At 60.4% G+C, this 180,066-nt stretch carries 159 protein-coding genes, 1 tRNA gene and 5 pseudogenes (1 of these 165 only partly in view); 85 read left to right on the top strand and 80 right to left on the bottom strand.

Going from position 1 to position 180,066, the window contains the following annotated elements; genetic code table 11:
- The first annotated feature begins 21 nt into the window (after window positions 1-21).
- A tRNA-Met gene (locus G6K99_RS21840) sits at window positions 22-98 on the top strand.
- A 363-nt stretch (window positions 99-461) separates the two neighbouring features.
- Here the strand turns inward: G6K99_RS21840 and G6K99_RS21835 are convergent.
- The 4 genes and pseudogenes from G6K99_RS21835 to G6K99_RS21820 form a co-directional block, all read right to left on the bottom strand.
- Window positions 462-575, bottom strand: a pseudogene (locus tag G6K99_RS21835) (transposase); the annotation flags it as partial.
- Between the two features lie 209 nt (window positions 576-784).
- Entirely contained in the window at window positions 785-1,324 is a 540-nt protein-coding gene (locus G6K99_RS21830; RefSeq protein WP_156466544.1) for a hypothetical protein, read from the bottom strand.
- Between the two features lie 76 nt (window positions 1,325-1,400).
- On the bottom strand, window positions 1,401-2,138 hold the full coding sequence (locus tag G6K99_RS23590) for a CPBP family intramembrane glutamic endopeptidase (RefSeq protein ID WP_200933918.1): 738 nt from the start codon (window positions 2,136-2,138) through the stop codon (window positions 1,401-1,403).
- Window positions 2,139-2,189: 51 nt separating this feature from the next.
- Window positions 2,190-2,588, bottom strand: a complete 399-nt coding sequence (locus tag G6K99_RS21820) for a DNA breaking-rejoining protein (RefSeq protein ID WP_174197869.1) — start codon at window positions 2,586-2,588, stop codon at window positions 2,190-2,192.
- A 269-nt stretch (window positions 2,589-2,857) separates the two neighbouring features.
- Between G6K99_RS21820 and G6K99_RS21815 the strand changes: the two genes are divergently transcribed.
- Both G6K99_RS21815 and G6K99_RS21810 read left to right on the top strand, forming a co-directional pair.
- Complete coding sequence (locus G6K99_RS21815; protein ID WP_174197868.1) at window positions 2,858-3,547, top strand: permease; 690 nt, start codon at window positions 2,858-2,860, stop codon at window positions 3,545-3,547.
- 400 nt (window positions 3,548-3,947) lie between these two features.
- Window positions 3,948-4,397: a phage regulatory CII family protein gene (locus tag G6K99_RS21810; protein WP_174197867.1), complete on the top strand. Its 450-nt coding sequence runs from the start codon at window positions 3,948-3,950 to the stop codon at window positions 4,395-4,397.
- 77 nt (window positions 4,398-4,474) lie between these two features.
- Here G6K99_RS21810 and G6K99_RS21805 read toward each other — a convergent pair.
- Window positions 4,475-4,773, bottom strand: a pseudogene (locus G6K99_RS21805) (IS3 family transposase); the annotation flags it as partial.
- A gap of 425 nt (window positions 4,774-5,198) precedes the next feature.
- On the opposite strand from G6K99_RS21805, the gene G6K99_RS21800 reads away from it, so the two are divergent.
- Window positions 5,199-5,360 carry a hypothetical protein gene (locus tag G6K99_RS21800; RefSeq protein ID WP_174197866.1) on the top strand — a complete coding sequence of 54 codons (162 nt, stop codon included), beginning with the start codon at window positions 5,199-5,201 and terminating at the stop codon, window positions 5,358-5,360.
- Window positions 5,361-5,417: 57 nt separating this feature from the next.
- On the opposite strand, the gene G6K99_RS21795 is transcribed toward G6K99_RS21800, so the two are convergent.
- A complete protein-coding gene (locus tag G6K99_RS21795; protein WP_113111297.1) occupies window positions 5,418-6,149 on the bottom strand; it encodes an SDR family NAD(P)-dependent oxidoreductase in 732 nt (243 codons plus the stop codon).
- 82 nt (window positions 6,150-6,231) lie between these two features.
- Between G6K99_RS21795 and G6K99_RS21790 the strand changes: the two genes are divergently transcribed.
- Complete coding sequence (locus tag G6K99_RS21790) at window positions 6,232-6,624, top strand: helix-turn-helix domain-containing protein (RefSeq protein WP_113111298.1); 393 nt, start codon at window positions 6,232-6,234, stop codon at window positions 6,622-6,624.
- 1,174 nt (window positions 6,625-7,798) lie between these two features.
- On the opposite strand, the gene G6K99_RS21785 is transcribed toward G6K99_RS21790, so the two are convergent.
- Complete coding sequence (locus G6K99_RS21785) at window positions 7,799-8,164, bottom strand: helix-turn-helix domain-containing protein (protein ID WP_062460141.1); 366 nt, start codon at window positions 8,162-8,164, stop codon at window positions 7,799-7,801.
- Between the two features lie 301 nt (window positions 8,165-8,465).
- On the opposite strand from G6K99_RS21785, the gene G6K99_RS21780 reads away from it, so the two are divergent.
- Both G6K99_RS21780 and G6K99_RS23585 read left to right on the top strand, forming a co-directional pair.
- Window positions 8,466-9,149, top strand: coding sequence for an EthD family reductase (locus G6K99_RS21780; protein ID WP_174197865.1), 684 nt, complete (start codon window positions 8,466-8,468; stop codon window positions 9,147-9,149).
- A 329-nt stretch (window positions 9,150-9,478) separates the two neighbouring features.
- Window positions 9,479-9,736: a DUF3253 domain-containing protein gene (locus tag G6K99_RS23585; protein ID WP_174197864.1), complete on the top strand. Its 258-nt coding sequence runs from the start codon at window positions 9,479-9,481 to the stop codon at window positions 9,734-9,736.
- A 154-nt stretch (window positions 9,737-9,890) separates the two neighbouring features.
- Here the strand turns inward: G6K99_RS23585 and G6K99_RS21770 are convergent, their stop codons facing one another.
- Window positions 9,891-10,541, bottom strand: coding sequence for a DUF2461 family protein (locus tag G6K99_RS21770; protein ID WP_174197863.1), 651 nt, complete (start codon window positions 10,539-10,541; stop codon window positions 9,891-9,893).
- A gap of 223 nt (window positions 10,542-10,764) precedes the next feature.
- Here G6K99_RS21770 and G6K99_RS21765 point away from each other — a divergent pair, with 223 nt between their 5' ends.
- The 10 genes from G6K99_RS21765 to G6K99_RS21720 all read left to right on the top strand — a co-directional run bounded on the left by G6K99_RS21765 (window position 10,765) and on the right by G6K99_RS21720 (window position 21,158).
- Window positions 10,765-10,929, top strand: coding sequence for a DUF2256 domain-containing protein (locus tag G6K99_RS21765; RefSeq protein WP_113111302.1), 165 nt, complete (start codon window positions 10,765-10,767; stop codon window positions 10,927-10,929).
- A 408-nt stretch (window positions 10,930-11,337) separates the two neighbouring features.
- Window positions 11,338-11,529 carry a hypothetical protein gene (locus tag G6K99_RS21760; protein ID WP_113111303.1) on the top strand — a complete coding sequence of 64 codons (192 nt, stop codon included), beginning with the start codon at window positions 11,338-11,340 and terminating at the stop codon, window positions 11,527-11,529.
- Window positions 11,530-11,924: 395 nt separating this feature from the next.
- Window positions 11,925-13,025, top strand: a complete 1,101-nt coding sequence (locus tag G6K99_RS21755) for a LacI family DNA-binding transcriptional regulator (protein WP_174197862.1) — start codon at window positions 11,925-11,927, stop codon at window positions 13,023-13,025.
- Window positions 13,026-13,060: 35 nt separating this feature from the next.
- Window positions 13,061-13,936, top strand: a complete 876-nt coding sequence (locus tag G6K99_RS21750) for a carbohydrate ABC transporter permease (protein WP_174197861.1) — start codon at window positions 13,061-13,063, stop codon at window positions 13,934-13,936.
- A complete protein-coding gene (locus G6K99_RS21745; protein WP_174197860.1) occupies window positions 13,926-14,759 on the top strand; it encodes a carbohydrate ABC transporter permease in 834 nt (277 codons plus the stop codon). The genes G6K99_RS21750 and G6K99_RS21745 overlap by 11 nt, the downstream gene beginning before the upstream one ends.
- A gap of 26 nt (window positions 14,760-14,785) precedes the next feature.
- Window positions 14,786-16,081: an ABC transporter substrate-binding protein gene (locus tag G6K99_RS21740; protein WP_174197859.1), complete on the top strand. Its 1,296-nt coding sequence runs from the start codon at window positions 14,786-14,788 to the stop codon at window positions 16,079-16,081.
- Between the two features lie 103 nt (window positions 16,082-16,184).
- The gene (locus G6K99_RS21735; protein ID WP_174197858.1) at window positions 16,185-17,621 is read left to right on the top strand and encodes an FAD-dependent oxidoreductase; all 1,437 of its coding nucleotides are present in this window, start codon (window positions 16,185-16,187) and stop codon (window positions 17,619-17,621) included.
- Between the two features lie 54 nt (window positions 17,622-17,675).
- Complete coding sequence (locus G6K99_RS21730; RefSeq protein WP_174197857.1) at window positions 17,676-19,292, top strand: FGGY-family carbohydrate kinase; 1,617 nt, start codon at window positions 17,676-17,678, stop codon at window positions 19,290-19,292.
- Between the two features lie 12 nt (window positions 19,293-19,304).
- Window positions 19,305-20,372 carry a sn-glycerol-3-phosphate ABC transporter ATP-binding protein UgpC gene (locus tag G6K99_RS21725; RefSeq protein ID WP_174197856.1) on the top strand — a complete coding sequence of 356 codons (1,068 nt, stop codon included), beginning with the start codon at window positions 19,305-19,307 and terminating at the stop codon, window positions 20,370-20,372.
- Window positions 20,373-20,429: 57 nt separating this feature from the next.
- A complete protein-coding gene (locus G6K99_RS21720; RefSeq protein WP_113111311.1) occupies window positions 20,430-21,158 on the top strand; it encodes an SDR family oxidoreductase in 729 nt (242 codons plus the stop codon).
- Window positions 21,159-21,366: 208 nt separating this feature from the next.
- Here G6K99_RS21720 and G6K99_RS21715 read toward each other — a convergent pair whose 3' ends face one another.
- Entirely contained in the window at window positions 21,367-21,765 is a 399-nt protein-coding gene (locus tag G6K99_RS21715; protein ID WP_174197855.1) for a hypothetical protein, read from the bottom strand.
- Between the two features lie 713 nt (window positions 21,766-22,478).
- Between G6K99_RS21715 and G6K99_RS21710 the strand changes: the two genes are divergently transcribed.
- The 9 genes from G6K99_RS21710 to G6K99_RS21670 all read left to right on the top strand — a co-directional run bounded on the left by G6K99_RS21710 (window position 22,479) and on the right by G6K99_RS21670 (window position 31,928).
- Window positions 22,479-23,258, top strand: coding sequence for a GntR family transcriptional regulator (locus tag G6K99_RS21710; RefSeq protein ID WP_174197854.1), 780 nt, complete (start codon window positions 22,479-22,481; stop codon window positions 23,256-23,258).
- Window positions 23,259-24,767, top strand: a complete 1,509-nt coding sequence (locus G6K99_RS21705; protein ID WP_174197853.1) for an ABC transporter substrate-binding protein — start codon at window positions 23,259-23,261, stop codon at window positions 24,765-24,767.
- Between the two features lie 67 nt (window positions 24,768-24,834).
- The gene (locus G6K99_RS21700) at window positions 24,835-25,761 is read left to right on the top strand and encodes an ABC transporter permease (RefSeq protein WP_174197852.1); all 927 of its coding nucleotides are present in this window, start codon (window positions 24,835-24,837) and stop codon (window positions 25,759-25,761) included.
- Window positions 25,761-26,624, top strand: a complete 864-nt coding sequence (locus G6K99_RS21695) for an ABC transporter permease (RefSeq protein WP_174197851.1) — start codon at window positions 25,761-25,763, stop codon at window positions 26,622-26,624. Before G6K99_RS21700 ends, G6K99_RS21695 begins: the two co-directional genes overlap by 1 nt.
- A 9-nt stretch (window positions 26,625-26,633) precedes the next feature.
- Window positions 26,634-27,422, top strand: a complete 789-nt coding sequence (locus tag G6K99_RS21690) for an SDR family NAD(P)-dependent oxidoreductase (RefSeq protein ID WP_174197850.1) — start codon at window positions 26,634-26,636, stop codon at window positions 27,420-27,422.
- 22 nt (window positions 27,423-27,444) lie between these two features.
- A complete protein-coding gene (locus G6K99_RS21685; protein ID WP_174197849.1) occupies window positions 27,445-28,368 on the top strand; it encodes a polysaccharide deacetylase in 924 nt (307 codons plus the stop codon).
- Entirely contained in the window at window positions 28,361-29,905 is a 1,545-nt protein-coding gene (locus G6K99_RS21680; protein ID WP_174197848.1) for a gamma-glutamyltransferase family protein, read from the top strand. The genes G6K99_RS21685 and G6K99_RS21680 overlap by 8 nt, the downstream gene beginning before the upstream one ends.
- Complete coding sequence (locus tag G6K99_RS21675) at window positions 29,902-30,876, top strand: ABC transporter ATP-binding protein (RefSeq protein WP_174197847.1); 975 nt, start codon at window positions 29,902-29,904, stop codon at window positions 30,874-30,876. Before G6K99_RS21680 ends, G6K99_RS21675 begins: the two co-directional genes overlap by 4 nt.
- On the top strand, window positions 30,873-31,928 hold the full coding sequence (locus tag G6K99_RS21670; protein ID WP_174197846.1) for an ABC transporter ATP-binding protein: 1,056 nt from the start codon (window positions 30,873-30,875) through the stop codon (window positions 31,926-31,928). The genes G6K99_RS21675 and G6K99_RS21670 overlap by 4 nt, the downstream gene beginning before the upstream one ends.
- Before the next feature lie 141 nt (window positions 31,929-32,069).
- Here G6K99_RS21670 and G6K99_RS21665 read toward each other — a convergent pair whose 3' ends face one another.
- The 4 genes from G6K99_RS21665 to G6K99_RS21650 form a co-directional block, all read right to left on the bottom strand.
- Complete coding sequence (locus G6K99_RS21665) at window positions 32,070-33,101, bottom strand: SMP-30/gluconolactonase/LRE family protein (RefSeq protein ID WP_174197845.1); 1,032 nt, start codon at window positions 33,099-33,101, stop codon at window positions 32,070-32,072.
- A 39-nt stretch (window positions 33,102-33,140) separates the two neighbouring features.
- Window positions 33,141-34,523, bottom strand: a complete 1,383-nt coding sequence (locus tag G6K99_RS21660; RefSeq protein WP_062460110.1) for a tripartite tricarboxylate transporter permease — start codon at window positions 34,521-34,523, stop codon at window positions 33,141-33,143.
- A 1-nt stretch (window position 34,524) separates the two neighbouring features.
- On the bottom strand, window positions 34,525-34,983 hold the full coding sequence (locus tag G6K99_RS21655) for a hypothetical protein (protein ID WP_113111323.1): 459 nt from the start codon (window positions 34,981-34,983) through the stop codon (window positions 34,525-34,527).
- Window positions 34,984-35,084: 101 nt separating this feature from the next.
- Complete coding sequence (locus G6K99_RS21650; RefSeq protein ID WP_174197923.1) at window positions 35,085-36,368, bottom strand: hydroxymethylglutaryl-CoA reductase, degradative; 1,284 nt, start codon at window positions 36,366-36,368, stop codon at window positions 35,085-35,087.
- Between the two features lie 142 nt (window positions 36,369-36,510).
- On the opposite strand from G6K99_RS21650, the gene G6K99_RS21645 reads away from it, so the two are divergent.
- Complete coding sequence (locus G6K99_RS21645; RefSeq protein ID WP_371816260.1) at window positions 36,511-37,902, top strand: PLP-dependent aminotransferase family protein; 1,392 nt, start codon at window positions 36,511-36,513, stop codon at window positions 37,900-37,902.
- Window positions 37,895-38,785: a hydroxymethylglutaryl-CoA lyase gene (locus tag G6K99_RS21640; protein WP_174197844.1), complete on the top strand. Its 891-nt coding sequence runs from the start codon at window positions 37,895-37,897 to the stop codon at window positions 38,783-38,785. Before G6K99_RS21645 ends, G6K99_RS21640 begins: the two co-directional genes overlap by 8 nt.
- On the opposite strand, the gene G6K99_RS23580 is transcribed toward G6K99_RS21640, so the two are convergent.
- Both G6K99_RS23580 and G6K99_RS23575 read right to left on the bottom strand, forming a co-directional pair.
- The gene (locus G6K99_RS23580; RefSeq protein ID WP_371816268.1) at window positions 38,780-38,947 is read right to left on the bottom strand and encodes a helix-turn-helix domain-containing protein; all 168 of its coding nucleotides are present in this window, start codon (window positions 38,945-38,947) and stop codon (window positions 38,780-38,782) included. The genes G6K99_RS21640 and G6K99_RS23580 overlap by 6 nt on opposite strands.
- A gap of 26 nt (window positions 38,948-38,973) precedes the next feature.
- Window positions 38,974-39,078, bottom strand: a pseudogene (locus tag G6K99_RS23575) (AraC family transcriptional regulator); the annotation flags it as partial.
- 252 nt (window positions 39,079-39,330) lie between these two features.
- Between G6K99_RS23575 and G6K99_RS21625 the strand changes: the two are divergent.
- The 7 genes from G6K99_RS21625 to G6K99_RS21595 all read left to right on the top strand — a co-directional run bounded on the left by G6K99_RS21625 (window position 39,331) and on the right by G6K99_RS21595 (window position 46,061).
- The gene (locus G6K99_RS21625) at window positions 39,331-39,966 is read left to right on the top strand and encodes a TetR/AcrR family transcriptional regulator (RefSeq protein ID WP_174197842.1); all 636 of its coding nucleotides are present in this window, start codon (window positions 39,331-39,333) and stop codon (window positions 39,964-39,966) included.
- Between the two features lie 41 nt (window positions 39,967-40,007).
- A complete protein-coding gene (locus G6K99_RS21620) occupies window positions 40,008-40,859 on the top strand; it encodes a metallophosphoesterase (protein ID WP_174197841.1) in 852 nt (283 codons plus the stop codon).
- 29 nt (window positions 40,860-40,888) lie between these two features.
- Window positions 40,889-42,187: an ABC transporter substrate-binding protein gene (locus G6K99_RS21615; protein WP_174197840.1), complete on the top strand. Its 1,299-nt coding sequence runs from the start codon at window positions 40,889-40,891 to the stop codon at window positions 42,185-42,187.
- Window positions 42,188-42,234: 47 nt separating this feature from the next.
- Window positions 42,235-42,996: a tyrosine-protein phosphatase gene (locus G6K99_RS21610; RefSeq protein WP_174197839.1), complete on the top strand. Its 762-nt coding sequence runs from the start codon at window positions 42,235-42,237 to the stop codon at window positions 42,994-42,996.
- Window positions 42,997-43,071: 75 nt separating this feature from the next.
- Window positions 43,072-43,992: a carbohydrate ABC transporter permease gene (locus G6K99_RS21605; protein WP_174197838.1), complete on the top strand. Its 921-nt coding sequence runs from the start codon at window positions 43,072-43,074 to the stop codon at window positions 43,990-43,992.
- A complete protein-coding gene (locus tag G6K99_RS21600; protein ID WP_082476388.1) occupies window positions 43,982-44,854 on the top strand; it encodes a carbohydrate ABC transporter permease in 873 nt (290 codons plus the stop codon). Before G6K99_RS21605 ends, G6K99_RS21600 begins: the two co-directional genes overlap by 11 nt.
- 85 nt (window positions 44,855-44,939) lie before the next feature.
- On the top strand, window positions 44,940-46,061 hold the full coding sequence (locus tag G6K99_RS21595; protein ID WP_174197837.1) for an ABC transporter ATP-binding protein: 1,122 nt from the start codon (window positions 44,940-44,942) through the stop codon (window positions 46,059-46,061).
- A gap of 209 nt (window positions 46,062-46,270) precedes the next feature.
- Here the strand turns inward: G6K99_RS21595 and treS are convergent, their stop codons facing one another.
- From treS to G6K99_RS21555, 8 genes are all read right to left on the bottom strand, one after another.
- Window positions 46,271-48,337, bottom strand: coding sequence for a maltose alpha-D-glucosyltransferase (gene treS, locus G6K99_RS21590; RefSeq protein ID WP_062577695.1), 2,067 nt, complete (start codon window positions 48,335-48,337; stop codon window positions 46,271-46,273).
- A gap of 424 nt (window positions 48,338-48,761) precedes the next feature.
- Window positions 48,762-50,414: a dihydroxyacetone kinase subunit DhaK gene (locus G6K99_RS21585; RefSeq protein ID WP_062577697.1), complete on the bottom strand. Its 1,653-nt coding sequence runs from the start codon at window positions 50,412-50,414 to the stop codon at window positions 48,762-48,764.
- An 11-nt stretch (window positions 50,415-50,425) separates the two neighbouring features.
- Complete coding sequence (locus G6K99_RS21580; protein ID WP_174197836.1) at window positions 50,426-51,421, bottom strand: ATP-binding cassette domain-containing protein; 996 nt, start codon at window positions 51,419-51,421, stop codon at window positions 50,426-50,428.
- On the bottom strand, window positions 51,414-52,511 hold the full coding sequence (locus G6K99_RS21575) for an ABC transporter ATP-binding protein (RefSeq protein WP_062460083.1): 1,098 nt from the start codon (window positions 52,509-52,511) through the stop codon (window positions 51,414-51,416). Before G6K99_RS21575 ends, G6K99_RS21580 begins: the two co-directional genes overlap by 8 nt.
- A gap of 3 nt (window positions 52,512-52,514) precedes the next feature.
- Entirely contained in the window at window positions 52,515-52,703 is a 189-nt protein-coding gene (locus G6K99_RS21570; RefSeq protein WP_174197835.1) for a hypothetical protein, read from the bottom strand.
- A complete protein-coding gene (locus G6K99_RS21565; RefSeq protein WP_062577702.1) occupies window positions 52,700-53,644 on the bottom strand; it encodes a carbohydrate ABC transporter permease in 945 nt (314 codons plus the stop codon). Before G6K99_RS21565 ends, G6K99_RS21570 begins: the two co-directional genes overlap by 4 nt.
- Window positions 53,641-54,588 carry a carbohydrate ABC transporter permease gene (locus G6K99_RS21560; protein ID WP_062460076.1) on the bottom strand — a complete coding sequence of 316 codons (948 nt, stop codon included), beginning with the start codon at window positions 54,586-54,588 and terminating at the stop codon, window positions 53,641-53,643. Before G6K99_RS21560 ends, G6K99_RS21565 begins: the two co-directional genes overlap by 4 nt.
- A gap of 213 nt (window positions 54,589-54,801) precedes the next feature.
- Window positions 54,802-56,088, bottom strand: a complete 1,287-nt coding sequence (locus G6K99_RS21555) for an ABC transporter substrate-binding protein (protein ID WP_244631585.1) — start codon at window positions 56,086-56,088, stop codon at window positions 54,802-54,804.
- Between the two features lie 316 nt (window positions 56,089-56,404).
- On the opposite strand from G6K99_RS21555, the gene G6K99_RS21550 reads away from it, so the two are divergent.
- The gene (locus tag G6K99_RS21550) at window positions 56,405-57,427 is read left to right on the top strand and encodes a LacI family DNA-binding transcriptional regulator (protein ID WP_174197833.1); all 1,023 of its coding nucleotides are present in this window, start codon (window positions 56,405-56,407) and stop codon (window positions 57,425-57,427) included.
- A 576-nt stretch (window positions 57,428-58,003) separates the two neighbouring features.
- On the opposite strand, the gene G6K99_RS21545 is transcribed toward G6K99_RS21550, so the two are convergent.
- Window positions 58,004-58,759, bottom strand: a complete 756-nt coding sequence (locus G6K99_RS21545) for a phosphatase PAP2 family protein (RefSeq protein WP_174197832.1) — start codon at window positions 58,757-58,759, stop codon at window positions 58,004-58,006.
- A gap of 95 nt (window positions 58,760-58,854) precedes the next feature.
- On the opposite strand from G6K99_RS21545, the gene G6K99_RS21540 reads away from it, so the two are divergent.
- From G6K99_RS21540 to G6K99_RS21510, 7 genes are all read left to right on the top strand, one after another.
- On the top strand, window positions 58,855-59,553 hold the full coding sequence (locus G6K99_RS21540; protein ID WP_062578313.1) for a response regulator transcription factor: 699 nt from the start codon (window positions 58,855-58,857) through the stop codon (window positions 59,551-59,553).
- Window positions 59,554-59,602: 49 nt separating this feature from the next.
- Window positions 59,603-60,688: a HAMP domain-containing sensor histidine kinase gene (locus tag G6K99_RS21535; RefSeq protein WP_174197831.1), complete on the top strand. Its 1,086-nt coding sequence runs from the start codon at window positions 59,603-59,605 to the stop codon at window positions 60,686-60,688.
- Between the two features lie 358 nt (window positions 60,689-61,046).
- Complete coding sequence (locus tag G6K99_RS21530; protein WP_202048843.1) at window positions 61,047-62,612, top strand: GMC family oxidoreductase; 1,566 nt, start codon at window positions 61,047-61,049, stop codon at window positions 62,610-62,612.
- Between the two features lie 67 nt (window positions 62,613-62,679).
- Complete coding sequence (locus G6K99_RS21525; protein WP_174197829.1) at window positions 62,680-63,423, top strand: SDR family oxidoreductase; 744 nt, start codon at window positions 62,680-62,682, stop codon at window positions 63,421-63,423.
- On the top strand, window positions 63,420-63,866 hold the full coding sequence (locus G6K99_RS21520) for an SRPBCC family protein (RefSeq protein ID WP_113111346.1): 447 nt from the start codon (window positions 63,420-63,422) through the stop codon (window positions 63,864-63,866). The genes G6K99_RS21525 and G6K99_RS21520 overlap by 4 nt, the downstream gene beginning before the upstream one ends.
- Window positions 63,867-63,950: 84 nt before the next feature.
- Window positions 63,951-64,871: a LysR substrate-binding domain-containing protein gene (locus G6K99_RS21515; RefSeq protein ID WP_174197828.1), complete on the top strand. Its 921-nt coding sequence runs from the start codon at window positions 63,951-63,953 to the stop codon at window positions 64,869-64,871.
- 36 nt (window positions 64,872-64,907) lie between these two features.
- Window positions 64,908-65,483 (top strand): NADPH-dependent FMN reductase, encoded by a 576-nt coding sequence (locus tag G6K99_RS21510; protein WP_174197827.1) that lies wholly within the window; start codon window positions 64,908-64,910, stop codon window positions 65,481-65,483.
- 145 nt (window positions 65,484-65,628) lie between these two features.
- Here G6K99_RS21510 and G6K99_RS21505 read toward each other — a convergent pair whose 3' ends face one another.
- The 3 genes from G6K99_RS21505 to G6K99_RS21495 all read right to left on the bottom strand — a co-directional run bounded on the left by G6K99_RS21505 (window position 65,629) and on the right by G6K99_RS21495 (window position 69,495).
- Entirely contained in the window at window positions 65,629-66,636 is a 1,008-nt protein-coding gene (locus G6K99_RS21505; protein ID WP_174197826.1) for an Atu2307/SP_0267 family LLM class monooxygenase, read from the bottom strand.
- Window positions 66,637-66,771: 135 nt separating this feature from the next.
- Window positions 66,772-68,355 carry a Na+/H+ antiporter gene (locus G6K99_RS21500; protein ID WP_174197825.1) on the bottom strand — a complete coding sequence of 528 codons (1,584 nt, stop codon included), beginning with the start codon at window positions 68,353-68,355 and terminating at the stop codon, window positions 66,772-66,774.
- Between the two features lie 366 nt (window positions 68,356-68,721).
- Window positions 68,722-69,495 (bottom strand): SDR family oxidoreductase, encoded by a 774-nt coding sequence (locus tag G6K99_RS21495; protein ID WP_197978113.1) that lies wholly within the window; start codon window positions 69,493-69,495, stop codon window positions 68,722-68,724.
- A gap of 108 nt (window positions 69,496-69,603) precedes the next feature.
- Between G6K99_RS21495 and G6K99_RS21490 the strand changes: the two genes are divergently transcribed.
- Window positions 69,604-70,479, top strand: a complete 876-nt coding sequence (locus G6K99_RS21490; RefSeq protein WP_174197824.1) for a helix-turn-helix domain-containing protein — start codon at window positions 69,604-69,606, stop codon at window positions 70,477-70,479.
- 1,009 nt (window positions 70,480-71,488) lie between these two features.
- On the opposite strand, the gene G6K99_RS21485 is transcribed toward G6K99_RS21490, so the two are convergent.
- The gene (locus G6K99_RS21485; protein ID WP_174197823.1) at window positions 71,489-72,475 is read right to left on the bottom strand and encodes an MBL fold metallo-hydrolase; all 987 of its coding nucleotides are present in this window, start codon (window positions 72,473-72,475) and stop codon (window positions 71,489-71,491) included.
- Window positions 72,476-72,784: 309 nt separating this feature from the next.
- Here G6K99_RS21485 and G6K99_RS21480 point away from each other — a divergent pair, with 309 nt between their 5' ends.
- Window positions 72,785-74,689 (top strand): PAS domain-containing sensor histidine kinase, encoded by a 1,905-nt coding sequence (locus tag G6K99_RS21480; protein ID WP_174197822.1) that lies wholly within the window; start codon window positions 72,785-72,787, stop codon window positions 74,687-74,689.
- Window positions 74,679-75,296, top strand: a complete 618-nt coding sequence (locus G6K99_RS21475; RefSeq protein ID WP_174197821.1) for a response regulator transcription factor — start codon at window positions 74,679-74,681, stop codon at window positions 75,294-75,296. The genes G6K99_RS21480 and G6K99_RS21475 overlap by 11 nt, the downstream gene beginning before the upstream one ends.
- 86 nt (window positions 75,297-75,382) lie before the next feature.
- Here the strand turns inward: G6K99_RS21475 and G6K99_RS23570 are convergent, their stop codons facing one another.
- Window positions 75,383-75,517, bottom strand: coding sequence for a hypothetical protein (locus G6K99_RS23570; protein ID WP_174197922.1), 135 nt, complete (start codon window positions 75,515-75,517; stop codon window positions 75,383-75,385).
- Window positions 75,518-76,203: 686 nt separating this feature from the next.
- On the opposite strand from G6K99_RS23570, the gene G6K99_RS21465 reads away from it, so the two are divergent.
- The 8 genes from G6K99_RS21465 (at window position 76,204) to G6K99_RS21430 (ending at window position 84,813) form a co-directional block, all read left to right on the top strand.
- Window positions 76,204-77,331, top strand: coding sequence for a transporter substrate-binding protein (locus G6K99_RS21465; RefSeq protein WP_174197820.1), 1,128 nt, complete (start codon window positions 76,204-76,206; stop codon window positions 77,329-77,331).
- Window positions 77,328-77,909, top strand: coding sequence for an ANTAR domain-containing response regulator (locus tag G6K99_RS21460; protein ID WP_174197819.1), 582 nt, complete (start codon window positions 77,328-77,330; stop codon window positions 77,907-77,909). The genes G6K99_RS21465 and G6K99_RS21460 overlap by 4 nt, the downstream gene beginning before the upstream one ends.
- Window positions 77,909-78,757, top strand: a complete 849-nt coding sequence (locus tag G6K99_RS21455; RefSeq protein WP_174197818.1) for an ABC transporter permease — start codon at window positions 77,909-77,911, stop codon at window positions 78,755-78,757. The genes G6K99_RS21460 and G6K99_RS21455 overlap by 1 nt, the downstream gene beginning before the upstream one ends.
- Window positions 78,757-79,677 (top strand): ABC transporter permease, encoded by a 921-nt coding sequence (locus G6K99_RS21450; protein WP_174197817.1) that lies wholly within the window; start codon window positions 78,757-78,759, stop codon window positions 79,675-79,677. Before G6K99_RS21455 ends, G6K99_RS21450 begins: the two co-directional genes overlap by 1 nt.
- Before the next feature lie 22 nt (window positions 79,678-79,699).
- Entirely contained in the window at window positions 79,700-81,328 is a 1,629-nt protein-coding gene (locus tag G6K99_RS21445; protein ID WP_174197816.1) for an ABC transporter substrate-binding protein, read from the top strand.
- 187 nt (window positions 81,329-81,515) lie between these two features.
- Entirely contained in the window at window positions 81,516-82,460 is a 945-nt protein-coding gene (locus G6K99_RS21440; RefSeq protein WP_062460040.1) for an acetamidase/formamidase family protein, read from the top strand.
- 23 nt (window positions 82,461-82,483) lie between these two features.
- Entirely contained in the window at window positions 82,484-84,142 is a 1,659-nt protein-coding gene (locus tag G6K99_RS21435) for an ABC transporter ATP-binding protein (protein ID WP_180215600.1), read from the top strand.
- 236 nt (window positions 84,143-84,378) lie between these two features.
- Window positions 84,379-84,813: an RbsD/FucU family protein gene (locus G6K99_RS21430; RefSeq protein ID WP_062460521.1), complete on the top strand. Its 435-nt coding sequence runs from the start codon at window positions 84,379-84,381 to the stop codon at window positions 84,811-84,813.
- Between the two features lie 253 nt (window positions 84,814-85,066).
- Here G6K99_RS21430 and atzF read toward each other — a convergent pair whose 3' ends face one another.
- The 10 genes from atzF to G6K99_RS21380 are packed head-to-tail and all read right to left on the bottom strand — an operon-like array spanning window position 85,067 to window position 95,478.
- Window positions 85,067-86,884 (bottom strand): allophanate hydrolase, encoded by a 1,818-nt coding sequence (atzF, locus tag G6K99_RS21425; RefSeq protein ID WP_174197814.1) that lies wholly within the window; start codon window positions 86,882-86,884, stop codon window positions 85,067-85,069.
- Window positions 86,881-87,234: a cupin domain-containing protein gene (locus tag G6K99_RS21420; protein WP_062460034.1), complete on the bottom strand. Its 354-nt coding sequence runs from the start codon at window positions 87,232-87,234 to the stop codon at window positions 86,881-86,883. Before G6K99_RS21420 ends, atzF begins: the two co-directional genes overlap by 4 nt.
- Window positions 87,227-87,895 carry a cysteine hydrolase family protein gene (locus G6K99_RS21415; protein ID WP_174197813.1) on the bottom strand — a complete coding sequence of 223 codons (669 nt, stop codon included), beginning with the start codon at window positions 87,893-87,895 and terminating at the stop codon, window positions 87,227-87,229. The genes G6K99_RS21420 and G6K99_RS21415 overlap by 8 nt, the downstream gene beginning before the upstream one ends.
- Entirely contained in the window at window positions 87,895-89,445 is a 1,551-nt protein-coding gene (locus tag G6K99_RS21410) for an ATP-binding cassette domain-containing protein (protein ID WP_174197812.1), read from the bottom strand. The genes G6K99_RS21415 and G6K99_RS21410 overlap by 1 nt, the downstream gene beginning before the upstream one ends.
- 1 nt (window position 89,446) lies before the next feature.
- A complete protein-coding gene (locus G6K99_RS21405) occupies window positions 89,447-90,526 on the bottom strand; it encodes a ring-opening amidohydrolase (protein ID WP_371816267.1) in 1,080 nt (359 codons plus the stop codon).
- A gap of 2 nt (window positions 90,527-90,528) precedes the next feature.
- Window positions 90,529-91,230 (bottom strand): cysteine hydrolase family protein, encoded by a 702-nt coding sequence (locus G6K99_RS21400; protein ID WP_174197811.1) that lies wholly within the window; start codon window positions 91,228-91,230, stop codon window positions 90,529-90,531.
- 10 nt (window positions 91,231-91,240) lie between these two features.
- Window positions 91,241-92,257, bottom strand: a complete 1,017-nt coding sequence (locus G6K99_RS21395; RefSeq protein ID WP_174197810.1) for a formamidase — start codon at window positions 92,255-92,257, stop codon at window positions 91,241-91,243.
- Between the two features lie 13 nt (window positions 92,258-92,270).
- Window positions 92,271-93,197 (bottom strand): ABC transporter permease, encoded by a 927-nt coding sequence (locus G6K99_RS21390; RefSeq protein ID WP_174197809.1) that lies wholly within the window; start codon window positions 93,195-93,197, stop codon window positions 92,271-92,273.
- Window positions 93,197-94,327, bottom strand: a complete 1,131-nt coding sequence (locus G6K99_RS21385; protein WP_174197808.1) for an ABC transporter permease — start codon at window positions 94,325-94,327, stop codon at window positions 93,197-93,199. Before G6K99_RS21385 ends, G6K99_RS21390 begins: the two co-directional genes overlap by 1 nt.
- Window positions 94,328-94,350: 23 nt before the next feature.
- Complete coding sequence (locus G6K99_RS21380) at window positions 94,351-95,478, bottom strand: BMP family ABC transporter substrate-binding protein (protein ID WP_174197807.1); 1,128 nt, start codon at window positions 95,476-95,478, stop codon at window positions 94,351-94,353.
- A 323-nt stretch (window positions 95,479-95,801) separates the two neighbouring features.
- Between G6K99_RS21380 and G6K99_RS21375 the strand changes: the two genes are divergently transcribed.
- A complete protein-coding gene (locus G6K99_RS21375) occupies window positions 95,802-96,476 on the top strand; it encodes an FCD domain-containing protein (protein WP_174197806.1) in 675 nt (224 codons plus the stop codon).
- Window positions 96,477-96,679: 203 nt separating this feature from the next.
- A complete protein-coding gene (locus tag G6K99_RS21370; protein WP_174197805.1) occupies window positions 96,680-97,357 on the top strand; it encodes an HAD hydrolase-like protein in 678 nt (225 codons plus the stop codon).
- Between the two features lie 13 nt (window positions 97,358-97,370).
- Here the strand turns inward: G6K99_RS21370 and ggt are convergent, their stop codons facing one another.
- The 10 genes from ggt to G6K99_RS21320 form a co-directional block, all read right to left on the bottom strand.
- On the bottom strand, window positions 97,371-98,960 hold the full coding sequence (ggt, locus tag G6K99_RS21365) for a gamma-glutamyltransferase (RefSeq protein ID WP_174197804.1): 1,590 nt from the start codon (window positions 98,958-98,960) through the stop codon (window positions 97,371-97,373).
- 91 nt (window positions 98,961-99,051) lie between these two features.
- Window positions 99,052-99,822, bottom strand: coding sequence for a glutamine amidotransferase (locus G6K99_RS21360; RefSeq protein ID WP_174197803.1), 771 nt, complete (start codon window positions 99,820-99,822; stop codon window positions 99,052-99,054).
- A gap of 96 nt (window positions 99,823-99,918) precedes the next feature.
- Window positions 99,919-100,761, bottom strand: a complete 843-nt coding sequence (locus G6K99_RS21355; protein ID WP_158481543.1) for an ABC transporter permease — start codon at window positions 100,759-100,761, stop codon at window positions 99,919-99,921.
- Window positions 100,758-101,702: an ABC transporter permease gene (locus tag G6K99_RS21350; protein WP_062460010.1), complete on the bottom strand. Its 945-nt coding sequence runs from the start codon at window positions 101,700-101,702 to the stop codon at window positions 100,758-100,760. The genes G6K99_RS21355 and G6K99_RS21350 overlap by 4 nt, the downstream gene beginning before the upstream one ends.
- A gap of 1 nt (window position 101,703) precedes the next feature.
- Window positions 101,704-102,774 (bottom strand): ABC transporter ATP-binding protein, encoded by a 1,071-nt coding sequence (locus G6K99_RS21345; RefSeq protein ID WP_174197802.1) that lies wholly within the window; start codon window positions 102,772-102,774, stop codon window positions 101,704-101,706.
- A complete protein-coding gene (locus G6K99_RS21340; RefSeq protein WP_113166320.1) occupies window positions 102,771-103,763 on the bottom strand; it encodes an ABC transporter ATP-binding protein in 993 nt (330 codons plus the stop codon). The genes G6K99_RS21345 and G6K99_RS21340 overlap by 4 nt, the downstream gene beginning before the upstream one ends.
- 4 nt (window positions 103,764-103,767) lie before the next feature.
- Entirely contained in the window at window positions 103,768-104,670 is a 903-nt protein-coding gene (locus G6K99_RS21335; RefSeq protein WP_174197801.1) for a ribokinase, read from the bottom strand.
- Window positions 104,671-104,676: 6 nt separating this feature from the next.
- A complete protein-coding gene (locus G6K99_RS21330; RefSeq protein WP_174197800.1) occupies window positions 104,677-105,534 on the bottom strand; it encodes a BtpA/SgcQ family protein in 858 nt (285 codons plus the stop codon).
- Between the two features lie 95 nt (window positions 105,535-105,629).
- The gene (locus tag G6K99_RS21325) at window positions 105,630-107,144 is read right to left on the bottom strand and encodes an ABC transporter substrate-binding protein (protein ID WP_174197799.1); all 1,515 of its coding nucleotides are present in this window, start codon (window positions 107,142-107,144) and stop codon (window positions 105,630-105,632) included.
- 203 nt (window positions 107,145-107,347) lie between these two features.
- Window positions 107,348-108,118 carry a GntR family transcriptional regulator gene (locus tag G6K99_RS21320; RefSeq protein ID WP_174197798.1) on the bottom strand — a complete coding sequence of 257 codons (771 nt, stop codon included), beginning with the start codon at window positions 108,116-108,118 and terminating at the stop codon, window positions 107,348-107,350.
- Between the two features lie 301 nt (window positions 108,119-108,419).
- Here G6K99_RS21320 and G6K99_RS21315 point away from each other — a divergent pair.
- Window positions 108,420-108,711, top strand: a pseudogene (locus G6K99_RS21315) (FCD domain-containing protein); the annotation flags it as partial.
- Window positions 108,712-108,822: 111 nt separating this feature from the next.
- Here the strand turns inward: G6K99_RS21315 and G6K99_RS21310 are convergent.
- Window positions 108,823-109,872 carry a DUF2278 family protein gene (locus G6K99_RS21310; RefSeq protein WP_174197797.1) on the bottom strand — a complete coding sequence of 350 codons (1,050 nt, stop codon included), beginning with the start codon at window positions 109,870-109,872 and terminating at the stop codon, window positions 108,823-108,825.
- Window positions 109,873-110,043: 171 nt separating this feature from the next.
- Window positions 110,044-111,510 carry a ComEC/Rec2 family competence protein gene (locus G6K99_RS21305; RefSeq protein WP_174197796.1) on the bottom strand — a complete coding sequence of 489 codons (1,467 nt, stop codon included), beginning with the start codon at window positions 111,508-111,510 and terminating at the stop codon, window positions 110,044-110,046.
- 606 nt (window positions 111,511-112,116) lie between these two features.
- Here G6K99_RS21305 and G6K99_RS21300 point away from each other — a divergent pair.
- Together G6K99_RS21300 and G6K99_RS21295 are read left to right on the top strand one after the other, a co-directional pair.
- A complete protein-coding gene (locus tag G6K99_RS21300) occupies window positions 112,117-113,145 on the top strand; it encodes a four-carbon acid sugar kinase family protein (protein ID WP_174197795.1) in 1,029 nt (342 codons plus the stop codon).
- A gap of 2 nt (window positions 113,146-113,147) precedes the next feature.
- Window positions 113,148-113,852, top strand: coding sequence for a FadR/GntR family transcriptional regulator (locus G6K99_RS21295; RefSeq protein ID WP_062577723.1), 705 nt, complete (start codon window positions 113,148-113,150; stop codon window positions 113,850-113,852).
- A gap of 93 nt (window positions 113,853-113,945) precedes the next feature.
- On the opposite strand, the gene G6K99_RS21290 is transcribed toward G6K99_RS21295, so the two are convergent.
- The 3 genes from G6K99_RS21290 to G6K99_RS21280 are packed head-to-tail and all read right to left on the bottom strand — an operon-like array spanning window position 113,946 to window position 117,216.
- A complete protein-coding gene (locus tag G6K99_RS21290; protein WP_174197794.1) occupies window positions 113,946-115,067 on the bottom strand; it encodes an iron-containing alcohol dehydrogenase in 1,122 nt (373 codons plus the stop codon).
- Entirely contained in the window at window positions 115,064-116,023 is a 960-nt protein-coding gene (gene pdxA / locus G6K99_RS21285; protein ID WP_174197793.1) for a 4-hydroxythreonine-4-phosphate dehydrogenase PdxA, read from the bottom strand. The genes G6K99_RS21290 and pdxA overlap by 4 nt, the downstream gene beginning before the upstream one ends.
- Window positions 116,020-117,216 carry an exo-alpha-sialidase gene (locus tag G6K99_RS21280; RefSeq protein ID WP_174197792.1) on the bottom strand — a complete coding sequence of 399 codons (1,197 nt, stop codon included), beginning with the start codon at window positions 117,214-117,216 and terminating at the stop codon, window positions 116,020-116,022. Before G6K99_RS21280 ends, pdxA begins: the two co-directional genes overlap by 4 nt.
- Before the next feature lie 348 nt (window positions 117,217-117,564).
- Here G6K99_RS21280 and G6K99_RS21275 point away from each other — a divergent pair, with 348 nt between their 5' ends.
- The 7 genes and pseudogenes from G6K99_RS21275 to G6K99_RS23565 all read left to right on the top strand — a co-directional run.
- Window positions 117,565-119,082, top strand: coding sequence for an ABC transporter substrate-binding protein (locus G6K99_RS21275; RefSeq protein ID WP_174197791.1), 1,518 nt, complete (start codon window positions 117,565-117,567; stop codon window positions 119,080-119,082).
- Window positions 119,083-119,179: 97 nt separating this feature from the next.
- On the top strand, window positions 119,180-120,094 hold the full coding sequence (locus G6K99_RS21270) for an ABC transporter permease (RefSeq protein WP_092663432.1): 915 nt from the start codon (window positions 119,180-119,182) through the stop codon (window positions 120,092-120,094).
- Window positions 120,095-120,108: 14 nt separating this feature from the next.
- Window positions 120,109-121,038: an ABC transporter permease gene (locus tag G6K99_RS21265; RefSeq protein WP_371816266.1), complete on the top strand. Its 930-nt coding sequence runs from the start codon at window positions 120,109-120,111 to the stop codon at window positions 121,036-121,038.
- Window positions 121,031-122,656 carry an ABC transporter ATP-binding protein gene (locus G6K99_RS21260; protein WP_174197789.1) on the top strand — a complete coding sequence of 542 codons (1,626 nt, stop codon included), beginning with the start codon at window positions 121,031-121,033 and terminating at the stop codon, window positions 122,654-122,656. Before G6K99_RS21265 ends, G6K99_RS21260 begins: the two co-directional genes overlap by 8 nt.
- Window positions 122,657-122,671: 15 nt before the next feature.
- The gene (locus G6K99_RS21255; RefSeq protein WP_174197788.1) at window positions 122,672-123,553 is read left to right on the top strand and encodes a dihydrodipicolinate synthase family protein; all 882 of its coding nucleotides are present in this window, start codon (window positions 122,672-122,674) and stop codon (window positions 123,551-123,553) included.
- Window positions 123,554-124,053: 500 nt separating this feature from the next.
- Window positions 124,054-124,599 (top strand): amino acid ABC transporter permease, encoded by a 546-nt coding sequence (locus G6K99_RS21250; protein WP_202048842.1) that lies wholly within the window; start codon window positions 124,054-124,056, stop codon window positions 124,597-124,599.
- 139 nt (window positions 124,600-124,738) lie between these two features.
- A pseudogene (locus G6K99_RS23565) lies at window positions 124,739-124,948 on the top strand (amino acid ABC transporter permease); the annotation flags it as partial.
- A 56-nt stretch (window positions 124,949-125,004) separates the two neighbouring features.
- Here G6K99_RS23565 and G6K99_RS21240 read toward each other — a convergent pair.
- The 13 genes from G6K99_RS21240 to G6K99_RS21180 form a co-directional block, all read right to left on the bottom strand.
- Window positions 125,005-128,133 carry an efflux RND transporter permease subunit gene (locus tag G6K99_RS21240; protein WP_174197787.1) on the bottom strand — a complete coding sequence of 1,043 codons (3,129 nt, stop codon included), beginning with the start codon at window positions 128,131-128,133 and terminating at the stop codon, window positions 125,005-125,007.
- A gap of 30 nt (window positions 128,134-128,163) precedes the next feature.
- The gene (locus G6K99_RS21235; protein ID WP_174197786.1) at window positions 128,164-129,276 is read right to left on the bottom strand and encodes an efflux RND transporter periplasmic adaptor subunit; all 1,113 of its coding nucleotides are present in this window, start codon (window positions 129,274-129,276) and stop codon (window positions 128,164-128,166) included.
- 53 nt (window positions 129,277-129,329) lie between these two features.
- Window positions 129,330-129,614 (bottom strand): EF-hand domain-containing protein, encoded by a 285-nt coding sequence (locus tag G6K99_RS21230; protein WP_062459967.1) that lies wholly within the window; start codon window positions 129,612-129,614, stop codon window positions 129,330-129,332.
- A 233-nt stretch (window positions 129,615-129,847) separates the two neighbouring features.
- A complete protein-coding gene (locus tag G6K99_RS21225; RefSeq protein ID WP_174197785.1) occupies window positions 129,848-131,746 on the bottom strand; it encodes a mechanosensitive ion channel family protein in 1,899 nt (632 codons plus the stop codon).
- Between the two features lie 626 nt (window positions 131,747-132,372).
- Window positions 132,373-134,241 carry a sensor histidine kinase gene (locus G6K99_RS21220; protein ID WP_174197784.1) on the bottom strand — a complete coding sequence of 623 codons (1,869 nt, stop codon included), beginning with the start codon at window positions 134,239-134,241 and terminating at the stop codon, window positions 132,373-132,375.
- 31 nt (window positions 134,242-134,272) lie between these two features.
- A complete protein-coding gene (locus G6K99_RS21215) occupies window positions 134,273-134,947 on the bottom strand; it encodes a response regulator transcription factor (RefSeq protein WP_092662887.1) in 675 nt (224 codons plus the stop codon).
- A gap of 40 nt (window positions 134,948-134,987) precedes the next feature.
- Window positions 134,988-135,209, bottom strand: a complete 222-nt coding sequence (locus G6K99_RS21210; RefSeq protein ID WP_174197783.1) for a hypothetical protein — start codon at window positions 135,207-135,209, stop codon at window positions 134,988-134,990.
- Window positions 135,206-136,276: an ABC transporter ATP-binding protein gene (locus tag G6K99_RS21205; protein ID WP_174197782.1), complete on the bottom strand. Its 1,071-nt coding sequence runs from the start codon at window positions 136,274-136,276 to the stop codon at window positions 135,206-135,208. Before G6K99_RS21205 ends, G6K99_RS21210 begins: the two co-directional genes overlap by 4 nt.
- Window positions 136,273-137,100: a carbohydrate ABC transporter permease gene (locus G6K99_RS21200; RefSeq protein WP_062577842.1), complete on the bottom strand. Its 828-nt coding sequence runs from the start codon at window positions 137,098-137,100 to the stop codon at window positions 136,273-136,275. Before G6K99_RS21200 ends, G6K99_RS21205 begins: the two co-directional genes overlap by 4 nt.
- Entirely contained in the window at window positions 137,097-137,999 is a 903-nt protein-coding gene (locus G6K99_RS21195) for a carbohydrate ABC transporter permease (RefSeq protein WP_174197781.1), read from the bottom strand. Before G6K99_RS21195 ends, G6K99_RS21200 begins: the two co-directional genes overlap by 4 nt.
- Window positions 138,000-138,117: 118 nt before the next feature.
- The gene (locus G6K99_RS21190; protein ID WP_113111394.1) at window positions 138,118-139,353 is read right to left on the bottom strand and encodes a sugar ABC transporter substrate-binding protein; all 1,236 of its coding nucleotides are present in this window, start codon (window positions 139,351-139,353) and stop codon (window positions 138,118-138,120) included.
- 78 nt (window positions 139,354-139,431) lie between these two features.
- Window positions 139,432-140,298, bottom strand: a complete 867-nt coding sequence (locus tag G6K99_RS21185; protein WP_180215599.1) for a sugar phosphate isomerase/epimerase — start codon at window positions 140,296-140,298, stop codon at window positions 139,432-139,434.
- Between the two features lie 50 nt (window positions 140,299-140,348).
- A complete protein-coding gene (locus tag G6K99_RS21180) occupies window positions 140,349-141,383 on the bottom strand; it encodes a Gfo/Idh/MocA family oxidoreductase (RefSeq protein WP_174197920.1) in 1,035 nt (344 codons plus the stop codon).
- Between the two features lie 133 nt (window positions 141,384-141,516).
- On the opposite strand from G6K99_RS21180, the gene G6K99_RS21175 reads away from it, so the two are divergent.
- The gene (locus tag G6K99_RS21175) at window positions 141,517-142,533 is read left to right on the top strand and encodes a LacI family DNA-binding transcriptional regulator (protein ID WP_062577848.1); all 1,017 of its coding nucleotides are present in this window, start codon (window positions 141,517-141,519) and stop codon (window positions 142,531-142,533) included.
- 85 nt (window positions 142,534-142,618) lie between these two features.
- On the opposite strand, the gene G6K99_RS21170 is transcribed toward G6K99_RS21175, so the two are convergent.
- Together G6K99_RS21170 and G6K99_RS21165 are read right to left on the bottom strand one after the other, a co-directional pair.
- Window positions 142,619-144,469, bottom strand: a complete 1,851-nt coding sequence (locus G6K99_RS21170; protein WP_244631557.1) for a heavy metal translocating P-type ATPase — start codon at window positions 144,467-144,469, stop codon at window positions 142,619-142,621.
- Between the two features lie 303 nt (window positions 144,470-144,772).
- Window positions 144,773-145,603, bottom strand: coding sequence for a universal stress protein (locus tag G6K99_RS21165; protein ID WP_092662899.1), 831 nt, complete (start codon window positions 145,601-145,603; stop codon window positions 144,773-144,775).
- Between the two features lie 250 nt (window positions 145,604-145,853).
- Between G6K99_RS21165 and G6K99_RS21160 the strand changes: the two genes are divergently transcribed.
- Window positions 145,854-146,555, top strand: coding sequence for a CBS domain-containing protein (locus G6K99_RS21160; protein WP_174197780.1), 702 nt, complete (start codon window positions 145,854-145,856; stop codon window positions 146,553-146,555).
- 131 nt (window positions 146,556-146,686) lie between these two features.
- Here the strand turns inward: G6K99_RS21160 and G6K99_RS21155 are convergent, their stop codons facing one another.
- From G6K99_RS21155 to G6K99_RS21135, 5 genes are all read right to left on the bottom strand, one after another.
- Window positions 146,687-147,421, bottom strand: a complete 735-nt coding sequence (locus G6K99_RS21155) for a CBS domain-containing protein (RefSeq protein WP_174197779.1) — start codon at window positions 147,419-147,421, stop codon at window positions 146,687-146,689.
- 69 nt (window positions 147,422-147,490) lie between these two features.
- On the bottom strand, window positions 147,491-147,850 hold the full coding sequence (locus G6K99_RS21150; RefSeq protein WP_092662907.1) for a TraR/DksA C4-type zinc finger protein: 360 nt from the start codon (window positions 147,848-147,850) through the stop codon (window positions 147,491-147,493).
- Between the two features lie 144 nt (window positions 147,851-147,994).
- Entirely contained in the window at window positions 147,995-150,400 is a 2,406-nt protein-coding gene (locus G6K99_RS21145; protein ID WP_174197778.1) for a phosphoketolase, read from the bottom strand.
- A 73-nt stretch (window positions 150,401-150,473) separates the two neighbouring features.
- Window positions 150,474-151,670 carry an acetate/propionate family kinase gene (locus G6K99_RS21140; protein WP_174197777.1) on the bottom strand — a complete coding sequence of 399 codons (1,197 nt, stop codon included), beginning with the start codon at window positions 151,668-151,670 and terminating at the stop codon, window positions 150,474-150,476.
- 936 nt (window positions 151,671-152,606) lie between these two features.
- Entirely contained in the window at window positions 152,607-153,347 is a 741-nt protein-coding gene (locus G6K99_RS21135; protein WP_174197776.1) for a response regulator, read from the bottom strand.
- 39 nt (window positions 153,348-153,386) lie between these two features.
- Between G6K99_RS21135 and G6K99_RS21130 the strand changes: the two genes are divergently transcribed.
- From G6K99_RS21130 to G6K99_RS21120, 3 genes are all read left to right on the top strand, one after another.
- Complete coding sequence (locus G6K99_RS21130) at window positions 153,387-154,211, top strand: Crp/Fnr family transcriptional regulator (RefSeq protein ID WP_244473959.1); 825 nt, start codon at window positions 153,387-153,389, stop codon at window positions 154,209-154,211.
- 21 nt (window positions 154,212-154,232) lie between these two features.
- Window positions 154,233-156,149 carry a PAS domain-containing sensor histidine kinase gene (locus G6K99_RS21125; protein ID WP_174197775.1) on the top strand — a complete coding sequence of 639 codons (1,917 nt, stop codon included), beginning with the start codon at window positions 154,233-154,235 and terminating at the stop codon, window positions 156,147-156,149.
- Window positions 156,150-156,588: 439 nt separating this feature from the next.
- Window positions 156,589-157,089, top strand: a complete 501-nt coding sequence (locus tag G6K99_RS21120; protein WP_174197774.1) for a cytochrome b — start codon at window positions 156,589-156,591, stop codon at window positions 157,087-157,089.
- Window positions 157,090-157,154: 65 nt separating this feature from the next.
- Here the strand turns inward: G6K99_RS21120 and G6K99_RS21115 are convergent, their stop codons facing one another.
- Entirely contained in the window at window positions 157,155-158,357 is a 1,203-nt protein-coding gene (locus G6K99_RS21115) for a Xaa-Pro peptidase family protein (RefSeq protein WP_174197773.1), read from the bottom strand.
- Between the two features lie 215 nt (window positions 158,358-158,572).
- Here G6K99_RS21115 and G6K99_RS21110 point away from each other — a divergent pair, with 215 nt between their 5' ends.
- A complete protein-coding gene (locus G6K99_RS21110) occupies window positions 158,573-159,277 on the top strand; it encodes a GntR family transcriptional regulator (protein WP_062578394.1) in 705 nt (234 codons plus the stop codon).
- A gap of 101 nt (window positions 159,278-159,378) precedes the next feature.
- Window positions 159,379-160,341 carry a dihydrodipicolinate synthase family protein gene (locus G6K99_RS21105; RefSeq protein WP_174197772.1) on the top strand — a complete coding sequence of 321 codons (963 nt, stop codon included), beginning with the start codon at window positions 159,379-159,381 and terminating at the stop codon, window positions 160,339-160,341.
- Between the two features lie 144 nt (window positions 160,342-160,485).
- On the opposite strand, the gene G6K99_RS21100 is transcribed toward G6K99_RS21105, so the two are convergent.
- The gene (locus tag G6K99_RS21100) at window positions 160,486-161,751 is read right to left on the bottom strand and encodes an FAD-dependent oxidoreductase (protein WP_174197771.1); all 1,266 of its coding nucleotides are present in this window, start codon (window positions 161,749-161,751) and stop codon (window positions 160,486-160,488) included.
- 135 nt (window positions 161,752-161,886) lie between these two features.
- On the opposite strand from G6K99_RS21100, the gene G6K99_RS21095 reads away from it, so the two are divergent.
- From G6K99_RS21095 to G6K99_RS21060, 8 genes are all read left to right on the top strand, one after another.
- Window positions 161,887-162,819 carry a LysR substrate-binding domain-containing protein gene (locus tag G6K99_RS21095; RefSeq protein WP_174197770.1) on the top strand — a complete coding sequence of 311 codons (933 nt, stop codon included), beginning with the start codon at window positions 161,887-161,889 and terminating at the stop codon, window positions 162,817-162,819.
- The gene (locus G6K99_RS21090; RefSeq protein WP_174197769.1) at window positions 162,812-163,720 is read left to right on the top strand and encodes an alpha/beta fold hydrolase; all 909 of its coding nucleotides are present in this window, start codon (window positions 162,812-162,814) and stop codon (window positions 163,718-163,720) included. The genes G6K99_RS21095 and G6K99_RS21090 overlap by 8 nt, the downstream gene beginning before the upstream one ends.
- Window positions 163,710-164,663 carry a LysR family transcriptional regulator gene (locus tag G6K99_RS21085; protein WP_062459917.1) on the top strand — a complete coding sequence of 318 codons (954 nt, stop codon included), beginning with the start codon at window positions 163,710-163,712 and terminating at the stop codon, window positions 164,661-164,663. The genes G6K99_RS21090 and G6K99_RS21085 overlap by 11 nt, the downstream gene beginning before the upstream one ends.
- 122 nt (window positions 164,664-164,785) lie before the next feature.
- Window positions 164,786-165,808: an ABC transporter substrate-binding protein gene (locus G6K99_RS21080; protein ID WP_174197768.1), complete on the top strand. Its 1,023-nt coding sequence runs from the start codon at window positions 164,786-164,788 to the stop codon at window positions 165,806-165,808.
- Window positions 165,809-165,851: 43 nt separating this feature from the next.
- On the top strand, window positions 165,852-166,619 hold the full coding sequence (locus tag G6K99_RS21075; RefSeq protein WP_062577877.1) for an ABC transporter ATP-binding protein: 768 nt from the start codon (window positions 165,852-165,854) through the stop codon (window positions 166,617-166,619).
- On the top strand, window positions 166,612-167,457 hold the full coding sequence (locus tag G6K99_RS21070) for an ABC transporter permease (protein WP_113166521.1): 846 nt from the start codon (window positions 166,612-166,614) through the stop codon (window positions 167,455-167,457). The genes G6K99_RS21075 and G6K99_RS21070 overlap by 8 nt, the downstream gene beginning before the upstream one ends.
- Window positions 167,458-167,488: 31 nt before the next feature.
- Window positions 167,489-168,520: a zinc-binding dehydrogenase gene (locus G6K99_RS21065; protein ID WP_174197767.1), complete on the top strand. Its 1,032-nt coding sequence runs from the start codon at window positions 167,489-167,491 to the stop codon at window positions 168,518-168,520.
- Entirely contained in the window at window positions 168,520-169,242 is a 723-nt protein-coding gene (locus G6K99_RS21060) for a hypothetical protein (RefSeq protein WP_174197766.1), read from the top strand. Before G6K99_RS21065 ends, G6K99_RS21060 begins: the two co-directional genes overlap by 1 nt.
- Before the next feature lie 143 nt (window positions 169,243-169,385).
- Here G6K99_RS21060 and G6K99_RS21055 read toward each other — a convergent pair whose 3' ends face one another.
- Window positions 169,386-169,940 (bottom strand): Pycsar system effector family protein, encoded by a 555-nt coding sequence (locus tag G6K99_RS21055; protein WP_062459905.1) that lies wholly within the window; start codon window positions 169,938-169,940, stop codon window positions 169,386-169,388.
- A gap of 127 nt (window positions 169,941-170,067) precedes the next feature.
- Between G6K99_RS21055 and G6K99_RS21050 the strand changes: the two genes are divergently transcribed.
- The 3 genes from G6K99_RS21050 to G6K99_RS21040 all read left to right on the top strand — a co-directional run bounded on the left by G6K99_RS21050 (window position 170,068) and on the right by G6K99_RS21040 (window position 176,358).
- A complete protein-coding gene (locus G6K99_RS21050; RefSeq protein ID WP_371816259.1) occupies window positions 170,068-173,724 on the top strand; it encodes a FecR domain-containing protein in 3,657 nt (1,218 codons plus the stop codon).
- 36 nt (window positions 173,725-173,760) lie between these two features.
- Window positions 173,761-175,530, top strand: a complete 1,770-nt coding sequence (locus G6K99_RS21045; protein ID WP_305798301.1) for a CHASE2 domain-containing protein — start codon at window positions 173,761-173,763, stop codon at window positions 175,528-175,530.
- Between the two features lie 204 nt (window positions 175,531-175,734).
- Entirely contained in the window at window positions 175,735-176,358 is a 624-nt protein-coding gene (locus tag G6K99_RS21040) for a pyridoxamine 5'-phosphate oxidase family protein (protein WP_174197764.1), read from the top strand.
- An 81-nt stretch (window positions 176,359-176,439) separates the two neighbouring features.
- Here G6K99_RS21040 and G6K99_RS21035 read toward each other — a convergent pair whose 3' ends face one another.
- Window positions 176,440-176,706, bottom strand: a complete 267-nt coding sequence (locus G6K99_RS21035; protein WP_174197763.1) for a hypothetical protein — start codon at window positions 176,704-176,706, stop codon at window positions 176,440-176,442.
- Window positions 176,707-177,055: 349 nt separating this feature from the next.
- On the opposite strand from G6K99_RS21035, the gene G6K99_RS21030 reads away from it, so the two are divergent.
- Entirely contained in the window at window positions 177,056-177,706 is a 651-nt protein-coding gene (locus G6K99_RS21030) for a hypothetical protein (RefSeq protein ID WP_092662941.1), read from the top strand.
- Window positions 177,707-177,785: 79 nt separating this feature from the next.
- Here the strand turns inward: G6K99_RS21030 and G6K99_RS21025 are convergent, their stop codons facing one another.
- Both G6K99_RS21025 and G6K99_RS21020 read right to left on the bottom strand, forming a co-directional pair.
- Window positions 177,786-178,379 (bottom strand): hypothetical protein, encoded by a 594-nt coding sequence (locus tag G6K99_RS21025; RefSeq protein WP_162728385.1) that lies wholly within the window; start codon window positions 178,377-178,379, stop codon window positions 177,786-177,788.
- Window positions 178,380-178,531: 152 nt separating this feature from the next.
- Window positions 178,532-180,066: the 3' portion of an EAL domain-containing protein gene (locus G6K99_RS21020; RefSeq protein WP_174197762.1), read on the bottom strand. 748 nt of this gene lie beyond the right edge of the window; the window shows 1,535 of its 2,283 coding nt (coding positions 749-2,283); its start codon lies beyond the right edge, outside the window; its stop codon occupies window positions 178,532-178,534.

The following is a 180,066-nucleotide window of genomic DNA, read 5'->3' as shown; positions in this document are numbered from 1 at the left end:
GGCAACGCCAAATTCGCTTGGCGCGGGGTGGAGCAGCCCGGTAGCTCGTCAGGCTCATAACCTGAAGGCCGCAGGTTCAAATCCTGCCCCCGCAACCAACAAAACGTGTAACAGCATCCATTCCTGCTTGCGCTCGGCCAGCAAGGCTTCGCAGCGCAGGAATTTTGTTTTGTCCGCTGGCATTAAATTCTCCGGCGGAACGTCTGTGGAGAAAATCCGCTGAGTGCTCACTCCGCACTTCCCTTGAAGCCTAGCGCGACGCGTCTTGGGCAGCCGAAATGGCGGCAAGACGGCCATGGATGGTCGGCGCCGCTAACCTTCCACTCAACATTCATCTGGCTTCGATGAGAGCCACGGCAATTTTCGATATGCCAACTGGCTCGGTGACATCAACCGCCGGAGGCGCGAAGCTTCCACATCGCGTAGTTTTTCAGCCGATTGCGGTGATCCCGGCAAAGTTAGAATATCGCCTCGGAAATCTCGTGCATCCCGCAGAGATCAGCCGCCTCCGCGCCGGCCTGCTGCTCTCGCACAACACCGATAATCTGCTCCTCTGTAAATCTCTGCTTCTTCATGTGTCCGTGCTCAACGGTCCTGGCTCTAAACATTTCTGGCGAAAGTTCGCAGTGGCAGGTAACGGTCGTAAAGCGGCATGAATCAATCGCACCGTCAGCTTAAGGGGTCCAAGTAGTCCGCCGAAACTCCAGATATGAGATTGTGAGGCCGGACTACTATGTGGCTAGGGTTGTCTTTCAATAGGTTTCGCAAGATCGGGTCCATTTAACTAGTCCCGAACAACGCGTCTGAATGCACCGGACGAATCGAAGCGGCACTCGAACGTGGTGACCCGCGATCCCTCGGGTGGGAACTGGCCGTAGACGGTAAACCCGCCCCCCGTGCGCTCCACCGGGAGAGTAAGGATTTCCTGAGGCCTGCGGCCGAACGTGGCTGATGCTTCTCCCTGGCAGAATTTACCCATGCTTCCGATGGAGACCCTCTGCCGCGACTTCGTTTCGATGTCGCGTTCCGGCGGCGGTGAATACGTGTTGCCGCGGAACGGGAAGTCCGGCTTGTCGCCACGGGAGTTCGGACATTCGTAGCTCATGGAGTACCAGGTCACCGGTCCTGGAACGCTGTCGCCGAGGAGCCCTCCGGCGTGGCTTTCACTGAAAAGAACGTGGTATTCACCACCGCAGACGCGCTGGGCTTCCTGGATGCATGCTCCGCTGTTGCCCTTGCACTTCGTCTGGTGAACGTCGTTTGCGGACGCGGGGAGGGCCGACAGCAGGACCATGCCCATGAGAGATTTCGCTACGAGACGCATTCCAAGTCCTTTCGTTCGAACGTTGCGGCACGAAGGCCATGAGGTGGATTTCTTAGCGACCACTGGCCTTCGAGGTTCACTCCACTGCGTTGATCGGCACGTGGCCGAACTCCAACATGAAGACAAATCCAGTCCAGTCATTGATGATATGGGCGCCCGCGGAGACCCAGAGATTTCTCGTGACGATATAGGCGAGCGTGAGTATCAGGCGGGCAAAACCGATGCCGATGAGAGACTGTGCAAAGTGCCAGTCATAGGTCGGCAGATGCGCCGCGCCGAAGAGCAGAGACGAAACGACAACGGCGATAACGATCCCCAACCTTCGTGACAGGTGCAAACGCTGTACGCACAGCCACAAAACAGCGAGGAAAGGCAGTATTCCGAAAAGCTCTTCCCCTACCAACTGGATGCCGGTCACGAGAAGCGTGGCACTCACCTGGGTTGCCGACATCGCGGCGATCGCATCCGCGACGGGATTGGAGTAAAGTTCGAAAAACTGTTGCAGGACCAAGCCCATCGCCATGGATCCCAGCAGCGTAGCAACCCCGAACAGCACCATCAGCCCCACGGATCGAAATCCGACAGGACGGAACAGGCAGTTCCAGTGTGGCCCGGCTACCTTGCGAAGCGCCAACACGGGGACTGCGACGAACAGCAGCGCCGGAATGAGATTGTAGGGGAAGGTGCGAAGGGGAACGAGGGTGAGCACAAGCAGAGCGCTCGCCAACGATACAATGACAAGGAGCCAGCCCGGTCCATCAATTTCGACGGGCTTGCCGTTGTAGAACGGGAAATCGCGATCGGTTGAAATCACCCTTCGAACCTCGACATTTCCGGACGCCCGTGTCGCACGCGGTTCGGATGACTACTCGACGTAGAGCGTGAGGTCGTAGCTCGCGGTCTCGTTGCGCCTTGCTGCATTGCGCATCAGGTAGACGTCGATGACATATGTGCCGCTGGACGGGATCGTGATGCTGGTGCCGTTGCCATCGATCGAGCTATTGTAGAGAGCCGCATCGGCGCCCGGAGCGGTCACATTGAAGTAGAGGCTTGTATTACGGGAATCGAGCTGGACGCTCATCTTCTGACCCGCCGTAACCGACAGCGCGTACTGAACCGTCTGGTAGCCTTTGATCGATGATTTGATGGTCGAGCTCGAGGATCCCGTAGCAAAACGAACGGTCTCGCGCCGCATCTCGTCGGCGACGGAGGGCACGGCTGCCATCATGGCGACCCCGAATATCAGGCTTTTCATCATCTTCATCGACTGGCTCCTCCCGTTCAATCTACGAGCAACGTCTCTGGAACGGCTTGGCACCTTGACGAAGTTGCTCGAATTCACGTGACGACCTCCTGGCGTCTATTTCAAAAACCTACATTAGCCGAAACGACATGGGAAGCCTGTTCGGCCACGTCCTTCATTGTGGCAGCTACACGCCTGCGCGCAAAGACGGGCTCTGCACAGTGACGTCTGGCGCCGACGCTGGTAAGAGGGTCCAACCACACGCAAGCATCAACGGGAAGGACTGGCACGTGGACTTCATGAAACTGCTGAAGTCGCTCGAAGAGCTTCTCTACGAGCTGGTGTCGTGGTTGGTCTTTTATCCCGTTACCATGTGGCGTGCCGTCGTCAGGCCACTCAGCATGATGCGCTACGCAGACATCGAACTCGCCGACGAGCCGGAAGAACAGTATCAGGACACGCTTAGTCCGCCCCTGTTCCTGCTCATTACGTTGCTTCTTTCACAGGCGCTGTCTGGAGCACTGCCATCGGTCTACGATCCGACGGAAGCTGCCCGCGAGCTCGGCTCGGGCTCCAATCTTCTGATCGCAAGAGGGGTGATCTTCGGTATCTTTCCGCTCTGCATGGCGGTGACGCTGCTGCGATCGAAGAGGGTCAGGATCACCCGAAATTCTCTCCGCCCGCCCTTCTTCAGCCAGTGCTATGTCGCAGCACCCTTCGCCTTCCTTCTCGTGCTGGGCCTCAATTTCTTCAGCATGCCGCAGGAGCAAGGAAACCTTGCCGGCGTCGTCGCAATGGCGGTTGCCACCATCTGGTACGCGCAGGCGCAGGTCCGCTGGTTCAGGCACGACCTTGGCGTCGGCGCGCTGAAAGCCATCGCTATTTTCGTTGGAGCATTCCTGTTTGCCACCATCGCGGCGTTTACCGTTGCAGCGGTGATCACTCTCGACGCCAAGAGCATCGCTCCCAGCCCTGGTTGATTAACTGGCGGAGAAGAGCGACCGGTGGTGCCATGACGTCATTTTCGTCCGTGACGGATGATCAGCCACATGGGGATGAAAACTCCGATGACGGCCCAGAGAACTACGGAGGCACCGAAGTGAAGTCTTCCTGTTTCGGCAAGTGATATGCCGAGGACAATGGCCGCTACGGTTGTCACAAAGACTGTGACGGACATGATGATCCAGAAATGCATAGTCATTCCATGATGATGTGGTCGGCACGGTACTTCACAGGACCATCCCAGCCGACGGGGGTCACGCCGGCCTCGGCGCAGATAGAATCTCAGACGGGCTCTCGCGATCAAAACGCGTGCGCCGTTTTGACGGCCTTGCAGCCTCAGGGCCTCTGTGTGACGATCCAACACTCAGGAGGGACCTCATGAACCGCGGCGAAGATTTTGCCCACATAGTCTACACGCTTCTCGTGGTGGAGAAGCAGATGTCGGTTGAGGAAGCGGCCGCCGCCTTGGGGATGAGCTACGCCTCGCTTCACTCCCGGCTGATTGCTCGCAGCCCTTTTTCCGCCGACGAGATCCAGGCTCTGATCAGATTGTTACCGGACCCGAGGCTGGCGTCTTATCTTCTGGACGGAAGCGTCTTTATGGCAGCGGAGCGTATAATGCCTCCGGTCGAGGGACGCCTTGCCAACGAAGCGGTACAAAGGGGAGCGACAAAGGTCGTGGTCGAAGCGGCCGATATCCTTGAGCTTGTGGACGCTGTGTTGGCAGGCGGCGGGCTGGACCACCGTCAGAAGAGGCTTCTACTGAAGGATATCGTTGAGGCCGAACGAGCGCTCGCAACACTTCGGTCGCAGATCGCAGATGCTTGACCGACCGAGACAGCAGGCCATCAACGATACAAGCGGTTCTGATCCAAGCTGCAAGATTGAACGGTTGTAGCCGCCTGAAACAGTGTTTTCCAACTGATCACGAATTCGACCGCTTCGGAGTTCCCCCAAGGCCCGCCCCGATGGATGACCTCGGCTTGTAGAGACCGTTGATCGTTTCGGTGAGGGCGTTGTCGTAACTGTCGTCGACGCTTTCGATAGAAAGCTGGATGCCAGCTTCTGCCAACTGCATGGTGTATTTAACGCCCCTGTCCGAGTGATGCACGAGGGCGCCTCGATGAGCGGCACGCCGAGCTTGAAGGGCCTGCTGCAAGGCATCGAGGATAAGGCGAGCATGCGCCGCCCGCCCGCCCGCCCACTCGTGCAGCGTGGCTGGCGAACCGCCGATCTTGGCCGCTATAGATGAAACGGCAGCGCAGCGTGATGAATGCTCGGCTGGCTGTCCAGCACCATACGGATGGCAACCGCACGGACTTCAGGTGAAAACTCGTTCTTTGTCTTGGTCATGACGACTCCACTTTCTCAGAAATTGGAGCCTCCGGCAAACCCGGCGCGGTTCACTGGGAAATAGACGCAATCGGCAGGCACTTGAAACTGAACGACGTCGAGGTGCCGAGACCTGGTCCGAAGTGGTCTTGATAAACGGGAACGCAGTCGCACTGATTACCGTTACAGGATGGTTGTCGAGACAGGACGCGGACGCCTCACAATCTCCGATTCACGCCGTGCTCGGACCCTGCCGAAGAAGTCGTCGGTCTCGAAGAGGGTGCTGCACGGTTTGAATTGGGATCCAACGTCATCTCGGCGGCAACGCCGGACTTGATCGACGGCCTGCGCACCGGTACTGCCCACACGCCTGCCTATCAGACCTTGTGTGGCTTCTGTCCGGGTGTGCTCGACGAATACGTCGCGATGCCGGATTCGACGGAAGACGCCAAAGCCTAGCAGGGACCAAGGATGTACCCGACCAATTTGGGACGGGTACATCGTTTCAGCGGCTTCTTAGACCTGCCGCAAGCCGCCGTCGACGCATAGTTCAGCACCGGCGATGTAGCTCGCGTCATCGCTCAACAAGAACAAGGCCGCCGCAGCCACTTCTGAAGGCCGCGCCATTCGTCCCATCGGGATTGGCGCAACAATTGCTGCGCGCGTGTCTTCGCCGACTGCAGCCATCATATCCGTATCTGTTGGGCCGGGTGCAACGACGTTGACCCGAATGCCCCTAGGTGCAAGTTCTGCCGTCCAGGTTCTGGCGTAGGATCGAACGGCCGCTTTGGTTGCGCAGTAGCTTCCGTAAGCCGCGTAACCCGCGTTCCCGGCAATGGACCCGACGAGGACAACCGCGCTGCCTTCTGGCATTGCTGGAAGAGCTGCCTGGAGGCCGAATACCATTCCGCGAACGTTGACGTCGAAATGGCGGTCGAAGTGCTCCGGTGTAATCTCGGTGATCTGCGAAGGTTCGGAAATACCTGCATTCAAAACAAGCGCGTCGATACGACCGTATGCTTTGCGCACTTGTTCGACAACGGCGACCATGTCTTCCGGCGAGCTTGCGTCGGCGGTAATGCCGACCGCGCCATGGCCGATGCCTTCGGCCGCCTTGTCGGCCTCTTCACCTCGACGGCTGGTTACGAAGACATTTGCGCCTTCTGCAGACAGCCGCTCGGCAATCGCGAGGCCAATACCTTTCGCGCCGCCAACGACCAATACAACCTTGTTACTCATGCGATCCATCGAAAATCCCTTTCACTGAGTAGTCTGGGAATGATATACGATGGATATCTGATATCAATTACGCACCTGGAATAGCCTAGATATGGACGAGTATACCGACTTGGAAGCCCTCTCTCATCGCGCGCTTTGCGACATGCCCCTAGTTCGCCCGGTGCTCGATAAGATCGCTGACAAGTGGACAATCCTGATACTGACAGTCATCTGTCCACGACCCGCGCGCTTCAACGAAATCAAGCGGCGTCTCGACGGTATCACTCATAAGGCTCTGGCCGACGCATTGAAGAGGCTTGAGCGGAACGGCCTTGTGACGAGAACCGTACTCCCGACGCAGCCGATTGGCGTCGAATATGCGATCACTCCACTGGGCCATTCTCTGCGGCAGCCGTTTGAGGCATTGTGCGCGTGGGCAGCGGCTAACGGTGAGAAGGTCGAGGCAGCCACGCTACGCTATGACAAGACGGGGAATCGTCGTTGACCGTCTTGTCATGACCTCTGTTGGCGCCAAGCAAGCAAGTCGTCACAAATTTAGACGTCGGGTTTCGTTGCGCCAGGACGGATTGAACGTTCACCTCCGCGCAGTGGACGACTGCGTATTATTTCCGGTTATGTCTGCTGAATAAGGCGACAACGCTATGAGGATGCGTCATCCACAAAAAACAGTCTCAAGTTTCGCGCGGACTGATCGGCAGATTCACTAATCCTTAGAGGGAGGTCGTTCTCATACGCTGCAAGTTGTGTTTCCACACCGCCGGATTTTGAGACGATAGTTTTTGCAAGCTCTGCACGATCTTACAGGGCAAGGTTTGCGCCTTCGCCCGCGAAAGGCGTGAGGATATTGACGTGACTTTGTGACGCTACCCTACCGCCTCGGGAGGAATCGAGCCAATAAGCATGGCTCTCAGGTCTTTCCGGTCAATTTCCGGGCGATTGCCGATAGGGTTGCCGGGACTGTCGAACAGAATACGACCTTCCTTGTCGACCACGCGTTTGCATCGTCACCAGGCGGGACAAGATCAAGGAAGGTGTCATAGAGCTCCGCAGCTTTCAGAGCGATCTGGCCGTTATGCTCATGGATATCGAGAAGCCCGCCTTGTCCTCTTGTTATCGCGGATAGCTCTGCTTCATAGATGGTGGCGGGGGTGCCGTGGAGATGGAGTACGGGCAAGCGTCAGGCCACCGAGACCAGGGCCAATAATCGCAATTGCGTTTCGCAATGGAGCGCTCCTGCCAATGCATGCCTGTAGCGTTTGGAACCGCCGAGCCAGCTTGCCTGCTCGCATAAGGCGGTTGCTTCGGGAGACGCTGATCAACCAGAACGCGGTGCTCGGCTGACTTGTACTCTATGGCCTAAAATAGCCAGTGGTTTTTCGCGGCACATATATAATGAATTTGGAACTGGAGAAAGAGAACGGTATCATGAGCGGTCGTACCGCGCGCCAGGCCATGTCCGCTGCTGGCGCAATTCTCAGGTTGTTGCGGACTTTCAACACCAACTAAGTCAAAGGTATTCTTGAGCAAGTCACGCTCGACAAACCTTAAAAGCTGTCTCCTATGACCAGCCCAATTCCTGTTCACCTCCGACCAGCAAAGTCCAGCAATCCTTGGAGGCCGGGACGTCGCTGTTGAGGTCAAATCGGCGGCGCATCCGGTTACGCGGCGTCGCGGCCGTCGAACGCTTGGCGCGCGCGCTCCACCGCATCTAGATGCTCCATGGTCCAGGCATGGAGTGCCTGAAAAGGGCCGAGTAGCGAACAGCCAAGCGGCGTGATGGTGTATTCAACCCCAATTGGCGAGGTCTCTATGACCCGGCGGGAAATGAGGCCGTTGCGTTCCAGCCGCCGCAAGCATTGTGTCAGCGCCTTCTGCGTCACGCCCCCCAGGTGCCGCTTGATGCCATTGAAGCGCATAGGTCCCGCGTCCAGCACGCTGAGCACCATCATCGACCACTTGTCGGCGATATTGTCGAACAGCGAGCGGCTGGGACAGTTCTCATCAAAGTGCTGGCAGACGGGCATGGGGTTTCCTTGGTGATACCTAGGCGACTGTAAGTGCGTTCTTGCAACTTAGTAGCAGAAGTATACCTATCTCGCAAATCAAGGAAGGAGGCGCATCCCGCGTACTACCGGCTGCGGGCGGCAGGCGTCGTCGGCCTGCTCGACCGATCTGCTTCGTCTAGCGTCGGTGAAGTAACGTGACCGGCCGATCAAGTTAGGGCGTTCGGTCACTCCCAAGCAGCAAGATCATCCGCAGCCGGGAAAAGTCAGCAAGTAATCAATTTAACCAAGTCAATCGACACAACACAGTCAGGAACCTTCCGTGATCCGCTTCTTCGCCCTCCTCCCCCGCCGCCCCGATATCGACCGCCAGCGCTTCCACGACCATTGGCGTCACCCGCACGGCACCATGGGCCGCCAGATCCCGGGCATGCTCACCTACGTCCAAGGGCACCAGTTCGACACCGACCGCCTCGGCCCGGGTCAGGACAAGTACGACGGCGTTGCCATGCCGTCGTTCGACTCCCCGAAAGACGCCGCCGCACTGGTCGACGAGCCCTTGTTCGTCGACAACATCCGCCCCGACGAGCCGTTGTTCCAAGACCTGCCGAATGTCATCTTCTTCATCACCGAGGAGGATGTAATCGTCTCGCGGCCTCCAATGGGTGCCGTATCCGACGTTGATCGACAATGGGACGTGCTGGAGCGGCCGACCAGCATCCATCTCCTGCAGTTCGTGCACCTCGATGGCAATCCCGGCTGGGCGGGTGCTGATGACGCCGAGCTCGGCCTGCGGATCGGCGCGCTGCGTCACGCGGTGAACCGGCCGAGCGCCGAGGTGCACGGCGACGGCGCACCGTTCCTAGGCGCCCGCCAGTTGTGGTGGCCTACATTGACGGCGTTCCAGGAGGGCGTGGACGCCGATCGGGCCGCCTTCGACGGGCTCCTCGCCCAGGCCGGTCAAGCCGTCACCATGTTGGCGGTCTCAGAGCGGTTTGTGCGGTGAGGCGGAGTTTTTTGGAGCGGCCGACAGGGCGCTAACCCTGCCGACCCTTTACTCCTTATCTGATCGGACTAACCCGCAGAGACACTGTCAAGCCGCTGCGGGTTAATCGGACTGAAGGGGAGCGCTGAAGGTCGCCATAGGGAGATGAGAGGTTTTCGTATCGCTTTGCCTTAAGGAGGTCGATCTCTCCCCAGCTCAACACGGAGCCGTCCAGTCCACCACCACCGCTGTGAGGTGTATTCCGCAGAGATGGTCTTGCCTGATGCTTTGCTGAGACAATGTAACTCTCAAATGACCAGCGAGACAGTTCAATTAGATGAAGACGAGCCATGAGCGCGAATGCGGAATCGACCATTTTGTGTTTTGTCGCCAGTCGACCTGATGGGACGACGTGCCCGAGCGAAGTTGCGCGCAGCCTTGCAAATGATCACAACGCTCCGCTTGAGTGGCGTGACTACATGCCAGCCGTCCATGAAGCGGTTGATGCCTTGATTGCGCGACGAGAGATCACCCTTTCCTGGAAATCTGTCGTAATGGGGGAGAGAGCCGGTCCCTACCGTATAAGTGCTCGCAAGCAAAATCTCTAATGCCGAGACGTCTGCGGCCACCTTTTTAGCGTCCTAAACAATCTCAATGACAGGAAACCGATCAAGCACATCCCGACCGTGCTGATAGTCGCGAGCCTACTTTTTCATCTCTATAAGCTTCGGGTCAGTAAGTTTGCGCGTAAGAGCCTTCCGGTTATCGAGACTCGGGGAGCTTAGTCGTTGCCCGATTGATGTAATCGACCAGCGCGCGGGCAGCGGCGAATGATTTTACTATTTCCTCGACAAGATTGGAGGACACGAGCATCTCGTCAGAAACGTTGCGACAGGCTCCGAAGTTTTTGAGATTGAAAAAGTCGAGCGCGTCGTGATTTCTGACGTACCCGCTGGCGCTCAAATCATGACCGCCCGTCAGACCATTTGGGAAATATGTCCGAAATAATGGACCCTCGACGATCCCTCTCCATTTGCCGGTGTGGCTTGCGATTGTTTGCCGCAAAATGCGGGCAAGCCGTGGCGGGGGTAGCAGCGCTCCGCCTCCGCTGTATGAGCTGTGCGGAGAGATTTGCATGTAATATGTCGCGGCTGCGTTCTTCGAAGGCGAAACTCGCAACGTGATGCAGCAGGTGCCTTTCGAGATAGACGCGGCACTCAAACATTTGCGGGGATCTCGGTTGGCCTCATCTACGCGCTTGTCGATCGACCCTGTGCTATTAGCCAACGCTAAGGTGAATTCAATTAAGTCGCGGCGCGCGCAATCAAGTCTAGCTCGGTTGTCGTCAAGCCACTCGGCGAAGTGATTACTGGAGGCTTCCTCTAGAAATTCAAAAGTCGATCGGTTGATCATCCACTGTCTCAAACATGGCAAACTGGCCTGTCATAGGGCAGGCGGAACGTAAAGTGAACGGAGATAGATCGAGCGAACATGAAAAGAGTTGGAAGTCGGGTGCTTCCAATCGCTGATTGCTTCCCCCAGATAGGGTAGGGCTCGTGGAAGTGCCACTTCGGTAACTGAGCGGCGAGTGGTTCGTTAGCATTTTCGTAAACACGTTGAATAGGAGAGGATCCATATGGCGAGAATGGTCAAGAAAGCGGATCTGCCGATAAAAACGTGTGCGACATGCGGAAAACCTTTTGCATGGAGGCTGAAGTGGGCCAAGAACTGGAGCGACGTGAAGTACTGTTCTGAACGCTGCCGCCGCTCTAAGCTCAAGCCACCACATCCAAAGTTATAGAATCCTGCCCGCCTGCAGATGCTTTGAAGGCTGCCGGACAAGCCGCTCCCGGCTATGATGGAGCAAACTTCGGACATTCTGAGCTATTTCGGTGACGAAAGATGGAGGCGAAGTGTCCCGGCACCATCACGGCTGCCGAAGAGATGATCCTAATGCCTTTGATCCTCTTGCTTTGCGGGTCGTATTGACCCCTGGGCGCAACAGTGGCCCGATCAGGTCGTGACGTCTTCGCGCCCAGTCACAGCCGACACAACCCGGAAAAGACTGCCGAGTTTACTGCATCGTACCACCAGCAAGACCGGGTAAGTCGCGCAGAGCCTCCGGGTCTGACACAAGTCTTTACGACAGCTACGCAAAGTTTTACCGATCGATTCACCGCGGTGCCTACCGTGCCGGCAAGGGGCAGCGATGGCTGAAAAAGCGTTATTGGGTTTCGGCTTACTGCTGATCGTTGCCGGGCTGATCTGGGCGGCCCAAGGAAGCGGCTTCTTTCCCTATCCCGCCAAGAGTTTCATGATCTACCCACGACCCTGGATCGTCGGTGGGGCCCTCACAGCAGCTTGCGGCATGGCGTTGCTTTTGTGGTCACGACGGTATTGAGGATGCAGAATAGTCGAGGCTTATTCTGCCAACGCCACAGGATTGCCGATCGTCTCTTACGTTCCCGTGGTACACTGACATTCGAATCTTTACCGCGGCATGGCTGCTGCATCTTCCTTGAAAACCTGCGGCGAAGAGGCAGTTACACTCGCACCGCAAGACACGCGCCACTGATTCGCGTCGCCACGAACGGCGATGAACTTTCTCATCAGAGCCGCGGAAATTGGAGGCTCGGACCTTGCCGGTTGAAGCTGACGATGCCCGGCGTTTCGGCGACTGGGATCTGCGGAAAGCTGCGGTGACAGTTCTGCCGCCGTCTTAAATTAATTTTTGCTTGCGAACACCAGATCATGCTGTTAAACGTTTAACGGTAAAACGTTTAACACGTGAGTCCTATGGCCAAAAAGAGATCCACGATAAAAGAAGTTGCGGCTCTCGCAGGCGTTTCAATTGCGACGGTTTCGAACGTCTTCAGCGGCAGCAAGCCGGTGAATAACGATCTGCGCCGTAAGGTCGAAAGCGCCGCGAAGGACCTCAACTACCAGCTCGACCGTGCTGCTTCACAGCTGAGATCAGGGCAGGCGAGGGTCGTCGGCGTACTGGTGCCGGATCTCGACGACGTTTTCTTTACTTCCCTGGTGTCGCGGCTCGAAGTTATGGCACGCAAGGACGGGTATGATGTCATCGTGACAAGCTCACGCGACGATGTCGAAGTGGAGAAATCAAGGCTGCGGGCGCTGCTTGGATGGCGCCCATCCGGCTTGGTGGCTATCCCGTGCTCGGACACTATACCGGATCTGTTGCGCGACGAAGCCGGCTCCATCCCTTTGGTATTCGCCGACCGTGTCATTCTTTCGGAGGCCTTCGCCGATACGGTGACAATCGACAATATCGAGGCGGGTGAGATGGTCGCCGACCACCTTCGGCAGTTCGGTCATCGCGATGTCGTTATCGCTGCCTCCGATCTTTCCGTCGCGCCGATCAGGGACCGGATCCAGGGTGTCCGCAACGTTTTCCTGCAGCATGGTCGCGAACCTACCGTCGTTGAATTGGGATCCAATGCCGAGCGCGGTGCAGAAATTTTCGCCAATTGGCTCGAGGCAAATCCGGTGCCGAGCGCGATTTTTGGGCTGACAAATGTCACCACCCTCAGCGTGCTTGCGGCACTTGCTCGTCACCACATTGATGTGCCCGAACAGAGCGCCTTGGTTGGATTTGACGATTACGTGTGGATGAGCGCCCGCAAGGTGCCTTTGACGGCCGTGCGCCAGCCAATCGACGCCATGGCGCAAGCCATTTGGCAGAGGCTACGCATTCGCATGGCAGGTGAGCTTGAGGAACCTCGCCACACCGTTCTGAACGTGTCGCTGCAAGCGCGGAACTCAGTCCGTCAGATCGGCAGCGACCCATTGCACTCGGCTAACCAGCCGATCGAGGAGAAGGCTGGTTACGAGATCCACCATAAGGACATTGGTGGGGCCACCCCCAAAGTCTGAGATACCCATTTGCAATAAGGTCGGGAGGACCAAACTTGCGTGCTAAACGTCTGCCACAATTGTTGCCCTTGCTGGCGCCCGTTCACATTCTGATCCTGAGCGTGATCGTCGTACCGTCAGTCTACGTGATCTGGCTCAGCCTTGGGCAATCGAGCTTTGGCCAATCCTCGTCCTTCGTTGGTTGGCGCAACTATCTCGCGGTCATCTCCGATCCTGCTTTTCACAGGGCCCTTCGGAATACGGTCGTGCTGGTCGTGGTGGCGGTGCATGTCGAACTGGCCATCGGCCTCGGCATGGCGCTGCTGTTCGCAAGCGGCATTCCGTTCAGGCGGTTTCTACTGGTTGCCGTTCTGGCGCCCTATGCGGTGAGCGAAGTCATTGCCGTCGTCATGTGGCGCTTCCTGTTCGATCCGGACGCAGGGCCAATCACGCTGATGTTGCAGGCGTTGGGCCTGCCGATCCTTGATTGGTCGTTCGAGCCAACACACGCAATGATCCTGATCGCCTTGCTGACAATCTGGCTGCATCTGCCGTTCACGTTCATTATCCTCTACGCGGCACGGCTTGCTGTTCCGAGCGATCTTTACGAAGCCGCCCGCATCGATGGCGCCACCCCACTGCAGCGGTTTCGCCGGGTGACGTTGCCGCTGATGGGGCCGGCGATCGTTGTCGCGCTGCTGTTTCGCTACATCTTCGCCTTCCGCATTTTCTCGGAAGTGTGGCTGCTGACGCAAGGCGGACCAGCGCGTTCGACGGAGGTTGTCGCCGTCTACCTCTATCAGGAAGCATTCAGCTTCAATGCCTTCGGCACAGCGGCAGCCACCGCGTGGATCATGGTGCTGTCTTCGCTGCTGCTGGCGGCCGGCTACATCTTCATTCTTCGCAAGCAGGTGAACGCCAATGCGCACTAAAAGCCTCACCTTGCGTCTTGCCAAGGCATTTGCGGTCCTCGTGATCCTGTTCTGGTCTCTGTTTCCGATTGCGTTCATCGTCATGTCTTCGCTGAAACCCGGCCAAGACATTTTTGCGGTGCCGCCAAAGTACCTCTTCGTCCCGACCTTCCAGCACTACGCATCCCTCTGGAGCCAATGGGGCGTGTTCTTTCAAGGCCTTCTGAACAGCACGATCATCACTGCCGGCGCTGCGGCGCTGGCCGTTGTCGCCAGCACCTGTGCGGGATACGTCTACTCCCGCAACAGCAGCCGGCTTCTCAACGGAAGTGTCCTTTTCCTGATCGTCGTGCGGCTCATACCGCCGATTGTCGTCACGCTCCCGCTCTTTCCGATCGTCAACGCGATGGGGCTCAACGATACGCATATCGTGCTGATCGTGCTTTACGCGACGTTTTTCGTGTCGCTTGGCACCGTGTTGATGCGGACCTTCATCGATCAGATTCCGCGCGAACTTGACGAGGCGGCCATGATCGATGGCGCAGGGCGACTGACGATCCTGCGCAGGGTCATCGTGCCGCTGTCGACCCCGGGCATCCTTGCTGTCGCGGTCTTCGTCGTCGTGTTCGCCTGGAACGAGTTTCTGTTCGCCTTCATCTTCACCGCGACCAAGGCAAAGACCGCTCCGCTGGTCATCTCGGAGATGATCGGTTCGATCGATGGCGTCGACTGGGGCATCCTTTTTGCGGCATCGACCGTGCAACTCGCGCCGGTGCTGCTCTTCGTTATCTTCATGAACCGTTTCCTCGTAGCCGGCCTGACAGCCGGAGCGACGAAGGGGTGAACCAAAATCTGCCAAGGGAGGAAACTATGTCAGATACATCCGCATATGCAGTCACACGCCGTCGGTTCATGGGTACGGCCCTGGGAGGGGCTGCCGTCTTGGCCGCCGGGCCGTCCTTCTCAGCCGGCAAGGTCCTGAACATCCTCAGCCACAAGGTGCACCAGACGGTTCTCGGCACCGGCGACGCCGATTTGCTGAAGGACTGGAGGGCGTCGAACGGTGTCGAGCCGACCTTCACGACCTTCGATTCAAATCCGCTTCAGGATCGGTTGTTCCGCGAAGCAAGCCTCGGAGAGACTGAGTACGGCGTCGGCTACATGGTCGACAATCGTCCGACCAAGGAGATTGCCGCACTCTTCGAACCGCTGGACGACATGCTGAAGACGGATGCGATCGAGGATTTCGCTGATATCGCGCCGGGTCTGGTCCAAGGCATGACGGTAGACGGCAAGTTAATCGGGATTCCCGTCCGTCACGCGACGCAGGGCCTCTTCTACAACGAGGCGCTGCTGGAAGAGGCCGGCATCACGGCGCCTCCCACGACCCTTGAGGAGCTTGTCGAGCAGGCGCGCAAAACGACCTTCACCTCGAAGGCTGGAACGCCGGTTGTCGGTATGATCCTCGCAAGCGATCTGGCGGTGTTCCCGGTGATGTTCGCTCGTGCCTTCGGCGGAGACTTCATCACCCCGGACTTCAAGCTGATGCCCGAGCCAGCCGCGTTCGAAAAAGGGCTTGATGTGCTGCGGACACTGTTCGAGGCCGGCAACCTGCCACGCAGCTATGCAACGACGAAGAATGACGATCAGGTCACCTGGTTGCAGCAGGGCCGCGCCGCTTTCACGGTGCTTCCGTTTGCTCGCAACGGTCAGCTGAGCAATCCCGAGCAGAGCAAGTATCCGGGCCGGATCAAGGCCGTCGAATTTCCAATCTCTGCCGCCCTGAAAGGCAAGATGCCTATGGCTTCCGTCGTGGAGGCCTGGGGCATGGTGATCCCGAAGAATGCCAAAGACAAGGAGCTAGCCTGGAAATACATCAAGGAGGTTTCAAGCAAGCGCGTCACCACCGGCATGGCCCTTAACGGCAATGGACCCGTGCGGGTATCGGCTTACAGCGATGCCGCGTTGAAGGCCAAGAACCCGCTTGCTGCCACGGAAGCAGCGGTCCTTGCCAACGCGCGTGGTGCCTTCCCACCCTTTCCGCAAGCCGCGCGCGCGCAGGCTACCATGCTTGAAGAAGTGCAACTGGCAGTGCTCGGGCGCAAGCCCGTGAAGGAGGCTGTTGCCGCGATAGCCGAGCGCGTGAAGCCCATGATGCCCGCCTAAGAAGACAGCCCGTCGGCGGCGCAGCGTCAGGCACGCCGCCGAACCAGTGATGACAGTGAACCGCGCACAAGACAGCTGCCGCGCAATGACCGAGGTTTGAATCATGTTGAATCCTGCAACCCGTTCCATCGAAGAACCAGCTCGCACCCTTCCCGTGTCCGCCGAATACGACGTGCTGGTCGTCGGCGGTGGACCATCAGGTCTGACTGCCGCTCTGGCGGCGGCCGAAGATGGTCTCCGCGTCGGGCTGATCGAAAGCCGCAGCTTCGTCGGTGGCAATATGACCATTGGCCTGCCGGTGCTCGGCTTCCTTGGACAGAAGGGCAACCAAATCATCGATGGCCTGCCCGAGAAGTTCATTCAGCGGCTGCGCACCGAAAGGGATGGTGCCAGTGAGCACAGACCATGTCCGTTGCACATGGGTATTACGCTTGTCGAACCGGAAGCGGTCAAGACCGTCGCTCTCGACATGCTGACCGAAGCCGGCGTCGATGTGACTTTCTACACGTTCTTTGCTGGAGTCGTGATGGATGGAGATACTATCCGCGGCGTCATCACCGAAAGCAAAAGCGGACGCACCGCCATTCTTGCGAAAGTCGTTATCGACTGTACGGGTGACGCAGACGTTGCCTACCAGGCCGGCGTTCCGACTGAAAAGGGCAACGCCAATGGCGGCATGCAGCCGCCGACCCTGATGTTCTGCATGGCAGGCGTCGATACGGAAAAGCTCAGGACAAGCATCGCAACGGAGAAGCGGACCTACCTCACCGATTTCATCCCTGCCGAATATTTCGGCCAAAACAACCAGTTCATCGTGGTCGGGCTTCGCGAGCTGATTGCCAAGGCGCAAGAGGAACGTGGCCTTCACATCCCCAATGAGCGCACGATCATCATCACCGGCCTGAAGAAGGGCGAGGTGTGGATCAATATGACCCGGGTCACCGGAACCGACGGGACCGATGCCAAAAGCCTGACCAATGGAGAGATCGAGGGTCGTCATCAGATCGATGACATCGTCACCTATCTGATCAACTATGTGCCAGGCTTCGAGCACGCTCATTTCACCAAGACCGCGCCGTTTATCGGAATCCGGGAAACACGCCGGATCGTTGGCCAATACATGATGACGCAGGAAGACGTGCTGAGCTGCTGCCACTTCGACGATTCCATAGCTGTCGCCAGCTATCCCATCGATATCCATCGACCTTCTGACGAGGGCTGCACGCTCATCTGGTGCGGTGACTGCTACGACATTCCCTACGGGTCGCTCGTTCCGCAGAAGGTGAGCAATCTACTCGTGGCCGGGCGCAGCATTTCCGCCACGCACGAGGCGATGGGCGCCATCCGCGTCATGGCAACCTGCATGGCAATGGGCGAGGCGGCGGGCCGCGCGGCAAAAATTTCCGTGCGGGGCAATCGCGCGCCGGCGGACATCGATATCGACGAACTTCGCCGACAGCAGCTTGAGCACGGCGTTTATCTGCGAAATCCGGACGGCACGCGTGCTACGCCGCTAGGTGGACGTGAAAAAGCGGCCTGAACCGTCGGGCCGGGCGAAACTCGCCCGGCACCCTTTCTCTTGAAGGCTGTTCTCATGACCAACCATTTCATCGGCATCGATGTCGGCACTGGTAGCGCGCGCGCTGCAATCTTCGACGCGCGTGGCAAAATGATCGCGACCGCCAAGCGGGACATCGAGCTTTTCCGTGACGGCGCGCATTTGGCCGAGCAGTCTAGCCGCGACATCTGGAGCGCGGTCTGCTCCAGCGTTCGTGAAGCTGTGGCGCAGAGCCACCTACGGCCAGATGAGATCGCCGGGATCGGCTTCGATGCGACATGCTCGCTTGTGGTCTTAGGGCGGGAGGGAAAGCCTCTGGCGGTCGGTGCGCATGGCAATGCGGACCGCAACATCATCGTCTGGATGGACCACCGTGCGATTGACCAAGCTGCGCGAATCAACGCAACCGGCCATCCCGTTCTCAAATATGTCGGCGGGACGATCTCGCCGGAAATGCAAACACCCAAGATCCTCTGGCTGAAGGAGCACCTGCCGACGACCTATGACGCCGCATGGCAATTCATGGATCTCGCGGACTTTCTCACCTGGAAGGCCACCGGAAGCTTGGATCGGTCTGTTTGCACCGTTACCTGCAAGTGGACCTATCTCGCGCATGAGAGCCGCTGGGACGACACTTACTTCCAGGCGGTCGGGCTCGGCGATCTTACAGAAGACGGTTTCAAGCGGATCGGCACGACGGTCGTGCCCGGCGGCCAGGCGCTCGGCACGGGATTGACTGCGTCAGCCGCATCAGAACTGGGGCTGAACCCGGGAACTGCTGTCGGCGCTGGACTGATCGACGCGCATGCGGGCGGTGTCGGGTCGCTTGGCGGTTCACGTGCGGACGGCCAAGCCACAGCACGCCTTGCCTATGTGTTTGGAACCTCCGCCTGCACGATGGCGAGCAGTATGGAGCCGTTGTTCATACCGGGCGTGTGGGGGCCCTACTTCTCCGCAATGATCCCCGGCCTCTGGTTGAACGAGGGTGGCCAGTCAGGCGCGGGGGCTGCCATCGACCATCTGGTGACACATCACGCAGCGTATCAGGAGGGCTGCGATGCGGCCGCCCGTTGCCAGAGCCCGCTGCCGGCCTGGCTGGCGGATCAAGCGACGCGACGCGTTTCGACTCCCTCGGATGCGGCATTGCTTGCCGGGGACTTGCATGTCGTCCCAGACTTCTTGGGCAACCGGTCGCCGATGGCGGATCCGCAGGCACGCGGCCTGATCGCCGGACTTGCCATGGACAGAAGCATCGATGGCCTCGTCTCGCTCTACTTGGCTGGCATCTTGAGCATCGGTTACGGCCTTCGGCAGATCATCGAGACGAGCCGGCAGAAGGGCGCATCTATTGACTCGATAGCGATTAGCGGAGGCGCTGGAAGCCATCCGCTCGTGCGCCAGTTGCTGGCCGATTGCACGGGGCTTCCGGTGCTTGTTCAGCGCGAGAGCGATCCCGTGCTGCTGGGGGCGGCAATGCTCGGGGCAGCGGCAAGCGGCTCGATGCTGAGCCTTCAGGCGGCGATGAAGGCCATGTCGCAGCCGGGAGAGACCTTCCTGCCGGCAAGTGGCGTCATCGCCGAACTGCACCATCGCCGCTACCGGGCCTTCGAGGCCCTGCAACACACTGCGCGCCTTGTACGCGATATGTCCTGAAGGAGAACCACAGTGGCAAGTCTTGCACTTAAATCCGTAAACAAGAGTTTTGGCAGCTTGGAAGTGATCAAGAACGTCGATCTCGAGGTCTCGGACGGGGAGTTCGTCGTCTTCGTCGGTCCATCTGGCTGTGGCAAGTCCACGTTGCTGCGGATGATCGCTGGGCTGGAAGACATCACCGGTGGAGAGCTCCACATCGATGGGAAACTCTGTAACGAGGCCGAACCGCGCGAACGCGGCATCGCCATGGTCTTCCAGTCCTATGCGCTTTATCCGCATTTGACGGTCTACGATAACATGGCGTTCGGTCTGTCTCTGAACAAGACGCCGAAAGCCGAGGTGGAGCGTCGCGTTCAGGAGGCGGCGCGCATCCTCCAGCTTGAGCATCTGCTCGACAGAAAGCCGAGCCAACTGTCGGGCGGTCAACGTCAGCGCGTCGCCATTGGCCGGGCGATCATCCGAAAGCCGGCCGTGTTTCTGTTTGACGAACCTCTGTCAAACTTGGATGCAGCACTGCGCATGGAAACGCGGGTGGAGATCGCACGGCTGCACCGGGAGCTCGGCGCAACCATGATCTATGTTACCCATGATCAAGTTGAGGCCATGACGCTTGCCGACAAGATCGTCGTGCTCGAAGGCGGAGTGGTCCGCCAAATCGGCACACCGATGGAGATCTACAAGAAACCAGCCAATCAATTCGTCGCCGGCTTCATCGGCTCGCCCAGGATGAATTTCCTCGACGTGCGTGTCGATGGAGTGAGCTCTGGAAAGGTTGACGTGTCGTCCGACATTCTGCGCCCGATCGCGGTCGACGGGCAGGGATTTGTCAAGGGTGACAAGGCGATCCTCGGCATCCGTCCGCAATATCTGAAGCGCGGCGAGGGGGTGCAGTCTGCCGCATCGCTGGGTGGTGTCGTGACGCTTGTCGAAAGACTGGGAACGGAGACGATCATCGGATTCCAGATGCCGTCCGGTGAAAACATCTGCGCTGCCTTTTTTGAGGATGAGGCAGTCGAACTGGGAAGCCAGATTACCTGCGTCTTCGATCCTGCACAGGCCGTGTTGTTCCCAAGGGCGTAAAACCGACGACCGGTATTCCCATCAAATCTATCCATCCCAGCGAAAAGGAATTCCCACATGTCTCAGGAACTGGTCGGTAAATTGGCCGCCATCACAGGCGCGGCCTCTGGGATAGGGCTTGCCTGTGCCGCCAAGCTTGTCGCCAGTGGCGCCGATGTCGTTCTCGTGGATAGGGATGCGGGTGCACTGGAGGCGGCTCGTGCGGATCTTGGGTCCCGGGCGCATCCCCTCGTTATCGATCTTATGGACCCAGCGAATGTCGCAACAATGCTACCGGGGATTCTGGAGCATGGTGAGCGCCTGCACATCTTCCACGCGAACGCCGGGTCCTATGTAGGTGGCGAGGTCGCCAGTGGCGATCCCGACGCTTGGGATCGTATGCTGAACCTCAATATCAACTCGGCTTTCAGGACCGTGCACGCCGTATTGCCACACATGATCGAGGGCAAGACCGGTGACATCATCTTTACCAGTTCCATTGCCGGCCTTGTCCCCGTCGTTTGGGAGCCGATCTACACCGCCTCGAAACATGCCGTTCAGGCTTTCGTGCATACGGTTCGCCGTCAGGTTGCTCCGCACGGCGTAAGGGTCGGCGCCGTCGCGCCCGGCCCGGTCGTTACCGCACTTCTGAAAGACTGGCCGAAGGAAAAGATGGATGAGGCGCTGGCGGCAGGAAGTCTCATGGAGCCCGAGGAGGTCGCAGATGCCGTCTATTTCATGCTGACGCGCTCGCGCAACGTCACTGTGCGCGATTTGGTCATTCTTCCCAATGGAACAGACCTTTAACCATCAACGGACAACGGGACCGTTTTGGCAGTCGGCGCGAAAGCGAGGACGAATCGACTTTTGGCGGATCAGATGCTCTATATGCAGTTTTTAAAAGACACGTTTGATGTTGACTTCGACAATTGACAGATCGTTGGTTCAAATCCCTTCAAAGCAGGTGATTTTACAAGTCGCGGTACGTCAACGCCCCCGTAACCAACAAAACTTGCTATTTCGAACAGTCCAAATATCTGCTTTTAAGCTCCTCGCCGCAGAAGTTGAGGAGCTTTTTCAGTTTGTCCCGCGGGTCGATCTCGCCGGCCGCAATTCGGGCTATCAGACCGTTGCTGGCTGCCATGAACTGCTGCTGCAAGGGATCGAGGACTCCCATCGAAGCCATGATGTTGGCAATTGCGCGATGCATCTGCAGGAATGCCGGCTGGTGGCCTGGTGTCTTGCCGGTCGCCACCGTCGGGACCAGGTCGCGAACGATCACCATTAGACGCCGCTTGGCTTCTTCGTCGCCATTGTTACGGGCGAGGAACAACAGCTTGCGGATGGCAACCTCGACATTGTTGGTATTGAACTGCTGTTTCAGATTGCCGATCTTCTCCTCAAAGTCTTCCACCGGCGTGTCTATGCCGGTAAGTTCCAGGACAAGCTTTTCACGCGTGGCTTCCAGTTCATCTAGCTCGTCATCGAGGATGGCAAGGCGGCGACCCTCAGCGCGCCTGCTTGCTTCCGCGACAATCCAAGAGTCGAGCTGGAACCGAGGTTATGATGTTCTTGGACGAAGTGGCGCAGGAGGCTTGTCGATCACCAATACAAATTGGCTCTTCCGACAAAAGGTGTGTATCCTTAACTTCGGTCCCACTCTCATCATCTGTCCACGACCAGCAAGTCCTTCGCCGTCGCCATGTAAGGAACTTCAATGAGCGACGATGCGGCCAGCATAGCTGCATACGTAAGACTTTTCATGCGCATGGATTTGTCTCTTTCCGACAGAGGCGTCGGGTCCCCGACTATAATCACCAGTAAGCCATCAGTTGGTAGTGCCAACTGACATCAGTTGGTTTCACTGCAATATCAAAATACATCCTGCCAGGCGTCGATTGACCAACAATTTCCTCGTGTTCCAAAACAAACCGTATCCGGGAAATCCCATTCCACCTCTAGAACGTCCTGAGACAGATGTTTTGCGGGAGTGGGCCTGTCACTTCCTTCGTGAGCCTGCCGCAAGCAGCGTGATTGAATTCTACGGTTCTTACCAAGAATGGAAAAATTTCGCTTCCACTCTGTTAACTGGGATGTCAGACTGGAGAACTGAGAGGTTACGAAAGCATGCTTGATACTGAGGCTTACGTGTCTCCCGCGCCGCCGGAAGGCAAGGCGGGAGTGGCGGAACGGGCGCTGAGGAGCGCGATCGTCGGTTGCGTTCTGATGCCGGGAGAGCGTCTGTCGGAGACTTCGTTGACCATCGAATTCGCGCTCGGTCGCGGCGCCGTACGCGCGGCACTGGCGCGGCTGAAGGCGAGTGGGCTTGTATCCTCGACTGCCCGCAGTGGTTGGGAGGTCGCGCCGATTTCCGCGGCAGAGATCCGCGAGCTGATTGCCGCACGCCGCCACCTTGATCCGATACTGTGCTCGGCTGCTCTCGACGACGCCGCTAGACGGCGGCTGACCACGCTGTCCCAGATGCATATGGCGCTGCTGCAGCGGCCGGATCTGGGTGGCGATGTGCTTCCCACCATTCGTCGCTGCGAGCGGGACATGCTGGATCTGCTATCCAACGCCCTCGGCATGCCTGTCGTCGCGGGTTTTCTTGCGGACCTCTGGGATCGCTCCAACAGGCTCGTGAACTTCTTCGAGCGGAGCGGGCGCGCTAAATTTCTGCCGACGAGGCTTTCGTCTTTCGCGGAGGCTCTCGTCGAGGGTCGCAACGCCGATGCAGTCGCCAATCTCGCGTCCGCCAACGCGGCGCTGGAAGCCTATCTGCTTGATCGTTTTCTTGAAACGGACGCGATGGTTGGCCGCAAGTCCGGCCGTCGCGCCGCGAACAAAGATAAACCGGGTCGCAATCAGCGACCTCAACCGCCCACTGGAAAAACAAGGACATTGTAGATGATGATAGTCAGTCGTTCGATGCGCGCCTCTCTGGCAGGCCTGCTTCTGGCCTGTTCGCCAATGGTCCTGTCCCAGGCAATGGCCAAGGATCAGCTGGTCGTTGATCTCGTCAACGAGCCTTCGTCGCTCGATCCGCACAAGCAGTGGAACCCGGACAGCTACTACGTCTACCGCAATATCTTCGACAACCTCGTTACCCGTGACGATGCCGGTGCCATCGCGCCGCAGATCGCCACCGAATGGAAATACTCTTCCGACAGCGAAATCGTCTTCACGATCCGCAGCGACGTCAAGTTCCACGATGGCACGCCGCTGACCGCCAAAGACGTCGCTTTCAGCGTCAACCGCATCATCGACAAGAAATTCGCCAGCCCGCAGCTCGGCCAGTTCAACAAGATCCTGTCGGCGGAAGCCACCGGCGAACACGAAGTGACGTTGAAGACGGATGGCGCCTATCCGGTGCTGCTCGCCCAGCTCGTCAAGCTGTCGATCGTTCCGCAGCGTGTTGTCGAGGAAAAGGGCAATGACGGCTTCAATGCCGCGCCTGTTGGTTCCGGCCCCTACAAGTTCGCCGCATGGCAGCGCGGGGTTTCGGTTTCGCTCGCCCGCAACGACGACTATTGGGGCGAAAAGGGCGTGTTCCCGACCGCCGAATTCCGCGCCGTGCCGGATGCCGCCACGCGCATTGCAAACCTCGAAGCGGGCGCCAGCGACCTCGTCGTCGGCCTCGATGCGGATCTCTCCGAGCAGCTCAAGAGCTCAGGTGCCGCCAAGCCGCTCTCGGTTCTGACCGAGCGCATCGGCTATGTGAAGCTCAACCCGAACCTTCCGCCGTTCAACGACAAGCGCGTTCGTGAAGCGGTCGCCCGCTCCATCGACAAGCAGGGGATCGTCGATGGTCTTCTCGGTGGCGTCGACAAGCCGCTCGACCAGATGGCGACATCGGCGCATTTCGGTTACGTGGAAGGCCTGAAAGGCTACCCCTACGATCTGGATGAGGCCAAGCGCCTCATCAAGGAAGCGGGCGCGGCCGGCAAGTCGGTCGCCTTTGCGACGTCTCCGACATTCGATCAGCGCATCGTCCAGGCGGTGGCGCAGATGATCAGCGATACCGGTCTGACCGTCAACATCGAGATGACGGACATGGCGACCTATCTCAAAAAGGCCCAGAGTGTGCCGGCAAGCCAGCCGCCGATTTCCTTCGGCCGCTGGTCCTGCGCCTGCCAGGATGTCGATGGCGTCCTGTTCTCGCTGCTGCATTCGTCCAGCGCGTGGGCCTCTGTCTCGGATCCAAAGATCGACAAGCTATTGGAAGACGCCCGCAACACGCTGGATGAGAAGACACGTCTCGAAGCCTACAAGACGGTAAGCACCTACGTCGTTGAGGAGGTGCCGATGGTGCCGATCTATCAGGCGGCGATCATCTACGGCGCAGCGAAAAACCTCGAATGGCAGCCGACGGCAAACGAAAGCCTGTTTCTCAACCGGATGAAGTGGACCGATTGATTTAGGTTCAGGGCCGGCCCCGGTTTCGGGGCCGTTTTGCCCGCAAGTCACGAAGTGGACTGCAATATTGCCGGCATTCTTCCTCAAGCGCGCGTTCCAGGCCCTAATCGCCATTATTGGCGTGATGACGCTGATCTTCTTTCTGCAGCGGCTTGCGGGAGATCCCGTTCTGCTGCTCGTGCCTGAAAATGCCACCAAGGCGGACATCGAGGCGCTGAGGGCGTCGCTCGGTTTCGATCGTCCTCTGTCGGTCCAGTATCTCGAATATATGGGCGCGCTTCTGACCTTCGATTTCGGCCGCTCCTATGTCCAGAACGTGCCGGTCTGGACGCTGATTGCCAGCCGTCTTCCCTATACGCTGATGCTGGCCGGCGGCGCGCTCGTCGTCGCCTTCGGTGTCGGCATTCCGCTGGGTGTGGCGATGGCGGTGCGCCGCGGCTCGGCGGATGCCAAGGCGATGATGGGCGTGGTTCTGGCGGGACAGTCGATGCCGACATTCTGGAGCGCCATCCTGATGATCATGGTGTTTGCGGTGTGGCTCGGCTGGTTGCCTCCATCCGGCGCCCGCGACTGGCCGAGCATCATCATGCCGTCGATCGCACTCGGTCTTCTCTCCATGGCAACCTTCGCCCGTGTGGCGCGCACCGCGGTTCTCGACGAACTGGAAAAGGACTATGTCCGCACCGGCCACGCCAAGGGACTGCCGTTGATCCGCATCGTGATGCGCCATCTGCTGCGAAACGCCGCGATCCCGGTGGTAACCGTTGCAGCTCTCGAAATCGCCAATCTGCTGGCTGGTGCCGTGATCGTCGAGACGGTGTTTGCCTGGCCGGGGCTCGGCCAGTTGACCGTCCAGGCCATCAACGCGCGTGATTTCATGCTGGTTCAGGGCGTCGTTCTGCTCGGCGCCATCACGGCCATCGTTCTCAACCTCGTCGCCGATCTGCTCTACAGCATCATCGATCCGCGCATCCGCATCGAAGGGAGCGCCTGATGGCAGCATCCACTCCTGCACCGCGCGCGGCGTCCCGGTCACGGCGCATGCCATGGACCGTGGTGCCCTTTGCCGCCATTCTGGTCGCACTGGTGCTGATGGCGATTTTTGCGCCTCTCGTGGCGCCGCTCGATCCCAACGCCCAGAACCTTCTGGCTCGGCTCAAAGCGCCGGGCTTCCAAAGCCGCGGCCTCGTCTACTATCTCGGCTCGGACGAACTCGGACGCGACGTTCTCAGCCGGACGATCTATGGCGCAAGGGTGTCGCTGTTGGTTGCCTTCGCCTCGGTGATCCTGTCGGGCATTTTCGGAAGTGCGCTCGGCATGATCGCCGCCTTCTATCGCGGCTGGGTCGAAACCATCATCATGCGGCTGGTCGATATCGTCTTGTCGGTGCCTGCCATTCTTCTGGCGATCATCACGGTTGCGGTACTCGGCCCGAGCCTTTCCAACGTAGTCATCGTGCTCGCCCTGACGCGGTGGCCTCGCTATGCGCGCGTCGCCTACGGCCAGACGCTGTCGGTCGCTAACATGCCCTATGTCAGGCTCTCGCGGTTCATGGGCGCCGGGTGGTTCCGGCTGCTGTGGCGCCACATCCTTCCCAATATCGCCGGCGGCCTGATCGTCGTTGCGACGCTCGAGTTCGGCCTGATGGTGCTGTTCGAGGCCGGACTTTCGTTCCTCGGCCTCGGCGTGCAGCCGCCAACGGCGAGCTGGGGCGCAATGCTTTCCACCGGCCGCAACTATGTCGGGTCCGCCTGGTGGATCGCGACATTTCCGGGACTGGCGCTGTTTCTGCTGGTTCTCTCGATCAACCTGATTGGCGATCATGCCCGCGACCGCCTCGATCCGCGTGGGCGATAGGAGTACTTCATGAATTTCGAAAATGAATTCAAGGCCAAGAAGGTCATCGTCACAGGTGCCTGCGGCATTATTGGCGGATGGATCGTCGATGCGTTTGCGCGCGAGGGGGCAGAGGTCTGCCTGACCGACCGCGATGCCGAAAAGCTCGAGGCGAAACTGGCGACGCTGCCGAGAACCGGCCATGTGGCGATCGCCGCCGACCTCACCGATACCGGCTCGATGACCGCATTTGCGGAAGAAGTTTCGGGACGCTGGGGCGCGCCGGATATCCTCGTCAACAATGCCGGCATCTATCCGTCGGGATTTCTGCTCGATATTTCGATCGATGACTGGGACGACATCATGGGCGTCAATCTGCGCGCGCCGTTCCTGTTGTCGCAGCTGTTTGCCAAGCAGATGATCAGCGCCGGCAAGCCGGGCTCGATCGTCAACATATCTTCCGGTGCGGCGCGGAAAATGCGCACGACGGTGGTTCCCTACTGCACGTCGAAGACCGCACTCGACCGCCTGACCAAGGGTTTTGCGCTGGAACTCGCCGAATACGGGATCCGCGTCAATGCGGTGGAGCCGGGGTTCATTTCCGGCAGCGATGTCAGCGCGCTGGCGCAGGATCATATCGACACGGTGACGGCCTCCATACCGCTTGGCAGAACGTCGTCGGCGCAGGATGTCGCTTCAGCGGTTCTCTACGTCACGTCAGCCGGCGGCGCCTACATGACCGGCGCGACCTTGACCGTCGACGGCGGCAATTCGATCGGCTCCCAGGTCGTCTTCCAGGCAAAGAAAAAGGCGCTGTAACAAGCGCTTCAAGCGAGGTCGGATGTCAAATCCCCTGCAGATAAAGTCCCCCTGGCCGGCCTATGAGTGGCCGCAAGACAAGCAGTCGGCAGTGCTGCTGTCGGTCGACGTGGATGCGCATGTGCCGTTCATGTGGGCGAACAAGGACCATGTGCCGGACCGGATGGGCACGCTCGAAATCCGCCGTTTCGGTCCGCGCACGGGGATCTACCGGTTGCTCGACCTGTTCGCCCGCTATGAGGCAAAGGCCAGTTTCTACGTGCCGGCGCTGACGGCCGAGACCAATCCCGAGATGCTTGCCGCCATCCTCGAAGGCGGCCACGAGATCGGCCTGCACGGCTATTTCCACGAGATCGTCTCGGAAGTCTCTAACGACGAATTTACCGGTGCGCTCGAGGCCAGCATGGAACTGCTGACCCGGGAAACCGGGGTAAAGCCCGTCGGCTTCCGCTCCCCGGCCTGGGAAATGACGCCGCATATGCTGACCGAGTTGCGTCGTGTGGGCCTCGCCTACGATTCATCGCTCTCGGGCTTCGATCATCCCTACGAGATCGACGGTGTGGTCGAGATCCCGGTGCAATGGGCGCTCGACGATGCGATCTTCTTCAAGTTCGAAGGGGGAGGCCGCGACAAGTGGCCCTATCAGTCCGGCCGTGCGGTGCTGCAGGACTGGATCGCGGAATGGCAGGCGCTTCACCGCTTCGGCGGGTTGTTCACGCTGACGGTGCATGACTGGATTTCCGGCCGTGCCCAGCGCATCGCGCTTCTCGAAGAGCTGCTGGATACGATCACTGCCGAAAAGGGCAGCTGGATCGGGACGGCCGCCGAGATTGCCCACCACCACGCCACATCCGGCAATGCCGGCCGCTTTGCCGTTGATGGCAAGGCTCCCGAGGCGATCGGAACCCGCAGGTTCGGACAGGATATTGGACACAGCCATGGGTGAACACTGGAACGTCCACAAGGGCGAGCGGCGCAGTGCCGGCGGGCTCGTCGCCTGCCAGAACTGGATGGCAGCGGAAAGCGGCGCCGATGTGCTGTCGCGCGGCGGCAATGCCATGGATGCGGCCGTCACGACTGCACTGACACTCAGCGTCGTCGAGCCGTGGCTTTCGGGTGTCGGCGGTGGCGGGTTTTTGCTGCGGGCCGACGGGCAGGATGGCCGGGTCGATACGCTCGATTTCAACGTCCGCTCGTCGCGCAACATCGATCCAGCCGATTATCCTGTCGTGGCGGGCCGTGACGGAGACTGGTTCGACTGGCCGCAGGTGCGCGATGATCGCAACCTGATCGGCTACAGCTCCATCTGCCTTCCCGGCGCCATTGCCGGCCTTTCGGCGGCACTGGAACGGTTCGGCACGATCAGCTTTGCCGAGGCGCTGCAGCCGGCGATCGAACATGCCCGTCGGGGCCTCGCGCTCGACTGGTTCACGGTGCTCTGTCTCGCCATCGATACGGAAGGCCTCGCACGCTTCCCGGCATCGTCGCAGCTTTTCTTGAAGGATGGCCGTGCACCGCGCGTGCAGGAAATCGGACCGGGCAGCACGATCCCGATGCCGCGCAAGGCAGCCATGCTGGAACGACTGGCGAAGGCCGGTGCCCGCGATTTTTACGAGGGCGAAACCGCAGCATCGATCGTCAGCGATCTCAACGCCGGCGGATCGCCAATCGACCTTGCCGAAATGCGTGACTACCAGCCGCGTTGGTCCGACCCGCTCCAGATCGATTACCGCGGCATGACGATCAATGCGATGCCAGGTCTTTCCGGCGGTCCAACGCTCGTCGAGGCACTCTCCGAGCTTGAAGGGACGCTGCCGCAGGATGGCCCGTTGTCCGGCGGGACGGCGCTTGCGTTTGGTCGCGCCATTCGTCGCGCCTCGGAACATCGCTTGCGCACGCTCGGCCACGGCAGCAGCGGAGAAAGCTGCACCACGCATATCAGCATTGTCGACCGCGACGGCACGATGGTGTCGCTGACTAATACGCTTCTGTCACGCTTCGGCTCGAAAGTGGTTCTGCCGTCGAGCGACCTCCTGATGAACAACGGTATGATGTGGTTCGATCCACGCCCGGGCCAGCCCAATTCGATCGCGGCCAATGCAAGGCCGCTGGCCAATATGTGCCCGATCATCGCAACAAAGGGCGGGCGGCCGAAGCTTGCTCTCGGGGCTGCCGGCGGACGCCAGATCATGCCGGCGGTGGCGCAGATCCTCTCCTATGTCGCGGCCTTCGGCATGTCGCTGGAAGAGGCGATGCATGCGCCGCGGATCGATGCGAGCGGCGTCACGCTGCGGGTCAACGACAAGGCGAAACCCGATGTCGCATCACGGCTCGGCGAGGAGTTTCCGGTCGAGATCATTGCCGATACGCTCTACCCGGTGAATTTCTCCATTCCGTCAGCGGTTCTTCGCGACGGCGCAGAGAATATCGGGATGGCGCATCCGAACCATCCGCTTGCGGCCGTCGGGGCGGAGCGCACATGACCGGACCTGTGCTTGCGGTTGACGACCTCAGGGTTTCGATCGGCGCGCAGCCGGTGGTCGATGGCGTCAGTTTCCACGTCGACCAGGGCGAGATCCTGTCCGTCGTCGGCGAGTCCGGTTGCGGAAAGTCGATGACGGCGTTTTCCGTGATGGGCCTGCTGCCAAAGGTCGCCCGCGTTGATGGCGGCCGCGTCCTGTTCGGTGGAGAAAACCTGCTGACCGTGCCGGAAGCCAAACGCCGGCAGTTGCGCGGCAATGATCTTGCGATGATCTTCCAGGAGCCGGTCGCCTCGCTCAACCCGCTGATGAAGATCGGCCGGCAGATCGAGGAAAGCCTCGTCGTGCATCGCGGGCTCGACGGCAAGGCGGCCCATCGTGCGGCGATCGCCATGCTTGAAGAGGTGGGTATTCCAGAGCCTGAAATCCGCTCCGGTCAGTATCCGTTCGAGCTTTCGGGCGGCATGTGCCAGCGGGCGATGATCGCCATGGCGCTGATCTGCAAACCCAAACTGCTGATCGCCGACGAGCCGACCACGGCGCTCGACGTCACCATTCAGGCGCAGATCCTCGACCTGATGAAACGGCTGCGCGACGAGACCGGAACCGCCATCCTTTTGATCACCCATGACATGGGCGTGGTTGCCGATATGGCCGACCGGGTCGCTGTCATGTATGCCGGGCGGGTCATCGAGGAGGCGCCGGTCGATACGATTTTCGCACGGCAGGAACATCCCTATACGCGGCTGCTGCTATCGACCATCCCGCGGCTCGACGGGAAGCCGAAGGCGCTTTTGCCGACGATCGAGGGGCTTGTGCCCGACATCGGCCAGTGGCCGGTCGGCTGCCGTTTCAGCCCGCGCTGCCCGCTGGCCGACCAGCACTGTCTCGATGAAATTCCGCCGCTTGCGCCTCGCCGTGACGAGGGCAGTGCAGCCTGCTGGCATTCGGAACGGGTGGGAGAAATGCTATGACTGAACCGCTTCTGTCGTTGTCCGGCCTCAAGGTGCATTTTCCCATCCGCGGCGGCCTGCTCGGACGTCCGACCGGGTTCGTCAAGGCGGTCGACGGCATCGATCTCGACATCGCCCACGGCGAAAGCGTCGCTCTGGTGGGCGAGTCCGGCTGCGGGAAGTCCACGCTTGGCGCGGCCATTCTGGGCATGACCAAACCGTCGGCGGGCAGCATCCTGTTCGAGGGCAAACCGATCGTTCACGGCGAGACCGCTTCCCGTCGCGCTTTGTCCCGCGAGGTGCAGATCGTTTTCCAGGATCCTGTTTCGGCACTCAATCCGAAAATGTCGATCGGCGAGAGTATCGGCGAGCCGCTGGCGATCCACGGTGTCGGCAATGCTGCAGAGAGGGCCGAGCGCGTTGCCGAGCTTCTCGCCCTCGTCGGACTGCATCCACAGCATGCGGAGCGCAAGCCGAACGCGTTTTCGGGCGGGCAGCGGCAGCGGATCGTGATCGCGAGGGCCTTGGCACTCAACCCCAAACTGCTGATCCTCGACGAGCCTGTCTCCGCCCTCGATGTTTCGATCCGCTCGCAGATCCTCAACCTGCTTCTCGATCTGCAGAGGCGGTTCGGTCTGTCCTACCTGTTCATCAGCCACGACCTCTCCGTCGTCCGACATTTTGCCGACAGGGTTGCGGTCATGTATCTCGGGCATCTGATCGAAACGGGCCGGACGGACGATGTGTTTGCGCGCCCGGTGCATCCCTATACGGAAGCCCTTTTGTCGGCAGTGCCGCTTCCAGATCCGGTGGCGCAGCGAAAGCGCCAGAGGATCGTGCTGAAGGGCGATTTGCCCAGCCCCGCCAATCCGCCCAAGGGTTGCAAGTTCGTGACCCGCTGTCCTCTGGCTGTCGATATCTGCCACGTCACGCACCCGCCGCTGGTCTCGACCGGGCCGGGCAGGGAGGCTGCCTGCCATGTCCGCGCCGGATTAAGACCAGACGGCAGCATTCCCGCCGCTCTGGGAGCTCAAATGGCCTCCCATACCAGTAAGGCTGACATTCGATTCTGAGTGATCTCAAACAGATAGCTGTCGCAATCACAGGGTCGTCGGTTCGTATTCGTTCAGAAGCTTGAGAGCCTTAGCAGGCTCCGAGCGGCGTCGATCTGGCATGCCGATAGTGAAACTGGTAACGCACAACAGCTGCCAGCTTTAAGGCAGGAATGATCGTGCTGCTTTGCCGACTGCTTTTGCCACAAAGATGGTTGAACCTCGGCCCTTGTCCCAGTCATTCGTCAAAATCAGCAGCTCGTCCGTGCCAGGGCGGATAACCATGGAGGTTGAACGGAGATTGTGCCCGTCATCGCGACCGGGCAGCAGGTACTGGGCGATCGGCAGCCCCAGCGGATTGAAGACCATGATCCGCCCCTGACCGTACATCGCCACGTAGACGTTCCCGTCGGCGTCGACGCGCACGGAATCGGGTCCTCCGCCGATGAAGTTGTAGACGACAGATGATCCGAACGGCGCGATGGTGGTGGCGTCGGCAAGGGAGATGCGATGCAGCTGGCCACCTGCCAATTCCGTGACCCAGAGCGTCTTGCCATCCGGGCTCAGGCCGATGCCGTTCGCGATCCGCAGGTTCGGCACGACCATCACCGGCTTACCGCCGCCGGGTGCGATATAGTAGACGCCTCCGGATGGCAGGCTGGAGCCGCCTTTGAAATCGGTGAAGTAGAAGCCGCCCTCCTTATCGAAGACGAGGTCGTCGGGTAGAAAGCCGTCATCTCTGGAGACAATGGTGCGCACGTCGGATCCGTCGGCCGCCATCGAGACGACCGAACCTCGCGATTTGAAGTCCCCAAGTTCGGCCATGTAGACACGGCCACCGCTGTGGACTGCCAAGCCTGCAGGACGAAGCTCCCGGTCGGGCACGACGCTCGACAGTTGCTTGTCTGGCGTGAGACGGAATACCGTTCCGCCGAAGACCTCGCAAAACAGCAGATCGCCTTTCGCATCGAAGGTTGGGCATTCAAGCTGAACGCCTTTGTCGGACACCTTGAAGTACTCCCGTGCCTCCACCGAAGGCAGTTGCGATTCCGCCATCGGCAAGGGTACGACCCCTTGCAGGGACTGGGGAATGTCGAGTGCGGGCAGTATCGGCTTGTCATCGGCAGCCTGGGCTGCGGCACCGATCAGGATCAGGGCCACACAGAGAGCTGACGTGCGTAGATCCAAGGTCATTGTTTTCTCCTCTTATCGTTCGGTATGCTGACCGGCTGTTCAGCCGATCAGCTTCATGATGGCCGGAACGCTAAGAATCGCGGCATAGTAGCCCATGAACTGTACGCCGGTGTTCATGCCAAGTACGCGATAAAGCAGGCCTCCGACGAGACCGACCGTCACGATGACCAGCAGAGCGAGCAGTCCACCTTCCCAAAGACCGATCACCAAGATCAGACCGACGAATGTCGCGATAATGGCTTCATGGCTGATGTACTTGGCGACGAAGGCTGCGGCACTTCGTGCATGGTTCATAGCGAAGGGATAGGCGATCGCCGCCGCGATGACGACCGACACCAGCCCCCAGATCAGAAACTCCGACACTGACATCATCGTGTGCAGGTTGTTGACGACGCCGGTCCCGGCATCGACCGTGAAGCGTGGCGGCGCGTTGAACAGCGGCGCTGCCGGGCCGGCAGCGACCGGGCTGAGCGGCAGACCAAAGGCAATGAGCGGGATCAGCGCTTCGGCAATATAGGTTGACTCTGTCACGCCGTTTCGGACAGCCAGCACGGAGGTCAGCCGGTGATACGCGTGCTTGATGCGCGCGCCGACGATCTCGCCGGCAATGACGGTGACGGCGACAGGGCTGAACACGAAGGTTGCACTGGTCACGGCAGCCGCTGTCGCGGTCGTCACCACTTGGCTCCGGTCAAGCACGCGGAACGGATTGGGGAAGTAGCCACCCCAGCCTTTCACGTCGGGTGCAAGCGTAGTCTGCCGAGGCTCGCTGCGGTCCATGCGCTTGCGCTCGAGCGGCGACACGGAAGAGAAAAGCTCTGCAACCAGAGGCCCCACCGCGATGCCGAGAAAGTAGCTCACGCCGAGCTTAACGTTGTGCGTGGCGGTGTAGCCCTGCAAGGCTACGATCAGCAGCGTGAACGGTATAAGCGCCAGGATGGACGCCCAGCGACCGGCCGAGAAATAGGCGATGATGAGTGCCGCTCCGATGAATAGCCACGGCGCCGAGGCCGTGATGTAGGTTCCGAACGGAGCAAGAATGACCGCAAACAAGACTGCCAGCGGAACGGCGATGAATGCGGAGATGACGGAGCCCGCCAGCATCTTTCGCAGAGCGACATGGGGTGCCCCGAGATTGCGAAGCGCCGTTGCCTGCTGGAGAAGCGGCAATGCCATGGTATCGCCGGGAATTCCAAGGAGGGCGGTCGGTACCGCATGTGTCATGTGCTTGGAGACGGCCGCACACATCCAGAAGGTGAAGACGGCAACAGGCGGCGCACCCAGAAGAACGACGAGGAGCGTGACCGGGGCGATCGTGGTCGTTTCATCCGTTCCCGAGATCAGGCCGATGGCTGAAAACAGGATCGCTCCGAGAAGGCCGAGCGAGATGGCCATGATGATTTCATACAGCATGCCGTCCATGTCACTCTCCCTGCCGGCCGGCGCCGGGCCGGTCCTGGTATGTCTTGAACAGGTCGTAGAGACCGACCTCGCGCATTTCCTGAGCGACTTCGGGCGGAAGATCCTCAACCCGGCCGATCGGGCCTCCCTCCTGTTCTAGCTGCTGGAGGATGTCGGTCTGCCATTCGGTGCCGGTCTGTGCCTGTTCCACCACAATGCGTTTGGGCAAGAACAGCCGCGAGCAAATGGCGCCGCTGACAACCGAGCCGACGATGCCGGTCAGCATCGCCAGCGCCTTTCCGATGGCCGGAGTGGCAGCCATGGGCGCGATCGTTGCGAGCGTGACGTAGTAGATCGCAACGCTCAAGATCGCGCCGATGATCATGGCCTTCCCGAGTTGGGGTCGAGATACGACGTCTCCCCAGATCTCGGCAAGTTGACCGTGCGGGCCGGCGGCGCGCGCACCATTCTGTTCTGTCATCAGATAACCTCCCCAGGTGTCGGCCTGTCGGCCGAAAAAAATTCCCATCAGTGCCCGGCAGCCGGCAAAGCTCCCCCTTTGCCAGGCCTGCGGTGTCAGTCCTACTTTCGCAATTCAGCGAGAATCTCCTCGGCCCGCGCAGCGCGAACGTCGTGATCGGCTGCAAGCCGGCGCGCAACGGCATCGATTTCATCACCGGAAGCCCCGGCGCCGATCGCGATGTTACGTGCATGCAGCGCCATATGGCCGCGCTGGATACCCTCCGTCGCAAGCGCCCGAAGCGCTGCCATGTTCTGTGCGAGGCCCACCGCGACCGTCACTTCGGCCAGCTCCACGGCTGAGGCAACGTTGAGGATCTGCAGGGCTGCCTGCGCCGAGGGATGGGTCTTCGTCGCGCCGCCAACCAGGCCGAGTGCCATCGGCATCTCGATCGTGCCGACAAGTGTCCCCTTGGCGCTGATCTCCCATGTCGTCAGCGAGGTATAACGGCCGGAGCGCGCGGCATAAGCGTGGGCGCCAGCTTCGATTGCGCGCCAGTCGTTGCCCGTTGCGACGACGACAGGATCGACGCCATTCATGATCCCCTTGTTGTGGGTCGCGGCCCGGTAGGGATCGACGGCTGCGAATTCGTAGGCGTCGACGATGCCCTCCATCATCCGGCGGCCGGAAAAATCCTTGGTCACAAGGGCTTCTTCCGTGAGCTCGATACGGGCTCTCGCAAGCCTCAGGTCGGCGAGGTTCGACAGGATGCGCAGACGGACTTCACCTCCGGTGATCCGCTCGACAATCGGTGCGATGGCTTCGGCCATGGTGTTGACGGTGTTTGCCCCCATGGCATCGCGGACATCGACCAGCAGATGCAGGACGACCATCGGACCGCGGGAGGTCGATGGGAAGACATGCACCTCGATGTCGCGGCAGCCACCGCCGAATTTCACCAGGACCGGATCCTTGGAATTGGCGAGGGTGATGATTTCGTCGCGCGCGGCCAGAATGGCCAACCGGGCACCGTTGGGATCCGACAGGCCGATGATCTGGACCTGGGCGCGCATGATGGGCGCCGTCGATGACGTCTGGAAACCGCCGCAGCCGCGCACGATCCTCGCCATATAAGAGGCGGCAGCAACAACCGAGGGCTCCTCGACAGCCATCGGCACCAGATATTCCTGACCGTTGACCAGAAAGTTCGTCGCCACGCCGAGCGGCAGCTGGAACGTTCCGATGACGTTTTCAACCATTCCGTTCGCGCGCTCGACGGACAGAGCGTCCGGTGCCGACAAGACGGCGCGTGCGCTGTCATCCATCTGCGTTGCTGCCGCAACCTGTACCAGCCTCTCGGCTGGAGACAGATTGCGCATGTTCTCAATGCGCGATGTCACGGTCATTTTCGTCAACGGCTCACTCCCAAATCAACGCATACCCTTGCGTGGATGGCAAACTGTCCTAGAATGTCGGCGATGAGCAAGGGACAGTTGGCAGAATTATTACCTGTACTGTCCCAGCCGAAGGGTGGGACGATCGGTGAAGGTGGTTGATAGGATCCTTGGCGTTGTCAGCGAGCAGATCGCCAGCGGTCTGTACAAGCCCGGGCAGAAACTGCCGTCTGTCCGGGGTGGGGCCGAGCAATTCGGTGTTTCCAAGAACACGATGGCGGAAGCCTATGACAGGCTTGTTGCCCGAGGGCTGGCCACTGCGCGGCAGGGCTCCGGTTATTACGTGGCGGAGAACCGCCCAGCGCCGGTGCCGAGGATAAAGCCCGACGTCTCCGAGGCGACCAGCATCATGTCGCTGTTGCGGGAACAGCTGGACCAGAATTATCAAACGCGTCCTGGCGATGGCCGCCCGCCGGTCAGCTGGACGGAAGATTCCGACATGCGCCGTATCCTGCGCACGAGCCGCAACGCCACCGCGGAGGTGGATTTCGGCTACGGCAGTTCCTGGGGGCTTGGCCCGCTAAGGGAATGGCTTCGGGTTTCGCTCGCAGAACGGTCGATCGCGACCGAGCCCGACGGCGTCATGCTGACGAGCGGGGTCAATCACGGACTCGACCTGATTATCCGGCATTTCCTTGAGCCTGGCGACACGGTGTTCGTCGACAGTCCAGGCTATTATCCCCTCTATGCGAAGCTTCGGCTGGCCAAAGCAAACGTCATCTCGATAAGCCGGCTCCATGACGGTCCCGATCTCGACGAAGTGCGCCAGAAGCTCGCGCGCTATCGGCCGAAGCTGTTCTTTACCCAGAGCCAGGCCCATAACCCCACCGGCGGCACGCTCACGCCCGCGCATGCCTTCGCCCTCCTGCAGATGGCAGAGGTTCACGATTTTCGATTGGTTGAGGACGATATTTTCGCCGACCTGATCGCCCCGACACTGCCGCGGCTCGCGGCATTTGGCCAGCAGCAGCGGGTCCTCTACGTCGGATCATTCTCAAAGACTTTGTCGGCAAGTCTGCGATGCGGATACGTCGCAGGCGCGCCTGAGGCGATCCGTAGTCTTGTCGACCTGAAGATGATCACGATGGTTGCCACGTCCCTGCATGTCGAGCGGGTGGTGCTGGAGATGATCGAGAGCGGTCAGTATCTGAAGAACCTTAGGCGCTTGCGCGGGTGGATCGAGCATGGGGCAAAGGCGACCGCCCAGGCTCTGACAGCCGTCGGTTTGGAAGTTTCGCTCCCTAAGGTGCAGGGCTTCTACATCTGGGTACCGCTTCCAGCGGCTCTGGACGAAAGCGCCTTCTGTATCCGGGCTGCGAAAGCCAATATTTTCATCGCGCCGGCAAGTGTCTTCTACGCGGATCGCGAGAAAGCCATGCCGGCGGCGATGCGGGTGAATGTTGCGTATGGCGCAGATCCACGCTTCTGCGCCTTTCTGAAAGACGAGATGAAAATATTGACGGTCATTGGAGGACACGATGGATAACGTTCGGCTGGTCGAAGTGGGGCCTCGCGACGGACTTCAGAACGAGAAGCGTCCACTCAGCGTCGCTGATCGCGTGCAGATGATCGAAGGTCTCATCGAGGCCGGCCTGACAACGATCGAAGCGGGCAGCGTCGTTTCGCCGAAATGGGTGCCGCAGATGGAAGGATCGACCGAGGTTCTGTCCTCGGTCGGGCATCGCGAGGGGATCACCCTGCAGATGCTCGTCCCGAACTTCAGAGGTTTTGAAGCCGCTCGCGATGCCGGCGCCGAAGAAATCGCAATCTTTGCATCGGCATCCGAGAGCTTTTCACAAAAGAACATCAACTGCTCGATCGCCGAAAGCTTCGACCGATTCCTGCCGGTCATGGAGGGAGCGCGCAACGCTGGGATGCGCGTGCGCGGCTACGTGTCATGCGTCCTAGGTTGCCCCTATGAAGGCCCAGTCGCACTGAGTGCCGTCGTCGCTGTCGCAAGCCGTCTCCACGCGTTCGGCTGCTACGAAGTCTCGCTTGGGGACACAATCGGTATTGGCACCCCGAGGGCTGCAGCCACGATGGTCAGGGCGGTTGCGGCCGAAATCCCGGTTTCATCGATCGCGCTGCACGAGCACAACACCTATGGCCAAGCGCTCGCCAATATCCTGGCCTGCCTTGAAGAGGGCGTGAGCGTGTTCGACAGCTCTGTGGGCGGGCTCGGCGGATGCCCTTATGCAAAAGGAGCAACGGGAAATGTAGCCACCGAGGAGCTGGTGTTCATGCTGGACGGCATGGGCATCAAGACCGGTGTCGACCTGCCGAAGCTGGCACGTGTGGCTGTGGAGACGGCGGCAAAACTCGGACGTGATCCCGTCTCTCCGATCTCGAGGATTTTGGCGGCCTCATGAGCCCTTATCCGGGGCGATTGGCAGAATGACGCCATGTCTCGGAGTAACTCCGAACGCACGTTTGTACTCGCGATGGAATTGCGACACGCTCCCGTAACTGACGGTGTAAGCGAATTGTGCAATATTATCAGTTTCCGCGGTGAGCAAGGAACGCGCATGCAGGAGCGCATCTGCTTCTGGTATTGCAGCGGCGTCATTGACGTCATCGCGTTGAAATGCTGGTAGAACGACGGCGGGCTCATAGCGGCTGCAGCGGCAAGCTCTTCCACTTTGATCGGCTGCTGATAGTGCATCCGGAGGGTTTGGACGGCTTCCAGAACACGCCGTACCGCACCTTTGGCCAGCACCGGTCGGGTCGCAATATCAACAGGTGTCGGGACTGCTAGCGCGCGCGCTGTCCCTCATCCAGCGCGACCAGTAGGGGGCGCTGGAAGTGATGCATCGGGCAACGGCGCTCCGCGCCAGCCTTCACCGTGGACCTTCACTCGGATGTCACAGAGTTTGCGCTACGCAACCGTATGATAGTGAGCCATACGCGAGAGAAATTGCGCACTGCGTGCGAGCAACTGCTGTCGGCTGCTCGGCACCCCGATGACGTGACGGTGCGGACGATCACCTGTCGGGCGGGCACCAATGTGGCGGCGGTCAACTATCATTTTGGAACCCTTCAGCACCTTATTTTTTCGGCTGCCGAGCGCGTCTATCTCCGCCTCAATGCGGAGCGCCTGGCATTGCTTCAGGCTGCGGTTCAACGGGCCGATCCGGCACCTGCCTGCGCCGGCGATCTTATCGCAGCGCTTGTCGGGCCATCCATCCGCTGGAGCCTCGATCCCCATTCCAGTTACGGGGTGCTGCGTCATCTGACGACGCTTGCACAATCCAGCGACGACCCGGAAATATTCCGGCCGATGGTCGAGGATATCGAGCATCATCGCCAGTTCGTCCCGCACTTCAGAAAAATCGCGCCATGGCTGAGCGAGGTCGATGTCGGATTCCGCATCTCGTGCCTTCTCGGCGTGCGCACGCAGATGACGCGAAGCCGCGGCCGTACCGACGAACTGACGGACCACCAGCTCGATCTCGGCAATGCCAGCAGCATCATTGCCCTCGTTGTTGCGGCAACGGAGCCGATGTTCACCACGCCGATTTCAAACAGCGTTTCAAAGCCGTCATCCCGCTGAGACGGGAAGCGCCTAGACAGGCTCCAACGCAGGAGCTCCCCATGGTCGAAACGACATTCATCCACATCACCGATCTGCATGTCGGCAATCCTTCCGTCGCCGATAGCCATCTGTTCAGCGACACCTCGGCCACCCTTTCGCGCGTGCTCGCGCTGATTGGATCGATGGATCAGAAGCCGCAGTTCATTATCGCCAGCGGCGATCTCACCAATCGCGGCGATGTCGAGAGCTACCGCCAGCTGCGGTCGCTGATGGCGGCCACCGACGTGCCGGTCGTCTACGCGATCGGCAATCACGACACGCGCGCCGGCTTCTACCAAGGCATGCTTGACCGAACCAACGATCTCGATGCTCCCTATGACCACGACCAGGTGATCGGCGGCATCCATATCGTCACGCTCGACACCACGACCCCCGGCGAGATCGGCGGCAGCTTGACGCCGGCGCAATTCGCCTGGCTCGCTCAGGCGCTCGACCGGCACGGCGATCTGCCCAAGCTGATCGTTGCCCACCATGCCCCGGTGCTGGGCGACGCTGTTCCATGGGACCACTGGCGCACGATCGAGTTCAGCCAAAGCCAGCAGCTGGCCGGCGTGCTCAAGGGCCGCAACATCCTCGGGATCCTCTCCGGTCATATCCATCACGACCGGTTCTCCTCATGGCATGGCATCCCCGTCATTGTCGGCATGGGCCAGCATGCCGCAACCGATATCCTGACGACAGACATCCTGCGCATGGTCGAAGGCGCCTCCTTCGGGATCGGCACCATTCGCACTTCGGGCCTGACCATGGCGCTCGTTCCCCTGCCGCAGACCCGCAACGAACTCAACCGCTACGACCTTTCCCTGCTGCGCCATAGGCAGGATGCGGCCATGGCGGGTGCCACCGAATGACCAACTTCTCCCAACAGGAGCTTCCCGCAATGAGAAAACGCACCTTCCTCGGCCTTGCGGTCGCCGCAGTCCTCGGTGCCGCCGGAATAACCGGCGCCGCGCATGCCGAAATGGCTGCCGAGATCACCAAGCCGGTGACCATCACCTTCTACAACTACAACCTCGCCACGGCGAGCGCCGGTGCCGACGCCACCCGCGAGATGATCGCCAAGTTCGAGCAGGAACACCCGCTGATCAAGGTGAAGACTGTCGGAGTTCCGTCCAACGACATCATCACGCGCCTGCAGGCCGATATGGCCGCCGGCATGCAGCCCGATGTGGCCCAGCTGGTGTTTCGCGACCTCATCTATCTTGCCTCCGATCTGGGTGCACAGCCGCTCGAGGATCTGGCCGGAGCCAAGGGCTACGCTGCCCTTACCGACGGACTGATCCCGCGTGGCGTCAACCTCGGCAAGATCAACGGCAAGACCTATGGGCTTGCCTACACGTTCTCGACGCCGATCCTCTACTACAACGCCGACCTCTTCCGCAAAGCCGGCCTCGATCCCGAGACCCCACCCAAGACCTGGGCCGAGGTGAAGACGGCCGCCGAAGCCATCGTCGCCAAGACCGGCGCGGACGGCTTCTTTCCCGGCGCCTATGGCCCGACAGACGGCACCTTCGTCTATCAGGCGATCCTGATGTCGAACGGCGGCAAGGTCCGCGATGACAACACGCTGACCTTCGCCGACAAGAACGGCATTGAAGCGGTGCAGATGCTGCGCGACATGGTCGAAAGCGGCGCCCATGCCCGCCTCGACCCGGCCAATCCGCAGGAGGCTTTTGCCGCCGGCCGGCTGGGCATGTATCTCTACACCAGCGCCCTGCAGAACTCCTTGTCCAAATCCGCCGACGGCAAGTGGGAACTGCGCGTGACCGGCATGCCGGCCTTCGGGACCAAGCCGACCGCGCCCACCAATTCGGGCTCGGCGCTCTATGCCTTCTCGCAGGATCCGGTCAAGCAGCGCGCCGCATACGAGTTGATGAAGTTCCTCACCTCCGACTACGGCTACACAATCATCACCTCGAAGATCGGCTATCTGCCGCTTCGCCTCAACATCGTCGACGATCCGAAGCTGCTCGGTCCCTGGACAGCGACGCACCCGCTGATCCGTCCGAACCTCGAACAGCTGTCGCGTCTTACCCCCAATGTCGCCTTCCCCGGCCCGAACTATCGCCAGGCCGAAGCGATGATGAAGGAAGCCGTCTCGGAGGCCGTGCTCGGTCCCAATGACGTGGTGAAGACGCTGACCGAGGCGCAGGCCAATGCCCAGGCGCTGATGCCCTGACCACGCGCGAGTGGGGGCGTTGCATCCGCGACGACGCGCGCCCGCATTTGTACCAAGACGAACAGACCGAAGCACAGCAGGAGGCCACCATGCGTCACTGGACGCTGCCCGACACCCACAACATCCGCGACCTCGGCGGCTACAATCGGCAGGCCGGCGGCACCACGCAATGGCGCCGGATCCTGCGCGGGGAAGCACTGCACCCGCTCAATGGCGAGAGCCTGGCGACGCTTGTCGCCGATGATCTCTCGCTCGTCATCGACCTGCGCGGGCCGCACGAGACTGCGGTCACAGACCATCCCTTCATCGGCCACGAGACGGTGTCCTACCGCAATATCGTGCTCTTCGACGCGCTGGCGCCGATCGCAATGGTGCGGCAGCCCTTCGACATGGCGGAGCGCTATTGCAGCGCGCTGGATCATTGTGGCGCGCAGTTCGCCACGGTCTTTCGCGCCATCGGGCAAGCCCGGCCGGGGATGGTGCTGTTCCACTGCACGGCCGGCAAGGACCGCACCGGCGTCGTCGCTGCCATGCTTCTGGCCACCGCCGGCGTCTCGCATGCCGACATCCTGGCCGACTATGCGCTCACCGCCTCCGCCGAGGGCCTGATCGCGCAGCTTCGCGCCCGTTCGCTTGCGGCCGGCATCGATGCCGACCATGTCGAGCGGATGCTCGCCAGCGACGCCGTAACGATGGAGGCCTTCCTCGCCTGTCTCGATGCGGCGCATGGCGGGATCGCGGCCTATCTCCAACGGATCGGCCTCACGCCCGCGGAGATCGAAGCGCTGACGGACCGTCTGTGCGCGTGACACACCCGTCGCCCGAATTGCCACGACCGGACCGACGGAAAAGGCCAACGCCTTTCAAACCCACTGGAGCGTAGAATGGCCTTGGCCACACAAGCACCGACCCGCCGCAGACGGATGACCCAGTCGCGCTGGGCACCCTGGCTCTACCTGTCTCCGGCCATCATCCTACTTGTGGTTTGGATCTACTGGCCGCTGGTCGATGCGCTGCGTCTGAGCTTCTACCAGTGGAACATGCTGCCCAATTCGCCGCAGATCTATGTCGGCTGGAACAACTACACGCGCATCTTTGCCCTGCCCAAATTCTGGCAGTCGCTGCGCAATACCGGGATCTACATTTTCGGCCTTTTGCCGCTCGCCGTGCTGATCCCGCTGGCGATCGCCATCTATACGCATGACCTTCCCGAGCGCTCGCGCAACATCTACCGGGCCATCATCTTCGTGCCGATGATCATCGCGCCGGTGGTGGCCGCCGCCGTCTGGCGCTGGCTGCTCGATCCCGGCTACGGCCTGGTCAATCAGATGCTCCAGGGCATCGGCTTCAAGCCTGTGAAGTTTCTTTCCGATCCCAACACTGCCATCTGGACCGTCATCCTGATCACCGGCTGGAAGCTGATCGGGTTTTCGACGCTGATCCTGTCTGCCGCCAATGCCAACATCAACCCCTCCCTGGTGGAGGCCGCCCGCATGGACGGCGCCAGCAAATGGGAGATCATCCGCGACATCCGCCTGCCGCTCCTCAGTTCCACGGCCCTGTTCCTGGTGGTCATGACGATCCTGCTCGGCGCGCAGTGGAGTTTCACCTATATCAACGTGCTGACAGGCGGCGGCCCGCTCGGCTCCACCTCCAACATCTACTATCTCCTTTGGGATTTCGGCTTCTCCACCATGTCGGTGGGCTGGGGCTCGGCTGCGGCCGTCATCCTTTTCCTCGGCTTCGGCGCAGTGGCCTTTGTGCTCTTCCGCCTGATCGACAGGTATACCTTCCATGACAACTGACGTCCTGCGCGCGCCCCGCCCGATGGCGCGCCCGCTTCGCCGCATCTCGGACAAATCCGGCCTCGACACCGCGGCTGGTCATGTTCTCATGGTCCTCCTGTCGATCCTGTGCCTTTTCCCGGTCTACTGGATGCTGGCGAGTTCGCTGCGTCCCGCCAATGCCATGTTCGAGACGAGCCTATGGCCGACGAGCATGTCGCTCGACAATTACCGGCAGGCTCTGGAGGCCATCCCGATCGGCCGCATGCTGGTCAACACGCTGGTCTTTTCCGTCGTCTCCACAGCCTTTCAGCTTCTGACCGGGCTTCTTGCCGCCTTCGCCTTCGCCCGCTGGACATTCGCGCTCGACAAGCTGGTGTATAGCGCCGTGGCGCTGACCTGGCTGGTACCCTTTCAGGTGGTGATGATCCCGAACTATCTGCTGATTGCCCAGATGGGTCTGCTCGATAGCATCGTGGCGCTGATCCTGCCGAACCTTGTCTCGGCGCTTGCGATCCTGCTTCTTGCCCAGGCCATGCGCAGCTTCCCCCGGGAAGTCATCGAGGCGGCGCGTATGGACGGCGCACGCAACTGGCGGATTCTCTGGGAGGTGATGGTGCCCAATCTGCGCGGCACGATCGCCTCGCTTGCCATCCTCATCTTCATCTCGACCTGGAACGAGTATTTCTGGCCACTGCTGCTCAGCCGCACGGCCGAAAATTCCGTCATCCAGATCGGCATCCAGATGTTCATGACGGCCGAGGGCAACCAGTGGGGACCACTGATGGCAGCCTCGACGCTCGCAAGCCTGCCGGTCCTCGTCATCTACGTCGTCCTGCAGCGCCAGGTCGTCCAGTCCTTCATGAAATCCGGTATCCGCTGATGCACGGCAGGCCCATTCTCGGCGGCATCGGCCGCGACACGTCCACCCTCGCACACCTGCACAACCGTCGTCCGGGAGACATCTGATGGCTGATCTGACACTCTCAAACCTGAAAAAATCCTACGACGGCAAGCCGGTCCTGCATGGCGTCGACATCACCATCCCCGATGGCCATTTCGTCGTCATCGTCGGTCCATCGGGCTGCGGCAAGTCGACCCTCCTGCGTATGATCGCGGGACTGGAGGAGGTCACGTCAGGCACGATTTCCATCGGTGAAACGGTGATGAACGACATCGAGCCGGCCGATCGTGGCTGTGCCATGGTGTTCCAGAACTATGCACTCTATCCGCACATGACCGTGCGCCAGAACATCGCCTATCCGCTTCGGATCGCCAAGCTGCCGCGGGCCGAGCGCGACAGCAAGGTCGAGGCTGTGGCGAAGATCCTGAACCTGACGGAGTATCTCGACCGGCGCCCGGCGCAGCTCTCCGGCGGGCAGCGGCAACGCGTGGCCATGGGCCGCGCGATGGTGCGCGAACCCGACGTCTTTCTGTTCGACGAACCGCTGTCCAATCTCGATGCACTGCTGCGCGTCCAGATGCGCATCGAGATCAAGAAGCTGCACCGGCGCCTCAAGGCGACGTCGGTGTTCGTGACGCATGATCAGGTCGAAGCGATGACGCTTGCCGACACGCTGATCGTGATGAATGCCGGTCGCGTCGAGCAGATCGGATCGCCTGCCGAGGTCTACCGAAAGCCTGCCTCGGTCTTCGTCGCCGGGTTCATGGGGGCGCCGGCCATGAACCTTTTCCCGGCCGCCATCGGGGCAGGCGGTGCTCTCGTCATCGATGCGCCAGCTGGCGGGGTCGGCATCGGCCGGGCAAGCCTTGCCGAAGGCACTCCGGTCACCGTCGGCGTCAGGCCGGAAAACCTCCTGCTGAGTGAAACTGCCGGAGCCGGCCTTCCGGCGACGGTCGACTTTGTCGAGGAACTGGGTGGCTCGCGTGTCGCCTATTGCACCCTTGGCGACCGGGAGATCGCAGCGACCCTGCCACCCGGCGACCAGCAACTGGAAGGCCGGCCCGTCTGGCTGACCCTGCCGCCAGAGGCACTGCACCTCTACGACCGGATCACAGGACAGCGCATCGACGTGCCGGTCCATGCCGCCAGGAGCAGCATCCCGAGCGCTTTCGCGCCGTCCATGTGATGTGACGCATGGAGGCAGCTCAATGTCGCCCGCTTGGTCCTGCGATTGGTTGCCACTCGACAGCAGGTGAAGGCGTCAGAGATCCCGTATCGTTGGATCACCGCCGGCCAAGGCGTGTAAATCCCCTCATGTATCACGTCCGCAAGCGGGTCGTAGACCCGCAAGCGAACGCACAAGCGCGGCTATTTGCAGATATAGGCGCGTGACATTTAGAGCGTCGGGAGCGTTCCAACAACTCTGAGGGATAGACCCTCGTAGGGCTCCAGATTGATAGTCAATGCGCCATCTTCTGTAAGGTCGCCTTCGATTGACTCCGCAATCATGTCGACGACAGGTCCTGGCCTGACGTTCTGCAAGATCACGACTTCGGAGATCGCCGAGGAGCTGAAATTCAGGGCGGTCACCTGCGTGCCTCGTAGATCCGGAAGTTCGTGGACCATGATGAGCAAACCTGGGGCGGTGGTATCAGGTATCGAGACTTGTCGACTGGCCGCGATCCCATAAGCTTCCCGAACGGCCAGCAGGCGTTTGAGCTGCGAGGCAAACGAGTCCGGCTGCGCGAGCTGCTCGCTGATCGGGCCGTATAGGGCGCGGGCACGCGGCATGCCGTCGGCGGAAAACTCCTCGCCAGAGTTCTGACCCGTCAGATCATAGGCGCCGCGTTCGATCCAGCGGGTGTCGCCGTCGGCCATCAGGTGCTGCACCTGAGCCGGCGTTAATGGCAAAGCGCCGACCAGATCCCATCCGGAAAGCGCGAATACGCCCGGCTGAAAAGCGTTGTACATCACCAGCAGAAGGTGAATTTTCTGGATCAGCTTTGTCGTCTCGTCATCGATGCTTTCCAGGTCGGCAATGTCGAGGGCTGCGGCAATGACGCTCGCTGTCGTGCAGGCGATTCCGTTCGTGACAAAGGGAAGGTTATAGGGGGCGTTGGGTCCCGAAAGGCGCTCGCGTATTACGTCGCGAATATGCATGCGCAGCGTACGCCCCTGCCAAGTCTGGCCGGCAAAGGTGTAAATATCGTCTGCATGCAATGTCCAGAAATGCACGAGTTCCGTCGTCAGTTCATCGTGATTCTGAAGCGCATGAATAAGCGACGCAGGATCGATGCCAAATTCATGGACCATCCGCAGCATCATGCGCAAGAACTCGGTATTGCCTGTCAACAGCGCGTGATGATAGGCCGGGCGCGTGATAAAATCGTAGGACAGATCCGCTCCACCCTTCGACATCGCGGCAATATCATCGATCGTCAGGTTAAGCTCCTGAAACGAAAACCCGCCGGCCTTGCGGATCATGCCAGCGAGCAGTGCGTTGCCCGTCACGGAAAGCGGATGGCTTTCCGACCATGCCGGCCCCTCCACTCGGCGCTCGACGCCGAGAAATCCATTCGCGTCCAACCGCAGGCCACGGGCGCCCATCTGGTCGATCGAATGCAACGCATCGCCGATGATCATCTGTTGCGCGGCAAATGATGGATCCAGCCAGTTCAGGCTCGGCTGCCCCTCCTTGAAGTAGTGCAGGTAAACCCAGCGGCGCTCCTTGCCGTCGACGCCGGTAATAGGGCCGGTCGCACTCCAGTCCGTCTCTTTGACGCCGGGCTCGAAGAAAATGACCCGCTGGAGCTGGCCGACAATCAAGCCACGATCCCTCAGGTAGTCAACGGTATCGGCAGGCAGGTTGACCGCCTCCCGGCCCTCAGGCACGTCCGGAAGACGCTGCCATTCTTCCTCTGGAATTTCGACCATGTGATAGAGACCAGGGTAGGTCGAATGATTCATTTCGGCGAGCCGAAAATCCGGACCCTTGCCCGTGTGTGAAGGAATGACATCGTCAATGACAATGGCGTTGTGTGCCGCCGCCATGCGGCTGATGGCAACGAATTCCTCGTTCGTGCCGAAAGTCGGATCGATGTCGAAGCTTATTCTGTCGAAATTGCCGTCGATCGTCGGGCTGTAGACGCCGTCTTTCATACTGCCGGCACGTTTCATCGGTCCCGTGTGAATACCGCGTACGCCGATCGCCGAAAGGGCTGACCACAGATGTGCGTCGCCAAGGGTCTTGAGAACGGATTCGCCGGGCAACGGGATTACCGAAGGGGGATAGGCCGTCATCCATACCGATGCGATCGATGAAGCGACACGAGGCCGCGCCTCTGCATAGGGCCGCTGCCATAGGCGCGACTGCCCGCCGTAGGCCTCGGCAAATGTACGTGCTTGTTGCAACATCGACAAAGCGACGAGCTCTTCGATTGATTCATTGCTTGGTAGCGTCATTAATGCCTCGAAGCCGGAGCGGGAGTACAGGGATTATTGCAGGCCGATGCAGGTAGCAAGCCTCCCGAAAAGAGCCTGCCTATTGGAAACTGCATCCTCACTTACCCCGGAGTTGTCGGTTCTACCAACAGACTTCTTGCTTTCCTCACACCCAAAGCGTCCGAACACCGATAGCGCGACATCCTCAAATCCAGGTTTCGCGGTGCCCAGTAAAGAGCGGAGCTGCCGGCACACCCACTCTGCAAACCGCGTAAGTACCGAGTCGACGGTTCCTTTGGGTTTAAGGCGGTCGAGTTTTCAGATCGCTGCGCCATCAGGCCCCCGCAACCAAATCATCAAAAAGCACCCGTAGCTCTAAGCTGCGGGTGTTTTGCGTTGCGGCGGACCTCGCCCAGGATGGCTCCCGCCGCGCCGATCCCCGCCGTCAGTCCGCGGGTTTGTCCTCCGACCTGCTATGTCGAAGGGAGAGAAACTCGAAGAGACGCGCGACTGCCTCCGCGCCGGGATCGATGTGACCTTCGAGCTGCCGGGCATTCAGGTAAGCCGCCCGGCCTGCGCGTGCGTTGAGATAGGTTGCGGTCAGGTTGGCGCCGGCGCGGGCTGCACTGGCCGCTGCTGCAAAACCCTTGTCATAGGCGTCCAGTGCAGGCGAGAGCGCATCGACCATGGTGCGGTCGCCGAGCTCTGCGCCGCCGATTTCCTGCATGCGGGCAAGGCCGGCCTTGAGCGCGTCGCGCATGCCAAGACCACTTGAGGCCCCATCGCCTGCCGCGGCAAAGAAGATGGCGAGCAAGACGCCGGAAGAGCCGCCCATGGTCTGGCTGAGTTCCTGGCCCATGGCGCGAAAGAGCTGGGTGTGATCTGCAAGCGGTAGCCTATCGAGGGCCTCGATCAGGGCACGCGCGGCGCTTGCAAGGGTCGAGCCGGTGTCACCGTCGCCGGATTTGGCATCGAGCGCGTTAAGGTGTTTTTCCGCCTCGATCAGGAGCTTGCAGCACTCTGTGAGGAATTGACGGGTGGGCAGATGCTGCGAGGCAAGCGGCGCGATCGGGGTCAGTCCATCGGGCAGGGCGATGACGTTGACGGGTCGCATCGCCGTCACGCCTGGCCATGCTGCAAGGCCGACCGGCTTGGCCAGCAAGTCGAGATCGGCCTTTTCCGCCGGCAATACGGAAATCGAAAAGCCCTGCATGTCGAGCGAGGTCATCATCGCAGCAGGCCCGACGATATGCGAGAGGCGCGCGCCGATCGCCGATTGAACCAGTTCGTTGACGACCACGGCCATTTCCAGCACGGAGGTGCCGCCGAGATTGTTGACAAGTACGACATGCGGCTTGTCCTCCATGCCCGCCGCAAGCCGGTCCACCATGGCGGCCACGGCGCCGCGCACGCCGTCATACTCGATCTGCTCCACACCCGCCTCACCGTGGATGCCAAGGCCGAGTTCGGCGTGACCTTCGGGAATGCGTTTTTCCTTCGGCGAGCCCGGCACGGTACAGGTGTCGAGTGCAATGCCGATCGAGCGGGTATTGGCGATCACCCGCCGCGCAGTGTCGATGACGTCATCAAGACTTGCGCCGTTTTCCGCCATCGCACCGGCGATCTTGTGGACGAAGAGCGTGCCCGCCACACCGCGGGACTGCGGCAGATCGGGGAGCGCGATGTCATCGTCCACGATCACCATGCCGACATTCAGCCCAAAGGCACGGGCGCGTTCGGCCGCAAGGCCGAAGTTCAGCCGGTCGCCTGTATAGTTCTTGACGATCAGCAGGCAACCGAGCGGGCCAGTCACCGCGAGGATTGCGGTCAGGATAGCGTCAACGCTCGGCGAAGCGAAGACATCACCACAGACGGCGGCTGTCAGCATGCCGCGTCCGACGAAACCGGCATGGGCCGGCTCATGGCCGGATCCGCCGCCCGAGACAATCGCGACCTTCGATTTGTCCCAGTCGGATCGCAACACGACGCGGATGTGCGGATAGCCGTCGAGGCGGCTCAGCGCTCCAGCCGAGGCCATGAGCATGCCATCGATCGCCTCGGTGACGGCATTTTCGCGGCTGTTGAGGAATTGAGACATGAGACCCTCCCTTAGACGAGACGCATTCCGGCCGCATCGAAATAGATCGGCTGGTGCGGCTGGATTTTGATGATGTCGCCGCCCTTGAGGGCGGTGTGGGCATCGGTGACGGTGATGATCGGATATTCCCCAAGTATGAGATGAAGACGCGTCTGATCGCCGAGATGCTCCACCCGGACCACCTTGGCTTCCTGCCCTTCTCCCTGGAGAATATGCTCGGGCCGAAGCCCGATCGTATGGGCCCCCGCCGATGCTCCGGGGAAGAGGTGTGCGGGGAGCACGTTGATGCGCGGCTGGCCTAGCCGGGTCGCGGCATAGATGCTGACCGGCGCCTCGTAGATCTCGCGCGGCGAACCGAACTGCACGAGGCGTCCTTCCTTGAGCACGCCGACATGGGTTGCCATGGTCATCGCCTCGATCTGGTCATGCGTCACGTAGAGGAAGGTGGCGCCGGACCGGGCCTGGATGTTCTTCAGTTCGACCCGAAGGTCGGCGCGGAGTTTCGCATCGAGCGAGCTCAGCGGCTCATCCATGAGATAGATCTGCGGATTGCGGACCAGCGCCCGGCCGATCGACACGCGCTGCATCTCGCCGCCCGAAAGGGCCGTTGCCCGGTTGTCCAGCTTGTGGGCGATCTGCAGGACCTCGGCGATTGCCTTCACCTTCTGGTCGATCACCGCCTGCGGCGTGCGCAACAGCGGCGATTTCAGCGGAAATTCGAGGTTCTGCCGCACGGTCATGTGCGGGTAGAGGGAATATTGCTGGAAGACCATGGCGACATTGCGCTGTGCGGGCGTCAGCCCCGCCATGGACTGTCCGCCAATCCTGATGTCGCCGCTGTCCTGCGTGTCGAGGCCCGATACCAAGCGCAGCAGCGTGGTTTTGCCGGCTCCGGTCGGACCGAGAAGCACCACGAAGGCGCCGTCCGGTACGGTCATCATCACGTCGTCGAGCGCGCGGGTGGCGCCAAACGACTTGCGGATGCTGGAAAGGACGACTTCAGCCACGGGTGAGAACTCCTTCATTGGCTTCGGACACCAGTGCGATCCCGCTGTTCGCATCAAACAGGGTGAGTGAGCGGCGATCGAATTCAAGCCCGACGGGAACATCCGTCCGGATGGCATCGCTCGACGCCGTCCGCGCCTTGATCTCTCCATGGGCCGTCTCGATCGTGACGATCTGTGTGGTGCCGAGATATTCGACGGCTGCCACCCGTCCGCGAAGACCGGCTTCGTCCGACAGGTGGACATGTTCCGGCCTGACGCCGAGCGTGAGCGCACCCTTGCGGCCTTCGCGGGACTTTGGAACCTCGATGCGGGATACACCGATCGTCACCGCGTTGCCCCCGTCGTCGATCGCACCTTCGAATTCCAGGAACGACATCGGCGGCGAGCCGATGAATTTCGCCACGAACTTGGTTGCCGGCCAGTCATAGATCTGCTGGGGCTTGCCGAATTGCTCGATCACGCCATGGTTCATGACGACAATCTTGTCGCCCATCTGCATGGCTTCCAGCTGGTCGTGGGTGACATAAACGGTGGTCGCCCCCATGCGGTCATGCAGGGCGCGCAGCTCCTCCGCCATATGCTCACGGAACTCCGCATCGAGCGCCCCGAGGGGCTCATCCATGAAGAAGGCCTTCGGCTGGCGCACGATCGCACGGCCGAGTGCGACGCGCTGGCGGTCGCCGCCCGAAAGCCCGCCGACCGGTTTGTCGAGGATGGATTCAATCTGCAGGATACGGACGACTTCCGCCACGCGGCGATCGACTTCCGAGCGCGCTATGCCCTGGCTGACCAGGGGATAGGAGATGTTCTTGCGCACGTTCATGTGCGGATAAAGCGCAAACATCTGAAAGACGAAGGCGATGTCGCGCTCGCTCGCGCGCTTCATGCCGACCTCTTCGCCGCCGATATAGATCTCGCCACTGGTCGGCAGTTCAAGGCCGGCCATCATCCGCAGCGTCGTCGTCTTGCCGCAGCCGGACGGGCCGAGCAGCATGAAGAACTCTCCATCCTCGACGGTGAAGCTGGACGACTTCACCGCATTGAAGGCACCGAAGTCCTTGCGCAGGTTTTCAACGCGAATCTGGGCCATGACTTACTCCGGAAAATGACTGACGACGATGAACATGACGGTTCCGATCAGCGTCACCGGAAAGGAGAAGGTAAAGAGTGTCAGCGAAAGCGGCTGCATGAGCATGATCACGCCGAGCGCGATCAGCGCCGAGGCGAACATCTCCCATTCGGGTCGCCGGAACCGGCGCAGGCGGGCAAGGAAGTTCATCATTTGCGCACGGCTCCGAAGGTGATGCCGCGCAGCAGATGCTTGCGCAGCAGCACGGTGAAGATGATCACGGGCAGCAGGAACAGTGTCGCTGCAGCCGCAACGGCCGGCCAGTCGATACCGCCGCCAACCGACAGGATGGTCGGGATGAAGGGGGGCGCCGTCTGGGCATTGCCGCTCGTCAACAGGACTGCGAAAGCATATTCGTTCCAGGCGAAGATCAGGCAGAAGATCGCGGTCGAGGCGATGCCTGTTGCCGCCTGCGGCAGGACGACTTTGTAGAAGGCCTGGAAGCGGGTATAGCCATCGATTAGTGCCGCTTCTTCGTATTCGCGCGGGATTTCGTCAATAAATCCCTTGAGCAGCCAGACCGACAGCGACAGGTTGACCGCCGTATAAAGCAGGATCATGCCGAGGTGCGTATCCGAAAGCCCCAACTGACGGAACATCAGGTAAATCGGGATTGCGACGGCGATCGGCGGCATCATGCGTGTCGACAGGATGAAGAACAGGAGGTCATCCTTGAGCGGCACCTTGAAGCGGCTGAAGGCGTAGGCTGCCAGCGTCCCGAGGAAGATCGACAGGAATGTCGAGCCAAAGCCGATGATGACCGAGTTCAGGAATCGTTGCCCGAAGCGCGACGGGCCCGAAATGATCATGCCCCTTTCCCGTGTGATCTTGTCATACCACGTGGTGGGTGCCGGCAGTTTGGCGAGGTCTTCCGCCGAAGGGCGCGACTGTGTCGTGAAGAGGTTTACGTAGCCTTCAAGCGTCGGCTCGAAGACGACCTTCGGCGGATAGCTGATCGAATCCGGGCCGGACTTGAAGCTCGTCGAAATGATCCAGATGAGCGGGATCAGCGTGATCACCGCATATAGTCCGACCAAGATGCCGGCAATCCACTTCGAGGCAGGCGACGGTTCGGTGACGGAATGGGCGCTCATCGTTCCTTAACCTTGTTCAGGGCCTTCACGTAGATGGAGGCGAGGCCGAATACCGTGACGAACAGGACAATTGCATAGGCGCTGGAATAGCCGGTCCGCCATTTCTCGAAGGCCTCGCGCTTGAGGTCGATCGAGGCGAGCAGCGTCTCGTCCCCCGGCCCGCCGCCGGTGAGGAGGACCACCAGGTCGAACATCCGGAAGTTCTCGATGCCGCGGAACAGGACTGCAAGCATTAGGAATGGCAGTGCCATTGGCAGCGTGATCGTCCAGAACTGCCGCCACTTCGATGCGCGGTCGACTTCCGCTGCTTCATAGATGTAATCGGGGATGGAGCGCAGTCCGGCGAGGCAGATCAGCATGACGAAGGGCGTCCACATCCAGGTGTCGACGATGACGATCGCCCAGCGCGCCCAGCCACCGGGGCCAAGCATCGAGAAGCTGTCGGCGGGAATGCCGGTCAGGAATTCGACGGCGTAGTTCACGAGGCCGATCTGCGGCTGGTAAAGGAAGGTCCAGAAGTTGCCGACCACGGCGGGCGAGAGCATCATCGGGATGACGATTAGTGTCGTCACCAGGTCGTTGCCCTTGAACTTGCGGTTGATCAGCCATGCCAGGGAGAAGCCGATCAGCACCTGGAAGGTGATCGTCCAGATGAGGAAATGGGCGGTCGTCTGCATGTTCGCCCAGGTGTCGGCGTCGGTGAGGATGCGCGTGTAGTTGCGCAATCCGACCCATTTCACCTCCGCGTTCGGCTTGTTCGCGGCAAAGTTCGTGAAGGACAGGCGGATCGTCCAGATCAGCGGAAATATGTTGACCGACAGAAGCAGGAAGATCGTGGGTGCTACGAAGATCCAGGCGATGGCCCTGTCGCTTAAGCCCCGGATGCGTCTGGCAACCGGTTGTGGCGTCGCACGGGCGAGGCGGTCTGCGGGTGTGTCGGTCATCGTCCGGATCCGTGTGGCGTTTCCAAAGGGCAACCGCATGCGGTGCCGTGGCCGGTGAGGCAACAAGGCAAAGCTCGGGTTGTGCCGGCAGGCTTGAGGGTTTCGAAGATGTGCCGGCGGCAACGCTGGCTTTGGACTTTCCCCCGGCATTGCCGGGGGAGAGATTAAGGGCACTGCCCCCGGATCAGGTCCAGGAGCCAGGCTTTTCTTCTGTCAGAGCTTGCCTTCGTCCTCGAACGTTTCCGTCCAGTCGGCAATCAACCCGTCCAGAGCTTCCTTCGCGGTGCCATTGCCAGCGACGACATAGTCGTGGAACCGCTTCTGCGATGCCTGCAGCAGCGTCGCATAGGACGGCTCGGCCCAGAAGTCCTTTACGATCGCCATGCTGTCGAGGAAGGTCTGCGCATAGGGCTGGCTCTTGGCAAAATTCGGGTCTTCGACGACGGCGCGAAGGCACGAGAAGCCGCCCATGGACCACCATTTGTCCTGTACATCCTTCTGGGCGAACCATTTGATGTAGCCCAGTGCGCCGTCCATGTTGTCTGTATTGGCGACGACCGAAATGCCCTGGCCGCCGAGCTGGGCGAACTTCTCGCCACCGGGCCCTGCGGGATTGACGAGATAACCAGTCTTTCCGCCCCCGACATTCGGATCAGCCTCGAACCCCGGCCAGGTAAAGGCGAAGTTCATCTGCATGGCGACCTGGCCCGATTTGTAGGCGTCGATGCCTTCGCCCATGTAGGTGTTGGATGTGCCCGGTGCGACGCAGCAATCATAGAGCGACTTGTAGAATTCGAGACCCTTCACGGCGCCTGCGGAATCGACGAAGCCTTTCATGTCATAGGGCTTCTTCGGGTTTTCGTACTTGAAGCCATAGCTGTAGAGCACGTCCATCACGCCCATCGTGATGCCTTCAGAGCCACGTTCGGTATAGATCGAGGCGCCGTAGACGGTCTTGCCATCGATCTTGCGGCCCTGGAAGAATTCGGCGACCTGCTTCAGTTCGTCGAAGGTTGCGGGCGGCGTCAGGTCGCGACCGAACTTTTCCTTGAAGGCGGTCTTAATTTCGGGCCGCTCGAACCAGTCCTTGCGGTAGGTCCAGCCGACCACGTCCCCGAAGGCTGGCAGCGACCAGTAGTTCGGGGTGTTCTTCGGCCATTCGGAATAACCCGTGACGGTTGCCGGAACGAAGGCATCCATCTTGATGCCTTCCTTGTCGAAGAACTCGTTGAGCTTCACATACCAACCGTTCTCGGCGGCGCCGCCGATCCACTGGCTGTCGCCGATCATCAGATCGCAGAGCTTTCCGCCCGAGTTGAGTTCGTTGAGCATGCGGTCGGCGAAGTTCGGCCACGGGACGAACTCGAATTTCATCTTGATGCCGGACGACGCCTCGAAGCCCTTGCTGAGTTCGACGAGTGCGTTTGCCGGGTCCCATGCGGCCCAGCAGAGCGTCAGTTCCTTTTCGTCGGCATGCGCCATCATAGTGCCGAAACCCATCGAACAGGCGACCGTTCCGGCAGCAAGCAGACCTTTCACGTAAAGCGATTTCATCATGTCATCCTCCCAGCGCCGTCCGGTCTCCTGCGGATGGCGAAACGCCCTTGCGGGCCAAATGCCGGCTCCGGACCCTAATCTCTGGCCGGCCTCCTCCAGCGGAACGGGGTGTAATGGATGCCTCTCCCGAACCCAGATGGAGGCTAATTGATGTGCGCACCTCAAAGCAAGTGATTTTTGAGGTGCGCACATCAATTCTTGCGTTTGCTGATGTTTTGAAGGAAAAGCTCTGGAAGGCGGAAATCATTGGGAAGTCGTCATGCGTCCAACAGCGAAGGATCTGGCCGAGGCTGCAGGCGTCAGCCTTGCAACGGTCGATCGTGTCTTGAACGAACGACCGAATGTGAGCCCGAAGGCCGCCCGGCTGGTCAATGACGCAATCGAGCGGATCGGCTTCGTTCGAAATCCGGCGGCTGTCAGCCTTGCCCGCAACAAGGTGTACCGCTTTCTCTTCCTGCTTCCGGCAAGCGGCGATCTATACCTCAAGGAGCTCCTGCGGCACGTTGAAGAGCTGACCGATGCGCTCAAGGGCGACCTCACCGAGATTGCCTACCGCCAGATCGGGATCGACGATGCGCACGGCGTGGCAAAGCTCCTCTCCAGCCTCGACAAGGAGGAGGTCGACGGCGTGGCCGTCATGGCGCCTGAATCGCCTCAGGTGCGTGACGCCATGGCGCGGCTTCTCCAGCGCAACATCAAGGTGGTGCAATTCCTGTCCGGGCAGGAAAAGCTGCCAGAGGCTGATTTCGTCGGTATCGACAACTTTGCGGCGGGTGCGACCGCGGGCAAGCTGATGGGTATGCTTGCGGGTCCCCAACCGGGAAAGGTCATGGTGATCGCGGAAACCATGCAGTCGCTCGACAGCATCCAACGCCGCCTTGGCTTCGACCACGTGATCAACAGTGCCTTTCCGCATCTAACCTGTCTGCCGTCCATTGAAACCCACGCCGACGAGGCACGTAGCCAGCAGGTGATGGCCCGCGTGTTGGCCGGCAATCGCGACGTTTCCGGAATCTATGTGCTGAGCGCAGAGGCTCGCGTACCGATCCTGGCTGCTGCCGGAAACGTCGATCTCGGCGGCATTGCCGTGGTTGTCCACGAACGAACGCCCTTCACCGAACAGGCGCTTCGGGACGACCGTATCGATGCCGTGATCGCACAGGATCCGGGCCATGCGGTGCGCAGTGCAATTCGCATCATGCGCGCCCGCTCGGATGCCCGCGAGCCGCTCGCCGCACAGGAAAAGATCCGCATCGAAATTCTACTCAAGGAAAACCTTTGAGCCGTACGAAGGGCCGGCGAATCCGCGGGCAATTTTTCAGAGGCTTTTGGGTCAGCCGGATGCGCAGCAAATAAACGAGTGCTTGCAACAGTTTACTGGATTTGATCCATTGTTTGATTGAGGGATCTGATTGTGTTCAGGGGGCAAATTATGAGCCTCTGTGCGCTCGGCACCCGGAATCACTGAACCTTGCGAATTTCCGGTAAACTTCTCTTTTCGAGTTTGTGTTTTATGTCGATTTTGCTGGCAGCGATCATGGCGACGAATTGTTCTGCGCAACTGCGGCCAACTGCTGCTCCATCACATCGAGAACCTCCATCTGTGCGGAGGCGATCAGTCCGGCGCACGATCTGATTTTGGCTCGACCTAGCTCCAGTCGAGAGTGTGTCTGAGTGAACCTTGATGAGCCGTCCGTCCGGCTGACTCCAGCCTTCTTGCCGACAGGTCTCCCATCCAAGTTGTCTATTTATCCGGAAGAGCACTCCACGAGTTTCTTAGGCATGACGTCGCGATGGCCTTATCCAGCGCGCCATGACGACGGTGGGCCGCACGCTCTGTTGCGATTTCGACGAAGACTCACGTTCGGCACGGATCTCTCTTGAATAATGCGTCGATCTGAGGTGCGTTTTGAGAAAACAATTGCCAGAGGAGCACGGCCAGAACGAACATCACATTCCAGGCAATCACCACGTCCGAGAGGAAGTGGCCTCCGAACATCACTCGGTTGAATGAGAAGGCTGCCGCGACAATGCCGACCGCTGCGAGATAAGTTGTCCGGTGTCTGGGGGTAACGAACACGACAAGTGTGAGCAGCGCAAAGGCGCTTGCGGCCTCTCCCGAGATAAAGGAACAATTCCTGACGCATTGGTCGGTGAGCTGCCACGGAGGGGTAAAGATCGCACTGCCGCCGAATTCGTCGAGTGCTCTTGGACGCGCCCTCCCGACCAGCATCTTGATGACTTGAACGCCCAGCCCCGGACCTGCTGCAAAGAACGTCAGCACGAATAACAACTTATGCGGTGCGGCTGAGTATTTCGGGTTCCTGAGGAAAGGACTTGCAAGCAAAAGCACAATTGCAAACCCGATCACGACCCAAGGCAGAAGCCTGTTGAGGTCACGAAACGCAATGAGGAAACTGTATTCCTCGAAAGCGAAGCCCGCGATGTGATCCCAGAAATAACGACTGACGATCAGGTCGATTTCCGGCACAGTCGCAAAGATCAGCGATACAAAACCCAGAAGCATAAGCGCCTCTGGAAGCAAACGGTGTACTTCGTCTTCAACGGTCTTCGGATTTGCTTTCTGAGCGTGGTTGAGATCAGTTACGTCCATGGGTGGTTCCTCTGTGAGGACCACGTTCTCTCGCCGGATTATCAAGATTTGACCGAGAACCGGAGAAGAGCATGTCAAAGTCAGAGAGTTTGACGATGATCTCATCGCTCGTGCTGGTCGTCGAGGACGACCAAGAGATTGCTTCCCTTATTGAAAAATATCTCGCAAGAGCCGGCTACAGGACGGTAAAGGCTTCGACAGGCCTTACGGCTCTCACCCATGTCCAGAGATTGCAGCCCGACCTGATCCTGCTCGATATCGGCCTGCCTGACATCGATGGCTTCGATCTTCTGGCGAGGGTCCGGGCAAATTCGAGCGTGCCGGTCATCTTCCTGTCGGCGATGGATGACAGTACCGACAAGTTGCTCGGCCTGAAGCTCGGCGCCGATGACTATGTCACCAAACCGTTCAACCCGCAGGAAGTAGTGGCGCGGGTGGGCGCTGTCCTCAAGCGCACCAGAGGCGTTGGCGCTCATGAGGTTGTCCGGCACGACGGGGTCGAGGTTCAGCTGGAGTCCCACATCGCGATTGCCTCGACTGACAAAGGCCGGGTCGAACTGCCGCTGACCGCAACGGAGTTTCGCCTTCTCGTTTGTTTCGTCCGGTCGCCGTTTAAGACCTTCGAAAGAGCATCCTTGCTGGACGCGTGCATGCCCGAAAGCGATGCGCTCGATCGAACCGTCGATACGCATATCGCCAACCTCAGGCGAAAGCTGGCGAGTTGCGGCCTGGACGGCTTTATCGTTGCCGTGCGCGGGATAGGCTATCGTTTCGCGAGGTCGACAGGTGTCTAGACCGGCTCTATCAACACTGACGGCGGCTCTGGTTTCCGTCATTCAACTGATGACCATCGCGCTCCTCTATATCCTGACCGACTGGTATATCGATCATGCCGAATTATCGGCACTGGACGCGCTGCCCCCCGATGCGAAACGTGCCTGGGTCAGCATCAACAATGGCGAGATCCCCGCACCGAGCGATCTCGCGGCACTCGCGCCGCTCTATCCGACACTGGAAGAGGCGACCGAGGCGTCCCCTGTCGAGGGTGTTTTAGGTTTCGGATTTCTGCTGATCGTGTTTACCAGCGGCATTGGCGTCGTCCTGGCCTACCGGCTCGTCGCGCCGCTCACCCGCCTGACGGCCGCAGCCGAAAAGATCCGGCAGGGCGATTTTCAGGCCACGGTCGAACCGGGCGCAACCAAGGAAGTCGAAACGCTTGCGATCACCATCAATCGCATGGCGAGCGAGTTGCTTGCATTGGAGACCCGCCTGAAATTCAACACGCGCGCGGTGGCCCACGAATTGCGCACACCACTGACGGTGCTGCAGGGCAATCTGCAAGGCATGACTGACGGCGTCATTCCCGCCAGCGAAGACCAGTTGCGTGCGCTCTTGGCGCAGACACGGGGCATGTCGCGGCTGGTGGACCAGCTGAACACGCTCTCACTGGCGGGCACGATCGACTTTGTGTCCGCGACCACGGCGACCGACCTGGCCTTGCATGCTTCGGAGACGGTGACCCTGTTCCAGATCTCCGCAGGCGGTGATGTCAATTTCCGAACCTACCTTGCGCCCGCACCGGCAATGATCGATCCGGACCGTTTCCGCCAGGCTATCCTCGCTCTTCTGGAAAACGCACGGCGATACGCGGGCGATTTCGGGCCGATCGATGTTCATACTGGGGTGGATGACACGGGGCGGTCGTTCATTTCTGTCCAGGACAAGGGTCCAGGACTACCAGACTATGCGCAGCACTCCTCTTTCGACATGTTCTGGAGAAGCGAGAGGCTCAGCGGTCGTGGCACGAGCGGTTCAGGGCTTGGTCTGACGGTCGTCAAAGCGATTGCGGAAGGCCACAATGCCCGCTTGGAGGTCGGAAACAATCCTGACGGCGGCGCATACGCCAAGGTTACATTTGAGGTCGCGTAGACCTAAGCGATCCTGAGGACCCTCCAACCGAAATGGATGCGAACAGAGCCTGCCTGTCGCACCGGGTAAGAATCTACCGCTTCTGACCGGCAGCGGAAATGCCTCCACCTTGCGCCTCATGTCCGGTCGTCAAGCACTGCATCGCTCAGTTCATTCAGCGGGCCTAGCTTCGTGGTGTCGTCACGTCGTCGGTGTGCGTCGTCCATCCTGTTGAACGCAGCTTCCGGGATGGGCCCGCTGTTCGCACAATCCCGTATTCGCTACTTCCCTGAAATAGGAGTGGAGCGTCGTCTGAAGCGCTCATAGCGCTCCATCAGGGACAAATTTCACGCAAGTGGCAATGACGAGGAGAAGTTTCATGGCTGGAAGCGGCAAAGCAACGGGCGCTGTCCTGATCGGCCTGGCGCACGCCCATGCCGAAGCGCCACCGGTCGACGTGATCATCTTGGGAGGCGGGTCCGCCGGAGCGGTGCTTGCGACGCGCCTCAGCGCCGATCCTCATCGCACCATACTGTTGCTGGAAGCGGGGCCTGATTTCGCGCCGAGCGCCTATCCGCAGAGCCTGACCGATGCCGGCACTGTGGGGACTCCGGATTTCGATTGGCACTATCACAGCGACGACACGACAAAGCTCGGCCATGACATTCCATTGCCGCGGGGCAGGGTGGTCGGTGGCAGTTCCGCCGTCAATGGCACGGTCGCCATGCGGGCACGGCCGTCCGACTTCGCACGCTGGGCGGCGCGGGGGATCGAAGGCTGGTCCTGGAACGAGGTGTCGGCCGCTTACAAGGCTTTGGAAAACACCCCGACCGGCGACGATACCCTGCATGGTCGATCCGGCCACTTTCCGGTCCGGCAGCGAACCCTCGAGGAACTGACCGCGTCCTCGCGCGGCTTCGTTCACGCCGCGTGGGCCTTGGGTCTGGCCGACGTTTCGGATTTTAACAGCGCGGCTGCGGACGGGGCAGGGGCCTATCCGCTCAACGTCGTCGACGAGAGGAGGATGAATACCGGCATCGTCTATCTCACCGAGGAGGTTCGCGCCCGCCCGAACCTCACCATCCGCGGCGAGACAGAAGTGGATCACGTTGTCTTCAGCGGCAATCGGGCCACCGGCGTCCGGCTGGTGACGGGAGAGGTTTTGACCGGCGGCGAGATCATCCTGTCGGGCGGGGCGTTCGGAAGCCCGGCCATGCTGCTGCGCTCCGGCATCGGGCCTGCCGGCGATCTCCGCGCGCTGGAGATCCCTGTTCTGGCGGATCTGCCGGTCGGATCCCGTCTCCAGGACCATCCGTTCTTTTACAACGTCTACGCACTGAAGGCCTCCGACAGGGCCATGAGCCCCGCAGCCGGTGCGCTTGTCTGGACGGGCTCATCGTCCGCAACCGGCGGCGATCTCGACCTCCAGGTATCCGCGACCCACTTCATCGACCCGAAGGCGAGCCCGACGGGCGGCGCGATCGTTCTCGCGGCTGCGGTGACGCTGCCAAAGTCGGTCGGCAGCTTCCGCCTGGCCTCGCGAGACCCACGCGTTGCGCCGCGCATCCACTACAATTTCTTCGACGACCCGAGCGATCTCGACAGGATGGTGGAGGCGGTCAAGCTGTCCCGCGAAATCGGCAGAACCGCTCCTTTCGTGGGCATGGTTGATCACGAGATGGCCCCGGGGGACGGCGTGCACAGTGACGCGGACCTGCGCGCCAACATCATCGCGAACATTGCTGCCTACCAGCATCCGACCTCAACGGTTCCAATGGGGGCCGACACCGACGAGACAGCCGTTGTCGATGCCTTCGGACGCGTGCGCGGCACCGAGAACCTCCGCGTCGTCGACGCCTCCATCCTGCCGGACATCCCGTCGGTTCCGACCAACGTCACCACCATCATGGTCGCCGAGCGAATCGCCGCACGCATCCTCGCCTGACCGATCGGACCGAACGGTCAAGCCGACAGTCTCGCCCATCATCGCCCACGTACGAAGGAGCATTCTCATGACATCTCTCAAAGACAAGGTGGCGCTGATCACCGGAGCATCGCGCGGCATCGGCCGGGCGATCGGCGAACGGCTCGGCCGCGAGGGCGCAACGGTCGCGATCAATTATCGCAGCCGTCCGGAGGAAGCGGCGGAAGCGGTGCGGGCCGTCGAGGAGGCCGGCGGCGTGGCGCGTCCCTTCCAGGCCGATGTCGCCGATATGGCGGACATCCGCCGGCTGTTTGCCGAGGTCGATACGGCCTTCGGCGGCCTCGACATCGTGGTCGCCAATGCCGGGCTGCCGTTCATTGGCGTGCCGGTCGTCGACGTCCGGGAAGAGGATTTTGACCGAATTTTTGGTCTCAATGCCAAGGGCTCGTTCTTCGTGCTCCAGGAAGCGGCCAAGCGGGTGCGGGACGGCGGAAGGATCATCGACATCTCGACCTCGACCACCGCGTTCACGGCACAGGGCATGGGCCTGCACGCGGCCTCGAAGGCCGGATCGAAGCTGATCGTCGAGGTTCTGGCGATAGAGCTGGGTCACCGCGGGATTACCGTCAACTCGGTCATGCCCGGCGCAACCAACACCGAGTTCATCAAGGATGCGCCGCAGGAAGAGCGTGACCGGATTGCGGCCGGGTCGCCACTCGGACGCCTTGGCGAACCCGACGAGATCGCCGATGTCGTCGCCTTCCTTGCTTCCGACCAGGCACGCTGGCTGACAGGGCAGCATGTTCTGGCCAACGGTGGAGCACGGGTATGAGCAAGAGCTATGTCGCCGTCTATACCGCGACCCTTGCCGCAAGCCCGGAACGGATCTGGTCCGTCGTTCGCGATTTCGCGGCGGTCGCCTCGTGGAACCCGATTGCCCGTGAAAGCCGTCTGCTCGCCGACGGAGAACGGGAGCTGGTCACGACCGACGGGACGACCGTCCGCGAGCGGCTGATATCCAGTGATGACGGGGCGTGTCATCTCACCTACCAGATGGTGACGTTTCCGATCCCGGTCAGCGAGCAGACGAACCAGATCCAGGTTCGTCCCGGCGTGAGCGCCGATGAAGCCAGCATCCGCTTCGAGGCGTCGTTCGTCCCGGTGAATGGCGTCGATTCGGAGGTGGTGATGGGGATCAACCTCTCGGCGTTTGCTGCGGCATCTAGAGGGCTGGCCCATCATCTCGGGGTTGCGCTTGTCAGGGCGTCTCTCTAATGCTGGTCGTGGTCTCCTTGGAATTGGCCCATAAAAAACGGCCTTTGGCGGTCTTTGCGCCGATCTCGTGGAGGGACTGAACCCGTGCTCGACCTCAATGATTTCCGTACCTTCGTCCAGGTCGTCGACAGCGGCGGCCTGACAGCTGCAAGCCGCAGCACGGGCGTTGCGAAGTCGACACTCAGCCATCGGCTGCAGCAGCTTGAAGCCGCCCTCGGCGTCCGGCTGATCAATCGAACGTCACGGGTGCAGACGCTGACCGAAGCGGGCACTCTCTTCTATCGCCACGCGCTTGTCATGCTTCAAAACGCCGACATCGCCGAGAACGCGGTGCGCCAGAGGCTGGAGGAGCCGACGGGGGTCATCAAGTTCACGACGGCAATCGCGACCTCGGTCTATGTCCTGCGGCAGATCATACCGCAGTTCGCGATCGACCACCCGAAAATCCAGCTAGTCCAGCACACGGGCGACGAGCAGACGGACATCATCGGCGGCGCCTTCGATCTCGCGATCCGGGCTCACGAGGGGCAGATGACCGATTCGGCCCTGGTGCAGCGGACGCTCTCTCCGGCGCCCTGGTTCATTTTCGCAGCGCCGAGCTATATCGAGCGTCGCGGCGAACCGAAGACACCGGACGACCTATCGGAGCATGACCTTCTGGCGATGCACCGTCCCGGGCAGGCAACGGTGTGGAAGCTCAGCCATCCCGTGATCGGCGACCGGGTGCTTCCCGTCCAGCCACGAATGGCGGGCAACGACCTGATCATGCTGAAACAGGCTGCGGCAGACGGCATCGGGATCGCGGCGCTTCCCGGTTACATCTGCCGGGAAGACGTGGCTGAGGGCAGATTGCAAAGGGTCATGCCGGAATGGCTGGCCGGCAAGGCGGAGATCACCGCCGTCCTGCCGTTCCGGGATTACGTGCTGCCATCGGTGCGCGCTTTTCTCGACTATCTCATTATCGAGCTGCCGAAAGTGGTCAATCCGGATTCCGACCTCGTTTGATCCGCCTTTTCGTCAGCATTCTCATTTGGAGCCTTCATGTTTGAACCTAAGCCGCTGCACTTCGTGACCCTTCTCGGAAGCCTGCGTCATAAATCCTACAATGCTGCAATCGCTCGCTCCCTGCCGTCTCTCGCCCCCGAGGGCGTGACCATCACGGCACTCGGCTCGGTCGGCATGTTCCCGCTTTATGACGAGGATGTGCAGGCGGCAGGGTTCCCTGCGGAGGTGACGGCGATGGGTGAGGCGATCCGTCTCGCCGACGGCGTAATCATCGTCACGCCCGAGTACAACTACTCGGTCCCGGGTGGCATCAAGAACGCCCTGGACTGGCTTTCGCGCCTGCCGAACCAGCCGTTTTCCGGCAAGCCGGTGGCCATCCAAACGGCGTCAGCCGGTATGCTCGGCGGCGCCCGGGCTCAGTACCATCTCCGACAGATCCTCGTTTATCTGGATGCCGCCGTTCTCAACAAGCCGGAGGTCATGATCGGGCATGTCGCGGCCAAGGTGCACAGCGAAACGCTGGAACTGACCGACGCCGAAACCCGTCACTTCCTGGAAAAACAGGTTTCGGCCTTCGTGCACTTTGCGCAAAGGTACCGAGTCTCAGGCTGAACGCCGCCTGCAACGCGTGCGGATAACCGACGGACCAGGCGCCTTTTGGCTCAGTAGGTCGGAACCCGCATTTTCGTCGCCTTGTCCTCCGGCGGATACGGAAAGGCCGCCTCGGCAACCGTCGCTTTGAGAAACGACCTTTTGCTCAGGCCGAGAGGCGTGGCTTCACCTCGCGGCCGAGCATTTCGATCGACCGCAGCATCGCCGGCTGGTCGCTTGCCGCGGAGCTCATCTGGAACGTCAGCCGGTCGATGCCGCCGAGGTCCTCGGACGTCTGCCGGATCTTTGCCGCCACCGTTTCGGGATCACCGACGAGGAACGCGCCGCCGGGCCGAACCAGGTTGTCGAACTGCGCGCGCGTCGACGGTGCCCAGCCACGCTCGAGGCCGATCTTGGTGAACATCGCCTGCCAGCCGGGGAAGAAGCGATCCTCCGCCTCGCGGTCCGTCTCGGCCACGAAGCCGAGCGCATGAATGCCGACGCGCAGTGCTTCGGGCGCGTGCCCGGCGCGTGCTCCGGCCTCCCGGTAGAGATTGACCAGCGATCGAAACCGCCGGAATTCCCCGCCGATAATCGCCACCATCAGCGGAAGACCAAGGATCCCGGCACGGGCGAAGGATTGCGGCGTGCCGCCAACCCCAAGCCATATGGGCATCTTCGGCTGGGCAGGACGTGGGTAGACACCCTGGCCGTCAAGTGGCGCACGAAACCGGCCGGACCATGTCACATTGGTCTCGTCGCGCAGGGCGAGCAGCAGTTCCAGCTTTTCCTCCGACAGGGCATCGTAGTCGTTGAGGTCGAGACCGAACAGCGGATAGGCCTCGATCGAGGATCCCCGACCGACGACGATTTCAGCCCGTCCCCGCGAGATGAGGTCCAGCGTCGCGAACTCCTGGAAGACGCGGACGGGGTCTGCGGCGCCAAGCACCGTTACCGCGCTGGTCAGCCGGATCGACTTCGTCCGCGCGGCGGCGGCGGCAAGGATGACGGCCGGTGCGCTGTCGAGATAGTCGCTGCGGTGGTGCTCACCAATGCCGAACACGTCGAGGCCAGACGTATCGGCCATCTCGATCTCGTCGAGCAGGAAACCCATGCGATCCATGTCGCTGACACCCTTGACGGTTGCCGCAAAACTGTCAATTCCGATTTCCAAAACCATAGTTCCTTCATTTGCAGTCGATCGCCGGTGATGCGATCGTTTTAAGTCATGGGCTCCGGCATCAGAAGGGACACGAGCAGGACGCTAAGTCCAGCACGTTGGACAGAGGTAAACGCCGCAAGCGTCATGTCAGAGGGATTTCGCGGCTGTCGCCGATAGCTCTTCCAGATCGAGGTCCCGCTCCAGGTCATGCAGCGTTTCGTCACTGATCTGGTGGGCGCGATGAAGGCGCACGAGTTCGGCCCGGCCGGCCCTTACCGCCTCGAGGACGAGGTCGTAGTGGGCCGTGATCTCGTCTACGAAAGTGTCTTCGTCGTCCGCGTTCTGGAATGCCTGGTCGGCGCGCCGCTGGAAGCCCTCGAGCAATCGCGGGTGGGCAAGCGTTCCGTCGTCGGTATAGGCCTGCGACCGGACGGCGACGAGCTGGGCTGCTGCGACCGCCGCTTCCGCCTGTGCAAGGCTCAATGCCGGGCGCACGCCCCGATCAGACAGGTTCGCCGCGCGGATAACCAGCCCAAGCGTCGTCCCCTGGAGAAGAACAGTGACGAGAATGGCGGCGAAAGCTGCGACCAGCATGAGGTCGCGACCTGGCATTGTTTCGGGGACGGTCAGGGCAACAGCGAGGGTGACCACGCCACGCATGCCCGCCCAACTCATCACCGTCGCGGCCCTCGGGCCGAGCGGGTCGTCGATGGGAAATCCTATCCGGTTGAGCAGCGCAAGAACGGCGTCACAGCCAAAGATCCAGACGAAACGCGCCAGCGTCATCGCGACGATCACGCCCACGACCGGAACCGCCATGGTGGCAAGGACAGTCTCGAATCCCCCGACGCGCTCCAGCACGCCGCGCAGCGAAAGACCGATGAGGATGAAGATCATGGCCTCCATCAGGAACACCATGACGTGCCAGAAGGCGCCGGCGCGGATGCGAACGCTCGCGGTAAAGACGACGTGCTGGTACCAGCCGAAAACCAGGCCCGCGGTGACTGTGGAGATGACGCCCGAGATGTGGACCGCTTCGCCAGCCAGATAGGCGGCCCAGCCGAGGATCAGGGAGGCGAGGATCATCAGGGTCTCGTCGCCCAGCCGCCGGAGGAGGAAGGTCCAGGCCCCACCCACGACGGCGCCGACCACGACGCCGCCAATCGCCAGGAAGCCGAACTCGAGGCTCGCATCCACGGCATCAAAACTTCCCGTCAAGGCCGCCGCGACAGCGAAGCGGAAAAGCACCAAGCCGCTGGCGTCGTTCAGGAGGCTTTCACCCTCGAGAAGCGTTGTCAGCCTGCGGGGAAGCTTCACGCGCTGCAGAACCGCCCGTGCCGAGACGGCATCCGGTGGCGAAACAATGGCGCCAAGGGCGAAACAGGCGGCCCAGGGCAGCGCCGGGACCAGCCAGTGAACAACAAGTCCCACCACCAGGGTGGTGAAGACGACCGCGCCGATGGCCAGCGACAGAATGCCGGCGCTGTGGCGGCGGAAGGCGGCAAGCGCGGTATAATAGGCCCCGTCCATCAGAAGCGGCGGCAGGAAAAGCACGAGAACCAGCTCGGGATCCAGCTCGATCACCGGCAGTCCGGGAAGGAAGGCCAGGGCCCCGCCGCCGACGAGAAGGGCGACAGATGGCGGAAGCTTGGCGCGTTCGGCAAACCAGTGCAGGGCGAGGATCGCGAGAAGCAGGGTGAAAACCAGTTCGAACGTTTCGGCCGGATGCATCTCTCTCTCCCCAAGGTGCCAATCTCTCTGATGGCGGCATACCTCCAGAGTATAGGGCCAGTCGCCCAAAATTTACGGTGTGTAACAGATCAATGGATGTGCATTGCTGCTCCTGCACCCTTAGGTATTCGAACAGCTGCTTAAGGCAGTTACTCTGAGCATTTGCGACATAGCAAGAAAGGCCGCCTGATCCCAACGCTGCTGATGAACCGATCATATGGTTCGTCGCGGGCATGCAGACCAAAAGATAGGATGGGTCGCGATAGCGGGCCACACCTGATCAAGTTCGCGCTGCCTCAGGCGGGTTGGATGCCGGCTGACGTCCTGATCGATGGGCCGTCAGCCTTGTGTTGTGCAGTCGAGGGATCAGCGGGCGATGAAGCCGCCGTTGATGAAGAGGGTCTGCGCGGTGACCCAACTGCCGCCCGGGCTGACCAGGAACTCGATCAGCGGCGTGATCTCGTCGATTTCGCCGAGCCGGTTCTGCGGGCTCATGCCGGAGAGGAAGGCCTTCGATTCCGCGCTTTCCACCGGGTAGAAGAAGGAGGTGTTGAGCGGGCCGGGTGCTACGGTGTTGACGGTGACGCCCCGGTGGCCGATCTCCTTGGCAAGCGCGCGCGTGAAGTGTTCGAGCGGCGCCTTGGAGCCCGCATAGATCGCGTATAGCCCGGTCGTTGCCGCCTGCAGCGTCGTGCCGATGTTGATGATACGGCCGTTGTCGGCGATCCTTTTTGCGGCTTCCTGCATGCAGAAGAACGCCGCCTTGCTGTTGATTGCGAAGCTCTGGTCGAAGTCGGCCTCGGTGATCTCGACAAATGGCTTCTTGACCACCTTGCCGACCGTGTTCACCACGATGTCGAGCTGGCCGAACGACTTGTCGACCGCGTCGAACAATCTCGCGACATCGGCGACCTGGGTCAGGTCGGCGCTGAACAGGAGGGGTTCGGCACCGTGATGCTTGATCTCGGCGGCAGTTTCTTCCGCTTCGCCGCGGGAGGCCTCGCCGTGATAGTGGACGGCCACGCCGCGGCAGCCGTTGCGCGCCAGCATGACGGCATAGGCCCGACCCTGGTTGCGCGTTGCACCCATCACCACTGCAACCTGGCCGTCGTTATTTTTGATCATGTCGCTGGTCGTCATTGTCTTTCTCCTTGTTGATGATCAAGGAATAGGCGACATGGAGGGGGTGCGGCTTTCAGGATACGCGCATCGTTGTTAGTAAATCCGCACGCTGGACGGGAAACAGCCATGTCAGATGCCATTCCGCCCGAAGTACCGCATGTCGCCACTGCCGACACGCCGGTGCCGAACTGGGGTCGGCTCGTCCGGTCCGATTTCGGGACGGCGGCGTGGAACCGGCGGAACGCAGGCGAGATCAGCCAGTCGATCCCCCATCATCTCGTGCTCTTGTCGTTCAAGCCCTTCAGCAACCGCGAGTCACGCCTTGGCGGGACGCGGATCCGCACCGCCTCGGCTGCGAGCGGATGCTGTGAAATCGTTCCGGCAGGCGCAGACTACTGGGCGCGCTGGCATGAGCCCAAGGAAGTGGCGGCATTCTCGCTGTCGCAACCATGGCTCGACGGTCTCGCCCAGTCCGACCTCGACCTGCCGGCAGCAACCGTCGTCGCGGATGCCTTGCCGGTCGTCGACCGGCGTGTCGGGTTGATCGGTGGCATGCTGCGCGACGAACTGCGTTCAGGCACGCATGGCACGATGGCCGGCCTCGAGCTCGACTCGCTTCTCAACCTGCTTGGCATCCACCTCATCCGGCAATACGGCGTAGCCCGGCCCCAGAAGGATCTGGGTGGGCTGTCTGATCGGCAGTTCCGACAGGTGCGCGATCACATGCAGGCGCATCTCACACTGGGTGTCAGGCTCGAGGACCTGGCCTCGCTGGTCGGGCTTTCGTCGAGCCAGCTGCTTCGCTCGTTCAGGCGTCGAACGGGCACGAGCCCGCACCAGTACTTCACCCGACTTCGCCTCGACGAGGCCCGTGCACTGATTGTCAACGGACCGCTGCCACTGGCAGAGATCGCGCTTACCTGCGGCTTCTCCAGCCAAAGCCACCTGACGGCCATCATGCGCCGGGAAGACGGCCTCACCCCCGGCGCGCTGCGGGTGTGATGAGGTCCGGATTATTGAGGTTTCCGACGGTCTCATGCTTTTCAATTCAGCCGGTGAACGGCCGAAGTTCGAGGCGCAGGTTCTAACGATCTCGGGCAAGCCAGCGGGACGATCGTGTTGGCATGGCTGTCGGACGCGTACATGACGCCAGTTCCTACCGGCGTTCGAGCATCCAACGCAGAGAAGCACGACCAACCATCCTTGCCGACAATGGCAGACCAGGGTTCTTCCAAGGTTGGCGGGAAACCGAAACCTTCGCACATTATCGATCCGAACAGCGGGGCCTGTTCGAACTGTACCATTCGCGTCTGGACCCGGCTGGCCCCCGGGATGGTGCCTGCGTTCGCGCTGCGTGTAAGCTTCGTCGAGCCGAGCCCATCTTCGAGAAGATGTTTCGATCGGACCCGGTCTCTTACCTCGTCAGACGCTGTGTCCACATTCAGCTGCAGGTAGCGGTTTCCTGACTTTCGGCGCAGCCAATCATACCCCGTTTCCAGATCCTCGACCAAGCTATCCCCAGAACACGATTAAGGCCGATCACAGGTGCATCCGGCAGCGAGATCGCACAGCCTCCGTTGATGGAAATGCAGTCGAAATGCTCCTCTTTGCGAAGGCGACTTGGTGCCACCCTAGGCAGATCGAGGAACGCCATGGCTTCTATGGCGTCTTCCTCCGCTGGGAGCGAGGGATTTGGTGATGGACATTCCACGGCAGCTCCTTGCGGCCCGTTCAAGACCAAAGAGCAGGTGTGGCCTAAAATAAAGCCCGAGTTCGGTACCGGGATGAGCGTCTGGCCGACGACCAAGTAGCCGTTGGAAGAGGAGGTCGTCGGCGCTTCAGCGCGACCCTCGCGGGGTCGCGGCGGCTGCATCTGTCTGCGTCAAGCTTGACCTTCTCGACGGCTCTTCGGCGTGAAAGGCGGAAGGTATAGTCATTCAGACTGGATCATCTCACAGATCCTCCAATCGGAATGCCTGATTGTCGGTGCCGGTCTTTCCGAGTGAGTGATCTAATCCTGGAACGCCCAGTCTGCCACCTGCCAACGCAACGCCCCGTTATCGGCGACGATACGGCCGAGTCCAGGGAAAGGCATGTGCGTCGCTGCAATCAACGCGCCCTCAGACGCGGCACGCGGAAAGAAGCGATCACGCATTGCTTTGGCTGCGGCCTGATCCTGTTCGAACAGGAAGAAGACGTCAGTTGCGACCGGGTGCACGACCGGAAAAACCATGTCCGAAACCATGATCAGGCTTTCACCGCCGTCTTCGACCCGCACGCCTACGTGGCCGGGGGTATGACCCGTCAGATCGACAATCGTAATTCCCGGCATGATCTCCCGCTCCCCGTCAATTGCCTGGAGCCTCGGATAAAGCCGTACGACCTCTTCTGCCATCTTGAAGCTGGTCTGAAGGTAGTCGGGCGCTCCCGCACGCTTGGCAGGGTTGGTCCAGTGGGAGACGTCGCGACGGTCGATGTAGACCTCTGCCTCGGGGTAGTTGTTCTTGCCTCCTAAAACCAAGCCGCCCATGTGATCCTGATGCATATGCGTCACAATCACGGCGTCGATCTGACTGGGTTGCAGGCCGAGCGTGACAAGGGCCTGTGGCAAACGACCGGTCTGCCCGATCGAACCTGCCGCACCGACGTCTATCAGAATGCGGCGTTCGCCATCCTCCACGAGATACTGGTTAAAGAGGAAGCGGACCCCGCTCGGTCGCGCAGTGGATTGTGCGCTGGCCATCTTCTCCACCTCGGGCGCCGCGCGTCCTGGGAAGTAATCATACGGCATATCTGCATACCCGTCTGTCAGGGCAGTCACGGTAAACCGCCCTATGCGGATCTGAGCGGACGGGGTGACGGATAGAGGCGTCCTGCCAGCCGTTTGTGTTGCCGCGCTGGCGGGGGAGTTTGGCAGCAGGGTCCCACCCAGCAGGCTTCCCCCGATGAGGCCGATAGGCAGGGCGCTGGCAAAGGCACGACGCGAGAGTTGAGGCATGACATTCCTCCAGATTGGCCAAAGACGTTCGCAGCCTTCGGCTACGTCCGGCAGGGTGAATTTCTTCGCATGCAGTTCCCGAGGCCTTCGATGATGGTGCGCATCATCTGGCTGTCCGAGCTTTGGCTTCGTTGTCCCCGGTTAACGCTATGAGTAGGTTAGATCCGGCCCGGCCTCAATTTGGATCTTGGTCAAGCAAAACTAGACGAAAGCACTGCGAACCTAGACCTTCGTCTATCAATCTGGCCTAACGCTCCGCTAGAAAAAAGCTTAGCTTTCCAGTCTCCGACGAAGCGCACGAGCCGAGAGATGGACTTGCAAAAACAGGGGAATGCCGATGCGATCATCGACCTGATCCCGGCAATGGCATGGTCAGCAACGTCCGAAGGAATGCTCGATTTCGCAAATCAGCATTTCCTTGAGTTTATCGGGCTGCCACTGGCAGCGATTGCAGGGGAGAACTTCTACCGTTTATTCCACCCCGACGACGTGGCGCGCCTCGCGTCGGAATGGCACGACATCATGGCGACAAAGAACGTCCGTGAAGTCGATGGACGGATCCGGCGGGCCGACGGGCGTTTTCGCAGATGCAGCCTCCGGCAAAAGCCAAATCTCGATATCGAGGGCAACGTCGTGAAATGGTACGGCGTCGTTCTCGATATAGAGGATCGCAAAAAGGCCGAGGATGAACTCGAGCAGACAAAGTCGGCACTCGCGGCCAGCGAAGAGAACCTTAGGCTTATTATCGACTCGCTTCCTGTCCTCGTCTGGTCGGCGCGGCCCGACGGAAGTGCTGACTTCGTCAATCAGAGTTGGCTGGACTATGCCGGTCTGCCGGCCGATCAAATCCTCGAATGGGGGTTTTTGAACCTCTATCATCCCGATGACATCCCGGAAATGGTGGAGATCTGGAAACGGGACCTTGAGCATTCCGACTTTACGCAGTTAAAGGGCCGTATCCGCGGTGCGGATGGACGGTACCGCTGGTTCTATTTTTCCGGGCGCAAGCTTACGGATGCGAATGGCCTTGTACGCTGGTTTGGGGTCAACATCGACATCGAGAACCTGCAGTACGCGGAGAATGCTCTTCGAGAGAGCGAGGCCGCGCTGAGGGAGAGCGAACGCAAGCTCAACCTCATCATCAACACGATCCCTGCCATGGCTTGGTCCTGCACGCCAGACGGACAGCTTGAGTACTGGAACCAGAACCTGATCGATTTCGTCGGTCTGCCTTTCGAGGAGATTGTCGGGTACGGCTTCTACCGTATGTTCCATCCCGACGATGTCGACCGTATGCGCATGACCTGGGAGGACATCATTGCAACAAGGCAGGGGCGTCCAGTGGATGCCCGCATCAGACGCGCCGATGGCGAGTACAGGTGGTTCAACCTGCAACAGAATCCACTGCTCGACGCGGATGGAAATGTCGTGCGGTGGTATGGCGTCGTGGTGGATATCGAGGATCGCAAGCGGGCTGAAGAGTCCCTGCGTCAGAGCCAAAGTAACCTTGCACAGGTTACCCGAATGACCACCATTGGCGAGCTAGCGGTATCAATAGCGCACGAGATCAATCAGCCGCTCTTTGCAATCGTTACCAACGCCGGGACCTGCCTGAGATGGCTTCAGGACGGGCTCGAGGATCTCAAGCAGGCTCGATTGGCTGCCGAGCGGGTCGTGCATGACGGTCACCGTGCCGGCGAGATCGTTGCCAGCATACGTGCCATGGCACAGAGGTCACCCGTGCGAATGGAGAGAACGGACTTCAAGAGGACCCTGCGCGATGTGCTTTTCCTTCTTCGGGAAGAGCTCCAGTCGCGGGGCCTGCAAGTCGTCGCGGATCTTCCTCCGGAACCTGTCGAAGTCTTCGGAGATCGGACCCAGCTACAGCAGGTTCTTCTGAACCTGATCATGAACAGCGCCGAGGCGACGCCCGATGCTGCGGAGGCACTGATCCGCATTGCCTGCACGCTGCGCGAAGGCGAGGTCGAGGTGAGCGTTTCGGATACCGGGGTGGGAATACCGGCGGAGCAACTCGATCGGGTATTCGAGGCGTTCTATACCACGAAGTCGGACGGAATAGGCATGGGGCTTTCCATATGCCGCTCCATCGTGGAGGCCCACGGTGGGCGCATCCGGGCCACGGCCAACCTTCTTGGAGGAGCCTCGTTGAGCTTCACGCTTTCCAGGTATGAGGACACGACAGTTGATCGGTGACAGAAAGAACAAGCGACCCACCGTCATCGTGATAGACGACGATCGGAGCGTCCGCGACGCCCTCAAGGGACTGTTTGAGTCTGTGGGCCTCAGTGCTGAAACTCACGGTTCAGTGAAAGAGTTCATCGCGGCTGACGACCCCGAAAAGGCCGGCTGTATTGTCCTAGACATCCGTCTTCCTGGCCAGAGCGGGCTTGAGTTTCAAGAGGAACTGGCAAGGAGCAGTATTCGCCGGTCCATCGTCCTGATCAGCGCCCATGTGGACGTGCCCATGGCGGTCCGAGCGATGAAAGCGGGTGCCATCGATGTTCTCAGCAAGCCGGTTCGGGAGCAGGACCTCCTGGAAGCAGTCAATCGCGCGATCGCGGAAGACGCAGCTCGTCGAGAGGAAAGCACAGCGAGAGCTGCCACTACGTCGAGATACCAGACACTGACGCCACGCGAGCGACAGATCATGACGTTGGTGATCGCCGGCAAGCTGAACAAGCAGATCGCAGCCGAACTGCAACTAGCGGAGCCGACGGTGAAGCTTCACAGAGGCCATATGATGCAGAAGATGAAGGCGACATCCGTCGCTCATCTCGTCAGGATTGCCGATAGACTTTGATCGCGACCAGTTTAATTTCGCTCCTGGGGTTTGGGTTGCTGTATCCCGGGCGGTAGCGGCGGGTTGCGGGCGAAGCCACCCCGGCTCTACAGTGCCTCATCACCTGGCGGGTTGATGATCTGAGAAAACTCCGCCGGTGTTAGCCAACCGAGGCCCGAGTGTGGGCAATGGTCGTTGTGGTCATTGCGCCAGCTAAAGAGAGCTGATGGAGCATCGGTCAGTGACGAGAAGACGCCTCATTCGAGAGATGATCTCGCGGCCGGCGCATTGAAACTTTTGATCAAGCGTTCTGGAATGCCTTACCCGGCGCGATGTAGTGCCATCGCAGCTTGATCCTGTGCGTCCATTGCAGGAGCGCATCGCTGGTGAACTCGCTACGTTGTCGCTGACAATCAACCCTCGTTTGCCAAGCTTCCCAACGAACTGACCCCGTTCACAGGCAACCTGCAAGCCGGAGAGCGACATGACCACGCTCGGACATTCTCTGGTGCGATCATCGACGATCGTTAGACGTGGAACCTGCCGATCGGGGTTGCTGATTCGACATGAGGTCCAGCGACTAGCGATCGTTGGCGGCAAGCGGGATCAGCATCGGTGTTCGTATGCCTATCGCTCGCTTCTGACCGCCGCGCTTGCGCCCGTCAGTCACTCTCCTCGATAAAGCCGGAAGAGCCGCTTGCGGGTCACAATGTGACCTTCACGTCCGAATTTGGGGACGCAACACAGTCGAAGTCGAAGACCCGTCGCACTTGACAACGCAGTGCTGCCTGTATTTTACTCAAGCTCGCGGAATAGGCATGCGCCGCCGCATCACATGACTTCGATTGTCTCCAGGCAGTTTCGCCTCACATCGCCCCGCCCCGTGCGGGATCTGCGTTGTGGGTTTTTTTGGTTTTGGTGCACCCGCATGAGCGACCCGATCAGGATTGGCATTCTCTTTTCGACAACCGGACCCTATGGGTCGATGGGGCGGGATGCGCGCGACGGTGCCGATCTCGCGATTGCCGAATTCGGCGACTCGTCTGATGGCGGCGTCGATGCCGTGTTATTCGATCCCCATGCGGATCTTGCCGCCTATCTCGACGGTGCCCGCAACCTGCTGCGGCAGGGATGCCGGCATATTGTCGGCACGATCACGTCGGCTGCCCGCAAGGAAGTCCTGCCGCTGATCGAAAAGCATGACGGTCTGCTCTGGTACATGTGCCCTTACGAGGGGTTCGAGGCCAATGAGAGCGTGATCTATCTCGGCGGCTGTCCGAACCAGCATCTCCTGCCGTTGTTCGACTATCTCATCCCGCGCTATGGCAAGCGGCCATATCTGGTCGGCGCCAACTATGTCTGGGGCTGGGAAATGAACCGGTTGGCGCGCGAACTGGTGGGCAATGCCGGCGGCGAGGTTCTCGGTGAGCGTTACCTGCCGCTCGATGAAACCGCCGTCGAACGGATCATCGCGGAGATCGAGCAGCGGCGTCCGAGCTTTATCCTCAACAATCTTATCGGGCCGTCCAGCTATGCGTTTCTGGCCGCGATGCGGGCGCTGGCTGACAGGGATGCCGCATTTCGGCCCGAGGTCTGCCCGGTCGTCAGCTGCGATCTGATGGAATGCGAGCTTGCTGATATCGCGCCGGGTGCTGCCACCGGGCAGCTTTGCGCCGCCTCCTATTTCGATACTCTGGCGACGTCCGAAAACCGTCGCTTCAAGCAGAATGTTCATGCGAGGTTCGGCGAGCGCCGGGTGTCGAGCGTCTTTGCGAGCGCCTATACCGCGGTCAAACTGGCGCTTGCGGCGATTGCTGCGGCGAAAACCGACGACCCGCGGGCCGTGCGACAGCAGCTCAGCCGCCAGCCATGGCCAAGCCTGTTCGGGCCGCTTGCCATTGATGCGGCAACCAACCATGCGGCGCTGCCCTTCCATCTCGGCCGCATCAACGCCGACAACGGTTTCGACGTGATCGCTTCGCGGCCGCCGCTTGCGGCAGATCCTTATCTCACCGGCGGCAACCGTCTGCAGCCGAGACTGCGGGTGGTGTCATGAGGCAGACCCCGACTTTCGCCGGCTCAAAGGTCACGATCCTGCACCGCGTAGACGGCAATACCGAAAAGCTCGTGCGCCAGCTTCGCCTGCTCGGTGTCGAGGCGGCTGTCCAGTGGGCGCCGCTGTCTTCGGGCGATCTGCCCGACATCGTCATGGTCGATGCGGACCAGGGCTGGGACGATCTCCTGCCGTTCGACAGGCAGGCGCCGCTTCGCCCCGTCGTGGCACTGCTCGGATCGGAAGCACCGGGTCGCATTGCCTGGGCGCTGTCGCAAGGAGCGGGCGCCATCATCGCCAAGCCCGTCGCCAGTTCCGCCGTCTATCCCGCGCTTGTCATGGCGCTGTCAATCCAGAAGGAGCGCGAGGAAGCACAGGATCGCATCCGGCATCTGGAGGAGCGCTCGCGCCTGAGGCCGCTCGTCTATGCGGCGGTCGAGCGTTTGATGGCCTCGCATGCGATCGGTGAGGATCAGGCCTATCGGACGCTGCGCGAATGCGCCATGCGCCGCCGCTTGCCGATGGAGCAGATCGCCGCATTTATCGTTGCCGGCGTCGAACCGCTCCCGGAGGCGATCTGATGCGGGTGTTCAAGGAGCTATTGAGGCAGCCGGTCGCGTTGTTCGGCATTCTCATCGTCTTGACGGTCGTCATTGCAGCGCTCGCCGCGCCGATGATCGCGCCGTTCGATCCTGACAACCAGATGTTCGACGGGCTTTCGCTCGAAGGTGCGCCGCTGCCGCCGGGCGGACCGTTCCTGCTCGGCACCGACACGCTGGGCCGGGACCTGTTTTCGCGTCTTCTCTACGGCGCCCGCACATCGCTGATCATCGGGCTCGTCGCCAATGGTGTGGCTGTCACGATCGGGCTGTTCGTCGGCATCGTCGCCGGCTATGTGCGCGGCTTCTTCGGCACGCTCTTGATGCGCTTTACCGATCTGATGATGGCGTTTCCAGCGCTGCTGCTCGCGATCGTGCTGGCCGCCCTGCTTCGCCCCAGCCTCTGGATCGTCGCGATGGTGATCGCCTTGGTCAACTGGGTGCAGGTCGCCCGCATCGTCTATACGGAAACCCGCGGGCTGGTGGAGCGCGACTTCATCATGGCCGAACGCTCGCTCGGTGCCGGTCACGGGCGGATCCTGTTCCTGCATATCCTGCCGCATCTGATGCCGACGGCGATCGTCTGGGGCACGCTCGGCATTGCGACGACCGTGCTTCTTGAAGCGACGCTGTCCTTCCTCGGGATCGGCGTGCAGCCGCCGCAGCCATCCTGGGGCAATATCATCTTCGAGAGCCAGAGCTATTTCCAGGCGGCACCGTGGCTGGTGTTTTTCCCCGGCGCGATCATCCTTCTGACGGCACTTTCCTTCAACCTCGTCGGTGACGCCCTTCGCGACATTCTCGATCCGACGCAGCGGGGACGAGGCTGATGGCGATGCTCTTTCTCCGGCGCGTGGTGCAGATGGCGCTGATCCTGCTGGGGGTCGCGGCGATCACCTTTGTGCTGCTCTACGCCCTGCCGGCGGATCCGGCCCGGATGATTGCCGGCCGCAGTGCAACGGCGCAGACGGTCGCCAACATTCGCCGGGAACTCGGCCTCGACCAGTCGTTGCCTGTGCAATTCTGGACGTATCTCTCCAACCTGCTGCAGGGCAATCTCGGTCGCTCCTATGCGCAGAAGACGGAAGTTGCGACGCTGATCATGGCGCGGCTGCCGGCCACCCTGACGCTGATGTTTTCCGGCATCGTCGTCGAAGTGGTGCTCGGTCTGACCCTTGGAACGATCGCTGCCGTCCGCCGCGGCGGGTTCGTCGACCGGGTGGTGATGATGGCATCCTTTGTCGGCGTGTCGGCGCCGCAATTCGTGGTGGCGCTGCTGCTGCTTTATGTGTTTGCCGCAACGCTCGGCTGGTTTCCGATGAGCGGCTACGGCACGTTTTCGCATGTGGTTCTGCCGGCCGCGACGCTCGGCGTGCTCGGTGCCGGCTGGTATGCCCGCATGGTCCGCTCCGCAATGATCGACGTGCTCAACCAGGATTACGTGCGAACGGCCCGCGCCAAAGGGTTGTCGTCGCGCCGCATCACCTTGCGCCATGCGCTGCCAAACGCCGTGCTGCCGGTCATCGCCATGATCGGCATCGATATCGGTCAGTTCATGGGCGGTGTCGTCGTGGTCGAGGCCGTCTATGGCTGGCCGGGCATCGGCCAGCTGGCCTGGCAGGCGATCCAGCAGGTGGATATCCCGATCATCATGGGCGTGACGCTCACCTCTGCGCTCGCCATCATTCTCGGCAACCTCGTTGCAGACCTTATCGCGCCGGTCATCGACCCGCGCATTAGAACCCGCTGACAGCAACAAAAAGGGGAACGACATGTTCAAACGCTGGCTTCGAAACACAACCGTTGCAACCATGGTGGCAATCGCCCCCTTGGGCACCATGTCCGCAATGGCGCAGGGCGCACCGCAGCAGGGCGGCGATATCGTCGTCACCTACAAGGACGACATCACCACGCTCGATCCGGCGATCGGCTACGACTGGGTCAACTGGTCGATGATCAAGAGCCTTTATTCGCGCCTGATGGATTACGAGCCGGGCACGCCGAACCCGGTGCCGTCGCTCGCCGAAAGCTTCGAGGTCGCTCCGGACGGGCTGACCTACACGTTCAAGCTTCGCAAGGGCGTGAAATTCTCCAACGGTCGCGAAGTCGTCGCCTCCGATGTCAAATACTCGATCGAGCGTGCCGTCGATCCGAAGACGCAAGGCCCCGGTGCCGGCTTCTTCGGCGCCATCAATGGCTTCGAGGACGTGACGGGCGGCAAGTCGGCGACATTGTCGGGCATCGAGACGCCGGATGCCGGCACGGTCGTGTTCAAGCTGTCGCGCCCCGATGCGACCTTCCTGCACGTGCTCGCCATCAACTTTGCCTCGGTCGTGCCGAAGGAAGCCGTTGAGGCAGCCGGTGGTGATTTCGGCAAGAACCCTGTCGGCTCCGGCACCTTCACTCTGAAGGAATGGACGATCGGTCAGCGTCTCGTGTTCGAGAAGAACCCTGCCTATTACGTCAAGGACATGCCGCATATCGACAAGTTCACCGTGGAAGTCGGCCAGGAACCGCTGGTTGCCTTGCTTCGTCTGCAGAAGGGCGAGGTCGATATCGCCGGTGACGGCATTCCGCCGGCAAAGTTCCTGGAAATCAAGAACTCGCCCGACGGCGCCCAGATCATCGTCGACGGTGCGCAGCTGCATACCGGCTACATCACGCTCAACACCAAGATGAAGCCGTTTGACAACGTCAAGGTGCGTCAGGCCCTCAACATGGCGGTCAACAAGGATCGCGTCGCCCGCATTCTCAATGGTCGCGCCACGCCCGCCAACCAGCCGCTGCCGCCGCTGATGCCCGGGTACGACAAGTCGTTTACCGGCTATGCCTACGACGTTGCCAAAGCCAAGGCGCTGCTTGCGGAAGCGGGCTTTGCCGACGGTTTCGAGACGGTGCTCTACTCGACGAATACCGATCCGCAGCCGCGCATCGCCCAGGCCATCCAGCAGGATCTGGCAGCAATCGGCGTTAAAGCCGAAATCCGGGCGCTTGCCCAGGCCAACGTGATTGCTGCCGGCGGAACCGAAGGCGAAGCGCCGATGATCTGGTCGGGCGGCATGGCCTGGATCGCCGACTTCCCGGATGCGTCGAACTTCTACGGCCCGATCCTCGGCTGCGCCGGCGCGGTACAGGGCGGCTGGAACTGGTCCTGGTACTGCAACAAGGATCTCGATGCCCGCGCCGTTGCGGCAGATTCGATGTCCGATCCGGCAAAGGCCGCCGAGCGTACCGCTGCCTGGGGCAAGGTGTTCACCGACATCATGGCCGATGCGCCATGGGTTCCTGTGATCAACGAGCGCCGCGTCGTTGCCAAGTCGCTGCGCATGGGCGGTGCCGACAACATCTACATCGATCCGACCCGCGTCATCAACTACGACGCGATCTTCGTGAAGCAGTAGACGCTTTCGGCCTTCGCTTGAGGTCGATACCCCCTCTGGCCTGCCGGCCATCTCCCCCACAAGGGGGGAGAAAATCCGCGGCGACGTGCAGTTTCGATTGCGGACGGAACGGCGGGCTAGACCCTTCCCCTTGTGGGGAGGGGTCGGGGAGGGGACTTGCCAACAAAAGCTACCAGGGAGAACATTCATGTGCATAGCCTGTACCCACACCATTCACCGCGCCCAGCATAATTTCGGCTGGAACAAGGATTTCGAACCGGCAGTGGTCGCGAAACCGGGCGAGACGATCCATTTCGAGTGCCTGGACTCTTCCGGCGGCCAGCTAGGGCGCGATGCGACGCTGGAGACGCTGAACAGCCTCGATTTCGGCAAGATCAATCCCGTTTCCGGACCTGTTTATGTGGAAGGCGCCAAGCCGGGCGATGCGCTGAAGGTCACGCTGCGCAAGTTCATTCCGTCAGGCGTCGGCTGGACGGCCAACATTCCGGGTTTCGGTCTTCTCGCCGACCAGTTCAAGGATCCGGCGCTGCATGTCTGGACCTATGATACCGCGACCATGGCGCCGTCATTGTTCGGCCCCGGTGGACGGGTGCCGCTGAAGCCGTTTGCCGGGACGATCGGTGTCGCTCCTGCCGAACCGGGCACCCATTCGGTCGTGCCGCCGCGCCGGGTCGGGGGCAATCTCGATATCCGCGACCTGTCGGCCGGCGTCACGCTCTACCTGCCGGTTGAAGTCGAGGGTGCGCTGTTCTCGATCGGCGATACGCATGCCGCCCAGGGCGACGGCGAGGTCTGCGGCACGGCGATCGAAAGCCAGATGAATGTCGAGGCGACCATCGAGCTGGTCAAGGATGCGAAGCTCCAGTCCCCGCGCTTCACCGTGACCGAGCCGGTGACCCGCCATCTCGACGGCGCCGGATACGAAGTCACGACCGGCATCGGCCCGGACCTGATGACCGGCGCGCGCGAAAGCGTCATGCGGATGATCGATCTGCTGACCGTCGAACACGGGTTGAACCCGGTCGATGCCTATATGCTCTGCTCGGTCTGCGGCGATCTCAGGATCAGCGAGATCGTCGATGCGCCGAACTGGGTGGTGTCGTTCTACTTCCCGCGGATCGTCTTCGCGTGAACGAGCATTCCGCAACAGCTGCGATGCCGATCCTCAGCGTCCGCGATCTCGATGTCGATGCGCGGACGCCCGAGGGGCGCAAGCCCGTTCTGCGAAACGTGAGCTTCGATCTAGCGGCGGGCGAAACGCTCTGCATCGCCGGCGAATCCGGGTCGGGTAAATCCGTCACCTCACTGTCGATCATGGGATTGTTGCCGAAGGCCTCGCTGACGGTGACCGCGGGTAAGATCCTGCTCGGCGATCGCGACCTGACATTGCTTTCCGATCGGGCGATGCGCGCGGTGCGGGGCGGCGATATCGCCATGATCTTCCAAGAGCCGATGACCTCGCTCAATCCCGTGATCTCGATCGGCACGCAGCTGACCGAAGCGATCCGCGAGCATCAGGGTCGCGACAATGCGGACGCCGTGGCGCTTCAGATGCTCGACGCGGTGCATATGACCGAGCCGGCACGTCGGATGAAGCAATTTCCGCACGAGCTTTCCGGCGGCATGCGGCAGCGGGTGATGATCGCCATGGCGCTGTCCTGCCGGCCAAAAGTGCTGATCGCCGACGAGCCGACAACCGCACTCGACGTGACGGTACAGGCGCAGATCCTGAAGCTGATGCGCGAATTGAAGCGCGAGTTCGACACCTCGATCATCATGATTACTCACGACATGGGTGTTGTGGCGGAAATGGCCGACCGCGTCGTCATCCTGCAGAACGGCCGCATCGTCGAGCAGGGCGGTGTCATCAATATCTTCCACCGGCCGCAGGCGGCCTATACGCAGCAATTGCTGGCCGCCGTGCCGATCCTTGGTGCGCATGCGGGAACCGACGGTCCGCCGCGTGTCTCGGCCGAGCCGAAACAGCCGCTTCCCGCGCCGGATCGGTCGCCTGTCCTCAATGTCCGCGATCTCGGCGTCAGCTATGGCAGCGTCGCCGGCCGGATTTTCAAGGGCAAGCCGCCTGTGAATGCGGTCAGCGACGTCGCCTTCGATATCCTGCCCGGCGAGACGCTGGGTCTGGTCGGCGAAAGCGGATCGGGCAAATCGACCACCGGAAAAGCGGTCCTCGGCCTCATTCCCTTCACCGGCCATGTGATGATCGACGGCCGTGAGATCGGCATGCTTAGCCAGCGCGATATGCAGGCGGTGCGCCGGTCGGCGCAGATGATCTTCCAGGATCCCTATGCCTCGCTCGATCCGCGCATGGCTGTCGGTCGGGCGATCGCCGAACCCTTGGTCATCCACGGTATCGGCAACAGAACCGAGCGGAAGGACCGGGTCGCAGACCTGCTTCGCCGCGTCGGGCTGCCGCCGGAGGCTGCCAGCCGGTACCCACACGAGTTTTCAGGCGGCCAGCGCCAGCGCATCTGCATCGCCCGGGCGCTGGCTCTCGAACCCAAGCTCATCGTCGCCGACGAAAGCGTTGCGGCGCTCGACGTCTCCGTGCGGGCGCGCGTGCTGGACCTGATGCTGGAATTGCAGGAGACGATGGGGATCGCCTATCTGTTCATCAGCCACGACATGGCAGTGATCGAGCGCATGTCCCACAATGTCGCGGTGATGCGCGGCGGGTCGATCGTCGAGATGGGCAGCCGCCGAGACGTCTTCGAACAGCCGAAGGACGAGTATACGCGGGCGTTGATGGGTGCGGTGCCGATCCCCGATCCCGCTGCGCGTCGCCATCACGGTTAAGGCGACGCGTATTCGTGGATTGCCTGACCTCGATGCGGGACTGTTTTGCCACGGTGCAGCGGCTGACGATAAACGCTTTACGACGAGGATAACGTTGATGCGTCAACACGTATGCCGAACACAAGACACGGATTTCGTTGCTACTCATCGATTTTTTTGACAGCTTGTCCCGCAGATAGCCTTGGCCATCACACCAACGATACAACTCTATCAGCTATAACGGAACTCGTATAACAATGTTGAAGAACATCCCAAAGCATTTGAGCCCGGATGTGCTGTGGGCACTCGCAGCAATGGGGCACGGTGATTGTCTGGCCGTGGTTGATGCCAACTACCCAGCTTATTCTCGTCATCAACGTGTCTTACCGATTGTGGGAGTGCCGCTCGTTTCAATCATCGCCGATATATTGAAACTGATGCCGGTCGACGACTTTCTTGAAAAACCCGTAGTTAAAATGGTCCCTGACGGAGACCTGAGCTACGCCGCGTCGGTTCATTACGATGTCGAAAAGATAGTAAACGATACGGAGGAGCGGCAGGTTAGCTTCGAGCCCGTCGAGAGGACGAAGTTTTACGACGTTGCGGCTCGCGCATTCGCTGTTGTCGCGACTACGGATGACAGGCCCTTTGGTTGTTTCATTTTCACAAAGGGCGTCATCCGATCCGTCTAGTTTCCGTCGGCGCCGTCGGTTCGATTTTGCAAGAGTTCTGATATGGTTAGGCGTCCTTTGATCTCTGATTCAGAGCTTTCGGGATCGTGACGTGGATGCACGTTTTCATGTTGACGACCTGCGTGATGCGAATATCGGCCGCCAAGCTGCAGCGGGCGTGCATGTCACCGAAGCCGTCTGCGGCTATGTCGGATCGAGTGCTGTCAGGTTAGAAGCAGATCGAGGTTAGGTCGAGACCACACGCCACCAGCGATCAGCCGCTTTTGCAATAGGCGCGCCAGCCTCCATATCGGCTAATGTCGTTTGCGCCTGTCTCGAGCGCGATCTGTTCGCACAGGAACCCCTTTGCCGACGTTCCGTCCGACAGCGAGACCGTGCCGATCCCGAGAGGCGCGGGGATTGCCGCCACAAACCGGCCGAAGGCTGCGGGCGTCAGGCGCCAGATCTCGACTTCGATCTCGGTACCCTGATTCTGGCCCACCTTCACCATGCCCGGCTTGGCGGGAACCGTGCCGGCGAGGGCGTAAAGGCGGTAGTCGGTGGACGTCCGTGTCGTTCGGGAGAATTGGCCGTCGAGGTCGATGAGCTGATGATTGAGCGGCATTCCCGAAAGATGCGCGCCGACCACGACCAGATCGATCAGATCATCTGCCGGCACGACAGGCGGTGCCTCGGTCGGAGCCGGTAGCGGCCAGCCTGTCGCGCCGAGCGTCAGCCCGCTCGCGGCGTGAAGATCGCGGGCAAGCGTCGCTGTCAGCCCTTCCTTGCCGGCCGGTGCGAGAAGGGTGACGCTTGCCGGCAGGCCGTCCGGTCGCTTCCCGGTCGGGACGGCGATGCCGCACATATCGAGCAGATTGACGAAATTCGTGTAGGTGCCGAGGCGGGAATTTTCACGGATCGGTTCGGCTTCCAGCTCAGCGACCGTGAAATGCCGGGGTGCGGTGGGCACGCAGAAGAGATCGACGGACCCAATGACCGGCGCGAGCCGCTTCTTGAGTGCCTGCAGCGCATAGAGGCCGTTGAATGCGTCGGCTGCCGAGAGCGCTTTCGCTCCGCCATAGATGCTGCGCGTTACGGGATGGAACTTGTCTTCATGCGCATCGAAGAAATCCTTCACCGCTGCATAGCGTTCTGCAACCCAGGCGCCTTCGTAAAGCAGGTCGGCCACCTCGTAGAAATCGGCAAAGGGGATTTCGACGAGCTTGTGGCCAAGACCGGAGAGGACGGCGAGGGCCTCTGCGTATGCCGCTTCCATCGACGTGTCGCCGAAGAACCTCAGGTCGGTCGCTGCGGGAACGCCGATCGTCAGCACGGGCGGCGCCGCGGGGTAGCCTGTGGTCGGAATTGATCTCGAATAGGCGTCGGTCTCATCCGGTCGGGCAGCGACCGAGAACACGGTCCAGGCGTCCTCCACCGTCAACGCAAAGACGGAAACGCAATCGAGCGTCCGGCATGCGGGAATGACCCCGGTGGTGGAAAAAGCGCCAAGGCTTGGTTTTAGGCCGACGATATTGTTGAGACCGGCCGGAATGCGGCCCGAACCGGCCGTATCCGTGCCGAGCGCGAACGAGACGATACCGTGTGCTGTCGCAACGGCTGAACCGGAGGAGGAGCCGCCCGGAACGAGCGTTGGATCGATGGCATTCTTCGGGATCGGGTAGGGTGAGCGCACGCCGACAAGGCCTGTGGCGAATTGGTCGAGATTGGTCTTGCCGATGACCAGCGCTCCCGCCTCTTTCAGCAGGCGCACGATGGTCGCATCTTTTTCCGGCGTGTAGGCGTAGTCGGGGCAGGCGGCGGTGGTCGGCATGCCCGCGACGTCGATATTGTCTTTTACCGCAAAGGGTATGCCGAACAGCAGCTTTGCGGGATCGAAGGCGCCGAGCTTTTCCGCTTCCGCCAGGATCTCGAGTTTATCGCCCAGGTGGATGAAGATACCGGGGTCATCGACCTCGGCAATCCGGGCAAACACGCGCTCGACGATCTCGGTGACGGTGCCGCCGTTGCGATAGAAATTCGACAGCGAGACGATGTCGAATGCGGGTAGATCCGTCGATGTGGAGTAAGTCATGCCATGCTCTCTTCAAGTATCTTCACGGGCCGGTCCCACTGGATCAGCACCACACATCCCTTATCGCTCCAGACCGAATGCTCGGTGCCGGCGGCGTTGACCACGTAACTGCCCTCACCGTAATCCCCCGCTTCATCGGACTGCACGCCGTTGAGAACGAGGATGGTTTCGAGCCCCTGATGGAGGTGGCGTGGCACGGATGCTCCCGGCTGATACTTCAGTATCGCCACGCCCGGTTGGTCGCCCTCGAACGCTCTGATCCAGTGGATCGTCACATCTTTGCGGAACGGTCCGAATTCCAGGTCCTTCCAGCCTCCAGACGTCAGCATGGCGCGTGTCGTTTCAGGCATGGGGTAGTCCTTTCAGGATGTCGTCGATATGCGCCGTCCAGCCGACGATCGCGCCCTGAGCGCGGATCATGGCAATGGCAGTGGCCTTGAATTCGGGGAAATAGCTTTCGGTCGCCTCCTCGCAAAGCAGGCATTCATAACCACGGTCGTTCGCTTCCCGCATGGTCGTCTGAACGCAGACCTCGGTGGTCACGCCGGCAAAGACGAGCTGGGTGATGCCCTTCTGCTTAAGGATTTCGCCGAGTGCCGTCGCATAGAAAGCGCCCTTGCCGGGCTTTTCAATCACCACTTCGCCGGCGATCGGAGCGAGTTCCGGCAGGATTGCCGTGCCCGGTTCTCCCGCAATCAGCACACGGCCCATCGGCCCTTCGTCGCCGATCCGCAGAGAGGGGTTGCCGCGATCACGCTTGGCAGGCGGCAGGTCCGAGAGATCGGGCCTGTGACATTCCATCGTGTGGATGACAGGCAGGCCCGCGGCGCGAAAACCTTCGATAAGCCGCTTCACGTCCGGCACGATCCGGGTGATACGAGAGACGTCGTTGCCGAGGCTTGCGCCGAAGCCGCCGGCTTCGGCAAAATCGCGCTGCATGTCGATCACAACAAGCGCCATCTCGGCAGGTCGCAATGGAAAATCGAACGGTTCGGCCTTGATCATCGACATCAGTGGTGCCCCGCCATATGTGCCCCGATCACGCCGATGTCGGCGCCACGCGCCGGCGTCTCGTAGACGAGCCGTCCCTCGGAAATGACGATGATGCGGTCGGACATTTCGAGAAGCTCGTCGAGATCTTCAGAAAGCAGCAACACGGCCGTTCCAGCATTGCGCGCCTTCATGATGCGGGCGCGGATTTCTGCAACGGCCGAGAAATCCAGCCCGAAACACGGGTTGGAAACGATCAGCAGATCGACATCGCCTGTCAGTTCGCGGGCAAGCACGGCACGCTGAACATTGCCGCCGGAAAGCGCCGCAATCGGTGATGACGACGATGCGGTCTTCACCTTGAAATCGGAAATGAGCGACGTAGCCCGTTTTTTCATGCCGGCCTTGGAGAGCCACATTGCATCCCGGCCATCGGCCTTGAGGTCGAAGGTTCGGAAGGAAAGGTTCTCGCTGACCGTCATCCTTGGCGCGCAGGCATTTTGCAGCGGCTCTTCGGGAATGAAACGTACATTGTTAGCCCGCGTCTCGGCGCGAGTTGCCCCATAGGCCGAGCCGTTGACCTCGATGCTGCCGGCGCTGAGAGGTCGCTGACCGGACAGGATCTCGGCAAATTCCTTTTGTCCGTTGCCGGATATGCCGGCGATCCCGACGATCTCGCCTTCGCGGACCGAGAGGTCGTCGATCTCGATCGTCCTCAGCCCAGATCGATCCGGCGCCCTGACGTTGCTGAGCCTGAGCACCGTTTCCGCAGATTGGTTGACAGGCGCGCGGCTGTCGAGTTCGGCGAGTTTCACATTGCCGATCATCATCGCTGCCATGTCGGCGGTTGAGAGGTCACTGACCTTTCCCGTCCCGACCAGCTTGCCGCGACGCAGGATCGAGACGTCGTCGGCGAATTTGGTGATCTCGTGAAACTTGTGGGATATCATCAGCACGGTCAGCCCGCCGCTCTCCGTCATCCCGCGCACGAGGCCCAGCATCTCGTCGGCTTCGGCGGGCGTCAGAACTGATGTCGGCTCGTCGAGAATGAGGAAGGACCGGCCGAGATAGAGCTGCTTGACGATTTCAAGCTTCTGTTTCTCGCCAGCGGCAAGCTCGCTGACCGGTCGGTCGAGCGAGATCTTGAACGGCATACGCTCCATGAATTCAGCGAGTTCGCGGCGCTCCTTCGCCCAGTTGATCACGGCCGGCACTTGAGCCCGGCTGATCACGAGGTTCTCGGCCCCGGTGAGCGATGGGACTAGGGTGAAATGCTGGTAGACCATACCCAGCCTGTGGGTGGCCGCATCCCGTGGAGACGCGATCGCGACTTCGCGTCCGTCGACCGAAAGCGAGCCCGACGTCGCGTGGTAAAAGCCCATGATGCATTTGACCAGGGTCGACTTGCCGGCGCCGTTCTCGCCGAGAAGCGCGTGGAAGGATCCGGCTGGAACGCTGATCGAAACGTCATCCAGCGCCGTAAACGCGCCGAACCGCATGGTCATTCCCAATGTGTCGATGCTGGCAGCCTTGCCACGCTCCGGAAGAGGGGTATCGCGAACAATGCTCACTTCATCTCTCCTTTTCAACAATGATAGCGACAGGCCCGCCGCCGGGTGGTCCCTGGTGCTCGGCGCCACCAGAGACATAGAGATCGGTCATGCCGAAGACGCCCGCGAGCACGCCGCCGACAAAGGCGCGGGCATGGCGGGTGCCGGCAATGTCTGAATCGTCCAGCATCGTGTGACGCCGGCCACCGACCATGCCGGATGGGTCGGGTTCCGCCTTGGCCAGTACGGCGGCAATCGTCGCCCTTTCCGGCAGGCGCGCACGGGCGCCGTGCACGGAAGCAGTATCGATGGCGCTCGCCATGACGGCGTGATCGATCGCAAGCGGTCCGCTCCAGGCTCGGCTCATTCCAAGTACGATGATCTCGTGATCGGTCAGTTCGACGCCGGCGGATGCGGATGCGCGACGTGAAAAGAGGTCGTGACGGGAGCCGATGACCTCATCGGTAATGGTTGCGGCATCGACTTCGCCAAGTGCTAGGGCGACGCCCAGCGCCGAGGCTCCACGCGAAAGTCCCATGGACTTGAGTGTCTCGCGCGTGGCGACGGCGTGCCCCGTACTGTCTGCTTCGCCGATGCGGGCAAGCGTCAGAAGCGGGCATTTGATCTGGACGAAATGGACGTCCGCGGGGTCGTCGATGCCTGCATCCGCCATCGCGGTTCTTACGCCTTCGGCGACCATAAGCGCCTGTTCACGACGCCCGAGATGATGGAATGGGAGGTGGGGCGTTCTGGATGTACCGATGGCGAGAGCGGGCCCGCCTGCATCTGCGGCGTCATCAATCAAGCTCTCACGCGCAAAAACCGTCCAGTGCGGCGACAGGGCTCCTTCGGTGCCACCGGACATCACCAGCGAGACACCCTCGACGCCGTGGCGCGCGAACAGTGCCTCGAAACTCGCCGTGGCGAAGCCCCGCGTGAAATCGTTGACGCATCCGTTGCCCTCCGTCTTTCCGAGGATCGCAACGACGTTTTCCGGCTTCAGCCCTGCCGCGAACAGGGCTTCTACGCCCGATAAATCGGACGGACCGCTCGCCGCGACGCGAAAGACTTGAGCAAGCCTGGTCATGGTGGCGGCTTGCATCATCACGGGAGTGCCTCGATCAGCATTTTCGAGCTGGCCACCGCGCCGAAGACGCCGCCCTGCATCTTGACCATCTTGATCGCAGCGAGGTGGTTGCCGTAATCGGTCGCGCCGCAGCAATCCTCCAGAAGCAGGCATTCGAAGCCGCGATCGTTGGCCTCACGCATGGTCGTCGATACGCAGACATCTGTGGTGATGCCTGTCAGAATGATGTTCTCGATGCGCTTCTGGTGGAGGATCAGCTCCAGATCCGTTGCGCAGAAAGAACCCTTGCCGGGCTTGTCGATGATCGTTTCGCCCTCGATCGGATAAAGCTCCGGAATGATGTCCCATCCCGGCTCGCCGCGCGTCAGGATGCGGCCGCAGGGGCCGGGATCGCCGATGCCAGCACCGATGCGCTGCGAGCGCCAGCGCTTGTTGGCGGGAAGGTCGGCCAGATCGGGACGGTGGCCTTCGCGGGTGTGGATGATGTGGTAGCCTTTGGCACGCATGGCCGCGAGCACCGATCTGATCGGCTCGATCGGCGCCTGCACCAGCGACAGATCATAACCCATGTGGTCGACATAACCGCCCTTGCCGCAGAAGTCCGTCTGCATGTCGATGATGATAAGGGCGGTATTGTCGGGCCTCAGCTTGCCATTATAGGGCCAGGGATAGGGATCGGCACCGATATAGCTGCCGGTTGTTTCGACCATCGCATCCATGATGTCTCTCCTATTCCGCTGCCGGCTTGAGGGTTTCGCCATAACGGCGCGACGGCTTGTCGAAACCGCATGAGGTGCCATCGGTGACCTTGACCTCGTTCTCCCAGGGCAGCTGGTATTTGCCGGCGATCAGGTCGTGCATGTAGCTGTAGGGTGCATCGCCGGCGCCGCCTTCGACAGCAACGTAGCCGCGATGGCCGAACTGGTAGATATTGTTTTCCACGCCCCAGCCGCGTCGTGCCTCGCGCACGAGATCCGGCCGGACTTCGGCTGTTATGATCTCGTTCGGCCGGCCCGACGTCCCATGCGCAATGACCGAGCCGTCGAAATTGCAGATCATGCCTTCGCCCATGCTGTCGAACGTGCCGTCCGAGCCGCACATGCAGACATTGGCGGTGACCACGAGATTGCAGAAGGCATTCGACTGGTTGGTAAAGCGCCAGGCCTCGCGGATCGGCGCGGTATAGCCTGCCGTCCGGATCATGATCTCGGCACCCTTGTAGGCGCATTCGTGCGCCATCTCGGGGAACATGCCGTCGTGGCAGATGATCAGTGCAAGCTTTGCGCCTTTCGGCCCGTCGATGACAGGTATGCCGAGATCGCCGGGTTCCCAGGGCTCGACCGGCACCCAGGGATGCATTTTGCGATAATAGAGCTTCAGCTCACCCTGGTCGTCGATGACGATGCCGGAATTGTAAGGCATGCCGCCCGGGTTCAGTTCCATGATCGAGAAGCAGCCCCAGATCGCATTTTTGCGGCAGGCTTCCTTGAAAGCAGCAACCTCCGGACCGTCCAGCGAGCACATGATGTCAGGATTGATGTCCATCGATAGACCGTGGAGCGCATATTCTGGGAAGACGACGAGATCCATGCCGGGCTGGTTGCGCCGCGCCTTGGCGACGAGATCGACGATCACCTGCGTCTGGCGGGCAAGGTCCGCTTTTGTCACGGTCACCGGCAATTGCAGTTGCACGAGACCGATACCGACGCCGTGTTCGGATTTGTTGAGGCCGCCTAAGCCATTCATGTCGCAACTCCTATCATTTCGTCAGGGAAAGCGCGCCCGGCGCGCCGGAAAGCGCGCGGTGGGGCGAGGATGTGGCAATCAGTATGGCAAGCGTCAGCACGTAAGGCGCCGCGTAGAAGAGGTAGTAGCCCTGCGTCACGCCCACCGATTGCAGCGCCGGTCCAAGCGCGCCTGTCCCGCCGAAGAGAAGTGCTGCTAGGAAGCAGTGGATCGGGTTCCAGCGGGCAAAGATCACGAGCGCCACGGCCATGAGGCCCTGGCCGGAGGAAATGCCCTCGTTCCAGGAGCCGGGATAGTAGAGCGAGAGATAGCCTCCGCCGACAGCCGCCAGCGATCCACCGAGCGCGGTGGCAAGCAACCGCACGCGGTCCGGGTTGATGCCCATCGCGCGGGCCGCATCGGTGGAGTCCCCGACGACGCGCAGGATGAGGCCGGGACGGGTATTGCGGAAGGCCCAGAACAGAAAGAGAGAAAGGGCAAAGCCGATGAAGAAGAGGACATTGATATTCAGCGCCGCCTGGACCTGCGGATAGGACGACCAGTTGCCGAGCGGGATGGACGGCAGCTTTGGCGCGGAAGGCTGGATGAAGGGCTTGCCGAGGAAGAAGGCGAACCCGAGCCCGAACTGCATCATGGCAATGCCGATCGCGATGTCGTTGACGCGCGGGAAGCGGCAGATGAAGCCATGAATGAGCCCGAAGACCGCTCCTGCCGCCATGGCCGCGAGCACACCGAGCCATGGCGAACCGGTGAGGACGGCGACGGCGTAGGCCGTCATGGCTCCGAAAACGAGCGTGCCTTCCAATCCGAGATTGATGCGTCCGGAACGCTCGGTAATGGCTTCGCCGAGCGAGACGAAAATAAACGGAGTAGAGACGCGGATTGCCCCGGCGAGGATCGCAAGCGGCACGCCCCAGAGACCAATGTTTGTCTCGTCCATCACGTTCTCCTTTTCCAGAGGTCGGGATTGAAGACCTTGAACCTGCCGTAAAAGGTCTCGCAGAAGAGGATGACGATGAAGAGCGTGCCCTGCAGCGCAACGACGGTCGCATCAGGCAGTCCCATCCGGCGCTGGATCAGGCCGCCGGATGCCTCGAGCCCTCCGAGCAGAAACGCGATCGGGATGATTGCCAGTGGATTGTGGCGCGCCAGAAATGCCACGAGAATGCCGGTGTAGCCGTAACCTGCCGCAATCGAGCCGTTCGCACTGCCCTGCACGGCCGCCACCTCCAGCATGCCGGCAAGCCCGGCGAATGTGCCGGCGATCGCCGTGAAGCCGACGATCAGTCGACCGACCGGCAAGCCCTGGATCTGTGCGGCGCGTACATTTCCGCCGGCCATCCGAGCGGCAAAGCCGTAGCTCGTCATCTCGATCAGGATCCAGGAGCCGACGCAGGCTATGATGCTGATGACGAGGCCCCAGTGAACATCCATTCCGGGGATATCGCCGATCATATATCCTGGTGGCAGCGGCATGGTGGAGGGCTTGTTCAGGCTTGCCGGATCCCGCAACAGCCCTTCCACGAGCTGGTTCATCAGCGCGATCGCGATATAGGCCAGCAGCAGCGACGAGATCGTTTCGTTGACGCCGCGGTAGTGCCGCAGAAACCCTACCGCACCGATCCAGATGCCGCCGACGATCATGGACGCAACCGCCATGACGATGAGCGCCGGATAGGGAGGAAGGAAGCCGGTCAGTGGTGCGGCAACCGCTGCGGCTGCAACGCCGCCGAGCACGAGCGCGCCTTCTCCGCCGATGATGACCAGACCGAGGCGTGCCGGCAGTGCCACGCAGAGCGCTGTGAGGAGGAGGGGCGCTGCGCGCGAAAGGCTGTTTTGCAGCGAAAACCAGCTGCCGAAACCGCCGGTATACATGAGCTGGAAGAGCGCGACCGGCGACTTGCCGATCGCGAGAATGAAGAGGGAAAAGAGCATGAGGCCTGCCAGAATGGCAGCAGACCCGATGACGACGGGCTCTGCACGCCGCGCCAGCCATTCCAGAAGCGGGCGGAACGTGGTCCCTCCGCCGGCATTCAACGAGACCGCTGGAACGTTTGCTTGAACTGTCATGACGCTTCTCCCTTCACCCGATGTCAGGAGGTGGAGCCGACCACGCCCTCGACGAGGTAAGCCATGCTTTCGAGATCGATCGCATCCTCCGCATAAGCCTTGTCGGCCGCGATCACGGTATTGCCCTTGTTGTCCTTGAGGGGACCCTTGAACACGGAAAGCTTGCCGGTCATCGCCTCGGCAAGTGTCGCATCGAACATCTTGCGGCCTTTTTCCGATACGCCGGGACCGAGCGGGCTCATCTTGACGAAGCCGTCCTTCAGTCCGCCGCGAACGAAGTTCCCGAGTTTTTCGCCGGCCTGGGCCTTCTTGATGAAGTCCGTATAAACGTTGCCCCACGCCCATTCGGCGCCGGTCAGGTATCTCTCTGGCGCAAGCGGGCTCTGGTCGGCGTGATAACCGCAGACGAAGGCGCCGCGGCCGGCGGCGGTCTCGACCACGACCTTCGGGCTGTCGACGTGGCAGGTAATGACATCTACACCCTGATCGACCAGCGCGTTGGTGGCTTCGGCTTCCTTGATGGCGAGCGACCACTCACCGGTGAAGATCACCTGGCAGGTGATGGTCGGGTCGACGGAACGGGCACCGAGCAGGAACGCGTTGACGTTCTGCAGGACCTGCGGGATGGGCTTCGCCGCGACGAACCCGATCTTCTTGCTTTTGGAAGCATGGCCGGCGGCGACCCCGCTCAGATACTGACCCTGGTGGATGTAGCCGAAATAGGATCCGGTATTGGCGGGGTGCTTGCCCTGCTGCCACAGGCCGCCGCAATGGCGAAACTGGGTGTCGGGATATTTGGCTGCCATAGCCAGCATGTGGGGATCGAAATAGCCGAACGACGTCGGGAAAACCAAAGAGGCGCCGTCGAGGTTGATCATCGATTCCATCGTCTTCTGGACATCGACGGTCTCGGGCACGTTTTCTTCTTCGACGAGCGTGACACCCGGCATGGCCTTGATCACCGCAGCACCTTCGGCGTGCGCCTGATTGTAACCGTAGTCATCCTTCGGTCCGACATAGATGAAGCCGACCGTCAGCTCGGTCTGCGCCCATGCCGTTGCCGGCATAAGACCCGGGACTGCGCTAGCCGCAAGTCCAGCCGCAGACACCTGCAGAAAATTTCGGCGGTTCATGGAAAGGAGTTTCGTCATCGTCATTCTCCCTCGCGGCGCTCGGCCGTTCGCTATTGGACAAGGGACAGCAAGCAACAGGCGTGCCACTTTGTAAGTCATTGAAAATGCTGATGCCGACTGAACAGATAACAAGAACTGACAAAACTGCATGCAGTTTTGGCCGAGCGTGCTGATTTTAGCGTCACTGTATGAAAAATATTCGGGGAAACCGAGATGCGCTCCCAGCGCTATCTAGGATGTCTGGACGAAAAGCATTTAAGTTCAATGCATTGAGGAAAGCGTTGACATGGCGGAACACGAGCTGCATCTGTATGCACTACGTCTAAAGCGCCGAGAGTGTCGTGACTGAGGTGAAGCGAAGAAGATTAGTCCGGGCCGGGACGACTGTGGAGCAGATGGTGAGAGCCATTGCCGATATGATCGTGACCGGCGAGATGCTGCCTGGCGAAAGGCTCGACGAGCTTTCTCTCGCCGCCCGGTTCGAAGTCTCCCGGACGCCTGTCCGGGAAGCGTTGCGGGAACTCGGCGCAATGAGCCTGGTTGGCCGGGAGCCCAATCGCAGCGCCGTCGTGATGAACGTGACGCAGGCCCGCCTCCACTCCATGTTCGAGGCTATGGCGGAACTGGAAGGCATCTGTGCCAGGCTCTCTGCCGAGCGCATGACGGTCGACGAGCGACGTGGCTTGGATATCGAACATCGCAGTTCGATACATCTCGTGCATTCGGGCTCGTCGGAGGACTATTCCGCTTACAACACCGAATTCCACAACAGGCTTTACCGAGGAGCTCACAACGATCACCTTCTCGAATTGGCAACACAGACCAGGGCAAGGCTGGCGCCATTTCGCCACGCGCAGTTTCGTCTGACCGGGAGGCTCTCGAAGTCATACGATGAGCATGACCGGATCGTTACCGCCATTCTGCGCGCCGATTGCAAAGCCGCCGGGCAGGCGGCCTTCGACCATGTGTCGATCGTCAGCGACGCCAGCGCGGTTTTTGTTGCAGCGCATGGTTGAGGTTTTGACGTCGCGGATTTTCGAAAGGCTAGCTCTTCGAGAGGCGAGGACGACGGTTTGCTTCCCATCAAGGAGTGCGAATGTTGGGCTGTGACGAGATCTCCGCAAAATTGCATTGAGACCGTTGGGAAAGACTATATTTGTCTTATTCAACGGCATACCGATTGGTGCTGCTGTATGACCTGTCCAATGAAAGCGTTTTCATGTCGTATGCCGCCGCACCTGCAATCCTACTAGATCTCGATGGAACTCTAATCGCGTCGGAACCCGGAATTCTCTCGAGCTGCAGGGCAGCGCTTCGTTCCCTTGGACATGATACTGATCCTGCCATGGACATCAGGTCGATCATTGGCCCGCCGATCGAGGACGTCATGCGGTACCTGCTCGGACAGTTCGGCGACGACCGGGTCACCGAAGGGGTCGATGCCTACCGGCAGGACTACGGGTCGCGAGGCCTTCTTCTGAGTGAGGTCTATGACGGTATCCCGGAAGCTCTTTCCAGGATGAAGAAAGAAGCCAGGCTTTTCCTCGCGACATCCAAGCGCGAAACGTTTGCGCGCCGCATACTGGAAGACAAAGGCCTAGATGCTCTGTTCACCGGTATTTATGGATCGACCCCGGCCGGCGACATCGACCATAAGCCTGAACTGATTGCGCACATCATCCAGCAGCATGAGCTTGACGCGGATCGTTGTGTCATGATCGGCGATCGAAAATACGATGTCACCGGCGCCCATGCCAACGGCATGCGGGCTGCGGGTGTGCTCTGGGGCTACGGTGAGCAAGCCGAACTGGAGAGCGCGGGAGCGGATCGCCTGGTCGTACAGACCGCGGAACTGGCCGATGTCGCGCTTGGCATGGTGTCCAGCGCCGAACGATAATCCAGGCTGTCGCTTAATAACCGAGCGCGATGCCGTCCTTGCGGTGGTCGGTGGCTCCCAGCAGAACGCCCCGCTCGTGGTCGATGTAGACTGCCTGCGCACCGCCGATCGGTTCGTCCGCCCAGACGGTTGTGTGGCCGCGACGTTCCAGATCCATCCGCACGTCGTCGGAAATGGTTGGCTCGAGACTGAGCTTGCCATCGAAATAGAAACTACGCGGCTGGTCGCTCGCCTGCTGCGGATCCATGTCTCGATCGAGGATTTGGCTCAGCAGATGGCAATGGCCGACCGCCTGGTATTGCCCGCCCATGACCCCGAAGGTCATGCGCGTCTTGCCGCCCTCGGCCAGCATGCCGGGGATGATCGTGTGGAAGGGCAGCTTGCCGGGGCCGATGGCGTTGGGGTGGCCTTGTCTGACCACGAAGCCCGCGCCGCGGTTCTGCAGCAGCACGCCGGAGCGTGGCGCGTAGATGCCGCTGCCAAATGCGAAGAAGATGGAGTTGATCAGCGAGACGGCGTTGCCGTCGCGGTCGACCACGGTCACGTAGACGGTGTCCTTATGCGTCGGACCTTCCCAAGTGCCAGCCGGAGCGGCCTTTTCAAGGCTGATCTTCGAGCGGATCGCGTCTATCGAGCGATCCGACAGGATGGCATCGACGTCGGCCGTCATATGGGCGGGATCGGCGATCACCTGGTCACGCCGGGCATAGGCTGCCTTCGATGCTTCGGCGAGAAGATGGATGCGGTCTGCCTCCGACAGCGTCGGATCGCGCAGGTCGAAGCCGTCGAGGATGCGCGCAATCATCAAAGCGGCAAGCCCCTGGCCGTTTGGCGGGCATTCCAGCACATCCCGGCCCCGATATTTGGCCGAGATGGGTGCGGTTTCGAAGGCGGCGAAACTGGAGAAGTCACTTTCCTCGTGCAGGCCACCTAGCGACTGCAACAGGCCGACGATCTCCTCGGCCACCAGGCCCTTGTAGAAGGCGTCGCGGCCGCCCGTCGCTATGGCGCGCAGGGTGGCGGCCAGCGCCGGGTTGGTCATCCGCTGGCCGGTCACCGGCGCCTTGCCGTTCGGCAGGAAGTAGCTTGCGGAGCCTGCGAACTTACCGACGCGGGGGCTGTAGCGCGCCCAATCGAGCGCGACGCGTGGGGTGATGCAATAGCCGTCCGCGGCAGCGGCAATCGCTGCGGCCAGAACACGGTTCATCCCGAGGCTACCATGGCTTTCGATCAGCCGGCACCAGGCATCCACTGCGCCGGGTACGGTTACGGCATGTGCGCTATCGTCGGGGATGGAGGAGAAGCCTTTGTCGATGAAATAGGCTAGCTCGGCCTTCTGGGGTGCACGGCCGGATCCGTTGAGCGCGACTGGCGTTCCGCCGGCCGGTGAATAGAGAGCAAAGCAATCGCCGCCGATCCCGGTCATCAGCGGGTCGATCACCGATTGCAGCGCCACCGCCGCCACCGCCGCATCGACCGCATTGCCGCCGGCGCGCAGGATATCGACCGCCGCCAGGGTCGCCTGGGGATGGGAGGTCGCAGCCATGCCGCGGTCCGAAATGGCGACCGAGCGTCCCGGCTTGAAAAAATCGCGCGATGTCATGGCATCTGCTCCTGATCTGCGAAGATTGGGTACCGGCGGCCGGCCGGTGGTCTCGCATCCGGCCAGCCGCGTGTCTCGTCGTGCGCTGCCGTCAGCGTGTTTCGGTCATCCAGCCGAGGATGTTTTTCCAGAGCCTGGCGTAACCTTCCCATTCGCAGAAAGCCGGCGAAAGCCAATGAGGGCCGATGTCCGAAGTCCACGCCACGGTGCGGCCTTCGCCATGGGTGCCGGTCACCAGCAGCGGATGGCCGCCTTGGTCTTCGGGCAGGCGGGCGAGCACGTCCACATCGGCGCGGTCGCGCACCTCCACCTCGTTGACGCCCAGAAGCAGAGGCCATTCGCCGCCAAGGCCGGCCATCACCGGATGGTCGGGCTTGAGGACGACGGCCGTCGAACCCTCGGGTATTTCAACCCGATCGTCGTAGGGCAGGCAGGTGACGGGCAGCGTGTCCTCTACGGCCGTGCGGCGCCAGCGCGCCTTGCCGTCGATGCCCTGGAACGAGAAATATCCGCCGACCATCAGCAGTCCTCCGCCCTTTTCCACCCAGGCCTTGATGAGCTTCAGCCGGTTGGGCACGGTCTTGGAATGCAGCCATACGGCCGGCGGCAGCAGCAGCGAGTTGGCGCCGATATCCGAGAGGATGATCGCATCGTAGGCGTCGAGCCCGGCCATCTCGAAGGGGAATTTCTCGACCGCGTCATGGGCCGGCATATAGGTCAATTCGTACTCGCTGCCATCGAGCGCCTTGACCAGCGGCTCGGCGCCGAGGTGGAAGGTGACGCTGCCGAACTGGTCGAAGCCCTTGTAATGGGTGGCGGAGCTGATCCAGCTTTCGCCGACGAGAAGCACTTTCTTGGTCATGTCTTACCGGTCCTCGTGAGGAGTTGAAATATCGCTCTTGGTGGCGTCGGTTGCACCTTGAGCGAGGTGGAAGATGGCGGGTCCAGTGGCATCGGCTCAGTCGCGCGGATCGAGACGGTCGCGTAAACCATCGCCGAAGATGTTGAAGCCGAGCACAGTGAGGAAGATTGCAGCACCCGGAAACCAGGCGAGCCAGGTTGCCTGGTCGATAAAGCTGATCGCATCACGCAGCATGCTGCCCCAGGTCGGGGTCGGCGGCTGGACGCCAAGACCGAGGAAGGAAAGATAGGACTCCGTGATGATCGACGAGGCAAGCAGCAGCGATGCCTGGACCAGGACGGGCGACAGGGCATTGGGCAAAACGCTGCGGGTCATGATCGTCAGATTGCTAAAGCCGAGCGCCCGGTTCGCCTTCACGTAATCGAGGCTGGAGACCAACATGGTCTGGGCGCGGGTCACCCGGGCGATGGTCGGCGTGTTGATGACGGCGATCGCGATGATCGTGTTGGTAAGCGACGCGCCAAGCGCCGCTGTGATGCCGAGTGCCAGCAGGATGCCCGGAAAGGCCAGTAGAACGTCCATGCAGCGCATCAGGACCGCATCTGTTCTGCCGCCCAGATAGCCGGCCACAAGGCCGATCGGCAGGCCGACAAGAACCGCGCCACCGACGCTGATCACGCCGACAAGCAGCGATACCCGTGCACCGGACAGGATACGCGACAGCACGTCGCGACCGAGATCGTCGGTACCGAGAAAATGATCGGCGGACGGTGGGGCAAGCGTTGCCATGAAATCGGCAGCGTCAGGCGCATAGGAGGACAAGACCGGTCCGAACACCGCAGCCAGGACAAGGATGCTGACCAGCGCCATGCCGAAGGCACTGCGGCTGTCTTCCACAAGACGGCGTATCAACGAGTGAGATGCGGGAGCTGTGGTCATGCACGTTTCCTCAGTCTGGGATCGAGCGTCGCGTAAAGAAGGTCGGTGGCAAGATTGATGAAGACGAAGAGTACGGCGGATGCCAGGATGGCGCCTTGCACCACGGGATAGTCACGCGCGAAGATCGCATCGACCGTCAGCTTGCCGATGCCCGGCCAAGCGAACACCGTCTCGGTTACCACCACGCCGCCCATCAACTGGCCGAGCTGCAGGCCGACCAGCGTCGTTACCGGGATCAGGGCGTTTCGCAGCGCATGTTTCCAGACCACACGTCGAAAGGGCAGGCCCTTGGCGCGCGCCGTCCGGATATAGTCCGCATTCAGCACGTCGAGCATGGCGGCGCGGGTCATGCGCATGGTCGATGCGGCCATGGCGACACCGAGCGTGATCGCCGGCAGGGTGATGTGGCGTAAAGCGCCAACGGGATCTTCCCCGATAGGCACATAGCCGGAGGAGGGGAAAATCTGCAGACGGATCGACAGGAAGAGGACAAGCAGGATCGCCAGCCAGAAGCTTGGCAGCGAAAGGCCTGCCAGCGAAATCAGCGAGACGCTATAATCGGCGACGCTGTTTCGGCGTGCTGCGGAAATCACTCCGGCCGGAATGGCGATGACCAGCGAGATCAAAAGCGCCGCTAAGCCGAGCTGCATGGTCGGCACCATGGCGGTCATGACCATGCTGAGGACCGGTCGGCCCGACTGGATGGAACGACCGAGATCGCCGATCAGAAGATGCCCGAACCAGGAGATGAACCGGAGCGGCAAGGGCTCGTCTAGAGCAAATTTTGCGCGCAGCGCGGCGATCGCTTCCGGCGTGGCATCCATGCCGAGCATGGCGGTGATCGGATCTCCGGGGATCATCGCGAGCAGCGTGTAGGAGAGCACGCAGAGGCCGAAGAGGACCGGAATGACCGAGAGAACGCGGGTGACGATCAGCTTCATGTCAGATCTCCTCAACCTGTTGCGTTTGGCGGTCACGGGCGCGGCGATAGGCGGCCATGCGGGCAGAGGCGGATGTGCCCGGCAGGGTGTCTGGGAGCGTCTCGACCTGCGGAAGCGTCGTAGCGAAGAAACAGGCCGACAGGTGGGCCGCATCCACCGGCACGAGTGGCGGCTCCTCCTGCGTGCATCGGTCCTGCACATAGGGACAGCGCGCGGCGAACCGGCAACCGGCGATGCGGTTGGTCGGATCGGGTGGCTCGCCTGTCAGAAGCACATGCGATTTTCTCTGGATCTCGACGCGGGGTGCGGCGGCCAGAAGCGCCCGGGTATAGGGATGCTTGGGATTGTCGAAGAGTTCGCGGGTCGGCGCCTGCTCGACGATCCGGCCCGAATACATGACCGCGACATCGTGGGCCAGATGGCGAACGACGGCGAGATCGTGCGAGATGAAGATGAAGGCGACGCCGGTATCGCGCTGCAGGTCCTGCAGAAGGTTGACGACCTGCGCTTGCACGGAAACATCCAGCGCTGACACCGGCTCATCGCAGATAATCAGATCCGGCTGCACCGACAGCGCCCGGGCGATCGCGATGCGCTGCCTCTGGCCGCCGGAAAACTGGTGAGGGAAGCGGTCCAGCTGTTCAGCGGACAGACCGACCGCTTCCATCAGGGCGGCGGCGCGCTTCAATGCTTCCGGCCTGTCGCAAAGCCGATGCAGCAGCATGGGGCGGACCAGGACCTCGCGAATGCGTTCGCGAGGATCGAGCGATGCAAAGGGATCCTGAAAGACGACCTGAACCCGCCGACGAAAGCGGCGAAGGCCATTGCTGTCGAGAGCCATGGCATCCTCGCCGTCGAGACGGATGCTGCCGCTGTCGGGATCCTGAAGGCGCAGCAGCAGGGAGCCGACCGTGCTTTTGCCGCAGCCGGATTCACCGACGACCGCAAGCGTGCGGCCACGCTCGACTGAAATGCTGACAGTGTCGACCGCATAAAAGTGCTTCGGCTTTCCCCAGCCGGTGGAGACGGAAAACGATTTCACCAAATTTTCGGCGGCGAGCAAGGGCGTCATGCCAGGTCCTCCACGGGCGCGCGCCAGCAGGCGACATGGTGGTCGACGCCAATCTCGCGCAGTGGCGGAAGCTTGGCGCATTCGGGTGCCGCAAACGGACAGCGCGGCGCGAAACGGCAGCCGAGCTCCTCCTCCCAGGGCGGCGGCATGCGGCCGAGGATAGGCTCGAGGCGTTCCACCGTCGCGCCCAGATGCGGCATCGCTGCCAGGAGGGCGAGCGTATAAGGGTGCTGGGCATCGGTAAAAAGAGAAACGGCCGGCGCCCTCTCGACGATGCGACCGGCATACATGACCGCCACGTCGTCGGCGATTTCCGAAACCACGCCGAGATTGTGGGTGATGAACAGGATGCCCATGCCGGAGCGCTCGCGAAGCTCCATCAGCAAGGCAAGGATCTGCGCCTGAATGGTCACGTCGAGCGCCGTCGTCGGCTCGTCGGCGATCAGCAGCGACGGTTCGCAGGCCAGCGCCATGGCGATCATCACGCGCTGGCGCATGCCGCCTGACAGCTCGTGTGGATAGGCATCGAGCCTGCGCTCGGCGGCAGGAATATGAACGCTCTGCAAAGCCGCGAGCGCTTTTTCCCGGGCTTCGGCAGCAGATACGTTCTGATGAAGTTGGACCGCCTCGGCAATCTGGTCCCCGATTGTAAAGACCGGATTGAGACTGGTCATCGGCTCCTGAAAGATCATCGCCATGCGGCTGCCACGCAGCTTGAGCATGTCGCGTTCGGTGAGTGTCTTGAGATCCTTACCTTCGAACAGCGCCTTCTCTGCCGTCATTTCCGAAATATCGTCCGACACGAGCCGCATCAGCGACATGGCGAAAACGCTCTTGCCGGATCCTGACTCTCCGACAACGCAAGTGATGCGGCCAGGGGCAATTTCCAGCGAAACATCCCTCACGATCCGAACTCGCTTGCCCGGCGGACCGAGGGCCACGGACATGCGATCGATGTCAAGAAGAAGGTTCTGTTCTGTTTGCGCCATCACGTCAGGCCTCCGTTTTGCAAAGGGCGGAGAGTTCGGCAGGGCTGGGCAGTGCGCGGAAGGCTCCGGGACGCGTGGCCGTGATGGATGCAGCAGATTGGGCATAGGCGATCGCTTTCTCCAACGAATGGCCGAGCGAGAGGGTCGCGCACAGCGCGCCGCAAAACGTGTCGCCGCAGCCGGTCGTGTCCCTGACCTTGACGGCAATCGCTTCGTGGTGCCGAGTGGTGCCGCTCGAGTGCACCAGACAGCCGTCGCCGCCGAGCGTGATGATGGTGGTTCTTGCGCCTCGTTCGTGAAGCCTTGCAGCCGCAGCACGGGGATCATCCAGACCACTGATGGCGTCGGCTTCACCACGGTTGACGACAAGAATATCGCAATGGGCAAGCAGCGGCGTGGCATCCCACCAGATCGGGGCCGGGTTGAAGACCGTATAGGCGCCGCGGTCGCGTGCGGCCTTGAACCCGGCAAGTGTCGTCTCCTGCGTCAGATTTCCCTGGGCAAGGAAGAGATCGCCTGCCTCGGTGTTGGCGGCGAAGCGGGACGCGGCTTCTTGAGAGAAGGCGGCGGCACAGGCGCCGGCGGTGACGATGCTGTTTTCGCCATCGGGCAAGACCATCAGGAGCGAAAAATCGCTTGAGCCTTCCGACCGCTGCGGTTCGAAGACCAGGTTTTGTTCGGCACCGAGGATTCGGATGATCTCCTCGCCCATGCCGTCATTGCCGATCGGGCCGGCAAAGCGCGTATCGGCCCCCGCGCGGGCGGCAACGACCGCCTGATTAAGGCCCTTGCCGCCAGGCGCACGCATGGCACCGTCGCCGAGCAGAGTTTCGCCCCGCTCGGGCAGGCGTGGCATCTGCAGGCTGATATCGAGCCCGGCATTGCCGAGTACAAGGACCTTAGCCACGCGCGGTCAGCTCCTTGCCTTCTTGACGGCCTGCATAAAGACGTTCAGGCGCTCGGGATCGACCGGGTTCCACCAGACGCCATCGCGTTTCAGGTAGCTTGCGACGATGACGGCGTCTGCGACCGAAAATATATCGCCGACATTGTCTGGCGTGACGCCGGAGCCGACGGCGACGGGAAGCGACGTGCCGCTATCGATGGTCTGGAGCTCTTCCATGGTGGCGGAATCGCCGGTGCGCTGGCCTGTGGCGATCGCTACGTCGGCGTCGAAGAATTCGTTGTCGCGGGCAAGTTCCTGGATGGTGCGGTCGCCGGTGATCGCATGGGCGCCGTGCTTGACGTGCACGTCGGCGAAGATCTTGATGTCGCGGGCGCGGAGGTACGCACGGTAGCGCGCAGCTTCGCCGGCAGGTCCGTCCATCAGGCCTTCGTTTGCGACATAGGCATTGGACCACTGGTTGACGCGCACGAAGGCGGCGCCAGCGGCCTTGGCGACGGCGATCGCCTGGATCGCGCCGTTGGCCAGAACATTGACGCCGACCGGAATGCCGGTTGCGCGACGCACCGCATCAGTCATGACAGCCATCGAAGCGGCGGTTTCCGGGCCGAGATTGTTCGGCTTGGCGAACGGGATGTCGCCGTGGTTCTCGACGATCAGTCCATCGACGCCGCCGGTCTTGTAACGCTCTGCCTCGGCAACGGCAAAATCGACAATCTCGGACATCGGCTGACCGTCATAATCCGGTGAGCCTGGAAGAGCGAGGGAATGGATCACGCCGATGACGGCCTTGCGGCGGCCGAAAATCTGCTCGATGGCATTTGGCTTCACGCGGAAGACCGGTTTTGCCTTTGGTGTATCACTCATCTGGTTGCCTTTTTGCTTTTGCAGTCTTTTGGCACCGTCGCGACGCAGCAGGGCGCGCGACGGTGTGTCGTGAAGTTAAAGGAGAGCGGGAGGGATCACTTCTGCAGCCACGCGTCTCCGAGGCGGAAGGCGGTGTCCGGGTAAGGGGTCCAGTGAAGCTTCTTGGTCGAGCCCTGCAGCGTCGAGTCAAAATGCAGGAACAGCATTCCGGCGTCGTCGGAAATCATCTGCTGTGCCTGCCTGTACATCGTAGCGCGTTCGGACTGGTCGGCGCTGACACGGGCCTTTTTCATCAGGCTGTCGACGTCATCATTGCTGTAGCCCGAGAAGTTGTTCGGACCGCCTTTGGTGAACCAGTTGTACATGTTGCCATCCGGGTCCGGGCGACCGGTCCAGGGCGACCAGGAGATATCAAAGTCCTTCTTCTGAAGGACCGAGATCAGGCTTGTCGCGTCAACCTGACGAACCGAGACCTTGAAGCCGGCTTCCTGCGCCTGCGCCTGGATGATCTGTGCGACGCGGAGCTGCAGGGGCGAGGCGACGACGGTGATCGCGAACGGCACACCGTCCGGATGGCCGGCCTCGGCTAGCAGTTGTTTGGCCTTTGCAACGTCACGCTTGTAGGGCTTGAAGTTCGGATCGAACGCCCAGGTGATCGGTGGTGGAACGGGACCAAAGGCAGGTGAACCCGTATTGAAGTAGGCCACCTTGTTCACGACGTCCTTGTCGACGGAATACAGCAGGGCCTGACGGACCTTCATATCGTTGAAGGGGGGCTTGGTATTGTTGATCGAGAAGGCATTGAAGCCGAGGCCCGGAATGTCGGCCACATTGACAGACGCGTCTGCCTTGATCTGTGCCAGACTCTGCGGCGGGACGATGTCGACCAGTTGGAGATCGCCACTTTTCAGGCCGGCCGTGCGCAGCGTTTCGTCAGGGATCGGTCGAATGATGACCTTGTCGAGGGGGGCACGCCCCTTGTGATAGCCGTCGAAGGCAGAGAGCACCATCTGGCCGTTTTTGGTCCAGCTATCGAGCTTGAAAGGTCCGGCACCAACCCCCTTGGTTGCGAAATCAGTACCGAGTTTCTGCAGCGCGGTCGGCGAGACGAAAAGGCCCGCACGGTTCGTCATCACCAAGGGAAATTGCGCGTAGGGCTGGGAGAACTTGACGGTGAAAGCGAGCGGTCCCGTAACCTCAACCGAAGCGATCGGGCCGAGGTCCGAACGACGCGGCGACCCGGTCTTTTGGTCCAGCATGCGGTCGAGATTGAACTTTGCGGCCGCGGCGTCGTAAGCGGTTCCGTCCTGGAACGTCACGTTCGGCTTGATCTCGAACGTGTAGGTGAGGTTATCGACCTGTTTGTAACTGGCAATGCCCGGGACGACCTTGAGATCCGGCGTCATGGTCAGCAGGGGTTCATAGATCAGGTATTGCTCGTAGAGCTCGAAGTAGGAGGCGAAGAAGGCGGGATCCAGTGTCACCGGATCCGAGACGACGCCGATGTTCAGCGTGCCGCCTTTTTCTTGTGTCTGAGCCGAAGCTGCGACAGGCAAAAGAGACAGGGAGAGGGCTGCGAGGCCCAGAAACGAGGTGCGTATAGTCGTCAACGACATGTTCCTTCTCTGGCGATTCTTATTTTTGTTGTGTCTTCAGTTTTTCTCGGGACGCACCTCTCCTGCGCCGGGAAGCCCGTCGGGACAGATGGTCACGGATGTTTGTCTTCATCGACGGCTGCCAAAACGGCACGGATATCCGGCAGAGTCCCCGACCAAGCCGCGGGCTCCTGTGTCGCGAACAGCTTTTCGAGCTGTCAGGCTTTGATGAGCTTCACGTGGAAGCTGTAGCGTTCTGCGAGATAGTGCAGGACGACGTATTCCACTGGCTGCCTGTCCGGCATCCAGGAGGTTCGATGGCAGATCAGCACGACCGCTGGCTGCCGGACGTTGAGGATGCGGGCCGTCATGGTATCGGCCATCGCGGCTTCGATGCGTTCGTCGCCACCGGCGAACACGATGTCGTCGCGCTTCAGTCTTTCGTAAAGCGAGCCGCTATCCAGTTCCTCGATCGTCGGGATACCCGACTTCTTGAACAGTTGCGGGCGCAGATAGGTGATCGAGGTGGCGAGAGGCATGCCGTCCGCCAGCATTGTCCTGTCGATCTCCACCACGTCGTCGCCGGGCTGAAGTTGCAGCTCCAAGGCGATCGCCGCACTTGCGGACACGATCTTTACGGATCGTGTCCGATAACCTGGTGTGAGACCGCGCCGGCGCATGTCTTCCGAGAACGAGGAGATCTGGTTCAACGGACGCTCGACACGCGGCTCGATGACGATCGACCCGACACCGGAGCGTCGCTTGATTAGGCCTTCGGTCTCCAGATAATCCAGCGCTGCCCGTGATGTGCTGCGGCTGACACCGAAGCGCTTGTTGATCTCCGCTTCACCCGGCAGAACATCGCCCGGCTTGAAATTGCCGCTCTCGATATCCGTGCGCAGCCGGTCCGCAATCTGCGACCAGCGTGGGATAGGGCTCTCCTCAAGATCGGTATCGTTCCAGCTCATGGCGATAGAGTATAACGTCATGACATTTCGTCAAGGCTATTTTTAAGCAATTTGATGTGCGCTTAGTTTTTGGGCGGGATCAATATCATTGAACAGCGCTCGCCGATGGACGGTGCCGAGGTGGCCGTCGAAGTGCGGTCCCTCCAACGCGGTAAGTATGTTCGTGGTCGAGTGCTCCACCGCCTTGGAGCCCTCCATCTTGGGGTAAGGTCAAGTCGGGGCGGCAGGACGGCTCGTCAACATAAGCCGTCCCGTCGCAAACGGAGCGAGCGTTGCTCTTCCACCATCGCCAGCTTCCTCACATTCAAAAGCGCTGAACTCTGACATCATCGAACACCAACGCCGATCCATGGGAAAAGCCGAGGAGTTTATCGCAGCAGATATGCAGTTTCACACGCGCATCGCGCAGATCACCGGAAACCCGATCTTAATTGCAGTCAGTGAAGCGATGCTGGCATGGCTGATGACCTATTACACGGACGTGCTCATCTGGACCGGCAAGGAGAAATTCACGCTGGTTGAGCATGAAGAGCCTCCATCGACTGGCGGCTAAGGATGTTGGCGGTGCGGTCCTTACGCACCTTGGACGGTCGAGGGCATCGTACACGCGATAGCAAGACCATAAAGGGACGGATGTTCTGACGGCAGGTCGATGGTTCTCGTCCGTTCAACTTGAAGGCTCGGAAGCGGATGTCGCGATAGCGCTTCTCTGTGGTAAAGTTTGGTCACGGCTGAAATGGAATGGTTCGCCCAGGTTGGCGCGCCTGACCCTTGGTGTATGAAACGCCATGCACCTTGACGCCATCGACGTTCAACAGAGTTATGATCCCTCCCTTGTTAGACAAAGCGGCTGGTGACTTGATCTCGATGCTCATGGTCGCGCCAGCAGCGATCGTGCCGGACAGCGTCATCGTATTCTTCTGCTTATCCTTGATCATCCATCCATCGAGCTGAACGGCAACGTCGGCCGTATTCAGTAGGGTGACGGTCTCGCGTTCGGGGGTGCGCACGTCGTTGACAAGTGCTGCGATGATCCGCACCAGTCCATCAGGAACGTCAAACGGCGGAATTCGGTCGCGATCTACCGGCGTATGTGGCTCACCATCGTGATCTGGATTGGCCGGGACGATCGGATCGGCGCTATCGTCGTCGGAATGCCAAGCTTGCGTCTGAAACTTGAGGAAGATCGCCACCCACTGGTTTTCGTTCGGGAATTCGAAAATCAGCGCACCATCTTGGAATTTGCCGTTGTCGCTCGCGAATTTACCGGGCGGGTTACCCTGGTTCATATGGATATCATGAATGCCGCGACCTGGCTTGAAACCGAAATACTTGTCCGCTTTGTCGGGTTCTGGACCCCAGGTTTCGCCAAATGCATAGATCCAAGACTCTTCATTGGACATGGCGCGCTGCAAATAAGCGTCGATCTTTTCGTTCAGGTCGTTGTCTGGCCCTGTGGCTGAAAGCGGCAAGGGCTTTAGCTCCCAAGGCTGCATGAGATTGCTCCGAATGAAGTCGAGAGCGATGCCATCTGGAACGCTTGCTGCGCGGTGAAGCCCCTCGGACAACGCCGCAATCTTTTCCGTGATCGGATGCTCAAAGGCCGAGCGGACCAAGAACTGTACTTCGCTCCCGTCCTGTGATCTGACATTGATCGCAATGCGATGCATGGTTCCGTTTTCGGATACCAAAACCTGATAGTGGGGATTTGCGCCTGTTGCGAGGCGGTTGTTCGTCGGACGTCCCTTCAGGACGGCGTAGTTTTTCAGCGGCATGTCAGGGCTCACACAGTTAGAATTCATCGAATAGCAGTGTCGTGACAATTGCAGGTTGGTTGATCGGCTTGAGAACGACAGTTTCTGTAAAGTCTGACGTCCTCCGTTTGCGAGTGGATCAGTCAAAATGACAGGGCAAGCCAACGCGCCGCGTGCCTGCGGCAGTTTAGCCTAAAGCTTTGGCGCCGCCCGCCTCACGGCTTTTGCTGCGAACGAAATCTCGCCTGTGGCCGAGACCTTAAATCGATACGCCTCGTTCATAAATTTCTTGCCTGAGTGAGTGAAAGCGAGCACCCGCTCACCATCTGTCCTAACGTGAGAGATACCGAAATTGGTTCGCTCAAAAGCGAACACCTTCCTCGCGGCATCCTTGGGGTCATTCACAGAGCCAAGGACCTTGAAAAAAGCCGCGAGCTCAGTGCAGAATATGATGGAAGGTGTTGTTCGCCCGGCTTTTCCAAGAGCTGCTATAAGAGTGGCGCGTGGGTGAATGTATTCCTTAGCTTCGCTCTCGTCTCCTGACGAAATCAACGACACGACCGGAGAGACCTCCTTGAGAAACTCCATGTCGAAGTCGGCGGACCCATGGTGAGGCGCCTTCAGGATTTCCGCGCGGACGGCTGCACCGGGTAGCGCCTCTCGCAACCGTTGCCCGGCCTCCTGGTTCATGTCGCCGGTAAAAAGAAACCGAACGTTGCCGTAGCGGAGACGGAAGTTGATCGAATGTCCGTTGATCGTATGAGACGCGGAGGGAGAGCCAACCTTGGCGGCGACAGTCCCTAACATGAGATTTGCATCGTCCGGTGGTTCACCCAAAAACCGCAAGCCGACATCCTTGTCGATAATATCGGTAATGGGGCCAAGAAGCTCCACCGAGATATTGTCGGCGGCGAGAAAGTCGAAGGCACCTACACTTGTGTGATCAAGACGCCGCTTCTCAATCGGCTTCCCGGTTGCGCGTTCGACGCGTGGTCCCCACGCTTCGAGGGTCTCGACCCAAGTGTTGAACTTCCCGTTTCTGTCAACTTCCGGGACGGTAGCTTGATCGTCCACGAGGTCGACAATGAATATCCTTCCATCTGCCTCTACGGTCCTGCCGAACATCTCGGTTTCTTTTCGGCGTTCGCCGGTAAGCTTCTTCAGCGGGCGTTTCACGATGCCATTGTGAAAAATCCGCTTCGGGGCGACAAATATCCGCTTTTGAGGTCTCGTATCGGTTTCCGACTTTCGCAGTTCGGTAAGGCCATCAAAATGGTCGGCGTCACCGTGCGTGATGAGAATGAGATCGACAATCAGTGGATCGTCATCGCTTGTTTTCGGAAATCGCGCATTGGCATGCCGAGCAAAGAGCTGGTTGTCGCCGCCGTCGATGAAGATCACTTTACCGCTCGGCGTTTCGATGATCAGGCCATCGCCTTGCTGGACGTCGACCATCGACAGACGGAGCAATGCATCCGACCGAAGTCGAGCCCGCCCATCGATAAATCCTCGGTCTACAACTCCCCGGAGACCGACGATCTCAACCTCTTTTTTGCCCTCTGGCTCAGACAGGACATTGCAGCCATCACCCCAGTAGTACTGGGCTTCCGAACCGTCGGGTCGCCGAAGATTTACGATGTCATCATCAAGATATTGCATCGAAACTCCTCCACAGAGAACGATCAGAAACAAAAGTTTAGATTAGTATTCTATCGAGTCAACTAGAGTATAAGATTAAAATCGTTCAAAAGCAGTCATCAATTATTTATAAGGTTCAAGAATATTGTATTTATCAATGCCATATAAAAAGAGTGACTGAACTCCGTCAAAGATGCGAAGCATAGGCCTTTAGTGCGGATCGCAGCGGTTTGCGCTTGCCTTGTCGGGTGGCGGATCGCGCACCATGCTCTCTCGGTGTCCTGCTGAGGCGGGCAGTCAGGCAGGAGCATCAGTGTTATGTAAAGCGGCCGCGTGACGGCTGACGGCTCCTAAACCGATCGACCGTGTCTCAAATGGACGCGATCCAAACCTGCCTCGATCTGGCAATTTGTGCGACAGATAGCAAGCTGAGGCTGTAGGAATGCTCCGGACGAAGACGCTCGCCAAGATTCGCAATGTCGACGAAAAAGTCGAGCAGCGCGTCAGCTGGCCCAGTCACGTCGTGGTCGACGGTGACCATACATTTGTCATTTCACTCCATACCCATGTTGACTTATAAGCGCTTTTCCGTGGTATAAAGCTTACAACATAAGTAGGTGGAGGCGTATGTTAGTCATTCTTGCGGACGACCTGACCGGTGCGCTCGACTCGGCGGCGCCTTTTGCCGGGCGAGGTATTCGCACCGACGTGGCGCTCAACCTTGATGCAATCACGGGGATCGTCGCCGATCGCCCCGCTGTGCTGTCCATCAACCTCAATACACGCGAAACAAGTGCCGGCGAAGCACGTGCCGCCACGGCTGCGACAATCACCTTGCTGCCGCCGGGAACGCGGCTGTTCAAGAAGGTCGATTCCCGCCTCAAGGGAAATATCGTTGCCGAACTGGACGCCATCCCTTTCACACGTGCCCTCGTTGCGCCTGGGATACCAGAGTTCGGTCGGGTCGTTGCGAACGGATGTGTCACCGGCTTTGGTATCGACGCTCCGATCGTGATCGCCGACAGGCTCGGTGCGCACACAGCTCGTGCCCATATCCCTGACGCTAGCTCAGCCGCCGACATGGACGTTGCGCTCGACGTCGCTGAGAACAACGGGACCGATCTGCTGATCGGCGCTCGCGGTCTTGCAGAAGCGCTCGCCCGTCGCATGACGAACAAGGTCGATGCGCAGGCAGCGACCATCCCGTCCGGTCCGATCACATTTGTCATCGGATCGCGCGATCCGATCACGCTTGCGCAGATCGACGCCCTGCGCAACGGCCACAGCCTGACGTATCTGCCTGCGCCGAACGGCCGGCTGGACGCGGAAAGTGGGACAAGACCTGATCTGACGCTGGTGCACGCGACGCCGGGTGAGGAAGAGCTCGATGCGCAGCTTGTGGCGGAAGCTCTGGCTGACGGCGTGCACGAGAACCTTGCCGGTTACGACGGAACGCTGCTTCTCTCCGGTGGAGCGACGGCCGAGGCGGTGCTGCGTCGGCTGGGCCTGTCGAGGCTGCGTCTGCATGGCGAATGCCTGCCGGGTCTTGGTCTTGCGTCGGCACAAGGGCGCTGCATTATTGCAAAATCGGGTGGCTTCGGTCATCCCCATACGTTGAAGCAAATTGCAGACATGGTCCTGCGAAAGGCAGGTTGACGATGGGACTGGAAACGGGAACCGCCCGCAAGGGCCTTGCGGATATCGTGTTCGAGCGGATGTTGCGCGCAATCAAGTCCGGTGCGTACAAGCCCGACGAGCGCCTGCCGACGGAACACGATCTGGCCGCCGAATTCGAGGTGTCCCGACCCGTCATCCGCGAAGCACTGAAACGGCTGCGCGACCAGAGCCTGATCTATTCAAGGCGCGGTGCCGGCAGTTTCGTCCGCTCGGTGGGCTTGCGCAATCCCCTCGGTTTCGGCCAATTGGAAAACGTCGCAGACCTTCTCAACTGTTACGAATTCCGCCTGACGATGGAGCCGGCTGCCGCCGCTGCCGCTGCCGCCCGTCACGATGCCGACAGTCTGAAGGCGATCCGCCAGGCGCTGGAACTGCTGCGCGATGCCACGAACCGTCAGTCACACCGCGAGGATGCCGACTTTCAGTTCCACCTCGCCATCGCCCGCGCCGCGCAGAACAATTATTTTACCACCGCCATGGAAGCCCTGAAGGATCATATTGCCGTCGGCATGAAATTTCACGGCGCCTCGATCAAGCGGGAAGCGTCCGGCCTGTCGCGCGTATTTGGCGAGCATGAAGCGATTGCGACGGCGATCGGCAACAGCAACGAGGATGATGCGCGCCGTCTGATGTTCGAGCATCTGAAGGGATCGCGGGAGAGGCTCTTTCAGTCGTCGCATCTCTAGCCTGGATCTTAAGGATCGCGAGCGATTTGACTTCGGTATAGTACGCAAAAGGCGGTGCTTGGCGGCACCGCCTTTTTCACTGGAGCGAGGTTCTCAGAAGCTCGCGCGATAGATCGCCAGAACGTCATCCACGCTCATATCGGCCGGGTTGTTGTCCATGAGGCGACGGATGGCATGCGCATCTGCGGCAAAGCGCGGAAGATCGGATTCGGTCGCGCCATGTTTTGCCAATGACATCTCGATGCCGAGATCAGCACAGAAGCCATAGGCCTGCGCGGACAGGTCGGCCTGCGAGAGATTTTGGCCTAGCCCCAGCGCCTGTGCTACTTCCGCAGTCTTGTCCTTTGCCACTGGCGCGTTGAACGCCAAGACGTGGGGAAACACGATGGCATTGGCCAGTCCATGCGGCAGATGCAGCAGCGTGCCGAGCGGATAGGCGATGGCATGGCCTGCCGCGGTATTGACAGGCCCGAGGCAGATGCCGCCGTAATAGGACGCCAGCATCAGCCCTTCGCGGGCCTCACGATCTGCGCCGTCCTTGACCGCGCGGCCCAAGAACTTGCCGACGAGGTGAATGCCCATGCGCGCAAAACCGTCGATCATCGGATGCGAACGCTTGCTGGTGAAGGCCTCGACGCAATGCGCCATCGCATCGACTCCGGTTGCAGCGGTGACCGCCGGCGGAACCGAGTAGGTGAGTTCCGGGTCTAGCACTGCAAGATCGGCGATCAGGTGAGGGGATTCGACGGCAATCTTCGCGCCCTTTACGGGATCGGTGATCAGCGAGCGGATGCCGGCTTCGGAGCCTGTTCCAGCCGTGGTGGCAACCTGCGCCAGGCGCGTGCTGCGCCCCGCCACTTTGTTGGGTCCTGCGACATCGGACAGGGTCTGCTCGCTATCCCAAAGGGCCGCGACAAGCTTGGCGACGTCCATGACGGAACCGCCGCCGAGGCCGACGACGAGATCCGGCTTTGCGGCGCGCGCTGCCGCCAGTGCGGCATCAAGCGTTTCGATCTCCGGCTCGCCTGGAATGGCGTCGAACAGGGTAACCTTGCCCGGCAGTTTCAACCGGTCGACGAAACCAGCGGTAATCGGTGTTGCGATTACCAGCGCGGAGGAAACCGCTCCAGCCCAGTTGCCGACCTCGCCGACGCTACCGGCGCCGATGACAAGTCGTTTTGGTTGATGCAAGACGATTAATGGAGCGCTGCTCATGTCTGCTCTCCCTTGCCGCCGGCTACCAGCTTGCGGGCATAGGCGATGGCCGACAGCATGTTTCCGTGGTTGGCGATGCCCTTGCCGGCAATGTCGAAGGCTGTGCCGTGGTCGACGGACGTGCGGTCGATGGTAAGATCGACGGAGACGTTCACGGCCGTATCGAAAGCGACGAGCTTGATCGGGATATGACCCTGATCGTGATACTGCGCGACGACGAGGTCGAAGCCGCCGGAATAGGCACGGTGGAACACGGTGTCGGCCGAGATCGGGCCATAGGCATCGATGCCTTCGGCGCGGGCGGCAGCCACTGCCGGCGCGATCTGGTCGTCATCCTCGGTGCCGAACAGGCCGTTTTCACCGCAATGCGGATTGATGCCCGCAACCGCGATGCGCGGACGCTCGTAACCGGTGCGCTTCAGGTGATTGTTGCCGGCCTTTATGGTGGCCAGCACCCGTTCGGTGGTTGCGCGGCGGATCGCTTCCTGCAGCGAGACATGGGTGGAAACGTGGATGACCTTCAGCTTTTCCGAAGCGAGCAGCATATAGGCGGCTGCCGATTTCGTCAGGCTGCGCAGCATGCCGGTATGGCCGTCGTAATGATGGCCGGCAAGGTTGAGCGCTTCCTTGTTGATCGGGGCAGTCACGATGCAACCGATCACGCCGGCTTCGGAATCGCGCACGGCCTTTTCGATAAAGCGGAATGCCGCATCTCCGGCGACCGGTGAAAGCTGGCCCCAGGGTAGCGGTGCCCCTTCGATCGGCAGGTCAACGACATAGGCCGCAAGATCGATCTCGACGTTCAGCGCCTTGCGGGCGGCTTCCAGCGTCGGCAGGTTTCCATAGATGCGGGTGGCGGCACGGTCCGCGTCGCTCATTTCGGCCAGCGCCCGCACCGTGATCTCGGGTCCCACGCCGCAGGGGTCACCCATGGTGATACCGATAATGTTGCTCATGCTTGTTCTCCCGCTGCTGAACTGGCCCAGCCTGGCGCCAGACGAACGTATTTGATGGCGCGTCTGTAATAGGTGTAGGCGATATGAAGACTGCCGTCGTTACCCTCAAGCAGCGACGGATAGGACATTTCCTTGTTGTGACCGTCGATCGAATTGTTCGACAGGCAGGTGCCGGGACCATCCTCGATGATGATCCGTTGCGAGAAACTTTTTGCTCCGTCGTCGGAAATGCAGACGGTAACCGGCGCACGGGGCACACCCCAGATCGGCACGCAGCCGCCATCCGGATTGGCATCCGGCCGGTCGTCGTCTTCGCCGAGTTCATCATAAAGCGAGGCGCGGCGGTCTGTGGACATGTCCGCATTGGTCGGGTTGCAGATCATCGCGATACGGCCATCCTGCAGGCGGGTTGCGGCGATCGATGAATTGTTGTTGGGAACGTCGGTCGCTTCGGGCGCGGACCATGTACGGCCGCCGTCGACACTCTCGGTGCGATAGACGAAATCGGCCTGCCTGCGGCGGAACACGGCGGCGTATTTGTTGGCTCCGATGGATACCGGGCTCATATGGACGCAGCCGGTCGACTGATCGAGGTCATCCAGACGCCAGGTTTTGCCGTGATCTTCGGAAATGCCGACGGCCGCGCGGTCGTGGCTGCCGTTCCATTTCTGGCCAGGACGCTGGATGCAGCGGAAGATCGGCAATAGCCAGGCTCCATCGTCGCGAACGGTCAGCGGTGCCCGAACGAAGCAGCCGCGCGGCAAATCGAGATAGCGTCCATCGCTGACCGTTAGTTTGGTCGCGTCACCTGCATCGCGATTTACCTCCGCCATGCGGATACGGCATTCGTCCTGATTGCCTGAAGGCTGAGACGTGTGGAACAGGAGCAGGCCGCCTTCAGGTGCCGCAAACAGAACCGGGTTCTGTTCGGAATGGGCGGGGTCGAAACTCAACCGCTGCGGCTCGCCCCATGTGTCAGACCCCGGCGCCAGAACGGAAGCAAAGATCGAGATATCCGACTTGCCTTCCAGCGTGCCGCCGAACCAGGCGCAGATCAGCGCGCCGTCTTCGGCAAGGTGCAGGAACGAGGCGTGGTTCTGGATCATCGGTGAAGCCAGCATGGCCTCGTGTCGTCCATTTCCGACGGCTTTCACCGTGCCGGTCATGACGGTTGCAATCTGTTCAGGCGTCATCAGCGTCTCCTCTTGCCACCGTGAAAATCACCAAAAGAACAAAGTTGTCAAGTTTGAAGGGCGTTGAAATTTGAAGATTGAGGCCAGTTCATCAGCCTCATCATCATGATAATAAATGGATTTATCCTCACGAAAGTTTGTCCAAATCATATAGAAGAATAATTAATTTGACAAACTTGGTCAGACATCAGATGGTCTGCGTCAGCCCGCTTACGGCGACGAAACGGACGGAGGCATCCCGACCGACGCACAGGGCCACACGGAGGAATGCCTGAAGCGCACAGTCGGGAGACCATCGCAAGATGAGCACTGACCAGTGCGATCCGCAGCTAGAGGGAGGAGAATGACATGAAAACTTCGCACCTACTTGGAGCCGTTCTGTGCTCCGTCCTCGCACTCGGTACCGGTTTTTCGCCGGCGCAGGCTGCGTCGAGCGACATCAAAATCGTCTTGCCTGAGGAAGCCGACCTGCTTGAACCCTGCATGGCGACGCGCTCCAATATCGGCCGCGTCATCATGGAGAATGTCAGTGAAACGCTGACCGAGCTCGATGTACGCGGCAAGCAGGGCGTCATGCCGCGGCTCGCTGAAAAGTGGGAGCAGACCGGCGACGGCACGTGGCGCTTCCATCTGCGCCAAGGCGTGACATTCTCCGACGGCAAAGCCTTCGGCGCCAAGGACGTCAAATACAGCTTCGATCGCATTTTCAGCGACAAGAACATCTGCGAATCCCGTCGTTACTTCGGCGGCATGAAGTTCGACGTAAAGATCGTCGACGACACCATCATCGATTTCAAGGTCGATCCGGTGCAGCCGATCCTGCCGCTGCTGCTGTCGCTCGTTACCATCGTTCCTGATGGCACGCCGCTCGAATTCATCCGCGAGCCCATCGGCACCGGCCCCTACAAGCTGTCCAACTGGACGCCGGGCCAGCAGATCGTGCTCGACGCGCGTGACGACTACTGGGGCAAGAAGCCAGCGGTTACCAAGGCGACCTATCTCTTCCGCTCCGATCCGGCCGTGCGCGCTGCTATGGTTCAGACCGGCGAAGCGGATCTTGCTCCGTCGATCTCGCAGGTGGAAGCGACCAACGAGAAGACGGACTTCTCCTATCTCGACAGCGAAACCGTCTATCTTCGCATCGATGGCAATATCGCGCCGCTCAATGATGTCCGCGTCCGCAAGGCGCTGAACCTCGCCATCGACCGGGAGGCCTTTATCGGCACGCTGGTGCCGCAGGACGCGGTTCTCGCAACGGCGCTTGTGCCGCCGACGACACTCGGCTGGAATCCGGATGTGAAAGTTTTCCCGTATGATCCGGACGAGGCGAAGAAGCTGCTCGATGAGGCAAAAGCTGACGGTGTTGCAGTCGACACGCCGATCACCGTCGTCGCGCGGACAGCCAACTTCCCGAACGTGACGGAAATCATGGAAGCCATCCAGGCTCAGTTGCAGGATGTCGGCTTCAAGATCGACCTCCGGTTTGTCGAAGTAGCCGAGCACGAGGTTTACTACTCGAAGCCGTTCAAGGAAGGTCGCGGTCCGCAGATCGTTGCCGCCATGCACGACAATTCCAAGGGTGATCCGTCCTTCACCATGTTCTTCAAATACGACTCGAAGGGCACCCAGTCGGGTTACTCCGATCCGAAGGTCGATGACCTGGTGTCCCGCGCCTCCGCTGCCACTGGTGATGAACGTGCAAAGTTGTGGTCGGAGCTGATCGCCTACGTCCACGACGATCTCGTCGCTGACGTTCTGCTCTTCCACATGGTTGGTTATTCCCGCGTGTCCGAACGTCTCGATTTCAAGCCAAGCATTGCTACCAACTCGATGCTGCAGCTCTCCGAGATCGGCATCAAGAACTAACCCGGACCATACTCCGAGGACGTATTTTGATCGTCCCAATCGAAGTGAAATGGGCGGCGGTCCTGCCGCCGTCCATTCCAGCAAGATCGAGGTCACCATGCTCACTTTCGTTCGCAAGCGCGCCTTTGCCAGCCTCATCTCGCTCGTCGGGCTGCTGGTCATGGTGTTTTTCCTGTCGCGCCTGACAGGCGACCCGGCTTCCCTGTTTCTCCCCGTCGAAGCATCCGCCGAAATGAAGGCTGAGTTCCGTGCGCTGCATGGCCTTGATCAGCCACTTCTCGTGCAGTTCGGCCAGTATGTCGGCAATGTCGTGACCGGCGACCTCGGCGAAAGCCTGCGCAAGGCGCGCCCGGCGCTCGATGTCGTGCTCGAAGCGTTCACCTGGACGCTGTGGCTTGCCGTCATCACCATGACGCTGGTCACCATCGCGGCGATCGTCGTGGGTTCGCTCGCTGCGTTTCGCACCGGCGGCTTCTTCGACCGGTTTTCCTCGATGGTGTCGCTGATCGGCGCTTCCGTCCCGGATTTCTGGCTCGCGATCGTCGCAATCGTGGTGTTTGCCATCCAGCTGTCCTGGCTGCCAACCTCGGGCACGGGCACGCTTTCGCACTGGATTCTGCCGATCTGCGTTCTGTTCGTGCGCCCATTCGGTATCATCGTTCAGGTGGTGCGTGGCTCGATGATTTCGGCACTGTCTTCGGCTTACGTGAAAACGGCTCGCGCCAAGGGCGTGAAATCAGGGCCGATCATCTTTATCCACGCCCTTCGCAACGCCATGCTGCCGGTCATAACCGTCATCGGTGACCAAGCGGCCAGCCTTCTCAACGGCGCGGTCATCGTTGAAACCATCTTCGGTTTCCCGGGCGTCGGCAAGCTAATGATCGACAGCATCCTGCAGCGAGACTTCAACGTCGTGCTGGCAGCGATCCTTGTCACCGCTTTCGCCATCTTCCTCATGAACCTCGTGATCGACCTTGCCTATGCTCTGCTTGATCCACGCATCCGCTACTGAGGATCGACATGACCATGGCCGTCCCATCCCCCACGCCCGACAATACCATCGCCGCCGAGCCGGGCTTCTTTGTCCGCATGGCGCGTATGCTCTGGGCCGACAAGTTTGCGCTTTGCGCCGCCATCTTCCTCGTATTCGTCATTGTCATGGCGATCATCGGACCGACCCTTCTCGATGATCTCGCCACCAAGCAGAACCTGCGCGGTCGCAATCTCGCGCCGTTCGATTTCAGCCGCGACTGGTTCATGTGGCTCGGCGCCGATGCACTGGGTCGCCCGCTCTGGCCGCGCATCATTGTCGCCACGCAGAACACGATTATGGTTGCTGCCGGCGCCGTGCTGATTTCGGCTGTCATCGGCACGCTGCTTGGCCTGATCGCCGGCTTCGCGTCGGAGCGGACAAGCCAGGTTATCATGCGTATCGCCGACGTCATCATGTCCTTCCCGTCGCTGCTGGTCGCGGTGATCGTGCTCTATATTCTGGGCTCATCGATCCTCAACCTGATGCTGGTCCTGTCAATCACCCGCATCCCGGTTTATCTGCGCACCACCCGCGCGGAGGTTCTCGAAATCAAGAGCCGCATGTTCGTGCAGGCGGCGCGTGTCATGGGCGCATCGTCGAAGCGCATACTCTTTCGCCACATCCTGCCCGTCGTCTTCCCGACGCTGATGACTCTTGCCACGCTTGATTTTGCCTATGTGATGCTGGCCGAAAGCGCGCTTTCCTTCCTTGGCATCGGCATCCAGCCGCCGGAAATCACCTGGGGCCTGATGATTGCCCAGGGGCGCCAGTACCTCACCAATGCCTGGTGGCTGTCCTTCTGGCCCGGGCTTGCAATCATTCTAACCACGCTGTCGCTCAACCTTCTGTCCAACTGGCTGCGTATCGCGCTCGACCCCGTCCAGCGCTGGCGCCTGGAAATGAAAGGATCGAAACATGGCTGATCATCTTCTCGAGGTCCGCGATCTCTCCGTCGACTTTCACACCGTTACCGGCACCGTCCACGCCGTGCGCAACATTTCCTACTATCTCGATCGTGGCGAAACGCTCGCCATCCTCGGCGAAAGCGGTTCGGGCAAATCGGTATCGTCAGCGGCGATCATGAACCTGATCGACATGCCGCCGGGCAAGATCACGTCCGGCGAGATCCTGCTCGACGGCAAGGATCTCTTGAAAATGTCGGGCGAGGCGCGCCGCGCGGTCAACGGCCGACGTATCGCCATGATCTTTCAGGATCCGCTCAGCCACCTCAACCCGGTCTATACAGTCGGCTGGCAGATGCGCGAGGCGCTGAAGACCCACGGCATCAGCACCACGCAGGCGCAGGCCGAAGCCTTGCGTCTGTTCAAGCGCGTGGCACTGCCGGATCCTGAGCAGGCTCTCGACAAATATCCGCACGAGTTTTCCGGGGGCCAGCGTCAGCGCGTCATGATCGCCATGGCGCTGGCGCTCAAACCCGATCTGCTGATTGCCGACGAGCCGACCACCGCGCTCGATGTCACTGTACAGTCGGAAGTGCTGGCACTTTTGAAGGAATTGCAGCGCGAAACAGGAATGGGTGTGCTGATCATCACCCACGATCTCGGCGTCGTCTCTGAGGTCGCCGATCGCGTCGTCGTGATGGAAAAGGGTCAGCTTGTCGAAAGCGGCACGGTGCGCGACGTCTATCGCAACCCGCAGCACGCCTATACCAAGAAGCTGATTGCGGCCGCGCCCGGCAAGGGCGACATGCATGAGCCGGACACACACGGCGCATCGATCCTCAGCGTCAAGGATGTCCGCAAGTTCTATGGGGGCTTCGAAGCGCTGAAGGGCGTCTCCTTCGAGCTGAAGCCCGGTGAAACCGTCGCCGTCGTTGGCGAAAGCGGATCGGGAAAATCGACGCTTGCCCGCGTCCTGTTGCGCCTCGAAGAGCCGGATGGCGGCACTGCGCGCTGGAAGGGCAAAGACCTCTTCACGATGTCGCCGGGTGACCTGTTCAAGCTGCGCCGTGATCTGCAGATGGTGTTTCAGGACCCGACCCAATCGCTCAACCCGCGCATGACGGTCTACCAGCTGGTCTCCGAGGCCTGGGTCATCCACCCGGAAATCCTGCCCAAAGCCAAATGGCGGGCGCGGGCCGCGGAACTGCTCGATCAGGTCGGCCTGTCGCCCGAGCATATGGGACGTTACCCGCACCAGTTTTCCGGCGGTCAGCGCCAGCGCATCGCCATTGCCCGCGCCCTTGCGCTCGAGCCGCAACTGATCGTCTGCGACGAGGCCGTGTCAGCGCTCGACGTGTCTGTCCAGGCGCAGGTGATCCGGCTGCTCGACGGGTTGCGCAAGAAGATGGGCATCGCCTTTATTTTCATCGCCCACGACCTGCCGCTGGTGCGCGATTTCGCCGATTACGTGATGGTCATGCAGAAGGGCGAGGTCGTCGAGTTCGGCACCGTCTCGCAGGTCTTCGACAATCCGCAAATGCCCTATACGCAGGCGCTTCTTGCCGCGAGCCTCGATCCCGATCCGGACGTGCAGGCCGCAAACCGCACTGCGCGCCTCGCACGCGTTTCCCAGATTTGATCCCGGAGTAAAATAATGACCAAGAAAGCCTTCGTCGCGATCGTGACATGTTTCAACGACGACGAGACCATCAATTACGAGGCCACGCGCGCTCAGGTGCGCCGCCAGGTCGCGGCCGGCAACAACATCATGTGCGCCGGCACCAACGGCGATTTTTCGGCGCTGACCCACGGCGAAAAGATCAAACTGCTCGAGGAAGTGGTCGATGAAGTCGGCGGCAAGGTCGATGTCATCGTCAATGCCGGCATGCCCGCGACATTCGAGACGCTGCAGCTTGCTAGGGAATTCGACCGGATCGGCGTGACCGGCATCGCCGTCATCACGCCGTTCTTCATCGCCTGCACGCAGGATGGCTTGGTCCGCCACTTCTCGACGGTCGCTGATGCGGTCGACACCCCGGTCTATCTCTATGACATTCCCGCCCGTACCCAGAACCATATCGAGCCGGAAACCGCCCGCAAACTGGCGACCCACGGTAATATCGCGGGCATCAAGGATTCCGGTGGCGCGCAGGAAACGCTCGCCGCCTATCTTCAGGTCTCCAAGGACGTCGACGGTTTCGAAGTCTATTCCGGTCCCGACCATCTGGTGCTCTGGGCGCTGCAGAACGGCGCTGCGGGCTGCATTTCCGGTCTCGGAAACGCTATGCCTGACGCCTTGGCCGGCATCGTCGGCGGATTCAATTCAGGCGATATCGCAGAAGCCGAACGTCAGCAGGACATCTACACCGCTTTCCGCACCGATCTCTACGCCCACGGCTTCCCGCCGGCCATGGTCAAGCGCGCGCTCTACCTGCAGGACCCCTCCGTCGGCGCCAGCCGCCAGCCGGCACTGCTGCCGAATGCGGATCAGGATGCCCGCATCCGCGAAACGCTGAAGACGTTCGGACTGCTGTAAGCAACGACTGAGATATTGAAGGTCCGGACCGGAACCGTGCTGCAGTCATGCAGCGCTGACGCCTGATGCTGCGATCAGCTATTCTGGGGCACTCGGCCACGAAGAGTGGAGTCAGGCAGCACGAGGCCCGATTAACATCCAAGACTCGTCCGAGAACTGGTTTGGCGAGAGATGCTCCCCAAATCGAGCGCCGGCTGCCTCTGCAGATCTAGCTGGAGAGATCACGCACTGCGGAGCTTCCAACAAGAGTCGATGATCCATGGGGTCTCGGGATCAAGAAGGATGAATTCGGCCTGCTGAAGGCGGTGAACAGCGCCCTCGACGAAGCCGAATCCTCTGGCGAGGGACGAAACATCTAAGACAAGTGGTTCGGCGACGCGACGGACTACAAGCTGAAGCGCTCTTTCACCATCGGCCCGATCGCCGCCGAATAATCGAGGTCAACCGGCAGGTTGCGATCCCGTGGCAAGGAACGTGACCTGGCTTTGCGTGAGGCGAGAATGGACCTACTCACGGCTGATCAGATCCAGCAACTGCTTTGGGGGCTGAAGACCACCATCCTGCTGTTTGCGGTGTGCTGGTTGATGGCTTTCACCATTGGGCTCGCACTCGTGGTGGTCAGAGCAACCGAGATCGCGACCTGCAGATGGATCGTTGATGCGTTTGTCGCCTATCATCGCAATGTGCCGCTGCTCGTGCAGGTCATGTTCTGGTATTTCGGCATGCAGGAATTGTTGCCGGAGGGCCTGCGCTACTGGCTCTACGACCACAATGCCGAATTTTGTTTCGCAGCCATTGCGCTGGCACTCGGCAATTCCGCCTATCTCGCCGAGGACATTCGAAGCGGCCTCCGCGCCATTCCGCACACCCAATTCGAGGCGGCACGGTCGCTTGGCTGCAGCTACATGCAGACCATGCGCTACATCGTCGTACCACAGGCAGTGCGCATGTCCCTGCCGTCGCTCGTCGGACGCGCCCTGCGACTGTTCAAAAACACCAGCGTTGCAATGGCTATTAGCGAGGCCGAACTCACGTACGAGACGTGAGAGGACGAAAACCTGACCTTCAAGACGTTCACCGTCTTCGATATTGCCACCCTCCTCTACCTTATCGGAACCCTGTTGATCATGGTTTTCGGCTCGTGGCTGGAAAAGCCGACCCGCATCGGTAAGAAGGACGCTTCCCATGCTTGATATTATCCACGAGTACTGGCTGAGCTTACTGGTGGGGCAGTATCTGAACAGGCCGCTCGGCGGTCTAGCGATGACGCTGATTGTGGCGGTCATCAGCATTCTCCTGTCCTTACCGCTCGCCCTCGGCCTGGCATTGTCACGCCTGTCGGCCTTCCGCTGGCTGCGCCTGACGAGCACATCCGTCGTCAACATCGTGCGCGGCATACCACTGTTGATGCTCATTTTCAGGTGCTACTTCGTCATTCCGATCGCGATTGGTTATGCGGCCAGTGGAACGCGACGTTTGAAGCGCTCTTCCAATCTCTGCAGGACGACGAAGAGCGACGGTACGAAGACGACGGTCAGGCAGGTTGAGCCCATCATGCCGGTCAGAACCGCGATCCCGATCGACTTTTGCGCGCTCGCTCCCGCCCCGGTCTGCAGCACGAGCGGCACGACGCCGAGGATGAAGGCGATCGACGTCATCAGGATCGGTCGAAGCCGCGTGATCGCGGCCCTTATGGCCGCATCCACAATCTCTGCGCCGTCATGCAGCCGCAGATGCCGCGCGGTTTCAACGATCAGGATCGCGTTTTTGGCCGACAGTGCGACGAGCAGCACCAGACCGATCTGCGTGTAGAGGTTGACGGCGGCATTGAGCGACAGCAGCGTCGTAGCCGTTCCGATCAGCGCGAGCGGGACGCTCGCGATGACGCTGAACGGTGCGTACCAGCTCTCATATTGGCCAGCCAGAACGAAATAGACCAGAAGCAGGCTCAGGCCGTAGACCAGATAAATCTGTCCGCCGAGTTCTCGTTCCTGGTAGGACACAGCCGTCCATTCCCGTTCGAAATTGTGAGGCAGCAGCGACTTTGCGATCCCGTCGAGTGCATCGAGCGCCTGGCCAGTCGAATAGCCTTGCGCCTGCGAGCCGATGATTTGAGCGGATGGATAGAGATTGTAGAGGCTGATCAGCGCAGGCCCGGTGGCCGGTTTTACGTCTGCGATCGAGCCCAGCGGCACCATCTGGCCGGAGGCGCCGCGCAGCCGAAGCCGCTCCAGGTCGGCGACTTCGGCGCGCCTTGAGGCGTCTGCCTGTACATAAACCTGGAAAATGCGGCCGAAGAGGTTGATCTGGCCGGAATAGGACGATCCGATGTACTGGCTGACAGCGTCGTAGGCGCCGCCGACATCGATCTCGGCGCGCTGAGCCTTGCTTCGATCAATCGAGACGGCAAATTGGGGGGCGTCGGCACGGAACGGACTGAAGGCTTCGCGGAATGTCGGATCAGACCCTGCTGCACGGGCAATGCTGGCCGCCACTTCTTCCAAAGCCGCATAGTCGAAGGCGCCGTCACGGGCCTCTACCTGCATGGTGAAGCCCGCCGCGTTGCCGATACCCTGGATCGGAGGCGGCGGAAGCACGAGCGCCTGTCCGTCCGGGAGATCGGCAGTCAGCCTCCGCAGGTAGGTGTAGAGCGACAACAGGTCATCTCCCTGTTGGCGAAGGCTCCAGTCCTTGAGGATCACGTAGAGGACACCCGCGTTGGAAAGGCTGGCATTGTTGTTGAGGGCGGAGACGCCGCTGATTGCGACCGCCGTTTCAACGGCATCCAGCTTCTCGACCCGCCCCCGCAGGTTTTCGATTGCGAGGCGTGTGCGCTCGAGCGACGCGCCCTCGGGCAACTGGACCGATACCAGAAAATACCCCTGGTCCTCGATCGGCAGGAAGGCCGTCGGCACCTGCGCCAGCAGGGAGAGCGAGAGCGCGACCAACAGCAGTGCCACCAGCGAGACCGTCACACTGAAACGGGTCATGACCCTCACCAGCCCTGCATAGACCCGTTCGACGGCATCGTAACTTGCGTTGAAACCGCGGTAGACGACGTTCTTGCGCGGCTTCAGGGCATGTGGTTTCAGCCATAGGGCGCATTGGGTCGGCTTCAGGGTCACGGCGTTGACCGCGCTGATCAGGGCCGTGGCGGCAATGACCAGCGAGAACTGGCGATACATTTCGCCACTGAGGCCAGGCAGAAAGGAGGCCGGGAGGAACACGGCAAGCAGCACAAGTGTGATGCCGATGATCGGGCCCATCAACTCGTCCATGGCAAGCGCCGCAGCCTCCGTTGGCGTTTTTCCATCATCGAGATGGCGAGCAGCGGCCTCGACCACGATGATTGCATCGTCAACCACGATGCCGATGGCAAGGATGATGGCGAACAGGGTGGAAAGATTGATGGAGAAACCGAACAATGCCAATGCGCCGAAGGCGCCGATGATGGTGACAGGCACCGTAGTGGCAGGCACCAGCATCGCGCGCCAATCCTGCAGGAAGATGAGGATGACAACCAGCACGAGGAACGCGGCTTCCACCAGGGTGTGGTAGACATCATCGATGGCGGCCTTGACGAACAGCGTCGTGTCGAACGGCACGGAGTGGCGAAGCCCTTCGGGAAAGTCGGTCGACATGACCTCCAGTTTCGCCTTGACCGCCGCTACGACGTCAAGCGCATTGGCCTCGGGCAACAGAAACAGTGCGAGGCCTGCCGCCGGCTTTCCATCGAGACTGAAATCCTGGCTGTATTGCTGAGCACCCAGCTCTACCCGTGCCACGTCGCGCAGGCGCACAAGATCACCATTGTCATTTGCGCGCAGGACGATGTCATCGAAGGCCGCCACATCGGCGAGCTTGGAGTCGAGCTTCAGCGTGTATTGGAAATCGCGCCCCTCCGGCACCGGTGGAAGGCCAAGCTGGCCGGCGGACGATGTGCGGCTTTGCTGGCGGATAGCGTTGTTCACATCTGACGGCATGAGACCGCGTGCCGCCATCAGGTCCGGATCCATCCAGATGCGCACCGCATAGTTGCCGGCGCCGAAAACCGAAACACTACCGACGCCGGGGATGCGAGCGATCTGATCGATCAGGTTGATGGTTGCATAATTGGTCATGAACAGGCTGTCATGATCCGGGTTGTCAGAGGTGAGTGCTACAATCGCCAGAATAGCCGTCGAGCGCTTGGCCGTCTGCACGCCTTGCGCCTGTACGGCATCCGGAAGGGAAGGCGTCGCACTCGCCACACGGTTCTGCACCAGGATCTGCGCCGCGTCGGGATCGGTGCCGATGGCAAAGGTCACGGTGAGTGCGTAGGTGCCGTCACTGGTGGAGGTCGATTGCATGTAGAGCATGCCCTCGACCCCATTGACCTTTTGCTCGATCGGCAATGCCACATCCTGGACGATCGTCTCGGCGTTGGCACCGGGATAGCGTGCCGTCACCTGCACCGAGGGCGGTACGACATTCGGATATTGTGCGACAGGCAGGCCGACCAGCGCCACCAGACCGAGTATGACGGTCAGGAGCGCGATCACGTTCGCAAGCACCGGTCTATCGATAAAGAACCTGGCCATCCTGGGGCATTCCCTGTTTCTGTAAGCAGATCAATCGAGTGCCGTCACGACTTCGACGACTTCTCTGGCACGCAACCCAGCCCCGCCCTTGACGATCACGCGGTCGCCCTCCCTTACGCCGTGGACAACTTCCCGTCGGCCACCGGCGGTTTTTTCTCCGAGCGCGACCTTGACGGTTGCGACCCTGCCTTCGGCATCGACGATTTGAAGCGTTCGGCCCAACTGGGAATTGCCGATCGCGGCTTCCGGCACGGTCAATGCCTTGCGCGTGACGATCGGGACTCGGACGCGGGCAAACATGCCCGGCGATAGCAGGCGTTGCGTGTTGGCAATGACGCCGCGAAGGGTCATGGTTCCAGTCGCGCTGTCCAGCTCGGGGGCGATGTAGTCGAGATATCCACTGTAAGGGTAGGTCGCATCACCCTGAAGACCGGCTTCAACTCGGATCGCCCCGAGGCTCCTCAGGTCTATATGGCGCTCAGCCATCGCGCGGCGAATGGCGATTACCTGCCGCTCATCGGCCGAAAAGATTACGTGGAGCGGGTCCGGTTCGACCAGCGATGCGAGCTTCGGAGCCGATGCGGCATTGATAAAGGCGCCGAGATCGGCCGCGCGTGCGGATAGGATACCGTCGAAGGGCGCCTTCACTTCCGTGTAGCTGAGGTTAATGTCAGCACTTCGCACCTTGGTCTTGGCGGCTTCGACCTGTGCCTCGGCTGCCAGTCGCTGTGCCACCGCCGATTCATTTGCGCTTAGCGATACGACCTGCTTGGCAGAAAGCCCTTCCTGCCGGGCCGCGTTTGAGACCGCCTGTTGCAGGTTGGCCTGTTGCTGACGCAGTTCTGCCTCGGCAGCTGCGAGGCTGATGCGATAGGGTTCGGGCTCTATGAGAAAGACGACGTCACCTTTTCGCACGGTGTCGCCGTCATTGAAGTTCACTTTCTCGAGCGTACCGGAGACTCGGGCGACGAGGTCAACCTGGTTGACCGCGCGGAACGTTCCTGTCGTCTCCAGGTACAGCGTCACCTCGACGAGGGTAGGTGCCTCGACCATGACTTTCCGCTTCTCGGCCTGGGCGCAGGCCTGCCCGACCCAGCCAATCAGCAGAGCTGCGGCCACCAGGGGCAACAGTGCATGTTTCATGGAAAGATCCTTCCCTTGCGCATGTCGTGGCAGGCCTGCTCAGGGAGCGGCAGCTATTTCAGCGACTGCAACTCGTTCGGCGTCAGGAGTCCGTTCTTGTCCTTGTCGATCCGGCCAAACGCCAGGTTGTAGCGACCGGCCTGCTTGACCTTGAGGGCTATCGGCTTTCCGGACGCGGCCATCGTGTCGATGAAAACCTTGAATTCGGGTTGGTCCAGCATCGTGTCGGCGTTCTTGTCTGCGGTCATGAAGGCCTCCTGTTGCGCATAGCCGCTCGAAGCGACGGCGAGCCCCCCGAAGACGACCAGAACAGGGGTGATCAGCTTAACGTTTGCCATTTCGATCTCCTTTGAGTGTTGCGATATCCGCCAGGTTGATCCCTGTGTCGGGAGCCTCCTGCCGGGCGGACGCGGTCAGCAGTCCATTCTTCAGTTGCGGAACTGCCAGCATCAACTAATCCGGACCAATTCTTCGCGACGAGGCCGCAGGACTTGCTCCAAGGGACTGGTCAATGTCCCTGCGATGCTGGACGGCACGATCAACCAAAGGCTGCAGTGAAGCCATCCCATGTTCATGGGGTCTGCACCTCGTCCAGCGTGCCAGCCATCGGGTCTGCCGTGGCGCGCCTTTCAGCAAGAGAGACATGGACGCCATCTGGCGCGAGATCGAAGCCGGAGGCTTCGAGCACTTCAAGCAGCAGAGAGCGGATCAGGGGAAGGGCGGTCACCGCTGCGGCACGCGCCAAATTGAAGCTCAACACCAGCTCCCTGGTCTGCAGATGGGCTTCAGGCGGGCTGATGGCGATCTTGCCGACGATATCGGCCTGAAGCCTGGTTTCGCTTCGAAGGGTCGACGCCGCCAACCGCAGTAACCGCGCGTGCCCGACGGCGTCCGTTTCGTTCTCCAGTCTCAGGCTCACCCGAGCGAGGACGAGTCCGCGACTGCGGCTGACAACGGTCTCGATCTGGCCGTAGGGAATTGTATGCAGCCTGTCATCTAAGCCGCGCAGTCTGAGGCTGCGGATCAGTATCTGCTCCACCCTGCCGGGAGTGGAATCGATCTCAATCTCTTCGCCGAGCCGGAACGCATCGTCCAGCATCCAGAAAATGCCCGATATTACGTCCTTCACCAACGCCTGGGACCCGAGACTGATGGCCAGACCCAAAATGCCGGCGCCGGCTATGATGGGAGTGGTGTCGACCCCCAGAACCGACAGGGTCACCAGCGAGAAGATCGATCCGATGAGCCCCAGCAAGACCACACGCAGGATCGGCAGAACCGTTGTCATACGCGCAAGGTGCAACTCCGCGTCTTCCAGCGAGGTGAGAGCCTCCTTCGGCATCATGCGCGACTCTACCCATGCGTGGGTAACCGCGGCGAGCACGGCAGCGAGCACCAGCACCATAAGCGAAAAATTGATCTGCCGAGAGTATCGCGGCCAATCCTGTTGCGGGATGACCGCAAGCGTGCCGACCAGCCAGTACTCGACGATCAGCCTGAGGATGACAGCTGCCGCCAAGGCATCGATCACCACCCGCACCACGAACAGTCGACGCATCACCTCGGGCTTGCGCGACAGCTGGATCGAGAGGGCGATCGAGCGATCGAAGGCCAGCGCCAGCATAAGGGCGATCGTTGTTCCCTTGATCCCCTGGTACAGGTCAAACTGCTGCATCAGCCAGCCCCATATCCACAAGCCTGACACCAGCAGGATCATCCAGGCGGCGACCATGTGTAGCAGCGGCGTCAGGCCGTGCCGGCGCAGAAGATGCAGCAATCGAAGAGCCGCCGCCGTCATGGCAAACGCGCCGAGTATCGCCAGCAGCCGCACTGAGTTCGGCGGCATGCCGACGCGGGCGGCTGCTGCCAGAAGGCACACCATCAGGTATCCGCACGCCAGGATCACGGCGCTTCGCCTAAGTCCTTTTTCCGCGCCGCTCTCGTCCAGCGGCAGAAGCCGCAATTGAGGAGTGCGGGGCGAAAAGACAATGCAGAGAAAGGTAATGGCAGACAGCCAGTAGATGACGGAAACGAGAAACTCCCTGGCAAAACCATCCCCGAGCGGATCGGCGCTCAGCAGTCGAACGGCTATTGCGCGCCCCACCGCGATGGCGGCCAGCAATGGCACAAGGCTCCAGGCCGTCCGTTTCAAGACGGCGAGGAATGGGACGCGTTCGCGCGCGGCAGCCTCGCGTCGGCCTCTCAGCCCGTAACTGCTCAGCATAAAAATCAGCATGACGACACCGCCGGCGCCAAGGCTGAGGGCAAGAACCCTGGGCGCCGAGGTCATGGACACCGTGCCCGCCCATAACAGTTCCCGATCAAGATGTGGCAGGGCGAGCGCCGTGTCCACCAACGCCGTCTCGAGACGATCGACGACCTGCTCTGCACTGACGATCCAGTCCGCGACGTTGACGACAGACTGATCGGGGGCCGGGGACGGGCCTGTTGCAGTCGCGGAGACGTCCATCGTGCCAGTCCCGTTCGCACTTGCAGAGAAACTACGGCTCGCCGGGCAAACCGGCTTGGCGAGCAATCGATAGTTTCAACCATTAAGTGCGTTTAAGGTGCGCATCCACCCCATGTTCATGGCGTATTCGCGGCACCGGAAACGGGCATGATGGGGTCAAGCCGGTATCCGTCGGCGCAGTTTAGAATCCGGGAGACATTCGCCATGAAACATCGCCCAAATGGTTTCAAGGCCGCATTGGCCCTTACCTATCTTGCCGTGCTGGCAGCGCCAATTTTCACGGCCGCGCCGGCGGCGGCCGTCGTGTATTGCAACGCCGTCGGCGTCCCAAAAGGATGCGTGGTGCGCCCCCCAGCCGCGGTGGTCGTTTACTGCACGGCGCCGGGGGTTCCGCTTGGTTGCGTGGCGCGTCCCGTGGCAAGGACCGCGATCTATTGTACTGCTCCGGGCTTGCCAGTTGGCTGTGTCCGCAGGCCGGGCGTTCGCGCACCCGGTCTCGGTGTCGCGCCGGTCAATCGTGGTGGCCCGAGGAACCGTCTCGGCATCAGATAGTCCAGGCGATGAAAGTGTCTCCGCGCTCGGTTCCTATGACCTTATCCGCGCGCTCCCCGCTGGCATCAGCCCCCTTAGCCGGCTTCGGGGAAGTCGGCGGGTAGCAGCAGCGAGACCGTTGTGCCGAGCGGTGCGCTTGTGACGGACAAGGTCACATCGCAGAGGGCTGCGCGCTTTTTCATGTTGAGCAAGCCTCGGCCCTGCACCGTCCCCGCCCCATTCACCGCATCGACCGCAAAGCCGCAACCGTTGTCCCTGACGGAGATCTGGCCCCTCGCGTCGCCGTCGGGGCCAGGTATGGTCTCGATCATGATCGTCACGATCGATGCGCCCGAGTGTTTGATCGCATTGGTGACAGCTTCGTCAAGCAGCCTGATCACCTGGATAACGTGCCTTGGACGCAGGCCCGGATAGACGGGAAGTCCGTGTGACGACTGTACGCTCCAAACGAGCTGCATGTCGTGGGCGCGCAACTGGCCTGATATCCGCTCCCTCCAAGAACCAAGGGCAAGCATGAGGTCGCCATCGATCTCTTCCATTGCGTTGATGACCAGACGAAGATCGCGCAGCGCAGCGCGAGCGGCATCTCCGATTGTATTCGTTGTATCTCTCGGCTGTTCGGCAAGAGCGACGATGCTGACGAGTTGCCCGCCCAACCCGTCATGCAGGTCCCGCATCAATCGCGTCCGCTCCGATGCCAAAGCCGCCGCCCTTGCGCGTTCTTCTTCGCGGGAAAAACTTGCCCTGAGCTTGACCTCGGCCTCCGACACTTGCTTCACCAACCGGTCGGCGAAACTGTCGGCATCATTCAAAGCCTGGACGAAACGCCAGGTCAGCCAAACTCCGATGACGATCAGGACGATCGAATAACCGAACCAGCCGATAAAGATCCGTTCACCCGGAAGGAGCCGGCTGACCGTCAGGATATCGTTCAGGGCGCATCCCAGCATGACTGAGAATACAGGCGCCATTATCAGCGCCTTTCGGTTTCCGCGCAGAGCTGCGTTGCCCAAGAGCACGCAAGCAACGGCGGCGCAGAGAGCAATCGTTGGTGGCCCTAGCGGCAGGAAGATGGCGTGAAGTAAATCATGCTGTCCCGAAAGGCCCGCAAAGGCAATGATAATGCCGGGTACGAATGTGAGATGAAGCCATCGCGGTGGCGGCATGTCGATGAAGCGCACGATGAAGTGCAGAACCAGCGGCGCTTGCGTAACAACGGCAGCGCCGACGAGGCCGAGCGTCTGTGGCGATGCTGGCATCGAGACGAAATACTGAAAAAAACCGATCAGCATGGCGAGCGCAAGCAGCCCATAGCTGCGATCGTTCCGGCGGTTGATCCAGATCAGGCCGAGGATCGCTCCCAATGTCGCCTGTCCGGCAACAAGGATGAGGGGCAGGGTCTCGAACATGATCGACCGCTGATCGTGAACCGGTCTCAGGACCTTGTCCGGACCGGCATAAACGCTGTCCAGATAGCCGCCGACCGGCCCCCATGTGACGAGGTGAATGATCAGCTCATTGCGCCCCTCATGCAGCAGGCTTTCCGGAATCGTCGCTATGGCGGACGTATTGCGGTCGGGTCTGCGGCTCATAACATTCCGGTGCGTATCGTGGATCATTGAGCCGTTGACCTCGAATTGTACGCCCGTGGTAAAGCGCGGCACGAAAATGCTCCATGCCACATCTTTCTGCGTGGTCGGTCGTTCGAGTGAGACGCGATAAATCGCAGAGGAGGTCGCATCTTCGGAGACGGGGCGAAAGTCCGGGAGGTCCACAGAACGGAATTGGCCTGTCGCGTCTTGAAGCTCAACGCCGCTCAGTTCATAGACCGCGGGAGGCAGGGGCGGGCCGATCTGGCGGGCCAGGATGCAAAGGACGATGATGACAGGTTGCAGCGCCAGGTACAGCAGCAGCCAGCCGATCCTGCCACGCGGTCGAGCCATCCTTCCAACTTGGTGAGCGGCAGCTTTCATCCTAAAGCTTTATCAAGCCCTGCTGCAAGGCTTCGAATACGGCCTCACCGCGGGTATTCACCTCGAGCTTGCGATAGATGTTCTTTATATAGCCGGGAACGGTCTGGCGTGAAATACCCAGATAATCCGCGATGTCGGCGTAGCTGAAACCCTTGGCGATGCCCCACAGAATGTCGATTTCGCGCGCTGTCAGCTTGGCGGTATTCAAGTCCGTCCCGACGACGGGATCCTTGACGCCTTGGGTCCGTTTGACGATGAAACGGGCTATCGAGGCCGAGATTGGCGAGTGGCCCCGCATAAGATCGCGCACCGTGTCGGCGATGTCGGTCAGCAGAGCGTCCTTCAGCAGATAGCCGTTGGCGCCGAGTAAAATAGCCGAAATGACGCTTTCTTCATCGCCCAGGATGGAGATGACCAAGATCTCGGTGGTCTGGCTATGCTGCCGGACGTCGCGGATCAGGTCCATGCCATGGCCATCGGGTAGCTGGAGGTCAGTCAGAAGCACATCAGGATAACCAGACTCCAGCACTTGGCGCGCCTCCGAGAGCGTTCCCGCCTGAAGAACCGAAAATGCGGAAGCGTCGGACAGGCCGTCAGCGATACGCCGACGTGTTGGTCCATCGTCCTCGACGATGACAACGGATATAGGTCCGGCTCTCTCCGTTTGGGTGTTCAAGATAACACTCGCTTTCAGGCCTCGGCTTGGCCAGAAAGGATTATTGAGCAAATCCCCAAACCGCGCCAGCCATGAACATGGGGGTGTGGCGGGTCAGAATTGGCGGACCGCAAGGGGAAAATGCAGAGAAGAAAGCCGCAGCGGAAAAACAACGGTGCCAGCTGCGCTCACCAAAACCGGCCAGAGCGATTTCTGCAAGCCGTCGGACGCGGCCATCCGGCTCAAGCGCACGGTTACGCTTGTCGCCATAGGCATCAATCATTCAATCCGACTGTCCGTTTCCGCATCGAACAGATGAATGTGTTCCTGCTGGAAATTCAATCCGACGGTTTGACCGCCGGTTATTGGAACTCGTCCATTTACGACGACGACACATTCGGGCGTCGTTGCCGTTGTGACGAAGGTCGTTGACCCTGTCGACTCGACCAAGGCCACCGGTGCTTCCAACAAACCCTTGCCGTCTTCGGCGATGGTAAGATGTTCGGGCCGCAGACCGACGACAAGATTTCGATTGGCCGGAATGGTTCTGTCGAGACCGATCGTCTGTGGCCGGCCAAGATCCAGGATGAGGCTTTTTCCATCCGGTCCTGTCGTTGCCGGAATGAAATTCATGGCCGGCGATCCTATAAATCCGGCAACGAAACGGCTGACCGGTCGGTCATAGAGTTCAAGCGGCCGGCCCTGTTGCTCGATCACGCCCTGGCGCATGACCACGACGTGATCAGCCATTGTCATCGCTTCGATCTGGTCGTGCGTGACATAGACCGAGGTCGCGCCAAGCCGGTCATGCAGTGCCCTGATTTCCTTGCGCATATGGACACGCAGGGCGGCGTCGAGGTTGGACAGTGGCTCATCAAACAGAAAGGCCTTGGGATTGCGGATAATGGCCCGGCTCATCGCGACACGCTGTCGCTGTCCGCCCGAGAGTTCGCGGGGATAGCGATGCAGCAGGTCCGACAGGCCGGTAATGGCGGCCACGTCGTCTGCCGCCTTCTTCGCTTCTGCCTTCTTGGTGCCGCGAATGCGCAGGCTATAAGTGAGGTTTTCCTCAACCGTCATATGCGGGTAAAGCGCATAGGACTGGAACACCATGGCCAGATCCCGCTTGCGGGGCGGTACATTGTTCATGCGGTCGCCGGCAATAACCAGGTTACCTTCGGAGATCGATTCAAGCCCTGCGAGGGCGCGCAGAAGCGTTGATTTGCCACATCCGGACGGTCCCACCAAGGCGACGAAAGCGCCTTTGCGAATAGTGAGGTCGATGTTCTTCAGTGCGTGATAGGCACCGTAATATTTGTTGACACCCGACAATTCGATTTGATTGGTCATTTGAGAGCTCCCGATGTGAGGCCGGAAACGATGCGGCGCTGCAGAAGGACGAAGATGGCAAGGATCGGGGTTACGTACATCGTTGCGTACGCCATGATGTTGTTCCATTCGCTGGTGTTTGGACCCATGAACGAGTTGAGACCGACACTTGCGGGCTGCAATTCGATGTTCTGGATCATCGACTTTGAATAGACGAACTCGCCGAATGCCTGCATGAAGATGAGGATGGCGCTGACAAGGATACCGTTGCGGGCAAGCGGGAGCACGATGTTGAAGAAGGCACCGATGCGCGAGTTGCCATCGACCAATGCGGCCTCCTCAAGCTCCATCGGCACAGCCATGAATGTCGCCCGCACGAGAACCACGAAGAACGGCATGCTCTTTGCCGCTATCGCCAGGATGACGGCAAAGCGCGGGTAGTCCAGCAAACCGACTTGAGAGAACCCGACGAAGATCGGGGTGATCATCAGCGATGCGGGCAGAACCTGCAGCATCAGAATGAGGAACAGGCCCACATCCACCCAGCGGTTACGGTACCGCGCCAGTACATAGGCACAGCCGGTACCGAGAACGGCGATGAGCGCCACCGACCCAAAGGCGATCAGCGTTGAGTTCCACAGGTAACGGCCCATGTTCCGGCTTTCCCAGACATACGCGAAGGTGCTCCACTGCGCTGTCGATGGCCAGAAGCTGGGCGGGGTGGCAAACATCTCCGAGCCCGTTTTCAGAGCCGTGACGTACATCCAGTAGAGCGGAAACAGGTAGATCGCCGCCATGATGATGGCGATGGCGAGCATCAGGCGGTTTCGGTTGGTTTCAGTCATCCGCGCACCTCATGACGGGTCGAGCGCACATAGACGATAGCCGCAAACATCACGAACACAGTCATGATGACCGAGATCGTGGCACCTTTGCCAAAGTCGTATTGCCGGAAGGAGAGGTCCCAGGCCCAGTATTGGGCGACATTGGATGAGTTGTTCGGCCCGCCATCCGTGATTGCCGCGAACAGATCGAACTGTTGCAGTGTGAAGATAAGCCCGAGCGAAATGATCGCGCCGATGGTGGAGCGCATCATGGGCAGGGTGATGGTCCAGAAGCGCTGCCAGGCGTTTGCACCGTCCAGCTCGGCTGCTTCATAGAGATCACCGGGTATGGCGGAAAGACCGACGGACAGAAGGATCATATTGAACGATGTGCCAAGCCAGATATTGGCGAGCACGACCGCCCAGAGCGAGAAATTGGGGTCTGAGCGCCAGAAGATATTGCTGTCGATCAGGCCGCTTTCACGCAGAAAGAAGTTCAGGACGCCAAAGTCCCCCGAGAGTATCCAGTTCCAGATCGCACCGACGACCAGACCCGGCATGACCCAAGAGACCAGAAACAATCCACGAAGCCACGATGATCCCGGAAAGTTGACCCAGAAAAACAGCGCAAGGCCAAACCCGATGAGAAACTGGCCAGTGATCGAGCCGACCACGAAAATGACGGTGTTGAAGAGAATAGGCAGGGTTTCGGGCTGCTTGAACAGATCGATGTAATTCTTGAAGCCGACGAATGGCCTGATGATGCTTCCCAGACTGAACATGTCCACTTCCTGAAAGCTTATCAGGATATTGTAGAGCAGGGGCAAGCCCGCAAGAATGAACAGGAAGGCAAAGGGAACTCCGACCAGGCCAATGTCGAAGCCGCGGCCGTCCGTGATGCTGGAAAGTATCCTTTTCATGGAAACCCCATAAGATCCGGTGTGGAGCTGTCCGCTCTTGACGAACGAGACAGCTCCTTCCGGGAGGAAAAGGTGGATGGCACGAGTGCCATCGGCTCCTGAGAAAGGCAGTCCTGCCTCAGCCTTCGATAAGCTTGATCTTCTCTGCAGCCTGATCGAGCGCGGCCTTAGGCTCCATCTGTCCGGTCAGCGCCGCCTGGACGGCATCCTGAATTGCCTTGGAAATCTTCGGCCATTCTGGCGAAGGGCCGCGTGGCTTGGCATATTTCAGCTGTTCCACGAAGGTCTTGAGGGCCGCATCCTTGAGCGCATTTCCGGTCGGCGGGATCGGCAGGTCGGAACGGGCAGGGATCTGGCCGAAATCCTTGTACATGGTGACGTCTTTGGAGGCGAAAAACTCAAGCGCCTTGAACGCCTCTTCCGGATGTTTGGTATTGGAGAAAATCGCCCAGTTGTAGTCGCCCATAGCGGAAGAGCGCTCGGCACCTTCCTGCGGCACCGGCAAGAGCGCGGTTCCCCAGTCAAACTTGGCATCGGTCACCATGCGGTCGATTTCCCAAGGTCCGGATATCGCCATCGCCGCATTGCCCGCATTGAAGGTTGCCGTGGAATCCCACTGGCTGCGCGTCAACGTGTCCGGAGATGTCATTTTGCCGTCGAGCAATTGCTTCCAGATCGTCAGCGCCCGGACAGCCCCATCACTGTTGATGGACTTGTAGGTGGCGCCGCCCATCTGTGCCCAGGGCAGGAACTGGAACGTGCCTTCCTCATTGGCTTTGGCCGAGAAGGTGATGCCGTAAACATTCTTGGATGGGTCGGTCAGCTTCTTGGCGGTCTCGAGCAACTCGTCCCAGGTCTGCGGCGGCTTTTCCGGATCCAGACCAGCGGCCTTGAACAGGTCCTTGTTGTAATAAAGCGCGATCGTATTGGTCGCTTTCGGCACGCCGTAATATTTTCCGTCCCAGGTGGCGGAGGCGAGCGGGCCGGGAAAGTAGTTTTCCGGCTTGATCGTGCTTGAACCGGCAATCATGTCGGTGAGGTCCAGAAATGCCTTGCGGGACGCAAACATGGCATGATTTGGATTGTCGATTGCGATAATGTCAGGTGCTTTACCGGTCGAATAGGCTCGCATCGCCTCGCTGACCACATCGTCGAACTGAATCTGGCGATATTCGATCTGGATGCCGTTCTTCTGCGCGTTGAATTCCTTGATGAGATTGGGGGCGGGCTGAATGTCTCGGTCGAGCGACCATAGCGTCAGCTTGACGTCTTCTGCCTGAGCGCTGAGCGCAAAGAGCGATGCAGTTGCTGCAAACGCCGTAGCGATGGCGATCGTATATGTTCGGATACCCATTTTGTCCTCCTTTGTGGTTCTCCGGAATGCACTTTCGCGCGGCGCGGCCTCCTCCTTGCCGCGCCAACATTGAACGATCTAAACCGGGTCGACGACGAAATCGCCGCCGCGCGCCTGTTTCAGGTGATTGAGACCGTGAACCTGTCCGGTCATCTCCAGCCCATCCCGATAGACCGGGTCGTGCCAGCCTTCGATGTCGATGGAGCCGGACCAGCCCGCCAGTCGCAGCTCGGAGATGATGTCCGTCCAGTTGCTGTCGCCGAAACCGGGTGTGCGCATCAAAACGAACGGATGTTTGCCGAAAATGCCATGTTCGCGAATGACGTCCCACCGAATGGTCGCATCCTTGCCGTGGACGTGAAAGATCTTCGAAGCCCATTTGCGGATCTGCGGCAGTGGGTCGATGAGGTAGACCATCTGATGGCAGGGTTCCCACTCAAGCCCGATATTGTCATCGGGGGTCTCGTTGAACATCAGTTCCCAGGCATCCGGATTGTGAGCGATATTCCAGTCGCCCGTCGCCCAGTTGCCGTCCATGGCGCAGTTCTCAAAAGCGATTTTCACACCCTTGTCCGCCGCCCGCTTGGCCAGCTCACTCCAAATCTGCTTGTAACGTGGAAGGCTGTCGGGCAGGGGCTTGTTGCGGATGCGGCCAGTAAAGCCGGCAACGCACGTCGCTCCAAAATGGTGGGCGTTGTCGATGCAATCCTTCCAACCCTGCAACGTCTGAAGGTCCATGTCGGTCTCTTCGAGCGGGTTACCGAACATGCCAAGTGTCGACATCGTAACGTCGCGATCTCCAATCGCCTCGCGGCAGCGCTTGCCGAGCTCGGCGATGTCCTGACCATTGGTCGTCTGCCAGAAGAAGGGCTCGAAACTTTCAAACCCCATGTCGGCGATCTGCGAAATGCGTTCTGCAGCCTGCCCCTTCGAGGCGCTGACCATGGTGCCGATGCGAATGGATTTTTCCTGCTGGTTGATCAATGTCACGGTCCCTATGCTGAAATGTCGACGGATTGGCCCGACTTGGCGCTTTCGATGGCGCCAAGCACCATGGCCAGGCTTTTGATATTGTCGTGGTTGACTGTTTCGGGTTCGCGCCCGGTGCTGATGGCATCGAGGAAATCGGCGATCACGCTGGCGTGGCCGTGGGTTTCCTCGTCTCTGGCAGGGGCAGGGACGTCGATTGACGTAAAGCCCGGGAGGAGGCCGGGATCGTTCCCGGCAACGGCAGCCCTAAACGTATCTTCGCCATCCCAGGTCAGCATGCCTTTCGAGCCGACAATGCGCCACGCGCTTTCCCAGCTGGTGCGCTCGCCTTCGGCACACCAGGAACCTCGATAGGTAAAGACCACATCGTCCGAGAAACGGAAAATCGCATTGGCCGCAGCGCCATGGGCGTACCATGAGCCGGTCGGATTGGTTTCAACGCAATAGACCGAGAGGGGCGCCTTGCCGGACACGAAACGCGCTGCATCAAACGTATGGATCGCCATGTCGAGGAGCAGGACATTCTCCATCTCTTCTCGAAAGCCACCGAAATGTGGGCCGAGGAAGAAATCGGAATGAATGCCCGTGACCTCGCCGATCGCGCCGCTTTCGACCAGACGACGCATGCGGCGGACGCCTGCAATGAAACGTCGGTTCTGAACGACGGCATGAATACGACCCGCTGCGCTGGCGGCACGGCGCAGATCCTGCGCTTCCTCCATGGAGGTTGCCATCGGCTTTTCGCTTAAGACGTGGCAGCCATGGGCGAGGCCGGCGCTGACCACCGAATGGCGAGCGTTGGGGATGACGACATCCAACAGGATGTCTGGCCTGGTCTCCGCGAGAACAACTTCCAGATCCGTCCCGATAACCGCTTGTTGAAGATTGAATTCGGTTGCAAGCGCCTCAGCTGTCGCTCGGTCGAGATCAACGAGGCCAACGATTTCTATGGCATCTTTGATGTGGGGCGTGTCCCGCACCGCCCGGAGCCAGCCTTTGGCCATAGCTCCGCATCCACACAAAACAGCATTGTATGTCACTGGTATCCTCCTCCTTACGGAAATCGAAACTCCTCTTCCGATTTTCCGTAAACGTTTACGGTAGTATGGACAGGAGCCAGAATTTGTCAATATTGTTTTGGGCGACGCATTCGGGTCCGCGGAAAGGCAGTTCATGAAGGGCATTCGCCAGCTGGCAAATTATCTAGATATATCAATAGGAACTGTGTCCCGCGCCTTGAACGGAAAGGCGGACGTGAATGAGGAGACGCGGCGCCGGGTTCTCGAAGCGGCCACCAGACTGGGCTATGTCGCCAACCAGTCGGGGCGTTCTCTGCGCAAGGGTTCGACAGGCGTCATCGGCTTCATGATGCAGACGGGACCCGAAATTACAGGCCAGGGCGACACGTTCTTTATGAGTGTCTTTGACGGCGTGCAAACCGTCCTTGCCCGTCACAAGCTCGATCTCGTCGCACTGCTGTGTTCATCCGACCAAGACCCGGACGCCTATCTTCAGCGCGTCGTCGCGCGTGGCTTCGCGGATGCTGTCATTCTCTCTGCCACCCGTCTCCACGATGCGCGTTTCGAACTGCTCGCTCGCCACAATATTCCCTTCATCACCTTGGGGCGAAGCCAGACCGATGTCGGCCAGCCTTGGATCGATCTGGATTTCGAGGGCATGGCAGAGGTCGCCATCGAGCGGCTTGTGAAAAGCGGTCACCGGCACATCGGCCTGATCTGGCCGAATGGTGATCTGAACCTCGGCCATCTGTTCGTTCACCGATCCCAGGAGGTTCTTGCCCGGCACAATCTGTCGCTTTCGCCGGAGCACATTTTTCGTGCCACGCCGAGCGAAACGGGTGGCTATGGCGTGGCTCGTCAGATCATGGACTGCGAAACCCGTCCGACGGCTGTTGTCCTTGTCAACGAGACGTTGGTGACCGGGCTCTACCGTGGGCTGGAAGAGGTCGGGCTGATGCCCGGCAAGGACATCGCCATCATCGGGCGGCAGAGCCCGCAGGCCCAGTTTCTCAAACCAAGCCTAACCTGCTTCAGTCTTTCTCTTCGCGATCTCGGCATAAGCCTTGCCGAGGGTCTGTTATCTGTCATGCCGGAATACAAGCTGCACTACCCTGATGCCGTCAAACGTTTGGTATGGCCCATGGACCTGATTGAAGGTGAGAGCAGCTGAGAACTGCCGCCTCTGTAGATCGGGTCGTCGATCCAAGCCAAACCAAGCAGTGGCGGTAGAATAGACAGGCGCGACGCCAATCGCGTTATGACAGACGCGAGGCGGAAGGTCGGTTTCTTAGGGCACGCAGGGCGTTGAGGATGACGGCGATATCGATGATTTCCTGAAACAGTGCTCCTTGCACCGGCGTCAAATACCCCGCTGCGGCGAGGATCATCGCGCCTACCGATAGACCGATGCCCGCAAAAACACTCTGTAGCGCGATCCGTCGACAGGCGTGCGCAATCGCGATGCCCTCCACAATCCTGTCGAGCCTCTCGACCAACAGAACCGCATCGGCCGACTCGATGGCGGCAGCTGAGCCATGCGCACCCATGGCAAGTCCGATATTCGCTGCAGCAAGGGCAGGCGCGTCATTCACGCCATCGCCGATCATCATCACCGGCGCGCGTGTCTTTTCATCCTTGACGATGTCGATCTTTTGGCCTGGCGAGAGGTCGGCTCTGACCTCATCGAAAGGCAGGCCGGCGGTGATTTGGCGTGCGACAATCGCGCGGTCGCCCGTGGCCAGAATGATCCGCGTTACCCCAATTGCCTTGAAACCGTTCAACGCCGAAGCAGCTCCCGCCCTGAGTTGATCCGAAAACAACAAGATGCCGGCAAATTTCCCGTCGATCGCGACCGCTGCGGCGATGGTTCCTGGTGTGTGTGCGTCGTTGATTTCAACGCCGTAGGCCGAGGCGATGAAGTTGATGCCACCGATGGCAACCTTTCTGTCGCCAACCGTCCCGGCAATTCCTTCGCCGGGTTCCTCGCTCACCTGTTCCGGCGAAACAAGGCTCAAGTTCCGGGCATGCGCTGCATCAACCAGCGCCTTGGCGGCCACGTGACTCGATGCCTGATCGAGCGAGGCGACGAGGCGCAGAAACTCGTCCTCTGGCCAAGATGTAGAAATTTCTCGCAGGGTCGGTCTGCCATCGGTCAGCGTCCCTGTCTTGTCGAGCACCAGCGTCCGGATCATGCTTAGCTCTTCAAGGATTTTTGCCCCCTTGATCAGAAGACCGGAGCTTGCCGCCCTTGAGACACCAGCAGCCCAAGCGATCGGTACGGCGAGGATGAGTGGGCAGGGTGTTGCGACCACGAGGACAGCGACGGACCTGACGGGATCCCCGGAAATCCACCAAGCCAGCAAAGCGATTGCGATTGTGACGGTCAGGAAGACCAACGCATACCGGTCTGCCATGCGGGCCATCGGCGCCTTGCTCTGCTGGGCCGCCTCAACAAGCTTCAAGATGCCCGCATAGGTACTGTCGGAGGCTGCTTTTGTGGCGGTCATATTAAAGAGGTCACCGACATTGGCGGCCCCGCTCATGACGATATCGCCCGGGCGTTTCTTGGCAGGCAGCGGTTCGCCTGTCAGTGCGGACTCGTCAAGAACAGCCTCCCCGTCGTTCACGGTACCGTCGACCGGCACCAGATCGCCACGCCGAACAACAAGGCAGTCGCCAACTGCTATGGAATCGACTGACACTTCCTCCATCTGGCTTTCACGGCGCCTCGTTGCCACATGAGGTGCACGCGAAAGAAGCGCGGTCATCTCCCGTCGGGCTCTGCCCTCGGCGACATTCTCGAGATATTGACCGCCGGAATACATCAAGGCAACGATCGTCGCCGCAAGGTATTCGCCAAAAAGAAGGGCTCCGCCCATGGAGAGAAGCGCGATGACATCCAGACCGATTTCACCGGCGCCAATCCGCGCGATGATCTGGGCAACGAGGGCGACCATGACGAGACCGGTCGCAAGCGCCAGCGATGTGACATAGAGATCCTGAAATCCGCCGTGCCAGGCGATCAATCCAATTGTCAGCCCTATGATCGGGGCCGCGACGAGAAGGGGCCGTAACGGCCGGAGCCAGTGTTCCAGGGGCATAGTCATCCTCGTCTTCAAGCGCCTGTTGTTGAGGCAGGGGACCGTCACCGGGATCCGCTACCAGGGACCGACCGCATGATCAGGATTGCAATCTTAAGAGTTCGGTATTCCCAACCCCGGTTGCCGCCGAGACGATTTGTATAGGATCGACCAGGTCAGCGACGCGGGAACGTGCTGGACGGACCAAGCCCTGAACCACGAGAACCATCGGGCGCGCGACGGCCATGAGGCCGTCAACGCGCCGGACGGAACGAGAGGCCCGACCGCAGCCGATGCCCCTAAGGTTCGGAGACTGTGCGTGACAGCCGCTCATCGGGCCATGAATATCGGAAAATCCGAAGATTCCAGCAAGGTAGCCGTCACACCGCCGAAGATACGTTCATGCAGCCGCGAATGGCCGTAGGCTCCCATGACGATCATGTCGCAGCCGGTTTCCAATGCATGCTGCGTGAGAATGTCCTCGGTTGCTCGGCCGCCGCTCGCCAGCTGTTCGACGACAACCTTGATGCCATGTCGCGAGAGAAATGCGGCAACGTCTGCGCCAGGCTCGCCCCCGTTTTTGAAGTAGGCACCATCCGGATCGACGAGAACGACATGCACGGCATCGGCTCGTTTCAGAATATCCAGTGCATCCTTGGCGGCTGTTGCGGATTCCGCTCTGGAATTCCAGGCGAGAAGAACATTTTTGGGCGGAAAAGTGATGTTGCCCTTGGAAGGGATCAGCAGGATCGGCGTGCGGGCGTCAAAGGCTGCAGCCGAGACCACAAGACGTCGCAACCCTCTTTCGCGCCGGACGCTGTTGCCGAGAATGACGAGGTCGGCATACATGGCGCGCACGCCGATATTGCTCTGAAGAATGAAGTTGTCGTCGTAAAAGTGATCGATATCAAAGGAAATGGCGCTCTGGCTGCACAGCGCCTCGGCGGCCGTCTTGACGTTGACCAGCGCCTTTATCTCTTCCTGCCGTTGCTCAAGCCAGGCGGTCCCCACGGGATAGTCGGACGTGATCGGCTGCAACGCCGTGCCGATGACCATGATCGAAAGATGCGCGTCTGACTCAATTGTCAGCTCGATGGCCTTGGCAATATCGGCGTTGGCGCCGTGTTCACCGACGACAGCAAGAATAGTTTTGAACGACATGGTTGGCTCCATCCATTTCAGAGGTTTTGGATGAAGCAAGCCTAGAAGCCTCGGAAGAGATGGCGATGATCTTTGTCAATCGATGGGTACGAAAGCGCTTTCGGGAGACCGAACAGGTCCATTATCTTCAGACCGGCCTCTTCGCACACGCGTTGCCCGGACTGGGGCGCTCGAAGCGGTGATCGTTGATGAAGATCAAGGACGGCCCGAGCCGCGGGTTTAACCTCCCGACAACGAGGGAGAAAAGACCATGCAGACCGTGCGATCCATCATGACGGCAGATCCGATTTCTGTTCACCCAGACGCCAAGATCTGGGAGGCGGCCAACACCATGTTGGATTGCGGGTTCAGCGGTCTGCCGGTGATCGATAATGACGAGCAGGTACTGGGCGTGATCAGTGAAAGCGATTTCCTGCGACGCGGGGAGCTTCGGTCGCAGGCTTCGCCCGGGATGTGGCGTAGGCTGTTTTCGTCACGCGGTGCGTTGGCGGAGGATTACGCGAAAGCTTTCGGGAAAGAGGTGAGCGAAGTCATGTCCTCGCCGGCGATCACGGTCGAGCCATGGATAACCGTCGAAGATGCCGCGAACCTGATGGGCGATCGCGGCATCAAACGCCTGCCGGTTGTCGAAAATAACAAGCTCGTCGGCATCGTCACGCGAGCCGACATCATGCGCACCCTGATCCGACAGATGTCAGCGTCCGCCGTCGATCGAATCGACGCGGATATCAAAGCCGGACTTGAGGCTGAATATGACCGGCAACGCTGGGGTGACACCATCACGGTGGCCGTCGACGCGACTGTGGTCACACTGGAAGGCAGGGTACTGGATGCACGCGAAAAGACGGCTGCGCGGGTCGCGGCTGAGAACACTCTGGGTGTCACCAAGGTGATCGATCAGATTCTGGTTGTCGGACTACCGGAGATGCCAGTCTCACCTCCAGGATTTTAAGCCAAACAGTGCCTGCGCAGGACGGACCGTACGAAATCGCTCGCGCATGATCGTCTTTGTTTTGCGGGGCGGTCGCCGCCTGCGCCGCCTATGTGGACAACCGACAGGCGTCAGACAGGGCGAACGTCGCGTCAGTGGTCCATTGTCTCAACGCAGTTGGTTTCGAAAATCAGGCCGGCTACACCAGCAACGCTTTCTGCCACCACTTGCATGGCACGCCTTTGCGCAGGCGAGGGGACAGGGCCGAAGATCTCGACGATCGAATTCCTGACCTCAACTGTAAGTCGCTCTGGCTCGAGGCCGAGCTCCGAGCGCAGCCGCGTCAAAACTGCAAGCCGCAACGCGACATCTCCTTTTGCCACCGCATCGCGGTTTGCAGTCACGGCCCGTATGATATCGCTCCGACTGATGATCCCCACGAGCCTTCCCGACTGAAGAACGGGCAACCGTTTGATACCATGCGTCCTGACAAGCGCTGCAACATCCGCAAGCGATTGTTGTGGCGAGACGGAGATAACGTCCTTTGTCATCGAATCTGCCACGGTAGTGCCGTGCGCTCGCACGTAATTTTCGAAGAAACTATCGTCAGGATCTTTCGGTGGAGACTGCGGGCCGAGATTGAAGACGCTCCGACTCAAGAGATCGCCTTCCGTCAGCATCCCGACGACTTGACCATCGTCGCTGATCACCGGCAGACCGCTGACCTTGTGATCGAGCATCAGCTGGATCGCATGTTTGATACTCGTGTTCGCCGACACGCAGATCGGCCTCTGTGTCATGAAGTCCCTAACCAACATCAAACAATCCTCTCGCAGCTTTTGTTCACTTTGACAGAAGCGATGCTGGAGACCTTTGATCTTGCGCAACGCAAGGCGCCCGAGACGCAGCCACTGCCGGAATTCACGCCTTCGCCCGTAACGCCGCCATAGGGCTGTCTAGAGATGCTGAAGCGCGTGTGCGCAGGATTGGCAGAACGGCGTGTGCGGGACGACGTCGAGACGTTGGTCGCTGATGGCATTGCCGCATTTGGCGCAGATACCGAAAGTGCCTTCCTTTACCCGGTGAAGGGCGGCCTCGATCGCCAACAGCTCCGTTTGCCCCGCCTCGCCGAGCTCATCCAGAACCTCGTCGTTGTTGCGTTCGACCGCACGATCGTCGTCGTCGCGATTACGAGGTTGTTCAAAGTCATGCTCGATTTTTTCGAGGCGTGTTTGCAGATACTGCTGTCGTTGGAGGAGGATCGCCTTGAACTTCGTCTCGCGCTGCTCCCGCTGCTCAAATGAGAATGTCGTCATCGTGTCCCCGAGTTTTAAGTGTGAGACCGGATATTCTTCCACTCGCAGGCAAGGGCATTGATCGTGGTCAAGCGGACTTGGTGCTTCCGCTCAAAGCAGCCCGAGCGTGATGAGGTCGGGCTGCTTTGTTTGACGTCCGGCCTCTTATCCGACCGTCTTGGAGGCTTTCCATTTCCAGTCGCGAATTTCCGGCATGTCCTCGCCATGTTCGCGGACATAGCGTGTGTGTTCCGCCAGCTTGTCCTCAAGCATCGCGATCACGCTGCCTGCCTTGTCCTTCAAACCGGGTACGCGTTCGATTGCCTCGATCGCGAGATGGAAGCGATCGAGTTCGTTCAGCACCGTCATGTCGAATGGAGTTGTCGTCGTGCCTTCTTCGATGAAGCCTCGAACATGGATGTTCTGGTGGTTGGTGCGTTTGTAAGTCAGCCGGTGGATGAGGTAGGGGTAACCGTGATAGGCGAAGATCACCGGCCTGTCGGTGGTAAACAGACTGTCGAACATCTCGTCTGAGAGACCATGGGGATGCTGGTCCTGCGATTGCAGGGCGAGCAGGTCGACGACATTGACGACGCGGATGCTGAGTTCCGGGATCGCGTCCCGCAGCAGGCAAACCGCCGCCAGCGTCTCGAGCGTCGGCACGTCACCGGCGCAGGCCATCACCACGTCGGGTTCGACCGCACCGTCCTCGTTGCCAGCCCAGTTCCAGATGCCGATGCCGGCCTCGCAATGCCGGATCGCTTCGTCCATGGTCAGCCATTGCGGTTCAGGCTGTTTGCCGGCAACGATCACGTTGACGCGGTCCCAGGTCTTCAGGCAATGGTCGCCGATCCACAACAGAGTATTGGCATCCGGCGGCAGGTAGATGCGCACGATATCCGCCTTCTTGTTGGCAACGAGATCGAGGAAGCCCGGGTCCTGGTGGGAAAAGCCGTTATGGTCCTGCCGCCAGACATGCGAGGTGAGCAGGTAGTTGAGCGAAGAGACGGGCTTGCGCCATGGCAGTTCACTCGACACTTTCAGCCACTTGGCGTGCTGGTTGAACATCGAATCGATGATGTGGATGAAGGCCTCGTAGCAGGAGAAAAGGCCATGCCTGCCGGTCAGCAGATAACCTTCCAGCCAGCCCTGGCAAAGATGCTCTGAAAGCACCTCCATCACACGGCCGTCACGGGACAGATGCACGTCGTAGGGCTCGATCTTCTCCATCCAGACGCGGTCGGTGACCTCAAAGACATTGCCGAGCCGGTTCGATTCCGTTTCGTCCGGACCAAAGATGCGGAAGTTCGAATTCGCGTCGTTGCGCTTCATTACGTCGCGCAGATACTTCCCGAGGATCTCCGTCGTCTGCACCATGTCGGCGCCCCGCGCCCTTACGGGAACCGCATAGTCGCGGATGTCGGGGACGATGAGTTCCTTGCGCAAAAGGCCGCCATTGGCGTGGGGGTTGGCACCCATGCGGCGTTCGCCGCCGGGCGATAGCGCCCGCAATTCCTCCTTCAGCCGGCCGTTGGCGTCGAACAGATCGTCCGGATTGTAGCTCCGCATCCAGTCCTCAAGGACCTTGCGATGCCCGTCGTCCTCGCGGCAGCCGGAGACCGGCACCTGGTGCGCGCGCCAGAAACCCTCGACCTTCTTGCCGTCGACTTCCTTTGGTCCCGTCCAGCCCTTGGGGCTGCGAAACACGATCATCGGCCAGCGTGGGAAGCCTTCCGACACCGTACCGTCGCGGGCTTCGGCCTGTATCGTGCGGATGCGATCGAAAACCGTCTCTAATGCCGCAGCCATCTGCCGGTGCATATCGGCAGGCTCATGGCCCTCCACGAAAAACGGTTCGTAGCCGTGCCCGCGGAAAAGGTGCTCGATGTCTTCGTCCGCCATGCGGCCGAGAAGAGTTGGGTTGGCGATCTTGTAGCCGTTCAGATGCAGGATCGGCAGCACCGCACCGTCGCGGGCGGGGTTCAGAAACTTGTTCGACTGCCAGCTTGCGGAAAGCGGTCCGGTCTCTGCCTCGCCATCGCCGACGACGCAGGCGACAATGAGGTTCGGATTGTCGAAGGCTGCGCCATAGGCATGCACCAGAGCGTAGCCGAGTTCGCCGCCTTCATGGATCGAGCCCGGGGTTTCCGGGGCCGCATGGCTCGGAATGCCGCCAGGGAAGGAAAACTGCCGGAACAGTTTCCGCATACCTTCGGCATCCTCGGAGATGTCCGGATAGATTTCGCTATAGGTGCCCTCGAGATAGGTGCTCGCCACCATGCCGGGACCGCCATGGCCGGGTCCGCAGACATAGATCATGCTGAGATCGCGGTTGCGGATCATCCGGTTGAGATGCGCGTAGATGAAGTTGAGGCCGGGCGTCGTGCCCCAGTGGCCGAGCAACCGTGCCTTGATATGCTCCGGCTTCAAGGGCTCCTTCAACAGTGGGTTGTCGAGAAGATAAATCTGCCCGACGGAGAGATAGTTTGCCGCCCGCCAATAGCGGTCGATGAGCGTCAGCTCCTCAGTGCTGATCTCGGGCGTGTTGGGCAGGTTGTTACGTAGCTGCATCTTCTTGCTCCTTTGAAAGGGCGAGTGATCGAAAATTACTGTCGTGACTGGGAGCGACGCCTCCGGGGTGCCGTCAGGTGGCGGGATGTTCCCTCCCGCGAAAAACGGACAGGCACTCCTCTGCGATCATCTGTTCTTCATCCGTAGCGATGACATGAAGGGCAACGCGGCTTGCCGCGGTGCTGATCGTGGGCGCGTTGTTTTGATTGGCCGAACCGTCCAGCTCTACGCCCAGCCACAAAAGCTGGTCTGCAATACGCCTGCGGATCTCCGGTTGGTTCTCGCCAATGCCGGCGGTGAAGACGAGGCCGTCGAGCCCGCCGAGCGTGGATGAAAGCCTCCCGACCTCGCCGGCGATCCTCAGTGTGAAGAGATCGATTGCCTCCCGCGCTTCTTCACTGTCGTTCTCCAGGAGCTCGCGCGTATCGCCACTAAGGCCTGAAACACCCAGCAGGCCGGACTTGTGGTAGAGCATGTCCTCCACGTCTTCGACCGACTTGCCGAGCGGCCCCAGAAAATGCAGCAGCACACCGGGATCAAGCCAGCCGGGTCGCGTTGCCATCGGGATTCCGTCCAGCGTCGAAAAGCCCATGCTGGAATCGCGGCTGAGACCGTTTTCGATGGCGCAGAGGCTGGCGCCGCTGCCCAGATGGGCGATGACGACCTTGCCGTCCGCAATACCGGGCGCCTTGGCGGCCAGTGCACCGGCGACGTAGCGATAGGACAGTCCATGGAAGCCGTACCGCTTGATGCCCTCGTCATGATAGGCGCGCGGAATTGCGAGACGCCGCACGAGATCGGACTGTGTCGCATGGAAAGTCGTATCGAAGGAACCGGTCTGGAAAAGATCAGGGCGCAGGTGCCGGACGGCTTCGATCATCCGCAGCGCCTGGGGCTGATGGAGTGGCGCAAGTGCCGTCAACGACCGAACCTTCGCAGCAGTCGCGGTGGTCAGTTCCACGGGACCGTCGAAGACGTCGCCGCCATGGACGATGCGGTGACCGGCGGAGGTGACGGCGTCGAGATCGAAATGGGAACTCAGTTCCCCGAACACCTTGTCCATCAGGCCGGCAAGATCGTCGCCGGAAGCGCCTTCCAGCGACAGTTCGAACTGCGCCGGACCTTCCTTCAGATGCAGCGACACGGGGTCGCTTGCAAAATCGACCACGGCTTTGCCGATCCGCTCAGGCCTTTCACCGTCCACTCTGAAGATGCCGATTTTCACGGATGAAGATCCGGCATTGAAGGTGAGGAGAAGCTTGTCCGTCATAAAGGCGTCCTTGTTTCACGTCCTCTTGCAGCCCGCGGCTCGACACGGCGCTGTAATGGCAATCATTCAGTAGTCCTGCGACCGCATGGCTGGGCTTTGGGGCCGCGTGTTCAAAACGGTCGTTCTCGGTGGCTCGCCTCCGGTAACTCTTTCACCCGGAATGGTGCGGCTCTCATTGATAAAGCGCAATGCAACGGGGCGTTGATCGTTGAGCCATTGCGGGTCAGGCGTTTGTGGCGCAGCGGATGTTGGCAGAGGACCAGTTGAAGACCGTCGCCTGATTTCCGAGCAGGCATGCCTTCCAGGTTCATCGGGCGAATGGATAAGCACATCCTTGCGCTCTCCTTCGATCCTCACGCTACGCGCTGAAGAAGGCGCTTCAGCGTCCATATTGCGTCTTTCTTCACCCGCGCTGACCCTTCGACATCTGCAGTCGTTGCGTTGACCGCCGTCAATGCAGGCTCAGCCGGTCCACCAAAGAGTAACGGTGCAATGGGGGGATGGAGATGGATGCGGACTATACGGTCAGTGCACTTCGAGCCTCGGACGTTGCTCGTGCTTACGCAATCGTTCGGCATCTCTTTCCGAACATTGATCTTGCCGAGTGGCAGGCAGCGACTTCCACAGAAGACCTCCGGAGAAATTGGCTTACTGTAATCGACCCGGCAGGGGTTGTCCGCGGGATTTCCCTGGTATTTGTCAGCCCGCAAAGTGGCTTGAGCAAACAGCTGGAAGTTCCTGTTATCGCGTCCGTAAGTCTCCTCAATGAGCACAGCGTGGCAGGGCGCTTGTTGGAGTATGCGAAACGCCGCGCTGCAGAGGAAGGATGCAATCGCATCCACGTCTGGCCCGTCGCCAAAACGGACCACTGGCTTCTGGGCGACACCTCGACTTTCAAAGTACCGCGGGCCGGTTTAACGTATGACCTATCGCCCTCTAAGCAACCTTCGCCACGCTGACGCGTGCGGCGAACATGTAGCCGACGCCCCGGATGGAGCGAATTATTTGCGGCTGTTTGGGGTCGATCTCCACCTTGCGCCGGATCCGGACGATTTGAGCGTCGATTGCCCGATCATAGGCATCGAGATGGCGCCCTTTTGTTTCCTCTAGCAAGAAATCTCGCGACAGCACGCGTCCTGGATGGGCCACAAAGGCAGCAAGGAGGTCGTATTCGCCTGTTGTCAGATGGATACCTTCGCCATCCGCTGATGACAGCTCGCGTCGCGTAAGGTTCAGAGCCCAGCGGTCGAAATGGACGATCTTGTCGGTCTCTTCCTGCTCGGGAGGTTGCACGTTTCGCCGGCGAAGAATGGCTTTCAGCCTGGCGTGCAGCTCCCTGAGGTTAAACGGCTTCGCGAGATAGTCGTCGGCGCCCATCTCAAGCCCGATGATCCGGTCCACAACGTCATTTCGACCGGTCAGCATGATGATCGGGGTATCGGACGCCGCTCGCACCTCCCGAACAAGATCAAAACCATCGGCCCCTCCGGGCAAAGAGACGTCCAGCAGGATGAGATCGACCTGTGTGTGCGCAAGTTGCAGGCGCATCTCCTCACCGTCCTTGGCCTCGCTGGTTAAATAGCCCTCTTCGTTGAGATATCGCTTCAACATTTGAGTGATCCTCACATCATCATCGACGATGAGGATGTGAGCTGTCGCAGGATTTTGCCGCGCCATTATCCCCTCCTGTTACAATGTGTTACGCAATTCCATAGATTGTCACGGAAACAGCATCCGCCCGTCACGCCACGCGAGTCAACTGCGCGCATTGAGATTGGAGGCACGGTTATGCTCAGTACAACTCAGAATTATGAAAGTGGGACGACTGCTCTTCACGCAGTCCATCACCAAACCAGCCTTCACAGCCTGTTCTGCAAGCAGCCGTTTGAACATTTGACAGCGGGAAAAGCGCTTTTCTTTGAGAGCGACGATGCGGTCGATGTTTTCGAAATTCTCGAAGGTACGTTGAGAATTTTTCGGATCATCGCCGACGGACGGCGGGTGATTACCGGCTTCCTCTATCCAAACGATATCGTCGGCATCTCGCTTGGCGGGCGTTATCTCTACAGTGCCGAGGCGGTGACGTCTGTAACCCTGAGGCGATTGTCACGACGCCGGTTCGATGCAGCGGTGACCGAGAGTGATCACTTGCGCCCACAGCTCTTCGCTCTGGTCTCCGACGAGATGGCGGCAGCGCAGGATCAGATGGTGCTCCTGTCATCCAAGAACGCGGAGGAACGCCTTTGTTCCTTTCTGCTGGCGACACTCCGGCGCCAAGCGGCTTCCTCAGGCAACCGGACCACGCTGGAGCTTCCCATGGGGAGGCAGGACATAGCCGATTACCTTGGACTGACAATCGAAACAGTCTCGCGCACCATGACAAAGCTCATCGGCAAGGGTGCCATCCAAATCGACGGTGTGGCGGCTCGAAACGCGATAACGATCTGCCGTCCGGTTCTGCTTGCGCAGATGGCCGGAGATGAAGATGATCGTTCCCGCGAGCCCCGGTTAACGATCGTCCGCGGGGGACGGTCCCACTGAGCGTGCGATCATGGGAAAGCTATGTCATATAGAGGCAGTCGAGATGAGCTCGAACGACAGCTTTCTGCTGTTACAGGCTTGCTGGATGCGGCAAACATCATTGTTCACGGAACGGATGGTATCATCCGCAGCTGGACTGCAGGATGCGAAAACCTCTACGGATGGTCACGCATCGAGGCCGTTGGTCAAGAGGTTCACGAGCTTCTCGGCACGCAGTTCCCTGAATCTGTTGAAGAACAACGAAACCGTTTCTTGGCTGCGCAGTCTTGGAGCGGCGAAGTCATCCATCGCCACAAGGATGGCCGCCCTCTCTTCATTGCGACCCACTGGGTTCTTCTGTCGCCGCTGGGCTCGGCCGAGCAGGTCGTGGTCCAGACAAACAACGATGTCACGGCGATGAAAGTGATGCAGGAAACCGTCGCCGAGCGCGAGGCCCACCAGCTTTCTATCCTGGATACCGTTCCTGACGGGATGGTCGTCATTGATGAAGCGGGCATCATTTCATCGTTCAGCGCGGCTGCGGAACGGCTGTTCGGATACAAGGCAGCAGAAGTCTGCGGACTGAACGTCAAAGTTTTGATGCCCGACCCCGACCGCGCGGCGCACGATAGCTACATTTCCAATTACCTGACGACCGGCGAACGGCGCATCATCGGATATGGCCGGGTTGTGACCGGACGACGCAAGGACGGCTCGACCTTTCCGATGGAGCTTTCGGTGGGCGAAGCAGCAACCCGCAACAAGCGGATCTTTACGGGCTTCATCCGGGACCTGACGAGCCGACACAAGATCGAGGAAGAACTGCGCCAATCGCAGAAGATGGAGGCAATTGGCCAGCTGACCGGCGGTTTGGCTCATGATTTCAACAATCTCCTGACCGTGGTCAGCGGCAATCTGGAAATGATCGATAACAAGCTTGAGGATCCAAAGCTTCGAGTGCTCCTGCGTGAGGCGCAAAGCGCGGCAGATGACGGTGCCAAACTGACAAGCCAGCTTCTCGCATTCGGACGGCGTCAAAGCCTCAATCCGAGAACGGTGGACATAGGGCAACTCGTCGGCGGCTTTTCGGACCTGTTGCGCAGAACCCTTGGAGAAGCCGTTGAGCTTCGCACGGTTATATCAGGCGCGGCCATCGAGGCTTCGGTCGACGGATCGCAGCTTCAGAATGCCATCCTGAACTTGGCGATAAATGCGCGCGACGCTATGCCAAAAGGCGGAAGGCTGACGATCGATATCTCCAGCGTCAAACTCGATGCTGACTACGCGAAAACCTATCCGTCGGTAAGGACTGGTGACTTTGTCTTGATCTCAGTAACGGACACGGGTTCGGGAATGACGGCCGAGGTTCGCGAGAAGGCTTTTGACCCGTTCTTCACAACGAAGGGCCTTGGTGCCGGGACAGGTCTGGGTTTGAGTATGGTCTACGGTTTTGCCAAGCAATCCGGTGGAAACATTCAGCTCTACAGCGAGCCCGGGCAGGGAACGAGCGTCAGGCTCTTTCTGCCTTCCGCTCGGTCAAAAGCTGACGAAGAGATCACGCATTTCGACACCGCAGAAACCGCTCCGTTGCCCCGAGGCCGGGAAAAGCTTTTGGTCGTCGAAGACGATCCGAGGGTGCGTCGAGTGGTGGTCGCACGGCTTGCAGACCTCGGCTACCAAATCATCGAGGCAGCAACTGGAATTGAGGCGCTCGAACTCCTCCAAAAGCACGATGACATCTCGCTCCTCTTTACCGACATCGTCATGCCAGGCGGCATGACAGGCAACGAGCTTGCGGATCAAGTGAGGATGGCAAAGCCGACGATAAAGGTTCTGTTCACGTCCGGATACGCTGAGCCAACCATCGCAGGTAAAGAACTGGCTCAGTCAGGACGATGGTTGCGGAAACCACATACTGCTCGGGAGCTCGCGACGGTCTTACGCGAACTTTTGGATTAACTCCCCTGAACACGGCGTCCGTTTTTCTTCTGCTTTCGCATACACTTTGAATGATCGGTCTTTCACCCCGTGTAACTCTATCCGTGACCGCAACGGCTCGCGCGGATGAACCTTTCCACGGCGACCGGCACGGTGTTCGGGCCGTCCGGAACGGGACGTCGTGGCGGCTGGTTCTCTCTACCTGATGCAGTCGCAAAACGCTTCGAGACCGCGTCATGGCAGCGGAGGCAGGCGTTGGGAAATGACCTGACCGCCTTCAGTTCAATGTCAGCTTCGGCCTCTAGTCGATCATCGTGACAACCGAAGGAATGAAACGGTGCGTGTGAGACTGAAGTCCCCACACCAAGCGATCTCGATGATCAAACCCAATGCCCCGTCGACGCTCACCATCCGATCGCCCCATGCGACGTCTGAGACAACCACGATGGAAGGATCACCAATGACAACGTCTAGACCTCTATCATTTTCCGTATCTCAACGCGTCCTGCACTGGCTTACCGCTGCGCTCGTCACTTTCAACCTCGTCCTGCCCGATGGCATGAGCGACTGGAACCGGAGTATGGAGCGAGACGGGATGGCCTCTGCCGACCAAGTGGCAAGTGCCAATATTCACGCCTATGTGGGCATTTCTATTCTGGCTCTCGTCGTGCTTCGCCTGATCATCCGCTTCACCCGTGGCGTTCCGGCATCCCCGCCGCAGGAACCCCCGATTTTTCGGATGGCTGCCACAGCCGCGCATGCCGCGCTCTACATTCTGCTCGTCGCAATGCCGCTGACTGGCTTGGCTGCATACTATCTTGGCTACGGCAGTGCAGGGGAACTGCATGCCGATGTCCTCAAAGTCGCCTTATGGGTGCTGATCTCCGGCCATGTGCTGGGCGCTCTTGTCCACCAGTTCTATTGGAAAACAAATGTTCTGCGCAGGATGACGACTGGCTAGAAGGCTGCGCCGGCCGACACAGGTGACGCCGGCCCCGGCTCACGGCCTCGGATAGACTCGCCTCGTCAATCAAACGGCCGCTCGAGAGAGGACGACGGCTGCGTGAAGAAGGCGGGCCCCTCTTTGGTCATGTAGATGATGTCTTCCAGGCGGACGCCGCATTCCCCGTAGAGTGCCAACATCGGTTCGTCGGAAAACACCATGCCTGGAGCAAGAGGTGTCTTGTTGCCGCGAACGATGTAGGGGTCTTCGTGCATGTCCATGCCGAGCCCGTGTCCGGTCCGGTGCGGCAGGCCGGGAACCTGATAGTCGGGACCGTAGCCGGCATCGGTCAGCACCTTGCGGGCGGCAAAATCAACCTCTTCGCAGGCGATCCCGATCTTTGCCGCGTCAAAGGCGGCGCGATGGGCTTTCTGTTCGAGCGACCAGATCTCGCGCTGCCGTTCCGTCGGCTCTCCGAAGACATAGGTGCGGGTGATATCAGAGCAGTAGCGGTGGATATGCGCGCCGAGATCGATCAGCACCATGTCGCCCGCCTTCAGCGTCTGCGCATAGGGAACGCCGTGCGGATAGGCGGTCGCTTCGCCGAACTGCGCAGCGGCAAAGATGTGTTTCATACCGAGCTTGGCATGCGCAGCGGCAATGAAATCGGTGACTTCCGTTGTCTTCACGCCCTCGTAGAGACCTTCCCAGACGGCCTTGTGAACACGAAGGCTCGCGGTCATCGCGGCCTGGATGATCGCGATCTCGTTCGCCGACTTGATCTGCCGGCACTGGGCAATCAAGTCCTTGGCGCCGGTAACCGTCAGGCGGTCGCCGAGATGCGTGGTGATCGGGCTGGAAAATGCGAACGGCGTCGCCGGATCGAAGGCCAGAATGTTCCCGTCTGCGGCAAGGCTGCAGATCAGGTCAGCGACCAAACGGGCCGGATCCTCATGCTCCTCCCAGACCGCGATCTCGCCGGGGATCGTGATCAGCGTCTGGGTCTTCGGCTCCTCGAAGGCGGGGCTGACATAGATCGGAGCGCCGCGCGAAGGGATGATCGCACCATGCATGCGTTCGCTCGCCCCAAGCGTCATGGCGGTAAAATAGGTAAGGCTCGTCGATGTATCGAGATAGACGGCCTTGACGCCTCCGTCGCGCATCAGCCCCTGCAGCTTGGCTATGCGCGCGTTCAGTTCCTCCTTCGAGATCGGCGGAACCGCGGCAGCAATATTGTCAAAACCGGCAAGCGACTGTTCGAACGATATGTAGGCAGGGGCACTCATGCTGGGACTTTCCTGAAAGCGCTGTTCGGCGGGCGGGGCCTACGCGAGGGGTGAGATCTTTGAGCGTGCGCAGTTGGCGTAGCGGTAGCGTTTGGCGATGAATATGCTGCTGGCGACGGTCGTCAAGACTTTCGTTCGAATTGCCGGACGGGCTGACGACGAGGAGAGGATGCAGTAGTGCATGAATGACAGATAAAAACTTTGTGGGTGCCGGCATGGACGACAGCAATCAAAATCATGCGCTGGAGCGCAAGAGGGGGTCCGGCGCGAGGCAGGTCTATGACCTCTTGCGGGATGAAATCCTTGATCTTCGCCTCGCCCCTGGAAGTGCGATCGACGAAGTTCAACTGGCAACGCGGTTCGGCATGTCGCGCACGCCGATCCGTGAAGCTCTGGTGCGGCTTGCCGGAGAGGGGCTGATCGAGACCCTGCCGAACCGGTCGACCATGGTGTCGAACATCGACTTTCTCGGCATGCACGCCTATTTCGATGCGCTGGGTTTGATGTACCGGGTCACGACGCGGCTCGCCGCGCAGCACCACAAGGCAGGTGACCTCGACATCATTCGAGCTCATCAGGCAGAATTCAAAGCGGCTGTCGAAGCCCAGGACGCCTTGGCCATGATCGCAACCAATGCGGACTTTCACGCGGCGATCGCTGCGGCTGGCCGCAATGAATACTATGCGCGCTTCTTTGAGCGTCTGCTGGGCGAAGGGCGGAGAATGCTGCGTCTCTACTACCAATCCTATGATGATCGGCTGCCATCCCGCTTTGTGGACGAACACGAAGAAATCATCGCGGCGATCGAAGCGCGAGACGTCGAGGCCGCGGACAGGCTCGGCCGCGCTCACAGTGAGCAGATCGAAGCCCAGATCGAGCGGTTGCTCACCCGCCATGACAGGCTCGACATCCTCCTGTAGGTCCTTGTATTTTTCTTGTCGACAAGATTGAAGAAGACGCTATGCTGCTCGTCGATAGGGACAGGGGCGCGTTTCCGTGCGCCGAAACGAAGGAGCTTTCCGTGACTGCAAGCATATTTTCGGGCGTCGTTCCGGCGCTGATGACACCGTGCACCGCAGACCGCATGCCGGATTTTGACGCGCTGGTCCGTAAGGCACAGCAGTTGATCGAAACGGGCATGTCGGCAGTGGTCTATTGCGGATCCATGGGCGACTGGCCCCTTCTCACCGATGCGCAGCGCATGGAAGGCGTCTCGCGTCTGGTTGAGGCTGGCATCCCCGTGATTGTCGGCACTGGCGCGATCAACTCCGCATCTGCCGTCGCGCTTGCCGCACACGCCCAGAAGGTCGGCGCAAATGGTCTCATGGTCATCCCGCGGGTTCTGTCGCGCGGCTCTGTGATCGCCGCCCAGAAGGCGCATTTCAAGGCAATCCTGTCCGCGGCACCGGACCTGCCTGCGGTCATCTACAACAGCCCCTATTACGGCTTTGCCACGCGCGCCGATCTGTTTTTCGCACTTCGCGCGGAACACCCCAACCTTGTTGGTTTCAAGGAATTCGGCGGTCCGGCCGACATGCGCTATGCGGCCGAAACCATCACCAGCCGCGATGACGACGTTTCTTTGATGATCGGCGTCGATACCGCCGTCTACCACGGCTACGTCAATTGCGGCGCAACCGGCGCCATTACGGGCATCGGCAACGTTCTTCCCAGGGAAGTGCTGCATCTGTGCAACCTCGCGAAAGCCGCGGCCACGGGTAACGCCGATGCACGCTTGCGCGCCAAGGAACTGGAAGAAGCGCTCGGCGTGCTTTCCTCCTTCGATGAAGGCCCGGATCTGGTTCTCTACTTCAAGCACATGATGGTCCTGAAGGGCGACGCAGAATATGCGCTGAACTTCATCGAAACGGACGTGCTCAGCGACAGCCAGCGCGGCTATGTGGAAGCCCAGCTGACGCTGTTCGACACCTGGTATGCCGACTGGTGCACGCTCCCCGGCGCTGTACAGACCTGCAAGCCCTGATCTTTGCGCTCGCGGGTAAAACGGTTCCTGTTTCCGCGACGATAAACGCCGTGGCCGTGTTGAACTCAACGCGGCCCCGGCACTGCGGTGATCAAAGTCATTGTTGCCCCGAAGATTTCCGGCCGCCAGTGAACCTGCAGGATTTCAAATCAACGCGCCCTGGAGCGTAAGCGCTGCCCGCACGTCGTCGGCCGAAACTGTGGTGCTCGAGGCGCGCAATGCTGCGGCAATGCCGGCTGCATGCCCTGTTGCGAAAGCGGTTCCCATCACCCGCAGCGAACCATAGGCTGCCTGATCGGCCCCGGCGACGCGGCCCGCGAGGAAAAGATTGGATGCTCCGGCAGCCTCGATCGATCCCATCGGGATGTCTGCAAATCCTTCTCCCCCAAGATCGGCGAAACGAACTTTTCCAGGCGCCTCGTGAACTTCCATCGGCCAGGCCGCGCGGCCGATACCGTCTTCGCGCCGCTCGCCTTTTGCCAAGGCCGCGCCGGTCAGATCGTCGCGCGACCGTGGCCGGCGCGTTTCGCGGATGCCGATCTGCGGTCCGGTCGCCGCGATGAAGGCCTTTTCAAAGCCCGGTAGCTGCCGCAACAACTGAAGGTTTCGCCACGCTTCTCGTCGTGCCTGGCGTTCCGCTGATCCAAGACTTGCGCCGCTCAAACCGTCCGTGTCGAGGTCGATCGTCATCCACCAGTAGTCGTTCGATGTCGGAAGCCGCAGCATAACGCCCCCGTCTGAACGGTGAATTTGCATATCGCCGCTCTCGTTGTGCCTTGCAATCAGGTCTGCCATCCGCGCCCGGTCGAATGAGACCCCTGGCGCTACTCCGCCGATGCGAACCGGCATGGAGGCCGGCTGAACCTTGTCGCCTGCCATGCTGTTGACTGTCATTTCGAACCCGGCGAGCGATGCGAGCGCTGCCTCGCCACTGGCATCGACGAATGCGGCGGCAGTGATCTCGTAGCAACCGGCGTGGTCAGTCACGGTGATTGCGGTCAGGCCGTCCGAGCCGGTTGCGACGCCTGTCACGCGAGAGTGCAGCAACACGTCGATACCGGCAGCGTCGGTCATCTGGTCGAAGCCGAACTTAATTGCCTCCGGATCAAGCATGACGATCCAGTTGCCGCTGCTCGACCTGATCGGCGCGACCTCCTGGCCGAGCGTGCCGAGGGTGTGCAAGAGATCCGCACCTATGCCGCGCACGGCAAAGACCGGTTCGGGGCCTTTCTGGTAGAAGCCGCAATAGGCAAGCACCAGCGCGTTTGCCGCTGCGCCACCGAGAAAGCCGTACCGCTCGACGAGCAGAACTCGTGCGCCAAACCGGGATGCGGCCACCGCCGCGCTCATGCCGGCTGCACCGCCTCCGACCACCACGACATCATATCGACCACCACGCATAATGCTCATCCTATGGATCTCAACCGATGATGCTCACTGCGGTTGCGAGCATGAAGGCGACGATAGGCGGCCGCGGGTATTGACGCCAATACAGTTTCCGAACCAGGGTATAACCCGGATTTATAGGACGGAGACCCGTGGCGGATGCCGAACCCCAAGCTCAAGGAACGGCAGATCGAGATTTTTCGGACGATCATGGCGACGGGTTCGCTGACGGTTGCCGCAAGACATCTCGGCGTTTCTCAGCCCAGCCTGTCGACCGCGATCAAGCGTCTGGAGGACCAGCTCGGCATCGCGCTGTTTGCCCGCATCTCCGGCCGGCTGGTCCCGACGCAGGAGGCCGAACTCATTCTTGCCGAGGTCGAGCATGTTCATCAGCAGTCGGAAATACTGTCCGATGTCATCTACTCGATTGCCCGAGGCGACGCGTCCACCTTCCGCTTCGGCTCCACGCCAAGCCTTGGCGCCCGGCTGATCCCGAAGGCACTGAAGCGCTTGCAGCAGCAGGGCACCGCCGGCACTTTCTACAGCGATTCCTTGTCGCAGCGCGATGTGCGTGACTACCTCCTCTTTGGCCAGGGGGCCTGCGTCGCGACGATCGCGGAGGTTAACGATCCGGTTATCCAGACTGTCCCGATCGCCACCGCTGGCCTGGTCTGCGTGGTGCCTGCTGGCCATCCGCTGGCAGGTAGACGGTCTGTCAGGCCAGCGGATCTTGCGGACGAACAACTAATTTCGTTTGGCGCGACCACGACGCACGGTCTTCTGATCGATCAGACCTATCAGCGCTGGGGCGAGACGCGCAAAACGGCGGTCTACGTCCATTTTGTCGACGCCGCTCTCGCCTTCGTCGCCGAACGTATCGGCATCAGCGTTCTCGATGCCTTTTCGGCAATCGACTGCGATGTCCATGGGTTGGTGGCAATACCGATCGAAAACAGCGCCAGCGTTTCCGCCTATGTTCACGTCTGCGACCGTCGTCCAAGACAGAAAGGCGTCGACAGCCTGATCACCGCGCTCCGAGAAATCGCGGCAGCTGTGACAAACACGCAAGCAGGAGCGAAAACCGATGAGTAGACCGGCAAACGCCCTGTTCCCGGGGTTCAAGGACCGTCGCGTCCAGACGGCTGATGTCGATTTCGCCGTCCTCACCTCAGGCTCCGGCCCTGCCATCCTGCTGCTGCACGGCTATCCGGAAACCCGTTCGGCCTGGCACCGGATCGCGCCCGTGCTCGCTGCTTCCTATTCCGTGGTCGTGCCCGACCTGCCGGGTTACGGCGATAGCCGGGTCACCGGGACGCTCATGGATATGGGGTCCAAGCGCCGGATGGCGAAGAGCCTGCACGAGATGATGCGAGCCCTTGGGCACGACCGCTTCGTCGTCGTCGGCCACGATCGCGGCGGAAGGGTTGCCTATCGGCTCGCGCTCGATTTCGAGGAGGAGGTGCGCGCACTGGTTTCCGTCACCGTCGTGCCGACGCCGGAAATGTGGGAAGGGGCAGGCAAGGCTTTCGGGCTTGGCGCCTGGCACTGGTTCATGCTGGCGCAACCCGCACCGCTGCCTGAAACGCTGATGGCGGCCGATCCGCGTTTTCTTATCGACTTGACGCTCGCCAAGATGGCCGGCGACATCCGCCTGATCGATCCTGCGGCGCTGGAAGACTACCGGATGGCCTTCGACAGTGACGAGGTCCGTCATGCGATGTGCGAAGACTACAGGGCTGGCGCGTCGGTGGACGAGGCAGACGACCTTGCCGATCGCAACTCCGGTCGAAAGATACAGGCGCCGGTGCTGGTGCTCTCCGAACAAGGCCGGCTCTACGGTGGCGGACGCACGCCGCTCGACATCTGGGCTGACTGGGCGGTCTCGGTAGAATGCGAGGGTCTTCCAGGCGGACATCTGCTGCTCGAAACGGCGGCTGACCAGATGATCGAGAGGTTGCTGGCCTTCCTTGGGAAAATCACCGATGCCCGCTGAGAACGACGACCACCAGCACAGGGTGCCGGCCACCACCGACGGATTGCTGAGCCTGCGCCAGATGGAGGTTTTCCATGCGGTAATGCAGGCGCGTTCGATCACCGGCGCCTCCAAGGTTCTCACCATATCGCAACCGGCGCTCAGCCGCACGATCCGCCGGATTGAGGACCTGCTTGGAATCGCGCTTTTCGCCCGTGATCGTAACGGGCTGGTGCCGACGTCCGAGGCGCTGGAAATATACGCGGAAATCGATCCGTTGATCCGCCAGCTGACCGGTGTTGGAACGCAGATCGGCCGTATCGCGCGCGGCGAAACCGCCGTGTTTCGGGTCGGCTCGACGGCCAGCGTGGCGCGGGCGCTGGTTCCGCAGGCGCTGCGGACGCTCTCCGTCGAAGTGCCGGGTATCGAGTTGTTCTTCGACGTGCTGCCGGTCGACCAGATCGAGGAATATCTGATTACCGGCCGCGGTGAAGCGGTGGTGACGATTGCTTCGCTGGACCATCCGCTGATCGAAAGGGAACATGTCGGGCGCGTCGATCTGGTGGCCGTCATTCCCAAGAGCCATAGCCTTGCGGCCCGTCCCGTCATCCATGCAGCGGATCTTGCCGACGTGGATTTCATCAGCTTTGCCGCCGGGGGTGCCCATCAGACAATCGTTGATCGTTTCCTCAGCCGCGAGAAACTGAAGGTCAACACCCGTGCCGTTGCGCGCTTTTCCGACACTGCCTTGGCGCTGGCGAACGAAGCCATGGGTATCGTCCTTGTCGACTACGTCACGACTCTCGGCCCGGTTGGCAGCAATCTTGTCATCCGACCGATCCACAACGCACCCCAGTTCTCGATATCCGTCCTGTGGAACCGTCGTCGCTCGCACTCTGCCAACCTGCGCAAACTGATCGAGATCATCGCCGCACGACTGTCAGCCCTGCCGCCGCTGCCCTGAGAGGCCGGATAACATGCTCTGAAGGCATGGGAGGCATAATCATTGTTTGTTGTCTTCTGGTGCGGTGAGTGGCAATGAGGGGCACTGGCGTAACGCAACGCCGTCCTTGGAGGAGGATAATCATGAAGTTTCAAATGAATCGCCGTCAGGCACTCATCGGCATGGGTGCACTCGGCAGCGCTGCGGCTTTTGGTCTGCCTGCGCGGGCTGCAACCCGTAACCTCGCCGTGCTTCACCTTGCCAGCCACGCACCGAGCTTCATTGCCTTCGAACGCGGTTACTACAAGGACGCAGGGCTGGACATCGAACTGAAGTTCTTCGAAGCAGCGCAGCCGATGGCCGTGTCAATCGCTTCGGGTGATGCCGACTTCGGCGTTACCGCGATGAGCGGTGGCTTGATCAGCCTCGCGCAAAAGGACGCCATCAAGGTTATCGGCGGCGCGCTGACCGAACAGAAGGGCGTTACCGGCGCGATCATCCTGGCGTCGAACAAGGCTTATGAGGCCGGTCTCACCGACCCTTCGAAACTGTCCGGCAAGAGTTTCGGCATCACAACGGCCGGATCCTCCTTCCATTTCATGGCGCACAAGATTGCCACAGCCAACAACATCAAGCTGTCCGACATCCAGCTGCGTCCGCTGCAGAAGCTTGGCGCAATCGTCGGCGCCCTGACCACGGGCCAGATCGATGCCTGGGCCATTCAGCCGAATGTCGCCAAGAAGATGATCCGCGAAGGCGCTGCCAAGCAAATCGGCCTCGTGTCGGACTACGCACCGGATTACCAGGTGACGACCGCCTTTACCTCGACCAAAAACGCCGCCAACGAGCGCGACATGACAGCGTCTTTCGTCAAGGCCTATTCGCGGGCGATCGCCGACTACAACGCGGCCTTCGTCGACAACAAGGCAGATGACGCCGAGCGCGACGCCCTGGCCAAGATCGTCCACAAATATGTGGAAAGCGACAGCCCATTCGAAACGGCCAAGCAGAACCTGATCGAAGGCGCCATGCGCGTCAACGAGGGCCTCGCATTGTCGCTTGGAAGCTGTGTCGAACAGCTCGAATGGTTCAAGTCCGAAGGCATGGTCAAGGACGCGATCACCAACGAACAGCTGTTCGATACGTCCTACGTCAAGATCATCTGACCGGTCGAACCCGCGGCAGCACTGCGGCCTGCCTGGAGTACCCATGGATCTGAAGCTCAACAACATCAGCCACTCCTATGGAGCCGTCGAGGTTTTGAAGGATATTTCGCTCGACATTCCGCAAGGGCAGATCATCTGCCTGATCGGACCGTCGGGCTGCGGCAAGTCGACCCTGCTTCGGTTCCTGGGTGGCCTGGAGCGGCCGACCTTTGGCAACGTGCTGCAGGTCGGCAATCCGCCGGCAGATTCGCTCAACCCGCTGACATACGTCTTCCAGCATTTCGCTCTGCTGCCCTGGCGCACGGTCGAGGGCAATATCCGGTTGGTCCTCGAGGACCATGGGCTGAGCGGACGTCAGATGGACGAAATCGTGACGGATGTTCTCGATCGCACCCGCCTTTCCGAGTTCCGCAAAGCGCTCCCCAAGCAACTGTCGGGCGGCATGCGCCAGCGTGTGGCAATCAGCCGGGCGCTTGCGGTCCGTCCCGCAGTCATGCTGATGGACGAACCGCTATCAGCCCTTGACAGCCAGACCCGCGAACTGCTGATGGATGACCTGATCTCGCTCTGGACGCGCCAGCCGTTCACCTCGGTTTATGTAACCCACAATCTCAACGAAGCGGTCCGGCTCGGGCACCGCGTCGTCGTCTTGTCCCGCCGGCCAGGCCGGATCCGCGAGATCGTCGATATCGACATTCCACTGTCGGATCGGCATCTCGGCGATCCTGTACTGGAAGAAAAACAGAAGCAGCTCTGGGACCTGATGCGCGAAGAGGCCATGGCGGCCGACAAGGAGTTGGTCAATGTCTGACGTCACCACGTTTTCCAGCCCTGTAGAGACATCAAGCAAGGGTGAAACAGGAAAGATATCGACCGTATCGTTCCGCGGTGGCGGCTTTGCGCCGATCCCGGTGCAGGGCGTCGGCATTGCAGTCTTTGTCGTTCTGATCGCGCTCGCCGAAATCGGCACCCGTAGCGGGTTCATCTCGAACCTGACGCTGCCACGGCCCTCGGCGGTCCTCGATACCTTTGTCCAGCTTTGGCAGACGGGTCTGCTGTGGAAGCATCTTCTGCCTTCACTGCAGCGGCTTTTCGTCGGTGCGTTCATGGGCATCAGCGTCGGCATAGCGGTCGGCGTGCTGATCGGTCTTTTCAGTTATGTCCGCGCCGGACTGGTCCCGCTTGTCGCCGCGCTGTTTCCGATTCCGAAGATCGCGCTCCTGCCTCTGTTCGTCATCTGGTTCGGCATCGACGAAATGTCGAAATACGCACTGATCGCTTTTGGCACGTTTACGCCAACCGTGGTTGCCACCTATGGCGCCGTCGACAACGTCGATCGCACGCTGATCCGCATGGGCCAGAGCTTCGGGCTGAATTGGTGGTCGATCGTCCGCAAGATCGTCCTGCCCGGGGCATTCCCGGCGATCCTTTCGGGTCTGCGCGTCTCGATTTCGATCGCGATCATTCTTCTCGTTGCCGCAGAGATGCTCGGTGCGCAATACGGCGTCGGCTCTTACATCCTTGAGGCCGGCTCGCTCTACGACCTGGAAAAGCTCTTTGCCGGCGTCACCATCCTGTCGGTCATGGGACTGCTCGTGAATTTTGTAATCGGGCAGGTCGAAAAGCGCTTTCTGAGCTGGCGCGGCTGAACACCTAAATATTATCGAAGGGAACGACACCATGCTGGCATTGCAAAAGGTCCGGCCCGCCAAAGGCGTGGAGTTTCGCGAGATCGGCGTGCCGGAGGCTCTTGCTCCGCGCGACGTTCTGGTCCGTGTCCATTCGGCCGGCATCTGCGGAACAGACCTGCACATCGCGGAGTGGACCCCGGGTTACGAGTCGATGGAGCGCGCCATGCCCGTCACCCTTGGCCACGAGTTTGCGGGCACGATCGAACGGGTAGGGGAGGCTTTGTCGGAAACGATTATCGGCACCCGCGTGACCGCAAGACCCTCTACCACCTGCGGCCGTTGCGATGCCTGCCTTCGCGGCGACGAAGACAATTGCACGGCGCGCAAAGGGATCGGCATTGGCCGCAACGGCGCATTCGCAGGGTTCGTGTGCGTGCCCTACGATAACTGCCACACCCTTCCCGACAGTCTCGACATGGATGTTGCGGCTTTGACAGAACCGATGACCGTCTGCGCCGAGGCGGTCGCGACTGCGGAGGTCCAGTCGGGGCAAACCATTCTGGTGATCGGTCCGGGTTTCATCGGACAGGGCATCGCCATCATGGCACGGGCGAAAGGTGCCAAGGTCGTAGTGATCGGCCGCGATGACGGGCCGCGGCTGGATGCACTCCGCGCGGCCGGTTTCGAGCAACTGATCGATACGGCGAAGACAGACATGGCGAGCGCCCTGGCGGACCTTGCGCCGTTCGACGCGATCATCGAGGCGGCCGGCGTACCCGCGCTCGTCAGCGCGACGCTGCCGTATCTCAAGAAGCGCGGGATCTTCACCGTTGTCGGCATCCACCCTCGGCCAGCCGAAATCGACCTCACATCCGTCGTGCGCATGCATCAGCAGATCCGCGGCTCCTACCGGGCACCTGCTGCCGACTGGGACGGCGTCATTGCCTTTCTTGACGCCAATCAGCCGCTGATGCGACAGCTGATTTCGCACACGCTCACACTGTCGGACGCGCTAACGGGGTTCCAGGCCGCGCAGGACCGTATCGCATCGAAGGTCGTCCTTCGCATGGGAGAGCCCTGATGAGCCCCGCCATTCTCGCGCTCTGGAACGATTATCCCGCCGCCATGGCGGAGGAATACGAAGCCTGGCACACATTCGAGCATGTCCCGGAGCGATTGACGGTCGCCGGCATGCGTGCCGCCAGCCGATACGTTTCGGCAGCCAGAAAAGAGAGCTATTTCACCCTCTACGAGCTTGAAAGTCTCGCGGTGATCGAGCAGCCGTCCTATCTCGATCTTGTGCGAAATCCGACGCCCTGGTCTCAGAAAATGCGGCAGCATTTTTCGAGCGTGCTGCGGATCCCGGGCGAGATCGCTGTGAAAGCTGGAAGCGGTATCGGAGGCGCAACACTCGTGCAGGCCTATTCTGTCGAAAGCGGAAAGGCCCATGCATCGATACCGACAATGGAAGAAATTCTGCGCCAGCTGATGACCCAGACCCGCATAACGGGCTTCCAGGTCGTACTCGCCGAGCCCAACCAGGTGTACGAGGTTTTCGAGCAGGATGAAGCGACCGACCCTGATACGGTCAATGTTGTCATCATCGCCGAAGGAACCTCCGTCGAAGCTTTATCGGTCATGCAGGCCGCATTGACGCGGCAGATCGAGCACCGTCTCGAACCCCGCAAAAGGCTGCGCAGCGACCTGTTCAAGCTGCTGATCAGCTACCGCGGCGAAGACTTTCCCTCGCATCGGTCCGAGATCGACACCAACACGATGTGGCATAGCGGCGATCACACCTGATCCAAATCGACGTCAAAAACGGAAGGGATCGACCTCTTTCGAAAGACCGATTCCGCGGTCGCTTGGTGGGTGCCGCAGCCGTGCCGATGTGACGATGAACAGGACCGGGGTTGAGTACTGCTCATCGCCTCAAGATGGCGTGATTAGCGGATGTTCTGCGTCGCTAGCAGGAGAATGACATAGGCGAGGACCGTCAGGACCAGTCCGCGGAAGGCGAACGACACGCACTTGTACTTACGGCGCGAGATCAGCGACAGGATGTCGGCGTTATCGAGATATTCGTTGAACAGGTAAGAGACATCGCGGTTCGCCGCAGCGAGCTCGAACAGCGGGCGATGATGCGGCCAGGTGCCCCAGAAGAGAGACGTCGAGCGGGGGATGTTGCGGGGGAGGACAACCAGGATTGCGCAAATGATTGAAAAGACTGACGCGCAGGCCAGTATCGCGCGAAGCAATGCCTCCGGAATGTCTGCCTTTGCATAGAGCGCCCAGTCGAACACACTTCGCCCTTCCGCAGAAGAGATCAAGAAAGCCAGCATGAACGTGAAGATATAGGCGGCCTTTTGGTCGGCTATCTTGATCTGGTCATAGAAGACGTCGTTGATTTTTCGGATGTGGTTTATGTACTCCTCCGTCACCTCACCGCTCGCCATGGTCAGGTCAAGCATCTCCGTAGGTGCGCTATCAAAGTCACTCACGTGAAAATTCTCCGCTTACAAAGTATCCTCTCTAATAAGACTCTGGCGGCTATTCAATAGTCTTGCTAGGGCGACTACGACACTTGGTTGCTTAAGGGTGGAGCGGCGGGGGATGCCGGATTGTAGAGTGAAACTTTTTAAGGCAGCAACAGTGCTGTCGATGACGACGGCTGTTCTGTTATCGGCTGCACTTGAGCCTGCGGGTGCGGAGCCCGTTCCGCGCTCAGGTACTGCAGCTGGGGCCGTCATCGCACGCAAGACCGGCGAGGAAGTCCGCTTTATTGACGTGTCCGACTGGCAGTCCGTCGATCTCAAACAGGACCTGATGAGCGGCGATATCCTGCGCACGAACGAGGTCGGCCAGCTCGCCATCGTTTTCTCGGACCGTACCCAGGTCAGGCTCGGCCGCAACACCTCGATGGTCGTGAAGCAGATCACCCGCGAAACGAGTTCCGACACGGTCTTGCAGCTTCAGTCAGGAACGATCTGGGCCCGGGCCGAGCGCGGAGGGCCTGGCGTACAGGTCCAGACTGCCGCAGCGGCTGCCGCTATTCGAGGGACCGACTGGACCATGACGGTCAGCGGCAACGACACGTCGCTGACGGTTCTCGACGGGATCGTGCAACTCGCCAATCCACAAGGCATGGTCGACGTGCGTGCGGGTGAGGCGGCAGCAGCCACCTTGGGTCAGGCGCCTCGCAAGGTGGTTATCGTCGACTCCGATGACCGCGAACAAATGCTGTTCTACCTTCCGCCGCGAGAAGCGTTCGAGCGTATGCCGCCAGCAGCGGTCCCATTTGCAGACATGCGCCGAAATGCCGATCGGATTCTGGCGATTCCACCTGAGAAACGTTCGACCGCCGACCTGGTCGATCTGGCGGAAGCGCAGTTGTCGCTTGAAGGCCCGGCAAAGACAATGGGGATGCTTGGTGCGCTGGAGCGCACGCAGTTATCATCGACCCAACGGGACCGGCTGATCCTGATCAAGGCCATCATCGCAGCCAACCAAGCGCGATACGGTGAAGCGGCGGCCCTTTTCGCGCAGGTTTCTCACCGCCTCGATCCGCGCAGGAGAGCGATCGCGCTCTGGGGTGGCTATTACGCACGGTCGCTGGCAGATCCGAGCCGTGTCGAGCCGCTGCCACCGAGCAATGGGGGACCGGAAGCCGCATTTCTGCGGGCCTATGCGGTCGGTTTCCTGAAGGACCTGAACGCGTCGATCGAGGCTCTTCGCGAAGCGGAGCGACAGTACCCTTCCGACCCCTCGCTTCCGGCCTATCGCGGCTGGATCGCACTGTTGTTGAATGACCGCATGCAGGCGGAGGAGGCGATAAACCGCTCACTGTCTCTCGATCCGCATGAGCCCACTGCGCTGGAGGCGCGATCTCATTTCAAGGCAGGGTTGCAGGGCGATAACGACGGAGCGCTGGCAGATCTCTACGAGGTTCTGAAGGTAACGCCTGGAAGCAGCACCACCTGGAATGCGATCGCCGACATCCACTCGACCAGAGGTGCCAATCGAGAGGCAGAGGCAGCGCTTCGAAAGGCGATCGAGCTGGATCCGATCGATCCTATATCGCACTCGAATCTGGCGATCTCCTATCTGGACACAAACCGGGTGAAGGAGGCGAAGCGCGAGATCGATCTTGCCATGGCTGCGGATCCGGCGCTGGATCAGGTTCTGATTGCGAGAGGTCGCTACTATCTTCAGACAGGCGAGCCCGACAAGGCGGTCGAAGACCTGCTCGCAGGCACTGTTTCCAATCCGGCGGATGCCCAAGGGCAGATCGTCCTTGGCGCAGCCTACTACCAGAAAGGGGACCGTGTCGCTGCAGAACAGGCGATCGACAATGCCGATAGACTGGATGACAATGATCCCGTCATCTCGGCGGTTCGGGCCTCGGTGGCCATTTCGGAGTATGATGCGCCGGGTGCGATCCAACATGCGCGAGACTACGTCCTGCGTGCGCGAGCGCGCGGCGGTGAGTACACGTCGCTTGGCGCAAACCAGCAGGCGGGTTCGATTCTCAACAGTGCATTCCGCTTTCAAGGCCTGAACGCCTGGGGCGAATTCTACAGCGATGCCGTCTTCGATCCATTTTCCGGTGCTGCCTATATCGATGAAAGCATCCGTGGCAGCGTCAACCCTTTCGCGAACAGCTACCTCTATGGTGAGGACGTCATCAACAACGCTCCGAACGGGCAGTTCTTTTCATCAACGCTTCAGGGGCTCCTGCTGGAGCCGACACTGATCTCGTCTCCCAGTCGCGGCTTTGACATTCTCACCCGGCCGTTCTTCGAAGTGTCTGTCGGAGGTGGCTTCACTGCGGCGGGCGGAGGCACCGGCGGGACGGGCGAGGCAGAGATTCAGGGCTATACGAACTTCCCGAACCCGACGAGCTACTATGCCAATTTCGAATGGCAGAAGTCACTCGACGGCCGCGATGCCGGCTTGATCACGGATATCGGGACAGAGCTGGAGGTGCTCGGCGGCAATGTCTTCCTGACCACCAGTCCGACCTATTACGACCGCATCGTGTTCTACTATAACGATGCAAAGAGTACCTTCGAGCAGGAAGTGACGATCCCCGGAACGTTGCCCGTCGTCACGGAAACGCGGCAAGACGAGATTGTCGGCCGAAGCCGCAACGGAGGTTTGGGCTGGAGCCACACGTTCGCCTACGAGAATGTCATGAATGCCGCCATTCTTCACAGCGGCACGCGGCGCAATGACATACGGTACAGCGAGATCGACCTTGGAACTCCGTTTCCGACGATTCCAAATGCTCGCGAACGCGATGAGTATGAAGAAAATGCCTATATTGCCGCTCTCAGCCATACGTTCAAAACGGGTGATCTCACCTGGCGCTATGGTTTGGAAGGTGGCTGGATCTCCGAATCTCAGACACAGACGATAGAAGACCTTATCGGCGGGGCTTCCGGGACCGCCAGCAGCTCGGATCGCACGAGCGTCGCAAGCGTTTATGTCGATCTGCTCCACGAGATCCAGTCAAACTTGAAGGCTGAGTACGCCGTATTCGGTAACTACCTCAGCAACGACGCATCTGACGGTGTTCGCCTTGAGCCGCGTCTCGGCCTTGCCTGGTCACCGGTCGAGGGACAGTGGCTCCGCGCTGCCGTGATGCGCAGCAGCACGGATCTGTCGACGCCGACCCTGTCGCCGGTCTCTGTCGTCGGCCTGCAGCCGAATGCTTTCGACGTTGCACCCGAAGGACGTGCCGATACGGTCGCACTTCGGTGGGATGCCGAGTGGACAGACCGGTTCTTCACGGCTGCGGAGTTCCAGCACCAGGACGTGCGCGACATGCAGATCGCAGTTCCACTGACAGCCGTTCCCTTCACCACCAGCGAGGGACGCATCGATAGGGCGAGTCTGACAGGCAATCTTCTCTTAGGGCACGGCTTCGGTCTCTCGTCCACGATCGCCTACGCGGATTCGGAAGAAAAAGGCGGCAGCCTGCCCGCCGGCTCATCCTTGCCGTTCATCCCGGAATGGGCAGGCCAGCTGGCGCTCACCTATGTCAATCCGGCCAATGTCCAGGTTTCGCTGGCCGCCAACTACATTGGCGAGCGGATAGGCAGTGCCGGGACTGGCCTTGGTGACTACTGGACCCTCGACAGCAAGCTGACCTGGGAGCCTCTCGACAAGCGGATGGCGCTGGAACTGGAGGCTTTCAATCTGCTCGACGAAGAGTTCGAAGTCGACGCCGGCGTTCCCGCCTGGGGAAGATCCTTCAAGGGTACGTTGAAGGTTCGTTTCTAGATGTCAGGTAGTCGGTCGAATGCCCGCGGCGGGCCCATGCTCCGGTCTCGGCAGCTAAAGCTCACGGCGCTGTCACTGATAATCTACGTCGCATTGACGTTGATCGCTCAGCTTCCAGCTTGGTCGCTGCTCGACAACCGTGCGTTCGACTATCTATCGACCCTGAACCCTTTGCCGCTTGCCTCGGACAGCCCGATCGTCGTTGCGATCGACGAACCCTCTCTCGCCGAAATCCAGAGCCAGTGGCCGTGGCCACGAGGCCTGCATGCCAGACTGATCACGGCGTTGCGCGCGGCCGGTGCCAAGACGATCGGCATGGACATCATCTTCGCGGAGCCGTCCAATCCGGGAGACGACGCCGCCCTTGCCGCAGCGCTTGGACCAGACGTCGTGCTCGCCGGTGACGAAACGCTTGTGACGTCTGCGCAGGCGGATCAGTTTGTGCGGGTTCTGCCGCTGCAAATGTTCAGTGACGCCTATGCTTTGACGGGCATTGCCTCGATTACGCTTGATCGCGACGGCGTTCTGCGTCGTCTGCCACCCTATGACGATGGCTTCGCCGCCACGGTTGCGACTGCTGCAGGTTTCGAAATTCCTGTGGGAGTGCCGAACAAACTGCTTCAGGTTTACGGGCCAGCCCGCACATACCCGACAGTTTCCTATTACCAGGCGCTCGAGCCGGAGCGGTTCCTGCCCGAAGGGTTTTTCAAGGATAGGATCGTTCTGGTCGGTCTAAGCCTTCAAACCGCAGCGACGGTGGAGAAGGGCGGAGCGGACGCCTATGCAACACCCTATACCGTCCACACCGGTCACCTGACGGCCGGCGCTGAAATCCAGGCGACGATCGTCGACAACATAAGACTGGGATCTTCCGTTACAGAAGCTGACCAGGCACTGCGTCAACTTCTGCTGTTTGGTGCGGTCGTCATCGGGGCGCTGCTGGTCCGCAAGGATACGGGTTGGAAAACCGTGTTGTACAACAGTGTCGCGCTTGTCGTGATGCTGGGTGGAGCTTACGCGGCGTTGCGGTTCGGGAGGGTGTTTGTGTCTCCGGTCTCACCCGCTTTGGCGATGCTCAGCATGAGCGCTGCGCAGGCGGGGCTCGATTACGCGAAGGAGCGGGCGGGCCGTCGCCAGATCACGCAAGCGTTCGCTCAGTACCTATCGCCTGACCTTGTTTCTCAATTGGCCAGCGATCCGACCCGTTTGAAGCTTGGCGGCGAGAAGAAGAAGCTGAGCGTCCTTTTCTGCGATGTCCGCGGGTTCACGACAATCGCCGAGCAGCTAAAGGATGACCCTCAACACCTCACCGAGCTGATAAACCGGCTGTTGACGCCGCTGTCGGATATCGTGCTCTCCCATGGGGGAACGATCGACAAATATATCGGCGACTGCCTGATGGCATTCTGGAATGCGCCGCTCGACGATCCCCACCATGCCGATCACGCGGTTTCAGCCGCGCTCTCAATGCTCGCTTCAATGGAGAGCCTGAACGCCGAGCTCGCGCGTGAGGCGGAGATCGCCGGTCGAACGCATCACGAGCTGCGTATCGGCATCGGCATCAACACGGGTGATTGCGTCGTGGGCAACATGGGTTCGACCCGGCGCTTTGACTATTCCGCGCTCGGCGATGCCGTCAATCTGGCAGCACGTCTCGAGGGGGAATCCAAGAACCTCGGCGTCTCCCTATTGATCGGGGCAGGGACGGCGGCCAGCCTGGCCGACACGAGCGGTGTGAGGGAGCTCGGCCGCATCCTCGTCAAAGGCAAGAGCGAGGAAGTCTCGGTTTTCACTGTTGTGCGGTAGGAGATCGGACAGGAAGAATTTGACGGGAGAAAGCGTGCATCGATAGAGACGAACCGAAGAGTGTGATCCCGATCAACTGCGGCCGGAATGTCCACCGGCCGGAAGAATGAGCATTCCAATCTTTGATTTGGTCGAGCTATAGTCCGATCCGCGGCGCCGCACCGTCCGGTCACCATGCGGGCCCGCCTGAATATGGGGGTTCACGTGCCGTATCATTTCCTGGAAGTCGCCGTGACGCCGAGCGTCAGAGCCGCACAGGCGGATATGGGTGCGGATCAAATATGGTTGGGCAACCACGACCGCCCCTCAGATACATTCACGGAAAACGAAATCGCCTTCATCGCCTCGCGCGACAGCTTCTACATGGCATCGGTGTCTGAAACCGGGTGGCCATACGTTCAACACCGTGGAGGGAGAGCTGGTTTTTTGAAGGTCGTCGATCCTCGAACCATGGCATTTGCCGACTATCGAGGTAACCGCCAGTACATCAGTGCAGGAAATTTCGCAGCCAACGACCGGGCCTGCCTGTTCCTTATGGACTACGTCCGACGAGCCCGGCTCAAAATCTACGCGCATGTCGAGCGGCTAACGCTCGATGCCGATCAAGCTCTTACAGATCTGGTCTCCGATCCCACCTACAAAGGCAGGCCTGAGCGGTTATTCAAGCTTCGGCTCGAGGCTTACGACTGGAACTGCCCACAACACATCATCCCGCGCTATACCGAGCAGCAGGTCGAGGAAGCGGTAGTACCCCTTCGTCAAAGACTGCACCAGCTGGAAGCCGAAAACGCGACACTGCGCGCCCGCTTGGAAGGCAAAGCCTTGTGATCGACGCTCGAACGATCGTCTAAGACTTACGCACGAGATTGCGTGGTCGGTCGCCGGGCAGCGTTGCCTCAGCCGCTGGTCTCAATGTTCGTCGCCGGATGATGGTATAGCAGGCGATCCCAGCTGTACGTGGCTCGCCCGTTCGCTGATGTGACGATCAAGGGACGCGATCATCTCTTGGGGACTGTCGCAGCCAGCGCCATATGCCCTCAACAGATAGGCAACCGCTTCCTCCCCCAACACGCTGGTCGGCTCAACGGTGTTAACGGCGCACCAGTCGAGGTGCGCGTCTCTGATCAAGTTGAGTTGCGTAACGTCAAATACACCCGCCGCCATCTTCGTCTCCATTATCGATCTCTTCGCAGTTACCATGAGACCGTTGCGACGATAACGCATGGACGCGGTTCTTGTTGCCGGCGACGAAGCCTGTTTCGCGTGACAATGCCTCGTCAAGGAGACACGGAGAACCTCTATGACGTAGGCCCCGCGCTGAAGGATGGGCATCGCCCGCAGACTTGAACACGGCTGCTCGGCATCACATCTATTGCCGGTAAAGTCCGCTCCATCTTGAAAAACTCATCAAACTGGAACGGTAACGTTTGTTTTCTGCACGCTTCGGTGCAGACTGTCACTTGGAACGATTCCGGTTTTTACTCTTCAGTCGACTCCACGACGGGCTTACTTAACGAGGTACTCGGTGATTGATTTCTTCGGCACAACGCAAGGTTTCATGACGTTGGGAGCGCTGATTGGCGCTGGTAGCTTTGCTCTGGGATCCGCCAGTCGGTCCATCCACAAACTCGGCGTTCTCGTCCGTCCGGGACAGACAAACCGGAACGCGCGCAGCCTTGCAATGCGAACGATGCTGGCTCTCGATGACTACGTCGGGGCCGCCTATGCAGCCGTCCATGACCGGCCTGAGTTCAATCCTATGGACCAGGAAGAGTTCGCGTTCCATCTTCCCGAACCAGTGCTGATCCTTCCTGACGACGCGGACTGGCAACTTTTCGGGGCGGATCTTGGCGAAGAGATATTGTGGTTTTCAAACCGTGTTAGCAACCACGAGAACGCTCTCGAAAGCCTCGATTTGTCGAAACCCGCGCATGACGGCTTTTTCGAGCGCCGCATTGAGGGTTACGCCCGGCTTGCTGCAAGAGCGATGGATCTGATTGCTCGGATCAGCAGCGAGTTCGACCTGACCCTTCCTGAAAAACCGGACTACTATCGTCAGGCGGAAGGGCTGGCCAAGATTCTGCACGGCCTCGATAAGGCGACCGCAAACAAGCTCCAACCCGCCACCGGGAATGCAACCACGAATGTGACTCCACTGTTCCCAAAGTCAGTGTGATCTGCAGCCTGTATCTGCTGACCGACATTTCCAACGTCAGGCTATGCGATCAGGCTGAGCCTGATACGGGCCTTTTTTGTCAGAACTTGTACCGGACCCCTACGACATTGGCGTTCGAGCCGCCGTGCATGTCGCCAAGCGTTCCCCATGCGCCTGAGCGATGGTGGAGCCGCCAGAACACTTCCGTGTTCGGGAGCTTGTCGCTCGAAAGGCTCAGCTCGGGTCCAAGGTAGAACAGGGTGCGTGCGTTGCCGTCCCGTTCCTGCTCGTGATCCCGCTCCCGACCTTTCTGGCTTTTGGTGACATGGCTGAGGCCGAACGTGAAAGATGGCGAGACACGCACAGGGCCGAGCCTGACGCCGTCATGTCGACCTACGACACCGCCCCACACCTCGCCGCTCGTGCTCTCGCCGAACCGACCAGCAAGACCCGCCTCCAGGCCGAAGCTGAACGTCCCAAACTGGTATGGGAACACCTGGTACCCCAGCCCAATCAACGCGTTATCTTCGTAGTCAGAACCGAACACGTTGGCAGCGTCGAGCATATTCTCATCGACCATAGCGCCACCGAACACCATCACCGACTGATCCAGATCAGGACGGTCTGCTCGCGCATGACCGAGACCCAACTGCAAGACGACGGCCACCAAAGCCATCCTCGGGAAGAAATTCATTCCAGCTTTCCTCCTCAGGAGTTGTTTCGCGCGCCGTAACGTTAGCAAGACAACATACGACCTGATCCGTTGTAGGCAAGACGTCATCGACTGTCGAGAGTTGTGGCAGATCCGAAACGACCGATGGAATTCTGCCACCGTTCGTGTTCCGTTTATAACGAGAGGCGTATTTGGCTCGGCCGCACCTGGTGGCCGAAGGCCTCGATCGGTATGGGTCGCGAGAAAAGGTAACCTTGCAGCTCGTCGCATCCCGCTGCGATCAGGAACTCCCTCTGCTCCTCGGTTTCGACACCCTCGGCCGTTGTTGCCTTGCCCAATGTCCGGCTCAGACTGGCGATAGCGGATACGATGGCGGCACCTTCTGCCTTGCAGCCCAGCAATTGGACGAAGGACCTGTCAATCTTTACGCGGTCGATTTTGAGGTCGATCAAATGGCTCAGCGACGAAAAGCCGGTGCCGAAATCGTCGAGCGCAATTCTCACCCCGCGTGACCTGAGTAGGTTCAGGTTCTCGGCCGCGCCTTCGTCGAGGTTGAAAATGGCAGCCTCTGTTACTTCAAGCTCCAAGCGATCCGGGGAAAGCCCGCAGTCCCTCAGAATCGACAGAACCATCTGGGCAAAGTTGCGCTGTCCGATTTGTGACGGGGAAACGTTGACGGCAATCGAGAGATGAGCCGGCCAGGACGCAGCAGCGGCGGCCGCCGTGAGCAAGACCCATCGGCCAAGCTGGTTGATCATCCCGGCTTCTTCAGCAATCGGAATAAACTTGTCGGGCGACAGAAGCCCCCTTGTCGGGTGGCGCCATCGGACAAGAGCTTCCGCACCTGTAAGATCACCTGACCTGTCTGCCTGATGGACCCCTTGGGCAAAAACTTCCAGATGACCTACCCGGTTGTCGCGGATCACCCCTTGCGTGTCACCCGGACCTTCATCTCTTTCGAGCATGATGCGCAGTTCGTTCCGCAGTTCGGTGCGTTCGTTTGCGCGGGTGTCCAGCGAACTATTGTATTCTGCCGCGCGGCCGCGGCCACTTTCCTTGGCATCGTAGAGTGCGACGTCTGCCCGACGAAGGAGTTCCCGGGCAGTGGTAAACGCGCCCTCAGGGGCCGTGTATCCGATGGAGCCGCCGATAGAGACAACGACAGTACCGTTCACAAGATGAAACGGGTCGCTGATGCGCACCATGATCTCGTTGCACAAACCGATGATGCTTCGGTTGTGGCCGAGAGAGGGGATGAGGAGGGCAAACTCGTCGCCGCCGAAACGCGCAAGCGTGTCACCAGGCCGAAGAAGCGACTTCATCCGCTCTACGGCGATACGCAACAGCTCGTCGCCAGCGAGATGGCCGTAGACGTCGTTGACCTGCTTAAACCGGTCGAGGTCGATCAGCGCGACGACAGTCTCGCGGTCTTGTGTCCCGAGTTCGGTAAGACATTGCTCAAGTCTTGTCGCAAACAAAGCGCGGTTGGGAAGACCGGTCAGCACGTCGTGATGGGAAAGATGCCGCGCATGGGTCTCGCTCGCAGCGAGTTGTTTCAGGCTATAGCGCAGGCGCAGCAGCAGGGCGGAAAACAAGATGGTGACGACAAGTCCGGCGGCAGACAGGAAGGGCAGGAGACGCGCGATAACGCGAGAACCAGGCAGATCCGGTTTCCAGACGATAAATCCGATGGGCTCTGCCGTGCGGG

The organism is Neorhizobium sp. AL 9.2.2, assembly GCF_013317225.1.
Classification (GTDB): domain Bacteria; phylum Pseudomonadota; class Alphaproteobacteria; order Rhizobiales; family Rhizobiaceae; genus Neorhizobium; species Neorhizobium soli.
The sequence above is the reverse complement of the archived record's forward strand: the minus strand, read 5'-3'. Positions and strand labels throughout refer to the sequence as shown.

Bases quoted from the DNA above. Each gene is read 5' to 3' on its own strand.
- G6K99_RS21420 (WP_062460034.1), bottom strand. From the start codon at position 87,234: ATGCCTGAAACGACACGCGCCATGCTGACGTCTGGAGGCTGGAAGGAC.
- G6K99_RS21655 (WP_113111323.1), bottom strand. From the start codon at position 34,983: ATGACAGAACAGAATGGTGCGCGCGCCGCCGGCCCGCACGGTCAACTT.
- G6K99_RS21110 (WP_062578394.1), top strand. From the start codon at position 158,573: ATGGACGACAGCAATCAAAATCATGCGCTGGAGCGCAAGAGGGGGTCC.
- G6K99_RS21330 (WP_174197800.1), bottom strand. From the start codon at position 105,534: ATGAGTGATACACCAAAGGCAAAACCGGTCTTCCGCGTGAAGCCAAAT.
- G6K99_RS21735 (WP_174197858.1), top strand. From the start codon at position 16,185: ATGTTGAATCCTGCAACCCGTTCCATCGAAGAACCAGCTCGCACCCTT.
- G6K99_RS21150 (WP_092662907.1), bottom strand. From the start codon at position 147,850: ATGACGACATTCTCATTTGAGCAGCGGGAGCAGCGCGAGACGAAGTTC.
- G6K99_RS21120 (WP_174197774.1), top strand. From the start codon at position 156,589: ATGACAACGTCTAGACCTCTATCATTTTCCGTATCTCAACGCGTCCTG.
- G6K99_RS21350 (WP_062460010.1), bottom strand. From the start codon at position 101,702: ATGAAGCTGATCGTCACCCGCGTTCTCTCGGTCATTCCGGTCCTCTTC.
- G6K99_RS21435 (WP_180215600.1), top strand. From the start codon at position 82,484: ATGCCGATCCTCAGCGTCCGCGATCTCGATGTCGATGCGCGGACGCCC.
- G6K99_RS21045 (WP_305798301.1), top strand. From the start codon at position 173,761: ATGCTCCGGTCTCGGCAGCTAAAGCTCACGGCGCTGTCACTGATAATC.
- G6K99_RS21720 (WP_113111311.1), top strand. From the start codon at position 20,430: ATGTCTCAGGAACTGGTCGGTAAATTGGCCGCCATCACAGGCGCGGCC.
- G6K99_RS21595 (WP_174197837.1), top strand. From the start codon at position 44,940: ATGGCTGATCTGACACTCTCAAACCTGAAAAAATCCTACGACGGCAAG.
- G6K99_RS21345 (WP_174197802.1), bottom strand. From the start codon at position 102,774: ATGACGCCCTTGCTCGCCGCCGAAAATTTGGTGAAATCGTTTTCCGTC.
- G6K99_RS21455 (WP_174197818.1), top strand. From the start codon at position 77,909: ATGCGGGTGTTCAAGGAGCTATTGAGGCAGCCGGTCGCGTTGTTCGGC.
- G6K99_RS21255 (WP_174197788.1), top strand. From the start codon at position 122,672: ATGACCAAGAAAGCCTTCGTCGCGATCGTGACATGTTTCAACGACGAC.
- G6K99_RS21600 (WP_082476388.1), top strand. From the start codon at position 43,982: ATGACAACTGACGTCCTGCGCGCGCCCCGCCCGATGGCGCGCCCGCTT.
- G6K99_RS21300 (WP_174197795.1), top strand. From the start codon at position 112,117: ATGTTAGTCATTCTTGCGGACGACCTGACCGGTGCGCTCGACTCGGCG.
- G6K99_RS21810 (WP_174197867.1), top strand. From the start codon at position 3,948: ATGAACCGCGGCGAAGATTTTGCCCACATAGTCTACACGCTTCTCGTG.
- G6K99_RS21060 (WP_174197766.1), top strand. From the start codon at position 168,520: ATGAGCCCCGCCATTCTCGCGCTCTGGAACGATTATCCCGCCGCCATG.
- G6K99_RS21190 (WP_113111394.1), bottom strand. From the start codon at position 139,353: ATGGGTATCCGAACATATACGATCGCCATCGCTACGGCGTTTGCAGCA.
- G6K99_RS21745 (WP_174197860.1), top strand. From the start codon at position 13,926: ATGCGCACTAAAAGCCTCACCTTGCGTCTTGCCAAGGCATTTGCGGTC.
- G6K99_RS21235 (WP_174197786.1), bottom strand. From the start codon at position 129,276: ATGAAACATGCACTGTTGCCCCTGGTGGCCGCAGCTCTGCTGATTGGC.
- G6K99_RS21070 (WP_113166521.1), top strand. From the start codon at position 166,612: ATGTCTGACGTCACCACGTTTTCCAGCCCTGTAGAGACATCAAGCAAG.
- G6K99_RS21260 (WP_174197789.1), top strand. From the start codon at position 121,031: ATGGCTGATCATCTTCTCGAGGTCCGCGATCTCTCCGTCGACTTTCAC.
- G6K99_RS21035 (WP_174197763.1), bottom strand. From the start codon at position 176,706: ATGGAGACGAAGATGGCGGCGGGTGTATTTGACGTTACGCAACTCAAC.
- G6K99_RS21295 (WP_062577723.1), top strand. From the start codon at position 113,148: ATGGGACTGGAAACGGGAACCGCCCGCAAGGGCCTTGCGGATATCGTG.
- ggt (WP_174197804.1), bottom strand. From the start codon at position 98,960: ATGACATCGCGCGATTTTTTCAAGCCGGGACGCTCGGTCGCCATTTCG.
- G6K99_RS21685 (WP_174197849.1), top strand. From the start codon at position 27,445: ATGTCAAATCCCCTGCAGATAAAGTCCCCCTGGCCGGCCTATGAGTGG.
- G6K99_RS23585 (WP_174197864.1), top strand. From the start codon at position 9,479: ATGAGCGCGAATGCGGAATCGACCATTTTGTGTTTTGTCGCCAGTCGA.
- G6K99_RS21465 (WP_174197820.1), top strand. From the start codon at position 76,204: ATGAGCGACCCGATCAGGATTGGCATTCTCTTTTCGACAACCGGACCC.
- G6K99_RS21370 (WP_174197805.1), top strand. From the start codon at position 96,680: ATGTCGTATGCCGCCGCACCTGCAATCCTACTAGATCTCGATGGAACT.
- G6K99_RS21185 (WP_180215599.1), bottom strand. From the start codon at position 140,298: ATGGTCAGCGCCTCGAAGGGGCAGGCTGCAGAACGCATTTCGCAGATC.
- G6K99_RS21765 (WP_113111302.1), top strand. From the start codon at position 10,765: ATGGCGAGAATGGTCAAGAAAGCGGATCTGCCGATAAAAACGTGTGCG.
- G6K99_RS21265 (WP_371816266.1), top strand. From the start codon at position 120,109: ATGGCCGTCCCATCCCCCACGCCCGACAATACCATCGCCGCCGAGCCG.
- G6K99_RS21440 (WP_062460040.1), top strand. From the start codon at position 81,516: ATGTGCATAGCCTGTACCCACACCATTCACCGCGCCCAGCATAATTTC.
- G6K99_RS21575 (WP_062460083.1), bottom strand. From the start codon at position 52,511: ATGGCCCAGATTCGCGTTGAAAACCTGCGCAAGGACTTCGGTGCCTTC.
- G6K99_RS21535 (WP_174197831.1), top strand. From the start codon at position 59,603: ATGACCATCGCGCTCCTCTATATCCTGACCGACTGGTATATCGATCAT.
- G6K99_RS21320 (WP_174197798.1), bottom strand. From the start codon at position 108,118: ATGACGTTATACTCTATCGCCATGAGCTGGAACGATACCGATCTTGAG.
- G6K99_RS21545 (WP_174197832.1), bottom strand. From the start codon at position 58,759: ATGGACGTAACTGATCTCAACCACGCTCAGAAAGCAAATCCGAAGACC.
- G6K99_RS21175 (WP_062577848.1), top strand. From the start codon at position 141,517: ATGAAGGGCATTCGCCAGCTGGCAAATTATCTAGATATATCAATAGGA.
- G6K99_RS21405 (WP_371816267.1), bottom strand. From the start codon at position 90,526: ATGCAAGCCGCCACCATGACCAGGCTTGCTCAAGTCTTTCGCGTCGCG.
- G6K99_RS21290 (WP_174197794.1), bottom strand. From the start codon at position 115,067: ATGAGCAGCGCTCCATTAATCGTCTTGCATCAACCAAAACGACTTGTC.
- treS (WP_062577695.1), bottom strand. From the start codon at position 48,337: ATGACGCTACCAAGCAATGAATCAATCGAAGAGCTCGTCGCTTTGTCG.
- G6K99_RS21705 (WP_174197853.1), top strand. From the start codon at position 23,259: ATGATGATAGTCAGTCGTTCGATGCGCGCCTCTCTGGCAGGCCTGCTT.
- G6K99_RS21310 (WP_174197797.1), bottom strand. From the start codon at position 109,872: ATGCCGCTGAAAAACTACGCCGTCCTGAAGGGACGTCCGACGAACAAC.
- G6K99_RS21305 (WP_174197796.1), bottom strand. From the start codon at position 111,510: ATGCAATATCTTGATGATGACATCGTAAATCTTCGGCGACCCGACGGT.
- G6K99_RS21495 (WP_197978113.1), bottom strand. From the start codon at position 69,495: ATGACGACCAGCGACATGATCAAAAATAACGACGGCCAGGTTGCAGTG.
- G6K99_RS21770 (WP_174197863.1), bottom strand. From the start codon at position 10,541: ATGATCAACCGATCGACTTTTGAATTTCTAGAGGAAGCCTCCAGTAAT.
- G6K99_RS21795 (WP_113111297.1), bottom strand. From the start codon at position 6,149: ATGGATCGCATGAGTAACAAGGTTGTATTGGTCGTTGGCGGCGCGAAA.
- G6K99_RS21220 (WP_174197784.1), bottom strand. From the start codon at position 134,241: ATGGCTCGACCGCGTGGCAGGATCGGCTGGCTGCTGCTGTACCTGGCG.
- G6K99_RS21390 (WP_174197809.1), bottom strand. From the start codon at position 93,197: ATGGACGAGACAAACATTGGTCTCTGGGGCGTGCCGCTTGCGATCCTC.
- G6K99_RS21160 (WP_174197780.1), top strand. From the start codon at position 145,854: ATGCAGACCGTGCGATCCATCATGACGGCAGATCCGATTTCTGTTCAC.
- G6K99_RS21695 (WP_174197851.1), top strand. From the start codon at position 25,761: ATGGCAGCATCCACTCCTGCACCGCGCGCGGCGTCCCGGTCACGGCGC.
- G6K99_RS21115 (WP_174197773.1), bottom strand. From the start codon at position 158,357: ATGAGTGCCCCTGCCTACATATCGTTCGAACAGTCGCTTGCCGGTTTT.
- G6K99_RS21240 (WP_174197787.1), bottom strand. From the start codon at position 128,133: ATGGCCAGGTTCTTTATCGATAGACCGGTGCTTGCGAACGTGATCGCG.
- G6K99_RS21445 (WP_174197816.1), top strand. From the start codon at position 79,700: ATGTTCAAACGCTGGCTTCGAAACACAACCGTTGCAACCATGGTGGCA.
- G6K99_RS21760 (WP_113111303.1), top strand. From the start codon at position 11,338: ATGGCTGAAAAAGCGTTATTGGGTTTCGGCTTACTGCTGATCGTTGCC.
- G6K99_RS21565 (WP_062577702.1), bottom strand. From the start codon at position 53,644: ATGAGCGCCCATTCCGTCACCGAACCGTCGCCTGCCTCGAAGTGGATT.
- G6K99_RS21740 (WP_174197859.1), top strand. From the start codon at position 14,786: ATGTCAGATACATCCGCATATGCAGTCACACGCCGTCGGTTCATGGGT.
- G6K99_RS21415 (WP_174197813.1), bottom strand. From the start codon at position 87,895: ATGTCGATGATCAAGGCCGAACCGTTCGATTTTCCATTGCGACCTGCC.
- G6K99_RS21550 (WP_174197833.1), top strand. From the start codon at position 56,405: ATGCGTCCAACAGCGAAGGATCTGGCCGAGGCTGCAGGCGTCAGCCTT.
- G6K99_RS21660 (WP_062460110.1), bottom strand. From the start codon at position 34,523: ATGGACGGCATGCTGTATGAAATCATCATGGCCATCTCGCTCGGCCTT.
- G6K99_RS21225 (WP_174197785.1), bottom strand. From the start codon at position 131,746: ATGGACGTCTCCGCGACTGCAACAGGCCCGTCCCCGGCCCCCGATCAG.
- G6K99_RS21145 (WP_174197778.1), bottom strand. From the start codon at position 150,400: ATGCAGCTACGTAACAACCTGCCCAACACGCCCGAGATCAGCACTGAG.
- G6K99_RS21210 (WP_174197783.1), bottom strand. From the start codon at position 135,209: ATGATTGATGCCTATGGCGACAAGCGTAACCGTGCGCTTGAGCCGGAT.
- G6K99_RS21125 (WP_174197775.1), top strand. From the start codon at position 154,233: ATGTCATATAGAGGCAGTCGAGATGAGCTCGAACGACAGCTTTCTGCT.
- G6K99_RS21490 (WP_174197824.1), top strand. From the start codon at position 69,604: ATGTCAGATGCCATTCCGCCCGAAGTACCGCATGTCGCCACTGCCGAC.
- G6K99_RS21100 (WP_174197771.1), bottom strand. From the start codon at position 161,751: ATGAGCATTATGCGTGGTGGTCGATATGATGTCGTGGTGGTCGGAGGC.
- G6K99_RS21395 (WP_174197810.1), bottom strand. From the start codon at position 92,257: ATGAATGGCTTAGGCGGCCTCAACAAATCCGAACACGGCGTCGGTATC.
- G6K99_RS21065 (WP_174197767.1), top strand. From the start codon at position 167,489: ATGCTGGCATTGCAAAAGGTCCGGCCCGCCAAAGGCGTGGAGTTTCGC.
- G6K99_RS21755 (WP_174197862.1), top strand. From the start codon at position 11,925: ATGGCCAAAAAGAGATCCACGATAAAAGAAGTTGCGGCTCTCGCAGGC.
- G6K99_RS21530 (WP_202048843.1), top strand. From the start codon at position 61,047: ATGGCTGGAAGCGGCAAAGCAACGGGCGCTGTCCTGATCGGCCTGGCG.
- G6K99_RS21665 (WP_174197845.1), bottom strand. From the start codon at position 33,101: ATGACCTTGGATCTACGCACGTCAGCTCTCTGTGTGGCCCTGATCCTG.
- G6K99_RS21680 (WP_174197848.1), top strand. From the start codon at position 28,361: ATGGGTGAACACTGGAACGTCCACAAGGGCGAGCGGCGCAGTGCCGGC.
- G6K99_RS21430 (WP_062460521.1), top strand. From the start codon at position 84,379: ATGTTGAAGAACATCCCAAAGCATTTGAGCCCGGATGTGCTGTGGGCA.
- G6K99_RS21280 (WP_174197792.1), bottom strand. From the start codon at position 117,216: ATGACGCCTGAACAGATTGCAACCGTCATGACCGGCACGGTGAAAGCC.
- G6K99_RS21090 (WP_174197769.1), top strand. From the start codon at position 162,812: ATGAGTAGACCGGCAAACGCCCTGTTCCCGGGGTTCAAGGACCGTCGC.
- pdxA (WP_174197793.1), bottom strand. From the start codon at position 116,023: ATGAGCAACATTATCGGTATCACCATGGGTGACCCCTGCGGCGTGGGA.
- G6K99_RS21230 (WP_062459967.1), bottom strand. From the start codon at position 129,614: ATGGCAAACGTTAAGCTGATCACCCCTGTTCTGGTCGTCTTCGGGGGG.
- G6K99_RS21785 (WP_062460141.1), bottom strand. From the start codon at position 8,164: ATGCCCGTCTGCCAGCACTTTGATGAGAACTGTCCCAGCCGCTCGCTG.
- G6K99_RS21820 (WP_174197869.1), bottom strand. From the start codon at position 2,588: ATGAAGATGATGAAAAGCCTGATATTCGGGGTCGCCATGATGGCAGCC.
- G6K99_RS21170 (WP_244631557.1), bottom strand. From the start codon at position 144,469: ATGACTATGCCCCTGGAACACTGGCTCCGGCCGTTACGGCCCCTTCTC.
- G6K99_RS21195 (WP_174197781.1), bottom strand. From the start codon at position 137,999: ATGAAAAGGATACTTTCCAGCATCACGGACGGCCGCGGCTTCGACATT.
- G6K99_RS21355 (WP_158481543.1), bottom strand. From the start codon at position 100,761: ATGACCACAGCTCCCGCATCTCACTCGTTGATACGCCGTCTTGTGGAA.
- G6K99_RS21205 (WP_174197782.1), bottom strand. From the start codon at position 136,276: ATGACCAATCAAATCGAATTGTCGGGTGTCAACAAATATTACGGTGCC.
- G6K99_RS21250 (WP_202048842.1), top strand. From the start codon at position 124,054: ATGGACCTACTCACGGCTGATCAGATCCAGCAACTGCTTTGGGGGCTG.
- G6K99_RS21690 (WP_174197850.1), top strand. From the start codon at position 26,634: ATGAATTTCGAAAATGAATTCAAGGCCAAGAAGGTCATCGTCACAGGT.
- G6K99_RS21165 (WP_092662899.1), bottom strand. From the start codon at position 145,603: ATGTCGTTCAAAACTATTCTTGCTGTCGTCGGTGAACACGGCGCCAAC.
- G6K99_RS21095 (WP_174197770.1), top strand. From the start codon at position 161,887: ATGCCGAACCCCAAGCTCAAGGAACGGCAGATCGAGATTTTTCGGACG.
- G6K99_RS21730 (WP_174197857.1), top strand. From the start codon at position 17,676: ATGACCAACCATTTCATCGGCATCGATGTCGGCACTGGTAGCGCGCGC.
- G6K99_RS21555 (WP_244631585.1), bottom strand. From the start codon at position 56,088: ATGGGTTTCGGCACTATGATGGCGCATGCCGACGAAAAGGAACTGACG.
- G6K99_RS21605 (WP_174197838.1), top strand. From the start codon at position 43,072: ATGGCCTTGGCCACACAAGCACCGACCCGCCGCAGACGGATGACCCAG.
- G6K99_RS21620 (WP_174197841.1), top strand. From the start codon at position 40,008: ATGGTCGAAACGACATTCATCCACATCACCGATCTGCATGTCGGCAAT.
- G6K99_RS21710 (WP_174197854.1), top strand. From the start codon at position 22,479: ATGCTTGATACTGAGGCTTACGTGTCTCCCGCGCCGCCGGAAGGCAAG.
- G6K99_RS21560 (WP_062460076.1), bottom strand. From the start codon at position 54,588: ATGACCGACACACCCGCAGACCGCCTCGCCCGTGCGACGCCACAACCG.
- G6K99_RS21460 (WP_174197819.1), top strand. From the start codon at position 77,328: ATGAGGCAGACCCCGACTTTCGCCGGCTCAAAGGTCACGATCCTGCAC.
- G6K99_RS21385 (WP_174197808.1), bottom strand. From the start codon at position 94,327: ATGACAGTTCAAGCAAACGTTCCAGCGGTCTCGTTGAATGCCGGCGGA.
- G6K99_RS21585 (WP_062577697.1), bottom strand. From the start codon at position 50,414: ATGTCTCAATTCCTCAACAGCCGCGAAAATGCCGTCACCGAGGCGATC.
- G6K99_RS21075 (WP_062577877.1), top strand. From the start codon at position 165,852: ATGGATCTGAAGCTCAACAACATCAGCCACTCCTATGGAGCCGTCGAG.
- G6K99_RS21025 (WP_162728385.1), bottom strand. From the start codon at position 178,379: ATGAATTTCTTCCCGAGGATGGCTTTGGTGGCCGTCGTCTTGCAGTTG.
- G6K99_RS21510 (WP_174197827.1), top strand. From the start codon at position 64,908: ATGTTTGAACCTAAGCCGCTGCACTTCGTGACCCTTCTCGGAAGCCTG.
- G6K99_RS21790 (WP_113111298.1), top strand. From the start codon at position 6,232: ATGGACGAGTATACCGACTTGGAAGCCCTCTCTCATCGCGCGCTTTGC.
- G6K99_RS21520 (WP_113111346.1), top strand. From the start codon at position 63,420: ATGAGCAAGAGCTATGTCGCCGTCTATACCGCGACCCTTGCCGCAAGC.
- G6K99_RS21540 (WP_062578313.1), top strand. From the start codon at position 58,855: ATGATCTCATCGCTCGTGCTGGTCGTCGAGGACGACCAAGAGATTGCT.
- G6K99_RS21525 (WP_174197829.1), top strand. From the start codon at position 62,680: ATGACATCTCTCAAAGACAAGGTGGCGCTGATCACCGGAGCATCGCGC.
- atzF (WP_174197814.1), bottom strand. From the start codon at position 86,884: ATGACTTACTCCACATCGACGGATCTACCCGCATTCGACATCGTCTCG.
- G6K99_RS21830 (WP_156466544.1), bottom strand. From the start codon at position 1,324: ATGCGTCTCGTAGCGAAATCTCTCATGGGCATGGTCCTGCTGTCGGCC.
- G6K99_RS21340 (WP_113166320.1), bottom strand. From the start codon at position 103,763: ATGGCGCAAACAGAACAGAACCTTCTTCTTGACATCGATCGCATGTCC.
- G6K99_RS21615 (WP_174197840.1), top strand. From the start codon at position 40,889: ATGAGAAAACGCACCTTCCTCGGCCTTGCGGTCGCCGCAGTCCTCGGT.
- G6K99_RS21085 (WP_062459917.1), top strand. From the start codon at position 163,710: ATGCCCGCTGAGAACGACGACCACCAGCACAGGGTGCCGGCCACCACC.
- G6K99_RS21480 (WP_174197822.1), top strand. From the start codon at position 72,785: ATGGACTTGCAAAAACAGGGGAATGCCGATGCGATCATCGACCTGATC.
- G6K99_RS21135 (WP_174197776.1), bottom strand. From the start codon at position 153,347: ATGGCGCGGCAAAATCCTGCGACAGCTCACATCCTCATCGTCGATGAT.
- G6K99_RS21360 (WP_174197803.1), bottom strand. From the start codon at position 99,822: ATGACCAAGAAAGTGCTTCTCGTCGGCGAAAGCTGGATCAGCTCCGCC.
- G6K99_RS21140 (WP_174197777.1), bottom strand. From the start codon at position 151,670: ATGACGGACAAGCTTCTCCTCACCTTCAATGCCGGATCTTCATCCGTG.
- G6K99_RS21400 (WP_174197811.1), bottom strand. From the start codon at position 91,230: ATGGATGCGATGGTCGAAACAACCGGCAGCTATATCGGTGCCGATCCC.
- G6K99_RS21640 (WP_174197844.1), top strand. From the start codon at position 37,895: ATGGATAACGTTCGGCTGGTCGAAGTGGGGCCTCGCGACGGACTTCAG.
- G6K99_RS21450 (WP_174197817.1), top strand. From the start codon at position 78,757: ATGGCGATGCTCTTTCTCCGGCGCGTGGTGCAGATGGCGCTGATCCTG.
- G6K99_RS21270 (WP_092663432.1), top strand. From the start codon at position 119,180: ATGCTCACTTTCGTTCGCAAGCGCGCCTTTGCCAGCCTCATCTCGCTC.
- G6K99_RS21570 (WP_174197835.1), bottom strand. From the start codon at position 52,703: ATGATGAACTTCCTTGCCCGCCTGCGCCGGTTCCGGCGACCCGAATGG.
- G6K99_RS21675 (WP_174197847.1), top strand. From the start codon at position 29,902: ATGACCGGACCTGTGCTTGCGGTTGACGACCTCAGGGTTTCGATCGGC.
- G6K99_RS21275 (WP_174197791.1), top strand. From the start codon at position 117,565: ATGAAAACTTCGCACCTACTTGGAGCCGTTCTGTGCTCCGTCCTCGCA.
- G6K99_RS21485 (WP_174197823.1), bottom strand. From the start codon at position 72,475: ATGCCTCAACTCTCGCGTCGTGCCTTTGCCAGCGCCCTGCCTATCGGC.
- G6K99_RS21200 (WP_062577842.1), bottom strand. From the start codon at position 137,100: ATGACTGAAACCAACCGAAACCGCCTGATGCTCGCCATCGCCATCATC.
- G6K99_RS21380 (WP_174197807.1), bottom strand. From the start codon at position 95,478: ATGACGAAACTCCTTTCCATGAACCGCCGAAATTTTCTGCAGGTGTCT.
- G6K99_RS21500 (WP_174197825.1), bottom strand. From the start codon at position 68,355: ATGCATCCGGCCGAAACGTTCGAACTGGTTTTCACCCTGCTTCTCGCG.
- G6K99_RS21670 (WP_174197846.1), top strand. From the start codon at position 30,873: ATGACTGAACCGCTTCTGTCGTTGTCCGGCCTCAAGGTGCATTTTCCC.
- G6K99_RS21080 (WP_174197768.1), top strand. From the start codon at position 164,786: ATGAAGTTTCAAATGAATCGCCGTCAGGCACTCATCGGCATGGGTGCA.
- G6K99_RS21650 (WP_174197923.1), bottom strand. From the start codon at position 36,368: ATGACCGTGACATCGCGCATTGAGAACATGCGCAATCTGTCTCCAGCC.